The organism is Litoreibacter albidus (assembly GCF_900107015.1).
GTDB lineage: Bacteria > Pseudomonadota > Alphaproteobacteria > Rhodobacterales > Rhodobacteraceae > Litoreibacter > Litoreibacter albidus.
This window is the reverse complement of the sequence record NZ_FNOI01000001.1, coordinates 114,435-341,143: the sequence shown is the minus strand read 5'-3', so window position 1 is coordinate 341,143 and position 226,709 is coordinate 114,435. Positions and strand designations below refer to the sequence as shown.

Below are 226,709 nucleotides of genomic sequence, written 5' to 3'. Positions count from 1 at the left end.
AAGCCGCGCAAATAGGTCCGGCGCGCTTTCAAACAGGTCGGCGGCTTGGCTGACGATCATCGGTATGATCAAAACCGCCATCAGGATGAACACACACACGGCGATAAGGCTAATCACCGTGGTCGCCACCACGCGGCTCGCGCCCATGCGCTCCAATCGGTCGGCCAAAGGGTCTAGCCCGTAGGCAATCGCGCCGCCCACGATGAAGGGCAACATGACGTCGCCCAAGTACCAGAGCGCCACCAAGAACACCGCCGCCGCGATGCCCCAATACTTTGCTTGCTCGCGGACAGGTAACGCCATTGAATCCCCTCTTTAGCCCCAGATGTGACCTATAGAGGGGCCGGTTTCAAGGCCGACGCAACATTGCGAGCGCAAAGCCGGTGATCCCTCGCGCGAAAAACCGCCAAAGCCCCGCCGTCCTGCGGCGAGGCCTTGGATCATCTGTCCTAGCTACGCGCTTTGCGGATCAGACTCAGGATGTCTTTCGCAGCCTCTGGGATGTTCGTACCCGGACCGAAAATCGCCTTCACCCCCGCGCCGTAAAGAAAGTCGTAATCCTGCTGCGGGATCACGCCGCCACAAATGACCAGAATGTCCCCCGCGCCTGCCGCCTCCAAGGCCTTCACCAGCTTCGGCGCCAAGGTCTTGTGCCCCGCCGCTTGCGAGCTAATTCCGATGACGTGGACGTCGTTGTCCACCGCATCCTGCGCCGCTTCCTCCGGTGTTTGGAACAGGGGCCCCACATCGACGTCAAAGCCGATATCCGCGAAGGCCGTCGCGATGACCTTTGCGCCGCGATCGTGGCCGTCTTGCCCCATCTTCACCACCAGCATGCGCGGGCGGCGGCCTTCTTCTTCGGCAAAGTCCTCGACGTCTTTCTGGATTGCGGCAAAGCCCGCGTCGCCCTCATAGGCGGCGCCGTAGACCCCCGCCAAGGTTTTCACTTCGGCGCGGTGGCGGCCGAATGTTTTCTCCATCGCCATGCTGATTTCTCCAACTGTTGCGCGCGCGCGCGCCGCATCGACCGCAAGTTCCAGCAAGTTGCCTTCACCGGTTTTTGCGCCCTCTTCCAGCGCGGCCAAGGCGCCGTCGCACGCCGCCTGATCGCGACTGGCTTTGATCTTCTCAAGCCGCTCAATCTGGCTAAGCCGCACGGCCACGTTGTCGACATCCAGAATGTCGATCGGATCTTCCTTGTCCAAACGGAACTTGTTGACGCCGACGATTACTTCCTCGCCGCGGTCCACCTGCGCTTGGCGCAATGCCGCCGCTTCTTCAATGCGCAGCTTGGGCATGCCGGACGCCACGGCTTTGGTCATGCCGCCCATCTCCTCGATCTCCTCAATGAGCTTCCACGCTTCATCCGCCAGATCGGCGGTCAGTTTCTCAACGTAATACGACCCCGCCAATGGGTCGACGACCTTGGTTACTTTGGTCTCATTTTGCAAAATCAGCTGCGTGTTGCGTGCGATCCGTGAGGAGAACGCCGTGGGCAAGGCAATCGCCTCGTCGAAGGAATTCGTGTGCAGCGATTGTGTGCCCCCCAGCACCGCCGACATGGCCTCATAGGCCGTGCGCACGATGTTATTGTAGGGGTCTTGTTCCTGCAACGACACGCCCGACGTTTGGCAATGCGTGCGCAACATGGAGGATTGCTCTTTCTTCGGCTCGAACTCTTGCATGATCTTGTGCCACAGGAACCGCGCCGCACGCAGCTTGGCCGCTTCCATGAAGAAATTCATGCCGATGGCAAAGAAGAACGACAAGCGGCCCGCGAAGGCGTCCACGTCCATGCCATTGGCAATCGCCGCGCGCACGTATTCGCGCCCGTCGGCCAGCGTGAATGCCAGTTCCTGCACAAGGTTCGCACCGGCCTCTTGCATGTGGTAGCCGGAAATCGAGATCGAATTGAACTTCGGCATATCCGATGCCGTATAGGCGATGATATCGGAGACGATCCGCATCGACGGCTCCGGCGGGTAGATGTAGGTGTTGCGCACCATGAACTCTTTCAGAATGTCGTTCTGAATGGTCCCCGACAGCACAGACCGGTCATGCCCCTGCTCCTCACCGGCCACGATAAAGGACGCAAGCACAGGGATCACTGCGCCGTTCATCGTCATGGAGACTGACACTTTGTCCAGCGGAATGCCGTCGAACAGGATTTTCATGTCCTCAACGCTGTCGATCGCAACGCCCGCCTTGCCAACGTCCCCCTCCACGCGCGCATGGTCGCTGTCGTAGCCACGGTGCGTCGCCAGATCGAAGGCCACGGAAACCCCCTGCTGCCCTGCGTCCAGTGCCTTTCGGTAGAACGCGTTGGACTCTTCCGCCGTGGAGAACCCCGCGTATTGCCGGATCGTCCAAGGACGCCCCGTGTACATTGTGGAGCGCGGGCCGCGTGTAAAAGGACCTTCGCCGGGCATGCCGCCCATATGCTCCAGCCCTTCGGCGTCCTGCTCGGTGTAAACCGGCTGGATCGCTATACCTTCGGGGCTGTCCCACGTCAGATCGTCCAGTGGGCGGCCGCGTAGCTCTTTTTCAGCGCGCGCTTCCCACGCTTTTTGTCTGTCGGTCATGGTGGCTTCCTTCTGTCATGTCTGCCCCGCCGAATGTCCCTTCGGTCGGGTCTAGGTAGGTCACGCGCGGCCCCGCACTGGCCTTCAGCCAGTCGATGTCCGCACGGTAATCTTCTTGCAGCTTCCACGCCTGCAGGGCGTCAAAGGGCATGTATCGGGTCCGCGAGCCCGCTGTTGAAAGGCGCAGCGCACTATCTAGGTCGCCCCGCTCCGCCGCAATTTGCGCCAGCTCCGCCGCATTGGCGGAGGCGTTCGATTTATACGGCAGCGCCATAGCGCCCAGCATCAACGGGCGCCCGATCAGGGCGGTCAGTATGTCAGCCGGTTTCGCCACCCAGCCTTCAAACGGCCAAACGACCACATCCGCCTGCGGAAACGCGCCCAAAATATCCGTGACCACATCGCGCCATCGGCGTGGCTGCGTGACCATACGGTCTAAATCCGCGACCACTGGCAAAGCTGCCCCCGCCTTCACACGAAACGCCAACTGTGATGCCCAGTGCAAATCATAGGCGCGCACGGCCAATCCTACGCGCATTCGCCGCCCTGCAAACGCAGGCGCGATCCGCGCCAGCCGTGCGGCAAGCTGGCCATAAAGGCGCACAGAATCGATATTCTGCGCCATCGTCCCGATCAGGTTTTCCTCACTCATGACCAGTTGCGCGGTGTCTTCATGCTCCAGCCGCGCGAATTCCATCCGCAACCGTCCGCAAGACCGCCGCCCTAGCTGCGTGTCATCCGCGTTCAGATGCTGCGGGTTCTTCACCAACCCCGCCAATAAACCCCCGCGCGTACGCTCCGGCCCCCAGTAAGCAACACCCGCGCGCTCCAACGCGGGGCGCTGGTTGTTCATGAAAAGCTGAAGGCCGGTTGTGCCGGTCCGGTGCGCCCCAAGATGCAGGCAAATATCCACAACAATCGCCCCCGATATGCCCATCGCCCGATGCGACCGGCTGGAGCTTTCCTTGTCCGCCCAAAGGCTGACCATCATCTTAACGCGCGGGCTTGGCGCATTTGTGCACGCCTTCCCCATTCCATTCCCGTGAATGCCCCCTATATTGGGTACAAAGGGAGCTTCAATGAAACACGCTATCTTATTTGTTTTATCAGCATTTTTCGTGGGCCAAGCAGGTGCCGCAGGGTTGCCTGACGGGGCGCTTGAAGACCCCAGCGCAATCGGCCCATACGAAGCAGTTGAGGCGAATTTGAGCGACTTTCTATGGCTGAAGCGCCCCGTCGTCGTCTTCGCGGACACCCCCGCAGACCCGCGTTTCAAACGCCAGATAGAGCTGTTGGAGACACGACCGCAGGCCTTGATTGACCGCGATGTGGTTATTTTGGTCGACACGGACCGCCAAAACCCGTCCGACATACGCCTGAAATTGCGCCCGCGCGGGTTCATGATGGTGCTGATCGGCAAGGACGGCGAGGTGGAGCTGCGCAAACCCTCCCCATGGGATGTGCGCGAAATCACCCGTGCCATCGACAAAATGCCCATGCGCTTGCAAGAGTTGAAGGAACAACGTGCGGCACAACTGCCCATTTTTGACGATTGAGCCCTTGCTTCATTGCGCATTAACGCAATCGCACCTATATTAAACATAGGAAAGGCATCATGCCCGACCGACAACCCCAGAGGTGAGTGATATGTCCAAGACGCCAAAATCTCCTCCCCCTATGACTGGTCAGACAGGGCCACGCCCCGGCTACTAGGTTTCACAGTGCGCCCCGTGCTGACGCGAAGCGCGCGCAGGGCCACTTCTCCACGTGCCAGTGCTTCCTGCTTTAGTGCGATGTAATCGGTGTACATGCCGATCCGCTGAATTTGGTCCATTTCCCGGAACAGGTCGGACCGCAGGTCGTCGATAATCGCGTCCACCGCAAACACCTGATTGTAATAGCCCACAACCGGCTGGATCACCGGCTCCGGCAACACGTGTATCTCCGCAATCAACGCCGAAAAAATCGTGTCATTCCGCTCACTCGGCACCACAGGAATGTAGGACATATCGTCCTCCATCGCGGTCACAATGCGGCTCCAAGAGGCTGCCAAGTCAAACTGCTTTAGCGTCACGATATAGTGGTCGATCTCCGCGATCAGCGCGGTCTGCACATCCTGCATCCGCTCCAACCGCCGCCGCCGTTCCCGTTTGCGGTTTTGATAACCGTTGAACACCCACCCCACCGCCACGAATACGCCAGCGACAACCGCTTGCTGTACCCGTGGGTCGATGATGTCGGTGAGGATGGCCATAACCGGTTATTCAAACTCCATGATGATATCATCCACGGCGAGATTGTCACCTGCTGCCGCATTGATCTTGGAGACCTTGCCCTTGCGCTCGGCCCGCAAAATATTCTCCATTTTCATCGCCTCAACAGTGCAGAGCGCTTGGCCGTCCTCGACTTCATCCCCGACTTCGACGTCGACTTTGACGATCAGGCCAGGCATCGGGCAAAGCAGCAGTTTGGACGTATCCGGTGCCACTTTCTCCAGCATCAACGACGCCAGTTCGGCTTGGCGCGGCGTGCGCACATGGACCTTCAGGTCCGCCCCACGGTGGCGCATACGGAAGCCGCCGGAAATCTTGTCGACCTTCAGCACCAGCTTCTCGCCGTCGACCTTCAGCTTGGCAAGGCTGTCGCCCGGCGTCCAATTCGACGACACGCGATGCTTGGTGCCATCGGCGTGTTTCACCGTCGCGCCCTTTTTGTCAGCCTTGATCGTCACCTCGAAGCGCTCGCCCTGCAGGGTCACGACCCAGTCCTTGCCCACCTTGCGGCGGTGGTTGTCCATCGTGCCGGAAATACGTGCGCGGCGGATTTCCGCGACGCGGTGCATCGCAGCCGCAGAGGACGCGATGCGGGCCAAAGTCTCTTGCGGCAGGTCCACCCCTTGGAAACCTTCGGGGTATTCCTCCTCAATGAATGCCGTGGTGATGTTGCCCGATACAAACTTCGGGTGGTCCATCACAGCCGCGCAGAATGGCAGGTTGTGGCCGATGCCCTCCACCTCAAAGCTGTCCAACGCCACGCGCATATGCTCAATCGCCTCCGCGCGGGTCGGCCCCCAAGAGCATAGCTTGGCGATCATCGGATCATAGAACATGGAAATCTCGCCGCCCTCATACACGCCCGTGTCATTGCGCACGGCGCGCGTGTCGTTGGCTTTCTCCGCAGGCGGGCGGTAGCGGGTCAAACGACCGATCGACGGCAGGAAGCCGCGATACGGGTCCTCGGCGTAAAGGCGCGATTCCATCGCCCAGCCGTTCAGCTTGATATCTTTTTGCGCCAGCTTTAGCTTCTCGCCGTATGCCACGCGGATCATTTGCTCCACCAGATCAACGCCGGTGATCAGCTCGGTCACGGGGTGTTCCACCTGCAAGCGGGTGTTCATCTCTAGGAAGTAGAAGTTCCGGTCCCCGTCGACGATGAATTCCACCGTACCGGCGGACGTGTAGCCCACCGCTTGCGCCAAGGCGCAAGACTGCTCGCCCATCGCTTTGCGGGTGGCCTCATCCAAAAACGGAGACGGGGCCTCTTCGATCACCTTTTGCTGGCGACGCTGGATGGAGCATTCACGCTCCCCCAGATAGATGCAGTTGCCGTGCGCGTCGGCCAGCACCTGAATTTCGATGTGGCGCGGCTGGGTGACAAACTTCTCAATGAAAATACGGTCATCGCCAAAGCTGTTCGCAGCCTCGTTCTTGGAGGATTGGAACCCCTCGCGGGCCTCGTCATCGTTCCACGCAATCCGCATGCCTTTGCCACCACCACCTGCGGAGGCCTTGATCATCACCGGATAGCCGATTTCCTTGGAGATTTTCACCGCTTCTTCGGCGTCCTCGATCAGCCCCATATGGCCCGGCACGGTAGAGACTTCGGCCTCTTGGGCGATTTTCTTGGAGGTGATCTTGTCCCCCATCTTCTCAATCGCGCCCTTAGGTGGCCCGATGAAGGCCACGCCAGCGGCTTCAAGGGCCTCAGCGAACTTGGCGTTCTCCGACAGGAACCCGTAGCCCGGATGCACGGCTTCCGCGCCGGTTTCCTTGATCGCGGCCATAACCTTATCAATCACGATATAGGATTGGTTGGCAGGGGATGGCCCGATGTGCACCGCCTCATCGGCCATCTGCACATGCATCGCTTGCGCGTCGGCATCCGAATAAATCGCCACCGTTTTGATGCCCATCTTGCGGGCGGTCTTGATGACACGGCAGGCGATCTCGCCGCGATTGGCGATCAGGATTTTCTTGAACATTAGGTCAGGTCCCCTCTTGCCCAGCCAATTGGCTGGGGGTCTTGCATCAAAAAAGGCCGGGGCACGCTGCGGCGCACCCCGACCCTGTTGGTCTGGTTATGTCGTGTGGTGTTAGCGGCGGCAGACGCCTGCGTCGTCGCAGAACACGCCAGCAGCGCCGCCGATGACTGCGCCGGTAAGCGCGTCGCCGCCCGTGGCTTTAGAGATGGCTGCGCCAGCGCCCGCGCCGACAAGGCCGCGCTCTGCGTCTGTGTCGCAGGCCGACAGGGTGAAAGCTGCGGCAATGAATGATGTGGTGATGAGTGTCTTACGCATGGGGGTTCTCCTTGATTGTCCTTGGAGACCCAACACCGGAACCGGTGGTTTGGTTGCGAAAAAATGTAGATGTCGCGGATCGGGCGGAAACCTGCCCGCCAGCTGGGGGGGACGTCGGCGCAATACTGCCCGCGCACCTTAGATGCAAAAAAAAGAGGTCTGCCCGCATGAGCAGACCTCTTTAGAGGGGAAGGGTAACGGTCTTCTAGTTGCGCGCCCATTGCTGTGCGTAAGCAATTAGTTTGCCCACCCACGATGGGACGCAGGCTGCCATGTGAAAACACCAAAGTTTCCCTTGCGTCAATCTGAGCGGCTTCCCGCTTAGATGCACCGTATGACAGCGTAAACCCGCCCATTACTCGATGAATTCCTCAGCAAACGCGTTGGGGAAGTTCGCCTGTACGCGGCGGATATCTATCCGCAGTAGCGCCTCATAGCTGGCGGGGTCAAACGGATCCTCTGCGGGGATGACCTCGCGCCCGAACACCCAGTTCAGACGCCCTGCATCAAGATTGCCGCGCTCGAACGGTTCTTCGCCGAAATGCTGGACCAAGGCCCAGATGAACCCCGCGTCCGCGCGTCGGTCCGCCGGACGCCGGTCCGCGTAACGCTCGCGGGCGGTCAGGGGCGTTGCCCCACCCTTGTTGTCGCGGCGAATAGTGAATTGAAAGTCGCTTCCCGGTAGGCGCGATGGAAAGCCCTTATGCTTTAGCATGGTGATACCTTTGAACATGTCCCGCGACACCAAGCCGGTCCCATACGCGCAGGCGAACGGGTCGCGCAGGCGCGGATCAAGGCTAGGATGTCACTGACAGGGATTAGAGTGGCCGCATGCGCAAGCAGCGCCGTCGGGCCGATGGAGTTTTGCGGGGCGATGCGTAATGCCCGCCCCGCAAAGGTAGTCTTAGTACTTGCTGTATGTTGTTTCAGCTTCAACTGGCTGAACAATAACAACTTCTTCTTCTTGCTGGCTGCCGCATGCTGCGACGATTGCGACGAAGCTGAACGCTGCGAGTGCTTTGATGCTCTTGGACATCTGAGTCTCCTGTTTTGATCTGGCGAATCGTTAGTAGGGCTAATCCCCACTCCTTCATCGCACACATTAGGGGTCACAGAAATGTAACCTAGACGCAAGGTAGCGGTTGTATTGGGAAAAAAATATATCCCGGATGCACGGATTGCGCGAAGTGTTGCTAAAGCACCATCAATTCGAAAATCGGTATTTTTTCGCTTAACCAATTGGTTTTTCATCACAATCCACCCCAGACGCAGGTGCCATCGATGATGGTGAACACATCAAAGTATTGCACAACATTCGGCACTGAATCGCCGAACGGAACAGCGGCGGATGAAACAGACACAACCACCTCGTGGGCATTGGGTGCAAAGTTCGCAACGATTCTAAGGCCTTCCCCCTCACACAGGGCTAAAAAATCCGGCTCAATCGCCTCAAAACCATAGCGTGTTTGGTCCGCAAGTTCCGCCGCCACCAGTCGCAGGCGGACGGTTTTTCGCACAGCTTCATCTGCGTCGGCAGGCTCGAACAAAACCTCACTCGGCAGGTATTTCACCGCTGACACGGCGCGCAGCGCGGCTTGCTCGGCCAAGGCCGGCCCCGTCACAGCGATCCCTAATGCCAACGCGCACACTCTCATGCAGGGCGCCTCGCGATACAGTCGATTTCTACCAACGCCCCTACCGCCAGTGCGGTCACGCCCACCGTGGTGCGCGCTGGTAGCCTGTCGGCGGGAAAGAAGCTTTTGTAGGTGTCGTTGAACACCGCGTAGTCGCGCTCAAACTCCGTCAGAAAGCAGCGGCATTGCACAACATCGCCAAGCCCCAGCCCGATGCCTTTCAGCACTGTCTCAAGGTTCGCCATAACCTGCCGCGTCTGCGCCTCAATGCCCTCGTCCAGCGGGTCCGTCGTCGCCCCGCCCGGCTTGGTCGGCATCTGCCCCGTCAGGATCACCCAGCCATCAGATTCAACCGCATGAGAAAACGGTGCCACATGGGTCGGCGCGTTGGATATGTTGTGGAACTCGGTCATACCAACCTCACAGCGGGATATTGTCGTGCTTCTTCCACGGGTTCGTCAGCGACTTGCCCCGCAGTGACGCGAAGGCCCGCGCCACACGTTTGCGCGTCGAATGGGGCATGATGACCTCGTCAATGAAACCCTTCTCTGCGGCCACAAACGGGTTGGCAAAGCGGTCCTCATAATCGGCCGTGCGCTCCGCGATTTTCTCTGCGTCGCCCAACTCGGACCGGTACAGGATTTCAACCGCCCCCTTGGCCCCCATCACCGCGATCTCGGCGGTGGGCCATGCATAGTTGAAGTCCCCGCGCAGGTGCTTGGACGCCATCACGTCATACGCCCCGCCGTAGGCTTTGCGCGTAATCACGGTGACTTTCGGCACCGTGGCTTCGCCGTAGGCAAACAGCAGTTTCGCGCCGTGCTTGATCACGCCGCCGTACTCTTGGCTGGTCCCCGGCAAGAATCCCGGCACGTCCACAAGCGTCAGGATCGGGATTTCGAACGCATCGCAGAACCGCACAAACCGCGCCGCCTTGCGGGAGCTGTCGATATCCAAGCAGCCCGCCAGCACCATCGGCTGGTTTGCCACCACGCCGACCGACTGCCCTTCAAGGCGGATGAAGCCCGTCAGGATGTTCTTAGCGAAGTCTTCTTGGATCTCGAAAAAGTCGCCTTCGTCCGCCAGCTTGGTGATCAGCTCTTTCATGTCGTAGGGCGTGTTCGCGTTGGACGGCACCAAGGTATCAAGGCTGTCTTCCAACCGCGCAGGGTCATCGAAGAACGGACGCACGGGCGCTTTCTGCTTATTGTTCAGCGGCAGGAAATCAACCAAGCGGCGCACCTCGGCCAAGGCCTCCACGTCGTTCTCGAACGCGCCATCCGCGACAGAGGACTTCTTGGTATGCGTGCTCGCCCCGCCCAACTCCTCCGCCGTGACGACCTCGTTGGTGACGGTTTTCACCACGTCGGGGCCGGTGACGAACATGTAGGACGAATCTTTCACCATGAAGATGAAGTCCGTGATCGCAGGCGAATACACCGCGCCACCCGCGCATGGCCCCATGATCAGGCTGATTTGCGGCACCACGCCCGACGCCATAATGTTGCGCTGGAACACCTCCGCGTATCCGGCCAAGGACGCCACGCCCTCTTGAATGCGCGCGCCGCCAGAGTCGTTGATGCCGATGATCGGCGCGCCGTTCTGCACCGCCATATCCTGGATCTTGCAGATCTTCTGCGCGTGGGTCTCGGAAAGGGAGCCGCCAAACACCGTAAAGTCTTGGGAAAACACGTAAACAAGGCGGCCGTTGATGGTGCCCCACCCCGTTACAACGCCGTCGCCCGCAGGGCGGTCCTTCTCCATGCCGAACTCTACGCAGCGGTGGGCCACGAACATGTCGAATTCCTCAAAGCTGTCTTCGTCCAGCAGCAGCTCGATACGCTCCCGCGCCGTCAGCTTGCCCTTGGCGTGCTGTGCTGCGATGCGCCGCGCGCCGCCACCCTCACGGGCAGCCTCGCGGCGGTCTTCCAATTCGCTGAGGATATCTTTCATGGCGCGGGCCTCCCTTTAAATCACCTGAAACCTACACAAACGCCGCGTCGCGGCAAAGGATCAAACGGCAAATTTGCAAATATAGCAAAGCGAGTGGCCAGAATATTGCAAATATGCAAATAACTAAACTAACGGGTTCACCTTCCAAATCGCCCGCCCTATCGTCCGCCGCATGAGCTATTCAACTGCGCGCCTATTTGATCGCGCCACACCGCCACACATCGTAACTCTCGTGCTCCTCGCTGGGGTTTCTGCGCTGAACATGTCGATCTTCCTGCCGTCGCTTCCCGCGATGACAGAGGAGTTCCAGACGGAATACGGCATTATGCAGCTGTCCATTTCGCTCTATCTGGCGTTCACAGCGGTGCTGCAAATCCTGATCGGCCCCCTGTCCGACCGCTATGGCCGCCGCCCCGTCGTGATTGGCGCCTTGGCGATCTTCGCCCTCGCGTCCTTGGGCTGCTACCTGTCCCCCACAATCGAGATATTCCTAACATTTCGCCTGATTGCTGCCGCCGTCGCGGTAGGCATGGTGATGTCACGCGCCATCGTGCGCGACGTGGTCCCCATGGAGGAAGCCGCCTCCACCATCGGCTATGTGACCATGGGCATGTCACTGGTCCCAATGTTCGCGCCAACCATCGGCGGCTTCATAGACGAGCTTTTCGGCTGGCGCGCGATTTTTCTGTTCACCTTCCTCTTCGGCGCGGCAATGGCGGTGCTGTGCTGGCTCGATCAGGGTGAGACAAACAAGGCCAAATCGGTCAACTTCATGGCCCAGATCAGGGATTACCCAGAGCTGTTCACCTCCCCGCGTTTCTGGGGCTACGCCCTGTCTGCCGCCTTCGCGTCCGGCGCGTTTTTCGCCTTCCTCGGTGGCTCCCCCTATGTTGCCTCCGTCGTTTACGACCTGCCACCAACCACCACGCGCTACCTGTTCGGGGTGCCTGCGCTTGGCTATTTCGCGGGCAATTTGTTCTCGGGGCGTTACTCCATCTCCATCGGTGTCAACCGGATGATCCTGATCGGCTGCGTGCTGCTGGTCATCGGCATGGCCGCTTCATTGCTGGTCACCGCAGCGGGCTACGGCTCGGCGCTCACGTTCTTCGGGTTCTGCACGTTTGTGGGTCTTGGCAACGGCTTGGTGCTGCCCAACGCCACCGCCGGCCTTCTCTCGGTGCGCCCGCATCTGGCGGGCACCGCGTCCGGCGTGGGCGGGGCTATCATGATTGGCGGCGGCGCGGCATTGGCCGCGCTTTCCGGCTCCCTGCTGGAGGGCGGCAACGGCAGCTTCCCGCTGCAATGGGTCATGTTGCTAAGCGCCGTGGCGAGCCTCGTTTCCATCTTCATCGTGCTTCACCGCGAGAAAGCAATCCGTCCCAACGCTTGAGCAGATGCTTTGCAAAGGCTATGACCCCACATAGCAAAACTGCAAAGGTGCGCCCGATATGGCCCCACGGAAACTCTACGCTGGCACCAAGCTGCGCGAATTACGCACCCGCATGGGGCTGACGCAAAAGGCGTTCGCCACCAAACTGGGCGTCTCGCTGCCCTATCTCAACCAGATGGAAAACAATAACCGTCCGGTGTCCACGTCGGTGGTTTTGGCCATGGCCAGCGAATTCGGCTTCGACGTGACAGAGCTGTCCACCGGCGACGCGGAGCGCATGGTCACCGATATGTCCGAAGCCCTGTCGGACCCGATATTTGCAGAAATAGCGCCCCCGCTCGCTGATCTACGCCTTGCGGCGTCGAACGCACCGGCCTTGTCGCGCGCCTTTATAGAGCTGCACCGCGCCTACCGCCAAACCCATGAGCGCCTAGCATCGCTGGACGAAGTGTTAGGCCAGGAGGCCACAAATTTGCAGCCTAGCCCGTGGGAGGAAGTCCGCGACTTCTTTCACTATTGCGATAACTACATCGACGCGGTCGACCGCGCAGCGGAACGCTTCGCAAGCACCCTCAAAGGCGATAGCCTCCGCGCCACCAATCTCAGCTTTGAGCTGGAATTCACTGATAACAAGGCACTTCGCCACTACGACGCTGCGACCAAAACCCTCAGCCTCGCGGCCAGTTCGGCCCCCTCGACACAGCGCTTTCAGCTGCTGCATCAAATTGCACTTGTTGAACAAAATGAGCTTTTGGACGCCACGCTGGACCTCGCCCGCTTTCAAACCGATGCCGCACGCCACATCGCCAAAATCGGGATGGCCAATTACTTCGCAGGCGCGGCCTTGATGCCCTACACCGCCTTCTTGGAGGCCGCGCAATCCACCCGCCACGATCTGGAGCAGTTGGCCGACCGTTTCGGGGCCTCCATCGAGCAGGTCGCGCATCGCCTCTCCACATTGCAACGCCCGGGCGCTAAGGGCATTCCGTTCTTCTTTGTGCGCGTGGATCAGGCAGGCACGATCACCAAGCGCCACTCCGCAACGCGCTTGCAATTCGCCCGCTTCGGCGGCCCCTGCCCCCTGTGGAACGTCCACCGCGCGTTCGAGACACCGGGTCGTTTCCTGCGGCAACTGGCCGAAACCCCTGACGGGGTGCGCTACGTCTCCATCGCGCGTGACGTCTCGAAACCCGGCGGCAGCTTTACCGCGCCCACCCGCCGCTACGCCATCGCGTTGGGCTGCGAGATGACCCACGCACCGGATTTGGTCTACGCCGACGACCTGCTGCCCGCCAGCCCGCAAGCCTATGAACCCATTGGCATATCTTGCCGGATATGCCCACGGCGCGATTGCCACCAACGTTCTGTCCCGCCGTTGGAAAGCAAACTCAGCGTCGACCATGACCGACGCGACACCCTGCCCTACAGGGTCGAATAATGCGGCTTCTTCTGCGCGCGGCCATTCTTTTGACGCTGTTCTTTGGCGGCTATTTCACCTTGGAACGGTTGATCGTCTACCCTCTTGATCCCCGTGCCATCAGCCCGTCCGACGCGCGCATTTCGCAGCACAAGGTGGGCGATATGGTCGTCTGGACCGCCCCACCCAAACGCGGCAAGCCGACGGTGCTGTATATTCACGGCAACGCGGGCCATGTCGCCAAACGCACCGCGCGTTTTCAACGCCTGATAGATCGCGGTTACGGCTTGGTTGCCCCCAGCCTGCGCGGGGGAAACGGCAGCAAGGGCTGGCCGACGGAAGCCAGTATTTCCACCGATATCGCCGCCCTGTACATTGCCCTAACCAGCGGGGCCCTGACCGGAACACCCGTCACGCCAATCCTCTACGGTGAAAGCATCGGGGCCGCCGTCGCGATCAATCTGGCGACCACCACGACCCCGCGCGCCATCGTCCTGGAGGCGCCGTTTACCTCCCTCAAGGACGTGGCCGCACATCTGCATCCGCAGCTGCCCTTGGCCACTGGCCTCATGCTTAGCCGCTGGCCCAGCCTTGCGCGCGCGCCCGACGTGACTGCCCCGCTTTTGATCCTGCACGGCACCAAGGATGATCTGATCCCGCCCAAAATGGGCCGCGCGATCCTCAATGCAGCAGGCTCCAAGCAAAAGGAGCTTTACGCAGTTCAGGGCGCGGGCCATATCAACATGTGGACAGGCGACGCCCAGCGTCGGCTCTATAAATTCCTGCAACAGTTCTGAGGCCGCCTTCATGGATCATCACGCAAAATTTCCTGGCCTGTCGGATCTGAAAGCCCGCGCACGCAAACGCATCCCGCATTTCGTTTGGGAATACCTCGACAGCGCCACCGGCCAAGAGGCCACGTTGCGGCGCAACCGCACCAAGCTGGACGAGGTGCTTTTGCGCCCCTCCATCTTGCACGGCGAATTCACACCCGATCTGTCGACCACCCTGTTGGGCCGCGACTACGCGCTGCCCTTCGGCATCGCCCCCGTCGGCATGTCCGGCCTGATCTGGCCCAACGCTGAAAAGACACTCGCCCGCGAGGCCGCCAAGCTTGGCGTCCCCTACTCCATGTCCACCGTCGCCACGCAAACGCCCGAAGACGTGGCCCCCCATCTGGGGGAGGACGCGTGGTTTCAGATGTATCCGCCGCGCGATCCCGATATCCGCAAGGACATGATGGCACGCGCGAAATCCGCAGGTTTCAACACGCTGATTATGACGGTAGATGTGCCGGTGGCCTCGCGCAGGGAACGCCAGACCCGTGGTGGGCTGACCCAGCCACCACGTCTGACGGGGCGCTTGGCCTTGCAAGCCGCGCTACGCCCTGCATGGCTCAACGGAATTCGCAAAACCGGCATGCCGCGCATGAAACTGATGGACAGCTACGCGCAGCAAACCACCAGCCTGTCCTCAACCGAACACGTCGGCTACCTGCTGCGCACCTCGCCGGATTGGGACTACGTTAAATACCTGCGCGACGAATGGGACGGCCCGTTGATCATCAAAGGTGTCGCAAACGCCGACGACGCGGCGCGCCTGCAAGATGAAGGCGTGGACGCACTTTGGGTGTCCAACCACGCAGGCCGCCAGTTCGACGGCGGCCCCTCCACCGTTGAGGTCTTGCCAGACGTGCGGGCCGCAACGACGCTGCCACTCATCTTCGACAGCGGAATTGAAGGCGGCTTGGACATCCTGCGCGCCATAGCGCTTGGCGCAGATATCGTGATGCTGGGCCGCGCATGGCACTATGCCCTTGGCGCGTTGGGGGACGCAGGCCCCGCGCATCTGGCAGATATGCTGGCCAAGGATATGGTATCCAACATGGGGCAACTCGGAACGCACGGCTTGGGCGACCTAAAAGGCCGCCTTCTTTGATCGCCCACCCCCGCCAAACCCGTTAGCGCTACCAAAAACTGGGTATACCCAGTTGTAACCAGTTTACGACATGCCTCTTTGCCCCTATTCATGCTGCAACTGCACACATAGAGGTTCTTGACCATGGCTGATTTTCAGAAAATCCTCATTGCCAACCGCGGCGAAATTGCGATCCGCGTCATGCGCGCCGCCAACGAGATGGGGAAGAAAACCGTCGCCGTTTACGCCGAGGAAGACAAACTTGGCCTGCACCGCTTCAAAGCCGATGAAGCCTATAAAATCGGCGAGGGCCTTGGCCCCGTCGCCGCCTACCTCAGCATTGAAGAAATCATCCGTGTCGCGAAAATGTCCGGCGCTGACGCCATCCACCCAGGCTACGGGCTGCTCTCCGAGAACCCCGAATTCGTAGACGCCTGCGACGCGGCCGGCATCAAATTCATCGGCCCCAAGGCCGAAACCATGCGCGCCTTGGGCGACAAAGCCTCCGCCCGTCAGGTCGCGGTGGACGCTGGCGTTCCCGTGATCCCCGCGACGGGCGTGTTGGGCGACGACATGGACGCCATCAAGAAAGAAGCCGCAGAAATCGGCTACCCCTTGATGCTCAAAGCCTCTTGGGGCGGCGGCGGTCGCGGGATGCGCGCAATCAACTCCGCAGACGAAGTTGAAGAAAAGGTTCTTGAGGGCCGCCGCGAGGCCGAGGCCGCATTCGGCAATGGCGCAGGCTTCCTGGAGAAGATGATCGTGCGCGCCCGCCACGTCGAGGTTCAAATCCTTGGCGACAGCCACGGGCAAATTTACCACCTGTATGAGCGCGACTGCTCCGTCCAACGCCGCAACCAAAAGGTGGTGGAGCGCGCGCCAGCGCCCTACCTGTCCGGCACACAGCGCGAACAGATTTGCCAATTGGGTAAAAAAGTTTGCGAGCACATCGGCTATGAATGCGCAGGTACCGTCGAATTCCTCATGGATATGGACAGCGGCGAGTTTTACTTCATCGAAGTGAACCCACGCGTGCAGGTGGAGCACACAGTCACCGAGGAAGTCACCGGCATCGACATCGTCCGCGCGCAAATCCTCATCGCCGAGGGTAAGTCCCTTGTGGAGGCCACAGGCTGCGCCTCGCAATACGACGTGAAGCTTGACGGCCACGCGCTGCAATGCCGTGTCACCACGGAAGACCCGCAAAACAACTTCATCCCCGATTATGGCCGCATCACCACCTACCGCTCCGCCACCGGTATGGGCATCCGCCTTGACGGCGGCACGGCCTACGCAGGCGCGGTGATCACCCGCTACTACGACAGCTTGCTGACCAAGGTGACGGCATGGGCGCCCACGCCGGAAGCCTCCATCAACCGTATGGACCGCGCGTTGCGCGAATTCCGCGTGCGCGGCGTGTCCACCAATATCGCCTTTGTCGAGAACCTGCTTAAGCACCCGACGTTTCTAAACTATGAATACCACACCAAATTCATCGACGAGACGCCGGAACTGTTCGACTTCAAAAAGCGCCGTGACCGCGCAACGAAGATCCTGACCTATATCGCGGATATCACCGTCAACGGTCATCCAGAAACCGAAGGCCGCGCCCTTCCCGCCGAGGCCCGCACGCCCAAGGCCCCCGTTCCCCACGGGGAAGCCGCCTACGGCACACGCAATATCCTTGAGGATCACGGCCCGCAGGCCGTCGCCGACTGGATGAGCGACCAAAAGCAGCTGTTGATCACCGACACCACCATGCGTGACGGCCACCAGTCCCTGCTGGCGACGCGTATGCGCTCCATCGACATGATCCGCGTGGCGCCGACCTACGCCTCCAACATGCCGCAGCTGTTTTCTATGGAATGCTGGGGCGGCGCGACTTTCGACGTGGCTTACCGCTTCTTGCAGGAATGCCCGTGGCAGCGCCTGCGCGACCTGCGCGCGGCCATGCCGAACGTGATGACGCAAATGCTACTGCGCGCCTCCAACGGTGTGGGCTACACAAACTACCCCGACAACGTGGTGCAGGAATTCGTGCGCCAAGCCGCCGAAACCGGCGTCGATGTGTTCCGCGTGTTCGACAGCCTGAACTGGGTGGAAAACATGCGCGTCGCGATGGATGCGGTCAACGCGTCGGGCAAGGTCTGCGAAGGCTCCATCTGCTACACTGGCGACATCCTGAACCCAGACCGCGCCAAGTATTCCCTGCAATACTACGTCGACATGGGCAAACAGCTCAAAGACGCGGGCGCACATGTGCTGGGTCTGAAGGACATGGCGGGCCTGCTGAAACCCGCCTCCGCTTCCATCCTCGTCAAGGCGCTGAAGGAAGAGGTCGGCCTGCCGATCCACTTCCACACCCACGACACGGCGGGCGGCGCGATTGCCTCCATCCTTGCGGCCTCGGCGGCGGGCGTTGATGCCGTCGATTGCGCCATGGACGCGCTGTCGGGCAACACCAGCCAAGCGACGCTCGGCTCGGTGGTGGAGGCCTTGGCCCACACCGACCGTGACACCGGCCTCGACATCAAAACCGTGCGCCAAATCTCCGACTACTGGGAAACCGTGCGCGCGCAATACGCTGCCTTTGAAAGCGGCATGCAGGCCCCCGCGTCCGAGGTGTACCTGCACGAAATGCCCGGCGGGCAATTCACCAACCTCAAGGCGCAAGCCCGCTCCGTCGGGTTGGAGGAACGCTGGCACGAGGTCGCGCAGACCTATGCCGACGTGAACCAGATGTTTGGCGATATCGTGAAGGTCACGCCGTCCTCCAAGGTCGTGGGCGACATGGCGCTGATGATGGTGTCCCAAGGCCTGACGCGCGATCAGGTGGAGGACCCGAAGACCGATGTGGCCTTTCCTGACAGCGTGATCGACATGATGCGCGGCAATCTGGGCCAACCTCCGGGCGGCTGGCCGAAGGCGATCCAGAAGAAAATCCTCAAAGGCGAGAAGCCGATGACCCACCGCCCCGGCGAAAAGCTGAAGCCGGTTGATCTGGAAGCCACCCGCGCAGAACTTAGCGAGAAACTGGGCGGCAAGACGGTCGATAACGAGGACCTGAACGGCTATCTGATGTACCCCAAGGTGTTCACCGACTACGCAGAGCGTCACGAAATCTACGGCCCCGTGCGCACCCTGCCCACGCGGACCTTCTTCTACGGCATGGACCCAGGGGAGGAGATCAGCGCGGAGATTGATCCCGGTAAGACGCTGGAAATTCGCATGCAGGCAATCGGGGAAACCGACGACGCGGGCGAAGCCAAAGTGTTCTTCGAGTTGAACGGCGCACCGCGCGTTGTGCGCGTGCCAAACCGCAAGGCCACCTCCGCAACGGCGCGGATGCCGAAGGCGGAAGTGGGCAACCCGAACCACATCGGCGCGCCGATGCCGGGCGTTGTGGCCACCGTGGCGGCGCGCGCGGGCGCAGAGGTCAAGGAAGGCGATCTGTTGCTGACAATCGAGGCCATGAAGATGGAAACGGGCATCCACGCAGAACGCGACGCGGTGATCAAAACCGTCCACGTTGTGCCAGGTGGTCAGATCGACGCCAAGGACCTGCTCATCGAGTTCGAAGACGTCTAAGCCCCGCGCTTGACCCCAGTGTCGCCCGCGATGCGGGCGGCGATATATTTTTGGCCATCTTGCACTAGCGAGGGCTGAAACCGGAAGCTAACCTCCCGCTTGTGGCCCACCTTGGGGTCTCAAGCGGGAACGGCTTAACACCATGAAACTACTCGTTTTAACCGACCCTCATTTGGTCGAATCCGGCGGCGACATTATCGGGCTGGATCCGGCCCGACGTCTGACCGATGTACTTGAGCACGCGTTGGATCATCACCCAGACGCCGCGCATATCGTGATCTTGGGCGATCTGACCCATCACGGTCGCCCCGCGCAGTATGACGTGCTGCGTGATTGCCTCGCAGGGGTGCCGCTTCCCATGTCTCTGCTGCTTGGGAACCACGACGACCGCGCTACGTTTATCGCCGCCTTTCCCGATGCCCCGCGCACCGACGACGGGCACATCCAGCAGGTTGTGACGCTTGGCAACCACCGCCTGATTTGCCTCGATAGTTTTGACGAGGCCGCCGACCCGCCCCATTCCGGCTATCTGTGTGACGCGCGCATGGCGTGGCTGCGCCGCGCGCTGCAGGGCGCGGACGGTGCGCCCGTCATCCTTGCCCTGCATCACCCGCCGTTCAAAACCGGCCTGGACGGGATGGACCACATCCGGCTGCGCAACGACGACGCGCTTCACGCCCTGATCGCGGAATTCCCAAACGTGGTGCAACTGCTCTGCGGCCATGTGCACCGCACCATTTCCGGCGGCGTGCGCGGCACGCCTTACGCCACCTTCAAGGGCACATGCCACCAATCCCCGCTGACCTTGGGCATGGCGGGCAGCGATCATTCCATTGACGAGGCGGGCGGCTGCGGGGTGGTTTTGCTGACCGACGACGGGGTTATCGTGCACAACGACGACCTTGCCCCGCGCGGCGCGGCCACCGTTGACGGACATTCCGCCTGATCTTCAGGATTTGACCACCTACGCCTTGTTGCCCCCGCCCCCCGCACTTAGGTTGCGGGGGAACTTGATAAAAGGATCTCCCATGCGCACTCCGTTTCGCCCCGCCCCTAAAACTCCCCTTCGCGACGTCCATGAGGGTGGCGGCGGCTTGGGCGATCTGCCCGACTGGGATCTGAGCGACCTCTACACCGCGCCCGACGCCAAGGAATACAAGCGCGACATGGACTGGCTGGAGCAAGCCTGCGCCGATTTCGCCGCCGATTTTGAGGGTAACCTGTCCGGTCTGGACGCCAAGGGCCTGCTGGATTGTGTTCTGCGGTATGAAAAGATCGACATGATCTCCGGCCGCATCATGTCCTACGCGGGGCTGCGCTACTACCAAAACACCACCGACGACGAGCGCGCGCAATTTATGGCTAACGCGCAAGACAAGATCACCAATTTCACCACACCGCTGGTGTTCTTCTCACTAGAGATCAACCGCATCCCCGACGAGCAACTTGACGCCCTGTTCGCGCAAGACGCCGATCTGGCCCGTTACCGCCCGATCTTCGACCGCCTGCGCGCCATGCGCCCCTACCAGCTGTCCGACGAGATGGAGAAGTTCCTGCACGACCAATCCACCGTCGGCGCCGCCGCGTGGAACCGTCTGTTTGATGAAACCATTGCGGGCCTCAAGTTCACCGTGGACGGCGAGGAAATGGGCATCGAAGGCACGCTGAACCTGATGACCGACCCCGATCGCGCCAAGCGCGAGGCGGGCGCGCGAGAGCTGTCACGCGTCTTTGGCGAGAACGTCAAACTCTTCTCCCGCGTGCACAACACGCTCGCCAAGGAGAAAGAGATCGAAGACCGCTGGCGCGGCATGCCCACCCCCCAGACCGGTCGCCACCTTGCCAACCATGTGGAACCGGAGGTGGTCGAGGCCCTGCGCAATGCTGTGGTCAACGCCTACCCCAAGCTGTCGCACCGCTACTATGAGCTGAAGCGCAAATGGCTGGGCCTTGACGTGATGCAGGTCTGGGACCGCAACGCGCCCCTGCCCATGGAAGACCCGCGCCTCGTGGGCTGGGACGAGGCGCAAGCCACCGTCATGGAAGCCTACAACGATTTCGCGCCAGAGATGGCCGGCATCGCGGAGCCGTTCTTCAACCGTGGCTGGATCGACGCAGGCGTGAAGCCGGGCAAGGCCCCCGGCGCCTTCGCCCACCCCACCGTCGCGGATGTGCACCCTTATGTGATGCTCAACTACTTGGGCAAACCACGCGATGTGATGACATTGGCGCATGAGCTGGGCCACGGCGTGCACCAGGTTCTGGCCGCTGGACAAGGCGAATTGCTGTCCTCCACCCCGCTGACGCTGGCCGAGACCGCATCGGTCTTCGGCGAGATGCTGACCTTCCGCAAGATGCTGTCCAAAGCCAAAACCCAAGCGGAGCGCAAAGTCCTGCTGGCAGGCAAGGTAGAGGACATGATCAACACCGTCGTGCGCCAGATCGCGTTCTACGACTTTGAATGCAAACTCCACGACGCCCGCGCACAGGGGGAGTTGACCCCCGACGACATCGGCGCGCTGTGGATGTCGGTGCAGGCGGAGAGCCTTGGGCCAGCGTTCGAGTATATGGAAGGCTACGACACCTTCTGGTCCTACGTGCCGCACTTCGTGCACTCGCCGTTCTACGTCTATGCCTACGCCTTCGGCGACGGCTTGGTAAACGCGCTCTACGCGGTGTTCGAGGAAGGCGGCGACGACTTCCAAGACAAATACTTTGATATGCTGAAGGCAGGCGGTTCCAAACACCACAAGGAGCTGCTCGCCCCCTTCGGTCTCGACGCGTCCGACCCGAAATTCTGGGACAAGGGCCTGTCGATGATCTCCGGCATGATCGACGAGCTGGAAGCGATGGAGGAGTAAACCCCTCCGATCAAGTGCCTGCCCCCAAGGGGGCGGGCACTACTCAGACGCGGTGCATCCGCCCCCAATTGTGGTGCTTAGCGCCAGCGGCGTTGGCTCAGCCCCATATAGGTAGCCAGTTATCTGCGGCCCCATCCAATCCAGCGTCGTCGAGAACATCAGCGGCGCATCATCCGCCACATCATCGCGCGCGCGGCCCCTGTCCTCCACATATGATCCCATCTTGCTGAAGCCGAGCTGTTGCATGTAATGCGCGCCGAGGATGGAGCCCTCTGTTTGCACGCCGCACCCATGACGGTACGACACCAGCGCCTCGAACACGTAGAACTCGGGCAACCAGTACCCCGTGCCACCGGTCCGCAAGTAGATGCGCGGTTGCTCGTCTCGGCCCGCCTCCCGCCAATGCGCCGCGATGTCGTGCGCATCCGCCTTCAGCATATCCATAAAAAGGCCATAGGTTTTGGGGGTGATAAACTCATATTCCGCATAAGCGCGGTCCAGCAGCGGAAGCCGCGCCAATGGGGCGGGGTTCACGCCCCAAAACGTGACAATGCCAATCATCGCGGCCTGCCCGCCAACCAGCCCTGCGGTCAGCATAGGGCGCTCTTTTCCAAGTGACAAAGACAGCACCAGCCCCGCCGCCATGAGATACGGCATGAACAGGCGGTAGCCGAACATCATGTGCTGCCCCGAAGACCTGCTTGCGTAAAGCAGTAGCAGAACCGCGCTAATCGCCGCCCCGCGCAAAATTGCTTTGGACAGCGGTGAGCGCTTTTCCAAAGATGCAGGACGCACGAAAAACAGAAGCACCAAAAGGCCAGACAGCACAACAAAATTTAATAGCGCCGACAGGCTATCAATGGCTGGCCGACCACCGACCGCCAATTTCACGTAATAGGACGTCGGAAAAATGTCGCCGTAATAGGCCCAAGAAAACACTAACCAGCTTGCCGCCAGCGCCAAACTAAACGCGGCCCCAGCCCAAATGACCGGCCGCCGGTACTGCGTTATCAAAACCGCCAAAAGGACGGGAACGCTAACCAAAACACTGTCGAAGCGCGTCAGAAACATCAGCCCCGCGAGTAGCCCCAAAATGGCGAAGTCGCGCCCGCTCACCACACCTGCGCGGTTCACGACGATCAGTTTGGACACCAGTAGCGTGGTAAAACAGGCCAGCAGCGGTGTCTCCAGCCCGCCGACGGTCCACAGCGCCAAGAACGGCGACAATAATCCCACCACAGTGAACATGACCAAGGCCTGCCCCTGAATGCCCGTCTGCCGAAGCGCCACAAACCAGCCCGCGAGTACCACGAACGGTGCCATGAGGCGGTAACTGGTCACCGGATCAAGCCCGAGCACCGCCAGCCCCGTCTCCAGCAGCCCGTGTAACGGGGACGTCAGCGCCGTGACATGCTCCCCCAAATTGTAGACAAGCCCGTGGCCCGCCGCCGCGTTCTTCGCGTACCGCCCGACGATATAGGCGTCATCCGCTGTGAACCCCCAAAACAGGGCGCAAAGGGCCAAGAACGTCAACGCGCTGCCAATGATAAAGGCGCGGTTCATGTCGGAGATGCGGGGCCGCGCGGGCAAATCGGTAGTGGTCATAGGATATGTGTTTTCAATGTCATTCGGGCACCAATATGCTGAAAATCTGCCTGTAAAGGGAACGCGTGGCATGTGCTGCTATCTCTGTAGCAATCATGCCAATCGAAATCCACACGCGTAAACCCTGCCCCCTTGCCATAGGGGCATCCGCACATCACACTGCCCAAACACCCCAAGCGAGCCGCCCGTGACCAGAGACGAGTTCAACGCCTTTTGCGCCGCCCTGCCCGCCACCAATCACGTGGTGCAATGGGGCAATTCCGATGTTTGGAAGGTCGGCCCCAAGGTCTTCGCGATGTGCGGCTGGAACGACGGGAAGGACGCGTTCACCTTCAAGGTGTCAGACATCGCGTGGGAGATCCTGCCCGACATGCCCGGCCTTCGCCCCGCGCCCTATCTGGCCTCGCGCGGCATGAAATGGATACAACACTACGAGGCCCCCGGCCTGTCCGACACGGAGCTAAAGGCCCACCTCACCGCGTCCTACGACATGGTTAAGGCGAAGCTCACCAAGAAGCTTCGCACAGAACTTGGCCTTTAGCCTGCCGCAGCTCCGTCTGTGTAGTGCCACACCGTTCAGGTGCCCTGCGCGCTCCCTTTAGTGTGGTTACTACCCTATTAATAATTCTGATCCGATAATCACGCATCATCATATTAGTCAAAAAAATGCGATCAAAATTTCACACGACCCCTCGAAAAATAGCATACGGGAGTTGTGAAAATTTCACTAACCACATTTCAAAAGTGTGCCGGTTTGGCAACGATACTAAAATGACAAAAAACTGATATTGATCACCACGATCTGCGCCTTCAATAAATAGTTAACGAGAAGTTAATAATCTCGTTTAACATAAATACGAAAGAAAAAATCATGAAAAGCAGTATCCACGCATTGGCAGCATTAGCCCTATGCGCAACCATTCAACCAGCCGCCGCATTTGAACTTACAGGTGGGTCAGTCGACCTAGGCTATTCCGCATTCGCAGACGACACCGATTTTTCTAAACTATCCCTGCAAGGTTCCGTAGAAGCCGCATTTACCCGCAACTTCGGCGCGCAACTTGATCTAAGCTACCACGACTTCAACTTTGTGAACGATAGCGGCAGCAACATGACCTTGCACGCGCTCTATCACGTGAATGAAGTTGCCTCCCTCGGCCTGTTTTACGGGCGCGACAGCGACGGAAGCACTGACATCGATTTTTACGGCATTGAAGGCGGCTACGAGTTTAACAATTTTGACGCCGAAATGTATCTGGCAACTGGTGAAGAAGCTGGCATTTCTGGCAACATGTTTGGCTTGGAAGGGCGCTACGCTATCAACGAAAAAACCGGCTTGGGCGGTTCCATCGACCGCGTAAACTTCGACGGCGGGGTAGACGCGACCCGCATCGGAGTTAAAGTCGATCACGATTTGACCGAGACATTCAACCTCAACGCCGAAGTAGGTACAGCGAGATTGAGCGTGCCAGGCTTGTCTGGCACTGAAACCTTCGTTGGCATCGGCGCGCAATTTAAATTCGGCGCGGAGCGCGGTACTACTTTCGGGAAACGTGGCCTGTTAGACCTCATACCGGGTTTGTAAAACAAACTGGAGGGCAGTGCAGGTCGCACCGCCCTCCAATTCAAAACGTGGCCTTTAGCCTGCCGCCGCGTAGATAGCGTCAATTGTGGCTTGTGTGCCTTTGGCGTCTTCCAGCGTCCACGGATAGGCCGCCTCGCCCCGCACTGCGGCGCAAAATGCCTCCACCTGATTGACGTAGTGATTGGCCGCCGCGAAGCGTTCAACGCGGGTTTCAGTGCCTTGGCGCAGCTCGATCTCGGCCATGCCGTAGACATTCGGGTTGTACGGCGCGCTCAGGCGCATGACGCCGTCTTCGCCGTGAAATGTGACCTCTTGAAACGCATGCATGCGCGTCGACACATAGCCCTGATACGCCGCCCCGCCGATCCGCGCCTGAATGCGCGATAGCGTGTCGACGCCGTTGTCCCAGTCGATTTGCGCGGTGATCTGCTCGAACTCCGCGCCCAGCGCATAGCGCGCGCAGCCCAGTGCATACACCCCGATATCGGGCAGCGCACCGCCGCCCATCTCCCTTTGGTTGCGGATGTTGTCAGGGTCGCGGTTGTCGAACGAAAACGCGCAAGAGACCTGCTGCACAGTGCCGATCGCCCCGTCATCCAGCAGCGCCTTGGCGCGCTGCCATTGCGGGTGGTGGACGATCATATAGGCCTCTGCCGCCAGCAGTCCGCTGCTGTCACGCGCGGCGATCAGCGGATCAATCTGCGCCGCCTTCATTGCGACGGGCTTCTCAATCAACACATGTTTGCCCGCCTCCAGCGTCTTCAGCCCCCACTCAATATGCAGGGTGTTGGGCAGCGGGATATAGACCGCGTCGATGTCATCATCGGCCAAAAGCGCCTCATAGCTGTCGTGATGGCGCAAACCGGCAAACTTACCCGCAAAGCGCGCAAATTTGTCAGCAGAGCTGGTGCCCAAGCCCACCAACTCCGCGCCCCGCGCGGCGTGAATGGCGGGGGCCATGTGCTCATAGGCAAAATTCGCGGCCCCTAGGATACCCCATCTGAGTGGCTTGATCATGATACGCCTCCAATGCTGTTTTGGCGCAACCTATGCCGTTAGTTCCCCCGCGCCAACCGCCCATCCACCGCCGCGCGGATCATGTCGCGGGCACGGGCATAGTCGGCGACATATTGGCGGTCGCTTTCCTCAGCGGCGCTGGCACTTTGACGCTGTTGCAGCTCTTCCTCGGCAGCCGCCGCGCCCTCCGACACCGCGTCAATGATGCTGCGGCCCTTCAAATCAGTCGCCAGCGGGTCGGCACCGGACTCTAGCAACGCCTGCACCATCTCCACATTGCCCGCCGCGATCATCAGGGGCGGCTGGCCCGGCGAATATTCCGGTGGCACATGTGCGGGCGGCGGCGCGTTGGGGTCTGCGCCACGCGCCAGCAATCCGTTGACGAGGGACGATTGATAGTTGCTCAGGGCCAGATGCAGCGCGGTCAGGCCCGATTTTTCCGTCTCCGCGATCAGCGACGCGGGCAGCAGCGCCAAAAACGCCTCCATGTCCTTCGCCACGGGGTGGTAGTTAAACGGTGACGCTGCGGCGTGCAGCACGGTGTAGCCGTGCGCCGTGCGCACCATCGGGTCCGCGCCGTGGTCCAGCAAAAGGCGTGTCATGGCGGGCAGGAAATCCGTGTGTCCTGTGGCCCAGATCAGCGGCACCCCGCCGTAGCGCCCTTGGGGGCTGTTAAGGTCCAGATCAGGGTGGCGCGCAAGGAAGGCCTGTGCCGAGGTCACGCTGCCCTCCATCACAAGATCGCGCAATTCGGCATAGGGCGCGGGCAACACATCGCGGGAAATCTCAGGCGCATTGTTGCCTTGCGCCTCGTGCATCTGAAGCGCAATCAGCTCCTCAAAACGGGCCATGTCGCCGACTTGCAGTGCCAAGCGCATTTCGCCGTAGATGGTGTCAAAAGCCAGTATCTGGGCATCACTCACCGCCGCAGGGTGCGCCAGTGGCTGGCGCCCGTCGGTCAGGTAAGCACCTGTCAAACTTAAACAAAATGCGGTGAACAACAGCGCCGGTGCGGCGCGCGAAAACATCATTCCACGTCCTGCAAATAAAACTTGTTACGGCTCACACAGGCCCCCTTCCGCTGCGGCCACAAAAAAAGGCCGCGCATTGCACGGCCTTCTTTCCATCTCAGTTTGGCGAAAGTTAGGCGGTTTCAAGTAGGCCTTTTTCATCCGCCAACGCGCGCATGCGCTCTTGCAGCTTCTCGAAGGCGCGGACCTCGATCTGGCGAATACGTTCGCGCGACACGTCGTATTGCCCCGACAGGTCTTCCAGTGTCACCGGTTTGTCCTGCAAACGGCGCTGCACCAGAATGTCCTTTTCGCGGTCGTTCAAAACGCCCATGGCTTCGGCCAGAAGCTCGCGGCGGGTGTCCAACTCGTCCTTGGCTTCGTAGTCGCCAGCTTGGTCGGCGCTTTCGTCCTCCAACCAGTCCTGCCACTGCGTCGCGCCCTCGCCGTCAGCCGAGACCACCGCGTTCAGCGATGCGTCCCCGCCCGACATGCGGCGGTTCATCGAAATAACTTCGCTTTCCGTCACATTCAGGTCGCTGGCAATCTTGGCCACGTTTTCAGGGCGCAGGTCGCCCTCTTCCAACGCGCCGATGCGGTTCTTGGCTTTGCGCAGGTTGAAGAACAGCTTCTTTTGCCCGCTGGTGGTGCCCAGCTTGACCATCGACCACGATCGCAAAACGTATTCTTGGATGGACGCGCGGATCCACCACATTGCGTATGTCGCAAGGCGGAAGCCCTTTTCGGGGTCGAATTTCTTAACCGCCTGCATTAGGCCAACGTTGGCTTCGGAAATCACCTCGGACGTCGGCAGGCCGTAGCCGCGATAGCCCATAGCGATTTTCGCCGCCAGACGCAGGTGAGAGGTGACCAGCTGATGCGCTGCATCCGTGTCGCCATCATCGGCCCAGCGCTTGGCCAGCATGTATTCTTGCTCCGGCTCCAAAAATGGAAACTTGCGGATTTCTTGCATATAGCGGTTGAGACCTTGCTCCGGACTCGGAGCTGGTAATCCAGTGTAGTTCGCCATTGTTCGTGCCCCCCTTAGAAGGTTTGCCTATTCGGATATCGAATATACGAGCAGGTTGTGTCCCACTCAACATTTTACAGCGCACATACCCTGTGCGCCTTTCTCAACGGTTAATGTAGGAACTAGGTTCCCCTTCCGTAAGGGCATGTTACGCAGGTTCACATAAATGTCAGCGAATTTAGGCGAGTTTGCTCAGTAAATCTTGGAAATCATCGGGCAACGGGGCTTCAAATTGCATCATTTCACCTGAAACCGGATGCTTAAATCCAAGCGTCGCCGCGTGCAGCGCTTGTCTTGGGAACGCCCGAATGGCCTCTTGGGTTTCTTCGGGAAGCGCATTTTTGGCCAGTTTGCGCCGACCGCCGTAGACCGGATCGCCCACCAAAGAGTGCCCGACATGCGCCATATGCACCCTGATCTGATGCGTCCGCCCCGTCTCCAGCCAGCATTCCAGCAGTGACACCACCGCAGGCGTGCCAAAGCGCTGCAACACCCGTGCGCGGGTGATGGCGTGGCGGCCTGCGTTCTTGACCACAGCTTGGCGCTGACGGTCGGTCTTGTGCCGCGCAAGGTTCGCAATCACCCGCAGAATGTTGCCCGGCTCGAACGCAACACCCGGAAGGCCGTTGATCCGCGGGTCGGAGGCCTCCGGCACGCCGTAGACCAGCGCGTTGTAGCGGCGCTCGACGGTGTGTTTCTCAAACTGCTTGGCCAGCCCTTGATGCGCAATGTCGGTCTTTGCGGCAACCAGCAGGCCCGATGTTTCCTTGTCGATGCGGTGCACAATCCCGGGGCGCTTCTCTCCGCCGATGCCTGACAGGCTGTCGGCGCAGTGGTGCAGCAGCGCATTGACCAGCGTGCGGTTCGGGGATCCCGGCGCGGGGTGCACCACCATGCCCGCAGGCTTGTTCACCACGATCAGCGCGTCGTCCTCATAGATCACGTCCAGCGGGATGTCCTCGGCCACGGTGTCATACTCCACCGCCTCGCCGATTGTGACCATCCACACCTGCCCCAGTTGGGATTTGGTCTTTGGCTCCGTCACCACGGTGCCGTCCAGCGACACCGCGCCCTGCTCGATCAGCTTAACAATTCGTGACCGGCTCAGCTGCGCGTCCACTGGTGCAAACAAGGCCAATGCCTTATCAAGGCGCGCAGGCGGGGCGTCAGTGATCTCGACCGCGATAGTTTGAGGCGACATGGACAGTAATCCCGAAATTCCGGCGGAAGAGCCCGCCAACCTAAAGTTCCTGCGACGGCTGGTTACAACCCTGACCGCCACTATGATTGTCGGCCTTGTAGTGATGATTACGCTGGTTGTCATCCGCTTGAACGCAAGCACGCCGCAGCTGGCTTTGCCCGACTACATAACCTTGCCCAACGGCACGCGGGCAACCGCCTTCACCCAAACGCCCAGCTGGTACGCCATCGTCACTGCGGACGACCGAATCCTGATCTTCAACCGCGACAGCGGGGAGCTGACGCAAGATATCCGCGTCACGTCACGCCCGTAAAAATGGCGCGCACCCTAGGAAATAACGAGATGGGGGGGATGGTACCGCCTCCCCGGCTTGAACGGGGGACCCCTGGTTCCACAAACCAGTGCTCTAACCAACTGAGCTAAGGCGGCACACTGCGTGGGATTTACCCATAGGTGCGCGCGATTGCAAGACCGCTAAAGCGATTAATTCCGCTTAAAGTGAAAGTTCGAACTCTTGCTCTAGCGTGTCTTGCCCGAAGGCGTGTGATTTGCGCTCCCCCGTCATCACAAACCCGCGCCTTCGGTACAGGCGGCAGGCCGCCACATGGCTCGCGTGGGTCCAGAGCACCAGTTTGGACGCGCCCACGCTGCGGGCGTGCTCTATCACCGCCTCCAGCATGATCGGTGCCAGTCCAAGCCCCCGCGCCGCAGGGTCTAGGAAAAACATCCGCAGCCGTGCGGTCGCCGGATCATCCATAAAACAAAAGACGGAGCCAAGGCGCGCGCCCGCCACCACCGGAATGAACGCACGTTCAGTTGTTGGGTCGCGCGTCTCGATGAACTCCGCCAGAATCCGCATGACCAACGCCTCGAAAGTTGCGTCGTAGCCCTCGTCCTTGGCGTATAGCTCCCCGTGGCGGGCCGCGATCCAGCCCGCGTCCCCGATCTGCAAGTCCCGTAACTCAAACTGGCCCGCGTCCAGCGCGGCCTTTACCCCGTCGGCTTTCATAGCGCTCTGCATGCTGCCCCCTTGCTTCACCGCTTTATCAACGCTACCTCAAGACCCTAGCTATGGCAAAGAGGGTCCAATGGGTATCAACAGCGAAAGCGAAATTGCGGGCAACTTGCAGATCGGGCCAACCACCGACGGCATGGTGCGCATCTATGTTGAGGCAGACGGCATCGAGCTGCCTTTTGACTTTGAACCCGAAGAGGCCGAGGAAATTGCCGAAGAAATTCGCGCGGCCGCTGCTGGCGCCCGCGCAATAAGCAAACCTAAGGGCAAAAAGCGTTAGTTCACGCAGACGCCGTTGCGGTAGCTGCCCAGCGTGCGCACCACCTTTGACGGGGCGGCCTCAATGCGCCGACCGCTCAGTTCGCTGCGCAATACACGGCCCACCAAGTCGGTGAGTGCGGTGACGCGGTAGCACGACACCGTCGGCTCCGCATGGCCGTGGCCCACGCCGCTGTCGTCGGTCAAAAACATGTACCGTCCGCCGGTTTGCACCGCCGCTTGGCGCATCAAAAACTCCGCCTCTGGGCCAACACCGCTGGCCCCCAAGCCGAACACCTGTACGCCCTTGACGGCGGCCTTGCGCGCGGCCTCTAGGTAGGTTTTGGCGCGGCTGTCATGTTCCGGCGCATCCGCGACATGGAACATCAAACGCTCCCCCTTGCCGCTGCGCCATTGCATCGCCGCCGCAGAGGCAAGCGCGCGCCCCGCCGCCTCCGGATAGTCACCACCACCGTTCGCGGACTGCGCACGCAGCCAGCCCTGCATCTGCGACTGGCGTTTGGTGAAGCCGTAGTTCTTGACCACATAGGCGTCCCCGTCGTCGCGGTAGACCACCAGCCCATAGCGCACATCAAGCTTCGGGGCGGCGCGTTTGGCTTGGCGCACCATGCCTTTCAACTCCTTGGTGAGCCACGATAATTCGTCCGCCATGGATCCCGTGGTGTCGACCACAAAGACCAGATCCAGAAACTCCGGCGACCAGTCGCCCTCAAACGGCAGTTGCACCTGCGCGCGTTGCCCTGTCTTTAAGCGTTGCACCATAGGTGCGCCCTGCCCGTCGGGGATCGCACGCAGTTCCACCTCCCGCAGGCGTCCCGCGCCAAGGCTCGCCGGAAAGACCGACACCATCCCGTCCACGCCGGAATAGCCCGTGTAGAACGGCTCCGCCGTCCCCGGTTTGCGCAAAGTCACCCGCACCCCCGCCGCAGGCTTCCCGTCGGCCCCGCGCAGTTGCGCCAGAACCGGCGTCGACAGGTTCGCCATCGGCAGCTTCAACGCTTTGCGCGACCTGGATTGGTAGCGGGAGAAGGCCGCGAGGTTCAGCGCGTCGTCAATATCGCCCGCAGTGATCACCCCGCGCCGCGCACGGCCCGGATTGCGCGACGGCGGCACAGGGGCTGGCATCGGCGCAAAGACGGGGCTGGTTTTCACGCTCGGCGCGGCTTCCATCACCGACGGCTCAACAGAAACCGTGCCCTGCTCCGGCACGGCGCAGGCGGACAGGAAGGCGCTGGCCATAAGGGCCAATCGGGGGGATGAAAATGCTTTGGTCATGGGTAACTCCATTTAATGTGTATTTTGCACATATTTCAAATTCACTTGCTCGCGTCAAGAAAAATGTGCATATTGCGCATATGCTGGATTTACTCGATGCCCTCCTCGCCCCCTTCGCCCGCCTGATGGTGGCCCTTGGCGTGCCCTTCCCTGATCTGGCGGAGCGCCTGAAGGCGCATTACGTGGAGGCCGCGCGCAAGACGTGTGACGGAAAACCCACCGACAGCCGCCTGTCTGTCATGACCGGATTGCAGCGCCGCGATGTGGCGCGTCTGCGCGACTTCCACCCGAAGGAGCCACGCCTGACGCATCTGTCCCGCCTCATCTCGCTGTGGCAAACAGACACTGATTACGCGGGCAGGCCCCTGCCGAAAAGCGGCCCCGCCCCGTCGTTCGAGGCGCTGGCGTGGGAAGTGCGCCGCGACGTCCACCCGCGCACCATGCTCGACACATTGCTGACCGCAGGAACCGTGACCGTGGAGGGCGAAACCATCACCCTGCGCGACACGTCCTACCAACCGCTGGCCGGATCAGAGGACCAGATGGCCTACCTCGCCCGCAACATGGGCGACCATCTGAGCGCCGCAACGGCCAATATCACCGCCGACGCGCCGCCCTATTTCGAGCGCGCCGTACATTACGCGGCCCTGTCGGCGGATCAGGTCGCCAGCTTGGAGCAGCGATACCGCGACGGGCAAATGGCCTTGTTGGAGCAAATGAACAAAGAGGCCGCCGCGATGAAGGCCTTGCCGAGCAGCGCCCAAACCGTCAGGTTCCGCGCAGGCGGTTATTTCTACTTTGAGGACGCAACATGAAGCGGTTTGCAACGGCGATATTGGCATTGGCTTTGACGGGCTGCGCTGTGCCACACGACGTGATGGTCGAGCCGGTCATCGCTGAGTCCGCCGCACCAGCGCCTGAAACCGCCCCCCGCGCCAAGATAGAGGCCTGCGTTCCCGGCGAGGACGACGGTATCGGCGGCACCGGATGCGCCATTGATTAGGGCTGAGTGACCCGTAACCCCCTGTAACCCATGGGTTACCTGACCCGTTGCATTGTTAACTCTTTTTGTGAATGAGGTCAGTCAAAGGCAGCGTGCGCTTTTACACCTGTTTACAGCGGGTTAACGCAATCACATCAAAAACGGCCCCATTTTGATGTGATTAGCCGAAGCGCTTCAAATCCGGATCGCGCAACTGGTTGAGCCGCAACGCCGCCACCCGCCCGAATTTTTGGATCACCGCCTTGCGCCGCGCCGCCGCCAGCTTGTCCTCAGGGCTCATCCGTATGATCTCCGCGTCGTAGGCATCGGCGATGATAAGGCCCGTTTCCTCCGGCAAAAGATCTGTCGGGAAATGCTCGTCCACGGCCCAGAAATAGCGGTCGCACCATTCCAGATAACCGGCCCATTTGCAGTCGGACTGAAAATCCGCGCGGGAAGATTTGCACTCCACCACCCAAAGCTCCCCCTTGGGGCCAAGCCCCATCACGTCGACCCGCTTGCCACGCTCCGGCACGAATTCCTCTAGGCAGGCGAAGCCGTGGGACGTCAGATGTCGCGCGACGCCACGGGCCAGAAGCTGACCAGGTTGGTGGGGGAGGATGAAATCATCAGGCATGCCCAAAAGGTGAACAAAACGGAAACAAAAATCAAGGCAGGATTTTCCTTGACGCGATACCAAATGGTTTCATATAAGTTTCAATACCAAACGGTATCACAAATACAGGCCCACATGATCGCAGAGCAACCCACCTTCAAAGCTTTGGCAGACCCCACCCGCCGCGAAATTTTGCGGCATCTGTCCCAAAGCGACATGAGTATCGCTGAAGTCAGCGACCACTTCGACATGACCCGCGCCGCCGTCAAAAAGCACCTTACCGTGCTGAGCGATGGCGGGCTGATCACCGTACGCACCAAGGGGCGCGAACGGGTCAATGCGTTGAATCCAGAGGGCTTTGCCCCTGTCCGTGACTGGCTGTCGTTCTTCGACCAGTTCTGGGGCGCGCGTTTGGACGATTTGAAATCCGCCATAGAAAAGGACCACAGCCATGACTGAGACGATTTTGCAAAAATCCATCTACCTGCGCGCGACCAAGGCGCAGGTTTGGGACTATCTGACCGACCCCGACAAGCTGGCGATCTGGTTTCATAAGCCGAAAGTGGCGCTGGCAGACGGCGCGGACTACGCGATGTTCGGCACGGAAAGCGGCGACAAGCTGATGTGGGGCACGGTGAACACGGCGCGGCCACACGACTATCTGGAATACACATTTACCATCGCGCCGATGGGCGACGCGACCAGCACCGTAAAATGGACACTGGAAGAGGTTGCGGGCGGCACCCGCCTGTCGCTGGAGCATTCCGGCCTGCCACAGGGCGACGCCGCCTTTGGCCTGACACTGGCGCTGGATAAGGGCTGGGACGAGCATCTGGGCCGTCTACGCGCCGACGCCCACGGCGAGAGCGACTGACTGGCAAGTGTTTGCAGGGGGCGAAAATTGCTGCCGCCCGCCCCTTGCTTTGCGACCACCACAGGCCTATCTGATTGAGTGACGGTTCTGCCCTTCGCGTAAAATGGACGCTACATTCTGGTGGCCTTAAGCAATTCCTCGGGAGCTGGCTCTGTCTGGACCCTGGTTCAGTTACCTGGTGCCCACCTGTACATACAGGTCTGCGGGAATAAGCGTTCTACGGTTGTGGTGGTTCCGTCACCTACCCCCGATCAGTCACCCGCACAGGGACCAATGCGGACACCTGCACACCGCCGCGCGGTGGTGGGGTATCACCGTCGCTTTCCGTCATCGCCATCACAGCGCGCGCCATTTGCACGGAGGCGAATGTGATTACGAAAAACACCGTCATAACTGTCGCCGCCAACGGTCCGTCTGCCGTCTCCAGCACCAGATGACGCAGGCCCGCGATATTGGACCAGACCAACAGCCCAGAGAAGCACACACCGGCCAAAGCGCCGCCGATGGCGTTGCGTAGCAGCAGTTTGATGAGCTTGGGCATGACGGTCCTCCTGAGGCTGGCTAGGGCGCTATTATACACCATTTCGCGCCTCTAGCCCAGTGCCGCCGCCAGCACGTCAAACACCAGCCGGATGCGGCTGCTGGTGATCAACTCGCGGTGACTGACAAGCCACGTTGGAAACACGATCGCGCTTTGATCCGGCAAGGCGCGCACGACTTCGGGGGACAGGCGCGCGACTTCTTCCGACATGACGCCAACGCCCAAGCCCTGCCGCACCATCTGCCAGCCGACGACACCGCTGTGGGAATGGTAGCGAATGTTGGCGCGCGACAGTGGCAAGCCCATGGCCACGAAGTGCGGCAACATCTCGTCGGGGACGCCGAAGCCGATGAACTCCGCGTTCTTGAAGCCCTGCAACGTCGTGGGGCTGCCGATCCGCGTCAGGTAATCGGGCGTTGCGTAGAGGTAAGCGCGATTGTCGGCGAGCTTGCGTGCGATCAGCGCGGGCTGCTCGGGGCGGACGTGGCGCAGGGCGATATCCGCGTCACGGCGCAACAGGTCGGAAATGGCGTTGGAGGCGACGACCTCCACCTCGATACCCGGCGCAGTGTCGCGCAATTGAGCGATGATCTTTGGCAACTGATAGGTGGCCAGCACATCGCTGACACTGATACGCACCAAGCCCTCGATACTGTGCGACTGACCGGACGCGGCGAGCGATATGCGCGTGGCGGCGTCGCCCATGGCGCGAACGTGATCGACCAGTTGCGCGCCCGAGGTGGTGAGCGTGAGGGAGCGGCCGACGCGCTCGAACAGGGTCACGCCGATGGCGTCCTCCAACGCCGCAACCTGACGGCCCAAGGTGGGCTGCGTCAGGCCAGTGGCGCGGGCGGCGGCGGACAAAGACCCCTCCTCCACCGTCGCAAGGAAGGCGCGGACGTGATTCCAGTCAAAGGAGATAGCGGACCAATTCATGCATTCCTGTATAGATGTTCGCCAAATTTAGGCAATTCCTATGGGATTGGCGTATAGGTATCACAGGGTCAGATGAAGGAGACACATCATGACGGCTGCGAAATTCTGGAACGGGGTGGCGGAGAAATACGCCAAATCCGCGATCCGCGACCCCAAGCAATACCATTTGTCACTGGAGCGGACGCGGTCTTACCTGCGCGACACCGACCGCGTATTGGAATTGGGCTGCGGCACTGGGTCCACCGCGTTGTTGCTGGCCCCGAACGTGGCGCTTTACACGGGGTCCGACCTGTCGTCGAAAATGATGGAAATTGCCCGCGAAAAACTGGCGAGTGGCGAGCATCCGAACGTTGAGTTCATGGTCGCAGAGGCAGACAGCACAGCGGTTGGCGGGTCTTACGACGCGGTCATGGCGTTCAACCTGCTGCATCTGGTGGACGACCTGCCGCGCACGCTGCGCCATGCCCATCAGACCCTACGCGATGGCGGGTTGTTTATTAGCAAAACGCCATGCCTTGGGACCAAGAAGTGGTTATTCCGCCCGCTTATTGGCGCGATGAAACTGGTTGGCAAAGCGCCGGACGTTTTGTTGTTCACACCCACAGAGTTGGAGCAGGCCGTGACAGATGCGGGGTTCGAGATCATCGAGACCGGCGATTACGCCAGCCGCTATGTTGTGGCCCGCAAGATCTAAGACGCGGTTTTGCCTTAGGAAAACGCCTCCGGGCGTGCTTCGCGGGCCATGTGGTCCAGCACCGCGTTGACGAACTTCGGCTCTTTGCCATCCGCGAAGAAGGCTTTTGCCACGTCGACGAATTCCACGATCACCACTTTGGGCGGCGTCTTTGCCGCGACCAGTTCAGCGCCAGCGGCGCGGAACAGCGCGCGCAGGGTCGGGTCGATGCGGTCGATGGGCCATTTGGCGACCAGCGCGCGGTCGGTCATCTGGTCGATCTGCGACTGATCTGCCACCGCGCCTTCAAGCAACGCGCGGAAGGTGTCGACGTCACCGTCGAGCATCTCCGCGTCGTCGATGACCTCACCGAAACGGTGGTCTTCGAACTGGGCGCGGACCTTGTCGATCGAATGGTCGCTGTGCTCCATCTGGAACAGGGCCTGAACGGCATAAAGCCGTGCGGCGGAGCGCATAGCGCGTTTTTGGTTACCTGAAGTGGTCATGCGATCTGGAAACTCTCATCATCATCGTCGGAGGGGCGCGGCAAGAATCCTATGCCCGAATTGGAAGCGCCGTATTTGCGCTGCAACGCGATGAGATGCAAGGCCGCAGCGGCCGCACCGCCGCCTTTGTTTTGATCTTTCGGGTCCGCGCGGACCTCTGCTTGGCTCCGGTTCTCTACGGTCAGGATGCCATTGCCGATATTTGCGCCTTGCAGACCCAGCAACATAAGCCCGTGCGAACTGTCGTTGCACACGGTGTCGTAATGCGTGGTCTCGCCGCGAATGATGCAGCCCAGCGCCACGAAGCCGTCGAAATTAGACTGACGGTAGGCGATGCGAATGGCGGGCGGGATTTCCAGCGCACCGGGGACGTTGATGATCTCTACCGTGGCGCCGGCCTTCTCGGCCTCCGCCTTGGCACCCGCGACCATATTGTCCGCGATGTCTTTGTAATAGGGCGAGACGACGATTGCCAGTTTGACAGGCTTGTCAAATTTGGGCGTGTCCATGATGTGGTGTTGTTCTGCGGCGGCCATATGGATCAAGCTCCTTCGATTGGGCGGGTGCCGGTGATCGACAGCCCGTAGGCATCAAGGCCCACGACCTTGGGCGACGGCGAGTTGGTCAAAAGCTCCAGTTTGGTCAGGCCAAGCGCCGCGAGGATTTGGGCGCCCAGACCGTATTGGCGCAGGGTTTGCGGCGACTGACCGCCCTCGGGGTCGATTTTCATCTGGGTGTCGCGCAGCAAGACAACAACCCCGCGCCCCTCCGCCGCGATGGTTTTCATCGCCTGCGCCATTTCGCTGGCGGGGCTGGGGCCGAGGCCCAAGACGTCCTCCACCGGATTAAGCGCGTGCATGCGGGTCAGAACCGGCGCGTCGGTCGTCAGATCCCCCTTGGAGAGCGCGATATGTTCCGCGCCCATCGTCTCGTCGGTGAAGACACGCATCATCCAGTCGCCGCCAAATTCGGAGTGCACAGCGCGCTGCGCGCTTTCCTTGACCAGATTGTCATGGCGACGGCGGTAGGCAATGAGATCGGAGATTGTGCCAATTTTCAGGCCGTGCTTTTGCGCGAAGCCGATCAGGTCAGGCAGGCGCGACATGGTGCCGTCTTCATTCATGATTTCGCAGATCACCCCCGACGGGTTCAACCCCGCAAGGCGCGACACATCCACGGCGGCTTCCGTGTGGCCCGCGCGGACCAGCACACCGCCGTCGCGCGCGCGCAGCGGGAACACGTGCCCCGGCGTGGCGATATCTTGCGGGCCTTTGCCCGCGTCGATGGCCACGGCCACGGTGCGGGCACGGTCATGGGCGGAGATTCCGGTGGTGACCCCCTCACGGGCCTCAATCGAGATGGTGAACGCCGTCTCGTGACGCGACGAGTTGTAGGACGCCATCAACGGCAGGCCGAGCGCGTCGATCCGTTCCGACGTCAAGGTCAGGCAGATCAACCCGCGCCCGTGGGTCGCCATGAAGTTCACCGCCTCCGGCGTGGCCATTTGGGCGGGGATCACCAGATCGCCCTCGTTCTCGCGGTCCTCGTGGTCCACGAGGATGAACATCCGCCCGTTGCGGGCGTCGTCGATGATTTCGGAAATCGGCGAGATAGCGTCTGAATAATCGGTCATGGGCAGCATCCTTTGATCGCCTGCCAATTAGAGGGTTTCAGGCGTCTTGGGAAGGGTCCTGCCCGATGTCGTGACGTCGCGGGGGGATGACAGGGTGGGATTTAGGTATTTTTGAAGCAATGATGGGGGAGGATGCGCGTTAACGCGGGGCGGCGTTTGCGGCGCAGAAGTAGCTCTCGGAGGTCATGAAGCCCGCGAGGCGGCCAGCGGCGCACCAGTCGCGTTCATGCGCGGTGTCACCGATCACCATGACCCCGTCGAAGGGCAAGCGCCTGTCCCGCAGCGGGGTTTGCACGGCGGCGGCGATGTCTGACCAGCCATCCGCGAAATGCGGCGCGGGGGCGGTGGTGACGGTGAGACCTTGTGCTGCGAGCGTGTCTTGGACCTGCGCCGCCGACAGAGGGGCATGAATGAGCGCTGCGAGGTCGGCGTTTACATGTTCGAGCAGCGGCACGCGGGGCGACAGCTGGGCGGGGCGCAGCATCCGCAGGGCGTTGTTCGAGAACAAGAACCCCACGATGTCGCGCCCTGTGGAGGCGCGCACGGAGGCGTAGGTTTTATAGGGCAGGCCCAAAGCCTGCGCGCGTTTGACCCGCCCGCGCAAAATCTCGATCGGCAAGCTGGGCAGCAGGTCGGCGCGCGCCTTGGCCCACGCGTGTTTGCGAAACGCGAAGCCCTGCTCCATCGTGGGGCCGTTGTTGTGGCCGATTTTGGCGTGTGTCACGGTGGCGGGCTCCCTTTTTGCTGCGAGCAGCATAGCGGGTTGGGCGCGGGTCCGCGCGCTACATCCGCACGAGGATGTCGTTCGGATAGCTGCCGTCGCCAATCTTAAAAGCAACTTCGCCGGATTTGGTGAAATTATGGGCAAGGTAGAAAGCGCGTGCCGCGCTGTTTTCCGCATTCATCGCCAGCCACATGGGGCCGGCTTGCGCGGCTAATGCTGCGTGCAAGAGCGCTGCGCCGAGGCCCCTGCCCTGATGGCGCGGCTGGATGTAAAGCGATGTCAGCTCGGTCGTCACTGCGCCGTCCACGGGGTCGGGGTTGGCGCGGTCCATGTGTGCGAACCCGTCGATGCCGTCACGGTTTTGCGACACGATCAGGCTGCGCGTGGGATCAGCGATCCAAGCGTCAAAGCGCTGCGGGGTGAAATGCGCCAAAGCATAATCGGCGAAATGCGCGTTGATGCCGTGGCGCAGGTAGGTGGCGCACCAGACCTCCAGCGCGAGGGCCGCGAGGCTGGACGCGTCCGCAGGGGTTGCGGCGCGCAGATCGGGCGTGATCAGCTGCCCCATTCTTGCAGCCGCGCCACGTAGCGGGCCAGCGTGTCGATCTCCAGATTGATGCGGTCCCCGACTTTGGTGTCGCCCCAATTGGTGGCCAGTTTGGTGTGCGGGATGAAATTGACGCCGAACTGCGCCCCATTCACCTCGTTCACGGTGAGCGAGGTGCCATTCAGCGCGACGGAGCCTTTGGGGGCGATGAACTTCGCCAGGTCATCCGGTGCCTCGAAGGTGACGCGGGTGCTGTCGCCCTCCTCCGTCATGGCCACCACGGTCGCCACGCCGTCAACATGGCCGGAAACGATGTGACCGCCCAGCTCATCCCCGAGCTTTAGCGCGCGTTCCAGATTAAGACGGGTGCCCTCGGCCCAGTCGCCGATGTTGGTTTTCGAGACGCTTTCTGCAGAGATTTGAACGTCGAACCACGGGTTATGGTCTGTGCCGCGCTCGATCACGGTGAGGCAGCAGCCGTTGCACGCGATGGACGCGCCGATGTCGATGCCTGCGGGATCGTAGGCGCAGGAGATACGGACGCGCAAATCGCCCTCTTGCGTGCGCCGTGTGACCCGCCCGACGTCAGTGATGATGCCTGTAAACATTGCAGCGTCCCTTCTTGTGTGCGCCTAGGAATTAGCGCGGCGCGGCGGGGTTCGCAAGGCGCGGGCGACTTGGCCCCCTGCCACAGTTGCGACGAAATGGGGCCTTACCTGCGCCCCAAGGGCTAGGCAAGATGGCGCGAGCTTGTATGAGTAAACGGTGAACGACGTGAAGGCCGCATTATGACATTGTCCGGCGCGGACAAAACATTCCTGTTTTTGCAGGGGCCGCATGGCCCTTTCTTCTACCGCTTGGGCAAAATGCTGCGCGCGGCGGGGGCTACTGTTTGGCGTGTGGGCTTCAACAAGGGCGATGACGCCTTTTGGTTCTCCAACAAAAGCTACATTCCCTATCTGGGCCGCCCCGAGACGTGGGGCGAGGAATTTGCACGGATCGTGGAGGAGAAATCCGTCACCGATCTGGTGTTATACGGCGACACCCGCCCCATTCATGCACAAGCCATTGAGCACGCGCGGGCCATGGGGCTGCGCATACATGTGTTTGAAGAAGGCTACCTGCGGCCCTATTGGGTCAGCTACGAGCGTGGTGGCGCCAATGGGCACTCACGACTGATGGATATGTCGGTGGGCGATATGCGCGCGGCGCTGGAGGGGCTGGATCTGGATCTGCCGGACGCCCCTGCCCGTTGGGGGGACATGCGCCAGCATGTGTTCTACGGCATGGTCTACCACTACTTCGTTTTCTTGCGGAACGGCAGGTACCGCAACTTCAGGCCGCACCGCGCGTTGAATGTCACCAAGGAGTTCAACCTGTACCTGAAGCGGTTGCTGACGATGCCCTTCACCGCTGCGCAGCGGGCGCTGGCGACGTTTCGCATCAAGCACGGCGGCTTTCCCTACCATCTGGCGCTGCTTCAGCTTGAGCACGACTCCAGCTTTCAGATGCATTCCCCCTTCGCCACGATGACCGATTTTCTGGAGCTCACGATAGACGGCTTTGCCAAAGGCGCGCCGACGCATCATCATCTTGTGCTGAAGGCGCATCCTTTGGAGGACGGGCGCGTGCCGCTGCGCCGTGAGATCAGGCGGATCGCGCGGGACCTAGGGGTAGCACACCGTGTGCATTATGTGCGGGGCGGCAAGCTGGCGGGGCTTTTGAACACCGCGCGGTCCGCCGTGACGGTGAATTCTACCGCAGCACAACAGGTTTTGTGGCGCGGGCTTCCGCTGAAGGTGTTTGGCGACGCGGTTTATAACAAGCCAGAGTTTGTCTCCACCCAGAGCCTGCCGGAGTTTTTCACCAACCCGACGCGCCCCGACAGCCGCGCCTACCGCGATTACCGCCACTACCTGCTGGAAACGTCGCAAATACCGGGCGGGTTCTATTCGGCCCGCGGGCGGCGCCAGTTGCTGCGCCAAGTGGTGGATATGATGCTGGCGAGCGAGGACCCGTATGACGCGCTGGTGGCTGGCACCGCGACGCCGCGCCAGCAGCTACACGTGGTTAACTAGGCGCTACTCCTAAGACGTGAAAAACCGCCACTGCGACGCGCTGGCAACACTCCGCCAAGGCCCCGCGCAAGGGGCTAGCAATTTTGCCGCCATCCGGTAGTGTAAAAAGAAAAACTTGAGGCAGTCTCATAATCGAGGAGGACACCAGTGAAAAACTTGGGTCCCAAAGCTACGAAAATCGTGGCTTTTACGCTTGTGGCCGTTATGGCCGCATCCTGCGGGTTGCCGAAATCCGGCCCCGGAAAGCGGCAGATCTTTGCAGGATCGGTCCAGAAACAGGGCGACGCATTCATTGTGTCGGTCAACAGCCGCGTGACACGCGCGACCGCTGTTCAGCCGGTTTTGGGCTTCACCGATAACTTTATCAACGCAGGCGTTGTGGGGTCGGACATCATCCGTCCGGGCGACACCCTTGGCTTGGCCATCTGGGAAAACGTCGACGACGGCCTGCTGGCCCCCGAGGGCGCCAATGCCACCGACCTGAGCGAAGTGCAGGTTGACGGGGCGGGCTTTATTTTCGTGCCCTACGCGGGCCGCATCAAGGCCGCTGGCAACACGCCGGAAGCCCTGCGCCGCGTGATCACGGGCAAGCTGGACACGCAGACGCCTGACCCGCAAGTCATCGTGCGCCGCGTGGCCGGTGACGGCGCGACGGTGTCGCTGGTGGGCGGCGTCGGTCAGCAAGGCCTGTTCGCGATTGAGCGCCCGACCCGTACGCTGTCGTCGATGATTGCGCGCGCGGGCGGTATCTCTATTGAGCCGGACGTGGCGCAGATCACGGTTATTCGTGGCAATCACCGCTCCAAAATCTGGTTCGAAGACCTCTATTCCAACCCGAAGTTTGACATTGCGCTGCGCCCTGGCGACCGCATTCTGGTAGAAGAAGACAGCCGCGCCTTCACCGTTTTGGGGGCCACTGGTGCGCAGAGCCGCATCGAGTTTGTCACCCAGACCTTGTCGGCCATTGAGGCAATCGCGCAAGTGGGCGGCCTGAATTCCAACCTTGCAGACCCGACCGGCGTGTTCGTGTTCCGCAACGAGCCCGCAGAAATCGCCAACTCCGTCTTGGGGCGCAGCGATCTGCAAGGCGCGCAGCGGTTCGCCTATGTGCTGGACCTGACCCAACCGACGGGCATGTTCGAGGCCCGCGACTTCGTTATCCGCGACGGCGACACGGTTTATGTGACCGAAGCCCCGTTCGTGACATGGAACAAAACTATCTCGGCGCTGACCGGATCGCTTTCATCGGTTAACGCCTTGTCGAGCCTCGGTGGCAACTAAGACACCTGGCTTAGAAGAAGCCGTGGGCGGCCCCTCCCTCCGCCCACGGCTTTTCTATTTCAACGGGGGTTTTTTTACCCAAGCGCGTGTGCGCCGCATCCTTGAGCTTGCGGGCTATGACTTGCGGTTGGGTAAACCCGCCGCTGATGACCTGATCGCCGTTTGGGGCAAAAGCCCGACGGCGGCACGCGGTGAGAAAGTGGCCGATCTGACCGACGCCAATCTGGTTCATGTGGAGGACGCCTTTTTACGGTCCCTGCGCACCGGCCGTGACGGAGAGCCGCCACTGGGGCTGACCGTTGACCACAAGCGCCCCTACTTCGACAGCTCCGGCGTGTCCGATCTGGAAGACCTGCTGGCGACAGAGGCCTTTGACGACGCGCATGAATTGACCCGCGCCCGCGACGCGGTGGAGCGGATCAAGGCGCTAAACCTTTCCAAATACAACGATTTTGACGACACCGCCCCGATCCCAGAGCCAGGGTATGTGCTGGTCATCGACCAGACGCGCGGCGACGCCTCCATCAAGCATGGCGGGGCAAACGCAGATCATTTCCGCGAAATGCTGGCCTATGCGCAAGAGGAGCACCCGACGGCGCGCATCGTTATCAAAACCCACCCCGAAACCAACGCAGGGCACCGCGACGGGCATTTCGGGGGACAGGATCGCGGCGGGCGGGTCTCGCTTTATGACCATAAAGCCAGCCCCTACGCGCTGATGGACGGGGCGATTGCCGTCTACACCGTGAGTTCCGGCATGGGGTTTGAAGCGATTTTGGCGGGGCACAAGCCCGTAGTATTCGGCCAGCCGTTCTATGCGGGGTGGGGGCTGAGCGATGATCGCCAGCCGATTGACCGACGCCAACGCACCCTGACGCGGCCACAGCTTTTTGCCGGTGTGATGCTGCGCTACTGCAAATGGTACGATCCCTACCGCGACCAGCTTTGCGAGTTGGAGCAGGTCATCGACACGTTGGAGGCGCTGACCAAAGCACAGCGCCAAGACAAGACCGGCCATGTCGCGTTTGGCATGCGGCTTTGGAAGCGCGCGCCCCTGCAAGAGATATTCGGCGGGCGGCGCTTTGGAAAAGAGGCGCAGTTGCGGTTCGAGGCCGATCCCGAGGCCGCGTTACACGCCGCGCGCGGCGGATCGCTGATGGTTTGGGCGGGGCTGGAGCCGATTGATTTTGCGCAGCGGGCGGCGAACCAGAAAACCACGCTGCTGCGGGTCGAAGACGGCTTTTTGCGCTCGCGCGGGTTGGGCGCGAATTTGATTGCGCCGTTGTCCTTGGTGACCGACGACAAAGGCATTTACTATGATCCGACCCGCCCCAGCGGGTTGGAAGCGCTGATCGCGGCAAGCGGCGGGCTAAGCACCGCCGCCTTGCGCCGTGCGGAACGGTTGCGCACCGCGATCGTGCGCATGGGGGTCAGCAAATACAATTTGGGCGGCACGGATTTGCAGGTGCCCGCCACGTCGGGGCAAGTCATCCTTGTCCCCGGACAGGTGGAGGACGACGCGTCGATCCGGCTGGGCACCAAAGACATTGCCACCAACGCGGACCTTCTGACCGCAGTGCGCCGTGATTTCCCCGATGCGTTTATCATCTACAAGCCCCACCCTGATGTGGAGGCTGGCCTGCGCAGCGGTGCTATTTCCGCGGAGGCGGCTGACATGGTGGCCGAGAACGCCGACGCCATCTCGTTGATCGGGCGGGCGGACAGGGTGTGCACGATGACATCGCTTTTGGGGTTCGAGGCTTTGCTGCGCGGGGTGCCGGTGACCTGTTACGGCGCGCCGTTTTACGCCGGATGGTCCTTGACCGACGACCGTGGGCCCGTGCCCGCGCGGCGCGGACCGGCGGCGAGCCTTGACGGGTTGGTGCATGCGACGTTGATAGATTACCCGCGCTACCATGACCCGATTACCCGCCAGCCCTGCCCTGTCGAGGTGGTGGTAGAACGGTTGGCGAAGGGGGATTTGCCGCAATCAGGCTTGCGCAACCGTTTGCTGGCGAAGGCACAGGGCGCGCTGGCAAGCTACGCGCATCTTTGGCGATAAAAAAAGCCCCCTCGTGAGATCACGAGAGGGCCTTTTGTCGGTCCAGGGAGAAGACCTATCGGGAGATTAGTTTACGAAACGCTCTGCAGCGGAGTCGTTGCTCAGTGCGAATTTGGCTTGAACGTTGCGGCTAACTTCGTTGCCACCGACGACGATGTTTTTCTCAGCAGCGCTTTCGTTTGCGTTCACACCAGCCAACAGAGCGGCGTTTACGTCGCCTGTGGATGTTTCAGCAACAACGCGCTCTGCAGCGGAATCGTTGTCTTGTGCGAAGAACGCTTGAGCGTTGGAAACGTCAGCAAAAGCAGGTGCAGTTACGGACAGGGCGATGATTGCGATGATCGATTTCATTGTAAGTACTCCGGTATGTGTTTTTGTGTGTCACGGCGTGTTGCCGTTTGATGTACCTAATATGAGGCTTGCAACGCCGCGCCTCAACGCGGGAAATCACCAAAATACCCGTAGTTCTGTTTACCCATGCACAATCAACCTTCACGTCAGCCGACAGTGTAACAGACGCGTGACTGGGCGATCACGAACCGTGATATCCTTGAAATAACGTCATAAATCGGGGGATCCGCGAGGGCTAGGAAACGAATCTCTGCCAGTGATGCATGACGTCAGCACCGACCTGCCTGCTTGACGCCAACTCAAACCGCGGGGCAGCGTCTAATGCGGGGTAGTTCAACGCACCAAGGCTGGGCAGCCCCGTGGCCCCCAACATAATGCCCGCCGTGAAGCCCACCACATTGTCGACCATGTCCGCCGCCAGAAGAGACGCGGCCAAGCTGCCGCCGCCTTCACATAAGACGCGCGTTAACCCCGCCTGCCCCAACGCCTGAAGCGCTGCAGACATATCGAGGCCAGCGCCCCCCTTCGGGACCGCGATAAGCTGCGCACCGCGCGCGGTCCAGAAATCGCGTGCCTTTTGCGGCGCGTCCTCGCCGTGGAGCAGCCACACCGGCGCGCCGCTGTTGTCTTCGGCCAAGGGGCCGTGTTGAGGCACGTTCAGGCTGGCGCTCACCACGATGCGCACGGGCTGGCGGCGTCCGCCCATCCCGCGCAGGGTCAGGGAGGGCAAATCTTCGCGCGCGGTGCTCCCCCCCACCATGACGGCATCATGGTTCGCGCGAAGGGCCTGCACCTGCTGGCGGGCCTCTGGGCCAGTGATCCACTGGCTCTCGCCCGTCGCGGTGGCGATGCGCCCGTCAAACGAGGAAGCCAGCTTCAGTGTCAGGACAGGCCGGTTGTCAGTGATGCGCAGCAAAAAGCCCTGCTGGTCACGGCGCGCCTCTGCTTCCAGCACGCCTGCACACACCTTAATGCCCGCATCTTGCAGCATCGCGAGCCCCCTGCCCGACACCCGTGGGTCCGGATCACCCGTCGCAACAACCACGCGTGCGACCCCAGCCTTGATCAAGGCCGAGGCACAGGGCGGGGTTTGCCCCGTGTGCGAGCAGGGCTCTAAGGTAACATAGGCGGTGGCCCCGTGCGCCGCACCCTCGGCCAATTGCGACAGGGCGTGCTGTTCCGCGTGTGGGCGGCCGCCGGTCTGCGTCCAGCCGCGCGCAAGCACGCGACCGGATTTCACGATAACGCAGCCCACAGCGGGGTTGGGCCATGTCTGGCCTAACCCGCGCCCGCCCAGCGATAGGGCCAAGGCCATCCACCGCTGGTCATCAGGCTTGGTCATTGGTTAGTCGTCTTTAGTGACTGGCGGGCGCAACTCGTGGACGAAATCCTCGAAGTCATCTGCCGCTTGGAAGTTTTTATAGACCGACGCGAAGCGCACATAAGCCACCGTGTCGATGCGGGCCAAAGCCTCCATCACGATCTCACCTATGGCGGGGGACTGAATGTCCGTCTCGCCCATGCTTTCCAGCCTGCGCACAATGCCCGAAATCATCTGGTCGATGCGTTCAGGATCAACGGGGCGTTTCTGCATGGAAATACGAATGGAGCGTTCCAGCTTATCGCGGTCAAAATCTTCGCGTTTGCCGGAGGACTTGATGACTACGAGGTCGCGCAGTTGCACGCGTTCATAGGTTGTAAATCGGCCCCCACAGGCCGGACAAAACCGCCGACGGCGGATCGCCACGTGATCTTCGGCGGGACGGGAGTCCTTCACCTGGGTGTCAACATTACCGCAAAATGGACAGCGCATCTCTTTTTTCCCTCTATCCTCAGCCTGGGTGTTATCCCCCAGTTATCCACAGGCACTATAGGCCGCGCCCTACACTTTGGGTAGAGGTGAATTCATGCCCCTACGCCTAGTGAGACAGATACGCCACGACCTGCCTCTGATGCGGGTGATCGCGATGCTCAAACAGATAGATGCCCTGCCATGTGCCAAGGGCCAACCGCCCCGCCAGCACCGGAATTCCAAGTGATACCGGCATCATAGCGGCCTTGATGTGGGCTGGCATGTCATCCGGACCCTCATAGGTGTGGGTCAGATACGACATGCTCGGGTCTGTTGTTGGCGGCACCAAACGCTGGAAAAACTGGCGCAGATCGGTTTGCACCTCCGGATCTGCGTTTTCCTGAACAAGCAGCGAGCACGACGTGTGGCGCACAAACAGCGTGAGCAAACCATCAGACTTGGTTTGAGCAGCGAGCCACGTTTGCACGTCACGGGTGAATTCGTACAAGCCTTGGCCTTGGGTGGAGATCGTGAAGGTGGTCATTGCGGCTCCAACATACCCCTATAGTGAACGATGAGCCCGCCGCTAGGCAGGCTGAGGCGCACATCAAAGACGAACCTGCCCTCTGCGTCGACCGTTTCCGTGGTTTCACTTACGGGCGTGATTATATGAGGGATCGGGAACATGCCAAAGGCGCGTCCTTTGGTGACAGGGAAATGCAGCGCCCCGTCGCTCACATGCAGGTCAAGGTTGAAGGTAAGAGGGCCGAACTGCTCCGTCACGCCCTGCCCGCGCGTGTAGCGAAGGGTTGAGCAAAAGCGCGTGCCGCCCATGTTGCGGGTCCAGACCTCGCTTTGGTCATCGGCTGCAATCTCCACCTCTGCCACGACCTGCCCGCCTTTCAGCGGAAACCGCCCTGCAAGTGCGGCCAGTTTTCCAAGCAAGGTTGTCGCGGTGCGGACCTCAGCCATCCCTTTGAAGCGTGAGACATAAGCGGGGCGATGCAGCTGCTGCACGGCGTTGGGGAGATCGTTGAACGCGGGGCCAAGGGCCTGTTCGAAAATTGGTATCAGATCGCGGTCGCGGCGCTCGAATACGGCGTGGATCGTGGCCAGCTGCGCCTCCGCCTCCGCGCGGCTGAAGGCGGCCAACGCCGGGCGCGCGCCAGGTTTGGCTTGCCCCGCCAAAAGCTGATCCAGCAAGATGGCCACGGGCTGCACGGGCGTTTTAGGGCCGTGCCCGTCGGGAATGATCATGTCCCACACCCGTTCCTGCCGCTGGGCACCTCTTGTGCCAAGCACCCGCACCCGCATGCCGCCCGCGTCAGAGCCAAATCCCGTGAACAGATTGGACAGCGTCAAGAGCGGTTTCGACAGCGGGTCCAGCGAGGAAATTCGCAGCGCAGGTACCAGATAGCGCAACACGCCCAGACTGCGGTGGAACAGACCCAACTCCAGCCCCGCGCGGGCGGTCACGGTGGCCGCGTTGAAATGGCGAGGAAACAGAGCGGCGTCGGGCGTGTTCACAAGTGCCGCAAGGCGCGATTTCAGTACGGTTGCGCCGACCTTTGGCGCAATGCGCTGGCTGTCCGCCCAGCCCATCGCGGTCCCTAAGCGCCCACCCCGCATCTGCGCGAAAGGCCGTCCGATCTGCCCCAAAATCGCCCGCATCACGGACAGGCCGCGCGGGGTTTTGTTACCGGGCAGGATTGACGTCTCGATCAAGTCAACCTCGTCCAGCCCCGCGCATAGATCCGCAGCAATTGCGGACGATAGCGCGGGCGTTGTGGAGGCCCCTGACCATGCGCACACGCCCTGCTCTTTGGCCAATGCGTCTAGTGCGCCGATCCCCGCCACGAAGGCCGCGCCGTCGGCGATGTCAAGATAATGCGCCCCTGCCCGTAGCACCTGTTTGGCAAACGCGTAGGGTGCCACGCCGTAGTTTTGGAACGGACCGGAACAGTCGATGACGGCGAAGGGGCGGAGCCGCGTCAATACGCCTTGCACCCCGGTGGCGTCGGTCCGGTCAAACGCGACGGCTTCTGCCCCGAGCTCCTGCGCCAAGGCGGTCAGGGTTGGAAGCCTGCGGCCTGCAACGATCAAGGACATATCCGTGCGCCGCGCAAGCTGGCGCGCCAAATGTCCGCCAAACAACCCAGTGGCCCCCACAAGCAGCACCGCCCTAGTCAAGGAACCGGCCTTGAATATCTGGCGTGGGGACGAGGCATGCGTCTGTTTTACCAAACACCGCATAACGGTTCTGCGCGATACGGTCGTAGAGCCAATCTGCGGTAGCACGTGGCAAAATTCGAACCACACCTGCAACGGACCAAATACCCCCCAACGCCTTCATAGCAGCCGCAAAGGCGTCCAGCTTGGTGTAGATGTGACCGTCTACGATAACCACGTTCGTGTCGTAGTCAGCAGACTTGAGGCCAAGGTGATCGTAGATCGCCTCCCCCAGATCGGACTGGGCTATGACAAACTGGAACTGCCTCCGGCGGTCGTGCTTCAGCATGAACCTGAGAAACCCCGAACAAAGGACACAGACCCCGTCGAAAATGACCACATCGGCGCCGTTCGTCAACGCGCTTACATGCGGATCGGGGGACAGATGTGCCATGGCTTCAGGCTAGAGGTCTGGCACAGCGATTGGCATGTGGGACGGTGTCGCACTCACTTGCAAGCGCCCCACGCGAAGGTTGAGTGGTCATAGCAGAGGCCTGCGGCCTCGCGCATCTCGAACAGCGCGTCGATATTCGTCTGCACACTGCCCGCATCGCACTGCACCGAGGCCACGGGGGACCCATCCTCGAACACGTCCACACCGCCGGAGATTGCAGGTGCTTCCGGATTGCGCGCAACGGAGCTGAAGGCCTCGTAACTGAACGCGCCATTGTGGAGCGTGACACTTTCCCAGATGGAGGAGCCCACGCCGGACCACGGGGTGACGTCTACATCAAGAATGGAGCGTATCAACTCTAGGTTGGGCGTCTGCCCCGACGTCCCAAAGCGATAAAGGACATGTGTTCCGTCGCTGCAGACATCAAGCGCCTTGTCCCCGTTCCCTGCTGTGCAAGATACAAGCGTTGTCATATTAGAGGCGCACCCCGCAAATGCAGTGGCGGGAAAGATGCAGAGCGCTGCAAAGAAAAGCTGGACGCGCATAGCTTTGTAACTCCGACGGATGGTCAGACTTTCCATGAAAGTCTGGGGCCAAATCCTCGTTGAGGATTTGATGTTACGATACCAAAAAGCGCCCCGAAGGGCGCTTTTGTTACTGATCGAGGAAACTGCGCAGCTTGCGCGACCGGCTCGGGTGCTTGAGCTTGCGCAGCGCTTTGGCCTCGATTTGGCGAATACGTTCGCGTGTCACGCTAAACTGCTGGCCCACTTCTTCAAGCGTGTGGTCAGTATTCATGCCGATACCGAAGCGCATGCGCAGCACACGCTCCTCACGCGGGGTCAACGACGATAGCACGCGGGTTGTGGTCTCTTTCAGGTTTTCCTGAATAGCGCTGTCTAGCGGCAGAACCGCGTTTTTATCTTCAATGAAATCACCGAGTTGCGAGTCTTCCTCGTCGCCGATTGGCGTCTCGAGAGAGATCGGCTCTTTCGCGATTTTCATGACCTTGCGTACTTTTTCCAGTGGCATTTGCAGCTTTTCGGCCAATTCTTCCGGTGTCGGCTCGCGACCGATTTCATGAAGCATCTGGCGGCCTGTCCGGACCAGCTTGTTGATCGTCTCGATCATGTGAACCGGAATACGGATCGTGCGGGCCTGGTCGGCGATGGAACGGGTGATCGCCTGACGGATCCACCATGTCGCATAGGTCGAGAATTTATAACCGCGCCGATATTCAAACTTATCCACGGCCTTCATCAGGCCAATGTTACCTTCTTGAATAAGGTCAAGGAATTGCAGACCACGGTTGGTGTATTTCTTGGCGATGGAAATCACGAGGCGCAGGTTGGCTTCGACCATTTCCTTCTTGGCCTGACGGGCCTCTTTCTCACCTTTTTGGACCTGCTGCACGATGCGGCGGAATTCGGTGATGTCGACGCCCACGTATTGGCCGACTTGTGCCATCTCGGCGCGCAGGTCTTCGACCTTCTCGCGGGACCGCTCCATCAGTGCGCTCCAGCCGCGACCGGTTTTTGCAACGATACGGTCAACCCAGCCAGGGTCCAGCTCGTAGCCGCGGTATTCATCGATGAATTCGCGACGGTTGATGCGGGCTTGGTCGGCCAGTTTCACCATGCTGGAGTCGATCGACATGATACGGCGGTTAATGCCGTAAAGCTGGTCGATCAGCGCCTCAATCCGGTTGTTGTGCAGGTGAAGCGAATTGACCATCTCAACGATCTCGGAACGCAGGTTCTGGTAGGCCTTCTCTTCTTTCTTCGAGAAGGTGTCATCGTGGTTGATGGTCGCCGAGATGCGCAAATCCTGCATGTCGGCCAGCTTCAGATAATTGTCGGCGATCAGGTCGAGGGTTTCGAGCACGCGCGGCTTCAGTGCGGCTTCCATCGCGGCGAGCGACATGTTGGCCTGCTCGTCTTCATCGTCCTCATCATCGTCGTCTTGCGCAATTGGGTTTCCGTCGGCGTCCAGCTCTTGCGCGGGTTCACCGGCCTTCTGCTCCGCACCGGCCACAGGGGCGGCGACCACGGCTTCGGTTTCTTCGCTGCCCTCTTCGAGGGTGTTGCCGAATGTGGTCTCAAGATCAATCACATCGCGCAGCAGAATGTCTTCGGACAAAAGCTCGTCGCGCCAGATGGTAATCGCCTGGAAAGTCAGCGGGCTTTCGCAAAGCCCCGCGATCATCGTGTTGCGGCCAGCCTCGATGCGTTTGGCGATGGCGATTTCGCCCTCGCGCGACAGCAGTTCAACGGAGCCCATTTCGCGCAGGTACATGCGCACGGGGTCGTCGGTGCGGTCCAGAACTTCCGTCGTAGAGGAGGAGAGCACCACTTCTTTTGCGGCGCTGTCGACTTCGACAATATCCTTGGAGCCGTCGTCTTCGGCTTCCTCTTCCTCAATGATGTTGATGCCCATTTCGGAGAGCATCGACATCACGTCTTCGATTTGCTCCGATGCGACCTGCTCCGGCGGCAAAACCTGATTGAGCTGGTCGTAAGTGATGTAGCCGCGCACACGCGCCTCGGCGATCATCTTTTTGACGGCGGCCTGGCTCATATCCAGGCCAGCTGCGGCATCCTCGCGCGCTTGCGTCTGATCGTCGGTATCTTTGGCCATGAAGTGCCTCCCAAAAAGCGCGTAAGGGTGATTCGCGCGAATCTACCCGAATCAATAGCGCGAATCAGAGTGATTCGCACGTCGGTTTATCTGTCGGGCCTATTGCCCCTTCTTCACCCAAATCTCACCGTCGATCAGCGACTGAAGATAGTCCGACATGGAGCCGCGATCTTCGCCCACGCCGCTGTCAGATATCCCCTTGCTGCGCAGGGACGCGTTGCGGGCTTCGGCAGCCTGCCCCACGCGCCAAGTCAGCGCCTCGTCGGCTACGCCGGCGAGGTCCTCGACGGCATCTTCGATTTCGCGTTGAACGCCCCGTCGGGCTTCTAGCTTGGCCAATTCTTCAGCCATGGTCATACGGGTGAGTTTCAAGTCGGCCCCTGCCCTAACAGCAGGCGCAATCTGCACATGGCTAAGCGACCAAAGCTTTTCAAGGGGCGCTGACCCTATCTCGGCGGCGAGAATATTTTTCAGGTGATCCGAGTCTGTTTCTTCGCTGTGGCGCAAAAGAGCCGCCAGAATTGCGCGGTGATCTTCGCCGTGCAAATCAAGTGTTTCCAAGTCGGACAGAAAATGTGTCAGCAACTCCGGATGGGCGATCAAAATGGCAAGGATCACGGCCTCGCGCATACGTTCTTCCACGTCGGTGCTTTGGGCCAGCAGAGAGTTTTTGGTCGAGGCCACGGCCACGCCTTTATCGGGAAATTTGCCCTTTCCCTTGCCTCCGCCCTTACCTGTCCAAGGCGCGCGGTCGCGGTTGGGCGTCCATTCACGTTCTTCGCGCGGCGCGGGGTTCAGGCCGAACAACTCAGCCCGCAAGCGCTTGATCTCATGGCCGTAATGGCTGCGCAGGTTACCGTCTGAGATTTTCTTCAGGGCCGCCCTCAGCGACACATCCAGTGCGGCGCGGCGTTCGGGGCTATCGAACACCTTACCGTCCGTTTCACGCTGCCACAGCAGGTGGACCAGTGGCTTGGAGTTTTCGACCAAGTCGCGCATGGCTTGCACACCATCGGCCTTGATCAGATCGTCGGGGTCCATGCCTTCGGGCAGGATACAAAACCGCAAGGACTGCCCCGCAGACAGCATAGGCAACGCCAGATCAATCAGGCGCATCGCGGCCCGCAAGCCAGCCGTGTCCCCATCGAGCGCGATAATCGGTTCGGGCGAAATCCGCCACAAGAGTTGCAGTTGCGTCTCGGTCACGGCAGTGCCGAGCGGCGCCACGGCGGAGGCCAGCCCCGCCGCCGACAGCGCGATGACGTCCATGTAGCCTTCGGCCACGATCAACGGCTCGCCTTTTCCCGCCGCCTCCCGTGCAGGGCCGTGGTTGTAGAGGCTGCGGCCTTTGTCGAACAATTCTGTCTCGGGGGAGTTCAAATATTTCGCATTGTCATTCGGGTCCATCGCACGGCCACCGAAGGCAATGCAGCGCTTTCGCGGATCACGGATCGGGAACATGATGCGGTTGCGGAATGTGTCGTAGGGCTTGCCGCCCTTGGTCGATGCTTTGGCGAGCCCCGCGGCGAGGATCAACTCCTCCGCGACGCCTTTGCCCGTGAGATGGTCCCACAGGTTTTGCCAACCTTCCGGCGCGAAGCCGATATCGAACTGGTCTTGCGTCTGCTGCGACAGCCCGCGCTTGTTGATGTAATCGCGCGCCGCGGAGCCTGCGCCGGACTTGAGTTGCAGGCGGTAGAACTGTGTCGCCTGCTCCATCACCTCGGCCAATTGGGTGCGGCGGTCAGACTTTTTCTGCGCTTGGGGGTCGCGGGCGGGCATGGTCATGCCAGCTTCCCGCGCCATGATTTCCACCGCCTCCATGAAGGAGACGTTTTCCGTTTCTTGAATAAAGCCCAACGCGTCGCCTTTGGCCTGACAGCCGAAGCAATAATAGTAGCCCTTGCGGTCATCCACGTGGAAGCTGGCGGATTTTTCCTGATGGAACGGGCACGGTGCCCACATGTCGCCTTTGCCCGGATTGGACTTACGCTGATCCCACATGACCTTGCGCCCTACCACCTGAGTGATGGAGGTGCGTTCGCGCAATTCGTCTAAAAATCCGGGTGGTAGGCTCATAGACCAGAATATCGGGCCACGCGCCGCCAGAGTCCAGTGACGTCGATTAATAAACGTGGGGATTAATCGGGCAAAGTTGCTTGCGCAGTGACCGACCGCATGGCCGTTTGCAGATCATGCACCAATGTCTTGGCGAATGCGCGGAACACCATCAGCGTGACCCCGCCCTTCCGCTTCACGATGATCGCGGACATGTGGCCGACGAGTGACCGCGCAACGTCCCCATGTTCCATCGACGCGATGTCGAGCGGGCATAGCCGCGCCATGACGTGATCTGTGTTTTCGCCCGTCAGTGCGACTGTGCACCACGCGTCGGATTGATCGGTGATCGCGGCGGGCAACGGCGGCGGCTTCGCACCGATCAGGAAATACTGCCCGCGTGCTGCCCATAGGATTTCCACGCCGTCCTCAGATTTTGAGCCGCCCACATTCGGCAAACCAAGTCCAACAGCTTTCTTTAAGGCTGTGGACACGTGCGCCCCCTTAAAGGGGGCTATGGAATATATCTGCGTCACGGGCTGTTCGCTCAGTGTCGACGCGCCGACGGTGACGGGTAGCAGCCCCGCTGCGGGCGATTTTGCGACGAGATCAATCACGGGCTTTGCTCCCTTCTGGGTCTAAAAACACGGGATGGCATATCTCCACCCGCGTGGTGACTTGGCGCATGTGGTCGACAAGTTTCAACACCTCGCCGTGGCGTTCGCGTCCGTTCTTTAAGAAGCCCAAGCCGATCATCCCCAACTCCGGCGAGAAGGCGACGGAGGTGGTGTAACCTTGCTGCGTCTCACGGATAGGGTCGTCCTCTACCGCGAAGAGGAACGCGCCTGCGTTCAGCTCTTTCACCGCGCCGACGGGTTTGAGGCCCACGAGTTCCTCCCTATCCTCCAGCAAGCCGGGGCGTTGCGCTGCTGTCTTGCCGATGAAGTCTTTCCCTTCCGACATCATCGCGCCCATCCCGATATCCCCCGCCGTCACGCGCCCGTCGATTTCAGAGTGGGTGAGGAAGCCTTTCTCGACACGCATAACGTTGAGGGCCTCCATCCCGTAGGCGCCGCCGCCGAGCGCGTCCGCTTTATCCAGCACCCCCTTGAACAGGCTTTCGCCGTAGCGTGCCGGCACGGCCAGCTCATACGCATGCTCCCCCGAGAAGGAGATGCGAAACAGGCGCGCCTTGATGCCGCCAACGGACACCTCCCCGCAGCCCATGAACGGCAAATCGGGCGGTTCATCCAGCACCTGCGCCAACAAATCGCGGGACTTTGGCCCCGCGACGGCGAACTGCGCCCATTGCTCTGTGACGGAAATAAACTGCACATCAAGATCGGGGCGTAAGCATTGGGACACAAACTCCAAATGCCGCATCACCTGCCCCGCCGCCGCCGTTGTCGTGGTCATCACATAGTGGTTTGTCGCGATACAGGCAGTGGTTCCATCATCCATCACATACCCGTCCTCGCGCAACATAAGGCCATAACGGACTTTTCCGGGCTTCAGCGTAGAAAACGTGTTTATGTACAGAAAATCGAGAAATGCGCCCGCGTCAGGCCCCTGAATGTCGATTTTTCCCAAGGTGGACACATCCGCGACCCCCACTGCGGAGCGCACCATAGCGACCTCACGGTCGCAAGACTGTCGCCAATGGCCTTCCCCGTCCTTGGGAAAATAGCTGGGGCGATACCACAGGCCTGCCTCTATCATCGGGGCGTTCATATCGCGCGAAATCTTGTCGCTGGTGGTGAAGCGTTGGGGCGCAAAACCCGCGCCCTGCCCGTGCGCCCCCATCGCTGCAATGGCGACTGGCGTGTAGGGCGGGCGGTAAGTGGTGGTGCCCGTCTCCGCGATCCCGCGACCAGTGGCATCTGCCAGCACGGCCAAGGCGTTGACGTTGCTGTTCTTGCCTTGGTCTGGTGCCATGCCTTGCGTGGTGTAGCGCTTCATGTGCTCGACGGATTTGAAGTTCTCCTGCGCGGCAAGCTTCACGTCCTTGACAGTCACATCGTTCTGGAAATCGAGCCATGCACGGCCCTTGCAGGGGACCATCCAGAGCGGTCGGATCCGCGTCTGCAAAGCGTCGGCTTTCGGTATGGCGGGTGCGCGGGCCTCGAGGCCTAGGGCCTTCAACACTTCGCGCGCGCGAAATACTCCCGATTTGAGGCACCCGTGGGTGGAAAACGTGCCGCCCGCCGCACCAGCGACCTCCATACCCGGCACCATGTTTGGGGTGGGGATAAATGCCGCGATATTTTCGTTCCACTGCGGGCGGCCGTTCATGTGGCAGGCCAGATGTACTGTAGGGTTGTAGCCGCCCGAGACGCCCAGACAATCAGCCATGACATCGCCCGCACCCGTGATGGTGACGGCCTCCACCCGCTTGCGGCCTTTGACGTTGGTGACATGCGCGCCCTTGTAGATCGGGAAGTCACCAGTGATGTCCGCATCCGCGCGGCTGTCGACGTAGGCCGCGATGTGAATGCCAGCGGCCGCCAGATCGTGGGCCGTGCGGAACGTGTCGTCGTTATTGCCGAACAGCACCACGCGCTTCCCTGCCGCGACGCCGTAACGGTTGAGATAACCGCGCAAAGCACTCGCCATTATTACCCCAGGACGGTCGTTGTTCTGAAACGCGATCGGGCGTTCCATCGCGCCAGCCGCGTAGACGCAACCACGGGCGGTGATGCGCCAGAATGTCTCTAAGGGGGCATCACCAGACTGCGCGACATGATGCGACACCCGCTCCACTGCTGCGTAGGTGCCGCCGTCATAGGCGCCGGTTATTGTCGTGCGTTTCATCAGGCGAACGTTGTCCATCTCGCGCAGTTTCGCGATCTGCTCTGCCGCCCAGATGTGGCCTGACGTGCCGCCGACGTCGTAGGTTTCTGAGTTAAGGCGACCGCCGAAGATGAAATCCTCTTCTGCCAAGATCACCTGCGCGCCTGCCTCTGCGGCGGTCAGTGCCGCCATAAGGCCGGCGGGGCCAGAGCCGATCACCAGTACGTCGCAAAAGGCGAAGGCCTTCTCGTAGCGGTCGGAGTTATTGGCCATCGACAACCGCCCAAGGCCAGCGGCACGGCGGATGATCGGCTCGTAGAGTTTTTCCCAGAAGGCTTTCGGCCACATGAAGGTTTTGTAGTAGAAACCGGCACTTAGAAACGGCGAAAGCAGATCGTTGAGTTCCAGCAAATCCCAGTCGAGGGAGCCAAGGTGGTTTTGCGACCGGATATCGAGGCCGTTTACGAGTTCTTGACCTGTGAGCCGTAGGTTCGGGGTGATCTGGTCGCCTTGGTGCAGCTCTACCAAGCCGTTCGGATCTTGGGTGCCGTCCGACATGATGCCGCGCGGGCGGTGGTATTTGAAGGAGCGCCCTACAAGATGCACGTTATTTGCAAGGAGCGTTGAGGCGAGCGTGTCGCCTTTGAAACCAGAATAGGAGTTGCCGTCGAAAGTGAAACTGCGCCTTTGGGTGCGGTCGATCAGGCCTTTGGTATCGTGCCTCATTTTGCCACCTCACTGGCGAGTGTGACACTGTGGATTTCATGGGTCGTGGCGTTGCGTTCCACCACCAGCCAGCTGGAGCAACCGGACTCGTGGTGCCACAGGTCTTTTGTCACGCCCGCGGGATTTTCGCGGATGTGGAGGTATTTGTGGATCCCGTCCAGATCGCCCTCGGCGGGACGGTTCAGATAGTCGGCAGCACCGAGGTAGTAGAATTCGCGCCGGTCACGGTCGCCGCAAATGGGGCAGTTGATACGCATATCTGTTCCTCAGTGCAGATTGTGTTGAGAGCCGGTGCCCTCTTCGTCCATCAGGCCGTGGCCTGTTCGGAACCGATCAAAGGTGTGCTTCTTGGCGACCTCGTGGGGTGCGTCCTCGGCCATCAGATGTGCCATACACCAGCCGGACGCGGGCACGGCCTTGAAGCCGCCGTAACACCAGCCGCAATCCATATAGAGGCCGTCGACCTTGGTGCGGTCTATGATGAAAGAGCCGTCAGGCGTCATGTCCATGATGCCGCCCCAAGAACGCAGCACCTTGGCCTTGCCCAATGCGGGGACAAGGGACATTCCGGCCTCCATGACATGCTCCATCATCGGCAGGTTACCGCGTTGGGCATAGGAGGCGTAGAAATCCAGATCCCCGCCGAAGACCAAACCGCCTTTGTCCGACTGGCTGAGGTAGAAGTGGCCCATACCGAAGCTGACCACATGGTCGACGGTTGGTTTCAGACCCTCGGTGACGAAGGCTTGCAGGATATGAGATTCGATGGGGACGTCGACGCCGGCCATCGCCGCAACTTGGGAAGAGCGGCCCGCGACAACGATGCCGACCCGATTGGCGCGGATAGCCCCGCGCGTCGTTTCAACGCCTTGGACTTTGCCGTCCCGCACGTCGATGCCCGTGACCTCGCATTGCTGGATCAGGTCCACCCCGAGGCGATCTGCTGCGTGGGCATAGCCCCACGCCACCGCGTCATGGCGGGCCGTGCCGCCACGCGGGTGGTATAATCCGCCGTAGACGGGAAAGCGGTGGTTGTCGAAATCGAGATACGGCAGGTGCTTACGCACGCCGTCGCGGTCCAGCAGGATCGCGTCGTCGCCTTGGTTGCACATCATGTTGCCGCGCCGCGCGAAGGCGTCACGCTGACCGTCAGTATGGAACAGGTTAATCAACCCACGGGCGGAATGCATCGTGTTGAAGTTGAGCTCCTGCTCCATGTTTTCCCACAGTTTGAGGGAATGGGAGTAAAATTCCGAATTGCCCGGCAGGAAGTAGTTGGCACGCACAATGGTGGTGTTGCGGCCCACGTTGCCGCCGCCGATATACCCACGCTCCAGCACCGCTATATTTGTGATGCCGTGATTTTTCGCCAGATAGTAGGCCGTGGCAAGACCGTGGCCACCGCCACCAATGATGATCACGTCATAGTCCGACTTCGGCTCCGGATCGCGCCAAACCGGGCGCCAGCCCTTGTTACCGGTCAGCCCCTCTTTAAGGACTTGGAAGGCATTGTAGCCCATGCGTCTCTCCCACGACTATTGTGGGTAGAGAAACAGCAAAACGGGCAGAGCGAAAGGCCCTGCCCGAGATGGATCTGGTTTACGCGAGAAATTCGCCGTGGCCGCGCTAGCAGCTTGGCAGATTCACGCCGTCGTCCCAAGTGAGGCAAGACGCGAAACGTGGCGACGTCACAACGAAGTTTTCGAACACGCGGTGATTCCAGCCAACGTTGAAGGCGGGGTTATAGTCGGTGAACGACTCCACCAAGATTACCGTGTCGGCAATCGCCATGATCGGAATGCGGTTTCTGAAAGAAGAAACCCTGACCTTATCATTGTCTAGGACCGGTAACTTTTCCTTAGTGGAGTGGCTCCACAGCACGCGGTGCTTTTTGCCGTTCCACGTCAGGCTGGTCACTCGGATAGCGGAGGTCCCCGACGTATAGGCAAGTGAGTCGTAGAGATCTTGCAGTTTGTCGATGTATTCCGCGTCCGCTGCCGTCACACGGCGCGACAGGATATCGCCAATTGTGTAGGTCGCCTTCAGCGCAGTGTTGCGGTTCTTGAACCCGTCAAAGAAGACAAACCCGCCGACAAACCAAGCCAGCAGCAGCGGCGTGATCAACACGGCCTCAACCGTTACTGACGCCTTCGTATCACGGCAAAATTGCGCAACCGGACGCATGGCTTTGTGTAAAACATACTTCAATTTACTGGCTCCACAGAAATAGCCGACGACGCCATCATATAAAGCTTGTTGTCAGAGCTGTTGCGGATGAGGAAGTCGCCGAACGCCATCGTTGGGAACAGCGGCTCCATCGCCATACAGCCGCGAATGAACAGAACGTCGTTGGCCTCACCGGTGCTGAATTCACGCACGGGATCAATCTCGATCGGCTCATCGTGGCAGTCGGCATCATTGTAGCCGAACGTCCAAGACTCGTCCGCGTCCAAACGGTGCATTTCCAACCGCAGGTCATCCATGCAGTGGTTTCGCAGAATAACCGTTTGCGAGCACAGCAATGTCTTCACCTGAAGCGGCGTAAAGTTACGATTTTCCGACAGGCGGATTTGGCGCACGGTCACATCCAAGGCCCGGTCAAACATCATGTAGCGGGTCATGATCATGGCCAGCTCAAAGATGGACAGGAAGGCCAGAATGAAGATCGGGAAGATGATCGCGAACTCGACCGCCGCATTGCCATCCTCGCGGCCCATGATCCGCCGCCAAAGGCGGAGCATGCGCGAACGCTTGTTAGGATTGCTCATCGGATCAACCTCAACTGGTTAATGGTGCGGGCAACGGCGCCGAATGCCGCGTTGATCTCAATCCCATCCACCGCGTAGTAATGGCTGTCCGACGTCGCGCAATTGCTCATCACGTTTGAGGCCGTCGTGTTGTCGTTGATCTCGAAGCCGATACTAAAGATGACGATGCCTTGCTCGCGCGATGCGGCGCAGACTTTTCTCAGGCGGCGATCTGCATCCGTAGAATCGTGATCCTCATAGTAGTATTTGTAATGGTCACTGCGGCGCACATAGTTGTTCAAGTAGTACCACAACGTGTATTTGGCCCAGTGGCTGTACTCGGAAGACGAGTTGTAGGCCCAGGTGGCGATGCGGTCTTGGTCCACATTCATTCCGTCAGTCATCAACACGATAACCTTTACGGTTTCCTCATCGTCGTAGGACGCAGGGCGGCCCTCAAACACAGGGTCGACCTCCCCCGCTTGGATCAGCGATGTCACCGTGGTGCGCATGGATGGGTCCAGCAAGGCCGCCGCCCATTTCATTGCGTAATGGATGCCCGTCGCCGTCCGCGGACGGTAGGAGTTAATAACCGACGTTAAATCACTATTGCTGTTGCGGAACGGCTTGATTTCCTCGGTCGATTTGTTTGAGCACCATGGGTTCTGGATACGGTAGTTAGCCCAAGACCCGTAGTAGGCGCTGGAGTACTCGTAGTGCTGCGCTTGGCGGTACTGCTTCGCAAAATCCAGCGGCACAGTCTCGAAGTCAGTCTCATCAAACTCAACGCAGTAGGAATAGTTGTGGACTTGGTTCACATTCAGCCTGTCGAACAACTTTTCGCCGGCGTTGGTCTGGCCAGTGTAGGGCACGACAGAAATCGACACCAAGTCCTTGGTGTCCGGCGTGATCAGCGTATCGACGAATTCGTTCGCTGCGTGCTGCATGTTTTCAAGCTTATCGTTGTCATCCATCGATCCGGAAATATCGAGCACCAGAGAGATTTCGACGTTGTTGATACGCTCTTCCGCGGCACCGCCTGCGGGGGCGTTGATCGTTTCGATCCCAACCATGTTCAGAAACATGCTGTCTACGTCACTGGAGGCGTCGGCCGTCACGGTGCGGTAGTTAATTCCCTCTTTAACATCGACAGTCAGATTGTAGTTTTCCAAGCCCGACTTGGCAAAATAGTCTTCCACAACCGCTTTCGGGTCGAGGGTTTGATCGAGGTCAGCCGCGGCAAGCACTGCACGGTCAAGCGTTGCTTGCAAACGCGAGCGCATGTTTTCATGACGCATAAAATCAATCGCCATCCCCGTCGCCACCAACACCATAATAAAGATGGTGAGGCCGAAGATGATCATCGTGCCGTTTTCTTCACGTGCGAACCCACGCGAGCGGCCAACAAGCCGCTGCTTGATCTGCGCCAGCAGACCGGATGTATCGCTCGCAAAAACCGCGACGTCTTTCTTACCGTTACGCTTGTCACTCATGACTGACCTTCCCTGACGCACGCACGCGCCGATGTCACCGGACGCAATTCGTCCAATCGCCAATAGGCCCCAGCATCATGGCCATAATTTGGCAAAATAGGGCGGGAATGCGGCATTTAATAAGTGTTTTCAGCAACTTTTGGAAGGTTTCTCAGGTATTGTTCCTGCGTCATGGTCAATAGCCAGCGTTATGGACGGAATCAGTAATAGAACCGTTAACCCTCCAATTATGACTTACGTTCGCGCAAATCTCGTTCTAGGCTGAGTTTGCAAGCTGCTTAAAAAATAAGCGATTTGTTAAGGTCCGACATGCCAGAAGGTATCCCATGAGCACACATAACGAACCGTCTTTCAGAGAATCTGTAGAGTTAATGTTCAATCGGGCGGTCAGCCTGATGGACCTGCCACCGGGGTTGGAAAACAAAATCCGCGTTTGCAACGCGACCTACACAGTTCGCTTCGGCGTGCGGCTGCGCGGGCAAATCCACACGTTCACCGGCTACCGCGCTGTACATTCCGAACATATGGAACCGGTTAAAGGCGGCATCAGGTTTGCCCCGAACGTGCATCAGGACGAGGTCGAAGCCCTTGCCGCGCTGATGACGTTCAAATGCGCGTTGGTGGAAACACCGTTTGGCGGCTCGAAAGGTGGTTTGTGCATTGACCCGCGCGAATGGGACGAACATGAGCTGGAACAGATCACCCGACGCTTTGCCTACGAGCTGGCCAAGCGGGACTTGATCCACCCCAGTCAAAACGTGCCCGCCCCAGACATGGGCACCGGCGAGCGTGAGATGGCTTGGATTGCCGATCAATACGCCCGGATGAACACGACCGACATTAACGCGCGGGCCTGTGTGACGGGTAAACCGTTGAACGCGGGCGGCATTGCTGGCCGTGTGGAGGCTACTGGGCGCGGCGTTCAATACGCGCTTCAAGAGTTTTTTCGTTACCCCGAAGACATCGCAATCGCGGGTCTGGAGGGCACACTTAGCGGCAAGCGGATCATCGTCCAAGGCCTTGGGAACGTGGGCTACCACGCCGCCAAGTTCCTGTCTGAGGAAGATGGCGCGAAGATCGTGGGCATCATCGAGCGTGACGGCGCGCTGACGAATGACGCGGGCCTCAACATTGAGGCCGTTCACGCGTGGATTGGTGAGAATGGCGGCGTCAAAGGCTGCCCTGAGGGTGAGTTTGTCGAGGATGGCCCCAAAGTATTGGAAGCTGACTGCGACATCATGATCCCAGCCGCCTTGGAAGGCGTGATCAACCTGAGCAATGCGGAGCGTGTGAAGGCCCCCTTGATCATCGAGGCCGCGAACGGACCAATTACTGCCGGTGCGGACGAGATCCTTCGTAAAAAAGGCTGCGTGATTATCCCGGATCTCTACGCCAACGCGGGCGGTGTTACGGTATCCTACTTCGAGTGGGTCAAAAACCTGAGCCACATCCGCTTTGGCCGCATGGGCAAACGCCAAGAAGAGGCGCAGCATCTCCTGCTCATCAACGAGCTAGAGCGGCTGTCCGCTGACAAAGAACTGGGCTGGGAGTTGAGCCCCGACTTCAAGGCGCGGTTCTTGCGCGGTGCGGGGGAGATTGAACTCGTCCGCTCTGGCTTGGAAGACACGATGCGTACCGCCTATCAAGCGATGCGGGCCGTTTGGCACGCGCGTGACGACGTCCATGACCTGCGGATCGCGGCCTACCTTGTGGCGATCGACCGCATCTCTAGCAGCTACCGTGCAAAGGGGCTGTAGATAAACCAAGGTGGGGCGCCGCTGCGCCCCGCCTTCCCACGACGGCCCGTTACCTCAGGCTATCGAGGTCGACCAACCCGTCGCGCGCGGCGATCATTGCGGCCAATGTATCGGCCATCATCTTGCCCTCCGCGCCTGACGTCAGCCCGCCAACACCCACGCGCTTGCCAAGACGCCACCACAGGCCAGGTGCCCAAGCCTTTGGGTACGCAACTTTGAGTGTGACCAAGAAGCCGTTTGACGGCTTGAACGCAAAGAAGCTGCGGTCAACCTTGTGCACGTCTTCCATCCGGAAAATCACGCGACCGTCGGACAGGCGCAACTCCTGCTCGGTCAGTTCTATCATGTGACCTGTGACATCCCACATCCGGTACCCGCCATAGATCGACGCGGCGCCTAGAATGATCAGCAAGAACACCAGATGCAGCCCTTCGGGCGGTTGGGTCACAACCAGATAAAGAAGCAACCCGCCCAACGCATACAGCACGACAGTGCCGAACAGGCGGCGCGGGGCCGACGGAATAAGCCCTACGATCACTTCAGAGCTTTGATCATTGTCGTTACGTGTCATCAAACTACTTTCCTTACTGCCCACCCCGCTTAGCGCGGCAGGCAGATCGGCGCTAGCCCTCACCCCCGATTTGGTACGACCTCGTGGCCCACGGCCTCCGGCTCATCGTCGCGCATCTCCGCTGGGAAACCGGGCGCCGTGACGCGAAGCCCTGTTGCATCCTCCAACCGCCGGATAATATTGGGCGACAGTTCTCGCGCGCCATAGCGCTCGATGCCGTCCTTGAAAATCTGGACCATCAGCGGGTTCATTTCCAACGGCACGCCAGCCCGATCCGCCACCTCCTGAAACAGGCCGATGTCTTTCAGCACCAAGTCCATCGTGAAAGAGATGTCACGCGATCCGTTTAAGATGACCTGACTTTCGGTCTCATGAACGAATGAGGTGCCGGACGACATTTTGATGGCCTCGTAAGCCACGCCCAAATCCATGCCCGCCCCCTTGGCCACGGTTAACGCCTCGCTGCAGGAAATTAGGTTCGCGGTCGCCAGATAGTTGGTCACCACCTTCAGGACGGAGGCCGAGCCCAAAGCACCCGTGTGCAGAACCCGCCGACCCATTGTCGTTAACACCGACAACACCCGCTCGAAGGTTGCGCGGTCGCAGCCCGCAAAAATGGAGATGTTGCCCGTATCCGCGCGGTGACAACCGCCCGAAACGGGGCAATCGACTGCCGCCCCGCCAGCGGCCTGCACCTTTGCCCCAAGCCGCTTGACCTCCGCCTCGTCGGTGGTCGACATCTCCAGCCATATTTTTCCGGTTGTCATGGCTTGCAGTAAGCCGTCGTCGCCTTCCACCACTGCGGCAGAAATCTTTGGGTGCGGCAGGCATGTGATGACGATGTCGCAGTCGGCCATCATGGCACGCGGCGTCGTGCCCGCCGTAGCCCCCTTGGCCACAGCACCTGCGACCAGCTCTGCGTTGAGGTCGTGAACCGTGAGGTCGTAGCCGTTTCGCAGTAATGAACCAGACAGCTTGCCGCCGACATTTCCCAATCCGATAAACCCGATACGCATGATTTGCCTCACCTGTTGTACCGGTTCAGCGTGGAAGTCAGCGCCCGACCCGTCTATCCCAAAGCCGACACGGGCGCGACATCACCTTTATCAAGCTTGCGCCCTAAAGGTATCCGCGCCAGCGCAGCAGGGCGACCGCGGCCGCGCCGATCAGCACGATCTGTATGATCAGCGTCGCCAGAAACCCGAAGATCCGCTTTGCCTTCATCGCTTTGGCATCAATTGCATCAAGGTGGGTCAGGCAAGTGTTATAGGCGGCGCTGACCTGTTGCGGGTCGAGCCGTAGGCGCATCTTCGGGTCTTGTGCCATGCGTTCGGCGTTGACCAGTTCCATCGCAGCCTGCCGCACACGGCGGGGCAAGCCGCGCCCTGCCCACTGTACTCGCGCCTCTAGTGAGCTGCCTCTTGCGCCCAGTTTCTCGCGCAGCAAAGCCGAAATGCGCTCTGCCAATTGTTCTACGACGACTTTTTCCATGCGCTCTCTTAGCCCACTTTCGCAGGCGACGGGAAGCTGCTACGGCTCGGTCTATGCTTAACTATACAACATTTGGCACGGCTGGTGCCGCCAAGCCTCTGTTGATCGCCCACGGGCTGTTCGGCTCTGCGCGCAATTGGGGCGTTATCGCCAAGCGCCTGTCGGATCGCGGGCAGGTCATCGCCGTCGACATGCGCAACCATGCGCACAGCTTTTGGGATGATGACCACAGCTATCCGGCCCTTGCCGGTGATCTGGCGCAAGTGATCGAGGAAATTGGCGGGCCGATGGATGTGCTTGGCCACTCCATGGGGGGCAAAACGGCGATGGTGCTGGCGGCGACGCGCCCTGACTTGGTGCATAAGCTGATCGTCGCGGATATCGCGCCAGTGGGATACAGCCACACGCAAATGGGCCCGATTGAGGCGATGCGCCGTGTGGATTTCACGCACGTGGAGCGCCGCTCCGACGTGCTGGAGCAGTTAACGGGCCTAGAGGCTGGCGTGCCTGAGTTCATCGCCCAATCCGTCGATATTGCGGGCAAGGCGTGGCGTCTGAACCTTGATGTTCTTGCTGCCGAGATGGAGAAAACCATCGGGTTTCCACAGGTCCAAGGGCAATTCGACGGGGCGGTGTTGTTCCTCTCCGGCGCGAACTCCGACTACGTGAAGCCCGAGCACCGGAGCCTGATCAAACCGCTGTTCCCCAACGCGAAATACGCCAAGATACCCGGTGCGGGGCATTGGCTCCATGCGGAGAAGCCCCGCGAATTCGAGGCGGCGGTGCGGGTGTTCTTGGACAGCTAGACGATTTTCGCGGTGATCTGTTTGGCCAGCCACCATGTGGCGGGGATGGACAGCACAAAGCCCACGGCCGCCGCGACCACAATCGGCATCCATGTGTCATAGCCCATGGTTAACACCGCGATCACGGCAATGCCCGCCAAGGTGGTGGAGGTCATCGAGAAGAGGATTGCGGCAAGACGGAACATGATCAGGGACTCCTTGGTCGTGGTTACGCCTGCGTCTATAGCGCGCGCGGGTCGGTGAAACATTGATCTGGGTCATGTGCGGCGGCGGGTTCGCGCCAAGCCCCGTTCCGCCGCTGGAACTCCCCCGCGAGGCGCGCTAAAATGCGTGAAACCATGAACCAAGAGGGCCTCACAGATGACCACGCGACTAACGATGATTTGCCTTGCGGCGATGCTTGCGCTGGCAGGCTGCGAGACGGTTGACGGCATCGGCCAAGACGTCAGCGGAGCGGCGCGGGCGGTGAAACGGGCGTTGTGATTGAGGGGTGGTAATCTAGCGTTTTCCGCCAATCCACCAGACTGCTATCCTCAGATACGGCACCTTTACTGAAGCCCAGTCGATGTAGTTCCCCTGGAACTACATCGACTGGGCTTCATACGTCAAGAGATTTTCCAGTGATTTTGCCCTATCGACGATCTGAAACAATTCGTCAACGCGGCTCCTTATCTGCCTAAAGGCAGATAAGGAGCCGCGTTGACCTTGTCAATCTATAATTTTTAATTGCCTCTTAACGTTTCTGAGCCTATGTGAGAGATAGGCCTAGCCTACGAGGTCATCGTTATGATGGCTGAAAGAACCCAGCTTACGAGCTGGGTTTTTTATTTGTCGAAGCAATAGTACTTAATACCAAGGCTGTTTTTTTCGGCTTCTGATATCATGTTATCAACTAGCTTCTCATCTTCGCTTAGCCTTTTGTAAGGTCGGCATTCTGAATTGTAGCCTCCCATGCATAATGGCCATAAATAAAGATCAGCGAGTTGCATCAACGGAGATGACTTCGCTTTCGTTCTGAATTCGTATAGCGAGTGCGCTAGATCAACTGTAGATGATGGTGCGTATTTTTTGGACGTTTCTTTAGCAAAGGGCATCCCTTGCTCCCGCATTTCGATGAAGTATTCCTTTATCAACCTGTCTGTCTTTTTGTCAGCCCGTTCGATGTAAACTCTCAGCTTTGCATCGTTAGTCGATGCTATCTTCGCAGCGCGTTCAACGCATATGTTGAAAGCGGACTTACACAACAACCAGCGCTTATCTTCATCGTACTTTTTCAAGTACCTTGCGTTGTAGCCAGGCCTATCAATAACGCACGCCATACCGTGAACCGGAATGTCACGCATCAAACAGTACAGCTCCTCATAGAAGCGCGACTGTTCTCTCGTCTCGAGTGTTCTAATGAACGCAAAATTACTTGCCCGCGCCCTTATCTCAGAAGAATGCAGCGGAACCTCAAGTGACCACTTTTCGCAAAACACTCTATGGTTTTGACGAATCATTTTCTCTTTATCCTCGTCAAATAGGATACCTCCGAGAGCAAACCAATCATAACCGTGCTCAGCTTGTCGTCCCACCTTACGTGTGGGGTGCCGAGCACCTGAATCGTCTAAACATAAAATGTAAGTTTTGGGCAAACTTGTTCTCAATTATCCATTTTCAGCGCCGAAATGAACGCTTCCTGAGGGATATCAACTTTACCGAACTGGCGCATCTTTTTCTTACCGGCCTTCTGCTTCTCCAACAGCTTCTTCTTACGCGATGCGTCGCCGCCGTAGCATTTGGCGGTCACGTCTTTGCGCATAGCAGCGAGGGTTTCGCGGGCGATGATGCGGCCACCGATGGCGGCTTGGATCGGGATTTTGAACATGTGGCGCGGGATCAGGTCTTTGAGTTTTTCGACCATGGCGCGGCCACGGGCCTCCGCACGGTCGTGGTGAACCATGATGGACAGCGCGTCCACCGGCTCGTCGTTCACAAGGATCTGCATCTTGACCAGACGGTCCTCGCGGTAACCGGTCATCTGGTAATCGAAGGACGCGTAACCCTTTGTTACCGATTTCAGGCGATCATAGAAGTCGAACACAACTTCATTGAGAGGCAAATCATACACCACCATCGCGCGGGTGCCCGCGTAGGTCAGATCCTCTTGGATGCCACGGCGGTCTTGGCACAGCTTCAGCACGTCGCCCAGATACTCGTCCGGCACGAGGATCGTCGCCTTGATGCGCGGCTCCTCCAGATGGTCCACATGGGTCAGGTCGGGCATGTCGGCGGGGTTGTGCAGGTCGATCTTCTCACCGTCGCGCATATAGACGTGGTAAATCACCGAGGGCGCGGTGGTGATCAGGTCAATGTCATATTCGCGCTCGATCCGGTCGCGGATCACCTCTAGGTGCAGCAGACCCAAGAACCCGCAACGAAAGCCGAAGCCCAGCGCGGCGGAGGTTTCCATCTCGTAGCTAAAGCTCGCGTCATTCAGTGCCAGCTTCTCGATGGCGTCGCGCAGGTCCTCGAACTGGGAGCTGTCCACGGGGAACAGGCCACAGAAGACCACGGGCTGGGACGGCTTGAAGCCAGGCAGCGCGTCGGTCGTGCCCTTCTTCTCGTGGGTAATCGTGTCGCCCACACGGGTGTCGCGCACCTGTTTGATGGAGGCGGTCAGGAAGCCAAGCTCCCCCGGCCCCAGCTCCGCGATTTCGGTCAGGGCGGGTTTGAACACACCGATCCGGTCAACGTGGTGGGTGGAGCCGTTGGAGAGCATCTTGATCCGCTCCCCCTTCTTCAACACGCCATCAATGATGCGTACCAGCACGATCACACCGAGGTAGCTGTCGTACCAGCTGTCCACCAGCATCGCCTTAAGCGGTGCATCGCGCGTGCCAGACGGCGCGGGCAAACGGGTGACAATGGCTTCCAGCGTCTCGTGAATCCCCTGCCCCGTTTTCGCGGAGACCTGAATAGCGCCGGACGCGTCGATGCCGATGACGTCCTCGATCTGCTCTGCCACGCGGTCACAGTCGGCGGCGGGCAGGTCGATCTTGTTCAGGACCGGCACGATCTCATGATCGGCGTCAATCGCGTGGTAGACGTTGGCCAAGGTTTGCGCCTCGACGCCCTGACTGGAATCGACGACCAGCAAAGACCCCTCCACCGCGCGCATGGACCGCGACACCTCATAGGCGAAATCCACGTGGCCCGGCGTGTCGATCAGGTTAAGGACATAGGCCTCCCCGTCGTCGGCGATGTAGTCAATCCGCACGGTCTGCGCCTTGATGGTGATGCCCCGTTCACGCTCGATATCCATGCTGTCGAGCATCTGCTCTTTCATGTCGCGCGCAGCAACAGTGTTCGTCTCTTGGATGAGGCGATCAGCAAGGGTCGATTTACCGTGGTCGATGTGGGCCACGATGGAGAAGTTGCGGATTTTTGAAAGCTCGGTCATGCGTAGGGATATGCGTTGGAAATAAGGGTTGGTCAATGGGTCGCGTCGCGGTTGGGCAGGCAAATCGCGCAATAGGGTGGCGCAGGTATCAAAGGGGTATCCGGCCCGCCGCTGGTTGCCGCCGCGCCATACGATGCATCACGCGTGGTATCCACAGAATCAGGCGCGGCAAATTCGTGGCAAGAATGTGGCGGCGGTTGCGATAGCCGAAACAATGATGCCTCAAATAGCGGTTTTATTCACCCCTCGCACTAGATGTAGCCCGTAACCTCCTGAAAAGTGGCAAAAACTTGACGACACTGTGTCGTTAAGGAAAGGTTAACGCCTCTGTTCTGCTGCCCTTCCAAAGGAAGTAATTATGTACCGTTTTGCACTTGTAAGCCTCTGCCTCACCACCGCCGCTCCGGCCTTTGCGGGCGACCAGTCTCTGTACCCGCATCACCACGCTGCCACCCGCATCGTCGGCAGCTACACCACCCCGATCAACTACCGCCCGCACAACCCAGCGGGCAGCAACATCGGCGTGGGTTTTGTCGAGAGCGAGATCGTGCGCTCCCCGGGATATAACGCCGCCGACACCAAAGCTCTTCCGCGAACCAATTCTGGCGCGGGGTCCATTGCGGACGACGGCCCCGTCACCGAGATCTTCGTGGAAAACCTGCCCGCGCTGAACGGCACTTATGCGCCGCGCCACGTCATGATCGGCTCCAACCTGCCGCGCAACTAAAGCTTCCATACTCCGAAATTGTGATCGCCGTGGAGATTGATATCTCTGCGGCGTTTGCCCTATATTGCTCCAAATATACAGAGCGCGCACCGCATCGCGCCGCCATTTGGAGCAGGACCATGGGTTTAAAACTAGCCGCAATTGCCGTTGTGATCGGGTGTTCAGCCAGCGCCGCATGGGCTGGCCCTATTGAGCGGGCCTGTCTGAAATCGGACCGCAAGGCCGCCTCGCGCCCCTTGTGCAACTGCGTACAGCAAGTTGCCGACCTGACGCTCAGCTCTGGCGACCAGCGGCTTGCCGCGACGTTCTTCTCCGACCCGCACCGCGCGCAGGTCATCCGCCAGTCGGACAACACCAACCACGAGAAGTTTTGGAAGCGCTACAAGGAGTTCGGCTCTAACGCGGCGACCTACTGTCGCTCTGTCAGAAGCTGAGAAACCAGCGCGTCTGCGCAGCCCTCAACCATGGAAATCACCGGATCGAACTTGCCCGTGTAATACGGGTCAGGCACTTCTGACGGACCGTCTGGCGGGCCGAAAGACGACAGCAACACGACCGGCGTAGTAGAGCCCGGCGGACGCAATGCCTCAATATCCTGGCGATTCGTCTCGTCCATGGCCACGATCAAGTCGGAGGTTTCGAAGTCTACGACGCTCACGCCGCGGGCGACCTGCCCTTCGATAGAGTAGCCCTTGAGGCGTGCTGCCACGATAGCCCGCGCATCGGGTGGCTCCCCGATGTGCCAACCGCCTGTGGCAGCGCTGTCAACGATCACATCAAGCCCTGCGTCTTTCGACTTGGCTTTGAAAATGCCCTCCGCCAACGGCGAACGGCATATGTTGCCTAAACAGACAAACAATACACTCTTCTTCACTATAGTAGCTCCCCAGCTATCCCAAAACAGTGAAGTACTTATCGCCATGTATCAAGGGTTAAGGCCGTATGTGAGCCAAAACACTATGAAACCCCTTGGTTGCATTGCGAAAGGGGCAGCATTTCTGCCGCCCCTCTCCGTCTAATCGCGCATTCGATTGGTATCAGCTATCGCTTGCAGAACCGTGCTTCGCGCCGTGACCGTTCCCATGGCCTTCGCCATGTCCTTCGTCGTGGCCTTTACCATGCTTCATGCCGTGACCTTCTTTTGGCTGACGCTCCAGATCAACAGGCACCATGACCTCCATCTCGCCCGCCCTCTCGAAGGTCAGGGTCACAGGAACTGTCGCGCCCTGCTCAAACGGGCCGTTCAGTCCCATCATCATCACGTGTTTTCCGCCGCGCTGCATCTCGATCATCTCGCCCGCCATGACGGGGAAACCTTCTTCCACATGGGTCATCTTCATGACACCATCATTCTCCATGTGGGTGTGAAGCTCCACACGTTTTGCCGCTGGTGACGCGACCCCAATCAAGCGGTCATCCGTGTCGGTCATGTTCTTCAGCGTGATAAACGCCGCGCCGGTTTTGGCGTTGGCGCTGGCACTGCGCGCGTAAGAATCGGTGACCTTAAAGGCCATGTCGCCAGCAAAGGCGGCGGTAGACAGGGTGGCTGCAAGAACTGCCGCGGAAATGAGTTTGATAGACATGTAATATGCCCTTTCGTCTGTATGATTGTCTGTGTGGTAGAGGGAGTTCGGACAGATCAACCAACAGGCGGGGCGCGCACGTTCAACGCCCCCTTGGCGCGACGCACATAGGGCTGGCTCCTCAGGGGCGTCACCTGATCCAACTGGCGAAGCCCCCCCGACAGCATGACCAGTGGCGCGGGCGCCCCCGCAGCCAAGGTCATCACATTACATTCGGGGCAGATCGGCGCTGGATCGACCCGCTCACCGTTGGCGTCGACAAGAATCGTATGCAAACCAACGCCGGTGCAGATCACCATCGCCTGCGCACCCACATCACGATCCCGCATCACTGCCATGGTGCCAGTCGTGGCAACCATAGTGATCACAAGGATCATGGCAAAGAGGCGACGCAAGAAGATCATGGGCTACCAATACGGATCAGGGACGACAGAGCCAATATGTCAAATCGTCTCTCACGCAACCTTGTTCCAGATCAAACGAAAACGGCCCCGCTCTTTCCAGAGCGGGGCCGCTTCAAACTTGATTACGCGCTAGTTCAAGCTTCTGCTTGGGCTTTCGCGATGTCTTTCTTGACTTTGAGTGCCTTAGTGGACAGCTCGGCATCTTTCGACTTCGCCATAAAGCTATCGAGGCCACCACGGTGGTCCACTGTGCGCAGAGCAGCAGCAGAGATGCGGAATTTGAAGCCGCGACCCAAGGTCTCGGACAGCAAAGTCACGTCATTAAGGTTCGGCAGAAACCGACGACGAGTACGGTTTTTAGCGTGGCTGACATTGTTGCCGACCATCGGGCCTTTGCCAGTGAGTTCACAGACGCGCGACATATGCGTTTCCTTCCGGTCTTAAACAAGTGAAGGCACCGCACGTGCGATGCCCTGAATTCGGTCTGCGTGGAATAGGCGCAGATTCTTGGAGGGTCAAGTGCAGAATGGCCCTTTCTACAAGGGAAACGCCGTGTTTTTGCCTTTGCACCACCATTGGGCGGGAGTCCGCACCGATTCCGGACGGAATCGCGTGCAAATTGTCCCTATGACAGGCGATCCAGCATCCGCGCCGCGGCCCGATCTGGCGACACGACCCCCTCCGCCACCTCCGCTGCGAGGTCTTGCATGGCGGCGGAGGCGTCCTTGTCGGCGTCGATCCGCGCCAACAGCCCCGTTCGCACCGCCTGCTCGAACCAATGCACCCCCTGCGCTTGACGCCGCGCATCCCAATGACCGTGCGCCTTGCGCCAATCGCTCAGGGTTTGCATGTCCTGCCACGCGTCCTCCAGCCCCAACCCCGTCAGCGCGGAAACAATCCGCGCCTTTGGGAAGCCTTCAGGGTCTTGGGCCCTTTTGCGCAACAGACGCAGCGCGCCCGCGTAATCCGCTTGCGTGCGGGTGGCGGCGGCTTTCAAATCGCCATCCGCCTTGTTTACTAAAATCAGATCCGCAATCTCCATGATGCCGCGTTTGACGCCTTGCAACTCGTCCCCGCCAGCAGGGGCCAGCAGCAAAATAAACAGATCGGACATTTCCGCGACCATGGTTTCGGACTGCCCCACGCCCACGGTTTCGATCAGCACCACGTCGAATCCCGCCGCCTCGCACAGGGCGACAGCCTCACGGGTGCGGCGGGCCACCCCGCCCAGATGCGATTGCGACGGTGATGGCCGGATGAACGCGTTGGGGTCACGCGACAGCAGGTCCATGCGCGTCTTGTCCCCCAGAATAGAGCCGCCAGAACGGGTGGAACTGGGGTCAACTGCCAGCACAGCCACCCGCAGACCCTGACCTGTCAAATGCAGCCCGAAGCCCTCGATAAAGGTGGATTTCCCGACACCTGGCGTGCCGGACAGCCCAATGCGCAATGCTTGTTTTGCGCCCATGCGCAACGTGTCGATCAACGCCAGCGCCTCCGCGCGGTGATCCTCGCGCCCACTCTCAACAAGGGTAATGGCGCGTGCCAGCGCCCGCCGGTCACCGTGCCGTATCTTCTCGGCCATGTCTTCGATATGTTTCAAGGATGCGCGACCTTTCGCTTGTTTTCCCCTTGGGCTGGGGTGTTAACCGAGGGATCAAACACCAATATGCCCTGAGACGCATAAGTGATGCAACGAGGCTAGAATATGAAGCAGTTTATGAAGATTTTGGGCGTCTGCGCCCTGCCACTGACGCTAAGCGCCCCGCAAATGGCCGTAGCCGATGGCGCAACTGACGCGAATTTTTCAGTGTCCATCCGTGGCATTCCCGCCGGCAGCCTGACCGTAAAAGGCAAGGAAAGCGGCGGCGCATATTCTGCGTCTGGCGTGTTGCAAAGCGGCGGGCTGGTCGGCTTGGTGGCCAAGGTGAAATATACTGCCACCGCCAGCGGTCGGGTCAAAGGCAACCGGTTCAGCCCCGCGCGCTACGATGAGAAGGCGGACACCGGAAAACGCAAATCCGATTCCTCCATGACCTACAGCGGCGGCGTGCCCACCGTGTCTGACTACGAACCAAGCGCCAATGGCGTGAAGCCGTCGACGCAGAAAGGCACTGTCGACCCGATGACCGCGCTTTACGCTGCGTTCCGCGATGTGAACAAGGACGAGGTGTGCAAGCTGGATGTCAAAATGTTCGACGGCAAACGTGCGTCGCAGGTCAAACTGGCAAGCCCGCGCGCCGAGAAGGGCATGATCAAATGTGATGGCGAGTACCGCCGCCTTGCTGGTTTCTCGGCCGAGGACATGGCGGAGAAGGCACGGTTTCCGTTTAACCTCTATTACGCCAAAACCGACGACGGGCGCTACCGCGTGGAAAAAGTAGTGACCCAAACGCTGTTTGGTAACGCGGTGATGAAGCGGAAATAGACCTTCGCGCAATTGCACGTTAAGCGGGGGCATGAGCCTTCCGATTGAAGATGTAGTAGACGCCCTTGTTGGTCACATGACCGACGGGGGCGTTTGCGTTTTGCAGGCCCCACCCGGTGCAGGGAAAACCACGCGGGTGCCCTTGGCGCTGCTGGCGGCGGATGCGTTTGACGGGCGGCTGATCATGCTGGAACCCCGCCGCCTTGCCGCACGCGCCGCGGCGGAGCGCATGGCCCAGACTTTGGGCGAACCCGTGGGCCAAACCGTGGGCTACCGGATGCGCGGTGAGGCGAAGGTGTCGAAAGCCACCCGCGTTGAGGTCGTGACCGAAGGCATCCTGACCCGCATGATCCAAAGTGATCCGGAACTCTCCGGCGTGGGTTGCGTGGTGTTTGACGAATTTCATGAGCGGTCTTTGAATGGCGACCTGGGGCTGGCCTTGGTGTGGGAAGCCCGCGAGGCCCTGCGCCCCGACCTGAAGCTGATGGTCATGTCCGCCACCCTAGACGCGGCCCCCGTCGCCGCCCTTCTGGGCGACGCGCCTGTGGTCACATCCGACGGGCGGGCTCATCCGGTGGAAACCCGCTGGCTGGACCGCCCCTTGCATAAAGACGTGCGTTTCGAGGCGGCAGCGGCTGATCTGGTGAACCAAGCCGTGCGGGAGACGACGGGCGGCGTTTTGGTATTCCTTCCCGGCGAAGGGGAAATCCGGCGCGTGATGAACGGCATAGACGTGCCCAAAGGCGCGGTGGTGCGCCCGCTGTTCGGCGCGCTACCGTTTAAGAAGCAACGCGCGGCGATCGCGCCAGAAGACGGCGTGCGCAAGATCGTGCTGGCGACTTCTATCGCGGAGACCTCCCTCACCATCGAAGATGTGCGGGTCGTCGTGGACGCAGGGCGCGCAAGGCGCGCGCGGTTCGATCCGGGATCGGGCATGTCGCGGCTAGTGACGGAGAGAGTATCCCGCGCAGAAGCCACCCAGCGTCAAGGCCGCGCGGGGCGCGTCCAGCCGGGCGTGTGCTACCGGATGTGGACCCGCGCCGAGGAAGGCGCGTTGCCCGCCTTCCCCCCAGCCGAAATAGAGGCCGCCGATCTCACAGGGTTGGCGCTTGAACTGGCCAACTGGGGTGCGGCTCCTGACGAGTTGGCGTTCCTCACCCCGCCGCCGGATGCCGCCTTCGGCGAGGCGGTGGCACTGCTGGAAATGCTGGGTGCCTTGCATGACGGTCGGATCACAGACCACGGCAAAGCGCTGGCCGCGATGCCGCTGCACCCGCGCCTTGGGCATATGTTGGCGAAATCCGGCACCGCTGGCCCAGCACTCGCTGCCTTGCTGGCGGAACGCGACCCCTTGGGGCGCGGCGCAGGGACTGACATCGCCACGCGGGTGAAACTGCTAGGCGGCGCGGTGCCGCCCCATGCCAACCGCGGTGTGGTGGAACGGGTGCGTGCGGAGGCCAAGCGCCTCAAGCGGTTCGCAGGGACCACCGACCGCAGCTTGGGCGAGATGGCCGCCCTCGCCTATCCCGACCGCATCGGGCTCCGCCGCGCGGGCAAGGACGCGCGGTATGTTTTGTCGGGCGGCAAGGGCGCGGTGATCGATGCCGCCGACAGCTTGGCAGGGCAGCGGCTGGTGGTGGCGCTAGATCTCGACGGCGACGCTCGCGAGGCCCGCGTGCGATTGGCCGCGGCGATCACGGAGGGCGAGTTACGCGCGCTCTACGCCGACAAAATCCAATGGGTCGAGCTGTGCGAGTGGTCCAAACGCGACCGCAAAGTCTTGGCCCGCAGGCAGGAACGGTTCGGCGCTTTAACGCTGGACGACCGCATGTGGAAAGACGCTGCCCCCGATCACATCGCGCAAGCAATGCTTACGGGCGTGCGCCAGCTGGGATTGACGTCCCTGAACTGGTCTAAGCCCGCCAAATACCTGCGCGCACGGGTACAGTATATGCGCGAGGGGCTGCCAGACTGGTCTGACGACGGCTTGCTCGCCAGCTTGGAAGACTGGCTCTTGCCGTATCTCGGCGGCGTACGCTCGGCGGAAGACCTGAAAAGCGTCAACATCGCGGAGGCCCTTCGCGCCGCGTTGAGTTGGGACCAGATGCAAGCATTGGACGCGGGCGCGCCCGCCAAATTCACCACGCCGTTGGGCCGCGATCTGGCGCTGGACTATGCGGACGGTGCACCTGCGCTGGAAGTGCGCTTGCAAGAAATGTTCGGCGTGACAACGCATCCGCGCACAGGACCGGACCGCCTGCCCTTGAAAATCACACTGCTTTCGCCCGCCTCTAAGCCGGTACAGGTCACCACCGATTTGCCCGGTTTTTGGGCTGGCTCCTACGCCGACGTGCGCAAGGATATGCGCGCGCGCTACCCGCGCCACCCGTGGCCGGAAGACCCGACCGTGGCCGACCCGACCCTGCGCGCCAAACCGCGCGGCACCTAAGCGGGCTGGACAGCGCAGCCGCGACCGCTAGTGTCTGTCGGGACAAAACTCGGAGGCCCGCATCATGACACTCGCCAACAGCAAATTCGGCACAGCTCAACCCGTAAAGCGGCGCGAGGACACGCGGTTCTTAACCGGTGACGGGCGCTATCTGGACGACACAGCCCCAGCCAATGCTCTCTATGCCTACGTCTTTCGCTCCTCCGTCGCGCATGCGGAAATCACCACGCTTGATGTCAGCGATGCAGAGGCCGCAGAGGGCGTCCACATGGTACTGACCGCCGACAGGTTTGAAGCTGCGGGCGGCACCAACAAGATGAACGGCGCGATTAACACCAACCGCGACGGCAGCAGCGGCGCCGCCCCCCTTCGTCCTGTGCTGGCCACGGGGCGCGTGCGTTTCGTCGGGGAGGCCATCGCGATGGTCATTGCCGACACACTGGAGCAAGCCAAAGACGCCGCCGAGCTGATCGAATTCGACTACGACGACCTCGATGTGCATATGGACGTGCAGGCGGGCGGCCCTGCCATCCACCCCGAAGCGCCCGACAACGTCGCCTACGATTGGGGCATCGGCGACGCGGACAAGACCGAAGCCGCGTTTAAAGCCGCAGCTTTCACCACCAAAGTCGAAATCGACGACAACCGGATCATCGCCAACTCGATGGAGCCGCGCGGCTGCTGGGCCGCGATGGAAGATGGCCGTCTGCACGTCGAGTTCTCTAGCCAAGGCGTTTGGGGGCTGAAGGGCTCCTTGGCGTCGACACTGGGCTTGGACAAAGAAGACGTGCATGTAACCACGCCCGACGTCGGTGGCGGGTTCGGCATGAAAAGCTTCGACTACCCCGAATATTTCCTCGTCGCGCAGGCCGCACGCACGCTGGGGCGCCCCGTGCGCTGGCAGGCGGAGCGCACGGAATCCATGCTGTCGGACAATGCCGGCCGCGATCTGGTGTCCGTGGCGGAGCTGGCCTTCGACGAGAACCACAAGATCACCGGCTACCGCGTCAACGCGGTCAGCAACATGGGGGCCTACAACTCCGGCTACGCGCAGTTTATCCAAAGCGATCTAGCGGCCAAGGTTCTGATGGGCGTGTACGACGTGCAAGCGGCGTATTTCTCCAACCAAGGCATCTACACCAACACCACCCAAGTCGACGCGTATCGCGGCGCGGGACGGCCCGAGGCTATTTATGTGCTGGAACGCGCTATTGATTATGCGGCGCGCGCGCTTGGCGTTGATGCGCTGGAGTTACGCCGCAAGAACTTCATCCCCGCAGATCAGTTCCCCTACACCTCCGTCACCGGAGAGCTGTATGACGTGGGCGACTTTCACAAAGTTCTGACCCGCACAGAGCAGGAAGCCGACATCGCGGGCTTCACCGACCGCAAAGCGGCCTCCGCGAAGCACGGCAAACTGCGCGGACTTGGGGTGTGCTACTACATTGAGAGCATCCTAGGCAGCCCCGACGAGACCGCACATGTAGAGTTCGCAGATACGGGCCGCGTTAACCTTTACGTAGGCACCCAAAGCAACGGTCAAGGGCATGAGACCGTTTATGCCCAGATGCTGCATGAATATACCGGCATCGACATTGACCTGATCGACATCATCCAAGGGGATAGCGATAAAATCGCCAAGGGCGGTGGCACTGGCGGGTCCCGCTCTGTCACGACGCAAGGCACCGCCAACAAGGCCGTGGCGCTAAAGGCCATCGACAGCTTCGCCCCCTTCGTGGCCGAACAATTGGGGGTGCAGGAGGTGGCATTCGACGACGGATCGTTCCGCGCAGATGGCTCCAACACCGTCATGACCCTGATCGAGGCCGCGAATGCGGCGCGGGACGCGGGGCGCGACGACTTGCTCAACATCTCCGCCAGCACCACGCTGCCGGGGCGGTCCTACCCCAACGGCTGCCATGTGGCTGAGGTAGAGGTCGACGCCGACACTGGCGTGACGGAGGTGGTGAAGTACACCGTAGTTGACGACTTTGGCGTTCTGATGAACCCGATGATGGCCGAAGGTCAGGTACATGGCGGCGTGGTGCAGGGCATCGGCCAAGCGATCAGCGAGCATGTCGTCTTTGACGACGACGGCCAACTTTTGACCGCCACTTTCATGGATTACGGCATGCCCCGTGCCTCCGATATGCCCATGATCGCCTTCCACTCGGAACCCGTGCCTTCCACGGCCAATGTGCTGGGGATGAAAGGCTGCGGCGAGGCGGGCACCGTGGGGGCGCTGGCGGCGGTGGCCAACGGCGCGCTGGATGCCATGTGGGAGCGCGGCGTGCGCAAGGCCGACATGCCCTTCACCCCGCAACGCGTGTGGCAAATGTTAAGCAACGCCTAAGCGCACGCCAAGCAGCGCGCGCTGTAACGTGATAGTAACCACCGCCGAACGATTATGTGAAACCCATTGACTGGCAGGACAGGTTAGTTCCCCCTAATGTGGGGACAGGTGCTTAATTGGAGCGAGTAACGTGCGTTGGTATAAGGGATTAGAAAGGCTCGGCGGATACATCCGCCCGATGTCTAACCGCCTAAAATCCCTCGTAGGCTTTGGCCCTGCCCCCCGCTCGGTCCACCCCAAGGGAACGCGCGGGCCTGTCACCCACGTGATCATCCTCGACGGCACCATGTCCACGCTGGAGCGTGGCTACGAAACCCACGCTGGCACGACCTTCCGGCTGTTGTCGGAAATGGCCCCGAACAAGGCCGTGTCCCTAAAATACGAGGCGGGCATTCAGTGGCAAGGGCTGCGCCGCGCCATTGATGTGATGGCGGGCGTCGGTATCAACCGCCAGATCCGCAACGCCTACGGCTTTATCGCGTCGCGCTACCGCCCGGGTGACCGGATCTTTTTGTTTGGCTATTCGCGCGGGGCTTACGCCGTGCGCAGCCTTGCGGGGGTGATCGACCAGATCGGCCTGTTGCGCGCGGACTGCGCCACCGAACGCAACGTCCGCCAAGCCTACCGCCATTACCGCCGCAGCCCCTCCTCTGACGCCAGCAAGGCGTTTCGCAAACAGTTCTGCCACGCGGACGCAACGATCGAGATGATCGGCATTTGGGACACCGTGCGCGCCTTGGGGTTCCGTGCCCCGTTTTTGTGGCGCTTCTCCCCTGTGGAGCACGAGTTTCACAGCCATTCACTTGGTTGTTCGGTCAAGCACGGATACCACGCGCTGGCCCTGAACGAGACCCGACGTGTGTTCGAGCCGGTGCTGTGGCAAAGCCGCGAGGGATACGAGGGGGTGCTGGAGCAGGTTTGGTTCAAAGGCGCACATGGTGATATCGGCGGGCACCTTATGGGCTACGATGCGGCGCGTCCCCTCGCAAACATCCCGCTGGTCTGGATGCTGGAGAAGGCCGAGGACTGCGGCCTACCCCTGCCGGACGGCTGGCGCGCCCGCTTCCCACGTGACGTGGATGCGCCCTCTGTGGGAACATGGCGCCAGTGGGGCAAGCTGTTTTGGCAGCGCCGCGCCCGCGTTGTGGGCCGCGACCCGTCGGAGCGGTTGCACCCCAGCGTCGTGAACAGCCCGCAAGGCTTCGTGCCTGCGTCCAAGGCACAGATCAAAGCGTCCGGCCCTCCCTGACCCGCGACTACAGCACCGTGCGCACGCGCCACAATTCGGGGAACAACTCGACCTCCAACATGCGTTTCAGGTAACTAACGCCCCCCGTCCCGCCAGTCCCCCGTTTAAAGCCGATCACCCGCTCTACCGTGGTGACGTGGTTAAAGCGCCAGCGGCGGAAGTAATCCTCAAAGTCCACCAGCTTCTCGGCCAACTCGTACAGCGCCCAATGCGCCTCAGGGTCGCGGTAGACCGTGGCCCATGCCTGCATCACACCCTCGTCGAAGTCGTGGCTCCCTGCGATGTCGCGCTCCAAAAACGCCTGCGGCACCGCCACCCCGCCCCGCGCCAAGGCCCGCACGGCCTCATCATACAAAGACGGCTGCGCCAGCTCCGCCTCGATCTTCGCCATTATGTCCGCGCGATGCGCGTGGGGCGTGATCATCGCGGGGTTGCGGTTGCCGACAGAAAATTCAATCAGCCGGTATTGCCAAGACTGAAAGCCTGACGATTGGCCCAAGTCGTCGCGAAAGGCGGTGTATTCGCTTGGCGTCATCGTGCGCAGCACGTCCCACGCATTGTTCAACTGCTCGAATATCTTCGCCACACGGCTGAGCATCTTGAACGCCGGTTGCAATTGATCCGCCCGAATACTGGCCCGCGCCGCCGCGATCTCATGCAGGGCCAACCGCATCCATAGCTCCGAGGTCTGGTGCTGGATAATAAATAGCATCTCGTCGTGGGTGTCGGTCAGGCAGTCCTGCGCACCCAGAACGAGGTCCAGCTTGAGGTAGTCGTTATACGACATGCGCCCGTCAAAACGCATCTGCGCGCCCTCTCGCGCCGGATCATAGGGGGTATCCGCGGTCATTCTCTTGTGCTCCCGAAATATGCTGGTGGGCGCACCCTACCCCGTGGCCTGGGCAGCGCAACCGGCGTGCTGCGCCCAAAGCCGTCAGAATACGCCCGATCAACCCTTTTCGCGCCCGTCTTGGCGCGGTAAGACCTGCGTAACTCCAAAAAGGGGACCGATATCATGGCCATGGAAAAGACATTTAACGCATCTGAGGCCGAAAGCCGCCTCTACGACGCTTGGGAAAAAGCCGGCTGCTTCACCGCTGGTGCAAACGCCAAGCGCGCCGAAACCTTCAGCATCATGATCCCGCCCCCGAACGTCACTGGCGTTTTGCACATGGGCCACGCCTTCAACAACACGCTGCAAGATGTGTTGATCCGCTGGAAGCGCATGCAAGGGTTCGACACCCTCTGGCAACCCGGCACCGACCACGCGGGTATTGCCACGCAGATGGTGGTGGAACGCAAGCTCTCTGAGAACGGCGAACCGAAGCGCACCGAGCTGGGCCGCGAAAAGTTTCTAGAGAAAGTCTGGGACTGGAAGGCCGAGTCCGGTAGCACAATCGTTGATCAGCTCAAGCGCCTTGGGGCGTCCTGCGATTGGTCGCGGGAGGCTTTCACCATGTCCGGCGCGCCCGGAGCGCCCGACGATGCGCAGGGTAACTTCCACGACGCCGTGATCAAAGTCTTCGTTGAGATGTACAACAAAGGCCTGATTTACCGCGGCAAACGGCTGGTCAACTGGGATCCGCATTTCGAGACCGCGATCTCTGATCTGGAAGTCGAAAACATTGAGACGCCAGGCCACATGTGGCACTTCAAGTACCCGCTGGCCGGTGGCGAAACCTATGAATACATCGAGCGTGACGAAGACGGAAATGTCACACTGCGCGAGACCCGCGACTATATTTCCATCGCCACCACACGCCCCGAGACCATGCTGGGCGACGGTGCTGTTGCGGTTCATCCGTCAGATGAGCGTTACGCCTCAATCGTCGGAAAACTTTGTGAAATTCCGGTTGGCCCGAAAGAGCTGCGCCGCCTGATCCCGATCATCACAGACGAATATCCAGACAAGGATTTCGGCTCCGGCGCGGTGAAAATCACCGGCGCGCATGACTTCAACGACTACCAAGTCGCCAAGCGCGGCGGCATCCCGATGTACAACCTGATGGACACCAAGGCCGCCATGCGCGCGGACGGCAAGCCCTACGCCGAAGAGGCCGCCGTGGCCCAAGCAATTGCCAATGGCGAGCAGGACTTCGACGAGGCTATGATCGCCGCGATGAACATGGTGCCCGAAGCCTACCGCGGCATGGACCGTTTCGAGGCGCGCAAAGCTGTGGTGAAAGATATCACCGACGAAGGCTTGGCCGTCATGGTCAGCGTGCCCGTCATCGACGAGGAAACCGGCGAAGAAAGCTCCAAGCTGGTGCCTTACGTCGAGAGCAAACCGATCATGCAGCCCTACGGCGACCGCTCCAAAGTGGTGATCGAGCCGATGCTGACGGACCAATGGTTTGTGGAGACCGACAAAATCGTCGGCCCCGCGCTGGATGCGGTGCGCAATGGCGACGTCAAAATCATGCCCGAGAGCGGCGAGAAGGTCTATTACAACTGGCTCGACAACATCGAGCCATGGTGCATCTCACGCCAGCTTTGGTGGGGTCACCAGATTCCGGTCTGGTATGGTTTTGATCTAAACGCCGCTGGCTTCAAAGATGACGAAGGTGACGGCGACCTGGATGCCGTAGAATTGGGTCGCATCCTGAACAACGACGCCATTGCTGCGAACCCTGACGTGCATCACTGTGCGACGGAATTCGACGGCGTGACCAACCAGTTCGGCGACATCCTCGCCAAGCTACCCACCCCACTGAACCACGCCCGCCCTGTTGAGGTCACGGATCGCGCCGACGCGCTGCATCAGTTCGCCGCTGGCTTGGCGGAATATAGCGTCACGCAAGACCCCACTAAGCTGGTCTACCCAATCTGGCGCGACGCCGATGTGCTGGACACTTGGTTCTCCTCTGGCCTCTGGCCCATTGGCACGCTCGGCTGGCCCGAAGACACCGAAGCGCTGCAAAAGTACTTTCCAACCTCCACGTTGATTACAGGCCAAGACATCCTGTTCTTCTGGGTGGCGCGGATGATGATGATGCAACTGGCCGTCGTGGACCAAATCCCATTCGACACGGTCTACCTGCACGGCCTCGTGCGCGACGCCAAGGGCAAGAAAATGTCGAAATCCACCGGCAACGTGATCGACCCGCTGGAAATCATCAATGAGTACGGCGCCGACGCGCTCCGCTTTACCAACACGGCGATGGCATCCCTTGGGGGGGTGCTCAAAATCGACATGCAACGCATCGCGGGCTACCGCAACTTTGGCACCAAACTCTGGAATGCCGTCCGCTTCGCGGAAATGAACGGGGTGTACGCTGGGTCCGACGCTTCGCCAACGCAACGCCGAGCACCTGCAGACCTCGAATTTACGGTTAACAAGTGGATCGTGGGTGAGACCGCCAAAGTCCGCATGGACGTAGATGCAGCGCTGGAGGCCTACCGCTTCAACGACGCCGCAGACGCGCTTTACAAGTTCGTTTGGGGCAAGGTCTGCGACTGGTATGTGGAGTTCTCGAAGCCGTTGCTGCTGGATGGTACAGAGGCGCAAAAGGCCGAAACCCGCGCGACTATGGCATGGGTTCTCGACCAATGCATGATCCTGCTGCACCCGATAATGCCCTTCATCACCGAAGAGCTTTGGGGCGAGACGGCCAAACGCGACGGTATGTTGGTGCATGAGGACTGGCCGACTTACGGCGCTGACCTCATCGACGGAACTGCGGACACGGAAATGAATTGGGTCATCTCCCTGATCGACGCCGTCCGCTCTGCACGCGGTGAAATGAACGTCCCCGCGGGCCTCAGGGTGCCGCTGGTGCAGGTCGATCTGGATGGCGCAGGCCGCACGGCCTTTGAAAACAACGAAGCACTGATCCTCAAGCTCGCCCGCATCGACGACGTCACGGAAGCTGCGGCGCCGAAAGGCTCGATCACTATACCTGTGTCCGGCGGCAACTTCGCTTTGCCCCTTGCTGGCATCATCGACGTCGACGCGGAAAAAGCACGCCTAGAAAAAACTCTGGGCAAGCTTGCCAAAGAGCTAGGCGGGCTGCGCGGCAGGTTGAACAACCCCAAATTCGCCCAAAGCGCCCCCGCTGATGTTGTTGAGGAGGCCCGCGAAAACCTCGCAGCACGCGAGGACGAAGAAGGGAAGATCAAAGCCGCACTCGCGCGATTGGCTGAACTGGACTAAGCGCCCTTGTTTCCATTTGGTCCCAAATACTCATGAGACGCCGCCTGCATCGGGCGGAAAGATTTGAGTATTTTAACCAAATGGAAACGGGAATCGTGGCTCTCTAGAGGTCCGGTACAGGCTGGAGAGCCGATGACCGGACCGGATGGAGACCGCCAAGCGCGATCTTCGGAGCGCGGCTGGGGGCGACCTCAGCCGCCTTTCTCGAACCTATTTCTTGGACATCCCACGCATCACGGCGGCCATTTGGTCCGGTGTCCCAATCAGCGCGGCTTGCTCCACCGATTCCGCCATTAGGACGCTTTCGCGCGTGCCACTCTGCGCCTCGGCAATCAGCCTTTTGGCCGCGCTGATCGCACTCGGGCTTTGGGCCGCGATTTGCTGCGCAAGCGTCATCGCGCGCGTGAGCGGGTCCTCGGCCAGTTCCGTGACAAGCCCCAGTGCCACGCCCTGCTCCGCCGGCACGACCTCGGCTGTGTAGATTAGCTTTCGAAGCACGTCGTCGCGCAGCACCTGCGGAAAGAGCGTCATCCCGCCCATGTCCGGCACGAGGCCCCACTTCATTTCCATGATCGAGAGCTTGGTGTCAGGTGCCGCCACGCGGATGTCGGCGGCAATAGCCAGCTGCATGCCCGCCCCGTAACACACCCCATGCAGGGCTGCGATCACCGGCACCTCCAGATTGCGCCACGCGAGGGCGAACTCCTGAAACCGGTTCGCCGTCCCATGGGTCCGGCGGATAATTACCTCCTCCATGTCTTGCCCGAGAAGGCCCGACAATGAGGTGATATCAATCCCCGCACAGAACGCCCGCCCGCTGCCCGAAAGCACGACGCAGCGGATATCGCTCGCATCCTTCAACGCCTCGGCCGCGGCAAGAACATCGTCCAGCATGTCTAGGGAAATGGCATTCATTTTGTCGGGGCGGTTTAAGGTGACCCGTGCGATGCCATCGGCGATTTGCGTGGTGACTAAGCTCATGATGCTCAAACTAATCGCAAGATTGCCACCACGCCAGCGTTACCTGACGATACGCTCCACCGCGCGCATCATGCCCAGCGCCTTGTCGTAGACCAGCTCCAACACGACGCGTGGCTTCTTTGCCCGAAGAGCGATGGGCACGGCGCGACTGGCACCTGTTGCGAGCGTTGCGGCCATGAAGCCGCGTCTTGAAAACTGGGGCATGGGGGCTCCTTTCGTAGTTTATAGGTGGGAGTGCATGCGCGCACTTGCAAGCTTGAGCAAAACACGCTCAAAGTCTGCACCATGAATAGACCGCCCCTAACCCCGCTTGCCGACAGTCTTCCTGCCTCCGTCCCGTTCGTGGGCCCCGAAACGTTGGAGCGCGCGAGGGCTGCGCCCTTCGCTGCCCGCCTTGGTGCCAACGAGAGCGTGTTCGGCCCCTCCCCCAAAGCGCTGAACGCCATGGCCGCCGCCAGCGCCGACGTATGGAAATACGGCGACCCAGAGAACTACGACTTGCGGCACGCCTTAGCGCAGCATCACGACGTATCGCCGGACAATATCGTTGTAGGCGAAGGTATCGACGCGCTTTTGGGGTATCTTGTGCGGCTTTACGTGGAGGGCGGGACCGCTGTTGTGACCTCCGCTGGCGCCTACCCAACATTCAACTACCACGTGGCGGGCTTTGGAGGCGAACTGCACATGGTGCCTTACCGCGACGACCGCGAAGACCCAGACGCGTTGGTGGCCCGTGCCCTAGAGACGGGCGCACGGCTGATCTATTTCGCCAACCCAGACAACCCCATGGGCAGCTGGCATGATGCCGTCGCCGTGCAGCATTTGATTGATGCGGTGCCAAGCGACTGCCTGTTGATACTGGACGAAGCCTACATAGAGCTTGCCCCCGACGGCACCGCCCCCGCACTGGATATGACGAACGCGAATGTCATTCGCATGCGCACGTTCTCAAAAGGCCACGGCATGGCTGGCGCCCGTGTGGGGTATGCTTTGGGGGAGGCGCAGACCATCGCGGCCTTCAACAAAATCCGCAACCATTTCGGCATGTGCCGTATCAGTCAGGCAGGCGCATTGGCCGCGCTGAACGATCAGCCCTATCTGGCTGAGGTTTGTGCCAAGGTCGCCGCATCGCGTGACCGGATCGCCGAGATTGCCCGCGATAACGGTCTGGTGCCGTTGCCGTCCGCCACCAATTTTGTGGCTGTGGACTGCGGCGCGGACGGCGATTTCGCCCGCAAGGTGTTGGAGGGATTATTGGCCGAAGGGCTGTTCGTGCGCATGCCGTTCGTCGCTCCACAAAACCGTGCGATCCGTATCAGCTGTGGGTCACCGCAGGACATGGACCTGTTGGCCCAAGCCCTGCCAAAGGCTTTGCACGCCGCCCGTCAAAGCAACGGCTAGGACGGCGCAGCGCAAACCTGCGCCGCAGCGGCCAATGCGCCATCCCCATGCGGGATGCGCAGGGCTTTTAGGCCCGCATCAATCGCGCCAAGTGTGCCCAGCATCATATGGGTGTTTATGTGCCCCATGTGTCCGATGCGGAAGAAGCCGTCGGAATAGGCATCGTCCTCTGTCGCCATGCCAAGGCCGATGCCCAGCGTGACACCTGCGTTCGCAATGAGCCAGTTTCGCAGATCGGTCCCATGCGGGGCGCCGATGCGCAGCGCTGTGACAGCATGACTGCGGGCGGCTGGATCGCTAATGTTCATCTCAAGCGGACCACCCTGCCCCCACGCATCACAGGCCGCCCAAACCGCGCGAGCCAATGTCGCGTGACGGGCCAATACGTTGTCCATCCCTTCCTCATGAACGATCATATCAAGCGCCACGCGCAGTCCGTAGAAGTGATGCGTTGGCGCAGTACCGCACGACATCTGGTAATAGCCCTCGGGGTTCGCGCGAGGGTGCCAATCCCAGTAACTTGACACACGCGACATCTTTTGTCGGGCTGCTACGGCCTTGTCGTTGAAGAACACGAAACACATGCCGGGCGGCACCATCAGCCCCTTCTGGCTACCCGTGACCATCACATCGACGCCCCACGCATCCATCTGCATATCGTCGCAGCCCAAACAGGCGATGCTGTCTACACACAGCAACGCAGGGTGGCCAGCGGCGTCCATCGCGGCACGAATTGCGGCCAGATCAGATTTGGCAGAGCTCGCCGTATCCGTTTGCACAACAAGCACCGCTTTGATGTCGTGGGTGCTGTCTGCACGTAGCGCGTCTTCCACCGCTTGCGGGTCGATGGCGTTGCGCCGCCCGAAATCAAGCTGGTCCACCAACAGCCCGCGTCGCCGCGCGGTCTCCGCCCATCCCAAAGAGAACTGCGCAGCACCCGGCACCAATACCTTGTCGCCCACCTCCAGAACGTTCGCCAGTGATGCCTCCCAAGCCGCGTGGCCGTTGCCGATGTACATCGCAACATGCCCTTGCGTTTTAGCGACGGCCTTCAGATCGGGGACCAAGGAGTAAGTCAGGTCGATCAACTCACCGGTGTAGATGTTCGGCGCGGGGCGATGCATCGCCTGCAACACGCGCTCCGGCATAACCGAGGGGCCAGGGATGGCCAGCGTGTGACGACCATGGGACAGGTTGGGCGAATTGGTCATGAAGCGAGCCTTCTACATAGCAATCATTTATTGAGACTCTAAGAGGTAGAGGCGCGCATCAAAGCCGTCAATTCGCTATCGGTGACGCCTGCCATCACCCTTTGTGATAGCGCTTCGACAGCTGCTCCGGATCAGCCCCGAAGCTGTAGCGGGTCAATGTGCCAAAGTTGCGTAGGCTCTGGCGGACCCAACCATTCTTGGCATAGCGCTCCGCCCCTGTCGCGGCATAGGTGTCTAGCAATCTGATGCGCCCCTTCAAGGCCCGCGCCATCGCCACATCCTCCATCAGGGGCTGCTCCGGATAGCCCCCTGAATAGTCGTAGAGCGCGCGTGACATTAGCAAGCCTTGGTCGCCGTAGGGCAGGTTCAGCGCGGAGCTACGCAGGTTGGCCCACCCCGCGACAATGCGCGGCGCGAGACCTGTCGCGCGAAACTTCAGCCGGAAGACCGCCGCTAGATTGGGATGTTCCGCACGGTGCACCGCCGCCGCGCCGACCCAATCAGGGGCCAACTGGGTGTCCGCATGCAAAAACAAAAGCCACTCGCCTTGCGCAGCTGCTGCCCCCCGCCGCAACTGGCCGCCCCGCCCTTTTGGGCCAGCTACAACCACAGCCCCCGCCTGCGCCGCGATGTCCAGTGTCGCATCAGTGCTGCCCCCGTCAGAGACGATCAGCTCGTGGATCATCCCGACCTCCAACCCCGGCAACAAGGCATTAACAGTCGCAGGCAGCCCTTCGGCCGCATTTAGGGTTGGGATCACAATGGAAAACGGTGCAGACATATCGGGGCTGTTATAGCCGAGCCCGTCGACTATATAACAGGCCAAACAACGCAAGAGGGATCATATGTCAGACGCCAAACGCATGTTGATCGAAGTGACAGGCGGAGACCGTGTCGGGTTCCTGCAAGGATTGGTCACGAATGATCTGGAAAAACTGTCGGACGGCTTGGTCTACGCGGCCTTGCTGACGCCACAGGGTAAGTTTCAGGTGGATTTCTTCTTGGTCCCGTGGGGGGACGCGATCCTGATCGACGTAGCCGCCGATTATGGCGAGGCATTGATGCGCCGCCTGACCTTTTACAAGTTGCGTGCTGATGTGAAACTGCAAGAGCTAACCGCCGATGTGACGCGCGGTGTCGGTGACATGCCGAACGGTGCTTTTGCCGACCCCCGCCACGAGGCGATGGGCTGGCGCGCCTATGGCCCCGGCTTCGCGTTCGAGGCGCAAACTGATGTGGACTGGGACGCCATTCGCGTGGCGCATTGCATCCCCGAGATTGGTGTGGAGCTGATCCCCGACGACAGCTTCATTCTGGAAATGGGCTTCGAGCGGCTGGACGGCGTTGATTTTCGCAAAGGCTGCTATGTCGGCCAAGAGGTCACCGCCCGCATGAAGCACAAGACCGAGCTGCGCAAAGGTCTGGCCGTGGTGAAAGTTGACGGCGCGGCCCCTGTCGGCACACCGATTGACGCCCACAACAAAGCCGCCGGTACGCTCTATACCCAGTCTGGTGGCCACGCGATTGCCTACCTGCGCTTCGACCGCGCAACCGAGGGCATGACCGCTGGCGACGCGCGGGTCGATTACATCAAAGAAGCCTAGGCCTCGGAGACACGTCGGAAGTCCAAGACACGCTCCGCGTTGGACGTGGCGACCGTGCCATCGCTGTTCCAGAACGAGTTTTCGAACCCGATGCGCACGTTGCCTCCCTTGCCGTGGGCATAAGTCAGGCACTCGGTCTCACGTTTGCCAAAAGCGCAAACGCCCCACTCGGCGGAGGCGCAGTTGCGCCCCATCCACCTGATAAATGGGTCCAGATCGCTTGGCGCGCTTTCCTGCCCCGCGGTGTAGCGGCCTAAGACGAACAGCAATTGAAGGGGGGCCGCCTCCAGTCCGCCCCGATCTAGCAGCGCCGACATCGCCGTCAAATCCTGCGCACCGTATAGGATATGCTGCACCGCGATTTGGTCCTTCGCGCATTTTGCATAAAATGCGGCGGCGGTGTCCAGATCAGTCCCCTCCAGCATCTCTGCCAAGGAGATTGATACGGCCTGCGGCCGGACCTCTTCAACAATCGCCCGCTGCTGCGCCGCGCTATACATCCCGACGGCTTCGGTCGTGATTTGCAGCAACATATCAGGCACCGCGCGGTGCAACTCTGCCAACGCCTCGCGGTATCGCCCCGCGTCAAGGATGTGGCGCCCTTCCGCGTCGCGCAGATGCAAATGCAGCCCGTCGGCGCCCGCAGCATGGCAGGCCAGGGCAGTCTCGACCACCTCCTCCAGCGTCATTGGCAACGCCGGATGGTCGGCCTTGGTTTTACGGGCCCCGTTCGGCGCCACCATCAATTTAGGCAGCGGTTTCATAGCACCCGCGCCATAGCCGTTTGCAGCTTGGTGATGATTTCGTCGATGTGGTGACGATCCATAATAAATGGCGGTGCCAGCAAGATATGGTCACCCTGCTTGCCGTCGATCGTGCCCCCCATCGGATAGCAGATCAGACCTGCCTCAAACGTCTCGCGTTTCAGGGCCTTGTGGATGGCGCGGTCTGGCGCGAAGGGGCGCTTGCTATCTCGGTCCTCCACAATCTCTATCCCGCGAAACAGCCCCCGCCCGCGTATATCGCCCACATTCGGGTGCTGACCGAACGCTTGCATAAGGCCATCCTGCAGTTCCGCACCTAGGGTCGCGCAGGCGTCGACCAAGCCGCCGTCTGTCAGCTTGGTGAGTACTGCGAACGCCGCCGCGCAGGCCGTGGGGTGGCCCACATAGGTGTGGCCGTGCTGGAAGAAACCGCTCCCCCCCTCAATGGCCGCGTAAATCTGGGCTGTGCACATCATCGCCCCGATGGGCTGATACCCCGCGCCAAGCCCCTTGGCGACGGCTACAATATCAGGGCGCACGTCGTCTTGTTCGCTCGCAAAGAGCGTGCCAGTACGCCCCATCCCACACATCACCTCGTCCAGAATAAGCAGCACGCCGTATTGGTCGCAAATCTCACGAACCCGCTTGAAATATCCCTCCACCGGCGGCACCGCCCCTGCGGTTGCCCCCACAACCGGTTCCGTCACGAACGCGATTACGCTGTCTTCACCAAGGCGCAAAATCTCGGCTTCCAACTCGTTCGCAACCCGTTGACCGTAGTCGAACGTCGCCTCGTCCTCCAGCTTGCCGCGATATTCAAAGCAAGGCGCGATATGGGTCGTTTCCACCAACAACGGGGCGAAGGGCGCGCGGCGCCATTCATTGCCGCCCGTGGCTAACGCGCCCAGCGTGTTGCCGTGATAGCTTTGCCGTCTTGCAATCACGTGGCGGCGTTGCGGCTGGCCTATTTCGACGAAATACTGACGCGCCAGTTTTAACGCGGCCTCCATCGCCTCCGATCCACCGGATACCAGATAGACGCGGTCGATGCCCTCGGGGGCATGTTTGATCAGCTTGTCCGCCAATTGCTCCGCGGGGTCAGAGGTGAAAAAGCTGGTATGCGCGAAAGCGACCTGATCAAGTTGCGCCTTGATGGCGTTGGTCACATCCGCGTCCCCATGCCCCAAACACGACACAGCCGCCCCACCGGAGCCGTCGAAATACTGCTTGCCGTTTTGGTCGTAGAGATACACCCCGCGCCCGTTGGCGACGGTGGGGAGGGTGGCCTTGGTATGTCTTGGGAAAACATGTGACACGGTGCTGGTCCTTTCGCAGCTGCGACCAAACTGAAACAGATGAATCTACAATTGACAATGCGTGAAACACCTGAAACAAATCACACTCGCAAGCATTCTGGGGGGAGTTGTTGATTGCACACGTCTTTTGAACAACAATTGTCCAGCAAATACGGGTCTCTTAGCGCTAAGCTGAAGGAGGCGGCGGATTTCATTGTGGCAAATCCGGTCGACGCGGCCACCCGCAGCCTGCGCACCATTTCGAAAGACGCAAAACTCTCACCAGCCACGTTCTCTCGTATGTCCACGGCCTTGGGCTATGCCAGCTATGAAGACCTGCGCGAGGTACTTCGCGCGGGGATAGAGCGCCGCGCAAATTCCTTCTCGCACCGCGTCGAGACGCTTCAGCAGCGCCATCAAGACGGGGATCACGACTTTCAAACCCAGCACATCATTGACTGCACCGCCAACCTGCAAACCCTTGGCGACACGCTGGATCAGGATATGCTGAACGCCAGCGTAGAGCGCCTACACAATGCACGACGGGTCTTGGTCGTTGGCGCGTTAGGCTCCACAGGCGTTGCAGAATATCTGACCTATATGGCAAGCTTTATCGCCGACAATTGGTCAATGGCCAGCCGCATGGGCGCGTCCTTGGCGAGCGGTCTGGTCGGGTTGTCTGACGCCGATGTGCTGATCATCATGACGAAGCCACCCTTCGCCACCAAGGCGATTAACGCCGCGCAAGAGGCCAGAAAAGCCGGTGCGTTTGTTATCGTTGTGACCGACACCCACACCTGTCCCGCTTTGGTGCATGCATCGGCTTATTTCATCGTGCCCACTGATAGCCCACATTTTTTTTCATCCTACGCCTCGACTCTCGTGCTTTGTGAAATCATGATTGGGATGCTCGCAGCGCGCGCGGGCGATCCCGCGCGCGCGCGCATCGCAGACGTAGAATCCAGAAACCGCCGTCTCGGAGAAGTCTGGGGTGACTAAATTCACGAACACATCAATCTAGGGAGACTAATGATGTCGAAACACTTGAAACTATCATTCGCAGGGCTTGCGATGGGGACTTTGATGGCTCCGGCAGCGTTTGCCGAAGAGTTCATCACCATCGGAACCGGCGGCGTAACGGGCGTTTACTATCCGACGGGCGGCGCGATTTGCCGTCTGGTCAACAAGGGTCGCAAAGACCACGGCGTTCGCTGCTCGGTCGAATCGACTGGTGGCTCCGTCTACAACATCAACACGATCCGTGAAGGCGAGTTGGAATTTGGCGTGGCCCAATCCGACTGGCAGTACCACGCATATAACGGCACTTCGAAGTTTGAAGACGCCGGTGCATTTGAAGGCCTGCGCGCGGTGTTCTCCGTACACCCAGAGCCGTTCACCGTGGTGGCCCGTGCCGACGCTGGCATCACCACTTTTGATGATCTCAAAGGCAAGCGCGTGAACATCGGCAACCCTGGCTCCGGTCAGCGCGGCACGATGGAAGTTCTGCTTGAAGCCAAAGGTTGGACAACAGACGATTTCGCACTGGCAACAGAGCTGAAAGCCGCTGAGCAGTCCGCTGCGCTTTGCGACAACCAGATCGACGCAATGGTCTACACCGTTGGTCACCCGTCCGGCTCCATCCAAGAAGCTACAACCGCATGCGATTCCGTGCTTGTGACCGTGAGTGGCGCAGAAGTTGACGGCCTGATCGGCGACAACCCGTTCTACCGTTCCGCAACGATCCCGGGCGGCATGTACCGCGGTAATGACGGCGACACTGCCACCTTCGGCGTTGGTGCTACTTTCGTAAGCTCCACCGACGTGTCGGACGAGGCTGTCTACACAGTGGTGAAGTCGGTGATGGAAAACATCGAAGACTTCAAAAAGCTGCACCCTGCTTTCGCCAATCTCGACCCAAAAGAGATGGCGACAGCTGGTCTGTCCGCTCCGCTGCACCCTGGTGCGGCTAAGTACTACAAAGAAGCTGGCTTGATCGACTAATCGACCGCCTTCGGAGGGGCGTTCGCGCCCCTCCACTGCCACCAAAAGATATAAGACAGCCCAAGCTGTACCTGAGGGGGATATGACAATGGCCAATACTGCATCCGAGAACCGCGCTCTTAGCGAGGAGGAGCTACAGGATCTTGTCGCGTCCTCTGACGCCGGTGCGCGAGACCCCGCCGGAGGTGTCGGCACATTGCTCGCCGTCGTCGCCGTTGTGTGGTCCCTGTTTCAGGTGTTGCTGGCATCGCCGCTGGCAAACTACATTTTGCCGGGCGACGTCATCAACAACTCCCGCCAAGTCCATTTGGCCTTTGCCGTCTTTCTGGCCTTCATGGCCTACCCCGCCTTCAAATCCAGCCCGCGCCACTACATCCCCATCGCCGACTGGCTGATTGGCCTCGCTGGCGCGTTCATCGCGATGTATGGCTTTATTTTCTACCAAAAGATTGTCGATGCGGGTGGCCTAGCCGATGACGTCGACAAATGGTTTGCCCTCGCTGGCCTGTTGATCCTGTTCGAAGGCGCGCGCCGCGCGCTCGGGCCCGCCATGGCGATCATCGCGACGATCTTCCTTGCCTATGTGTTCTTCGGTTCCTCCGACATCGTCCCCGATGTTATCCGCTGGAAGGGGGCCTCCCTGAAGAAAGCCATGAGCCACATGTGGATTACGTCAGAGGGCGTCTTCGGCATCGCGCTTGGCGTGTCCACCAAGTTCGTATTCCTCTTCGTTCTCTTCGGGGCCTTGCTCGATAAAGCGGGCGCAGGGAACTACTTTATCAAAATGGCGTTCGGTGCGCTTGGACACCTGAAAGGCGGGCCTGCGAAGGCCGCCGTTGTTGGCTCCGCAGCGACAGGCCTGATTTCCGGCTCCTCTATCGCCAACGTTGTAACGACCGGTACATTCACCATTCCGCTGATGAAACGCGTGGGCTTCTCTGCCGAGAAGGCTGGCGCGGTCGAAGTGGCCTCCTCCGTCAACGGGCAAATCATGCCGCCCGTCATGGGCGCTGCGGCGTTCCTGATGGTGGAGTACGTGGGCATTTCCTACGTGGAGGTCATCACCCACGCCTTCCTGCCCGCCACCATTTCCTACATAGCGTTGGTCTATATCGTCCATCTTGAAGCGGTGAAAAACAACATGCCAACGCTGGGCAACCGCGTGGTGTCGATGGGCAAAACCATTGGCGGCATGATGGCATTCTTCGTAGGCTTCGCGCTGCTTTGCTACGGCGTGCAGTATCCCGTCGGCTGGATCGCCGCTGCGGCTGGCGACGCCTCTGCCGTGGTGCTTTCGGTGCTGATCTTCGTGGCCTATGCCGTGTTGCTGTGGCTCGCCGCCAGCGTCCCCGATCTGGAGCCCGACGACCCGAACGCCGAGGAGGTGGAGCTGCCAGTCGTTGGTGACATCTACAAATCCGGCCTCTACTTCCTGCTCCCCATCATCGTGTTGGTGTACTTCCTGATGATTGAGCAAAAGTCCCCCGGCCTGTCGGCCTTCTGGGCGACCATGCTGCTTTTCGTCATTCTGCTGACACAGCGTCCGCTCAAGGCGATCTTCCGCGGCGAAAGCGACATGGCCAACGCCTTCACCCAAGGTGTGGCTGACCTAATCCAAGGCCTGATTGACGGCGCACGGAACATGATCGGCATCGGTCTTGCCACGGCAACAGCTGGCGTCATCGTGGGGACCGTGACCCTGACAGGTGTTGGCCAAGTCATGGCGGATCTTGTGGAGTTCCTGTCCGGCGGTAACCTGATTGGCATGTTGGTGATGGTGGGGCTGCTGTCCCTGATCCTTGGCATGGGCCTGCCGACCACGGCAAACTATATCGTTGTGTCATCCTTGATGGCTGGCGTTGTGGTGGAGCTGGGGGCGCAATCGGGCCTTATCGTGCCGCTGATCGCGGTCCACCTGTTCGTGTTCTACTTCGGTATCATGGCGGATGTGACGCCGCCTGTGGGCCTTGCCAGCTTTGCCGCTGCGGCGGTATCTGGTGGCGATGCAATCAAGACTGGCTTCGTGGCGTTCTTCTACAGCTTGCGCACCGTGGCTTTGCCCTTCGTGTTCATCTTCAACACCGACTTGTTGCTGATAGATGTGACGGTGACCCAAGGCATATTGGTGTTCATCACAGCATCCATCGCGATCCTCGTGTTCACGGCGGGCACCATGGGCTGGTTCCTGACCAAAAGCCGCGTCTATGAAAGCGTCGCCCTGATCCTCATCGCGTTCGCACTGTTCCGGCCAGACTTCGTCATGAACCGCATACAGCCACCGTTCACCCAGATTGAGCCCGCGAACTTCACCACCGCCCTTGGTGACGCCTCCGAGGGGTCAGAGATGCGCTTGGTGGTGTCTGGACCCGACTTCGACACGGGCGAAATCAAGGAGACCACGCTGGTCCTTCCCGTCGGCGCGGGGTCCGGCGATGATCGCCTGACCGCCTCCGGCTTGCTTCTGCTGGAAGAAGACGGCGTGGTCAAAATGGATGAGCCCGCGTTTAGCTCCCCATTCGCGGACACGTTGCAAAGCTTTGATTTCTACGGCGACAATCCCGTGCAAATCGCGTCCGTCAAAGCGCCCTCTGATCAAATGCCCAAAGAGCTGGTCTTCATTCCGGCTTTGATCCTCTTACTGCTTGTGGCCTTCGTGCAGCGGGCCCGTATCACTCGTGAAGGAGTCCCAGCATGACCGGTTCCGTAATCTGCGCCGTCGACGTCTCCAATGGGGACGAAGACATAAACGTCATCCAGCAGGCCGCGCGTCTGGCCAGCATGGACGGCAAGCAACTTGATGTGATTGCCGTTGTCCCTGACTACGGCCTGAGCCAAGTGGGTAATTTCTTCGGCAAGGACCACCACGACAAAGTCGTGGTGCAGGCCAGGAAACACCTGAACGCGCTGGTAACCAAAGCACTTGATGCGGAGCAGAACGCCAAGGTCCGGCATGTGATCGCCACGGGCCGCGCCTATGAGGAGGTCTTAAGCCTCGCCAAAAAGACCAACGCATCGCTGATTGTGGTGGGGGCGCATAAGTCCGACTTGGCGGACTACCTGCTTGGGCCGAATGCCGCACGCGTGGTGCGACATGCCAAATGTTCGGTCTACGTCGTCCGCTAAGCGGCTAGCCTAGGCTAGCTGCGCTCACGGATCGTTTTGGCGAAGGCTGGGAAGATGTCTGCGTTCGCGGCAATCAAATGCCCGTCTTCCAACATGCTCTGGCCTTCGCGGATCGTCTCGACAAAGCCGCCCGATTCCTGCACCAGCAGCACACCGCCAGCGATGTCCCAGATGTTCAGACCCCGCTCCCAATACCCGTCGTAACGGCCAGCCGCGACATACGCCAAGTCCAGCGCGGCGGAGCCCCAGCGGCGCACGCCCGCGCATTGTGGTGCCAAGCGCGCCATGTCTTGCAGCGCGGCGGGCAAATAGCGGCTACCGCCGAACGGGATGCCGGTCGCGAAAACGCTCTCGATCATCTTATGACGTGCAGACACCCGCAGGCGTTGCTCGTTCATGAATGCGCCTTCGCCCTTTTCAGCGACGAACATTTCGTCTTTGGCAGGGTCATACACCACGGCCGAGACGATCTCGCCCTTATGCTCCAGCGCAATCGACACCGCGAAGTGTGGCATGCCGTGCAAAAAGTTGGTGGTGCCATCCAGCGGATCCACGATCCAGCGGCGGGTCGGGTCAGCGCCCTCTATCTCGTCGCTTTCCTCTCCAAGCCAGCCATAGGTTGGACGTGCGCCCATCAGTTGCTCTTTGATGATCGCTTCGGCGGCAAAGTCAGCCTTGGATACGAAGTCGCCCGCGCCCTTTACCGAGACTTGCAGGTTTTCGACTTCGCGGAAGTCTTTGATCAGCGATCGGCCTGCAACTCGTGCGGCTTTGATCATAACATTGAGGTTTGCACTGCCTTGCATGGGTCATCATCCTGTGGAGAGGTTTGGAGGCGCGTATAGACCGAACCACCGCATAGGGAAAGCCCTTGCGAACGCCGCAGTTTTAGAGGAGCGTCACGTCATGTCCGCTGACCGTCCCCTTCTAGGCATCATGTTCATGATTGGCTTTTGCATCCTCGCCCCCATGGGCGATGCGTTGGCGAAGGTGTTGGGCGACAGTATACCGTTGGGCCAACTGCTTTTGACCCGCTTCGGCGTGCAAACCGCCGTGCTGATCCCGCTGGCCATTATGACGGGCCGCACGCTGCTGATGTCGGGGCGCGTGTTCCGCCTGACGGTGCTGCGCTCTGTCCTGCACATCATCGGCATTGGCGCCATGTTTTCGTCCTTGCGCTTCCTGCCGCTGGCGGATGCGGTGGCCATCGCCTTCGTGATGCCGTTCATCATGCTGCTGTTAGGGAAATACGTGCTGGACGAGGAAGTCGGCATGCGCCGCCTTCTGGCCTGCGTGGTGGGTTTCATCGGGACACTGTTCGTGATCCAGCCCAGCTTCGCCGCTGTTGGCGCCCCCGCCCTGCTGCCCTTGGTGGTCGCGGTGGTATTCGCTCTGTTTATGCTCGTCACGCGCCAAGTCGCCAAACATGCCGATCCGATCAGCCTACAGGCGGTGAGCGGTGTCGTGGCTACGCTCATTCTGGCGGCGATGTATTTTATCCCTGCTGCAGATGCGGTGGAGCAGTTCCAACTGGTTATGCCCGAAGGTGTTGATGTCTGGTCTATGCTGCTCGCAATCGGTCTGCTCGGCACATTCGCGCATCTGGTCATGACATGGAGCCTGCGCTTCGCCCCCTCCGCGACGGTCGCGCCTATTCAATACCTGGAAATCCCCGTCGCCACCGCCGTCGGCTTCGCAGTGTTCGGCGACTGGCCGAATGGCTTGGCGATGTTGGGCATCTGTATCACCATGGGCGCAGGACTCTACATCCTGATGCGCGAACGCCGCATGGCCAAGCTGGTACCGCCCGTCGCCTAGACCTTGTCTGGCGCGCGTTGCAGCTTCAACGGCTCTGTGCGCGCCAGCCGGATGACATTAGCCATAAAGGGCTTCGATGTATCCTCGCTACGCGTCGCGGCATAAAGGCGCTTGGTGCGCCCGTCTTTGGTCAGGGGTCGTGTGACGTAGTCGGAGTTGTATCGCACTTCGCGCACCACCCAGTCCGGCAACACCGCCACACCGCGATTGGATGCCACCAGTAGCAAGATCACCGCTGTCAGTTCCACCTGCCTCAACGCTCTTGGCTCGACCCCTGCAGGGGCCAACAACTCTGTGAACACGTCAAGACGCGAGCGGTCCACGGGATAGGTGATCAACAGCTGATCCCGCAGGTCCTCCGCCACGATGAAGTCCTTTTTCGCCAAGGGGTTCTGGGACGACGCGACAAACACCGGCTCGTAATCAAACAGCGGCGTGAAATCGACGCCAGGAAGGTCCTCGGGGTCGGAGGACACCACAAGATCGACCTCCTCGCGCATTAATGCGGGCAGACCGTCGAACGACAGGCCAGGGCGAATATCCACATCCACATCGGGCCAATTCTTGCGAAAGCCCTCCAATACAGGGAACAGCCATTCAAAACAGGCATGACACTCGATTGCGATATGCAACCGCCCCGTTTTGCCCATGCGCAAGCCTTCAAAGTCGGCCTGCATCGCCTCAACCTCTGGCAGGATACGCTCCGCCAGTCGCAGCAGCTTTAGCCCCGCGGACGTCAGTTTCATCGGTTTGGCACGGCGGATAAACAGCTCAACCCCCGCCTGATCCTCCAAGCCCTTAATCTGGTGGCTTAGCGCACTTTGGGTGATATTCAGCTGATCAGCGGCTTTGGCGAGGCCACCTGCTTCATGGATCGCGCGCACTGTTCTAAGGTGGCGAAACTCGATATGCATGCTGCCCTCATAATCATGGTGAAAGTTATGAATTTGTCTCACAACGCGGGATGTGGCACAAGGCATCAACTCCAAAAGGACATTTGATATGACCCGCCCTAACGTTTCGTTTGAATTCTTCCCGCCCAAGTCCGTCGAAGCGAGCTTCCGGCTGTGGGACACCATTCAAACACTGGCACCGCTGGAGCCGACATTCGTGTCGGTCACCTACGGCGCTGGCGGCACCACCCGCGAGTTGACCCATGAAGCGGTGACCGCGCTGCACAAAACGACCGACCTGCGGGTCGCGGCGCACCTGACCTGCGTCGACGCGACACGCGATGAAACCCTGAGCATCGCCCGCGACTACATCAAAGCCGGTGTGACAGACATCGTGGCTCTGCGCGGCGACGCGCCCAAAGGGCAGGATTTCAGTGTGAGCGAAGGCGGCTTTGCCTCCTCAATCGAGCTGATCGAGGCCCTGAAAACCGAAACCGACGCCACTATCCGCGTTGGCGCCTACCCCGACAGCCACCCCGAAGCGGGTTCCATGGCGGACAACATCGCCTATTTGAAGCGCAAGTTTGACGCGGGCGCGGATGCGGCGATCACCCAGTTTTTCTTTGAAGCGGATACCTTCTTTCGCTTTCGCGACGCCTGCGTCAAAGCCGGTATCGACCAACCCATCCTGCCCGGCATCTTCCCCATTGAGGATTGGACCCGCGCCCGCAACTTTGCGATCCGCACGGGTACGAAAGTACCCGCGTGGCTGGACGAAGCCTTCACGGCCGCAATTCGCGACGACCGCCACGACCTTCTGGCGCAATCTGTCGTGACGGAGCTGTGCTCCGATCTGGTCGACGGTGGCGTTGAGGATCTGCACTTCTACACCCTGAACCGCCCAGAACTGACCCGTGACATCTGCGCGGCATTGGGCATCACGCCAAAGTCCGCATTGGCGCAAGTGGCCTAAGCCTACGAAACTTTGGGCTGTTGCGCCCGTCGGGCCTGTCTTTTACCGTCTCCCTGACACATCAAAAGACAGGCCCACATATGCCCGAACAATTCCTGCCCACATCGGTGGATCAACTCCCGACACGCGAGACAACCATGTCCATGTCGGGGTTGGATTTCATGCAAAAAATCCTTGAGGGAGAGCTTCCTCTTGCGCCGATTGCGAACGGGCTGAACTACCAACTGCAGGATGTGCAGCTGGATCAGGTGATCTTTCGTGGTGCGCCAGGTTTTGAGCAGATGAACCCGACAGGCACTATCCACGGCGGCTGGTACGGCACCTTGCTAGACAGCGCTATGGCCTGCGCCATCATGACCCGCGTGCCCAAAGGGTCAGTCTATACGACGCTGGAATACAAGGTGAATATTATCCGTCCGATCCGGCCCGGCACGTCCGTGGACTGCATTGGGGTCGTAGAGCACGCGGGCCGCTCAACGGGCGTGGCCACCGGAAAGATCGTGGGGGTGGAGGACGGCAAGCTCTACGCCACCGGCTCCACAACGTGCATCATCATGACGCCTAAATAGCTGTTCACGTTCCCTTGAGGCTATTTCGCGCAGGCAGTGTTCACTCATGCGCCTACTAACCCGCGCCCTGTGTACCTATGTAATGCGTGTACTCCACTGCACGGCAGGGAGGCAGACAGGGCCGGATGCGGCTTGCCAATTTCGGCCCTGTTTCTGTCTAGCAGGCACTCGCAATCTTGCGGGTGTCTGCGGACGACACAGACCTGACAATCTGCAGTCGCTTAGCTTGCGACCGCCGCACGGCGGGTTAGCTTCAGGTAGCACCCGTCGGCTGTGAGCTCGCTTTCTATATCTGCGTTAATCTGCTCAGCGGACGCCTTGATAAGTTTCGCGCCAAGTGCATCGGCGGAGGCGCTTGGGGATGCCGCTTGCTTAAGACCCACACCGTTGTCGCTGCAGACCATCTGCGCAAACCCGTCTGGTCCCATCTTCACAACAACCTTGACCTCCCCCGACACGCCATTCGGGAAGGCGTATTTGAACGCATTCGCAACAAATTCAGACACAACGGAGCCGATCACCGCGGCCTCTGCTGACGCGACATTGCCGTCTTCAGCCTCTAAGCTTAACGTGACGTTGGAGGGCGCTTCGACGCGAAGGTAGTCCAAAACGCGCCCGAGGAAGCTCTTGAGTGGCACGCGGTCCTCTTGGGACGTGCTGTGCAATTCGCGGTGCAAGCTGGAGATCGCGGACAAACGCCGTTCCACCGCGTCGAAGGCGGCTTCCGCCTCTGGAGTTTGCGCGGTACGGCGATACATCCGGACAAGGGAGCCCACCATGGTTAGCGAATTCTTAACGCGGTGATCCATCTCGCGGCGCAATACGTCACCCAAGGCCACGTTGCGACGCAGTTCCAGTTGCGCCATCACCTGCCGCCCCAAGACGCGCAGCGTCTCACGTTGCAGCGGGGTCAACCGGCGCGGCTTGGTATCAAGTACGCACAGCGTCCCAATCGGCATGCCGTCAGGTGCCACGAGCGGCGCTCCCGCATAAAACCGCATATCCGTTCCGTCGTGACACAGCGGATTGTCTGCCGTGCGTGGATCAAGCAACGTGTCGGGGATTTCCGTGATCTCGTCATCAAGGATCGCGTGCGAGCACACGGATTTGTCCAGCGTGGTCTCTGTTAGGTCCGTGCCGCAGGTGGCCGCGAACCATTGGCGGTCGACCTCAACGAGGCTCATAAGGGACACCGGCGCTTCGCAAATCTGCGATGCAAGGTTCACGATGTCGTCAAACTCCGCACCCTTCACCACCTCCGGCAGACCGTAACCGCGCAAAGTGGCAAGGCGACGTTGTTCGTCTGGATGGGTGATTGCAAACATTGGGCATCTCTTATGAACTTTTTAACGGGTTCGGCGCTTCTATTCGAGAAGCCGCCTAAGCGCTACTCCCCAAGGCACCACCGCATCACAGCCTTTTGTGCGTGCAACCGGTTTTCCGCCTCGTCAAAAATGACCGAGTTCTTACCGTCCATCACCTCTGACGTCGCCTCATCATCGCGGTGTGCAGGCAGGCAGTGCATAAACAGCGCGTCAGGCTTCGCGTGGTCCATCAGGCGTTGGTTAACCTGATAACCGCGCAACTGGTTATGCCGCCGCTCCCGCGCCGACTGCGGATCATGCATCGACACCCAAGTGTCGGTGACCACCAAATCCGCGCCCTCAACCGCTGCGTGTGGATCACGCTCCGTCGTGTAGAGCCCGTCGAGCGATGCCTCCGGATCCAACGGCGGCGGGCCGGAAAACACCAGATCGAATCCGAACTGCTTCGCCGCGTGGGCGAAGCTTGCGAACACGTTGTTGCCGTCCCCCGCCCAAACAACCTTCTTGCCTTTGATCGGACCGTTGTGCTCCTCGAAGGTCAGGATGTCGGCCATGATCTGACAGGGGTGCGTGCGGTCGGTCAGCCCGTTGATCACGGGAACCGTCGCGTATTCCGCCATCTCCAGCAGTGTGTCTTCCTCGAACGTGCGCATCATGATTAGGTCCACATACCGCGACAGGACGCGCGCGGTGTCCGCAATCGTCTCGCCGTGGCCCAATTGCATGTCGGAGCCGGACAAAACCATCGTCTGCCCGCCCATCTGGCGCACACCCACATCAAACGACACGCGTGTCCGTGTCGATGGCTTCTCGAAGATCAGCGCGACCATGTGGTCTTTCAAAGGCTGTTCAGCGTCCAACGCCCCCTTGGGCTTGCCGGCGCGGGCTTTCTTTACTGTCAGAGCAGTGTCGATGATGTGCCGCAGGTCTGCGGGGGCCGTTTTATGGATATCTAGAAAATGCTTCACTGTTTGCCCTCCAAGGCTGTCGCGGCGCGATCCAAACGGGCCACGGCTTCCTTAATTTCTTCGTCACTGATCGTCATCGCGGGCAACAGGCGGATGACGTTGTCACCGCCCGGAACCGTCAGCACATGCGCGTCGTAGCCCGCGGCCACCACGTCGACGTTCGGCACGACGCATTTCACCCCGATCATCAGGCCCGCACCGCGCACCAGCTCAAATATTGTCGGGTGAGATGCCACAAGCCCCTCAAGGCTCTGGCGCAGCAGGCCGGATTTCCGCGATACATCTGCCAGAAATTCATCGTCAGCCACGATGTCCATCACCGCGCTGCCAACGGCACAGGCCAAAGGGTTGCCGCCATAGGTGGAGCCGTGCGTCCCCGCGGTCATGCCGCTCGCAGCCTCCTCCGTGGCAAGGCAGGCGCCCAGCGGGAAGCCGTTACCGATACCCTTAGCAATGGCCATAATATCAGGCGTGATCCCCGACCATTCATGCGCGAACAGCTTGCCCGTGCGGCCAACGCCGCATTGGATCTCATCCAAGATCATCAAAGCGCCAGTACTGTCGCAGAGGTCGCGCAGCCCTTTCAGGCAGGCATCCGGCAGCGGGATAATACCCCCCTCACCTTGCACTGGTTCCACGATGACGGCGGCGATCGTGTCGTCCAGCGCCTCTTGCAACGCGTCGTGGTCTCCGGCTGGCAGGTTGATGAAGCCCGGCAACAATGGCCCGAAGCCTTTTGTCAGCTTCTCCGATCCTGCCGCCGAGATCGTCGCCAAGGTCCGCCCGTGGAAGGACCCCGTGAAGGTGATGATGTTCACCCGTTCCGGTTGGCCTTTGTCGTACCAGTATTTGCGCGCCATCTTGATCGCGCACTCCATCGCTTCCGCGCCAGAGTTGGTGAAAAACATCGTGTCCGCGAATGTCGCCTCGCGCAGCTTCGCTGCCAGTTCGTCTTGGTGCGGGATCTGGTACAGGTTTGACGTGTGCCACAGCTTTGCAGCCTGATCCTGCACCACCTTCACCAGGGCTGGATGCGCGTGCCCAAGGCCAGTCACAGCGATACCTGCGCCTAAATCCAAGTATCGCGTGCCGTCTTGGTCTGTAAGCCAGCTCCCCTCTCCGCTCTCGAAGCTCATTTTCGCCCGTGAATAGGTCGGCAGTACGGCAGGTATCATCGCGTGGGTATCCTTTACGCAGAGGAACTCCAGATATTGAGGATGTTCCGCGGCAAGTCAATTTGAATGAGAAGTGGAGGCGTGCGCTTTGCGCACAGATGATCGGACGCTAAATTAGCGTCGGCGTCGCAGTGTAGAAAGGTTTGCGGTGTTGATCATGAAAACGCGTCTAAGCGGCGTGCGGTGGGCTGTCCAGTTTTTTCTTGCCCACGGCATCACGGCGGCATAGCCAAACCTATGACACCCACCCATGAAAACCGCCCCGCCGCCATCGCGTTCATGTTGCTCGCGTCCTCGCTGATCGCGGGGACGACGTTGCTCGCCAAAGTGATTGGAACAGGTGTTGCGGGCGACCCACTTCATCCGGTGCAGATTGCCCATGGTCGTTTCCTTTTCGCTTGGATTGCCGTTGCAGTCACGGCCACCGTTCTGCGCCCGAAAATTTCTGCGAAGCATCTCAAGATGCACGCAACCCGTACCCTCTTTGGTGCGACCGGCATCACCTTGCTGTTTGCCGCCGTAGCATTCATTCCACTGTCGGATGCGACGGCGATTAGCTTCCTGAACCCCGTGTTCGCGATGATATTGGCGATCCCGCTGCTGGGCGAACGCGTGGGCCCTATTCGCTGGGCGGCATCCGCCGTGGCCTTGGTTGGGGCTGTCGTGTTGCTACGTCCCGGTTTCATCACTGGCGGCGCGCCGTTTAATCCGATGGCGCTTTTGGCCCTATGTGCCGCCGTGTCGATGGGGATCGAGATCACCATCATCAAACTTCTGACCGGACGCGAAAGCCCGCTCAGCATTTTGTTCATCAACAACTCAATCGGCCTCGCGCTCGTAACAACAGCGCTCTTTTTTGTCTGGCAGGTTCCAACGGCCCAGCAATGGGGAGCGTTAGCAGGAATCGGCTTTATGATGGCAGCCGCGCAAACCTGCTTTATCCAAGCCATGCGTCGTGCCGAAGCCTCTTTTGTGGTGCCTTTCAGTTATGCCACACTAGTCTTCGCCACCCTTTACGACACGGTGGCGTTCCAAACGCGCCCCGATGGCATTTCCCTGCTTGGCGCGGGTGTTATTATCGCCGGTGCGGCCCTGCTCGCATGGCGCGAAGGCCGCGCTCCGCGCCCCTTACCTCCGCCTCCGCAAGACAAGCCCTGATCGAAACTTGTATCCTGACGCATTGGGCTCTAAATTAGGGGCAACTGGAAAAGAACACGCCGCCCTAAGCGCAATGGATTGGGGCGGTTTGTCGTTTGAAAAGGCTAAACCGCATGTCATGGACCGATGATCGCGTCGAAGTGTTGAAAAAAATGTGGGGCGAAGGAAAATCCGCCTCGCAGATCGCCAAGGAGTTGGGCGGCGTGACGCGCAATGCCGTGATCGGCAAGGTGCATCGTTTGGGGCTGTCCAACCGCTCTGGCGGCGCAAGCCCCGCGAAGGCCGCGACCGCAGCCCCCAAGGCGAAGCCCGCAGCCAAACCCAAAGCCCCCGAAAAGCCCAAGGCCGCAGCGCCCGCGCCGGAATCCAAGCCCGCAGCCCCTGTGCACAAACCAATCGGGCGGCCAAAACTGATCGTCACGGCAGGGCAGCCGCTGCCACCGCAGCCGTCCGCCAACGAGATCAGCCCAGAGGCCCTTGCTTCTGTGCGCGAGGTCGAAAAGAAGGCCAAGCGCCTCTCTGTGATGGAACTGACCGAACGCACCTGCAAATGGCCAGTAGGCGACCCCGCAACCGAGGATTTCTGGTTCTGCGGCCTCCCGTCCCAAGCCGGTAAACCCTATTGCGAGGCGCACGTTGGTGTGGCCTTCCAGCCTATGTCCGCCCGCCGCGACCGTCGCCGCTAGGACCAAGCCGCACATTTGATTTATTAAAAGCGCCCCTCAGTCATTGAGGCGGCGCTTTTTTAATGCCCGACAGCGTCTTAGTTGCCGCCCAAAAGATTGCGCAACGCGTCCTTGGCCTTGTTCTCAAGACCTTCCTTCAATGCGTCCTCAACGCTTTGCCCGTCTTGACGCACGACACCCAGCTCATCCTCCAGCTTGGCGTCCGCCTTCGCCCGCAGCTCCGCCTCGCGCGCTTTGGCTTTGACACGAAGCTCTTCCTCTTTGGCCTTCGCTTGTGCCTTCAGCTTCTCTTTTTCCGCCTCTAGGTCCGCATCAATCAGCGCTTTCAGGTCGGGGCGGAACCGAACGTTACTCCAAGGCCCCTCAATGATCACAGGCACACGGATGCCGCCGCTCAGTTGGCTTGCCAGCGCAACCGGCGCCAGCCGATATTTGATCGTCTGCCCGCCAAGGTCCAAAGCGCCGCCGCCCGTCGCGGTCAGCAGCTCTGCTACGAAATTCAGGTCCGTGTTGCTCAGCACCCCGCCATCAATGTCAAAGCTGGCGGTAATGTCGTCAAAAACCGTTTTGGACCCTTCGCCCTGATATGACGCGTCCAGATTTTTGATCATCCCCGCGATGTCCAGTCCCAGCAATTCGCCGCTACCCACGTCGAGGCGGCCTGAGCCTTTCAGGCCGTTCATGATCTCGTTCATCGTGTTGCCAACGCCCAGAAACTTGAGCGAGAGCGACGCATCCCCGACCAACCGCTCAAACCCTGCGAAATCTGTCAGCACCTGTTGCATCGCCACGCTGGAGGCCGCCAGATCGCCGCCAACCGACAAGCCGCCGCGCCCGTTCACCACAAACTGGCCGGAAACGGCGCCGTCAAACACGCCCACATTTGCCAAGTCCAACACCAGTCGAGAGCGGTCGAGCGCGCCCCCCAAATCCGTGCGCCCCAGCTTGATGGAGCCCAGATCAATCTCGTTCGCCTTGAGCGAAAACTCCCCGTCAACCCCAGACAAACCGGACACATCCAATTGCGCGTCAGACCAGCCCCCCGCCCCCGCGTTCGCGGCGCCGTCACCTTCTGTGGTGTCAGTGCTCATCGCGGAAAAATCGAGGCGGTCGCCCTGCAGCCGCGCCGTCACATAGGGGGTGTCCTTCAGCGCGACGTCCAGTTCGCCGGTCAGTTGGTTCTGGTCCAGGTTGATCGTCGCCCCCCGCAAAAACATCTGGTTGTCGGCGGTCAGCGTCATGTCTCCCGACACGTTCACTTCTTGACCCAACCCCTCTGGGATGCGCGGCGCGGCCTGATCCATCAGCGCAAACAAGGACACGTGGTCAGTTACCGCGCCCGTGACTGCGCCTTTAGCCTGCACAGGGTCCAGCCCCGCGCTGCCCTTGAACGCCACCGAGTTGGGTCCAGCGCTGACTGTGACGTCCACGCCTTGCACGCCGCCGTCCAGCAGTTGCTGCACGCCGTTCACCGTGCCTGCCAGCTTAACCGCTTGGCCCTTATACAGCGCCGACATTTCCAGCCGTCCCGCGCCTTTCAGGTCGATCAGCTTCACCGTTGCATCCAGTGCGGTCAGCACGTGGGACTGGCCGCTTTGAGCGTCCGCAAACTCGACGGAGCCGTTGGTGATCTGCGCCAACGGCAGCGACACATCGGCCGAGCCGCCGCCGTCCTCGCCGCCGCCCAGTTCCGTCACGAAGTCCCAGTTGGCAAGCCCGTCTTTGGACCGCTCCAACCGGATCACAGGGGACTGGATGTCGAAGGCTTCGACCACGATGTCGCCGCCCATCAAGGCCGAGAAGCCTACGCCCATCTCCATTGACGCGGCTTCCAGCATAGGCCCATTGCCCGACCACTCCGCGTTGGAGATCGCGACGTCCTCCAGCTTGACGCCCAAGCGCGGAAATATCTGCGGCGACACATCCCCCGCAATGCTGAGCGCGCGGCCCGTGTTCTTCTCGAACTGCCCTTCCGCGAACCGCGCGATCTTGTTCGTGGGGATCATAAACAACCCTGCGACGGCGAGCACGATGAGGCTGATCAACGTGACGAGTATCCGGATTATCCAACGCATAGGGCCTGCTCCTCTTAAGGGGTTTGTGGGCAGGTTAGGCCCTGGAGAGGCAGGCTACAATGATTTAGCGCAAGTGATCCTCGGCTGCGCCTTGAAGTGACAGATTCGATTTTCCCAAACAGTTGCTTTGCTAATGTTGTTGGTTCAATCTGATCGAAATTACTTAAGGATATTTGAATGCGCCCAGATTACTTAAAACAGGGAGAGATCGCTCGCCTTTTTCCGGTCTTAGCGACAACTTCCAAAGAGGGTCGAACGACCTCAATCGTCCTTTCATGTCTTTCTCGTGTTCAGGAATTCGGCAACGCGATGCTGACTTCGGTTGGTGTAAGAATTGGTAAACGCTCGCAGATCGAGTGTTATACCGAGATTGTTTTCAAAGCCGAAAAAATCATACCTAACGATCGCCCGGATGGCCTAATCGTTGTTAAGAACGGCGCACGGGAATGGCGAGCCTTAATCGAAGCTAAAGTCGGTAATGCAACACTCGGCGCTGAACAGATCGAGAAATACCGCGAGATTGCGAAAGAACAAGGCTGCGACGCAGTTATAACCATTTCTAACGAGTTCACCTCAGCACCCAAAAACCATCCAATCGCAGACGTGCGCAAAAGCAGGTCAAAGATCCCTGTTTATCACTGGTCATGGATGTTCGTACTGACAAATGTGGGCTTACTACTTGCCAACGAAGAGATCGAAGACACTGATCAAGCGTTATTACTCAACGAGTTACGCCGTTTCCTAAGTGACGACAGCGCCGGGGTTAAGGGGTTCGAGCGAATGCCGCCGGAATGGTCTAACATCAACAAATTAGTTTCCACAGGCGGAAAAATACTAGTTAAGTCCGAAGACGCGACACGCGTGATTGAAGCGTGGCATCAGGAAACCAAGGACCTATCTTTAATACTGACGCGAATGACCGAAACATATGTGCATGAACGCCTGTCGCGAAAGCACATCGCAGACCCTGTGCAGCGACAAAAAGACGAATTGGCGTTGTTGCGTGAGGACAACCAACTTCAAAGCACGCTGGACATCCCAGATGCGGCAGCGCCATTAGAGATCATTGCAGATATCTCTCGTAGAACAATCGATGTTGGCATGTTTCTAAAAGCGCCCGAGGATAAAAAATCTTCGAAAGCACGTCTGAATTGGCTCTTACGTCAAATCCCAAGCGACGCTTTAGAAGGTCTAACAATACGCTGCAACTGGCCGGGTCGAAGTGAAGCCACACAGTTTTCATACGCAGATCTTCTCGCCTCCCCAGAGCTGATCGAAGATGGTAAAACAGGGCTACAAGTTCTCTCTTTTAACATCTTCCTCTCCAAGCGGCTCGGTGCACGCTTCACGCAACAAACCAACTTCATCGTCGATCTAGAAGACATCGTCCCGCGCTTCTACCGGGAGATCGGTCAAAACCTCGTCGCATGGCGAAAGAGCGCACCCAAAATCAAAGCGGACCGCGATGAAAGAGAATACGTCTCCGTCGCCAGCATATCGGAGGAAGCCGAAAAGGACGCAATCTAAACCGCCTCAACCCCACTTCCCCCCAAGCCCTGACCAGCGTATACGGCCCCTCATGGCTCAGAACCCCCCAAACCTCCGCCCCGACCTTGCCCCGAAGCTCAAGCTCTCGGAGGCCCCTCGCGACAACCAGCCGAAAATCGGCATGGTCTCCCTCGGCTGCCCCAAGGCGCTGGTGGATAGTGAGCGCATCCTCACGAGGCTCCGCGCCGAGGGCTACGCCATCTCCCCCGACTACGCGGGCGCGGAGGCGGTGATCGTCAACACCTGCGGCTTCCTAGACTCAGCCAAGGCGGAATCCTTGGATGCCATCGGAGAGGCCCTCACAGAAAACGGCAAGGTCATCGTCACCGGCTGCTTGGGCGCCGAGGAGGATTACATCCGCGGCACCCATCCCAGCGTGCTCGCCGTCACCGGACCGCACCAGTACGAGCAGGTCCTCGACGCCGTGCACAAGGCCGTGCCGCCCAGCCCCGATCCCTTCATCGACCTGCTGCCCGCGACAGGTGTGTCCCTCACGCCGCGCCACTACAGCTACCTCAAGATTTCCGAGGGCTGTAACCACAAGTGCAAGTTCTGCATCATCCCTGACATGCGCGGCCGCCTCGCCTCCCGCCCCCAAAAGGCCGTCATCCGCGAGGCCGAAAAGCTGGTGGAGGCTGGCGTCAAGGAACTGCTCGTCATCTCCCAAGACACTTCCGCCTATGGCACCGACTGGAAGGACCGCCCCTCCAAGGCGCCCATCCTCGATCTGGCCCGTGAGCTTGGCAGCCTCGGCGCGCAAAAGGACCTGTGGGTCCGGCTGCACTACGTCTACCCCTATCCGCATGTGCGCGAACTGATCTCGCTCATGGCCGATCCCGCAAACGCGCTGCTGCCCTATATGGACATCCCGTTCCAACACGCGCACTCCGATACGCTCAAACGCATGGCCCGCCCTGCCGCCGCCGCGCGGACGCTGGACGAAATCACCGCATGGCGCGCGGAATGCCCCGACATCACCCTGCGCTCCACCTTCATCGTCGGCTACCCCGGCGAGACGGAGGCGGAGTTCCAGCACCTCCTCGACTGGCTGGACGAGGCGCAACTGGACCGCGTCGGCTGCTTCCAATACGAAAACGTCGACGGCGCGCGCTCCAATGCCCTGCCCGACCATGTGGCCGCCGAGGTCAAACAAGACCGCTGGGACCGCTTCATGGAGAAAGCCCAAGCCATTTCCGAGGCCAAGCTGGCCGCCAAAGTCGGCACCACCATTCAGGTGATTGTGGACGAGGTCGAGGACGACGGAGCCACCTGCCGCACAACATCCGACGCGCCAGAGATCGACGGGAACCTGTTCATCGACGAAGGGTTTGAGGGGCTGAAGGCTGGCGATATGGTCGACGTGCTGGTGGATGAGGCTGGGGAATATGACTTGTGGGGGTTAATCGCGAATAAGAAATGATCCAGTGGATCATTTCCGCGATTAACGGGCAGAGCCCCTAAGGCAAGCCAGCGAGTGTGTTTTATAAAAGTCGGCTTAGAGCCCAAAGCGAGCAGCCGCTTAGTTCATTTTTTGCGCCTGTCGAGCAAGTGTGTTTAGGGACTCTTCCGCTTCATCCCAGTCTGGAAAAACCTCCAGCCCTAATAAAATTTCCATCTGCTTTAGCGCCTCTATAAGTTTCATCGTTCCGACATCACCACTATGAACTCTGCCGTAGAGTTTAAGGTTCAACATCGTTTTGCCACCTTCTTCTGCAATCTGCACAAAGAATGATTGTTTCGGTTTCAACTTATTCAAGACACTTTCAACGCAGGCAAAAAAGCGTTTCTCACTAACGAATTGCCAACTAAGCGACCAACTCGAGTGTCTATACTTACCGTCGAGTGTCGTCCCCACCGGTGTCACGCGTTGTTCGCCTACGTTAAACGAAACGTCGGGAGTCAAGTCTAAGGTTTTTGTGATTTCGTCGGCACTCAATTTCGGGTGACGAATTAGAAGCTCTACATCAAAATAATTTGCCACTGCGTTCAAACTTAAATGCCTTTTATTGCCCTTGGCAAGCTATGTGCATCGCCGGATGAGCTCAAGGTCCGCTTTTGTCCCGCAGACCGGACATTCGAACTCCCTGTTTCAATTGGCCACCGAAAACCTCTCCCGCCCGGCATCGCTGGGCAGCGCCCGTCCAGGGCTCCGCCCGTTTCAGCCTGAAAATGTCCTCGACAGTTTCCAAGACGGCTTCAACCCTCCCTCATAGGGAGGGCGCTTCGCACCCACCCCGAGGTCCGCACCCTCCCCTAAAACTCGCGACCAAATCAACACCCATACGAAAACGCGCTTTTAACGTCTGAATCTGCCCTCGACGGTTTCCAGATCGGCTTTCGCACCTTTAGACCACACACACCAAACCTTAACGTTTCCTACCGCGCGCACCGTTAAATCGCTCAATTACCCACGATCTGCCCGACGCAATGCAGACGCTTTGCATACGTTTCGCAGACCCTCAATTTCCTAGTAAACACAGGCATTAACCACGCCAATTTTGGCCCTGCAGGTTACTCGCCAAAACTCCAACCGTCCACCGCGTTAACCTCGCGCCTCGAAATACATCCGCACGCAGTCTTGCACCCGCCGGAAGCGATCCCCGCCTAGCTTCACCCCGCCGAACCAACGGGTGACCACCACGACCTCCCCCACGACCTCTTCGCGCTCCAGCATGCGCAGGATCACCATCCCCGCCCCGCTTTCGCCGTCGTCGTTCTTCACAGGTGTGCCGTCCGGCAAGATCACTGCCCATGTGTTATGCGTGGCCTTGGCGTATTTCTTGTTTCGGCACAGCGCCTTCACAAAGGCCGCCGCCTCCTGACGCGTCGTCGCAGCCCCGCCAGACACCGCGTATTTGGAGCCGCGATCCGTCAGGATGTTTTCAAGCTGGATCACGCCGCGCCCCCTAGGATCAACCGCCTTGACCCGCACAAAAACCGTTTCAAAACAAATCGATAATCAGGATGACCCAAGCAAGCCCCGCCGCAATCGCCGTAAGGGCCACCCCCGCGCTGGCGGCGTCTTTGGCATATTTGGCAAGGGGATCGCGCTCCATCCCGCTCCGGTCGACAGCCGCCTCAACGCCTGTGTTCAACCCCTCCGCCGCAAGCACGAGCACCCCCAAGGCCAGTATCAACGCCCGCCCCTCGCCGCTCAGCGGTAAGGCGAAAGCCAACGCGGCGGAGGCCACATTCAGGCAGGACCAAAAGCGGAAACTCGGCTCCGCGCCCCACATGGCCACGACGCCTTGCAAGGACCAACGGCAGCGATCCGAGAACCGCTGCCATTCACGTTTGACGAATGCCCTCAAAGTTGAGAGTTCACCTTGCGCACAGTTTCAATGCGGCTCGCGTTGGGCGGATGGGTCCCCAAGAACCGATCGCCCGGGTCAGGGATGCGCGTAAAGAACTGCGCCCCGCGCACAGGGTCATAGCCCGCCCGTTTGGCGATGACCGTGCCCAGCGCATCCGCCTCCAGCTCGTTGTTCTTCGAGTAAGCACGCGCCCCGACGGTGCCGCCCAACTGCTGGCCCGCGTTCACGTCCAACCCGACCGACGCCGCGATGATACCGCCGATGATGGCCCCGCCAATCGCGGTTTGTTGCTGCTTGGCAAGGTGCTTGGAGATGTGATGCGCCGCCTCATGGCCCATCACAAAAGCCACCTCGTCACGGTTGCGCGCATCAGCGATCAGCGCAATCGTGAAGCCCAAAATAGGACGACCGGACTTATCCAATGTCTGGAAGGCGTTCGGCGGCTGGTTGGTGCGCTCGTCAACGATGATCTTGAAGTCGCAGTTCAGGTCTGGCGCGCGGGCGCGGCATTCACGCTCCGCCACCGGCTCCACCTGCGCGACGACGGCCCTGAAGTTCGACACTGCGGTGCGCGAGGACACTTGTGGCGGCGATTGGGTCGCCTTCGGCTCTTGCGGTGCAGGTTGGGATGTTGGCGTGTCAGCGGTTTCGACCGTACACGCGCCCAAGGCTGCTGCCGCAATGAAAGATAGCATTAATCGCATAGATGAACCCTTCTTGATTTCCCCCGAATGTATCCTCCTCGCCACGCCGCGCCAAGCCCACAGATGAGCATTTGCAATTCCGCGCCCACCCACCCTACGGTGAGGCCACACGAATAGTCTTCGGAGGGCCCATGTTCACCATCGAGCACGAATTTGACGCCACGCTCATCACACTGATCGATGAGGGCGCCAGCTATTTGCAAGGCGACATATCGATCAACGCCTTCGATGACAGCGTCACGCTGGAGCAAGTCGACCCCCACACGGAGCGGGTACAGAAAGTGACATTCTCACTGCGCCAAATTCGCGACCTTACGGCGGCTTTGGATCTGCCCGAAGGCAGCTACCGCCTGAAAGGAAAACCATGACCAAGACCGGCTTCTTCTGGGACGAAAAGTGCTTTTGGCACGCCGGTGGTGACTTCGCGTTTACACTGCCACTGGGTGGATTGGTTCAGCCGTTGGCGTCTGGCGGACTGCCGGAAAACCCCGAAACCAAACGACGTTTGAAGAACCTGCTCGACGTCACGGGGCTCGTGCAAGACCTGCATTCTCGCTCCGCGACGCCTGTCTCATGGGGCGACCTTCTGCGTGTGCATCCAGAAGCTTTCCTCCGTAAATTCAAGGAAAAATCGGATACCGGCGGTGGCTCCATGGGGCTGCGCACGCCCTTCGCGCAGGGCGGATTTGAAATGGCGACCTTGTCAGCGGGACTGGCGAAGGACGCGTTGTTCTCGGTGCTACAGGGCGACATGCAGAACGCATACGCCCTGTCCCGCCCGCCCGGCCACCATTGCCTGCCGGACTTCCCCAACGGGTTCTGTCTACTTGCCAACATCGCCATCGCCGTGGAGGCCGCGCTGGAGCACCGCCTGACCGACCGTGTGGCTGTGCTGGATTGGGACGTGCACCACGGCAATGGTACCGAAGCTATATTCTATGATCGCGACGACGTGCTGACGATATCCATGCATCAAGAACGCAACTACCCGATGGATACCGGTGATGCAGAGGATCGCGGTGTCGGGGCGGGCGAAGGGTATAACCTGAACATCCCGCTGCCGCCCGGCGGTGGGCACCGTTTGTATCTGGAGGCGATGGAGCGATTGGTGCTTCCTGCCCTCAGCGACTTCCAACCCGACGTGATCATCGTCGCCTGTGGCTATGACGCAGCCGCAGTGGACCCGCTGTCGCGTATGATGGCAACGGCCGAGACATTTCGCGCGTTGACCGAAATGGCTATGGACGCAGCATCTGAGCTGTGTGGCGACCGATTGGTTCTGGTCCACGAGGGCGGCTATTCAGAGGTTTACGTCCCATTCTGCGGCCACCATGTGTTGCAACAGCTCTCCGGCAGCGCGATCACGGCTGAGGACCCGTTGGGGGAGACACTCGCCCTTCGCCAGCCATCCGATAGGCTGGTGCGGATGCACAGTGAGTTCATTACAGATCTGGAAGAGATGCTGCGTTAACGCGCGGGAAAATACGTCAACGATTTTGCGTGTTTGACGCTCTGGTTCATACTGTTGCGGCTGACGTTCAAGGCGTCGGCGCTCCTTTCGCGTAGCTTTATCCCATCGTAGGCGCAGCGCCTTAGCCGCCGTCGCCAACACATGAGAATTAAAGGGATAAAGTTATGAAACTCATCGCACTCTCCACAGTGGTTGCGCTCTCTGCCGCACCGGTATTGGCAGACACATCACCCGCCGAAAAATTCGGCATAAAGCACGCCGCCCAGAGCACATCAGCAGCAGCCCAGACAATCGCAGTTGGCAAGCTCAGCGGCGACGACATCGACGACCGCATCGAACTGGTGGCACCGGCACAAACCAGCCGCAACTCCCAAGGTCACCTGCAGTTGGCGAAAAGCATGGGCGTGTCCCCCGACGCCTACACGAACGCCCAGCTGGCGAAAATGTTCATCGGCGAATACGACTGATCCCTCGCCCCCAGCTCTACGCAAGTAGAGGAGGGTTCGTCCAAAGCCCCGGCTGATATGTATCAGTCGGGGCTTATTTGTTTCGGCACGAAGTCTAGGCGTGGCCCGCGCGAAACTCGCTTGGGGACACGCCCAGATGCCGCTTGAAGCTGCGCGACATATGCGCCTGGTCCGCGAAGCCACAGTCCGCCGCTATCTGAGCAAGTGCCAGCGTGCCTTTGCCCAGCAGTCGGCGCGCAACCTCTAGGCGGATCTTGTTGACAAAGCGCATGGGCGTTTCCCCAACCCGCGCCTTAAACTTGCGGGCGAAGGCCGCCTCACTCATTCCCAGTTCGGCGGCAAGCTGTGCGGGGTTCAGCTTTTGGTCAAGGTGGTCCTCGATGTAGCGAACAACTTGCGCGTATTGATCCGGCCCGAACCGTTGATCGAACGACATGTCGGACTGCTCCGCTTTGCCATAGCGCTTTACCAGCTGGACCAAGAACATCCGCGCCAAGGCGTCAAAGACAACGCCAGCGCCCAACTCCCCCGCGACCAGAGTTTCACGCATACGTTCGGCGCCGTTGCGCACCTCTGCATCACGAAAGAAAATCGTGTTCTCAAATCGGTGCCCTGTTGGGATAACTTTAAGTTCGGTTTGAACAAAGCGCCGCATCACATCGGGGTCAATGTGCAGCAAAATTACCTTGGTCGGATCGAGCCACTGCCACGCATTGAGCGATCCGGCCAAGGCAACTGCGATGTCGCCCCCTTTCATGGTGAACTGTTCAGACCTCCCGTCGCGCTGACCGATCACGCGGAGTGGTGTATCCTGCACGGGAATGATGAAGGTCGTGTACTCGCTGACCTGCGCGGGCAACGCGCCGGGGGCGTCCTCGCGGTACTCGAACCGCAATAGCCCGTCGGTGCTAGCATGCCTCAGCAGCGGCGGTAACAAGCTGTCATCGGTCGGGTCAAGCCGTGGTCGGTCGATAATATGGCCCATGCGTGTCTCCGCCCGAAACTAAACTGATTAGTTTAGATATGCGGGGACACGCAGGCGGTCAAGGCAGGCGAACCTCCCTAAGCACACTTCTGCTGGTAACAATTCTGTGACACGTCAACCGTCGCGGTCAACCGGCCCGCCCTGCGCTTCCCACGTAGAGAACCCCTCTTTCAGGTGCGCCGCGTCGAACCCCATGTCATTCAAAGTCGCAACGGTCAGCGCGGAGCGCCAGCCGGACGCGCAGTGGAACACGAACTTCTTGTCCTGCCCGAATATCTCTTTGAAATAGGGGCTGTCGGGGTCCACCCAGAATTCCGCCATACCACGCGGGCAATGAAAACTGCCCGGAACATAGCCGGAGCGCTGACGCTCTCTCACGTCGCGCAAATCGACAATCACCACATCATCATCGCCGACCATAGCAATCGCGTCCTTGGTCTCGACTTCCTCGATGCGCGCCCGCGCTTTGGCGACCATCTGCGCCGCTGATACTTTCAAACTCATGGCCTATCCTCCGACCGTCTATAGTGCCGCGACCAGTACCAATATGCTGATCACAATCAGCGCAATGCCCGCGATCTCTTTGGGCGTACTGCGCTCTTTGAAGATGAAGTAGGACGCCAGAAAGGTGAACACCAATTCCACCTGCCCGACCGCTTTCACATAGGCAGCATTTTGCAGCGCGAAGGCTATGAACCACCCGAAAGAACCGCACATAGACGTCACACCGACCAGCGATGATACCCGCCAAGATGCGACTACGCGCGCGATCTCACCCGTGTCGCGCCACGCCAGCCACGCGGCCATGATGATCGTTTGGTAGGCCGTGACCATCGCCAACGTCACCCCTGCGCGCACGATCACATCCGCACTGTCGATTTGCATCGCCGCACCGCGGTACCCGACCGCCGACACTGCGAACAACAAGCCGGAACTAAGCCCGAAGCCTGTCGCCTTGTTGAGGAACCGTGCGCCGCCCTGTGGCGGGTCTGACAGCAGCATGACACCCGCAAAGCCAACAACAATCGCAACCACTCCAAGCGACGACACCCCCTCGCCCAGCACCACCAGCCCAACCAGCGCCGTCAGCACGACCTCGGTTTTCTTGAAAACGATACCAACAGCGAAATTGCGCTCGGCGAATAGGGCCACCACGCAGGCCGTCGCCAAAATCTGGGCGATCCCACCGGATAGGGCGTAGGCCCAGAACGTGCCGCTTAACGCGGGAAAAGCCGCGCCTGACCACGACAGATAGCCCCAAACAGCAAGGGCAACCAACGGACTGGAAAACAAAAACCGCGAGAAGGTCGCGCCGCCCGTGGACAGCTTTGTTGCCTTCAGGTGTTTTTGCAACATGAACCGCAGGTTCTGCATGAAGGCCGCAAAGACCGAGACGTATATCCAAAGGGCCATGTGTCTCTCCAAGTGCGGCATGCGGTGTGGCCCATCTATACCGCGCAGGAGCTAGCGGTCCAGTCTCTCCTCCCCCACGCGCAAGTGCGGATGTGGCACGGGGTCTTTTACTGCAAGCAGATACCGCGCCATGATGCTGGCGTAAGAGCGGTACCAATACCCGCCGTTGCGCGCCAAGAACCGCGCCTTACGCCCTTGGTAGAGGCGCGGCAGATCATACCACGCGACCTGCGGATGCATGTGGTGAACGATGTGCAGGTTGTTGTTCAGGAACAGGAATGCCAACGGGCCGCTGTCCTCGATAATGACACTACGCCCGCCGTGACTTTCATGCGCACGGTGCTCCAGAAAGGTGCGTATCTTCAGCACCGACATCCCCACGTAAGCCGCGCTCAGATACGCCCAGACAGGCATTGACGACGCCACGACCAGCCACATAACCCCAACTGTGCTGACCGCATGCGCAGCCCAGCTACAGGCGACATTCGCATCCAGCAACCGGAAATCGCGGCGCATAAACGTCCATTGCCCTAGCAGCGGGCCAATCAACATCCGCCCCGCCAGCGTGTTATTGAACCGGTACACAGGTCGCAGCCAGCGCGGCACGCAACGCCACCGCGCGGTGGACAAGAAGTTGGTTTCTGGGTCGTCGTATGGGTCTGTCAGGTTAGCATCGCGATGATGGTTCAAATGCGTGTCGCGGAACCGCCCGTAGGGGACCAGCAGGTTCAGCGACGGTCGCACCATCAGCGCGTTGAGCCACTGCCACCGCGAAGGATGCCCGTGCAGCGCCTCATGCTGCAGCGACGCGTGCTGAACGATTGCGAGTGCAGTGATCAAAACAGCCAAGGGCAGCGACCACGTCGCCATCCAGAACACCGCGACACACCAGACCGCGTAGGTCGCCACCAACAAGACCAGCGTTGGCCATTCCACCGTGCGCTTAGTTGTCCGGTAGCGACCGCCAGTCAGACGGTCGTCCCGTTTTGTTTTCGTCGCAGTCCCCATCGGCTCGCCCCTCTTTTAAGACGTTGCTAACCCGCGATCGGGCAAGGCGGCCATTCTGTGAATAGTTCACATTTTTCTGCGATGATGATATAAATCACCACATGACATTTATTATCGACAAGCGGGACCGTGCGGAATTGTTCCGCGCCCGCGTCGCCCAAGCCATGGACGCCACCCAAATAAGCCAAAGCGCATTGGCGCGTGCCATAGGCGTGGACCGCTCCACCGTGTCGCAGCTTCTTAAATCGACGACCGCGCGACTGCCAAACGCACAAGTCGTCGGGGAATGCGCCCGCGTGCTGGGGGTATCCGCGGACTGGCTGCTGGGCCTAACTGACCGCCCAGAGCTTGCCGTGGACCTGATGGCCAGCGCGCTTAGCTTCACCGAAGCGCCGCGCGCTTTGGCGGACGAGCAAATCCATGCGTGGCACCGCGAGGCCGAGGGGTACAAAATCCGCCACGTACCCGCGAGCCTGCATGACATGCTAAAAACCCGTGACATGCTGGAATGGGAATACACGCCGCATCTGGGGCGCACGACCGCCCAAGCTGTCGGCGCCTCCAAGGACAACTTAAATTGGATGCGAAGCACCGGCTCCGACTATGAAATAGCGTTTCCTGTGCACGAGTTGAGCGCCATGGCGAAAGGCTGCGGCTACTACGACGGTCTACCAGTGAGCACGCGCCGCGCGCAGCTTGAACGGCTACGGCACCTGCACGACCAGCTTTATCCAACCTTACGCCTGCACATGTTCGATGCGCGCAAGCTGTACTCCGCCCCCGTGACCATATTCGGGCCCAAACTTGCGGTGATTTACTTGGGCCGCAATTACCTCGCCTTCCGCGACAAGGAACGCGTGCAAGCCATCACCCAGCATTTTGACGGGTTGGTCAGGGAGGCGCAGATATCGTCGCGTGATGTGCCTAAGTTGCTGGATACCTTGATCAACGATCTGACTTAGCGCACACCAACAGCCGCGCCCGCGCCTTCGGGCCTTGGTAGACTGGCGTGCGCAGCGGCGATCGCACTTAAAGTTTTGGCAATATCCGCAGATGGCTCCGCCGCGCGGCGGGTCTCCAGCGAGACATGGATCAACATATGCTCGCCCGTTGACAGCAATCTGTTGCCGTCGAACATACGGTGGAACAGGTGCATCTTTTTACCCTGTCCTTGAAGCACCTGCGTCTCGACACGGATACGCGTTCCGGCGTGGGTTTCGTCAAGGTGCCGGATGTGCGTCTCTGCAGTGAAGTAGCTGCCGCCAGACGCGATGTAGTCCGCATCACAACCGATCATTTCCATGAAGCGATCTGTTGCGTCACCGAAGGCCTGCAAATAGCGCGCCTCGTTCATGTGACCGTTGTAATCTGTCCAATCCAGCGGCACCGCGCGGTGCACCGTCACGATCGGCGCAGACGTGTCACCGAGCGCAGGTTTCGCGGGCTCCGAACGGTTCAGCACCGCGCCAGCGCCGTAATCCTGCGCTTTGAGCGCCCGCAGCATGGCGACAAGGTTGGTATCGCGGATGCGTTCCAACTCGCGGATAGAGTGCATGCCGGATTGTGCGTCGGACTGGCTGGCGATCGTATCGACCAACTCGTCCGTCAGTTCTGGCACGTCCATCAGCTTGGTCCAAGGCCACGACAAGCATGGGCCGAATTGCTCGATGAAATGCTTCATCCCCGCCTCACCGCCCGCAATGCGGTAGGTCTCGAACAACCCCATTTGCGCCCACCGTAGGCCAAACCCCATGCGAATGGCTTCGTCGATTTCTTCGGTGGTGGCGATACCGTCTTTGATAAGCCAGAGCGCCTCGCGCCAGACGGCTTCCAAAAAGCGGTCCGCGATATGAGCGTCGATTTCCTTGCGCACATGAAGGGGAAAACACCCGATGGAGGTCAGGACGTCCTTGGCCCTTTGCACAAACGACGCGTCGTTCGCGGGGCTGGGAACCAGCTCAATTAGCGGCAACAGGTAGACAGGGTTGAATGGATGGGTCACCACGATCTGTTCGGGGCGCAGCGCCCCTTCTTGTAGCTCCGACGGCTTAAAGCCGGAGGTCGATGACCCGATGATCGCATCCATACGGCACGCGGCCTGTACGTCCGCGAAGACTTTATGCTTGATCTCCAGCCGCTCTGGCACGCTTTCCTGTATCCAGTCGGCGGGGCCAACGGCCTCGGCTAGGTCGTCGTGAAAACTCAGAGCGCCCTCCTCCGGCATCGCGCTGTCGGACAGTCCGGGTAGCGAGCGCCGCGCGTTGGTCAGCACCTCGTTAATCTTGCGTTCAGCCTCTGGGTCAGGGTCAAACACGCGCACGTCCCACCCCATAAGCAGGAACCGCGCGGCCCAGCCGCCCCCTATGACGCCACAGCCAAGAATTGCTGCTGTTTTCGTCATGGCGACACCTTTCTAAGTTTCGTCAAATCGTAGCCGTTGAAGGCAAGGATTTCCCGCGCGGCATTCAGGCGGTCAGAGCGCAGGGTTTTGGTGCGATTGATGATCATGCCAAAGCGACCGGAGGGCGTACCGAGCGCCGCCGTGCGGTGGTCTTCGTCAACCCAGATCACCCAAATCGGGTCACCTGCTTCTGGCACCAACCTGCCAAACTGGCCAACGGACAAGAGCGGCCAAACGGCCCCTTCTGCATCCTGCGCCAAAGGCGATATTGCGGCTTGGGGAATGTAGCGGTAGCCGCCCGCCTCGGCGCGGAACGTGATGCGGCTGATTGCGACCTCTCGCGGGGTTTGCTCGAAGCTTTCGATGACTGTCCAGTCGCCTGCAAAGCGTTTGGCATCAAACCGCGTGGAGGATGTGATCGCTACATTCGTGTCACGAAACCCGTCTGGCACAAAGACGGGCTGCGGTGCGCAGGCCGCGAGCACAAGCAGGCCCAAGGTGGTTAACCAACGTCTCACCCGCGCGGCGCCCGCTTTACCAATCCTAACTTCTCGCGCACGGCATCTGGCCCGATGACTTTCGCGCCGAGGCGTTCGGTGATCTCAACCGCGCGCGCAACCAATGCTTCATTCGTGGCCAGCACGCCGCGATCCAGCATCAGATTGTCCTCTAGCCCGACGCGCACGTTTCCGCCCGCCAAGACGCTCGCCGCGACGTAGGGCATCTGGTTGCGCCCCAACCCGAAGGCGGAAAACGTCCAGTCGTCCGGCACATTGTTCACCATCGCCATAAACGTGTTCAGATCATCCGGCGCGCCCCATGGGACGCCCATGCAAAGCTGCACCAAGGCGGGGCTGTCCAGCACCCCGTCTTTGACCAACTGCTTCGCGTACCAAAGATGGCCAGTATCGAACGCCTCGATCTCGGGCTTCACGCCCAGCTCGGTCATCATAGTGCCCATAGCTGTCAACATGCCGGGCGTGTTGGTCATGACGTAATCGGCCTCGGCGAAGTTCATCGTTCCACAGTCCAGCGTACAAATCTCTGGCAGACATTCGGCGACATGCGCCACACGTTCTTCTGCCCCGATCATATCCGTGCCCGCAGCCACTGGAAAAGGGGACGCGGTGGAGCCAAATACGATATCGCCCCCCATCCCCGCCGTCAGGTTCAAAACCACATCGACTTCGGCATCGCGAATACGGTCGGTCACGTCACGGTAATGCCTCAGATCCCGCGACGGTGCGCCGCTTTCGGGGTCGCGCACGTGGCAATGCACCACCGCGGCACCCGCCTTGGCGGCGGCAATGGCACTATCTGCGATCTGCTTCGGGGAACGCGGTACATGCGGGCTCTTGTCTTGCGTAGCACCCGAGCCCGTTACGGCACAGGTGATAAACACCTCGCGGTTCATTTCCAGTGGCATATCGGCCCTCCCTTTTTTTGCGCAGGGGGCCAGTTTTATCCCCCCCGCGCAACCCCGAATTTTTCCGGTCGGTCAGGTACGGTCACAGACCCGTTTAATAGGGCATCGGATTTGCTTTGTGGGCGGCCGTTATGTCATCCAGAACGTCCTGCCCCAGCACCAAGTCCTTGCCCGCGATAATATGGTTCAGCTGGTCCATATTGGTCGCGCCAAAGATCGGGATCACTGAAAACGGGCGCTGGCAGCACCACGCCAGCGACATGTGCACGGGGTCCAAGCCATGCTTTTCGGCGATATCCAGATAGACCTGCGCAACGGGCAGCACGCGGTCCGATGCACGCCCGCCCATCTGGTCATTGATCGACATGCGCGAGTCTTCGGGCACCTTACCGCCCTGATATTTGCCGGTCAGATACCCGACCGCCAGAGGCGAGAACGCCAGCAGCGACATGTCTTCGTTGTGCGACAGCTCCGCCAGATCCGTATCGAACAGGCGGCACATCAAGGAATACTCGTTCTGGATGGTTTCCATACGTGGCGCGTCCATGCGCTGCGCGATTTGCAGCCACATCATCGTGCCCCACGCGCTCTCGTTGCTAAGGCCGACATGGCGGATTTTACCCTCCGCGACCAAAGATTTCAGCGCCCCCAACACATCTTCCATGTGGGCGACGGTCGCGGCGCGGTCCTGCTTGGAGGGATCGTAATCCCAATTCTGACGGAACATGTAGCTGCCGCGATTGGGCCAATGGAGTTGGTACAGGTCAATCACATCGGTCTGGAGACGGCGGAGCGAGCCCTCGACCGCCTCGCGAATAGTCTTGGATGAGATTTCGTCCCCGTCACGGATGTAGTTGCCCGCGCCTGCGACCTTGCTCGCCAACACCACGTCGTCACGGCGCCCTGTCTTGGCCAGCCAGTTGCCAATGATCTGCTCGGTAGAGCCCGCGCTTTCCTTGCTCATCGGATTCACGGGGTAGGCTTCAGCGGTGTCGATGAAGTTGATGCCCGCGTCCAAGCTGGCCTCTATTTGTTTGTGCGCGTCCTCTTCGGAGGTCTGCGTGCCCCATGTCATCGAGCCCAAACAAAGCTGGGATACCATCAGGTCAGTGCGGCCGAGGCGTACGTTTTTCATATCAAAACTCTCTGTCAAATTGTGCGGCTGTTGCGGCGGACCCTACCCGCCTCCCAAGCCGTGGCAACCGCAAACTGCCCACGCATCTGTGATCGAAGTTTGACCCTTGCGCGCGGCGGATCAGTATAAGCTTGGCTATGAACGGAGAACACCCAATGCCCCATCTGACCCGCCGCGCCTTCGCTGCCGGACTTGTCGTATTGCCATACGCGCGGGGTGCAACGGCCGCATCTGTCCCCTACAACTTGCAGGCGGAGCGGTCGACGGTCGGGTTTGTGTACCGCCTGTCCGGCCAGCCCGCCAAAGGCACCATGCCGATCAAGCGCGCGACCGTCTCCATTGACGTCAACGCGTTGCAACGGTCCTCCCTTGACGTTGAAGTCGATGTGCGTCGCGCCAAAACCGGCCTGATATTTGCAACGGAGGCCCTAAAAGCCGCCAGCGTGTTGGATGCGAAACGCCACCCGACAATCCGTTTCACATCCACCGCCGTTAGGCTGAACGGCAATGGCAACCTGTCGGACGGCGCAGAGATCGACGGGATGCTGACCATCAAGAGTACGAAAGCCCCGATCACACTACGGGCGGCATTGTTCCGGCAAGCGGGCACTGAAGCGGGCGATCTTCGGCAGCTAAGCTTTAGAGTGAACGGTAGCGTAAGCCGCGCGGCCTTTGGCGCCAGCGGCTACGCCGATCTTGTCGAGGACGCGATTGATCTCGACATCATCGCCCGCGTCATTCGCGCCTAGATGTCTTTCGGGTCCACCAGTGTCAACACACTCTGGTTCAACTCGCGCAACGGACGGATATAGCAGGTGACGACGGCCCAGCCGCGCTCCATATCCGTCAGGAACGAGGTGAAAGAATGCGGCGATGCCGTTGGCATATTGCGTACTTTTTGCGCCATCGCCTGATGGCTTTCGTCGTCATTCCAGCCGCGGTTCGACGTGGCCCCGATCCGGCCCAACGCCAGAAAATCCGCCCCCGGTCCTTTCGAGCGGGGCAAAAGGTGGTCAACGTCCTGTCCGTCCGACGTGCGCGGCATAACCGCGTCAAATGCCGCGCGGTAACTGGTATAGGCAGGGTTCACATAGACCGTCGCCCACTTCTTGCGCACCAGCACGAACGCATTCGAAATACCGCGCCCGCCGATTTTATAGATGGAGACCTCGGGTAACTTCATATCCGCGCTGTCTATCGCCGGAGCGGGCCACAAAACGCCCTGTTGGCGCATCATCGCGCCGTATTGCCTTGCTGTGATCATGATCGACCTCATTGAAAATTCATTAAATAATAGTCGCAGTATTCCGCAAACCTTCTCAGTAATCCAGACTTATTGCCCCTAAGCGACAGGGATATGACGCAAAGCCTCTTGCGGATCAGCCCCAAGAAGGCGAGCGTGAGCCAACACAAAAGGCTGACCCATGCGGCTCATGATTTCCTTCGCGGCCCTCTTCTTGTCGGTCGTCCTGTTGCAGCTGTCGTCAGGCGGCGTCGGCCCGCTGGATGCGCTGTCCGGCCTGACGTTGGATTTTACCAAGGGGGAAGTCGGCCTGCTGGGCTCCGCCCATTTCTTCGGTTTCTTCATCGGCTGTTGGTGGGCACCGCGCGCTATGGGCTCGGTCGGCCACTCGCGTGCGTTCGCAGCCTTCGCAGCAACGGGCGCAATCGGGTTACTCGCACATATGCTGATCGTCGATCCCTATGCATGGGCGCTGATGCGGATCGCCTCCGGATTATGTGTGGCGGGATGTTACACAGTGATTGAGGCGTGGCTTCACTCCAAAGTCACCAACGAGACCCGTGGCCGTGCCATGGGCACCTACCGGTCGGTTGATATGGGGGCGTCTTTGCTGGCCCAACTCATGATCGGGGTGCTGGAGCCCGCGTCCTACGTGTCCTACAACCTGCTGGCGTTGCTGTGCTGCGCGTCGATCCTGCCGCTCACTTTGACCACGGCACGTGCACCGGAAACACCATCCGCCCCGCGCTTACGCCCTATGCTTGCCATCACGCGGTCGCCCTTGGCGGTCGCAGGCGTCATGGTCGCAGGCCTGAACAGCGCGGCCTTCCGCATGGTGGGGCCTATATACGGCCAGGAGGTCGGCCTGCGCCCTGACCAGATCGGTATCTTTCTCGCGGCCTTCGTTGCGGGCGGTGCGCTGGCACAGGTGCCTTCCGGCTGGCTCGCCGACAAATACGACAGGCGATGGGTGCTGATCTGGCTGTCTGTGGCTGCGATTATCTCGAGCGGCTTCACCGTGCTATCCGCCACTGGCGGCACGACGCTGGTAATGCTGGGCGCCGCCGTCTTCGGATTTACAACCTTCCCGATATTCTCCGTCGCGTCGGCCCACGCGCATGACTTCGCGACCTCGGATGAGCGGGTGGAGCTGTCAGCCGCGTTGATGTTCTTTTACGCCGTTGGTGCGATCGCATCGCCCCTTGGCGCGTCCAAACTGATGGAAGCTTTCGGGCCGATGGCCCTGTTTGTCCTGATGGGTTTGGCACACGCGGTACTGGTCATCTTCGGCCTAAACCGGATGCGCGCCCGCGCCACGCCAAAAAAACGCACGCCCTACGTTTACGCGCCGCGCACGTCCTTCACCATCGGCAGGCTCCTAAGGCGCCACCGCGACCGAAAATAGCGCGCAACTTGTGGGGGTTTGGCGAATTCCAGCACTGGCAGGACAGGCTGGCTTCGGCTAAACCAGCACAACACCGGCCAAGGACGACAACATGACCCGCATCCTCATTACCTCCGCTATTCCATATATCAACGGGATCAAGCATCTCGGGAACCTCGTGGGTTCCCAATTACCCGCCGACCTATACGCCCGCTTCCAACGCGCGCGCGGGGCGGAGGTCATGTTTATCTGCGCCACGGACGAGCACGGCACACCGGCCGAACTTGCGGCCGCCAAGTCGGGCAAGCCGGTCGATGAATTCTGCGCCGAAATGCACGACGTCCAAGCCGACATTGCGAAACGCTTCGGGTTGTCCTTTGACCATTTCGGGCGATCCTCCAGCGCGCAAAACCGCACGCTGACGCAACATTTCGCAGGTCGCCTGAACGCAGAAGGCTATATAGAAGAAGTGTCCGAGAAGCAGGTCTATTCCAACGCCGACGGTCGCTTCCTACCGGACCGCTACATTGAGGGCACCTGCCCCAACTGCGGCTATGACAAGGCACGCGGCGACCAATGCGAAAACTGCACGAAGCAGCTGGACCCGACCGATCTGATCGACCCGCGCTCCGCCGTGTCAGGCTCCACCGATCTGGAGGTCCGCGAGACCAAACACCTCTACTTGCGCCAGTCCAAATTGAAGGACGCGCTGGACACATGGATCAACTCCAAAACCGACTGGCCCGTGCTGACCACGTCCATTGCCAAGAAGTGGCTACACGACGGCGACGGGCTGCGGGACCGTGGGATTACCCGCGATTTGGACTGGGGCGTTCCGGTTAAGGATGGCGACAACGAGTGGCCGGGGATGGAAGGCAAAGTTTTCTACGTCTGGTTCGACGCACCAATCGAGTACATCGCGGCAACGAAGGAATGGGCCGACGCACGCGGACTGGACGACAGCGCGTGGGAAAGCTGGTGGCGCACCGACAAGGGCGCGGATGACGTGAAGTACGTCCAGTTCATGGGCAAGGACAACGTGCCGTTTCACACGTTGAGCTTCCCCGCCACCATCATGGGCTCCGGCGAGCCGTGGAAGCTGGTCGACTACATCAAATCCTTCAACTACCTCAACTACGACGGCGGGCAGTTCTCCACATCGCAAGGGCGCGGCGTGTTCATGGACCAAGCCCTCGACATTCTGCCTGCGGACTACTGGCGCTGGTGGCTTCTAAGCCATGCGCCGGAAAGCTCCGACTCTGAATTCACCTGGGACAACTTCCAGACCGCGGTGAACAAGGATCTGGCCGACGTGCTGGGCAACTTCGTGTCCCGCGTGACGAAGTTCTGTAATTCCAAGTTCTCCGCCGCTGTGCCGGATGGCGGCACCTACGGCGCGCGTGAAGAGGCGTTGATTGCAGACCTCACAAGCAAAATTCGCGCCTACGAGGGGCACATGGACGCGATGGACGTGCGCAAATCTGCGGCAGAGTTGCGCGCGATCTGGGTCGCGGGTAACGAATACCTGCAAGACGTCGCCCCATGGTCAACCTTCAAAGAAGACCCCGCGCAAGCTGCCGCCCAAATCCGTTTGGCGCTGAACCTGATCCGCGTTTACGCGGTCTTGTCCGCGCCGTTTATCCCCACGGCGTCTGCACAGATGTTGTCCGGCATGAACACGATGGACATGAGCTGGCCCGACGACGTCGAGGCCGCCCTTGCTGTATTGCCCGTAGGCCACGCGTTTACGGTGCCAGAGGTTTTGTTCGCCAAGATCACCGATGACCAGCGCGACGAATGGGCAGAAAAGTTCTCGGGCGTTCGCGACTAGGCCTCAAAGCCACGCGAGCGTCGCAGCCGTCAACACAAGGTAGCGGCCGAATTTTGCGGCCGTGACGAGAACCAGGAACGGGCCGATCGGCTCACGCAGGACACCTGCGACCACTGTCAGCGGGTCCCCCAAGATCGGCAACCAACTTGCCAAGCAGCGACCAGCGTCCGTAGCGACGGTACCACCCTTCGGCGCGCGCGAGCTGTGAACTCGAAACGGGGAACCAAGGCTTATGCTGGAAGCGGAGAAGATAGCGGCCCAGCCCCCAGTTGATGACGGCACCGAGGACGTTGCCCGTGGTCGCCACGGCCAGCAATGCTAAGACCGAGTAACGGTCTAGCGTCAGCAAGCCCACCAAAACCGCCTCTGACTGAAGCGGTAGGATCGTCGCTGCGATCAGCGCAGATGCGAACAGACCAAAGTAGGCAATCACCTATCGCGTGCCCGCGCAGCCATAACCGGAACAAGCACACTGAGCACCAATAAGCGACCGACATGGCACGCGGCAACAAATCCTGGGTTCGCGCCCAGAACGGCCCCCATCACGATCATCGTCTCAAGGCCGCCTGGAGCGAAGGCCACCAAGACATGTGTCAGCGGCATGTCCAAGAACATCGCCACTGGCACGGAAAACGCGAGCGACAGCGCGGCTGTAAGGATCGTGATAACCACCCCGCCCCCCGCATAGCGAAACAACAGCGCAGGGCTGATCCCGCCAAATCGCGACCCGATAAGCGTGCCCATCAAAACCAAGCAGGCCATGGTGATCTTCGGCTCCAACACCCCGGGGGACAAATCTGTCAGGTGCCCAATCGACGACACCAGCATGGCCCCGATCAACAGCGGCGCAGGAACCTTTAGCCTGTTCAAGATGACGCCCGCGATCAGCGACAACACCACCAAAACCGCAATGTAGCCCACGCCCAAAACGTCCCCCTGCGGGCGGAGGCCTTCGGACAAATCAACGCCCATCAAGGCCGCTATAGCGGGGACCGTTAGCGTCAAAAGCAACACGCGGATAGATTGCCCGACGGTGACCCGCGCCAAATCAACGCGGTATGCTTCGCCCAATGCGATTACGAAACTCAGATGGCCCGGCGCGGATGCTAGAACCGCGCTCCGCGCGTCGAAGCCAAAGGCCCGCACCAGCACGGCGCGGCAAAGGATCATGGCCAGTACTAGCATGACTGCCAGCGCCACGAAGGCGAGTGGCCACCGCAACATGGCGGCTGCGGCTTCGGCGTTGACCCCCGCGCCGATACCGATGCCGATAAACAAAAACGCTATATCGCGGAGCAACGGCGCGATCTCCAGCTTCAGCCCGAAAAGTGACGCGAGCGAGACAATCACCGCTGGCCCTGTGAGCATGTACAGCGGTAGGTTCACTAAATAGCCAAGCGCGGCGCCGATGGCGCCAACCAGAAGTGCCAGAACTGAGATGCCAAAGGCCGGTAATGTGGGGAGTGCAAACATGCGCCACCGCTAGCATCCCTCTGAGCGGATGTGGAGAGGCACACGTACCTCTGCAACATGAAAGTGATAGGTTCCGGACCAACGCGCCCGCCCTTAAGGGTTGACCCCAGGAGGCCGACAGGCCTCAATTGGACATGCGCATTGTTTTTCTACTTGCCCTTGCCTTACCTGTCGCGGCTACTGCGGCCTGCCCACCGCCGCCCGAACGGTCTCCGCGGCACATAGAACTGATGGCCGCCGTCGCAGCGGCCCCAGACGAGATGACCGCGCGCCAGCACACAAACGAGTTATGGGGCATTTGGGCCAAAGCTCCGGATGGCACCGCCCAACAGATATTGGATCGCGGCATGACGCGGCGGGCCTCTTATGACTTTGTCGGGGCGCTCGCAGACTTCGACAAGCTGATCGCCTACTGCCCCGATTATGCAGAGGGCTACAACCAGCGGGCCTTCGTCAACTTCATCCGCGAGGACTATGAAGCCGCCCTGCTCGACCTAAACCGCGCCCTAGCCCTGACGCCGGACCACATCGGCGCAATTGTGGGCAGGGCTTTGGCATTGATAGAGCTGGGTCAGCATCGCGCAGGGCAGATCGCGCTGCGCAAAGCGTTGCTGCTCAACCCGTGGCTGCCCGAACGCAACCGCATCACCGCGCTGCCGGACCGTGAAGAAAACGACACACAGACTGACCTTTGATCTTTAAGCCCCTGCGCCACCTCGCTATGATCCACGCACCCCTCGTGCCCGCGTGGTGGAATGGTAGACACATGGGACTTAAAATCCCTGGACCTAACGGTCGTGCCGGTTCAAGTCCGGCCGCGGGTACCACTCTTTCCCAGACATCAAGATATCCATAAAAAAACGCGCCCCGAGTGGGACGCGTTTCAAAATTCGGGTCGTGGCCAGCTTTAAGCAGCTTCAGCTTGGCTCCGACGTTCGCTTTCCTCGCGCGACAGCGCGACGGAGGTGCGCACACCATTCCCGACGAAAGCCATCAGTCCGGTCACAACGCGTTCGTTCGGGTCGATGCCAGCACAGCTAAGCACCTCGCGACCATCGCGTGAACGCGCCCAGCGAGCGATCTGCTCAGGACCGTTCCCATATTTTTTATCATCCGCAATCGCATCATCGAGCGCGGCAAGAACGACCGCAGCAAACAGTTTGCGTGCGCGTTGTCCTTGTTCAAAGTTGAAAGCATTGCCATCAACGAAATCAGCAGCCATTTCGTTTCCTTTTTTTTGCTCTTGTATCTTTGGGCGTGAAGACGGTTGTGACAGAAACATTCCGATTCGTCATTGCATTTCTTATATATCACCTATGCGCTGAGCGCATGGCTCTCCGTCACCCCAAACCTTATTTAGTCTTCTTGCCAGCCTATACCTCCCCAGATATAGGTTTGATCCAAATTCTATCAACCCTTTGTCAAGGAAGTGACACAATGCCGAAGATTAACGGAAACGAAATCCGCGGTGGCAATGTATTGGAGCACAACGGTGGCCTATGGGTCGCTGTGAAGGTGGACCACGTGAAGCCCGGCAAGGGCGGCGCTTTTGCCCAAGTGGAGATGAAAAACCTGCGGAATGGCTCGAAACTGAACGAGCGTTTTCGCAGCGCCGACAAGGTAGAGAAGATCAGGCTGGAACAAAAAGACCAGCAGTTCCTCTATGAAACCGACGGCATGCTGACATTCATGGACACGGAAACATACGAGCAAATCGAATTGCCTGCCGATTTGCTAGGCGACCGCCGCCCGTTTTTGCAAGACGGCATGATCGCAGTGGTGGAGTTCCACGAGGCCGAGGCCCTCAACGCCTCCCTGCCTCAGAAGGTGACCTGCAAAGTCGTCGAGACAGAACCCGCCATCAAAGGGCAAACCGCCTCCAAAAGCTTCAAGCCGGCCGTTCTGGACAACGGCGTGCGCATCATGATTCCACCGTTTGTCGGCGTTGACGAAGATATCATCGTCGATACCGAGACGATGGAATACTCCGAACGCGCTTAAACGGTGATCCAGCGATCCGGCAAGATATCTGGGTTCGCCAGCTTTGGATCGTTAAACCACTTCGCAGGCCCCACCACACGGGCTTCGGGCCTGCGATCCAACCAGCCCCCCCACCATGAGAACGTCGAGTTCGCGATAATATGGTCGTTGCAATACGACATAAGCCGCAAATCCTCGTAGTGTTTATCTGGCCCGTTATGCCCGACTGCGGTCATGTCGTAAGGCAAACGCAAATTCGCACGCACCCAATCGGGGTCATCAGAAAACACGAACACCTTGAGATCGTGGCCGCCTTGCGACAGCTGTTGCAAGGCACGTAGGTAGTAAGCTTCGTCACAGGTCGCGTAAGTCGCACTAGACTTCGGGGTGCCAAGATAATCGCCACGGCGCATGTGTAGCGATACCGTGTGCCCCGCGTTGGCGATGCGCTTCGCGTACTCTGCATTCTGCTTATCAGGCGGAGTAACGATCCGCAGTTCATCCTCCAACAGATCCAACACATCCGCAAAATAGCGCTCAGACTGGAAGTATCCGTGTAAGTAGGTGTCGTCCGGTGCCTTGGCGATTGCTTCCTGATATCCCAGCCCGTTTTCGCGCATGAACTTTGGATGACGGCCGAACGTTCGCCATAGGGCGTATCTGATCAATTTGTACTTGTTAGGAGGCAGGTCCGATGGCTCTGCGATGCGGGCGTTGATATTGAAATGATCCAATGCGAACGCCCAGTGCGACCCTTCTGGCGCCAATCGCGTATCCAGCAGAAGATCGGTCCCAGTGCGTAAAGACACGGCCCGCGACGCCGCGTATTGGAAAAGCTGATTACCTAGGCCGCCGTAAATTCTGCTGTAGATCATAGTTTCCCCTGTTGCCGAAGGCTTGCTCTACCCTGCCGCGTTTGTCATAGCTTAGATCTCAACTACCCCAACAGCGGACAAACCTGAATGCGAATTTCGCTCAAGCACTGGCTTCGACTGCGCCGCGACCCATGGCGCAAGATTTTCTATGACGCCTTCCGCCAGTGGAAACGCGACAAAATGGAAGCCAAACGCTACAACTTCGAAGGTCTGAGCGAGGACAGCGTGGTTTTCGATGTTGGCGGCTTTGAGGGCAATTGGGCGCAAGCCATTAACGACCGCTACGGGTCGGCAGTACATGTTTTCGAACCACACCCCGCCTTCGCTCAGCGGCTAGTAGAGCGCTTTGAAAACAACCCGAAGATAACCGTTCACGCATTTGCCCTAGGCAGCGAGCCGGGGCAGTTGCACCTGTCTGACGAGGGCGACGCATCGTCCGCAGTGAACGACACCGCGAGTGCAGTCACTGGTGAAGTTCGGGCTGTGTCGGAGTTTATGCAAACCTTTGAATCGCGTGTAATCGACCTCATTAAGGTTAACATTGAGGGCGGCGAGTATGACTTGCTCCCTGCTCTCGTGGCATCAGACAGCATGGCGCGCTTTAGAATTTTACAGGTTCAATTCCACCAATACCGCGAAAGCGATATAGCCTTGCGCGAAAGCATACGTGGCGACCTTGAGAACACCCACACCGAAGCATGGAGCTATCCGTTTGTGTGGGAAGAGTGGCATCTGGCTCAGCCGTAGGAGCATGATGCCCCTGCTTGGACGGTCAGCGCTGCCCGACGCAAGTAATCGGCATAGAATCTGGCCCGCGTAGCGTTTTCAAGAACAGCATCTCGACGTTGATCGTAGTCCTGAACACTGACCATCCCCAAGGCACGCTGAATGTCAGCTTCAGTCTCGCAAATGATGAGGCCCGCGGGATCAAAGTAGTCCCCGATGTTGGGGCAGCCCCAGTAGATTGGAACCGTTTCGCAAAGCGCGGCATCGACGATCTTTTCTGTAAAGTAGTCGCTCTCCCGCGTGTTCTCGATGACGACCGAATAGCGATACGGAGCGAGGCCGTCCTGTTTGCGCTTGAACGGGTTATACCCCCGCCCCATGACCGCAACGTCCAAGCCCTTGTTGCGCACGTGATCAACAATCTTGTGGCGCAACTTATGCCCGTCGTGATCTCGTTTGGCCGACGCGATAAGCGACGTCATCTGCGTCTTGTCAACGACTACGCCGTCGACGTCCTCGATAAACGTAAACCCAAACACAAGATGCATAGCGTTCGGCGCGGCGTCGAGGAGCGCGCGGTTCTTTGTTAGGATATTTTGAAACCGCCACCGCAACCTGCGGGCGCTGTTCAGATGGTGGGCATGAACGGCGTCTGGCTCGACAATCATGACCGATACTTTCGCGCGCACACCAACCCATGGCAGGTAGAACATGGGCTTGCGTGGAAATGTAATCAGATGGTCATCAGGCCCCATATCCGCCACTGTCCCTTGTTGCAGACGTTCTGGTCGCCCGAGCGGCCACACGAGGTCGTCCAAGGGCATCTTGGCAATGCCCCACGTCGGCCAGCGCCCGTATGGCACAACGGCGTATGCCGGTTCATTATCCCTCATTTGCGTCGCCTCACGAGTGGCAACCGCGAGTTGTAGTTGGTCTCGGGGTGCGGTGGGTGGCCGTGGGTTCTCTGCCAATAGGAAATACCGCCGCGTTTGAGCCATACCGGCAGGCAGAGGGCTAGCCCTACGACAAAGCCGCCTGCGTGCGCCCAATAGGCCACGCCGACGCCGTCGGCTCCCAGACTGGCAACGCCGTTGAACAGCTGAAGCGCGAACCACACACCAAGCATGACCCATGCCGGAACGGTGAAAATCTTGAAGAAGATAATAAAGATGAGAATGATATCGACCCGCGCGCGCGGGAAAAGGAGCAGATAGCCCCCCATGATCCCAGCAATGGCGCCTGATGCACCGACAACCGGTGCAGTGCTGGTTGGATCTGCCAAAAGCTGCCCCAGATCGGCACCAATCCCAGCCGCCAGATAGAACAACGCAAACCCGACGTGGCCCATCTGGTCTTCGAGGTTGTCGCCGAATATCCACAAAAATAGCATATTCCCCGCGAGATGCATAAGCCCACCATGCAAAAACATGGAAGTTACGAGGCTATGAAGGCCCGCCCCGCTGCTGACGCGCTGCGGTTGCATACCCCACGTCTGAAAGAACGCCGCCAAGGCGGGTTCATTGTCAAACAATGGCCAGTAACTTGCGAAGATCACGACGTTAATCGCGATCAACGCATAGGTCACATAGGGCGTGCGCTCGGACGGGTTGTGGTCACGTATCGGGAACATGGCGCGACGCTGACGGATTGCGCGGGGAGGGTCAACCACCCACCTCCGCCAGCAGTGCCGCGTTACCGCCCGAGGCCGTCGTATCGATGCAAACATGCCGCTCTGCCACAGTGTCGCACGGGCGTGGCACGTCGGTGATAAGCTGCAAAATCGGCCCATCGCGCCCCGCCAAGCTTTGACGCAGCTGACGCGTGGTGTCCGCGTCCCCCCACCAAACGGCGCCAGAGATACCTTCGGCACTGGCAACCTCCGCGATGTCGCCACGACGAGCCACGCCGCCTGCTTTGGTGACCGCATCGATTTGAGCCGCGTGATCTGGGCCGAGGCACAAGAACGGGAGGCGAGCAACCGTCGACAAGCGGTTGGTCTCCCCAGTTGGGCCCGGCATCTCTTCCACCGGAGCAACGGGCGCGGCCCCGTTGCTTTGCGTGAACTTGGTCAGGTATAGTGGGCCACCCGCCTTGGGGCCTGTGCCCGACAGGCCCTCGCCGCCGAACGGTTGCGAGCCGACGACCGCGCCAATCTGGTTACGGTTCACATAGACGTTGCCCGCCTCGATGCGGTCAACAACCGCCTGCACGCGGTCGTCGATACGGGTGTGCAGCCCGAAGGTCAGCCCGTAACCCGTGGCGTTGATTTGGTCGATCACCCCGTCCAGCTCGTCTGCCTTAAAGGTTGCCACGTGCAGCACTGGTCCGAATATCTCCTCCTTCATTTGCGCGATGGTATCCACGCGAAGAAGCGTCGGCGTGATAAACGTGCCCTCCGCCGATGGGGCTTGTCCTTCGTGAAGCACCCTGCCCTCTGCGCGGGCGGCTTCAATATAGCTCGCGATCTTCTCGCGCGCAGCTTCGTCGATGATGGGGCCGACGTCAGTGCTGACCGACCAAGGGTCGCCCACCGTCAAAGCGTCCATCGCGCCTTTGATCATCTCAATCAGGCCATCTGCCACGTCATCTTGCACATACAGACACCGCAGGGCCGAGCAGCGTTGCCCTGCCGATTGGAATGCGGATGCAACCACGTCGCGGGTGACCTGCTCCGGCAAGGCGGTGCTGTCGACAATCATCGCATTCAACCCGCCAGTTTCCGCGATCAACGGTGCTACTGCATTCCCGCTATGCGCCAAGCTTTCGTGGATGCGCATCGCGGTGCCGGTGGAGCCCGTAAAACACACGCCGTCGACAAGCGGTTGCGACGTCAGTGCGGCGCCCACTTCACCGCCCCCCGGCAGCAGCTGCAGCGCGTCCAGCGGAACCCCCGCCTCATGCAACAGGGATGTGGCCAAGTGAGCGATCAACGGTGTCTGCTCCGCGGGTTTCGCTAGCACTGCATTGCCAGCCGCTAAGGAAGCCGCAATTTGCCCGGTGAAGATGGCCAGCGGGAAATTCCACGGTGAGATGCATACAAAGCGCCCACGAGCCGCGCCCGTCAGCTTCAAAGCCTCCCCTGCGTAGTAGCGTAGAAAATCAACCGCTTCGCGAAGCTCCCCGATGCAATCGGGCATGGTTTTACCTGCTTCCCGCGCCAAAAGTGCGAAGATGCGGCCCATATTGGCCTCGTAAATGTCCGCGGCCTTAATCAAGACCGCCGCGCGGTCCGCTGCGGACGCGGTCCATGGCTGGGCCGCCTGCGTCGCCGCCGCCGCATCCTGCGCCGTTGCCAATCGCACCGTTCCAACCCAATCGTGCGGTGCAGCGGGCGCCTGCACCTTGCGGTTTTCCGCACCAGCGCTCGCAACGGCCATCAAGGGCTCGCTGTCGGCCTGTTCGCCGCGGCAGACATCCCGCGCGCGGTCAATCGCGGCCATATCGTGCGGGTCGGTCCAGTCCCAGCCTTTTGAGTTCTTACGCCCCGGGAAAATGTCAGCCGGATGCGTCACAGCGGGGAATGACAGCCCCTCAAGCTCTGCAAATGGGTCGGACGCCACCTCTGCCGCTGGTACATCCTCGTCCACGATTTGATTCACGAAGGAGCTGTTTGCACCGTTCTCGAGCAGGCGGCGCACCAGATAGGCCAGCAGATCGCGGTGCGCGCCGACAGGGGCGTAAATTCTACAACGGGTTTTCTCTGTCTTCAAAACGATGTCGTGCAGACGCTCCCCCATGCCGTGAAGACGCTGGAATTCGAACGCGCTTTGGTCGTCCGCCATGTCAAGGATCGCGGCCACCGTGTGAGCGTTGTGTGTGGCGAACTGCGGATAAATACGGTCCGTGTGGCCCAGCAGCTTACGGGCGTTGGCGATATAGGACACATCCGTCGCTTGCTTGTGGGTGAACACCGGAAAGCCATCCAGCCCCATGACCTGCGCGCGCTTGATCTCCGTGTCCCAATACGCACCCTTCACCAGACGCACCATGATACGGCGGTCCAATCGGGTGGCCAATGCATGCAGCCAGTCAATGACGAAGCCAGCGCGGGGGCCATAGGCCTGCACCACGACGCCGAAGCCATCCCAACCGACCAGCTCCCCGTCCTCCAGTGCCGCTTCAATCACGTCGAGCGACAGGTCCAAGCGGTCCGCTTCCTCCGCATCAATGTTCAGGCCAACACCGCCCTTGGCAGCCAAGCGGCAAAGCATGGTCAACCGTGGCAGCAACGTCGCCATCACGCCATCTTTATGTGGCGCCTCGTACCGCGGATATAGTGCGGAGAGCTTTACCGAAATGCCCGGGTTGGAGCGCACGTCGCCGTGAGTGGCCGCCTTGCTGATCTGCTCGATCGCATTGCGGTAAGCTTCAAGATAGCCCAAGGCGTCGCTGTCGGTCCGCGCTGCCTCGCCAAGCATGTCGTAGGAGTAGGTGTAGCCCATAGCTTCTTGCGCTGCGGCGCGGGTCATCGCCTTGCCAATGGTTTCCCCCAGCACAAACTGGCGGCCCATCTCCTTCATCGCGCGCGTCACAGCCGTGCGGATAACCGGCTCCCCGAGCCGTTTCACCATTCCGCGAATTTGCCCTGCGATCCCAGCGGTTTCTTCTTCCAAAACCTTGCCTGTCAGCATCAAAGCCCATGTCGACGCATTCACCAAGGATGACGCCGAGTGCCCCAAATGCTTGCCCCAGTCGGACGGTGCTATCTTGTCCTCGATCAGCGCGTCCATCGTGTCCGCATCCGGTACGCGAAGCAGTGCCTCTGCCAAGCACATGAGCGCGATGCCTTCGTCGGTCGACAGACCGTACTCGGCCAGAAACACTTCCATCAATCCCGGCTTGGCTGAGCGGCGGATCTGCTCCACCAGCTCTGCCCCAGATGCCGCGATGCGCGCACGATCTGCCGCTGAGAGGTTCGCTGTCGCGATCAATTGGTCTAACATATCACGCTCATTCGGCAGCATATGAGCGCGCATTTCGTCACGTAGATTAGCGGAAACTGAAGTGGTCATGGCAGACTCCTCTCTGCAGGGTATTTGGCGACCTTATCTGCGCTATTGCAAACAAGAGTCCCGTCCTGCAGGGTTTGGGCGGATTCTGTCCCGTAGATTCGAGATTAAGCAGGCAAAATGACTGATGAGCTAGACACATATGACACCGCCATCCTCAAGGCCGTGTCGGCGAACGGCCGGATCACCGTTACCGATCTGGCGGAACGCATCAACCTGTCCAAATCCCCGACCCAAACCCGCCTGCGCAGGTTAGAGAAAGACGGCTATATCCGCGGCTACACCGCCCAGCTCAACCCCGTTAAACTGGGGTTGGCCCACATCGCATTTGTCGAAGTAAAACTGGATGATACGCGGGAGAAGGCGCTGAAGGCCTTTAACGTGGCCGTCTTGATGTTGCCGGAAATAGAGCAGTGCCACATGATCGCGGGGAAGTTCGACTACTTGCTGAAAGTCCGCACACCCGACATGCGAACCTACCGCCGCATCTTAGGCGAACGGGTCAGCGCATTGCCCCACGTCGCGCATACCTCAACGCACGTCGTTATGGAGGCGGTGAAGGAGGACGCGATTTAGGCCCCTGCCCTTTACTTTCCCGCCCTTCCACGGCACCCCAGACACCCAGCTGATCGGAGTTCCCGCGTGACCAAAGCAATCATGATACAAGGCGCCGGTTCCAATGTGGGCAAGTCGATGGTTGTGGCGGGCCTATGCCGCGTTTTCGCGCGGCGTGGCATGGAGGTGCGCCCATTCAAGCCGCAGAACATGTCCAACAACGCCGCCGTTACCGAAGACGGGGGCGAGATCGGGCGCGCACAGGCGCTGCAAGCGATGGCTTGCGGTGTGCCAGCCCATACCGACATGAACCCAGTCCTGCTAAAGCCTGAGAGCGATGTGGGCGCACAGGTGATCGTGCAAGGGAAACGCTATGCGACGCTGAAAGCGCGGGACTATGCCAAGGCCAAACCAGACCTGTTGTCAAAGACGCTGCAAAGCTTCCACCGACTCTCGAAAGCCGCCGATCTTATTATCATCGAAGGCGCAGGCAGCCCCGCCGAAATAAACCTGCGCAAAGGCGACATTGCCAACATGGGCTTTGCCGAAGCGGCAGGCGTGCCTGTGGTATTGATCGGCGACATCGATCGTGGCGGCGTCATCGCGCAAATCGTGGGAACGCACTGTGTTCTGCCAGAGAAGGATCGCGCCCGCATCAAGGCATTCATGATCAACAAGTTCAGAGGCGACGTGACCCTGTTCGACGAGGGGATGGCCGAGATCACCGCCCGCACCGATTGGGCCCCGCTGGGCGTGCTTCCTTGGTTCGCTGACGCGTGGCAGCTTCCGGCTGAGGACGTGATGGATATCTCGTCTACCTCCCGCAGTGGCGACGTTATCAAGGTCGTCGTTCCAAAGTTGTCGCGGATCGCGAACTTTGACGATCTCGACCCGCTTGCCATGGAGCCCGGCGTGTCGGTGGAGGTTATAGAGCCCGGCCGGCCCCTGCCCGCCGACGCAGATTTGGTGTTGCTGCCTGGCTCTAAATCCACCGTCGGAGATTTGGCGTTTTTGCGGGCGCAGGGGTGGGACATTGACCTGCTCGCCCATGTCCGGCGCGGCGGGCACGTGTTGGGGATATGCGGCGGTTATCAAATGCTCGGGCGCACCATTTCGGACCCTGAAGGCATTGAAGGGGCGCAGGGCAGTGTCAGTGGCTTGGGCTTGCTGGATGTTGACACGGTGATGGCCCCGCTAAAGCGCCTCGCGGATGTGGAGGGCACGCACCTCGCATCGGGGGCAGCGGTTACTGGGTACGAAATCCACATCGGAACCACGCGCGGGGCGGACACGCTGCGACCATGGCTCAAGATGGACGGTGCGGACGCTGGCGCGACCTCCCCCGACGGCAAGGTAGAAGGGTGCTACATACACGGGCTGTTTACGTCCGATGCATTTCGCAAAAGTTATCTCGCGAAACTTGGCGGCACCTCCGCTGTCAGCGACTACAGCGGTGCAGTCAACACAGCGCTAGACGCGCTCGCGGATCATTTGGAACTGCACGTGAATGTAGACGAATTTCTGGAACTCGCCGAAACCGTCGAAGTCAGCTGAGCGTTATTCGAACTCGCGGGTTAGCAACGCGCGGTGAATCTCGCGACGCACCAGTTTGCGCACGTTGCGCGTGATCCGCTCGCCCAAATCGCCAGTCAGCTCCTGACGCACAATCTCCGCCACAAGGTCACGCAGCGCGTCTTCGTCAATGATGCTTTCCTCCAGATCGGCCAAATCGACATCAACCTCGTCTGGCGCTTCCGGCTCTTCCATGACGGAAGCGGCGGCGGCGGACGCAAAAACGGTCTCGGCTTCCAGCGTCTCTTCTTGGGGCAATTCTTCCACGATGGCTGCAAGCTTCGCGTCCGCCTCAACGTCGTCTATCTCCGAAGACACTTCTTCAGCTTCCTCAGTCTCGACTGAAGTCGCAAACTCTGGCTCGTCTACCCACGCGTGCGCAGGATCAAAGTCTTCGCTGCTCTCTGCGGCCTCTTCCTCAACATCCTTTGCGCTATCGCTTGGCGCATCTTCGGAGAATGCAGCTTCCCCAAAATCTTCCGCTGGTTCTGGTGCAACTTCCGTCGGGGTCGTATTGCGGCCGTGGCGGATAAAATCAATGACGGGGGCGCTCTCAGGCTGCTCATCATCCTCGTAGTACTCGTCGTCCGCCATGGACGGCCAATCCGCGTGCTCCGCAGCGTCACCCTCATCTTCAGACGGCGTGTCTTCAAGCAAGGTCTGACGGAAGTTCGACATTTCCGTGTGGCGAAATTCCGGGACGCTTTCTGGCTCTTGGGTATTCACGCGAAGCGCAGATGTGAGAATCAACGCGTCCGGCTGTTTCTCCACCTCAGGGGCTTGGACGGACGGGGCGTCGGGCTCTTCTGTCGCCTGAAACACGGGCGGCTCAGCAGCCTCCGGCCCCTTAGTTGCAGGGCGTCCGTCCGAATTCGTATCCGAGACAAGTCTACGGATGGACGACAGGACATCTTCCACATCAACGTTGGTTACCGGATCAGACATATGCTCAGCCTCTGCAGTTTTCAGGCAAGATACCTGCCGTGTATCCGCGTGACAACCGATCGTTAGAGTCTTCAGTTCTTTTGATAGCGATTCAAAATACGGTCGAGCTTCTTGCCGGACTTGGAGATAGGCACAGGCGCGTCTTTCACTGCGTTGTAGTACTCCGCTGGGTCATAGCGCACGACGTTCAGCCCCAAATTATCCGCGGTCAGCAATCCCATCGACGCCAGCAAGCTGTAAGCCGCCGAATATACTTGGGTTTGCGAGACAACCAGATTGGTGCGAGCATCCGACAAATCTTGCTCTGCGTCGAGTACGTCGAGCGTGGTGCGTGCACCCAGCTTGGCTTCCTCGCGAACACCGTCGAAGGCGATCTGCGCCGCACGAATCTGCCGCTCTGAGGATCTGACCTGCGCTCTCGCCACGGCCAGCTGCGCCCAATTATTCCCGACGCCCTGCTCAACGCTTAGCACTTGCTGGTTCAACTGCGCCTTGGAGGAATGAACCAGAGCCAACGCGCGACGCGTCAACGCCGACAACTGGCCACCTTGGTAGATCGGTACCGACAAGGTTAGCCCGATGCTGGAGCTATCCGTCGTTCCCGACGAATCCGTGTGCGATACGCGCCCCGATGCGGACAAAGAGGGCCGCGTGCCTGCCTTGGCACGGGCGTAGCTCAACTCGTTGGCTTTAATCTGGTGCTGGACTTGATCAATAAGCGGATTGGACCTGCGTCCCGTCGCCTTGGCCGCATTCTCGGAAGCCGGCAATTTGGGTAGGCTACTGATCCGCTTCAAATTGGACGGCGCCCGACCCACTGCAAGCTTGTAAAGCTCGCGTGTGATCTCCAACTGGCCTTGAGCGTTCGCCAAGTCGCCACGCGCCGAGGCAAGGCGGGCTTCGGCCTGCGCCACGTCGGTGCGTGTAACTTCGCCCACTTCAAAACGGTCTCGCGCCGCCCGCAATTCTTGGGTGATCAGGCGCAGGTTGCTTTGACGCAACCCTAATACACGTTGGTCACGCAACACTTGCACATATGCGTTGACCGCATCCAGCAACACGGCTTGCTCTTGCTGCACCAACTGGCTGCGCACAGCCAAGACAGATTCCTTGGCGGCCTCAACCGCCAGCTTGGTGCGCCCAGCATCCCAAAGCAGCATATCGACAGACAGCGCCACGGTTGCCGCCAAAGACGCCCCCGCTGCGGTGCGGTTATCAGTTTGGGTCAAGGACGCACTGCCGCCAATCTGCGGACGCAGAGCCGAGAGCGCCACGGCTACCCCCTCATCCTCTGCGCGCAGCAATGCACGGCTTTGATCTAAAAGGTTGGAGTTGTTATACGCAGCGGTAAGCGCGCTGGCGAGCGTCTCTGCGGAGAGCTGGATTGGGGCGATCCCAAGGACCACCCCGAGAACTACACCGCTAAAAATACGTCGTGTCATGCGACCCTACCTAACCTGTCATCAAGCCTGTCTGCGGCTTTCGATTTTCGGGCTATTACACCCGTGACGTCTGACTATAGCGAGAACACGGGCTCAGTTCCGAACCCAGGAAGTACCGGAGCGCTCGCATTGAAGACCAAGCCCCAGCTCACCTTGCCGTTGGATTTCAACCCCAAACGGGCCTCTCCCGGCGCGATGTCTGTGAAAATCGCCAGAATGCGCCCGCCTTCCTTCAGCTGCGCAAGCAGGTCTTCAGGAACGTCGCTCACTCCGCCCTCCACACAAATCACGTCATAAGGGCCGGCCTTGGGCGCGCCCATGACCAACGGACCGGTGACAACGACAGCGTTATCCACGCCCTGTTCGGACAAGGCAGCCTCCGCGTCACGCGCCAGCGTTTCGTTCTCTTCCAAAGCAACAACCACGTCTGCCATATGCGCCAGAACCGCGGCGGAGTAGCCAAGGCCACACCCCACATCAAGGATCACGTCAGAGCGCTGAATATCAAGCGCATCCAACATCTTGGCGAAGGTGCGCGGCTCCAGAAGTACCCGCCCAGCTTCAAGGTCAATATGTCCGTCAGCATAGGCCACGTTGCGCTTGCTTTGCGGAACATAAGCCTCTCGTGGCACCGAAAGCATGGCGTCAATAATCGGAAATTTGGTTACATCCGACGGGCGTACCTGCGTGTCGACCATCATTGTACGGTTTGTAGCGTTATCAAGCATACTAAACTCATTAGTCTAGTTTCAGTTAACGACGGTTTGACACAATTCAGTTCATGCGGCAACGCCCAAGTAAACCATGAGCGCCGACCGTCGCAAAATTGACTCAGACCATACCATGCGCGCCCAACACCGGTCAAATAAGGCGCCACGTGCCCGCGGCCATGTTGGTCGCCACAAAACGATAAATGCCACTCACCCTAGCTCTTGCACGACCCCTGCGGTTGGTCTAGAGAACGCAAACACCGTTGAGGCGAGTTGGCGGAGTGGTTACGCAGCGGATTGCAAATCCGTGTACACCGGTTCGATTCCGGTACTCGCCTCCAAGTGTTTTCAATGACTTAGCGAGATTGCCAAAACGAGGCGAAGCAAAGTCTAAACAAATGTCTAAACATTCTGTTTTTGTTCTGTTCGCATTTGCTGTGCCTGAGTGGCCCTGATCTTTTGGCGAACTTTCTTGGTGTAGTGCAAAACCATGGCCGGACTTTGGCCCGTCACAGCGGCAACTAGATCGTCACCGCAACCAGCCTCCACAAGCTCGCAAGCGGCGTTGTAACGCCAACTGTGAATATCGTAGCCAAGCGCCCCGATCTTTACCCTAACGTTCCTGACAGCCTGAGACGCGCCTCGGTAGGACCAACGGTTCGTGCCCCTCTCATTGGTCAGTAGATAAACCGAATGGCGACTTGCGGCGTCTAGAGCTGATTGCAGCTCTGGGAGGATAGGAACCCAAAGCTCCTTGCTTGTCTTATTTTGCTTGATGACAAATCCGCCCCCTTGAATGTCGGACCAGCGCATCTCCAAAACGTCACCGATCCGCTGCCCCGTCCCGACGCAAAGCTCCATGACGAGGCGCTCTCTGGTGCCTAGCTTACAGGTGGACCGATAGACTTCGAGAAGCTCACGTGGCCAAGGCTCACGCCCTGCCCTTTCCGTCTTAAGTTCGGGAACACCCCTCACAGGATTGGTTTCACGCCACCCTAGGTCGACGCAGTGCTCCATGAGCACACGCAGGACGCGCAGAGAGTAATTTGCAAAATATGGCTTGGCCGCATTTGCATCCCTTAACCGGATGACGTCTTTGCGCATCATACTCGCCGGATTGGCTTCACTCATAATCGATAGGAAGAAATCGAGATATTTGTCATAATCAAGCGCAGTACGTGGCTTGAGCCGCGCGTAACGCGGCGACTTCCTATAGGCAGACACAAGAGCCGCAAAATTGCGATGAATTACGCGTTGGGGCTTATCCTTGCACGCGAGAATATCCGCGTACTCTTGCCAAAATTCTGGGGTACCAAACTCATTCTTAAATTTCTGGGACGGCCATCCCCGCCGCTGAAAATAGATGCCATTTCGTTGTTTGTAGACGTGCTTTGGAAGTTCACGTTTTGCCATGGCGCATATCGATCCTCTCGAACTCATCAACGTTCTCGCCCGAAGATAGCACAAGCTCAATCTTTCGGCCCTCAATGGCCACGCTGGCCACAGACTTTCCGGCCTTTTCCACAGCCTGAAGTAGGCTAAGAGCCTTCTGTTCGAGTGTTCGCGTTGACATAGCATACCTATAAAACTAAGCGTTTGCGCATCCTAGGGCTGAATGAGGCGTCCCGCCGCATGCAAACTTCACTTGGGTTTGAGGTTATGTACTTTGGATCAACTTGGACAACACGTAGACAGGCTTTGTGTCACTAAACGCATATAAGCCACTGTAACAAAACGTTACCAAATCCAACGATTTTAAAGCATTTAACGTCACCAATTCCCTCTCACCCCTACCCAGCAACTAGGAAGAGTGCGGCATGAAAATTGGTGTCACTAAATGCATATATCCTCAAGGGGTGTGTATGTGGACGGCGCCATCCCCCCTCAAATATTTGGAGTTTCCGGGGGAATGGCACCTAGCGCAAGAGCTAGAAATCAGAGAACAGCGAAGGCCGTTTGCACATGTGGCCAAGTGCTCCTTGGCGGAATGCGGACCTTCGCTGCGGGACAGAAGATAATCGTGCAGGCTGCGGGAGTGGACCATAAGAACTTGAAAACCCGATTGTTTGATCAATAAATACAGACTTCAGGAAAGCACGCATTCGCTGTGAGCTTTCTGAATGTCAGCCTCGGTTCTCAGCCTGCCGCAAAGCTACTTGCAACCGATCCACTTCTCATCTTCTATTGGCGCTAGTGTTCTGAATCTGACGCAAAGTACCCGCTACTGTTGCCATGGTGGCTATGATGGCGCAAGCAATGCGAGGTGGGTCATCTTGTCATGAGGGCATCTTTTGTCAGGTGCTGAACACTAGCTAGGGTCCTAGATTTTCCAAATAATGGTCCGGGCCAATTCGGAAATGCGTTTGGTATTCGCCAAAATTACCTCCGGAGTAAGCGCCTCAGCGTTCTCAAGAATTTCAGGCAGCTTGTAGCCGTGCTCCTTTAGGATGAGCTTTTTTTCCTTGAAGTCGTTAGTCGAAAGCTTCTCGTTAGTTTTCGAATCCACTAGGACCAAATTGCCGATTTGGCCAATGGTCTCATGGTCCTCATCATTTTTTGAGCTCGATTGCGGCAAGAGATGCTCAATTGTTAGGTCTTCAGTGTCACCTCTGAAGGGTTGGCCCTCGTGAATGGCGACCTTTTTTAGAATATATTGAACCAAAGCTTTTTGAGACGAATGTTTACTTGTGTAAATTACTTGCTGAAACCCTGCATCAAACTCTATGTCGGGAACCTCCCGATCACGCAGTTTTCCAACTAATTCGGCGATTGCCTGAGCCGCTCCACTACTGTCAGTCGTCTCGAATATCGACCTTCCGAAAGATGAATACATTCCGGAAATGCCGCCTGATGATCGTGATGAGGTTATCGCATTAAAGGAGAAGTGAAATTTTTCGATATTGCTGAGTGCGTTTCTTAAGGCTCGGTACTTGATCTGCTTATCCCTGTAGGCTCTCACCAATGACAAGATACCCGGCGCAGGCTGAACGACCTTGAAGGTTCTCAATGCAGCCAACGAGCGCGAGGCTTCCTTTTCACTCTTCGACCATAGATAATCTGTATCAAAAATCGAACGCCATTGCTCTGCGTCGGATACAAAACGGTTCAAGTGAGACTTCGCATTTTTCTTGTTCACTGTGTCCTTCACCTTGTGAAAAACCTTGGCTTTCGTGGCAAAATCATACCGCGACTGCCATGAGTGTACGATAAAGGTATCCGGGTCCAATTGGACCGGAGAACTCTTGATTGTGTCGTGTACCTTGCCCCACTTTTGCTTCACTTGGTCGACTTCACTGGCAGCCTTGATAAGCTTTGCAAAATGGTTCCTCAGCAAGTCTGCAAGTGCAAGGTCTTTCCCTCTTGTATTGAGGGTTTCAAAGATAAGATATGCATCGTCCTCGTTGTCGAGCGTCACCAAAATAAGGTTCAAATCAAAGACCGTATCTCTCAGCATTGACAACCAATCAGCCGCGTCTTTGCTGTTGTCTTCGGCAGTCTGTTCCTTGTTGGATAGGTATTCAGCGAGATTCTGGCCGATTCTTTCCTTGAAGATGTTATAGGCTTTTTTTATCGCTTCTTCTTCGCGGCCAATTTCAAATGGAACTTCAGCATCATCGCTCTTTAGAATTTCTTCCTGCAAAAACGGAAAGGAAGATTCAGTCTTTAAGACGTACACCGTTTTATTTTCACGATCTTTCTGTTCGATATATGCTTGCAGACCATCTGCAAGTTCGGGCCTACCCAATTTCTTAAATGCTTCTCGCATAGCGCAGAGCAGAATGGTGATTGTGGTGAGCCTTTGTTGCCCATCAACTACAGCAAGAGTTGACCGCTCAATTTTGTAAACGACCATAGCACCAATGAAGTAAGGCTCCGTCATGTTGTCCATGATGTCGTCCCAAAATTCAGAAACATGGTCGGGTTCCCACGAATACTCCCTTTGAAAGCGCGGAATCAGAAAAATATTCCCCTTCAGAAGCTCGTCCACGCGCTTGTCTTGCGATTCAATTTTCATGGCCCGCCCTTCCCTCAATTCTGTGGTTCATAGTCACATTAACTGCGCGAAGAATGCACCGCAATGATTTTGCCGCGCCATTGCAAATGGCCTTTAAGGTCCATAAATGGCGGACATACATGAATGGCAGCAATTCGAAAGCTGCAACGCAGCGCTGGCGGTTGAACCGAGGCCTGGTTTGGGCCGGGCGCAACGATGGTTCCTCCTAGAAAACCGGGGCAGTCGCTGCATCGTCGAAAGGCGATCGAGCGCGCCTATGTCTGTTGCGACGATCTGGATGTGGGCTAGCTTCCTTCCTCAGGAAGGGAAACAAGATATACGTGAGAGCGTCGCGCATAGGGAAGCAACATGCAGGTACCGCAGTTCAATACATACTACCCTTCCATTGGAGATATGAATCGAGATCAAAAACGTTTCTATCGGCGCTTCAGCAGTGCCGTTGAAGCTGGTGAATATGTCGACGTCGAAGACCAAATTTCATACGTATTCTGTTACGCGTACCAAGAAATTGATCAAAAGAACCCTCAAAAATCGCTTCGCTCGCTCTCGAGACTTGCCAATTTGTACAAAGACCATCCGAAGTTGCCGAGTTACCTAAACGGTTGGGCGGCCGACTGCGCCATTTTGATCAACGAACTGGATTTGGCACTTCAACTTCTCCCAGAGCCGCAGTTGGGCGCGACGTGGGGGTTAACTGCAAATACTCAGCTCAGCCTAAAATACGCATTGAACATTCCACCTGCACCGCGCGAAATGATTGCCGTCGTTGGCCCGAAGGTAACGAAATACGGGCGTGAAAACCTGGAAGATATTGAACAATACCTTGGCGTTCTGCTCAAAAAAATGCGGTCGCGATCCAGTGATCTAATTTCCGATTGGATTAGGGACTACCAGGTTCACAGTACGGCCTTCGATCCGTTTAATGGTGTGCCGTGTAATCATCGGCCTCACCCAAAGTTTACAGTTTACCATTTCAGCAATCGCGACGAGTTCAGAGATTATGTTGTCGACTTGATCAGGCAGGCTGAGAACGCTCTCAGAGTGGATAAAGGACTTCCGCGCATCGGAGAGGGCTGGATTTCCGAGACTCATCTTTATTACCAGTTAAAGGATGCCTTCAGCGAGCACCAAGTACTGCAGCACGCACGACCGTCGTGGCTGGGGCGTCAGCACCTCGACGTTTTTTTTCCAGAGTTGTCCGTCGCAGTCGAATTTCAAGGAGAACAGCATGATAGGCCAATCGAATTTTTCGGTGGACAGAAGGCATTCGAAGAAAACCAACGGCGAGACAAGAGGAAACGCGCGGCCTGTAAACGCAACGGGGTTGCGCTTTTTGAGGTACGCAAAGGTTACGACATCGATCAACTCATTTTAAATATCAGGGCATCGGGCTTATGAGATGCCCGACGGAGGGCGATAAAAAACGCCAGCTTTACGCCGCACGGATGCACTTATCCATCCTTTGAATATGCAGCCGCAGCGAATGGCTCCTTCGACGGGGCCGCACCGTAGCGACGTTAGGTTATGACGGATGTCGGCGATGGGCCGTTAGCGCTCTACTATTCGCAGAGATAAGCGTCTGCGTGGCTAACCGTGCCATCGTCAGATGAAACAGTCTGTGTGAGCACGAAGGCGTTGCCGCCTCGTTCCGCCACAGAGTTACGGACCTTATTTAGGGCACTTTGCGCGTCGCCAGCGGAAGTCCAACCAAAATACTCAACCCCAGAAACTGGACTAATGAATGAACATTTCTCAGCAGCAGAAAGCGAAATTTGTCTGACAGAGTATGCATGTTCGGTAAGTTCTGTGCTGCAAGCGGCAAGAGAACAGCAAGTTACAAAGGTCACAGTCAACATTCGCATTTAATTGGCTCTTCAAAATTTAGCGGTTGCAGAACACTGCATCAACAGCAATGCCTCGACAAGATCCATCGGTAGCTTTTGGGTAGAGACGTTCTTAGTTGGAAAGTCGGATCGGGGCCCAGAGAGACCTCTTGATAGAGAAATCCCCCTCGCGTTCATGTGTGGTATTTTTCAGAAAATGGTCAATCTTTCAGTCTAAACATTCACGCTACGTTCTCACAGTATTCGTGCGAAATCTAAACACAATACCATATAAATTCAGACACATACCTAGTTTTGCAAATCCGTGTACACCGGTTCGATTCCGGTACTCGCCTCCACGGGTAGCACAGCCACTCATATTATTTCCGCGACAACACGCGAAATTCCATATTGGGTACTCGTTGGCCGGTTCGTGCGGCTGCCCGTCTTCTCAAAGGTTAAAGTGCGGCCGTGGGATCAGGGGGCGAAAACTCTAAGGCGGTGGAAAGCTCCGCACGCCCACATACGCAGTATCTGCACCACGTTCTCCAAGCTTTGATCGCCCGCATCACGCTCGGTTTAGTTCCGGTATATTCTTCTTCCGCCTGCTCCCCCGTCAACAGCTTCCAGCCAATTTCGTCCCTCAATTTTGATCCATTCGAGGATCGGGCGCGTATTGCTATCAAACGAGCAAAGTTTTTGATCTGGGGACAGTACTCATGAACACCATCGGCCTCACGCTTAGCTGCTTTGCATTTCTGCTCGTAGCGTTCCCGTCCTTCGCAGATCTTCGGGTGCAATTCATCGAGGGTGCCCCCAAGGATCGGTTTATTATCGAAAATCTTGGCGATTGTGACCTTGGCGCCGTGGATATTGTCATCGACGTTTCCGCGTCAGAAGCTGGTTTGATCTTCGACACCACGGGAGCGAGCGAAGGTGTAGGAGTGTTTCAGCCTTTCGAAGTTACGAAAGGCGAGCAGTACCTTTTAGAGCCACCCAATATCTCAGATGCTGATCAGCGGGCCACGTTGAATGTGACTGGCCTTGGCCAGGGTGAGGCGGTTGCATTTACTATTGATGTCGACGACACGGCTGGGCAGCGCGGGATCACTGTATCCGCTGGTGAAATCAGCGGCACCTCGGTCACGCTTCTCAAGGGTAACCGATCATATTCTGCGGTGATGGACACCGATGCGCAGGTTGTCGTGGAGACAGAACCTTGCAGCCCATAATTCACGACACCTATATAAAAGGTGGGACTTCCATCCCGCATGCGTTTGAGGCGACGTGGCGCGACATTGGTCCGTTCTTTGACGATGGCGGAGCGTTAAGGTTTCGCGGCCCGAGACCGGACAGGTCTCGAATGTCTCCGAAAGTTGGCGTCCCGCAAGGTTTAGTCAGCGCCAGATCGGCAGGAATGGGCAGGCTATGAAATTACGCCTGATACTCGGCGACCAATTAAGCCGAAACATCGCCAGCCTTGTCGGCGTAGATGCGCAAAACGATATCATCCTAATGTGCGAGGTGCGCAGCGAGGCGACCTACGTCAAACATCACAAGAAAAAGATCGCATTCATCTTTTCTGCGATGCGCCATTTCGCGGCCGAGCTGCTCGCTGAAGGGTTGAATATCCATTACGTCAAATACGACGCCCCCAATAACGCAGGCTCCTTGGCCGATGAAGTGGCGCGCACCGTTGCGCGATACGATATTGACGAAGTCATTGTGACGACCCCAGGCGAGTACCGACTTGTGGAAGACATCAAGGGATGGTCCCAGCGGCTAGGAATCACGGTGACAATTAAAGATGACAACCGCTTTCTCAGCTCGCCAGCCGAGTTCGCCGATTGGGCTGAAGGTCGCAAGCAGATGCGGATGGAATTCTTTTACAGGGAAATGCGTCGCAAGTATTCAATCTTAATGGACCACAACGACCCAGTTGGTGGCCAATGGAACTACGACTCCGAAAATCGCAAGCCCCCTGCTGCTGGGCTTAACCTCCCGCCAACCTACAAGGCGCGGCCAGACGCAGTGACCCAAGAAGTCCTAGAACTCGTAGAGGCCCATTTCCCTGACCATTTCGGGGAATTGACGCCGTTCCACTTCGCGGTCACCCGAGATCAGGCCGTTATAGCCCTTGAAGAGTTCGTCGACCGACGGTTGAAACTATTCGGCGATTACCAAGACGCCATGCTTCAAGGCGAACCGTGGATGTATCACAGCCACATCGGCCTCTATCTTAACTGCGGCCTGCTCGACCCGCTTGAATGCATCGAGCGCGCTGAAGCTGCGTATCACGCCGGCGGCGCCCCCCTGAATGCCGTCGAGGGTTTCATACGGCAAATTCTCGGTTGGCGTGAGTATGTCCGTGGGATCTACTGGCTGAAGATGCCGGACTACAAAACCGCGAATTTCTTCAACGCGAAACGCGCCTTGCCGGAGTTTTACTGGAGCGCTGAGACCCAGATGAATTGCCTGCGCCAATGCGTCACCGAAACCAAGCAGAACGCCTATGCGCACCACATCCAGCGACTGATGGTCCTTGGGAATTTCGCGCTGATCGCGGGGCTGGATCCGGATGAGGTTAACAACTGGTATATGCTGGTGTATGCCGATGCGTATGAGTGGGTCGAATTGCCCAATGTGTCGGGCATGATCCTCTACGCGGATGGCGGTCTGCTTGCGTCGAAGCCATATGCAGCCAGTGGCGCATATATCAACAAAATGTCGAACTATTGTCGGTCTTGTAAGTACAAGCCTTCGGTTAAGAACGGGCCCACAGCCTGCCCCTTTAATTACCTTTATTGGGATTTCATCGCCCGCAATGATGGCAAGCTGCGTGGAAACCCCCGCATGGGGTTCATGTATAGAAGCTTGGACCAAATGAGCGACGAGAAGCGGCAAGCCATTCGGGATGACAGCCGCCGTTTCTTCAACGCAATTGAAGCCAATGAAAAAGTCTGACCTGCCGCAAAAGACCTGTGCCACCTGTGGCCTGCCGTTCACTTGGCGCAAAAAGTGGGCGAAGGTTTGGGATGACGTCAGATACTGCTCTGACCGGTGCCGCCGCGCGCGACCATCAGCCAAATCAACCACAGGTACGTCGTGCCAATGACAACGTCGGCCCTCTTTTCAGGTGATCAAGCCCCCTCGGAAACGGTCACGTTTGAGCCGACCCGCACCGCCGGGCTTGAGCGTCTAGAAAAATTTGTGTCACGCACAGGCGCGCATTACGCATCGCTGCGCAACTATGATTTCGGACCGCAAAACTGCAGCTCTGTCTCGGCACTTTCGCCGTGGATCAGACACAGATTGATCACGGAAGAAGAGGTGCTCGCCGCAACCTTGGCGCATCACAGCCCAAGTGCCGCGATGAAGTTCATCCAAGAAGTATTCTGGCGGAGTTATTTCAAGGGCTGGCTAGAGCAGCATCCGAGCGTTTGGTCGAGTTATAAAAATGGGCTTCAGACTGCATTAAGCACGCTGGAGACGAACGCCGCCGTTAGATCAGACTACAGCGACGCGACTGCGGGCCGAACAGGTATCGCGTGTTTCGATCACTGGTGTGCGGACCTTCAAGAAACGGGGTACTTGCACAACCACGCCCGCATGTGGTTCGCGTCAATCTGGATATTCACGCTGCGTTTACCATGGGAATTGGGGGCCGATTTCTTCTTGCGCCATCTGCTTGACGGCGACCTAGCATCTAACACGCTCAGTTGGCGTTGGGTGGCGGGATTGCACACGAAGGGAAAGACTTATCTGGCGCAGCCTTCCAACATCGCAAAATTTACCAATGACCGTTTTGAGCCGACCGGCCAGTTGGCGACACATGCTGCCCCCTTGGTTGAACACGTTGATCATCCGCGTGTCCCACTGCCCCAGCTTAAACCACTATCGGCAGAGCGACATTTGCTGCTGATCACACCGGAAGATTGCCATCCTGAGAGTACTGAGCAGGGATCACCAGCGGGCGTGATAGGCCTTGTTCCCGCATCGCGGCGGCAAAGTGATCGTGTAGCAGCATTCCAGAAAAGTGCCGTCGAAGATGCTGTGGCGCGGTCGAATGGGACGGGTGCGGTCCATGTGGCGGAAAGCGATTGGGCCGAAATCATCATCGACGGAGCCAAGCGCGCAGAAACTACGCATGTCGTTACACCGTGGACACCGGTGGGCCCTGTCGCATCCAAACTCGAAGCCGTGCGCGCCCAGTTGGAGGCGGCAGGCCTTCACCTACATCAAAAACAGCGCGCTTATGACACGCAAACGTGGCCACACGCCAACAAGGGCTTCTTCAGGTTAAAAAAGAAGATCCCGATAATCCTCAACGAGCTTGGGCTGGTAACGTCATAGCCTCCATTGGCGCCATGTGGTGTTTGCCATTGCTCATGACCCGCGGCAGTTGCCGTGCGTGGCATCCGCCTTTGGCCGGGCGAAGGCCCGTATCGATGCCAGTGTCGACCGCCTGCTGGATGCCCTTACGGGCGACGCCGTAGACATCAGCCACAACCTGCCGCTCCGCTCAACCCCGCGTCACGCACCATCGCAAACGGTGCCACTATCGGAGTCATTATGGCCCCACATGCATACGACACGACCGTGACCCCCGTAACGATCGGCCAGCTGCGCCGGTTTGGACTAAGTCCAGTTCGGCACATCCCCACCTGGCAGGTATTGCCGCGCTATCATCGGTTGGCGGTAATCGACCGAATTTGCATCGCAAAACGCTGTCACCCAGCTGTCGTCCATCAATAGAAAGTCCAGCACCGACCCAAGAAACGCGGGATCGGAGGCTTGGGCCCGAACGCTGTCGATGGAAGAGCCGCTCGACCCCAAGAAAACGCCCATCATATCGTCTGAGGCCGCAAGCCAGCCCAAAACGGACAGGGCGAGTTCTTCGGCTTTTTGCGGCGTCATTCTGAGGGCACTCCTAACAGGTAAGTGTTTCTTAACACTTGGCAGATCAGACTGACTGCATTCAAGAGGCGATTCCAACTTTGAAGGCGAGGCGCGCAGATGGTCGGACGAATACTTGTCGTTGATCCAGTCCCAACCAATCGGATGGTACTACGGGCGAAGTTGTCACTCGCCCATTATGAGGTCAGTGTCGTAGAAAGCGTCGCGCAAGCGCGCGCGGCCTTTGCAGCAAATCGGTATGAGGTTGTTCTGCTATGCAGCACCTTAATTTGCATACGGTCAACGGCGCCTGACTGTGCCCTGAGCTGGATGAGCGATGCGCGCGCAGCCCATAACATGGCCACCGCCTTCGTATTTATGCGCACAGGTCCGGCGGCGGACGATAAAATGTGTACCCTCCTCGACAGATGTTTGCGCGCGGGAGCATCCGACCTGTTGTGGCGGCCATTCAATGAAGGCGTATTGCTTGCCCGCATCCGCAGCCTAATGCGCGACAACGCAGCGCCCCGTGATTTACATATTCAGTCGGCCGAGGGCGACTTAACACCGGCGGACAACGGACGGGAAGAAGGCCTAAAGACGCTGATCTTCAGCACGGAGATTGCGCCGGATGAAGCCGCTCAGCCGACCACGCTGGATCCTAGCCCCATTGATGCGATAAACCAGTCCCGCCAAGCCGAAGACAAGATATGTGCCGTCCCGCTATCTACGCTGATGCGGCCCGACGCCCGCCCAAGCGAGCCTGACGTTGTCGTGCTGCTCACCCGAACAAAAAGCGTAGAACACGCCTTGTCCGTCATGTCCCAAATGCGCTCGCGCAGCCATATGCATGATGTTCGGATCATATTGTCGCTTCAATGCCCCAGCCCAGAGCAGTTAGCGCGGGCCTATGACCTTGGCGCACATGACGTCGTGACTGACAGCACCCCGATCGGTGAACTGGCCCCACGTATTGACAACCAAGCTCGCATCGCTTGCCAACTGCAACGCCACAAACGCGCGGTCCGCGAGGGGCTGAAACAAGCCATGACCGACCCGCTAACTGGGTTACATAATCGCCGGTACGCCGCCCAAAAACTACGCGGAATGCAGCGCACCTGCCTGTCCAACAACACCAACTTTGCTATCCTTGCCTTCGATGTGGACCATTTTAAAGGCGTGAATGATCGCTACGGTCATGCGGTGGGGGACATCGTCCTGACGTCACTCGCACAAACCCTACGCCAAAACTTGCGCAGCGGCGATCTGATCTGCCGTACGGGCGGTGAGGAATTTTTGGTCGCCCTGCCCAACGCCGGACAGGACGAAGCCGCAGCAACTGCCGACCGCTTACGCAAAGCCGTGGGCGCAATGGACATCACCGTGAAGGCAGGCCTCGCGCCGTTGCATGTGACCGTAAGCATCGGCCTTTCGGTGCAAGACGGTCGCGTTGCGATACCCGATATGTTGGAGCAAGCAGACCGCGCATTGTATGACGCAAAGTCCCGCGGCCGGAATGTCGTCGCTATTGCGACGGCGGCGTAGGCGCTACGTCACCCGCGCGCTACTTCCTATCCGATTTGCGGCGCCTCGCCCCCTTCTCCAGCGCGTCATTCAGCCGCTGGGCATAGGCCGCGCGGCGCTCCGGCGACATGGCAGCGATATGCTCCACGAGAGCGGTTTGCATTGCGTCCGCGCTACCCTTGATCACGTGTTGCTGCTCAAGCAACACATTGGCGAAAGCCTGTTTGTCGAAGGGCGTCTGCACTAGCAAGTCCGAGGCTTTTGCCGCCAACGCTCCAAGCTCCGCGCGGATTTCGCGCCGCTGCGCTTTACGGTCCGCCCGCATGAGCGCACCGACCGCCCGACGATCCGCTTTCTCCAGAGCGTGGCCATATATACCGATCGCGACACTACTACCGCTGCGGTCCGAATATCCCTTAGGCGGACGCCCCCCCCCTTTTATCATCGCGCCTGCCACCGCCCCGATCACCAATACGTTGACGGCAAGCGAGGTAATCAGGGCCAATTTCACCCTACGCGGCATAGGTGCCTTGATCTCTTCCATCGCCATCACCCTTCCTCAATCCAGTAGACATCGCCCAGCATGGCGTGGCTCATCACGCCGTCCGTCTCGAAACTGTCTTCAACAGCGGCAGACGTCCATCCCGTCGGCACATCAGGGTTTATAAAGCCCAAGTAGACCCCAGCGCAGGCGCAGGCCGCAAGGCCGCCCAAGGCAGGCAGGCCGCCGATATCATCAAACAACTGCCGCCACCAAGGTGATCGCGCCACAGGTGCGGCCGCATTTTGCGCATCGAAACCGGCCTGTGTTTGGGCCGCGTCCTGCACGATGCGCGACAGGATCTGTGCGGAGGGCACTGGACTTTCTGCACGCGCCAGCGCGAACAGATCATCTAACTCGGCATCCGCCTCGGGGGTTAATTTCAGATCATCGCTCATGATGACAACTCTTCCTTTTGAGACGTAAGCAGCTTTGCCAACGTCCGTTTCCCGCGGGCTGTCAAACTCTCGACCGCCTCCACGCTAATCTCCATGACCTGCGCAATATCAGGGTTCGCCTGCCCCTCGATGTGACGCAAAATCACCGCTTGCCGTTGCCGCTCCGGCAGTTGCGACAGGGCCGCATCCAGTGCTGCCAAACGGTCCGTCTCTATCATCCGCGCCTCGACCGATGGCGTGGGATCCGGCGGCTCCGCCATATCGTCCAACCCGACGCTCACCTTTTGGCGCTTGCGCAGCCGGTCGATACATAGGTTGTTCACCACGCGGTAGAGCCATGTGGCAGGCTTTGCTTCGCCCGGACGCCACTCTGGTGCGACCTTCCACAGGCGTAGCATCGCGTCTTGCACGACGTCCTCAGCCTCCGCTAAATCACCGAGCATACGACGCGCGAAACTCAGTGCGACAGGGGACAAGCGGGCCGTCAACGTCTGCGCGGCCGCGCCGTCGCCATTGGCGAACAGCACGATCAACGCATCATCATCCAGTTGATCCGACTGATCCAGAGCCATATCCATCCCGCGCGACGTTAACCTATTGTGAGTGGCGGGGCGACCAACTTTGACCGCCCCAAACCAAAGTTACTTCTTATGTTTGCCGCCGCGATGCTTCTTACCCATCTGCTCAAATTCGGCTTTGGAGATTTCACCGTTGCCGTCTTTGTCCATGCGCGAGAAGCCCTTGCCTTTGCGTTTGCCACCGGCATCCGCCATTTCTTCTTGGCTCAACGTGCCATTTCCGTCGGTGTCCATACGTTCCATCATCTTATCCAGACGACGGATCATGCGGTCTTCTTTGCCGGATTTCATTTTCGCTTCCAGCTCATCACGTGACAAAGCGCCGTCGCCGTTTGTGTCAGTCGAAGCGAAGCCCGCAGCGCGGTGCGCTTGCATTTCGGCCTCTGTCACGCTGCCGTTGCCATCTGCGTCCAACTCTTCGAATGTAACGCGCGGTCCGTGGCCGCCTTTAGCTTGTGCCATCATCGGCGTCAGCGCCAAGGTAAGGCCCACGCCCGCAAGAATGAGTTTTGACTTCACGTTATCTACCAATAGTGCCATGTGTGTGGTCTCCAGTTTTGGTCATTCGGGAACCGGTCTTGGTCGCCGTTATGCACCTTTAACGAACCACGGCAGGAACTCCGTCGCGGCGCGGGGAAAATAAATCGAGACGCCCGCCCCCGAGACATCCTGTCACCCTGCGCTCACCGCCACTGTCGCGTAATGTGCGCATTCAGAACAAAGGTAAGATCGACATGGCCATCGAAGACATAACCGCACAGACCGACCGCGAGTTGAAACCCGCATTGCTGCGAGGCTGGCGCAGGCAGTGCCCCTCTTGCGGTCAAGGCCCTATGTTTTCGGGCTACCTAACGGTGCGTGACGAATGCCCTGTGTGCCATGAGCCGATGAGCCACCACCGCGCGGACGATGGCCCTGCCTATCTGACGATCCTGATCGTGGGGCACCTGATGGCGCCGCTGTTGCTTTGGACCTTCTTCGAGTTCGAGCCCGATCCGCTGGTCGTCGCAACAATCTTCACGGTAGGGTGCGTTGCCCTCTCGCTCTATTTACTGCCCCGACTGAAGGGGGCGGTGGTGGCCTTGCAGTGGGCCAAGCGGATGCACGGCTTCAAAGACAGTCCAGCCCCCAGCGTTAACGGTTGAAGCTACGCCTCACTCGGGCCAGAGTGCGGGCATGATAGACACACCAATCCGAGACGCGGCGAGCGTCGTGCTTGTGCGTGACGCAGCGACGGTTCCGAAAATATTGATGGGCCAACGCGGCAAGACTGCAGCGTTCATGCCCAATAAATACGTGTTCCCAGGTGGTGCGGTCGATCCGGAGGACGCGCAGACGCAGGTTGTCGGCAAAAAGTCCGAGATTTGCCAAAACCGTCTTGGCCCATTTGGCCCTGCCCTGCTTGCGGCAGCCTTGCGCGAAACATGGGAAGAAACAGGCCTCGCGCTGAACGGCTGCGACGGATTGCACTACTTCTTTCGCGCCATCACCCCACCCGGCCGCCCACGGCGCTTTGATGCCCGCTTTTTTCTGGGTAATGCAGACGCGCTGATCGACACCGACCTTGATGACTTCTCCAAAGCCAGTGACGAGTTGAGCCACCTGCATTGGGTTCCGCTACCGGACGCACGGGCGTTAAACTTGCCGTTCATCACAGAGGTGGTGCTGGCAGAGGTGGAAGCTCTTTCTAAAACCGACGCACCGCCGGCCAGCGTGCCGTTTTTCGACAACAGCACAGGTGTGTCGCGTTTCCTTCGAATTTCCTAGCACTTGCGCGCCAATGTTCCGATTCTAGAAACAGTTTCACAATCCTGCCCTATTTTGTTGCTAGCGCACAGGGACCATGAGTTTGACTGACAGCATCCCAACGCCCCCGCCGCATGTTTTGGCGGCCTCGAAACGCTCGTGGCGTGATCGGGTTCTATTTTGGGGCCTGCTGGTTTTGTTTGTCGTCGGACTTATCGGGCTTGTCACTGCCACTGGCTGGCGCGAGACGTGGCAAGAATTGCAAAAGCTGACGGTCACCCAGTTTGGCGCGTTGCTCGCTCTATCGCTGATCAACTATGTCCTGCGCGGCGTTCGTTGGCACTTTCTCGCAGCAAGGCTTGGCGTGAACCTGTCGCTGCACACCTCTTTACTGCACTTTATTGGTGGCTTCGCCATGACCATCACCCCCGCGCGAGTCGGAGAACTTGTCCGCCTTCGGTGGATCAGGCGGATGACCGGATGGACGCTGGAACGGCTAACACCCCTCCCCCTTGCGGACCGCGCTTTTGACATGGCTGCGATGGGGTTGGTCTTGGGTGGCGGCGTTCTGATCTCAGGCCAAGGCGGGCTTCGTGCGGCCCCCGTGGCCGCCGCGGCAATTGTCACCGCAGTTATCGTGACCCGCCCCATGTTGCTCAAAAGAATTGTGGAAGCGCTCTTTAGCCTCGTCAACCGTTGGCCCCGCCTATTTGCCACCCTGCGCCAATCGGCGCGTTCCATGGGCTTGTTCAGTCAGGCCGGCACCTCCATTCCCGCGCTGATCCTCAGCGCAGTGGGGTGGCTGGCCGAAGGGTTCGCGCTCTATCTCCTCTTGAAATGGATGGGTGCGGATATCGGAATTGCAGCGGCGACAACCATCTTCTTGTTCTCCACATTGGCGGGCGGTTTGACCGGCGCGCCGGGCGGCTTGGGTGGCGCAGAAGCCTCAATGGTTTTCTTGCTCTCCATGAGCGGTGTGCCCCTTCATGTGGCCGTCGCGGCCACCACGGTTATCCGCATCACTACACTTTGGTTCGCGATAGCCCTCGGTGCGCTGACCTTTCCTTTTGCCGAAGCATTCTCAAATAAGTCGAAAATGATATGATCTGGAACACTCTTACCTACACAGGCTGGGGCCGCGTCCACAGCGCCACCGCCAAAGTCGCCCGCCCAGAGCGGACCTCCACGCTTGCCGCTGCCCAAAGCGAACAAAGCGCACCAGCCTTTGGCATGCGCCGGTCTTATGGCGACTCCTGTTTGAACGACGGCGGCCACGCTCTGGATATGACCCGCATGGATCGGCTGTTGGATTTCGACCCAGAGACTGGCATTCTGGAGGTGGAAGCAGGCGCACGCATCGGTGATATCGCACGGCGCTTCGCGCCTGATGGGTGGCTTCCCGCCGTGATGCCGGGAACCGGCTTCGCAACCATCGGCGGCTGCATTGCCCATGATGTGCACGGTAAGAACCACCATGGCGCGGGATCCTTCGGCCAGCATGTCACGGAAATCACTTTGATGAATGGCGGCAAACTCCAAAAGGTCGGACCGTCCAAAGGCGCTAAACTGTTCCGTGCCACCGTCGGTGGTATGGGACAAACGGGCGCGATCGTCTCCGCAAAGATCAAACTGCTGCCGTGCAAAGGCGACGTGATCACCGTGACGGAACGGCGGATCGAAAACCTAGATCACTTCCTCGAAGCCTTGGACAACTCTCAATCCACGTATACCGTCGGTTGGGTCGACGCGACCGCGAAGGGTGAAACCCTCGGGCGCGGCATTCTGGAAGAAGCCGAAACCGGCTACGGCCTCGTCCCCGACGCCAAGCGCGCCAAGTCGGTGCCGTTCAACGCGCCCAAATGGGCGCTCTCCAATCCGGTGGTCCGACTGTTCAACGCATCCTATTTCCGGCGCGTGCCGGAAGATGGCCGCACCAGTGTGAAGCCCATCACCGAATTCTTCTTTCCGCTGGACAAACTTCTGGAATGGAACCGCCTGTACGGGAAACGCGGCTTCCACCAGTTCCAATGCGTCGTTCCGATTACGGAGGCCACAGTTCTGCGCGTGATGCTAGACAAGATCGGGCGCGAAGGCCTCGCCTCCCCGCTCGCGGTGATTAAACGCATGGGGCCGGGCCGTGCAGGCCTGATGTCCTTCCCCATGGAAGGCTATACCCTCGCCGTCGACTTCCCCAATCGCGGGGCCGCAGAAGCCCTCATCGCGGAGCTTGAAGAAATCGCCAAGAACGCAGGCGGGCGTATTTATCTAGCCAAGGACGCGACGTTGTCGCCCGCGCATGTACGCTCCATGTATCCAGACGTCGCAAAGTTCGCCAAGCTCATCACCGAAATAGACCCTAACGGGGCCTATGAAACAGACCAAACCCGCCGCTTGAACATCCGGAGTCACGCATGACCGAAACTTGGATCATCCTCGGGGCCACGTCCTCTATGGCGCGCGCCTTCGCTCGTGCAGTTGCGCGAGACTGCGCGAATGTCATCCTCGCAGGACGCGACGCGAAAGATCTGGACGCCAGCGCGGCGGACTGCCGCCTGCAAGGCGCTCCCTTTTCTCAAGCCGCTCGCTTTGACGCCCGCGACGCCAACACTTTCGCCCCGATTATAGAGAGCGCCACAGCGCTGGAGGGGATGATCAACGTCGCCGTGTTCGTGGGCTCCATGCCGACGCAAGACCAGATCGACGCAGATCCGTCCCTGATCGCGGGCACCGTGACCGACAATTACGCTGGGCCAGCCGCCTTCTTGCAAATGATCGCGCCCCACATGGAAGAACGCGGCGGCGGGACTGTTGCTGGTGTGGGCTCCGTCGCGGGGGACCGCGGGCGCATTGGCAACTATGTATATGGGTCGGCCAAAGCAGGCTTTCACACCTACCTGAGCGGTCTGCGCAACAGGCTCACCCGCAGTGGCGGGCATGTCGTCACCGTAAAACCAGGTTTCGTGGACACCGCCATGACGTGGGGGATCGAGGGGATGTTTCTCGTCGCCACGCCGGACAAAATCGCCGCCGATATCCTGAAAGCCGTGGAGAAGCGCAAAGACGTGATCTACACGCCGGGGTTCTGGCGCCTGATCATGGGGATCATCAAGGCGATCCCTGAACGACTGTTCAAAAAACTCAGCGTTTAGAAGCCAAAGGCGTTTTGGAACAAACCTGCCGCATAGAACATCAAGGTTAAAGCAAACAGGATCAGCGATATTCCGTGACGGTCGCGCATCGCAAAAACAATCGGATCGTAATCCTGTTTGCCCTTATACCCAAGCGACACCATACGAAACAGCCACCCACCGATGGGCAACATCGCCACCCACAGCAGCCATTGCGTGGGATAGAGCGAGCGGGCTTGCTCCGTAAACGTATACAAAAAGAACACCATCAATGCGCCAAACATGCCCAACCCTGCAACGTTCAGCAGGTCCGACCTGTCCGGGCGGCCGTAGCCACGTCCGGGCAAACGGTCGTCGGACGTGGCCAGCGTCAATTCCGTCAGCCGCTTAACGCAGCCCAGTGTGACAAAAACGGGGAAGATAAAGACCAGCATGTAGCCTGTCACATAGACCTGCGCCGCCGCCGCCCCCGCCACGACTCGTATCGTATACAGCGCCGCCAACGTCGCGATATCGACCCAGCGCATACGCTTTAGCTTGAGTGAATATGCCAGCGACAAGATCATATAGAGCACAACAACGCCCAAGAAGGCCGCGTTCAACAGCGCCGCAACACCCAACGCCACAGCCGCAAGGCCGAGCACCGCAAACATTCCCGTCTTCACCGGCAATGCCCCGCTGGCAAACGGGCGCTTGCGCTTCGTTGGGTGAAGTCGGTCGGCGTCTATATCAAGCAAATCATTGACCAGATAGATGCACGAAGCCGCCGCCGAGAAGGACACAATCGCCAACAGCACGGGTAGAAAGGCCGAAAGCCCGAAATTATGCGCCGCGATGATGGGCAACAAAAGTAGCACGTTTTTCACGTATTGGTGCGGGCGCATGGCTTTGATCAGGCTGGCCCAAGACCAGCCGCCGGGCAATTGCGTGACCGCGTGCCCCTCATCCTCCAAAGCCGCGCGTGCCGCAGGCTGGTCGCCAACCATGATAACGTCGTCGGCCTTCGTCCAAACCGCAACGTCGGATGCGTCGTTGCCCGCGTAATGAAAACCGCGTTCGCCAAAAGCTTCCACCAACGCGTCCGCCTTTGCCTCACCTTTGAGGTTATTCACGCCATCCGAGGCAAAGACGCGGCCGGATAGCCCATGGTGCGCTGCCAATGCAGTGACCAAGCTTTCGTCCGAGGCAGAGGCGAGTATCACCTCGTGCCCCTGCTCCGCTGCTTGCTGCGCCATGTCGCGCACGTTTTCATCAACGGGCATCAGATCGACACGGCAATCCGCGAGCGCCGCCAACTCGGCCTTCAACCGCGCGCGGTCCGACAGGTTGCCTGCCGCCACGCGCAAGGTATCGATGGGCGCACGCCCCATTGCGGACCAAAAGGTCTCGAACAACATATCGGTGCGCAAGAGCGTCCCGTCGACATCCAAAATCAGTGGTTTGCGTGTCATAGTCTAGCCTTTTGTCCGAAATACGCAGCCGTCGGAGACCAGTTCTGGCGGCGACAGGCACATGCCTCTGGCCACTTTCCAGGCCGCCAGAACTTTTGGCACATAATTTCGCGTCTCAGGATACGGCGGAACGCCTTTGTGTTTCTTCACGGCATTCTCGCCAGCGTTGTAACCCGCCAACGCAAGGATCGGGTCGCCAGCGAATTCCGTCATCAACCACTCAAGATACGCCACGCCGCCCTTGATGTTCTGGACGGGGTCGGTGCTGTCGGTCACGCCAAAACGCGCCGCGGTGTCGGGGATCAGCTGCATCAGGCCTTGAGCGCCTTTGTTACTTTCAACAGCGACACGTCCACCTGATTCCACCGAAATCAGCGCGAGAACGAATGCGGGCGATATCTTCTTGTTCAACGTCTCCAGCAAAATCGTCGTCCCGTGCTGGCTTGCGATGGCCTGCATTGTCTCCAACCGCGGCGCGGCGACCGCACTCCCCTTGGGGGCCGTTCCAAGGCTCGCCACAGCGTGCGTGAAGCGCCCGGGGCCGGAAGCCTCTATCGATGGCGACACGGCTTGCCAGAACCAATCCACTTTCGACGGTGCCTTAGGTGCCGCCCCTTTCGGGGTCGCCGCGACTTTGGGCGTCTTGGGCTTTGGTTGTATCTGGATGGTGATCAGCTTTTTCGCGCCCTTACTGGGCGGCGCAATTTTCTTGAAGGTAAAGTTACCCCCAAATGCAGGTTTCAGCTCTGCAGCGTTACCTGAGCCCGCTACGCATAAACACAGTAGCAGAATAATCTCGCGAATTTTAATCGACATGAGCCTGCCCGACTTGCCGTTGGTATTTTTCTTTTTCCAGACCATCGCAGAAAAAGGGCGTTGACACCACCTGATCTGCGCAACAATCGAAACCCTGTGCCAGCATTGACGCAGGTTATGGGACAGCGCGGGGGCGTGTTTTGCCCGAAATCACATTAAACTTCTTTCAAATCAACATGATGAACGAATTTCAGCGCATTTATGTAAGGGTGCGAAAAAGGTACCATTCGTGCCCCAATCTGGCCCCGATTGAGGAAGATACATGCTGCATACCAAGACGGCGACACAGTCTAGAACAGAGGCTGGCTGGGTCGATCAAGCGTCAGGTTAACTTGGAAACTGACTTATTACATCCTTGGAGGGATATACTATGACACTGAACACAATGATCAAATCTTTCGCAGCAGACGAATCCGGCGCAGTAACTGTTGACTGGGTTGTTCTGACCGCAGCTCTCGTTGGCCTGGGCATCGCTGTTATGGCTTCTGTTTCCGACGGTTTGGAAAAGCTGTCCGGCGACATCGAAACACAGCTGACTACGCAAGGCGTATCTGCAGCATTCTAAGCTGCCTGTCGCCTACTACGGCGATTTGGATATTGGGCCGCGTTCTTCGGAGCGCGGCCTTTGTCGTTCTAACCAGCCTCTACGCTCTATTCTTTCCGTTTGGTTAAGAAAAGGTACCATTCATGCCCCAATCTGGCCCCGATTGAGCGCGATACATGCTGCATACCAAGGCGGCGACACAGTCTAGAACAGAGGCTGGCTGGGTCGATTAAGCGTCAGGTTAACTTTGAAACTGACTTATTACATCCTTGGAGGGATATACTATGACACTGAACACAATGATCAAATCTTTCGCAGCAGACGAATCCGGCGCAGTAACTGTTGACTGGGTTGTTCTGACCGCAGCTCTCGTTGGCCTGGGCATCGCTGTTATGGCTTCTGTTTCCGACGGTTTGGAAAAACTGTCCGGCGACATCGAAACACAGCTGACTACGCAAGGCGTATCCGCAGCATTCTAAGCTGCCTGTCGCCTACTACGGCGATTTGGATATTGGGCCGCGTTCTTCGGAGCGCGGCCTTTGTCGTTCCCCCTCTGCCCCCAATACCCGTGTGTGGCTTGGTTAAGAAAAGGTACCATTCGCGCCCAATTCTTGCCCCGATTTGACGCGATAAATCGGTGTTATGACGTCGACGCAGTCTAGAACAGAGGCTGGCTGAGTCAAACGTACGTCTTGTGAACTTGGAAACTTACCAAACTAAATCCTTGGAGGGATATACTATGACACTGAACGCAATGATCAAAAATTTCGCAGCAGACGAATCCGGCGCTGTAACTGTTGACTGGGTTGTTCTGACCGCTGCCATCGTTGGCCTGGGCATCGCCGTTATGGCATCCGTATCCGACGGTCTGGAAAAACTGTCCGGCGACATCGAAACACAGCTGACAACACAGGGTGTGACAACCACATTCTAAGTTGCTCGTCGCAATTCGCGACGCAGATATCGGGCCGCGCTCTGCATAGGGCGCGGCCTTTGCCATTCCCCTTCCAGTTGAACCCAGGTGCGACAACAATGATCCATTGCCGCCAAACTTTTGCCGTTATCGCCTGCAATATTTCATTACAGTAAACAGTTAGTCACACGCCTAACCATTTACTCTCCGACGCCACGACGAAGAAAGACATGCCATGAGCTTTAAGATGCAAATCAAGACCTTCGCCGCCGACGAAACCGGCGCCATCTCTCCTGAAATTGTTGGGTTGGGCGGCGTAATCTTTGTCTTGGGCATATTCGTTGTCGCTGGCGTCATCAGAGGCGTTGAGGATCTGGACCACGCTGACAACTACCAAGTTAAGCAGCAAGACATCATCTCTACCTTCTAAGCGGCTCAAGGCCAGCGACGGCGCACGGGCGGGAAACAAACCGTTTCCACCAAAATCGCGAATTATGGCAAAACCGCCATAATGCTTCCAATTTTCGCCTTATTTGACTGCAATACCTCCTATTTACGGGCGCACCGCGTCCGTTCTGTCGGAGAAGAGTATGAAATACCTAGTGTCCCGTTTTTTGGGAAGCGAAACCGGTGCCGTTACACTCGACTGGGTTATCCTGTCGGCCGGAATTATAGGGTTAGCGCTGGCCTCGATGGGGGTCGTCATTGGTGGCACGCAGGACTTAACCGGCGACGTCGACGGCAACCTCAGCAATCAGACGGCCACCACCTCGTTCTAGTGGGTGACGCCGCCGTAAAACCTCACCCACTCCCATATTTCGCCGCAATCAACCTGCATAACGGGACCAGATGAGTGAGCCCTGCCCGACAAATGCGGCAGGACGTTATATAATATGAAAAGGGGCAAAAAATGCGGATGGTTTTCGGGTTAGTGCTAATCGTGGGCGTGGCCTTGGCAGGTTTCGCGGCCTTCATGGCAAAAAACAGATTCGACCAATATCAGGCCAAGGTGGCCGCTCAGGAGAAACTGCTGAAAAGCAACGTTCCCCTAGAGGCCGTCTTCACCGTCAAGCGTCAGATCGCATACGGCGAAACGCTGACGAAAGAAGACGTGCAAATCATCGCATGGCCGAACAACGCCATCCCAGAAGGCGCATTCCAAGAGGGTGAAGTGTTGTTCCCGCCGACCGGCGAGCTGCGCACGGTGCTGCGCGTTATGGAAAAAGACGAAGCCGTTATGATCAGCAAAGTAACAGAGCCGGGCGAAGATGCTGGCGTGTCCTCACGCCTTGCAAAAGGTATGCGCGCTTTCGCGCTGCGAGTTGACGTGTCCTCCGGTGTTTCGGGCTTCTTGCGTCCAGGTGACCACGTGGACGTTTACTGGACCGGCAATAGCCAAGGTCGCGAAGTGACCAAGCTGATCGACACCCGTTTGAAGCTTATCGCGGTTGACCAAACTGCTGACGGCGACCGCTCCGCACCAACGATTGCGCGCACGGTCACAGTTGCCGCCTCCCCGAGTGAAGTTGGCGCATTGGCACAAGCCCAATCGACTGGCCGCCTGTCCCTGTCGCTCGTTGGCGCTGGTGATGACACCGAAGTTGCAGGCGTAGAGGTTGACCAAAATCAGTTGCTGGGCATCCGTGAAGAGGCCGCAGTAGTAGAAAAGGCCGCACGGGTTTGCACAATCAAGACGCGCAAAGGCGCCGAAGTGATCGAAATGCCGATCGCCTGCACCAACTAAACAAATCATCATACTAAGATGACCCTGCGGCACCCTATATTGGGTGCCGCAACTATGTCTGCCACTACAATTAGCGTGGTGTTGCGACAGGCCCACATAAAAGACGCGCGATAAACACCTGATTCTTGCAATAAATTTCGAATTCGCGCATGGTTCTCGTGAAAATGGGCATAAGACCCGTTCCCCCCAAGTGATCAGAGAGGCAGATCACAATGATATTAAAGCAGTTTTTCTGCGCAGGCCTGTTCGGCCTAGCGTTAACGACGTTTGTACCAGAGGCTGGGTTCGCGCAGAACCTGAAGATCACCAATCAGTCGACGGCCCGCAAACTTAACGTTTCAATCAACAGCGCCGTGGTCGTCGAAAGCGACGTGCCATTTGCTGAACTCTCCGTGGCCAACCCTGCCATCGCCGACATTGCAACATTGTCGGACCGCACGATCTATGTGTTGGGCAAGGCCCCCGGGCGCACCACGCTAACCCTTCTGGGTGCAGACGGTCGCCTGATCACAAACGTATCCGTGCGCGTGTCGCCGGATCTTTCCGAGTTCAAAGAGCGCCTCCGCGAAATCCTTCCAGGTGAGAACATCGAAGTGCGCACAGCGAACGACGGCCTCGTGCTGTCCGGGACTGTGTCCAGCATCTCCAAACTCGACCGCGCCCTTGATCTGGCGGAGCGTTACGCGCCAGATGCGGTATCCAACCTGATGAGCGTTGGCGGAACACAGCAAGTTATGCTGAAGGTCCGTTTCGCTGAGATGACGCGCTCGGTCTCCAAAGACCTGTCCGCCAGCCTAGGCTTCCAGACAGCCGGCGGCACCTTCGGCGCGAATGGTTTCACAAACACGCTCCAAGCCGGTAGCAACCCTACCACGGCATTTCCGGCTGACGGCAGCGCAGGTACCGCGACCTCAACCCGCGAGCGGAACGGCGTCTTCTCCTTCGGCTTCGGCAGTGGCAGCCTTCGCGCCATGGTCGTTTTGGAAGCCCTAGAGACCAAAGGCCTTGTGCGCACGTTGGCGGAACCCAACTTGACCGCCCTCTCCGGCCAAGAAGCGACGTTCCTTGCGGGCGGCGAATATCCGGTGCCTATCTCTGAAGACGGTTCTGTCAGCATCAGCTATAAACCGTTCGGTGTGGAGCTTAGCTTTACCCCGACAGTGCTCGACGAGGACATCATCAACCTCAAGCTGGACACCGCGGTGTCGGGCATTGACCCGTCGGTCGTCGTGGTAAACGACAGCTTCTCGGTCAACGCCTTCTCTAAACGCGCATCCTCCACGGTTGTGCAGTTGCGCGACGGCGAAAGCTTCGCAATTGCGGGCTTGTTGAAGGATGACTTCACCGATCTGGCTGGCCAAGTTCCTTGGCTGGGCGACATTCCAGTGCTGGGCGCGCTTTTCCGCTCTGCCAACTACGAGCGTCGCCAATCGGAGCTGGTCATCATCGTGACCGCGCACCTTGTGACGCCAACGCATGGCAACAGCCTTGTTCTTTCAACCGACCGCATCCGCCCTCCTACCGAACGTGAGTTCTTCTTGAACGGTAAGATTGCTCGTGAAGTTCGCGCACGCCGCACCCCGACTGGTGAAGTGGCACGTCAGGACTTCTCCGGCTCATATGGCTATGTTTTGGAGTAATATCAGATGCTTAAATCTTCCTCTACGATCGCTCTGATCGCCGTACTGTCGGTTGGCATGACAGCCTGTACCGGTTTCGACAATGAAATCGGCGCCAGTGTCGACGAAGGTGGCTTCGGCAACCCGACCATGACCAACACGCTGATCTCCAACGGCACGATCTCCGTTGCTGAAACACTGGGCCGCCGCTTTGCAGCCGACGTGAACACCGAGGTCAACTTCGAGTTCAACTCCTCCAAACTGGATGCGAACGCACGGGCTGCCCTAATGGAGCAGGCGGATTGGATCCGTCAGTTCCCAGAAGTTAAATTCCGCGTCTATGGTCACACCGACTTGGTCGGCTCGAATGCAGCGAACAAAGCCTTGGGCTTGCGCCGCGCACAAGCGGCCGTGCGGTTCCTGACCAGCCAAGGCATCAGCCGCGCGCGGCTTGAGGCTGTGGCCTCCTTTGGCGAGACCCGTCCGGTCATTCCGACCGAGGCCCCTGAACGCCGCAACCGGCGCACAGTGACCGAAGTTAGTGGTTTCTCAAACGGACGCAAAGCGACGCTTCTGAACGGCAAATATGCTATTCTTGTGCAGCGCGAGTACGTTCAGACCGCAAAGAGCGACGAAACTCTCGCACGGGAACGAATAGTTCAATAACGGAAATAATACCTCAGTTTTTCGGTAATTTCGCCCCATTGTCGCCCCTTTTCCTAAGCATTCCTTGTCATGAGATAAGCCACAATCCGGCATAAAACGGCTTGTTGGTTTTAATACCGCAAACAGTTGGCAGGGGCGCCACCCTACTTAGGGCGCCCTTGCTGACACGAACCCGGCCGTGTTTTGGCCAAATGGGATTCTAGGCATGACGAGCAATGTAGCTTTACAAACTGAACCGGCGCCGATTTCCGCCTGTACCGTCGCCCGCGACGTGCAAAACTTCGATCTTCTGATTGAGGACATGGAAACTGAACTGGGTGAGGCGTGGGGCGACCTTAGCTTCGAGGATGCCAACGCATACTTGTCCCAGCCCGACGCCTCGGATCTTTCGTTCATCGCCGTCGCCGTAGACAGCTCCGACGAAGACAACCTGACCCTAGTTGGCGAAATAATCGGCCGCGCCAAAGATATGGATATCAAGGTCATCTTGATCGCCGAAGACGTCTCTCCCATCGCCTTGCACCAGCTCTTGAAGTTGGGCGCGAACGACTTCCTCCCCTACCCCCTCCCAGAGGGCGCGCTGCACGACTCCATCGCGCGCATCGAAGAGCAGGCCGAAATCGCAGAAGTTGCCCCAGTCGCAGCAGAGCTGCCGCCGGTAGCGACCGGCAAAGTCGGCACCAACGATGGTGTCGTGCTTCCGGTTCACGGGCTTGCAGGCGGATGTGGCGGCTCTACCTTCGCGGTGAACCTTGCGTGGGAGCTGGCCACTGTCGATAAGAAAGCCGATGTCAGCGTGTGCTTGCTGGACCTGGACTTCCAGTTCGGTTCCGCCTCCACCTATCTGGATTTGCCGCGCCGCGACGCTGTGCTGGAAATGTTGTCCGATATCGAAAGCATGGACGACGACGCCTTCCGCTCCACGCTCGTAACCTTCAACGACAAGCTTCAGGTTTTGACGGCACCAGCCGACATGATCCCACTGGACATGGTCAGCCCCGATGACATCGAAAAGCTGATCAACACCGCACGCCGCAACTTTGACTACGTCATCGTCGACATGCCTTCGACCTTGGTTCAATGGACGGAAACCGTTCTTGGCATGTCGGACGTCTACTTCGGCATGATGGAGCTTGATCTGCGCTCCGCGCAGAACACGCTGCGCATGATCCGCGCGCTGAAATCCGAAGGGCTTCCTTACGAGAAAATTCGCTACGTCTTGAACCGTGCACCAAAGTTCACGGATCTGTCGGGCAAAAGCCGCTCCAAACGGATGGCCGAAAGCCTCGATATTTCCATCGAATTGCACATGCCAGACGGCGGCAAGCAAGTCTCCCAGAGCTGCGATCACGGTCTGCCATTGGTCGACACCGCAGCCAAAAACCCATTGCGCAAGGAGATCGCAAAACTCGCGCAATCTCTGCACGAAGCAAATCAGGCGGAAGCCACGGGATAACGAAGGTTTATCATCATGTTCTCGCGTTACAAAAAATCAGATGCTACCCCCAAGACACCCTCGAAAGAGGTTGCCGCTGTCGCGGCTCCGGCCCCGAAAGCAGTGGCCGCAAAGTCGATGCGCAGGGCGGACGCGAAAGCGCCAATCGCGCCGGCAGATGTGATTGCGCAAGATAAAGACCTCAAGCGTCGCCAACGGTTGGAGCACGTCCGCTCCGAGTTGCACCACCGCTTGCTCGACAACCTGAACCTTGCAGCGCTTGAAAACGCGCCGGAAGCGGACCTGAAGTCCGAGATCGTCGCCATCTGCGCCGAGGGTCTTGAGGAAATGTCGGTCATTCTCACCAAGGATGAACGCCAGACCCTCCATTCGGAACTCTTCGACGAAGTCACGGGCCTTGGCCCGCTCGAGCCGCTTTTGAAGGACGACACCGTCAACGATATTCTGGTCAACGGCCCGAACCGCGTGTTTGTGGAGCGCGACGGGAAGCTGTCGCTGACCAACACGCGCTTCAAGGATGAAAAGCACCTGCTGCGGATCATCGACAAGATCGTGTCCGCCGTGGGTCGCCGCGTCGACGAATCCAACCCTTACGTCGATGCGCGCTTGAAAGACGGCTCCCGCTTCAACGCCATGGTCCCGCCGATCGCGGTGGACGGCTCATTGGTGTCCATTCGTAAATTCAAAAAAGAGAAGCTGGCGATTGACGATCTGGTCAAATTCGGCGCCTTCTCCGAGGAAATGGCCGCGTATCTGCAAGCCGCAGTTGCCTGCCGCCTGAACGTCATCGTATCCGGCGGTACAGGTTCCGGTAAAACGACAACACTGAACGCGCTGTCCTCCTTCATTGATAACTCCGAACGCATCCTGACGATCGAGGATACGGCGGAACTTCAACTCCAGCAGGTCCACGTGGGCCGCATGGAAAGCCGCCCCGCAAACGTGGAAGGCAAAGGCGCCGTATCCCAACGCGACTGCCTGAAAAACGCCCTTCGGATGCGCCCCGACCGCATCATCGTGGGGGAAACACGTGGTGAAGAAGTTATCGACATGTTGCAAGCCATGAACACGGGCCACGACGGGTCGATGACTACGATCCACGCCAACTCCGCACGTGACGGCGTGTCGCGCTTGGAAAACATGATCGCGATGGCGGGTATCGAGATGCCCATCAAAGCCGTGCGCGCGCAAATTTCGTCGGCTGTGAACCTCATCGTGCAGGCATCGCGCCTGCAAGACGGCTCGCGCCGCATGGTGTCCATCACCGAGATTACCGGCATGGAAGGTGACGTTATCTCCATGCAAGAGGTCTTCCGCTACCAGCGTCTGGGCCTGCAGCCCGACGGGAAGATCATTGGCCAGTTCACCCCAACAGGCGTGCGCTCGCATTATTCCGACCGGTTCAAGCAGTGGGGCTACGACCTACCTGCGTCGATCTACGAACCAGTCGCAGCGGAGTAACCAGTTATGGAAATCAGTTTCGAGCCAATTCTGTACGGCATAATCTTTGTCGCCGTCCTGATGTTGATCGAGGGCATTTACCTCGTTGTCTTCGGCAAATCGATCAGCCTGAACAGCAAGGTGAACCGTCGCCTGGACATGATCCAGAAAGGTGGCTCGCGCGAAAAGGTTCTGGAACAACTCCGCAAAGAGATGAACCAGCATATGAATTCGGGCAGCATCCCGCTCTATTCTATGCTGGCGGACAAGGCCCTGCGCGCCAACATCGCTTTCACACCGACGGCTCTGATTGGCATGATGTTCGTTCTGGCGGGCGTCATTTTCGCGGTTCTAAGCCAGATGACCGAGGCCACCGCCCCTGTGCGCGGCATCATCGCCCTCGCGATGGGGATCGGCGCGGTTTATGTCTGGGTGAACAACAAGTGCAAAAAGCGCCTCGCCTTGATGGAGGAGCAACTGCCCGACGCGATTGAGCTGATGGTGCGCTCCCTGCGTGTAGGCCACCCGTTTGCCTCCGCGATCAACATCGTCGCCAAGGAAGTCGCGGACCCGCTGGGCACCGAATTCGGCGTCATTGCGGACGAATCCGCTTACGGCCGCGACGTGTCCGAAAGCCTGAAACATTTGGCCGAACGCATGGACATGCAGGATCTTCGCTTCCTCGCGGTGGCCGTGACCATTCAGCAAACCTCAGGCGGTAACCTTGCTGAAATCCTGCACGGCTTGTCACAAGTTATCCGCGCCCGCTTCAAGCTGTTCCGCCGCGTAAAGGCGATCACGGCGGAGGCCAAATGGTCCGGCATGTTCCTGTCGATGTTCCCGCTGCTTGCGCTGGTCGGCATCAACATCATGGAGCCGAACTATTACGCAGAAGTGAAAGAGACCGAATTTTTCATTCCCGCATGTATCGTGGTGGGCGTCTTCCTTGTGGTGAACATGGTTTTCATGCGCATCATGGTCAACATCAAGGTGTAATGAGATGCAATTTGTAGAGACAATCAATGCCATCTTGGTGGAAAACCTCGGCGAACTCGGCCCCCTGATCGCGGTTGGGATGCTGGGCTTCATCATGGTCCTAGTTACCCTGCCGACGATGCTCCAAAAGAAGAAAGACCCGCTGGACCGTATCCGCGAGGAAGCAAAGCGTGCGTCCGCCCGTTCCAAGGGTGACAACTCTTCGCTGCGCGCGGCCAACGGCACCGACAAGCTGGACAAATTCGCCAACTTCCTAGAGCCGCAAGACGTGGAAGAGCTGCAGGGTATGAAGCTCAAGCTGCTTCAAGCGGGCTACAAACAAAAGACCGCGGTGCGTACCTTCCACTTTGCACAGTTCGCGCTTGGTGTGCTCTTTCTGACGCTCGGCCTGCTTTACGTGTTGATCCTTGGTGGCGACGACATGTCCACCCGCGACCTGATCATTGCCATCATCGTTCCGGGCGGCGCGGGCTATTACCTGCCGAAGTACTGGATTGAGCGCCGTCGTCAGGAACGTCAGGAAGAAATTGAATCCGGCTTCCCCGACAGCCTCGACCTGATGCTTGTTTGCGTCGAAGCCGGACAGGCGTTGGACCAATCGATCATCCGCGTGGCCGCCGAAATCCGCGCGGGCTACCCTGCCCTTGCAGATGAATTCCAGATGGTGGCGAACGAGATGAAGGCCGGTAAGGACCGGATCACCGTGCTACGTGACATGGCCGAACGCGCTGGCGTGCCGGACGTGTCCAGCTTCGTGACCGTGCTGATCCAGTCCACCAGCTTCGGTACATCCATCGCAGACGCGTTGCGCGTCTACGCGGCAGAAATGCGCGATAAACGCGTGATGCGGGCGGAAGAGAAGGCAAACGTGTTGCCGACCAAGCTCACGCTCGGAACTATGATGTTCTGTTTGCCGCCATTGTTGATTATTTTGATCGGCCCGTCGATCTACGATATATATAAGAACCTAAACGGCGGTGGGTAACGAATGCATAAATGGGTGGGCGCAGTAGCAGTTGGACTGATCCTCGCAGGCTGCGAGGAGAAGACCGCCACCCTTGCGCAGGGCGACAGCCCGTTTCCGCCAACCGGTGACGTCACCCGCCTGCAGTCCGTCGATGGTCTCGCCGTGGGGCACCGCCTTATGGCCGCCGGACAGTTTGAACTCGCCCTAAAGGCCTATCTGCGCGCCGCAGGGGAGCAAGGAACCACCGTTGATGTGCTGAGTGCGCTCGGCTCGGTCAACCTTCGCCTTGGGCGTCTTGGGCAATCCGAACAGCTGTTACGCCGCGCCATAAAAACCGACCAAACCTTTGTTCCTGCGTGGAATAATCTCGGCGTTGTCCTCATGGACACCGGTCGCGTCGGCGAAGCCAGCCGCGTGTTCAAAACCGCCTTTGCGCTCGATAGTGGCAAATCTGACGAAATCAGGGAAAACCTGCGCCGCGCGCTCGCTAAAATCGAAAACCCTGCCTATACTTCAGAAAAAGACGAAAGAGCCTTTGACTTGGTGAGACGCGGGAACGGCCGCTACCTGTTGCTACAGGCGCCCTGATCACAAGGCCATTGAGAGCAGAGTAGAGGACGCCAAATGCGCCACATAAAGACAGGAATGCTGTGTCTTATCAGCGTCGTAGCACTTGCCGCTTGTGATAAAGATGGTAAGGGCGAGTACAGCAAGACACTCAAAAACGTCAATGTTATTGACGAGAGCAATCTCAACAACATCATGCTGACCGTCGCGGACCCCAACGAAGCCGTGGTCTACTTCCAGAAGGCTGTGACGGAAGAGCCTGACCGTTTGGACATGCAACGCGGCCTCGGCCAGTCGTTGCTCCGCGCCAAACGCGCGACAGAGGCCGGTGTGATCTGGTCCAAAATCGTCAAACATCCCGATGCCACCAACGACGACCGCGTGTTCTACGCCAACGCGCTCGTGCGCCAAGGCGAATGGAAAAAGGCGGAAAAGGCGCTGGATGCAGTTCCACCGACCTATGAGACCTTCGAGCGTTACCGCTTGGAGGCGATCATCGCCGACACCAACAAGGAATGGAAGAAAGCCGACAGTTTCTATGAAACCGCCGTTGGCCTGACCACCACGCCTGGCACTGTGCTGAACAACTGGGGTTTCTCCAAACTGTCGCGCGGTGACTATGACGAGGCGGAACGCCTGTTCGGCGAAGCAATCACCTACGACCCTTCGCTGTTCACTGCCAAGAACAACATGGTGCTGGCCCGTGGCGCGCGTAAGAACTACACGCTGCCGATCATACAGGTCACACAGGTGGAGCGCGCGCAATTGCTACACACAATGGGCCTGACCGCGATCAAGCAAGGTGACATCGAAACCGGCAAAGCATTGCTGGACGAAGCCATCGAGACCCATCCGCAGCACTTTGAGGCAGCTATCCGCTCCTTGCGCACACTCGAAAGCTAAGATCATGACGACTTTTGCGTTATGGGCCCTGCCCCTTGCGACCCTCATTTGTCTGTGGGTCGCATGGAGCGACCTCGCCCGCATGAAGATCCCTAACAAGGCCGTTATAGCCCTGCTCGTGGTCTTCGCAGCAGTTGGTGCAGTAACCCTGCCGTTCGATGTCTACGCGTGGCGCTATGCGCATTTCGCGGTCATTCTCGTGATTGGCTTCTTGATGACAATCACCGGCCTCATCGGCGCGGGCGACGCAAAGTTCGCCGCCGCTATGGCCCCCTTCGTGGCCTTGTCCGGCATCACGACGGTTCTGGCGATCTTCTCTGTGACGACCATTCTGGCCTTCATTTTACACCGCGTGGCCCGCGTTAGCGGCGCGCGCAAGCTTGCGCCCAACTGGGAGAGCTGGGAGCGCATGCGCGACTTCCCGATGGGGCTGCCGCTGTCCCTAACTTTGGTGTTTTACCTCGTTCGCGTCGCCTTTTTCTAAGGCCGCGCGTACAGGATATACAGCTCCGTGCGGCGCAGCTCTTCCAAGACGTCGCCGCGCGCCTCAACCTCAGCCAAGATAGACCTGCGCGCGCTCGGCGTGGTTGGACAGGTGGGCACCAGCAGGTAGTCGGCGTTGTCGTATCCCGTCAACTTCCCGTAGTACCACGGGGCCGCGCCAACCGTTGGCTCCAAGCCGCCGAACATCCAGAACCCGCCGAACGTATCCGCGACGAACACCGATTTTCCGTCCGACAAACCTGCCTTATCCAGATCACGTGCAATCGCGTAAGACACACCAACCATGCCCAATTCCTGGCGACATGACGGTAGCACCTCGCCTTGGAATTCCGGCTCCGACCTGCGGTCTGCCAGATCATTCAGGTAGGCAAACTCTTCGCTCTCAAACACCGCAGGGTGGCGCTCCAGAATGTTATTGGCACGCTCTTTCTTGGTGTAAATGTCTCCGTGAGTTTCGGCCAGCGGCCCACTTTCAAACAAGGGGCCATATGCTTCTGCCTTTGCGACGAAGTGATGCGCCGGGCTGATGGCCATGTTGTAAAACGACGGCCCAATCAACGCGCAGGCCACAACGGCCAAGGCGATCACCTGCGGCGTCCGCGCCACCGCCAGCATCATCACCGCAAGCAGCGCCAGCCATTTCGGATCGTTACCAAAATTCTGGAACGTCACATAGATCATCCCGACACCAAGCAACATCACCACCAACCCGAAAGGCGGGTTCAGCCCGCGCCGCAGGACTACAACCGACAAGAACAGCACGGCCGTGCCCAAAATGTAGTGCGGTGCCAGCAGCAAGGTGCCCAAGTCAACGCCCGCGCGGGGGCGAATGTCGGTACTCGCCACCAATGCAAGGTCGGCGATATATGCGGGCCACATGGCCACGCCCCCAATCAGAGTTAACGCAACCGCGAATAGCGCTACAACGCCCGTTGCCACCGCCATAGCTTTCCACTGCCCGCGCATCGCCAAGGCCGCCGCGACACCCGGCACGAAGGCCACGCCATATGTGATTTTTCCCATCGCAAGGAAGCTGAACGCCACGCCCATGATGATCCCGTCCAGCCAAGCATTGCTGGCATGCTTCGGCTCCAGCGTCGCGATCAGGATCGCAACGAAGGCAAAGGCCCACGCCCAACGGTTGTAATGCATGGACATCGACAGTGACGGCACGGCCTCCCCGTGGACCATCGCCAGCGTCATGATCATGACCAAAGCGCCCACGCCGTAGGCCATGCCGCGGCTGAGGCGACTGCGCCCCACCCAGAACACCATCGGCACCAAAAGCAGCGCCACGGCAATCTGCGCCCAAACAATCGCAGCGCCAATACCGAAGCCAAGCCATACGAAGGCAACAATTGGCAGGAATCCAAGCACGCCCAAAGGCGTCACGAAATCCACATGCGGCCATTGCCCTTGGGCCATGCGCATCACGATCTCGGTGAGATGGAGCGTGTCGCCCTCGTGCCGGTCCACATAAAGCCCGCCCTTCGCGAGGGCCATGCCCCCCATCAGCGCGACCAATCCTAATAAATAAACAAGAAAAAGCCTTGCTCCGGACTTATCCAAACCGTTGTCCATATGCATCGTCCCCATGTCCCGCTCTAAAATGGCGGCGTTGATTTTGGGCAAAGCTACCGCAGCGCAACCGGTTTTAGAAGCAGGATCGTTTTTGTTGTTTGGACAGCTTGAAATTGGTAAACTAGGCGAAAGGATGCCGGAAACTCGGCACACAGGGCAGAGCACATGAATATACAGACAACCACGGGCGTTCAGGCACCGGCCTCCCCAAAGTCGTTGAAAGACACCGGTCTTAGCATCGTTATGATGCGCGATATTTTGTTGAAAACAATTTTCCGCAAAAACTTGGAACATGTTTCCGACATGTCCGAAGCCATCTGCCTGTCCCTTGGGTTGACCCAGCAACTGGTCGAAATCGCACGCGAGCAAAAACTGATCGAGGCGCAAGGCACCCTGCACGCAGGTTCCGGCTCTGAGATGGCGTTCCAGCTGTCCGATGCCGGCAAATCGCGCGCCTTGGACGCGCTGTCGCAATCGGAATACTACGGCGCCCTGCCCGTCCCGCTCAGCATGTATAAAGAGCAGGTGAAGCGCCAGTCGGTCCGCAACATCCAGATCACCCGCGAGAAGCTTTTGTCGAACATGGGGCACCTCATTCTGCCCGATAACCTGCTCGATGATCTGGGCCCCGCCGTTAGTTCGGGCCGCTCCATCCTGCTCTATGGCCCTCCCGGAAACGGTAAATCCGCCATCTCCAACGGTATCCGCGATGCCTTAGGGGATATGATTTACATCCCGCAATGCATTGAATATGCTGGACAAGTTGTGACGCTCTTTGATCCGATTGTGCACACCCCTATCGCGCCGGAGGCGACCGAAGTCGGCTCCTCTTTGCGCCGCACGGACAACCGCTATGACAAGCGCTATCTGATGTGCGAGCGCCCCACCGTTATGACTGGTGGTGAGTTGATGCTCAGCATGCTCGACCTGAACTACAACGCCACATCGCGCACCTACCAAGCCTCGCTTCAGCTAAAAGCGACCGGCGGCGTCTTTATCGTGGATGACCTTGGGCGGCAGGAAGAGCCCCCACAGGCGCTGATCAACCGATGGATTGTTCCTATGGAGGCGGAGTACGACATCTTGGCCCTGCAATCTGGTGAAAAGTTCGAAGTGCCCTTCGACACGCTCGTGATTTTCTCGACCAACTTCCACCCGAATGAAATGTTTGATGGCGCGGCTTTGCGCCGGATTTTCTTCAAGATCAAGATTGACGGCCCCACGCAGGAAGAATTTCTGAAGGTCTTCGCTATGGTCGCCAAGAAGAAGAAAATGCCTCTGAACGAGGACGCCCTCATCCACCTGCTAAAAGTCCGTTACCCCGGCATCGACAACGTCTACGCCAACTATCACGCGAACTTCCTGATCGACCAGATGATCGCCGTTTGCGAGTATGAGGGCATCCCGAACCAGATGACGCCCGAACTGATCGACCGCGCATGGGCCAACATGTATGTGATCGACGAAGAGATTAAGCACTAATTACAGGGCAGCGCATGGCCGCCCTGTAAGGCAAAATTGTGGCAAGTTAGGCGGTCAGCCCTTCCGGCTCCGGCAGGCCATTTGCGCGGCAGCACGCTGTCAGCGTGTTGGCCAACAGGCAGGCAATCGTCATCGGGCCAACACCGCCCGGAACGGGTGTGATCGCGCCCGCAACCGCAGCCGCACTTTCGTAATGCACGTCGCCCACAAGGCGGGTCTTGCCCTCGCCTTTTTCTGGCGCGTCCAAACGGTTAATGCCCACGTCAATCACCGTCGCCCCCGGCTTGATCCAGTCGCCCGGCACCATCTCGGGGCGGCCAACGGCTGCCACAACAATATCCGCGCGGCGAACAACATCCGGCAAATCCTTGGTGCGCGAGTGCGCGATGGTCACGGTGCAGCTATCGCCTAGCAAAAGCTGCGCCATCGGCTTGCCCACGATGTTGGAACGCCCGATGACAACGGCATCCATGCCCGACAGCGACCCGTGATGATCCCGCAGCATCATCAAGCATCCCAAAGGCGTGCAGGGCACCATGGACTTTTGCCCCGTCCCCAGCAGCCCCACGTTGGAGATATGGAACCCGTCCACGTCCTTGGCGGGGTCGATAGAGCCGATCACCAAGTCTTCGTTCAGATGCTTGGGCAACGGGAGTTGCACCAGAATGCCGTGAATAGTCGGGTCTTCGTTCAGGGATTTGATCACATCCAGCAGCGCCGCTTCGGTGGTGTCATCGTCCAGACGATGCTCCACCGACTTCATCCCTACCTCAACGGTCATTTTCCCCTTGGAGCGCACATACACTTGGCTGGCTGGGTCTTCGCCCACCAGAACAACGGCCAAGCCCGGCACCAGATCATGCTCCGTCGCCAGTTTACCCACTTCGGTCGCGACCTGCGCGCGCACCTTGGCTGCAAACGCTTTCCCGTCGATAACTTGTGCGCTCATGCCGTCTTCTCCATCGTTATTGAAAATTTTCTTGTCCGCCCATAGCACGGGCGCGGCGGCTTTCACCACCGCCGCGCCCAAACTGTCGCCCTAGAACAGGCCTTCGATTTCGCCCGCGTCGTTCAGCATGATCGCTTCGGCGGATGGCACCCGTGGTAGGCCCGGCATAGTCATGATCTCGCCGCAGACGACGACCACAAAACCGGCCCCCGCAGACAAGCGCACTTCGCGCACCGGCAAGGAGTGCCCGACCGGCGCGCCGCGCAGGTTCGGGTCGGTCGAGAACGAGTATTGCGTCTTTGCCATACACACCGGCAGGTTGCCGTAGCCAGCCTCTTCCCACTGGCGAAGCTGATCGCGGATTTTCTTGTCCGCCAGCACTTCGTCAGCACGGTAGATGCGCTTGGCGATGGTTTCGATCTTCTCCATCAGGCTCAAGTCGTCGGCATAAAGCGGGGCAAATTGCGATGCGCCGCTGTCCGCGATTTCCGCCACGCGGGTTGCCAGTTCCTTGATCCCTTCGGACCCATGCGCCCAGTGTTTGCACAAAATCGCTTCCGATCCCTGACCTTCAACATAGTCAACTACCGCCGCAACCTCCGCATCGGAGTCGCCGGAGAAGTGGTTGATGCCCACGACAACCGGCACGCCGAAGGATTTGACGTTCTCGATATGGCGGCCAAGGTTCGCGCAGCCTGCTTTAACAGCGTCAACGTTTTCGTCGCCCAGATCTGCCTTCGCCACGCCGCCATTCATTTTCATGGCGCGCACAGTCGCCACCAGCACCACGCAGTCTGGTGCCAATCCGGCTTTGCGGCACTTGATGTTCATGAACTTCTCGGCGCCAAGGTCGGCCCCGAAGCCCGCTTCCGTGACCACGTAATCCGCCAGCTTCAGAGCGGTCGTGGTTGCCACGACGGAGTTACAGCCATGCGCGATGTTGGCGAACGGGCCGCCGTGAACGAACGCAGGGTTGTTCTCCAGCGTTTGCACAAGGTTCGGCTGCATAGCCTGCTGCAACAGCACGGTCATCGCGCCGTCGGCTTTGATATCACGGCAATAGATAGGGGAGCGGTCGCGGCGGTACGCCACAATGATGTCACCCAGACGCTTTTGCAGGTCATCCAGATCCAGCGCGAGGCACAAGATTGCCATAACCTCGGACGCCACAGTGATGTCGAAACCGGTTTGACGCGGGAAGCCGTTGGCCACGCCGCCCAGCGACGTCACACAGTCGCGCAACGCGCGGTCGTTCATATCAAGCACGCGCTTCCAGACGACGCGGCGCTCGTCGATTTCCAGCTCGTTACCCCAGTAAATATGGTTGTCGATCATCGCCGACAGCAGGTTGTGCGCCGATGTGATCGCGTGGAAGTCGCCCGTGAAGTGCAGGTTCATTTCTTCCATCGGCACGACTTGCGCGTAGCCACCGCCAGCGGCCCCGCCCTTCATCCCGAAACACGGGCCAAGCGACGCCTCGCGAATACAGATCGCCGCGTTCTTGCCGATCGCGTTCAGGCCATCGCCCAGCCCCACTGTCGTGGTCGTCTTGCCTTCACCGGCTGGCGTCGGGTTGATCGCCGTCACGAGGATCAGTTTGCCATCCTTCTTGCCGCGCTGCGCCGCGATGAAGTCTGCCGATACCTTTGCCTTGTCGTGGCCAAATGGCAGCAGGTCCTCTGTTGGGATGCCCAGCTTGGCTCCAATTTCTTGGATCGGGCGTTTGGAGGCCTCGCGGGCAATCTCGATATCGGTCTTGAAACTCATGGTTGTCTCCCCTTGGCCGTCGCAAATACGCGGGCGGCGCGATTGTGTCCCTTCGCCTATATCGGGGTCACCGCGCGTCGCATCCCGCATTTCCGACATTTATGGGGCCGGAATCGGCCTCACCCGCCTTCAGGGTTTCAGATGGGAAACAGGCGTTGCGAATAGGGGGCCTCTGCCTAGACAGTCGGACCTTCACCGCGCCATGCCCGCTGCGCCGGAATATGCAGCGTCACGCTGTCCCCCACGCGCAGGGTGCCCTCGCGCTCCACCCATGCGGTGACGCCCCGTCGCCCTTTCGCCGCCTGTTTAAATGCCCGCCCGTGGCCCGGTGCGTCTTCGTCGATAACGGGCGCTGGCAGGTGGCAAGGCTGGTTTTCCATGTCGACAGTCAAAGTGGTTCCATCCGACATCTGCAACCGCGAGGACGGCGGCAGGTGGGTGAAATCGGGCAGCCCTTCAACGACAATGTTCGCGCCGCACCATTCGGGGTTGAACACCTCGACGCCCATCTCGGCGGCAACGGCGGCCATCTCCTCCGCCGAGACCACGCAAATCTGGCGGGTGTTCCTGATCACGGTGCCCTTCGGGTACTGCGTACGCACACGACTGCAAGAGGGCCGCATGGCCCCGCCGTGGTCCTCCCCCTCCAGCCCGTCAAATGTGGCCGCAAGTTCTGTCACTGCGGCGGAGCGCAGCGCCGCTGCCCGATCGGACACCACCCCCAGCCAAACAATTTTTCCAACGTGTTTTGTTTTGATCAATGCCGGCATCAGGTGGTCCTTCGGGTTGGTGATCCGCAGAGCATGCGCCATCGACGCACGGGACGTCCAGTCACGCAAAACAACGCTCTGCTACAAATGAAAACGCCCCACCAAATGGCGGGGCGTTTTAATCTTTGCGCGATACGCTCAGCCTTAGGACGACGGCTTAGGCTCCATCCCGCCATCAGATTTCGGCGTCTTGGTTTTGCGCGTCTTCGGGATCGCGGCCACGGAGGTTGTGCCGCTATCGGGCGTGTCGTCTTCCTCGTCGTCACCACGGTTCAGCGGTTGCCCCGAAATCACTTTGTTGATCTCTGAACCAGTCAGCGTCTCGTACTCCAGCAGGCCCTGCGCCAGCCGTTCCCACTCCTCGTTTTTCTCGGTCAGGATGCGTTTCGCCGTCTGGTAGCCCTCGTCGATCAGCTCTTTGACCTTCTGGTCGATGATCTTCTGGGTCTCTTGCGAATGGCTGGTGCCACCACTGTAAGATCCCAAATGCGATTGCTGCTCGTTGGCGTAGTCAACGTGACCCAACTCCTCGGAGAAGCCAAACTGCGTCACCATAGCCCGTGCAATTTTCGACACCTGTTGGATGTCGGACGTCGCGCCGGAGGTCACGTTTTCGGGGCCGAATTTCAGCTCCTCCGCAACCTTACCACCCATCGCCATAGCGATTTTGGAGGTGTATTTGGTGCGCGACACAGACAGTTGGTCACGTTCCGGCAGGCTCATCACCAGACCAAGGGCACGGCCACGTGGAATAATCGTCGCCTTGTGGATCGGGTCATGCTGCGGCACGTTCAGGCCCACAATCGCGTGACCAGCCTCGTGGTATGCTGTCAGCGCTTTTTCGTCCTCGGTCATCACCATGGAACGACGCTCCGCCCCCATCATGACCTTGTCTTTTGCGCTCTCGAAATCTTCCATTGTCACAAAGCGACGGCCGACGCGGGCTGCCATAAGCGCGGATTCGTTCACAAGGTTCGCCAGATCGGCCCCCGAAAAACCGGGGGAGCCACGGGCGATGATGCGCAGATCGACATCCGGCCCCAGTGGCACCTTACGCGCATGCACGCGCAGGATTTTCTCACGGCCCTTAATGTCGGGGTTCGGCACTTGAACTTGGCGGTCAAAACGGCCCGGGCGGAGCAGCGCGGGGTCCAGAACATCCGGCCGGTTGGTCGCGGCGACGATGATGATGCCTTCGTTGGCCTCGAAGCCGTCCATCTCAACCAGCAGTTGGTTCAACGTTTGCTCACGCTCATCGTTGCCGCCGCCGTAACCCGCCCCGCGGGAGCGGCCAACAGCGTCGATCTCGTCAATGAACACGATGCAAGGCGCGTTTTTCTTCGCCTGTTCAAACATATCACGAACGCGCGAGGCACCAACACCAACGAACATTTCCACAAAATCGGAACCGGAAATGGTGAAGAACGGCACGCCAGCTTCACCAGCAACAGCACGCGCCAGCAGCGTTTTACCAGTGCCCGGAGGGCCCACCAGCAATGCGCCTTTAGGGATCTTACCGCCCAAACGGCTGAATTTTTGCGGGTTGCGCAGGAACTCTACGATCTCTTCCAGATCGTCTTTCGCCTCGTCGATGCCGGCGACGTCGTCGAATGTGACGCGGCCTTGCTTTTCGGTCAGCAACTTAGCCTTGGATTTACCGAAGCCCATCGCCCCGCCTTTGCCGCCGCCTTGCATCCGGTTCATGAAGAAAATCCAGATACCGATGATGACAAGGAATGGCAGCAACGTGCCAACATAGGCGAGAATACCGTTTTGCTCTTGGCTCTTGGCCTCAACCGCCACTTTGTTTTCCAGCAACACGGGGGTCACATCAACGCCGGTTGGCTTGATCGTGGTGTACCGCTCACTGCCGGATTGGATGATGATGTTTTCGCCGTCCAACGTAACTTTGCTCACGTCGCCCGCCTCAACCCGCTCGATAAAATCGGAGTAAGGGATCGTGCGGGAGTCAGCTGCGGTTTGACCGCCGTTGAACAAGTTGAAAAGAGCGAGGATCAGTAAAAACAATACGACCCAGAAAGCGATGTTTCTCGCGTTGCCCAAGGGAAATCTCCTAAATCAGCTCGGCTTCGACGCAGACACTTACGTCGCTTACAGCCCTTGGTGTTAAAATAGGGATAAGTGGCGCAGGTTCAATGCGATAAAACAAACTCTATGTACGCATCGTCACTCTGTTTCAGCTCCAGATGCCAATCGTCCGACAATCCGTGCAGTGGCGCGGCACAAAGCGCGTCGCCATCCCACACGGACGCAAGCGCCAAAACCGCGTGGCGCGGCAACCCTATGTCCCGCCAGTCACCGCCCCATTGAGCCAAGCCTGCTTCACCCAACGCGCGCATTTCGGTGGTGTCACTATGGGGGCCGTCCGCCCGCCAGCGACCATCCCAAAGACCCTTGGAGGGGGCGCGAAGGTCAGCAATTACACCGTATTCACGTCCCACACGTAGCAGGCCGTCATTGGCGTATATGACGCAGCCGTGAAGCTGTGATTTCTGGCGCAAATCCGCCAAAACCCGCCCCAGCTTGCTACCGCGCGGCGGGTACTCCCGCCCCGCAACGAACTGCAAGGCGCAATTCAACAGCCTGCGTTGCGACTCAGGCGAGATATCCCCGACCCATTCCGCATCAAAACACAGATCGCCACGGTCTATCTTGAACCGGCCTTGCACCGCGCGGGCAAGGTCCGCGTTCACATCGCGGCGGGTGGCTTGCAGGTTTCCTAAAGATGCCAAAACCTGCTCTGGCAAGATGCCCGCCGCCGCCAACGCATCCATGTTTTGGCGCACCTGAATGCGGTGGTAACTCGGGTCGTCGTTGCTTGGGTCATCGCTCCACGATACCCCCGCCTCCCGCAACATATCGCGCAAATCGCTGCGGCGCGTATCTAGTAGCGGGCGACAAAAGCGGACGCCGTCATAGATGAACTCGGGCCGCATCCCTGACAGCCCGTCTAATCCAGCCCCCCGTGATAGCCCCATCAGGAACGTCTCTATGTTGTCGTCGCCCGTGTGCCCAAGCGCCACAGCGTCCACGCCCGCCCGCACAGCCCATTGCGCGAGCAAGCCGTAGCGCCCACGCCGCGCCTGATCTTGGAAGTTGCCCTGCCCGTCCCAGCGCCACTGCAACACCTCATGCGGCACGCCGTGACCTGCACAAAACGCAGCGACAGCATCAGCCTCTGCGGCGGCTTCTTCGCGCTGGTTGTGGTTCACCGTCGCCGCCGCCAGCGAAACGCCCGCGCGCAGCAACAGATGCAGCAGCCCCATGCTATCACCGCCGCCGGACACGGCGACGCCAAGCACCCCGTCCGGTGCGATACTGCTTAGAAAATCGTCACGAAGCGTCGGCGCGATCACTGGCAGCCGAGGTTGCGCATGGAAGAATTCGCCGGAAGCACCTGATCAGAGCCAGGGTAGCGCACGCCGACTTCTTGCAGCATCAGGCAGGCTTCCTCCGCTTGGCCCAATTCGTATAGGGACAGCCCCAAACGGAACAACGCCTCTGGCGCGCGCGGCGCGTCGGGGGAGCCGGAGAAGCTTTCCAGATAGGCACGTGCCGCGTTGTTCCAGTCGCCGGACTGCGCCAAGGCTTGCCCACGGTAGAAATACGCGTCGGCGGCTAGCGGGCCGCCCGGGTAGGATTCATTAAAGGTCGCAAACTTTTCAGCGGCGCCTTGAAAGTCACCGGCTGCGAGCGCCTCCTGCGCCCGCTCAAAGTCTTGTCTCTCGGACATTGCAAGTTCGGCCCCACCCGTGTCCGGTGTGGACGCAGGCGCGACGGGCGCAGCCGGTGCCGCCCCCGCATCCCCGCCCAAAGTGGGCGTTTGACCGACAGAGCCTAGGTCGCAGCCCTCTTCCAGCTCACACAGGCGAAATTCCAGATCGCCCACGCGGTTGGTGCCGTCTGTCACCACACGGTTAATGCGGTTCTCAAGGCTTTCCGTCTTGGACGTGAGCTTGGCCAAGGACGCCTCGATAATGTCGATGCGTTGCAGGGTGTCACCGGTGATGGTCAAACCACCGGTGTTGCCGCCCGCCAATTCGGCGCGCAGCTGCACGATCGACGCATTCAGCTGCCCCAGCTCGGCGCGAATATCCGCAAGGCTCGAGTCCTGTGCGGCCAGCGGCCCCACGCTCAAAGCGAAACTCAAACACATTAGTACCTTGCGCATAATCTTAGCCTATCAGCTGCCAACACCAGCGGAGATCACCGTCACCGCACGACGGTTCTTCGCATAACAGGCTTCTGTTGAACAGGCCTCCAGCGGACGCTCCTTGCCGAAGGTCACCGTACGCAGGCGGCTGTCGGCAACGCCGTTCGCCACAAGATAGTCGCGGGCGGCGGCGGCGCGGCGCGCGCCAAGGGCAAGGTTGTATTCACGGGTGCCCTGCTCGTCGGCGTGGCCTTCGATGATGGCGGTGTAGCTTGGGTTCGTGGTCAGCCAGTTGGCTTGCTGCGCCAGCGTGCTACGCGCGGTGTCGTTGATCGTGGACTGGTCCACGTTGAAAAGCACCGTGTCGCCGATGGTCTGGCTAAAGTAAGCGGGGCTGTTCGGGTCCAAGGCGGAGGTGGAAATGCCGCCGTTGTCAAACCCGCCAGCGCCTGCGCCACCGGCAGTGTCGCCGCTACGGTCAAACGGGCTTTTGGCGCAGGCGGCCAGCGCCAGCGTGGTGGTCAACAGGGCAACCTTGGTAAGCGTCTTCATCGGTGTGATCCTTATGGGTCATATATGTTGGCTCGATTGCGCCGAAGTTAGCATGTTTAGGGCGCAATGGGAATCGTGTGGTTTACTTCAGCAGTGGCGACCAGCTTGGGTCCGACGCATTCGCTTGCACGGCCTTCAGGTTACGCCCCGAAATGTCGACCGAATACAGCGTGGACGATCCGGCCGATCCGGCGGTCTCGCGGGTGAACATGATAACGCGACCGTTCGGTGCCCATGTCGGGCCCTCGTCAAGGAAGGACGCCGTCAGCAACCGCTCCCCCGATCCGTCCGTGCGCATCACGCCAATGTGGAACCGTCCGCGGTTTTGTTTGGTGAAAGCCACCAGATCCCCGCGCGGCGACCAAACAGGCGTGCCATAGCGGCCCTGCCCGAAAGAAATGCGCGTGGCCTCGCCGCCGTTGGCGTCCATCACATAAAGCTGCTGCGTGCCGGAGCGGTCGCTTTCAAACACGATCTTCGTGCCATCAGGCGAATAGCTGGGCGCAGTTTCGATTGCGGGGCTGGAGGTCAGCTGCGTGCGCTGCCCGCTGTCCAGATTGAGGCGGTAAATATCCGTGTTCGACCCAGTGGTGAGGGAGAACACAACGTCCTGCCCGTTCGGAGCAAAGCGCGGGGCAAAACTCATCGTGCCCGGCTGGTCTTGCAACACGCGCCGCCCGACAGAGGCCACATCCAGCACGTAAATCTTCGGGAAGCCGCTCTCGTACGACGTGTAGATCACGCGGTCGCCGTTGGGCGAGAAACGCGGAGCCAGCACAATTGCCTGCGCATCCGTCAGGAACTGCTGGTTGGCCCCGTCGTAATCCATCACGCCCAAGCGTTTTAGGCGGGCGTTCTTCGGGCCGGTCTCTGCCACATAAACAACGCGGCTGTCGAAATAGCCGCCCTCGCCAGTGATCCGCGTATAAACCGCGTCCGCCACCTTATGCGCCATCCGACGCCAGCCGTTGGTGGAGCCCACAAATTGCAGCCCCTCGCCCATTTGGTCCTCAGAGAAAACGTCAAACAGGCGGAATTTCACGACAATCTGGCCGTCATTGGTTGTGCTGACAGCCCCCGTGACCAAGGCCTGCGCGTTGATCGCTTTCCAGTCCGCATATTGGACGGGGCTCTCAAAACTGGTGATCTGGCTGATGTAGGCGTCTTGGCTGATCGCACGAAACAGGCCGGAGCCTTGCAAGTCAGCAGCCACCACCGACGCCAGATCGCGCGCGTATTGCTCTGCGCCCGCGGTCTCCGCGATGAAGGCGGGGGCGGCGAAGGGCAGCGGCTCGATATTCGGGCTGTCCAGCTCAATGCGCAAAGGCTCCGCCTTCGCAGCGGACAGCGTCATGACAACAGCCAGACAGGTGAGGATCATCTTGAACATGGTCTTATCCTTTCACGAAGGCGGCGTTTTGCAAGGCATTCACGCCCCGCCCAGCCGTACTTCGGCGTATTTGCGCCATTAAGGTCATCTTATTTCTTTGTTCGTCGCGTTGAAGCTGACTTCCACTTCACGCCATTGGTCATATTTGTCGAGGGGAAGGTTATAGCCACTTGCCCCGCAACGGATGATCGCGCGGCGCGCTGCCTCATAGGCCTTATCCACCGCAACGCCGCTGCCGCCTTTGGACGAGATCAGCTTGATCGAGCCGATAATCGGCTTGGCGTCCTGCTCCATCTGGAAGCCGACCACCACCGAAACGGCCAGCGCATCGGTGCCCAACGCCCCCACATTCCAACACTTCTGGATGCCCAGAATGAACGCGCCCTTTTCTTGGCTCGTGATGGGCGATGACGTGCCGCCACCGGGGTTGGCGTTGTTGGGCTGCGCCGTCTCGCTGTTCGCTTCGGCCACGGCGTCGGCGATGCTGTCCGCAAGGCTCGGCGCGGATGTCGTGGGCTCAGACTCCGTCGCTGCGGGGGCTTCAGCCACTTGCGGCGCAGGGCGCGCAGGCGGCGTGGGCTTGCGGCCCGGTCGCGTGGACAACGTCGGTGCGTGGGTCGCGGGTTCATCCGCTTCGGTCACGATCTCCGTCGTGGATTCCTCGCGTGCGGTTTCTTCCTGTGCCTCTTCCACGGGTGTCGGCTCCGGCGCGGGGGCGCTTGCGGCCTGATCCTCGTCAGCGATTGCAACCTCTGGGTCCGGCTCCTCGACGACTTCGTCGGCGATCCGCTCCGCAGGGCGCGGCACGGGCCGCGCGTCAGGGTCGATCAAAGTAGCGCCCGGATCGCCGTCCACTTCAGGCGCTTCGGCCTGTTCGGGTTGGACTGGGGCTTCCACCGCCTCCTGCACAGGGGCTGGCGACTCCGGCACAACAGGTTCTTCCGGCGCGACGTCCGGCGCGGGCGGGGCGGGCGCAGGTTCAGGTGGCGGCGTGCTTGGTGCAGCCGGCTCTACCGCTGGCGCGGGTTGATCCACCTCTACGGGTGTTTCAGGCGCTGGCGGCAACTCCCCCTCACCGGGGGATTGCGCTTGCATAGCTTCAAACTCTTCGCCCGAAATGATGGAGACATTGCTGACCTCCACATCCAGATCGGTGTCACGCGACACGAAAAAGCCCCCTAAAATCAGGTAGAGGATAAAGGCCGCGTGGCCTGCGCCGGAAACATAGGTGCCCGTATTTGGAGACATGCGCATAAGGCGCTACCCATCCTGCCCATCAAGCGATGGGCCGCCGGTGTCCGTCACCAAACCGATGTTGGAAAATCCGCCCTTGTTCAACGCGCCCATCACTTGAACGACGCGCTCATAAGGGATCGCGCCGTCGGCACGCAGGAACACCTTGTCGTTGTCGCGCTCTGCGGCAATGGCACGTAAACGGCCAATCAGCGCGTCGTCTTCAATCTCTGTGTTCTGGATAGACAGTTGCCCGCTGGCCTCAATGGTGATGGTCAACGGCTCTTCTTGCTCTGTCGGCAACGCGGAGGCTGCCGTCTTCGGCAGTTCCACCGGAACGCCCACCGTCAGCAATGGGGCCGCGACCATGAAGATGATCAACAGCACCAGCATCACGTCAACGAACGGTGTGACGTTGATTTCTGACATGGGCTTTGCGCCGCCCTTGCGCCGCTTGCCCCGACGACCGCCCGAAGACGCGCCTTGAATGACACCGCCCGCCATCGCTCAGGAATCCAGCTGGCGCGACAGGATGGTGGTGAATTCGTCGGCAAACGCCTCGTAGCCCGACATGATGCGGTCCGCGTCTGTCGACAGTTTGTTGTAGAAAATAACCGCTGGGATCGCGGCCACCAGCCCCAAGGCCGTGGCGACAAGCGCCTCCGCGATGCCAGGCGCCACAACCGCAAGGTTGGTGTTTTGCGCGATGGCGATTTCCTCAAACGCGTTCTTGATGCCCCACACGGTCCCGAACAGCCCGATAAACGGCGCGGTGGAGCCGACGGTGGCAAGGAACGTCAAACCGTTGTTCAGGTTCTCTTCAACCTTCGCGATCGCCACATCCATGGAGCGGTCAATCCGCGCGGTCGCCCCCGCGATCAGCTGGCCATCGTCCTTATGGGAGCGCTGCCACTCCGACATGCCTGCGGCGAAGATACGTTGCGATGCGCCCTGCGGGTCGCTGCCCACTTTGTCGAACAGCTCATCCAGCGGTTCACCCGACCAAAAGGCGCGGTCAAACTCGGCGGCAGAGGCACGGGCTTTGCGGAAGTTGATAAACTTCTGCACGATGATGGCCCAGCTCCAGAACGACGCCCCGATCAGCATCAACATGACCAATTTAACTACGAATGTTGCCCGCCAAAAAAGCGCCGTGACTGAAAAGTCAACGTCGCTGGCTAGGCCGATTGCCTCAGCTTCCATAAAACCTGCTCGCCTTGTTTTTACCGCTTTGTGCGGCTTGATTGGCTACAAGATAGCCGCAACGCCACCGCATTGCTATATTCCACGTCAGATGGGTATAAAAATTCCTGTTACCGTTGCATCAACTGGCGAATATCCGCCGGAAGCCGCTGCGGACGCCCGTCCGCGCCGATGCAAACAAGGGTAATCAGCGATTTGAACAGCACCGCGTCGCCACGGGTGACATCTTGCGTGAGCGTGATCCGCGCCGCCGAGATGACTTGAACCTCTGTCACCACATCCAGCATGTCGTCGAACTTGGCCGACGCAAGGTAATCCGCCTCCACGCGGCGCACCGCAAAGACGATGCCATGCTCCGCCTTAAGCGCCACCTGATCCACGCCGATCTCGCGCACCCACTCGCTGCGGGCCCGCTCGATGAACTTCAGGTAGTTGGCGTAGTAAACGATGCCCGCAAGGTCGGTGTCCTCGTAGTAGACGCGCACGGAAAACCTGTGTGGCATGTCAGTCCCCTGCCTCAATCATGGCGCGAATTTTGACGGCTTTCTCGAAGTGGTCAAGCCGGTGCGTCTCGATCCACCAGCGCGCCGCTTCCATCAGCAACTCGGGCGTATCGTTCCTATTGGCGAAGAACGCGTAAAACGACAGGCCGACGCCCGCGCCCTTCTTGGCGATCTTGTCCGTGCAGATGGCAACGGCTTTGCGGCGCAGCTCTGCCCTCACGCCACCAACATCCCGACACGCGCCGCCATGCGCAACGCGTGCGATGTGTCTTCCGCCGCGACGGGCATGACCGGATCGTAGGCCGCGCGGATCACATTCGCCACGTCCGGCTTCAAAATCGCCACGTTGTCACCAGTCAGCGCCAAGGGGGAGGTACTGGCGAACGCCGCTTCCGACCACAGCAGAACGGATTGCACCGCCTGCCCCAGACACAGCGTGTCCGCAGGCAGCTCCGACATCGCAGCGTCCATGCGCAAGAACAAGAAACAAGCCTTGATCCCGCCGTCGTCGTCAAACCGGAACAGCCGGTATTGATTGGCGTCCGCAGATTTCAGCCGGTCCACCAAAGGTGCGAGCTCTGGGATCATCCGGTCCAGATTGGGGGTATCCGCCAACTCCTGCCAGTCACACACGAAGAACACCATGAAGTTCGCGCCGAGTTCTGGATCAGTCTCCGCCATCTCGTGTTTGGCCAACCGGCACACCGCCTCTATCGCGTCCTTAAAGACCGAGACCGCGCTGTCCTCCACCCCGAACACCACGGGTGCTATGGGGCGGCCCCAGCGGGCGAACTTATAGGTGCCATCTGCACGGGTGAACATCTGCTCTACGCTTTGCGCCGTTACTTCGAAAACCACGGGAATGTCTATCCTTCAAACAAGTCGTTTCGCATTTGCGGCGCTTCCAACCCCAGATGGGTCCACGCCTTTTGCGCCAGCATCCGCCCGCGCGGGGTGCGCTGTATCAGACCTTGTTGCAGCAGGTAAGGCTCAATCACCTCTTCCAGCGCGTCACGGCTTTCCGACAAAGCCGCCGACATGGTCTCGATCCCCACAGGGCCGCCTTGGTAATTTTCGGCCACCAGTCGCAGATAACGACGGTCCGCGCCGTCCAAGCCCAGATGATCCACGCCCAACCGTGTCAACGCACTATCGGCCAGCGCCCGCGTGATCTTACCGCCGCCTTCAACAACCGCAAAATCCACCACCCGACGCAGCAACCGCCCCGCAATACGCGGCGTGCCGCGGGCGCGTTTGGCAATCTCCGAGGCTCCGTCGTCCTCACAGGGAACACCCAGCATCCGTGCGCCACGGCGCACAATCTCATGCAATTCGCTCTCGGTGTAAAACTGCAAACGCGTCGGGATGCCGAAGCGGTCGCGGAGCGGCGTCGTCAGCAGCCCCAGCCGCGTGGTCGCCCCCACCAGCGTAAACGGCTGCAACTCAATCCGCACGGTGCGCGCGGCGGGGCCTTCACCGATCACCAAGTCCAGCTCGAAGTCCTCAAGCGCCGGATAGAGGATCTCCTCCACCACGGGGTTAAGGCGGTGGATCTCGTCGATAAACAACACGTCGCGGGCTTCCAGATTGGTCAGGATCGCCGCCAGATCGCCCGCCTTGGCCAGCACGGGGCCAGAGGTCATGCGGAAGTTCACCCCAAGCTCACGCGCCATGATCTGCGCCAGCGTGGTTTTCCCCAAACCGGGCGGACCGTGAAACAGCGTGTGGTCCATCGCCTCGCCACGGGTTTTGGCGCTCTCGATAAACACCTTGAGGTTGGCACGCGCCTCCGCTTGGCCGATGAATTCGTCAAGGCCTTGCGGGCGCAAGGCGCGGTCCGCATCGCCGGGGCGCAGTTCTGGGCGCAATGTTGGGTCAGGTTCGTTCATATATATCTCTATGCAGCACTGGTCGGCACTCTTCCAGTGCAAGCGTTACGCGCTAGTCTTTCGGGGCCAGCAGCTTTAGCGCCGCGCGGATCAGCGCGGCGGTGTCACTTGCACCCTCGCCCGCCGCCTGCGCCACCGCGCTGGCCGCATCCCCGTGGGCATAGCCAAGGTTGGTGAGCGCCGACAATGCCTCCGCCTGCGTCGACGCATTGGCGGGTGCGACCGCCTCTATCACGTCGTCATTCTCCGGCGCGGCCACAACCTCGCCTTGCGCGGCGGCCAGACTGCCGCCCATCGCCATCACCTTCGGCGCCTTGTCCTTCAACTCCAGCACCACCTTCTGGGCCGTCTTAGGACCGATGCCCTTCGCCGCTTTGATCGCGTTCCAATCCCCCAAAGTGACCGCCCGCGACACGCCGTCCGGCCCCAGCGTGGACAAAATCGCCATCGACGCCTTCGCGCCGACGCCTTGCACCGTCATCAACAAGCGGTGCCATTCTTTCTCTATCAATGTGGTGAAGCCGAACAGTTGCAGCAGGTCTTCGCGCACCAGCAACTCGGTAAACAGCGACACGGCCTCCCCGGGGCCGGGCAGCACCGCCATCGTGCGCTCAGAGCAGTAAACCATGTAGCCCACCCCCCCAACGTCGATCAAAACGTGATCCGTCGCGCGGTAGTCCAGACGCCCTGTGAGTTTTCCGATCATGCCCCTGCCTTCGCCAATGCTGCGCTTAATGTGTTGCCAGTTCGGGCGTGAAAGGCGTGGCACAGGGCTATCGCCAAGGCGTCCGCCGCGTCCGGCCCCGTTAAGATCACGCCGGGCAGTTGCATCTTAACCATATGCGCCACTTGCGTCTTATCTGCATGGCCCACGCCCACAACGGTCTTCTTGATCTTGTTGGGCGCGTATTCCCCAATGCTGACCCCCGCCTGCGCGGGCACCAACATGGCGATCCCGCGGGCTTGGCCCAGCTTCAGGGTCCCCGCGCCGTCTTTGTTCACAAATGTCTGCTCCACGCCGGCGGTCTCTGGCGCATAAAGCGCGAAGACGTCGCTCAGCTGGGCGTGCAAACTCAACAGTCGCTCCCCCAGTGGCGTTCCGGTTGAAGAGTGGCAGGTTCCGTTCGCCACATGCGAAATACGCGACCCGTCAGTGTCGATTACGCCCCATCCAAGGTTTCTCAACCCCGGATCAATCCCTATCACACGCATCGCTGCTCTACTTTTTTGTTGTTCTTTCGCCACAAGTAGCACGAAACAAGAACATTTGCCAAGAGCGCAGCGATACGCCAATTGCGACAGCCCGATGTCGCAATTGTTTCAAAAGCGACATCGGGCAGGCAAAATCGCCCCCCAAACGACCAATAGCGACACGAATGGCTGTCACGTTTCCGTCATATATTTAAGGGGTTTCGTTAACCTTACGACATATGCGCTTGGCGCATAGGGGGCATGCAATAATCTTTCTTGTGAGACTCCCAAGGGGGGCCTATCTGCCCCTCAGATACTCAAAACGCCCACGAATTGGGCACTCTTAAAAAAGGACGACTCGCATGGCTGTATATGAAACCTCCCGCTCGCTGAACGAAGGCGTCCGCGCCGACACTCGTGGCTTCTTCGCTTCCCTCTTCGGTGCCATCGCGGCATGGAACGACCGTCGCGTAACACGCAACGCCCTGTCCTCGCTGACTGCACGTGAGCTGGAAGACATCGGTTTGACACGTGGCGACATCTACAACGTCTAACGGCTGTAGCCTTAGGCTAGACGTTAGAAAGTCACCCTGCGGGGTGGCTTTTTTCGTATCTGGGGGTCAGTTGCCGCGCAGCAGTTTGTCCAAACCATTCGCAACGGCCCGCGTCGCGGGATCAGCATCCAGCAGGAACGCGGCGAAGACCTGAACGCTCGCGCCCTTCATCAGGGAGTCAATCCGCTGCTGGTATTCGTCACCGCCCAACTGCGCGTAGACGAAGCCTTTCAGGATTACAAAGATGGTCGCCCCGATCAAAATGCTCTTCACCGGCACAAGCTTTTTGCGGCGAGGCTTCACCACCTCAACCACAAGACCATCATCATTGACCTTGTGAACCACCCGCTTCTTGGGGTCGCTCTTCTGCTGAATCGCATTTAACCGCTCTATAAAGCGGTCTTTATTCACGTCTGACAAAGCTGCTTCCAGTGCTTATGAATTGCACATTTACAACTTTGGCTAACAGGTCCGCTTAGGATCTCCTATGGAAAATCCTACTTTTTACGCATTCTGAGTGCAGTCCATTCGCCAATGTCGCGTCTTTGCGACAGTTGGAATCCGGCGCCCTCATAGACAGCTTGCACTTCTTCGGCCTGATCAATCAGCAAGCCGGATAGGATAATCGTGCCGCCCACCACGCAATTGGCGTCCATATCAGGGGCCAGATCAATCAGCGGGCCTTTCAGGATATTTGCGAAAATCAGGTCAAACGGCGCCTTGGCCGCAATCTGTTCGTGGCCAAAGCCAATCGCCTCTAGGCAGGTGATCTTGTCCGCCATGCCGTTGGCTTGCGCGTTTACCTCGGCAACATCCACCGCCACAGGGTCAATATCGGAGGCAATCACAACCTCGCCCCACACCGCAGAGGCCGCCATGGCCAGCACCGCAGTGCCACAGCCCACGTCGATCACGTTCTTCGCGCGGCCACCCTCGGCTACGTAGTCCTCCAGCGACAGCAAGCAGCCTTGCGTGGTGCCGTGATGGCCCGTGCCAAACGCCATTGCGGCTTCGATCAGCAAGGACACTTTATCGGCGGGCACCTTGTCCGCGTCGTGGCTGCCATACACAAAGAAGCGCCCCGCCTCGACGGGTGCCAACTCACGGCGCACATGCGCGACCCAGTCGGTTTCGGGGATTTCGGACACAACAAACGGCTTTGCATTGTGCATCGCCGTCAGCAGCGCCAATTCGATGTCGCTGGGTTGCTCCAGAAAATATCCGCCCACTTCCCACAGGCCGGAGCCGTCTTCGACCTCGAACACACCCACGCCCGTTGGCGCAGGCTCCAGCGCTTCCAACGCCACGCCGAGGGCTTGGGCTGCGGGTTCCCCCATAAGGGTCGTCAGGGCGGTGTATGTCGGCATTGGGATGGCTCCTTAAGGTTGCCGTTCGATTAGGCCGCAACCCGCCCCAACGCAACCCCCGCCGCGACGCAGGGCCGCTGCGCTTATTGCGCGGCTACGGGTTTCAGGCGGGCAAAGATGGTCTCGTGGCCCGGCTCTGGGTGGCGCGGGATCAGGAAGGACAGCACAAGTGACGTCACCGCCATCCCCGCCGCCGCAATGAACACCGACGCGGGCGAGGACACCCACATATAGCCCAGCACCACCGGCAGGAAGACAGCCGCGATGTGGTTAATCGTGAACGCAACCGCCGCCGTCGGGGCAATGTCCGCAGGGTCCGCGATTTTCTGAAAGTAAGTCTTCAACGCAAACGCCATGGAGAAAAACAGATGGTTCACCACATATAAGCCCGCCGCCAGCACGACGCCCCAGCCAAAGTAGTAAATCCCGCCGTAGGCCAAAAACACCAGCGTCAGCCCCACGTATTCAAACACCAGCATTTTGCGCTCGCCGAACACGCCAATGGCGCGGCCGATCAGCGGCGCGAAGATCATGTTGGCCACATAGTTGATCAGGAACAATCCGGTGATCTCGTGGACTTCAAACCCGAAGCGCTCCACCATCATGAACGCCGCGAAGACCACGAAAATCTGGCGACGCGCACCCGACACGAATTGCAGCGCGTAATAGAGCCAGTACCGCTTGCGCAGCACCATCTTCTTGTTTTGTGGGTGCGGGGTCTCGAACTGCGGGAAGTAGAACAGGCAGAACGCCGCGATCAGCACGGTGATGCCCCCCGCGATCAGGTAAACCGTCTCGTAGCTCAGATCGAAGGTTTTCCACGTCAGCACCAACAATCCGTAGGCAATAAGCGACGCAAAGCTTCCCGCCGCCGTCAGCCAACCCAGTGTCTGCGGCGCCTTGGCCTTGTCGATCCATTGCAGTTGCAGCGACTGGTTGACCGCCTCGTAGTAATGAAACCCGATTGACGACAGCAGCGTCAGCATCAAGATGCCGCCAAACTGCGGGAAATACGCCGTCATCCCCGTCGCAAGCCCCAGCAAAATCAGGGAGATCAGCCCCAGCACCTGCTCGCGCACGAAGATGATCAAGAAGATCACCCCGATGGCCAGAAAGCCCGGAATCTCGCGCACCGTGTGGAGCCAGCCGATCTCCACGCCCGTGAACCCCGCCACCTCAATCACAAAGTTATTGAGCAGCGCCGACCATGTGGCAAAGGCAATGGGCATGGCGAACGCCATGAGGAACAACAAGAAGACGGGCTGGCGCACAAATGGCAGCGCCTTCGCCTCGTCCAAGTCGAGACGTCTTATATTATCACCAAACATGCGGAAGACTTACGCCCCCGCCTTCCCCTTGGCGAGCAAAAAGAGCGCGACCCTCACACGGGCACCTCCGCCCCGCGCGCGCGTCGGTGTTTTTCGTAAACCACGCAGGGCACGTCATAATGCGTCTGCACCCCGACATAGCTCATCCCCAAGCGCTGCATCACCTTCTGGGACGGTGTGTTGTCAAGGTCTGCCACCGCACACAGGTAATCCACGCCCAAGCGCTCAAATCCGAAGTCCATCGCCGCCTGCCCCGCCTCGGTGGCGTAGCCGCGGCCGTGGTAGCGCGTCATCAGACGCCAGCCGATTTCCAGCGGAGCGTCTTCCTTATGGGCCAGATTTTGCACGCAGGCAGAGCCGATAAGCGTGTCGGTACCCTTCAGAAAAATCGCCCACCAGCCGTAGCCCAGCGCATCCCACCGCGCGCGCACCTTTGCGATACTTGCCTCGACATCCGCGCGGGTCTGCGGCGGGCCAAGATAGCGCATCACCTCTGGGTCCGAATTCATCGCAAACAGCGCCTCCGCGTGCGCGGGCGCGAACGGGGTCAGATACAGCCTCTCTGTGGCTACTTCGCGGTCATGGGGCATAGCGGCCTCTTGGATTGCAAAAAGGGCGCACCGGAATGCGCCCTTGAAAGACTACCCCCAAAAACCGCGCGGGCTAACGTGAAATTTGCCCGACAATCGCGCCCAGCTCGGTTGCGATCTCGCCGATCTCGCCCATCGCATCGACGCGCACCAGCGCGTCCTTGCTGTCGTAGTAGTCGATCAGCGGCGCGGTCTGCGCGTGATAAGCCTCTAGGCGCGACGCCACCGTTTCCGCATTGTCATCGGCGCGGCGCACCATATCGGTGCCGCCGCAGTTGTCGCATACGCCAGCCACTGCAGGCGCTTTGAAGGTGTCGTGGTACCCTTCGCCGCAGCCCTTGCAGGTAAAGCGCCCCGCGATGCGGGTCACCATCTCCGCGTCATCCACATCCAGCGAGATGGCCGCGTCGATACCTTGCCCCGTGGTTTCCAACAGACCGTCAAGCGCCTCCGCCTGCACTGTCGTGCGCGGGAAGCCGTCAAGGATCACGCCCTTGGCGCAATCCTCCTCCGTCAGGCGGTCCTTCAAGATCGCAAGCACAATCTCGTCGCTGACCAACGCGCCGGATTCCATCACCGCCTTGGCCTCTTTGCCCGCGTCCGTGCCCGCGGCCACTGCCGCGCGCAGCAAGTCGCCCGTCGAGAGCTGCACAAGGCCGAAGCCTTCTTCCAGCTTGCGCGCTTGCGTGCCTTTACCGGCACCCGGTGGTCCGAGCAGGATCAAAACAGGGGCTGCGTCCGACATCGTTGACCCGTCCATCACGCGTCCTTTCGGTTCATACGGTTGGCAATCAGCTCATCCACCACGGCGGGTTCCGCCAGCGTGGAGGTATCCCCAAGCGCGCCGAAATCATCTTCCGCAATCTTGCGCAGAATACGGCGCATGATCTTGCCAGAGCGTGTTTTCGGCAGGCCCGGTGCCCATTGGATCAGGTCCGGCTTGGCAATCGGTCCGATCTCCGTGCGGACCCATTTTTCCAGCTCCTTGCGCAACTCCTCGGTCGGCTCCACCCCGTTCATCAAGGTCACATAGGCATAGATGCCCTGCCCTTTGATGTCATGCGGGTAGCCAACCACGGCGGCCTCAGCCACTTGAACATGCGCCACCAAGGCGCTTTCCACCTCGGCCGTCCCCATGCGGTGACCGGACACGTTGATCACATCGTCAACACGCCCCGTGATCCAGTAGTCGCCATCCGCATCGCGCTTGCAGCCGTCGCCAGTGAAGTAGTAGCCGGGGTAGTCGCTGAAATAGGTCTTCTCGAACCGCTCATGATCCCCCCAAACCGTGCGCATCTGGCCGGGCCAGGAGTTGGCAATCACCAGCACCCCGTCCACGTCGTTGCCCTCGATCACCTCGGCGGATTGCGGGTCCAGCACCAGCGGCTTGATCCCGAAGAACGGCTGCTGCGCCGATCCCGGCTTCAGGTTCGTGGCCCCCGGCAGCGGTGTCATCAGGTGGCCGCCCGTTTCGGTCTGCCACCACGTGTCCACAATCGGCACTTTGCCCTTGCCGACAATGTTGTAATACCACGTCCATGCCTCGGGGTTGATCGGCTCCCCCACGGTGCCCAGCACCTTCAGGTCGCTCAGGTCGTATTTCTCGACATAGCTGTTGCCCTGCCCCATCAACGCGCGCAAAGCGGTCGGCGCGGTGTAGAACTGGTTTACCTTGTGCTTCTGGCACACGTCCCAGAACCGCCCCGCATCCGGATATGTCGGCACGCCCTCGAACATGATGGTCGTCGCGCCGTTCGCCAGTGGGCCGTAAACGATGTAGCTGTGCCCCGTGACCCAGCCCACATCCGCCGTGCACCAGAAGATGTCGCCGTCGTGGTAATCAAACGTGTATTCATGCGTCATCGCCGCGTAGGCCAGATAGCCGCCCGTGCTGTGCACCACGCCCTTCGGTTGACCGGTGGACCCGGAGGTGTAGAGGATAAACAACGGGTCTTCCGCGTTCATCTCCGCAGGGCGGCAGCTGTCGTCGGCCTCCATTGCCATCTCGTTGTAGTCGTAGTCGCGCTCGGTCCATGTTGTCTGTGCGCCCGTGCGCTTGACCACCAGACATTTCACGCTGTCCTTGCAGTGCAAAAGCGCTTGGTCCGTGTTCGATTTTAAAGGGGTGGAGCGTCCGCCGCGCGGCGCATGGTCCGCCGTGATCACCACCTTGGCGTCACAGCCGTTGATCCGTGCGCCCAAAGCATCGGGCGAGAAGCCCGCGAACACGATGGAATGGATCGCCCCGATCCGTGCGCAGGCCAGCATCGCATAGGCGGCCTCTGGGATCATCGGCAGGTAGATCACAACGCGGTCGCCTTTGCGCACGCCGAGGCTCTCCAGCACGTTGGCCATTTTGCACACCGACTTGTGCAGCTGCTTGTAGGTGATGTGTTTGGCGTCGTCCTTCGGATCGTCCGGCTCCCAGATGATCGCCGTCTGGTCGCCGCGCGTGGCAAGGTGGCGGTCAATGCAGTTGGCCGCCACGTTCAACGTGCCGTCCGCAAACCAGTTGATGTGGACATTGCCCAAGGTGAAATCGACGTCGGAGACCTGCGTGAACGGCTTGATCCAATCCAGACGCTTGCCCTGTTCCGCCCAGAAGGCGTCCGGGTCGGCCATAGAGGCGGCATACATCTTCTCGTATCCCGCGGCATCTACATGGGCGGCCTTGGCGAAGGCCGGATCCGGGGCATAGGTCGTGTCTGGGTTGGCTGGGGTCGTCATGGTGGTCCTCCGCATATTTCGTGCAAGAGAAGTGACGCTAGGGCAGTTAAGCCGCGCGCTCTAACAGAATAGAATTCACTCCCTCAACGGGCTTATAGCACGCGCGTTTTATAATTACCGCCAAGCAACGGGGATTGAACGATAATTTTGTAAATTTGTTTTTCAAGGTGGGGCCGGCAAGGGGTTTTTGGTTGTAAATTTTGTAAATATATCGAACCCATATCGACTTGCCGCGTCGCAGCAATCCATCGCGCATCCCGCCAAGACACCCGATTTTAACGCCCCGCTCATCCCGCCTTAGACCATGGTCGCGTGGCATCCTGCCGCCTGCGCAACACGCTTGTGGCCGCATCTCGCTGCAAGGCGACACCTTCTGCCAAAGCGATTCTCGGCTCCACACATACCCTCAAACGAAAAAGACCGCCCCGAAGGGCGGCCTTTGAAACTCTGGTCGCAAAGAACGCTTAGTTCTGTGCGTAGTATTCGATCACGAGGTTTGGTTCCATCATGACAGGGTATGGAACGTCGCCCAGGCTTGGTGTGCGCACGAAGGTCGCTACCATTTTGGAGTGGTCAACTTCCATGTAATCAGGAACGTCACGCTCTGGCAGTTGGGATGCTTCCAGCACCAGCGCCATTTGCTTGGACTTCTGACGCACTTCGATCACGTCGCCTTCTTTCACACGGTAGGAAGGGATGTTTACCTTCTTGCCGTTTACTGTGACGTGGCCGTGGTTCACGAACTGACGTGCAGCGAATACGGTTGGAACGAATTTGGCGCGGTAAACAACTGCGTCCAGACGGCGCTCCAGCAGGCCGATCAGGTTTTCGCCTGTGTCGCCTTTAACACGAGCAGCTTCAACGTAGGTACGCTTGAACTGTTTCTCGGTCAGGTCGCCGTAGTAACCTTTCAGCTTCTGCTTGGCGCGCAGCTGCAGACCGAAGTCAGACAGTTTGCCCTTGCGGCGCTGACCGTGCTGGCCGGGGCCATATTCACGACGGTTTACTGGGGATTTAGCGCGGCCCCAGATGTTTTCGCCCATCCGGCGGTCAATTTTGTATTTGGCAGCGGTACGTTTAGTCATACGCTGATCTCCTTCTTATATGTTTTAGAAGGGCGTTGTCCTTCCCCCGGATTTTGCCGGGGTGACAGGGTTCCCCTTGCGGGGGCCACCAACACCAATGAAGTCGCGCTTATATAAGGCGCGCGGGTGGAGTCAATCACCAATGACACGAAAAGGGCAGCCAAACAGCCGCCCCCTTCTTGGTTGAATATAATGTGCGCTTAGGCTGCTGCCGCGTCGCTCTCCGGTTGCTCTGTCAGGCCGAAGGCCACCACAACAAGAACCGCCGCCGCATTTACCAGATAATACACGAAATCCAGCCCCGCGAAGCCGAACGCAAATGGCGCCACCAGAAAGACCACCGCCGCCACCGCGTCCACCGTCAGATGTAGCCAGAACGGGATGATCTGAGCCACTGAAAAGCGGTAATCGGTGATCAGGCTCATGGCGATAACCGCCAACCCTGTCAGAACCGACAGCCAGAAGGCCAGCGGCGACGACACGCCCAAGCCCAACAGGCCGGGGGCGACGATCAGGGTCGTGCCGACGATGTAGTCCAGAACGCCGTGCATATTCGGGGTAATAAAACGAAGCGACATAGGTATTTCCTTTCTTGGGGGGCAGAGAAAACGGACGGTGGCCTAACTTAGGACAGCGCAGCCACGCCCAAAGGCACGCCGAACTGCAAGCACCAGATGTAGACTTCGTTGAAGTCGTCCACGTTCACCGACGCGGGCACTTTGTAGACTTGTGTTCCGCCCAGATCCTGCAACTCGCCCAGATCCGACAACGGGGCGAAAACGCCGTCTTTGCCGAAGCCCACGCGTGGGTCGGGCGCGCCGTCGAGGGAAAAGTTGCTGTCCAAGATAACCAGCGCCCCGCCGTCAGCGGTTTTGAACACGGACACGTTGCCCGTGGTGATGTGGTCGCTGGCACCCGTGAAGGTGCCGCCCGATACGACGTCTGCTTGCGCGGTCAGCGGGGCGGAGACGGCGGCCGCGAAAACGGCGGCCAATGCAATTTTGGAGAGGATGGATGTCATAGCTCTGGTCCTTTTGAAGTGTGAAGCTCAGGCCGCCGGAAGTGGCGGTGTGACTCACTCCTACAGTTAGGAACCAATCGGTTCAAAACACATAAGCGTGATTGTGGACTATCTGGTTCCGAACCTATATGAAGCCTCTGACACCGACGACAGGACACCCCAATGGCCCGCCCCAGAGAATTCGACCCCGATAAAGCGCTGGAACAGGCGATGGATGTCTTTTGGCAGCACGGTTACGAGGGCGCGTCCCTGCCGGACTTGCTCAGTGGCATGGGCCTCACCCGCGGCAGCCTCTACAAGGCGTTCAAGGACAAGCGTTCCTTGTTCCTGCTGGTGCTCAACCGATACGAGCAAATCGCCGTCGCGCAGGCCGTGGCGCTGCTCGGTGACGATAGCATCCCCGACGGGGCCGACCGTATCGACGCGCTGTTTGCCTCGATCACCGACGCGGTGGAGGCTGGCGACAAACGCGGCTGCTTGCTGTGTTCTGCCGCCGCAGGCCCCAGCTCCTACGACCCAGACATTGCCGCCGCCGTAAAGCAGGCGTTGCAGCAAATGCACGACGGCTTCAGCACCGCCCTCGCAGCCTCCGACATACCGCCGGACGAACAGCCCGCCCTCGCGGACTTGCTTGTGACGCAATACGTAGGCCTGCGGATCATGGCCCGTTCGGTGGACCGCCTCGACGTTCTCAGCCGCGCGGGCGCGGCGGTCGCGGGGCTGCTGCGTCGCGGCTAAGGGCGATATTGCTCTCGCGCCCCAAAAGCCCACGTAGCGCAGCACCAATGACAACAAGGCTCAGCACCAGCCAAAGCCCGCCCCACAGTATCGTCGCCCCACCGAACTCTTCCGCCATCATCCGTGCGTCGGACCGCAAATAGGACCGCGCGATGGTGTCGGAGAAAATGTCAAACGGCACATAGATCATCGACGTCAGCCCGATGACCCGCAGCACCAGATCATTGGCGCGGTGATCCAGCCAGCGCGCTATGGCCAGCAACACCGCCGCCAACCCGACGCAAAACAGCAATGCGAAAATGTCGCGCAGATAGAGCGCCGACACGATGAGCAGCGCCACGCCCAATCCGGCCACCACCGCGCGGTCCGCCGCGCTGCGCAACGCGGCAAACAGCAAAGCAAGGCCCAAAAGCAACGACCCCAGATAGCCCGCGGTCAATGTCCAAAACCGCGACCCACCGCGCGTGATCGCCAATCCGCCCTGCTCCGGCGAGACCGTCAACTGCTCGATAGAGCCACCCGTCAGCACCGCCGCCAACCCATGGGACAGCTCGTGTAGCAAAACCACCAGTATTTTCAGGGGGACCATCACCGGCGTTGACCACAGTGCAAAAATCACCGCGACCAACGCAATCAACTGCCAATGGCCTTTCACAAAGGCCACGGGCTTACACCATGTCGTGCATCAAAATAGCCGCTTCCGACCGATCCAGATTGCGCCGCGCGAACGGCCCGTAGCTGTGCAAATCCCGCTTCAGGTCTGGAAATATCGACAGCAGCCCCGCACGTTGCCCCGCATCCACGGTCTTCAGCGTGGTGTTGGCAGGGTGGTAGCTTTCGGTGGCCACGCCGTTGGCCCATAAAATCTGGTGACGCGACAGCAGCAGGTGCACGTAAGTCACCTCTTTCACCGCGTGATCCACAAAGACAGAGTGGTCGTTGATCAGGTCCGACGCAGAAACCAGCACTTCAGGCTGGTTGAACAACGCCTGCGCGTTCGCGCCGGAAAACAAAATCCGGTGGTGCGGGGAAACCAGCAGGTCTTCGTCCGGCACATCTTGATCCAACGCCGCCGCGCGCAGCCGCACGGGGCGCAGTTCCGGCATGGCGTACAGGCGTGCGCCGCTCATGCGACGGCGGCCAATCCACAGGATTTCCTGCGCGCCGTCATCTTTGGTCTGAACCATGTCGCCGACGCTCAGATGCTCCACATGGGTGTCGCCGTCTGGGGTGCGAATGCGGGTGCCCTCGGTAAAGCAAATGACGTCGCCGCCAAAGTCGCTGGAGCGGCGCTGCACCTCCGGCGTTCCGGGAACCGACGCGACGCGGTAGTCGCGCCCCGCCAGCGGCACGCCGTCCACGCACCACCACAAAACGACAGGCATACGTGACAGGCGGATCGGCACAATCGTGAAGCGCATCGCGCCATCCGACAGCACATAGCCATCCGGCCCCGGCACGGTGTCGTCGCCAATGCTCAGCTCTGCGCCTTCGGGCAGGTCAAACTTGCGTTGCACAACGCGCGCCACGCGGCGGCGCAAATCATCGCGCCCGATTTCACCCGTTAAAATCAATGGAGAATGCGCCCCATCCAGACGCACTTCGTCCCCGTGCCATGACCAGACCTGTCCGGTCTGTGGCAGCTGGTCCGGCGCACATGCGGCCCCATCCAGCTGAATTTGGTCTGACGTGAGGACATACGTGCCTTGAAAGCCCGTTGTCATGTCCGCTACCTGCTCAAGTTTTTTATTTTTATGGTCGTCTTTTTTTAAGCCGTAGCACGGGAAACGGACTCTGGATAGTCTGGGATTAACAATTCGTTAACAGACGTTGCTCATCTGTTGCACCGAGGACTCTCCTAGAGGCCGCAAGCGGCCTTGCTCAGAACTTCAGCCGTGCGCTCAGCGACCCCACAACCTGCCCTTCGGGCTGGCTGTCGTATTCCTCGCTCAGATAGGTGACCCCGTAGAACACCGCGCCGCGCCGCAACTGCTGGTGCACGCCCGCACGCAGCCGCGCGCGCATGTCTTTATGCGTGATGCCCGCCTGATCCAGATACTGGCTGTCCGCCACATAGGCCACATCCCCGCCCAGCACCAAAGACGTGCCCAAAGGCGCGTCACCCGCGATGCCGGAATAGCGCTGCCCCGTCGGGTTATCGCGCAGCATCAGCGCCCCTTGCCCGAAGCTGCCAAACGTCACATCCGCGCCGATCCGCGCCAAGGTCTCCGCACCGGCCTGCACCTCAACGAACGGGCGCAGCGCACCCGTCGCGCCGACGTCAAACTTGCGTCCCGCCTCAAAGGTCAGGGTCGGGTAAACCGCGTTTTCCACCTGAAAGCCGTCCACGTTGACGGACGCAGACTCGAACAACCCATGAAAGCTGTCCTGCAGCTGGTCCACGTTTGTTTGCGGGCCGACGAACACGAAATCCAAACCGGCGCTCATCTCGGTGGCGCCTTTTTGGAAATGCGTATGCGCCCCGAAGGACAACGCGCCCACGTACCGGCGATCCGATGCGCTTGGCGACGCCACATTAACCGGCGTGATCATCTCTGTGCGGAAACGGTATTCAACCAATGCACCGAAGCGGTCCGGCAGTTGCCCCGTCCACCCGTCGCCGCGCACATGCGACACCACCAAAGCGGCGCTGCGCCAGCGGTCCTTGCCGTCGCCCAAGGCGTCATTGCTGAACAGGCTGCCCCAGCCCAGCGCCCTGTTGCCATCGGCAGCAGCGGCGGCACCCGCCGCGCTTAGAAACATCAAGGACGTGGCAAGTTTGCGCAAAATATTCATCTGGGGCCTCGGGTTAGGGATTACAGCCGTTATCCGCAAAGCCGTGCGCGGACACAAGTCCGCACGGGCACACCCGCGCCGCGCCTCGACTTCTTGGCAACAGGGTCAGGGCGTCCCGCCCAGCCCCCCACCCAGCCCCCCGCGCAGTCCAAGGTCCGTTGGGGCCACGGCGACGGATTTGATCACCGCATAACAACTCGACCCCGCCCGAAGCCCCATAGCCCGCGCCGACCGCCGCGTGATCCGCGCCATCAACGTATCCCCGCCAGAGCGCAGGGCGACAGCCACCCCCGGCCCCTGCCCTTCGTGCAGCTGCGTCACCGTGCAGGGCAGAATATTCAGAGCCGACAAGCCGTCCGGCTTGTCTTTTGACAACATCACGTCGCTGGCACGGATACGAACCCGCAGCGTCGCCCCGTCCTCGGCCTGCACGCGCGGCAGGAACAGCCGCCCCGCGCTGGTCGCCAGTGCGCTAAGCCCGTCGCTGTCATTGGCGCGCGTCACAGTGACCGTCACAATCGCCCCCGCCTCGCGCACTCCGATGTCGGAAATCGCCGCCGGATCGGATAGGATCTGCCCCAGCGCACCGGACCGCGCCACGCGCCCCTCCCGCATCACCACCAGATGATCGGCCAACTGCGCCACCTCGCTCATCGCGTGGCTGACGTAGAACACCGGAATGCTCGTCTTGGCCACGAAGGCCTGTAGATACGGCAGGAACTCCGCCTTGCGCGTGTCATCCAAGGCGGCCAGCGGCTCGTCCATCAGCAACACTTCGGGCTGGCTCGTCAACGCGCGCGCAATCGCCACCCGCTGCGCTTCCCCGCCGGACAGGTCGCGCGGATAGCGCTCCATCAGATGCGCGATCCCCAGCACCGACAATCCGCCGTCGTTGGGGGTAGAATACAGCTGGTTGCGCCGCCCGTACTCGATATTTTGGGCCACGCTCATGTGCGGGAACAGGCGCGGTTCTTGGAACACATAGCCGATGCGGCGCTTGTGCGGCGGCACGTTGATCCCGTCGCCGCTGTCATACAGCACGCGCCCGCCCAAATGGATGCGCCCTGTGTCGGGCTTGTTCAGCCCCGCAATCGCATTGATCACAGATGTCTTGCCGCTGCCCGACGGGCCAAATAACGCGGTCACACCGCCTTCACTATCAAACGCCACATCAAGGGCGAAATCGCCAAGGCGCTGCTGGATGTGTACCGAAACGCTCATGCCCGCCGCCCCGCGACGCGGCGCGCCACCCATTCAGATACCGCCACCGCGCCCAGCGCGATGATCAGCGAGATCAGCACCAACCGCCCCGCTTGCCCCTCCCCACCCGGCACTTGCAGGAAGCCGTATATTGCGGAGGGGATTGTTTGCGTCTCACCTGGAATAGCGGCGACAAAGGTGATCGTCGCGCCGAATTCACCCATCGCCTTGGCAAAGCCCAACACAGCCCCCGCAATCACCGACGGCAGGGCCGTGGGCAATGTAATCGTATAAAATACCCGCCACGGCGATGCGCCCAGCGTGGTCGCGGCTTGCTCCAGCTTCGGGTCGCTGGCCTCGAACCCCAGCCGGATTGCGCGCACCATCAGCGGGAAGGCCATGATCGCAGCCGCCAGCGCCGCGCCGGTCCAGCGAAAAGCGAAGACGATACCGAGGTGGCTTAGAAACCCGCCCACGGCCCCCTGCGTGCCAAAGGTCAAAAGCAGCATGTACCCCGTCACCACGGGCGGCAAGACCAGCGGCAGCAGCACCAATGCGTTCACCACGCCCTTGCCCGCGAACTCCCGACGCGCCAACACATGGGCCACCCAGATGGCCAGCGGCAAGATCGCCAGCGTCGCCACCACGGACACCCGCAGCGACAGCCAAACCGCCGTCCATTCCTCTGGCCCAAGTCCCAGCATCACGGCACCCCGAACCCATGCGCCGCAAACACGGCCCGCGCGGCGTCCGATTGCAGCACGTCCAGCACTTCGCGGGCCTCCGGCCTGGCCCACGCGGTCAGCGCCACAGGGTAGCGGATCGGCAGGTCCGGCACGTCGGCCAAGGCATGGATCACCTGCACCGCTGGCTCCGCCACCGCGTCGCTGGCGTAGACAATCGCAAACGGCACCTCCCCCCGCGCGGTCAGGGCCAGCGCGGCGCGCACGCTGTCCGTCTCGATCAGGCGCGGCGCGATGGTGTCCCAATGACCGGACGCCTGCAAATAGGCTTTGGCGTAAATCCCAACAGGGACGGAGCGCACCAACCCCGTGGCCACCCGCCCGTCGCCGGCCAACATGTCTTTGAGCGTAGCGGCTTTATGTCCGACGACGACCAAGCTGTTCGACAAAAGGTCCATGCGGCTCTCCGCCGCGATGGCCCCGCCCTGTTCGGCCGCGTCCATCCAGACCGCGTTGGCCGAGAAAAAGATATCCGCAGGCGCGCGTTGCAACACCTGCCGCGCCAAGACCCCGCTGCCGCCGTATGATATGCGCACAGGCAGGCCCTCCGTCACCTCGTCCAGCGCGGTTTTCAGGCTCGAGGCGGCGAAGATCACCACATCCCCCGCCACAGGGGACGCGGTCAGGCACAAGGCCAAGGCTATGATAACACGGCGGATCATCAGGGATGATTGTGGGCAATGCGCGCGCGGGCGCAAGGTCAAATGCGGCTTGCAGCACGCCGTCCACACGCTAGGCTGCGGATATGATGAATTTTACCAAATCCGAGCTAGAGGACGCCTGCGCCCTCGTTTACCGCCACATGGACCCGACGCCGCAGTATAGCTGGCCCCTGCTGAACGCCCGCACCGGCACGCCGACATGGGTGAAGCATGAAAACCACGGGCCGACGGGCGCGTTCAAAATGCGCGGCGCGATCACCTTCATGGACTGGCTGACCCGCACGCACCCCGATGTGCCGGGCATCTGCACCGCCACCAAGGGCAACCACGGCCAAGGTCAGGCCCGCATGGCAACGGCCGCAGGGCTAAGCGCGCGCATCTATGTGCCGCACGGCAACTCCGTGGAGAAGAACGCCGCCATGAAGGCCTTCGGCGCCGAACTCATTGAACACGGCACCGACTTTGACGAGGCCCGCGCCGAGGCTGTGCGCGTGGCCGAACGCGACGGGCTGTTTATCGTGCCGCCGTTTCACAAGGAACTGGTGCGCGGCGTCGCCACCTATGCGTTCGAGTTGCTGAGCGCGCAGCCCGATCTGGATACGATCTATGTGCCCATCGGCTGTGGCTCCGGCATCTGCGGCACCATTCTGGCCCGCAACGCCTTGGGGTCTAAAACCAAGGTTGTGGGCGTTGTGTCCGACCGCGCGCAAACCGCCAAGCTGTCGGTGGAGGCGGGCCGCATGATCGAGACAGAGGCCCCCGACACCTTTGCCGACGGCATGGCCGTGCGCGTCCCTGTACAGGAAGCCTACGACATTTATGCCAAGGGCGCGGAGCGTATAATCACGGTCAGCGACGACGAGGTCGCCGAGGCCATCCGCACCTATTACCACTGCACCCACAATCTGGCGGAAGGCGCGGGCGCCGCGCCCCTTGCAGGGCTGTTACAAGAAAAGGACAAGATGGCAGGCAAGGCCTGCGCCGTGATCCTGTGCGGCGGCAACATTGATACCGCGTGGTTCTTGCAGGTCATGGCGGGGCAAACGCCGCAGCTGCGTCCCGATACCCTTTGAATTCGCCGCAGTCTGCGGCTAAAATTGGCCAAAGCGTGCCAAAAGGCACCGCGCGGAGCAGAGCATGTCGTTAATCAAAATGAAGCACCCGCCGTTGCGGATGACCGGTTCCCACAAACGGGACGTGCGCACGCAGTTCGGCGCGCTGTGCTTTCGGGTGCAGGGCACGGAGACGCAAGTGCTGCTGATTACCTCGCGCGGGTCGCGCCGCTGGATCATCCCCAAAGGCTGGCCGATGGACGACCTGCCCCCCGCCAAAGCCGCCGCCGTGGAGGCCTATGAAGAGGCCGGCGTGGAGGGCAAAGCCTACAATATCTGTCTGGGCCTATACTCCTACACCAAGGTGATGGACGGCGCGGATGACCTGCCCTGTGCGGTATCCGTGTTTCCGGTGAAGGTGCAAAAATCCTTGAAACGCTGGCCCGAAAGCAAAGAGCGCACGCGCAAGTGGTTTAGCCAGAAGAAGGCCGCCGCCCGTGTGCGGGAGCCGGAATTGCGCAAGATAATCAAGAGTTTTGACGCGAGCTTACTCAAATCCTAGTTAGATTTTTTGGCGCTTTGTTCTTGTCATCATGCCAATGGCGCATAAATTTGTGCTATACTGATCGCTCACCTTAAGGACTTGTTAACCCGAATGATCCGCTACGCCCTCTCTTGCGCCAATGACCACGCATTTGACAGCTGGTTCCAATCGGCTGACGCGTTTGACAAACTTCACGCGGCGGCGATGGTCACCTGCGCTGTCTGTGGCTCGCCCGAGGTGCAAAAATCCATCATGGCGCCGCGCGTGCGCACCTCTGATGCGCAGCCGGAAAAACCCCTGTCCGCCCCCGCCTCCCCTGCGGAGCAAGCCGTGCGCGAGTTGCGCAAGCAGTTGGAGGCCAACTCCGAGAACGTCGGCACCAACTTCGCGACAGAGGCCCGCGCCATGCACGATGGCAGCAAGCCCGAACGCTCCATCTACGGCGAAGCCAAGCTAGAAGACGCCAAAGCCCTGATCGAAGACGGCGTCCCCGTCGTGCCCCTGCCCTTCGGGCCTGCGCGTAAAGCCAACTAAAGGAATACCCCCATGAAGGTTCTGATCACCGGCGCAAATCGCGGCATCGGACGCGCACTTTACGGCGATTACGCCGCACGCGGCGATGATGTGACCGGAACCACCCGCAGCGATCCTGCGGACGGTTGGCTGGCGCTGGACGTCACCGATCCGGCCGCCATCACCGCGATGGCGGATCAGTTGGGGGACGCGCCGCTGGATCTGCTGATCTGCAACGCCGGTGTGTATCTCGACAAGGGGCACACGCTGGGCGAAGGCTACGGCGCGGACCTTTGGGCCGACACCTTCGCCGCCAATGTCACGGGCGTGTTCCTGACGATTGAGGCCTTACTGCCAAACCTGCGCGCCGCGAACGGCAAGGTCGCGATCATCTCCTCGCAGATGGGCTCCAGCGAACGGGCCGGTGGCAATGCCTTCATCTACCGCGCCTCCAAGGCGGCGGCGCTGAACCTCGGGCGCAACCTCAGCGTGGAGCTATCGCCCGACGTCGCAGTTGGCATCTACCATCCGGGCTGGGTGCAAACCGACATGGGCGGCGACGCTGCGGCGATCACGCCAGAGCAATCCGCCGCCGGATTGGTCCAGCGGTTCGACGCGCTTGGCCCGAAAACCACGGGCTGTTTCGAGATGTGGAACGGTGAGGCCATGCCCTACTAACGCGCCTGCTCTTGCCCTTCGCGCCACAGCGCCGTAAGACGCGGCACGACACTGCAAAGGGCAAAACCTATGCCAAGACTGGTAATGAAATTCGGCGGCACATCTGTCGCCAACCTCGACCGCATCCGCCGCGCCGCAAAGCGCGTGGGGGTAGAGGTGGCCAAGGGCTACGAAGTGATCGTCATCGTGTCGGCCATGTCCGGCAAGACCAACGAGCTGGTGGGCTGGGTCAATGAGACCTCGCCCATGTATGACGCCCGCGAATACGACGCGATCGTGTCCTCCGGCGAGAACGTCACCGCTGGCCTGATGGCGCTGACCTTGCAGGAAATGGACGTGCCCGCACGCAGCTGGCAAGGCTGGCAAGTGCCGCTGAAAACCACAGACGCGCATGGCTCCGCCCGTATTGAGGAAATTCCGACCGAAAATTTGGACGCGAAGTTCAAAGAGGGCATGAAAGTTGCCGTGGTCGCTGGCTTCCAAGGCATCAGCCCCGAAGGCCGCATCACCACGCTGGGGCGTGGCGGCTCCGACACCACCGCTGTGGCCTTCGCTGCGGCGTTCGAGGCGGAGCGTTGCGACATCTACACCGACGTTGACGGCGTCTACACCACCGACCCGCGCGTCTCGGACAAGGCCCGTAAGCTGGACCGCATCGCGTTTGAAGAGATGCTGGAGCTGGCGTCGCTGGGCGCGAAGGTGCTGCAAACCCGCTCGGTCGAACTCGCCATGCGCTACCGCGTGAAGCTGCGGGTGTTATCAAGCTTTGAAGAAATGGACGACAACGCGGGCACACTGGTGTGTGCCGAGGAGGATATCGTGGAAAGCAATGTAGTCTCAGGCGTGGCCTTCGTGCGCGATGAAGCCAAAATGACCCTCATCTCGGTCGCTGACCGCCCCGGCATCGCCGCGGCAATCTTCGGGCCGCTGTCCGAGGCTGGCGTCAACGTCGATATGATCATCCAGAACATCTCTGAGGAAGGTCGCACCGATATGACCTTCTCGTGCCCCGTGAACGAAGTCGCGCGCGCCGAGAAGGCGATGGCCGACGCCAAGGCCTCCGGCTCTATCAACTACCATGATCTGGTGGCCGACACGGATGTTGCCAAAGTCTCCGTCGTGGGCATCGGCATGCGCAGCCACGCGGGTGTCGCCGCCAAGATGTTCCACGCGCTGCAAGCCGAGGGCGTCAACATCAAGGTTATCACCACCTCCGAGATCAAAATCTCGGTGCTGATCGACCGCAAGTATATGGAGCTTGCCGTGCAAGCCCTGCATGACGCGTTCGAGTTGGAAAAAGCCTAAACCGGCCCGCCCACACCCCGCAAAAATCCATCACCGCCCGCGCTTTGTCGCGGGCGTTTTTGTGTCTGGTGCCCGCCGTCAGCCCTCACGGCGACTGCGTTGAACTGGCACGCAAAAAGCCGCCCCGACACCGTTCCAAAAGCGTGAAATCGCCCAGCCTGCGTCGTTTTCGCAAAGGGTACGCATTCTCTGCCCTCCCCTTCATGGTTAAACTCCCCTATAGCTTTAAGAGAGACCACCAAGGGGGGCGAAGAAATTGCCCGAAAGATCAGAAAGCGAAAGCCGCAAACTGCTAGGCCGTTTGCGCGACACCCTCGCAGAAGAAGGCGCGGGCCAAGAACGGCTCGATCGGATTACCAGTATTATTGCGGGGTCCATGGGCACCGATGTGTGCTCCATCTATCTGTTTCGCGACGCTGAGACGCTGGAACTCTGCGCCACCGAAGGCCTGAAGAAAGAAGCCGTCCACCAAACGCGCATGCGTATGGGGGAGGGTCTTGTGGGCCGCGTGGCACGCACCAAAACGCCGGTGAACACCCCTGATGCCCCGTCCGCCAAAGGCTTCCGGTTCATGCCGGAAACCGGCGAGGAAATATTCTCCTCTTTCCTAGGGCTGCCGATCCAGCGCTTGGGCGAGACCTTGGGCGTGCTGGTCGTGCAATCCAAAGACACCCGCACCTACACCGAAGACGAAGTTTACGCCCTAGAGGTCGTGGCCATGGTGCTGGCAGAGATGACCGAACTGGGCGCGTTCCAAGGCGAAGGGGCCGCGATGAGCGCGCGCCACACCCAACAAGCGCTGTTCAGGGGCGGCACCGCACAAGAGGGCGCTGCAGAAGGCAACGTGTACCTGCACGAACCGCGCGTTGTGGTCACCAACCCCATCGCCGACGATCCCCATCTGGAAATGCGCCGCCTAGAGGACGCGATGGCGTCCCTGCGCGGCACGGTCGACGAGATGCTCGGCTCCATGGGCAAGAAGGCCGACAAAGAACAGGTGAAGGTGCTTGAGGCCTACCGCATGTTCGCCAACTCGCGCTCTTGGGTGCGGCGGATGGAGGAAAACATCGGCCTTGGCCTCTCTGCCGAAGCTGCCGTGGAAAAAGAGCAATCCGCCACCCGCAGCCGCATGGAAAGCGTGCCAGACGCCTACCTGCGTGACCGCCTGCACGACCTTGATGATCTGTCGAACCGCTTGCTGCGCCTGCTCACTGGCCAAGGCCACGACACCGGCGCGGAGATGCCGGATAACCCGATCCTTGTGGCCAAAAATATCGGCCCGGGGGAATTGTTGGACTACGGCAAGAAGCTGAAAGGCATCGTGCTGGAGGAAGGCTCCGTCGGGTCGCACGCGGCGATTGTGGCGCGGGCGTGGGCCATTCCGCTGGTGATCAATACCAAACGTATCCTCACCGAGGCGTTGAACGGCGACCACATTCTGGTCGACGGTGATCAAGGCGTGGTGCATCTGCGCCCAGAGGACGCCGTGGCCGCCGCCTTCCGCGACAAGATCGCGATGCAAACCCAAGCGCAGCAACGCTACGCGTCGATCCGTGAGAAGCCCGCCACCACTTTGGACGGCGAAACCGTCGCGCTGCACATGAACGCGGGCTTGATGGCGGACTTGCCGTCGCTGGTCAGCTCCGGCGCCGAAGGGGTCGGGTTGTTTCGCACAGAGTTGCAGTTCCTGACCCGCGCCCGCGTGCCGCGCCGCTCCGAATTGGCGTCGATCTACGGCTCCGTACTGGACGCGGCGCAGGGCAAATCCGTGGTGTTCCGTACGCTGGACATCGGGTCGGACAAGGTGCTGCCTTACATGAAACCCACCGAGGAGCCGAACCCCGCAATGGGCTGGCGCGCGATCCGTGTGGGCTTGGACAAAAAGGGCGTCATGCGCATGCAGTTGCAAGCGCTGATCCGTGCCGCGAATGGCAGGCCGCTGTCAGTCATGTTTCCCTTCGTGGCGCAGTTTGATGAATTCCGCGAAGCCCGCCAGCACCTGCTGGACGAGCTGAAGCGCGAGGAAAATCTGGGCCACGCCGTGCCCTCCGACGTGAAGATCGGCGCGATGCTGGAAACCCCGTCGCTGGCCTTCGCGCCGACGCAATTTTTCGAGATGGCCGATTTCATCTCAATCGGTGGCAATGACCTGAAGCAATTCTTCTTCGCCGCCGACCGAGAGAACGAGCGGGTGCGCAAGCGCTACGACACGCTGAACGTCAGCTTCCTGACCTTCCTTGAGCAGATCGTCGCCCGCTGCAACGAGACAAACACCCCCGTCAGCTTTTGTGGCGAAGACGCGGGCCGCCCCGTGGAAGCCATGTGCTTTGCCGCCATCGGCATGCGGTCGCTGTCGATGCGCCCTGCCTCCATCGGGCCGGTCAAAAGCCTGCTGCGCCGCACCGATCTGGCGGAGGCAAAGGCCGTGATCGACACCGCGCGCGCCTCTGGTGCGCAGTCGGTGCGCGGGGCGGTGATGGATTGGCTCACAGGGCGCGGTGCGCCGTCCTAAGCCCTAATAAAAAAGCCCGCCACTTGGACAAGTCCACATGGCGGGCCATACCGACAAGAGGGAAAACCTGCCGGAAAACTGGTTACATACTCGTGCCTTAGGCGATACTAGATTTGTTGCCTGCTGCGCCTGCAGATAACCCCAACTTTGTTACCGTAAAGTTAACGAGTCTCATTTTTTGTAGATACTTCGATGCGAAACGCCTCGACCAAGGCCGCGCGGTCTGATCCCGTCTGCTCCGCCAGCTTGCGCAGCCCGAAGCTGACATGCGCCATCTCCTGATAATAACTGGTAAACGTGTAGTTGATCGCGGCCCCCGTGACCGCCCCCAACACCGGCACCATCTGCGCCGCCAGCTTCTGGCCCAGCACCATCGCCAGCTTGGGCGATATCTGTTTGATCAGCGTGTGCACCGTGGCCCCTGTGACGCTGGCGCGCAGGGTCAGAAAGCTCAGGTCGGTGCTGTCATCCTCGGCCAGCGGTCCGGCAGAGGCAAACACCTGCAGGCATTCCGCCCGCGTATCAGGATGGGAAGGGTCGAACCCATGCGCGTCAGCGATGCCTTGGATGGCGCGCAGTATCACCGTGGTCGTGACCGGCAGTTCCGCCAGCGCCGATGGCAAGCCGCCAAAGCCGCCCGCAGCCCCCGTGCCGATGGTCAGCGCGCGGGTCATCCAGTGCCCCGTGTCCGGCACCTTGCCACGCGACTTCGCCGCCGCCTCAAAGCTGTACTCCAGCGCCTTCAGGGTTGCGCCGTCCAACCCTTCACGGGCGGAGGTCGGCAAATGGTCCAGCAGCCCGTCGGCCTGCGTGCCAAGCGCGCCCAGCACCTTCAGTCCGATGCCCCGCGCATCACGGTAGCGGGTCGCAAGTGCGCGGATTTGCGCGTCCAAAGGCGGGTCCGCAGGGGTGACCGGCGGCAAAATTGTCTGATCCATAGGATTTAGATGCTGTCGGTTGGTGCCGTTTTCAAGGATGTGACCTCGCCGCGCACGCCGTCCCAATCCCACAGCCCCAACACGCGGCGCGGGTTGGTGGGGGGCGGCATGATCACGCCGGACAGCTCTCGGAAGCCGAATTTACTGTAATAGGGCGCGTCGCCCACCAGCAGCACCCGTGTCCAGCCCAGTGCCTCTGCGCGGGCCAAGCTGTCGCGCACCAAGGCCCCGCCCAAGCCTTCGCCCTGACGGGTCGGGTGGACGGCCACAGGCCCAAGCAGCAGCGCCTCATGCGCGCCCACGCGCACAGGCCAGTAGCGGATCGCGCCGCCCACGTTGCCCGCGTCGTCAACAGCCACCAGCGACAGCTCCGGCACGGGGGGCACCCCGTCGCGCAGCCGGTACGACGACAGCGCCGTGCGTCCGGGCGCAAAGGACAGATCATACAATGCCTCGACTGCCCACCCGTCTTGCGGTGTTTCGACCTTAAGTTCCAATTGCCCTGCCCGATTTGCCTTTTCGCGCAGTCTACATGCCGCTACCTCTTGGGCAACCAAGAAGGAGACGCTTCGATGTTCTATCGCCCCGCCGATGGCCACGACCTGCCCCATAACCCGTTCAACGCCATCGTGACGCCGCGCCCGATTGGCTGGATCTCCACACGCGGGGCGGATGGGTCGGACAATCTGGCCCCCTATTCGTTTTTCAACGCGGTGGCCTATGTGCCGCCTCAGGTGATGTTCGCCTCCACCTCCAGCAAGGCGGACCGTGGCGACACCAAAGACAGCGTCGCCAACATCCGTGAAACCGGTGTGTTCTGTGTGAATGTGGTGGAATACGCCGCCCGCGACGCGATGAACGAAACCTCCGGTCCGTGGGACAAAACCATCGACGAGTTCACCAAGGCGGAGATTGAGCGCGCGGAGTGTGACACCATCGCCTGCGCGCGCGTCGCCCATGCGCCCGCAAATCTGGAGTGCAAACTAACGCAGATCGTCCAGCTTCCCGGCGCGGCAAACTTCGCGGTCTTCGGGGAGGTCACAGGCGTGCATATGCGCGACGACTGCATGGTGGACGGGATGTTTGACGTCACCAAATTTCAGCCTTTGGCGCGGCTGGGCTACAAGGACTACACGCAGGTGCGTGACGTGTTCAGCCTGACGCGCCCCGGCGAATAAAGCCGCAAGGCCCCCGGCTGGACGACAAAATATCGCGCGCGGGGGCGCAAGCCCCCGCCCCTTGGGGTCAGACCACGCCAAATGCCCCGAACAGCGGCGGGGCGCGGTGCAGGGGCAAAGCATCTCGATCTGGGGAATATGCGCCCCAACGTCTGGGGCAGATACATAGGTGGCGGCGCCGCACATCGCGGAATGGCCAAACAGGGGATGTCAGCCCCCCGCATCTTAAACGCATGCGTCATGCAGATGGTCCCGTAACAGAGACCCTGAATTCCACGAGCTATGTTCGACGTCGAGGGGCAGGTTTACCCCGCCCCTCGTTAAGCATTGGCTAAGCCAGCGTGCGGCGCTTAGTGCCCGCCCGCCATCACACCGGTTTTGACCGAGTAGTTCACCGCGACCTCGTAATCGGGGTCATCGTCGCTGTCGATCATCAGCTGGCCCGCCTTGGTCAGCAATTCATGGCAGTCGCGGCTCAGGTGGCGCAGCTGCACCTTTTTGCCCACGGCCTCATATTTACCCGCAACGGCCTCAATGGCCTGTAGCGCCGACTGGTCGGCCACGCGGCTGCCCGCGAAGTCGATGATCACCGCGTCAGGGTCTTCGCTCGGGGTAAACAGCTCCGCGAACCCTTCGGCAGAGCCGAAGAACAGCGGGCCATCGACCTTATAGACCTTGGTGCCGTCGTCCATCATCTCAACGTCCGCATGAATGCGGCGCGCGTTCTGCCACGCGTAGGCCAGCGCCGACACGATCACGCCCACAACCACCGCGATGGCAAGGTCGTACATCACCGTGGTGATGGTCACCAAAACGATAACAAAGGCGTCAATGCGCGGCACCTTGCGCATGATATTGAAGGAGTTCCAAGCAAAGGTCCCGATCACCACCATGAACATCACGCCCACCAAGGCGGCCAGCGGGATTTGCTCGATCAATGGCGAGGCCACCAGAATGAACGCCAGCAAGAACAGCGCCGCCGCGATACCCGCGACGCGGGTGCGGCCACCTGACTTCACGTTGATCATGGACTGCCCGATCATCGCACAGCCGCCCATGCCGCCAAAGAAGCCGGTCACGGTGTTCGCCACACCTTGCGCCACGCATTCCTGAGACGCGCCGCCACGCTTGTTGACGATCTCGCCCACAAGGTTCAGCGTCAGCAGGCTCTCGATCAAGCCAATGGCCGCAAGGATCAGCGCGTAGGGGGCAATGATCCACAGGGTCTCCATGTTGAACGGCGCCAGCATGGTGCCGTAAAGCCCCACGCCCTCGGTGCCAAAGCTGAACGGGATGTGGAACGACGGCAGGCCACCCTTGATGGAGGCCAGATCGCCGACCCGCGGCACATCAATGCCAAACCCGATCACGATCAGCGCCACAATGCCAATCCCCGCCAGCGGCGCAGGGATCAGCGATGTCACCTTGGGCGTCGCCCAGATGATGCCCATCGTCAGCACCGTCAGCGCCAGCATCACAATCAGCGGCATGCCCGACATCCATTCGCCATCCGCAATGCCGTGGCCGCTTGCCTCAGCCGTGCCAGGCACTTGGAACTGGCTCATCTGCGCCAGAAAAATAACGATGGCCAAGCCGTTCACAAAGCCCAGCATCACCGGATGCGGCACCAGCCGGATAAACTTGCCCAGCTTGAATATCCCTGCCGCAATTTGCAGCAGTCCCATCAAGATCACCGTGGCGAACAGATACTCAACGCCGTGCGTGGCGACCAAGGCCACCATCACAACCGCCAAGGCCCCCGTGGCCCCCGAAATCATCCCCGGACGCCCGCCGATACACGCGGTGATCAGCCCGACGATGAAGGCCGCGTAAAGCCCCACCAGCGGATGAACCCCCGCCACGAAGGCAAAGGCCACGGCTTCCGGCACCAAAGCCAGCGCCACGGTCAACCCCGACAGGATCTCGATACGCCAGCGCGCCGCCCCCATGGGGCCGGTTGGCGCAAGGCTCAATTCGTTCAAAATAGGATTTCTGGCGAGGGACGCCATCAGCTTGTTGGTCACGCTGCTGCCTCTTGTTCAGGTCACATATGTAGATGAGTTGCGGCCTGTTAGCGCACACAGTCGCGGATTGCACGAACTACTTGCCCCAACATCCACGTGAACACGCGCCAAGACGCATTTCCATCCCCGCCGCCATGCGCCACTATGCGCGGGGAACAGATGCAATTTACCGGCAAGGAACGGCACAACATGGCAAACACAATGATCGGCGTTATCGGCGGCTCCGGCCTGTATGAGATCGACGGGCTGGAAAACGCCACATGGCAAACCGTGGACACCCCGTGGGGTGCCCCCTCCGACGCGGTGCTGACCGGCACGCTTGGCGGCGTCGACATGGCGTTCTTGCCCCGCCACGGGCGCGGCCATGTGCATTCCCCCACCACGGTGCCCTACCGCGCCAACATCGACGCCCTGAAGCGCATCGGCGTCACCGATGTCATCTCCGTTTCCGCCTGTGGGTCATTCCGCGAGAAAATGGCCCCCGGGGACTTCGTGATCGTCGACCAGTTCATCGACCGCACCTTTGCCCGCGAAAAATCCTTCTTCGGCACCGGCTGCGTGGCCCATGTCTCGGTGGCGCATCCCACCTGCCCGCGCCTCGGCGCCGCCTGCTTCACCGCCGCCAAAGACACCGGCATCACCGTCCACAACGGCGGCACCTATCTGGCGATGGAAGGTCCGCAGTTCTCCACGCTGGCCGAAAGCAAAATGTACCGCGACAGCTGGGGCGCGGACGTTATCGGCATGACCAATATGCCAGAGGCCAAGCTCGCCCGCGAGGCGGAGCTCTGCTACGCTTCCGTCGCCATGATCACCGATTACGACAGCTGGCACCCCGACCACGGCGAGGTGGATGTGACCCAGATCATCGCCACCCTGATGGGCAACGCCAGCAAGGCGCGCGATATGGTCGCCAAGCTTCCTGCCCTGCTTGGTGCAACGCGCGACGCCTGCCCGCACGGCTGCGACCGCGCGCTGGAATACGCGATCCTCACCGCCCCCGAGGCCCGCGATCCGGGCCTGACGGCCAAACTTGACGCCGTCGCCGGCCGCATGCTCGCGCCCGCTTGATACCGCCTTTCCACCGCGCAGCCCGTAGGGTATCGCAAGTCGCACGCAACTTTCGGAGCCCCCCATGCCAAACACCAAGCAGGTCAAAGACTACATTCGCACTATCCCCGACTTCCCACACGCAGGGATCATGTTCCGCGATGTGACCACCTTATTCTTGGACCCGCGCGGCTTTCGCATGGCGGTTGACCAGTTGCTGCATCCCTATGCGGGGATGCGCTTCGACAAGGTCGCGGGGCTGGAGGCACGCGGCTTCATCATGGGCGGTGCCATCGCGCACCAGCTGTCCACAGGCTTCGTGCCGATCCGCAAAAAGGGCAAGCTGCCTGGCAAAACCATCGAGCAGAGCTACAAGCTGGAATACGGCGAGGCCACGATGGAGTTGCACGAAGACAGTCTTCAACCCGGCGATAAGGTTCTGCTGGTTGATGACCTGCTGGCCACAGGCGGCACGGCTGAGGCAGGGATCAAACTGATCGAAAAACTCGGCGCGGAGGTCATCGGCTGTAGCTTCATCATCGACCTGCCCGACCTCGGCGGTCGCGCCAAGCTGGAAGCAATGGGGCAAGACGTCCATGTGCTATGCGATTTCGAAGGCGACTAACCCGCCGCAACACGCCACCCTTCGCCCCATCACTGCTTCATAAATACCTCGGGGTGTGGGGCAGAGCCCCACTAAAATTCGCGGGTGTGGGGCAGCGCCCCACTTAAAATCGGGGGTGCGGGGGCAGCGCCCCCGCCGTGGCGACTGCCGCAGGCAGGCGCAAATCCTAAGCCGTCACCACCGCGCCCGGGTTCATAATCCCCAGCGGGTCCAGCGCCGCTTTGATCGCGCGCATGGCGGCCAGCTTGGTCGGGTCGCCGTAGCGGTTCAAATCCGCAACTTTCAGCCGCCCGACCCCGTGTTCCGCCGAGATGGAGCCCTCCATCTGCGCCACCACGTCATGCACAATACGCTTCACCGCGTGGCGTTGATGGTCGTAGTCGTCGCGCGATTTTCCCCGCACGGGAAAGACGTTGTAATGCAGGTTTCCGTCGCCCACATGGCCAAAGCAATTGATGCGGAAATCGTCCAGCGTCGCCAAAGCCGCGCCCGCGCGGGTGATGAATTCGGGGATGCGCCCCACGGGCACCGATATGTCATGCGACGACACGGAGCCGATGCGCTTGTTGGCCTCGGGAATGCTTTCGCGGATCGCCCAGAAGGCGTCGCGCTGCGCGCCGGACTGGGCAATCACCCCGTCAGTGACCAAGCCGCGCTCTGCCGCCGCCTCGAACAGGGTTTCCAAGGCTTGCGACGGCTCTACCCCCGCGACGCAGCCCACGTCGATCAGCACCATCCATTCCGGCGTGTCGGCGAAGGGGGCGCGGACCTCGGGGCCGACCTCGGCCAGAAAATCCAGCCCCATGTGGTTGATCAACTCGAAGGCGGACACTTGATGCCCCAGCAAATCCCCCGCCAGCGCCAACAAACCCAAGGCGGCCTCCGGCCCCTCGACCACCATCAGCGCGGCCCCCTCGCCTGCGGGCTTGGGGAACAGCTTCAAAGATGCCGCCGTGATAATGCCAAGCGACCCTTCCGCCCCGATCAACAGATGGCGCATGTCGTAGCCGGTGTTGTCTTTCTTCAAGCGCGACAGCCCGTGAAGCACGGAGCCGTCCGGCAGCACCGCCTCCACCCCCAAGCACAGGTCGCGCGCGTTGCCGTAGCGCAGCACATTTACACCGCCTGCGTTCGTTGACAGGTTGCCGCCGATCCGCGCGGAGCCTTCGGAGGCCAGCGACAGGGGAAACACCCGCCCCTCCGCTTCGGCCGCGTCTTGCACATTCGACAAGATCACCCCCGCCTCGGCCACCAACACGTTTTCCGCCGGATAGGTGGCGCGAATTCTGGTCATCCGCTCCAGCGACAAGATCACCGGCACAGGGCCGCTTTCCGCGATCTGGCCACCGACAAGCCCCGTGCCGCCCCCGTAGGGCACAATGCCCACCCGCGCATCGGCGCAGGCGCGCACCACCGTGGCCACATCCTCGGTGCAGTCGGGCGCGACCAGCAGTCCGCCGCTGCCCTGATACCTGCCGCGCGGCTCGCGCAGATAGGCGTCGGTCAACTCACGAAAGGCAGCAGCGGGGAGTTTCGATGTTAGCTCGGCCCGAAGGGCATCAGTCACTGAATTCAACATAAGCCCTTATCGCGCAGCCATTCGAAGAGGGGAACAGATAAAACTGACCGCCAGCCCCAACGCCGACCCGCCGCCGCCCCGAGATGCCCGTTGACTTAAAGTGCCTCTAACCCGCTACACAGAATAAAAAGGGAGGTCGCACCGATGAGGATCACCGAAGCCGCTGGCGCCTGCAGGTTGTCCGCTCACACCATACGCTTCTACGAAAAATCAGGCATGTTGCCCCTAATTTCGCGCGGCGCTGACGGGCATAGGCGCTTTACCCCGCGCGACATTGAATGGCTGACGTTGCTTTACTGGCTGCGCGAAACCGGTATGCCGCTTAG

At 59.7% G+C, this 226,709-nt stretch carries 231 protein-coding genes and 3 tRNA genes (2 of these 234 cut by a window edge); 96 read left to right on the top strand and 138 right to left on the bottom strand.

What is annotated here, in order from left to right; translation table 11 throughout:
• The 3 genes from BLW66_RS01740 to BLW66_RS01730 form a co-directional block, all read right to left on the bottom strand.
• On the bottom strand, positions 1–303 hold the beginning of the coding sequence (locus tag BLW66_RS01740; RefSeq protein ID WP_089944064.1) for an AI-2E family transporter. 777 nt of this gene lie to the left of the window's left edge; the window shows 303 of its 1,080 coding nt (coding positions 1–303); it begins with the start codon at positions 301–303; the stop codon falls past the left edge of the window.
• A 146-nt stretch (positions 304–449) separates the two neighbouring features.
• Positions 450–2,582 carry a methylmalonyl-CoA mutase gene (scpA, locus tag BLW66_RS01735; RefSeq protein WP_089944061.1) on the bottom strand — a complete coding sequence of 711 codons (2,133 nt, stop codon included), beginning with the start codon at positions 2,580–2,582 and terminating at the stop codon, positions 450–452.
• A complete protein-coding gene (locus tag BLW66_RS01730; RefSeq protein WP_089944058.1) occupies positions 2,545–3,615 on the bottom strand; it encodes a hypothetical protein in 1,071 nt (356 codons plus the stop codon). Before BLW66_RS01730 ends, scpA begins: the two co-directional genes overlap by 38 nt.
• Positions 3,616–3,661: 46 nt before the next feature.
• Between BLW66_RS01730 and BLW66_RS01725 the strand changes: the two genes are divergently transcribed.
• On the top strand, positions 3,662–4,138 hold the full coding sequence (locus BLW66_RS01725; RefSeq protein WP_089944055.1) for a DUF4174 domain-containing protein: 477 nt from the start codon (positions 3,662–3,664) through the stop codon (positions 4,136–4,138).
• A 119-nt stretch (positions 4,139–4,257) separates the two neighbouring features.
• Here BLW66_RS01725 and BLW66_RS01720 read toward each other — a convergent pair whose 3' ends face one another.
• From BLW66_RS01720 to BLW66_RS01690, 8 genes are all read right to left on the bottom strand, one after another.
• Positions 4,258–4,836 (bottom strand): hypothetical protein, encoded by a 579-nt coding sequence (locus BLW66_RS01720; RefSeq protein ID WP_089944052.1) that lies wholly within the window; start codon positions 4,834–4,836, stop codon positions 4,258–4,260.
• A gap of 6 nt (positions 4,837–4,842) precedes the next feature.
• Positions 4,843–6,843, bottom strand: a complete 2,001-nt coding sequence (locus BLW66_RS01715) for an acetyl-CoA carboxylase biotin carboxylase subunit (protein ID WP_089944048.1) — start codon at positions 6,841–6,843, stop codon at positions 4,843–4,845.
• 111 nt (positions 6,844–6,954) lie between these two features.
• Complete coding sequence (locus BLW66_RS01710) at positions 6,955–7,158, bottom strand: hypothetical protein (RefSeq protein ID WP_089944045.1); 204 nt, start codon at positions 7,156–7,158, stop codon at positions 6,955–6,957.
• A 355-nt stretch (positions 7,159–7,513) separates the two neighbouring features.
• Positions 7,514–7,873, bottom strand: coding sequence for a hypothetical protein (locus BLW66_RS01705; RefSeq protein ID WP_089945621.1), 360 nt, complete (start codon positions 7,871–7,873; stop codon positions 7,514–7,516).
• A 189-nt stretch (positions 7,874–8,062) separates the two neighbouring features.
• The gene (locus BLW66_RS18160) at positions 8,063–8,194 is read right to left on the bottom strand and encodes a hypothetical protein (protein WP_280140660.1); all 132 of its coding nucleotides are present in this window, start codon (positions 8,192–8,194) and stop codon (positions 8,063–8,065) included.
• A 214-nt stretch (positions 8,195–8,408) separates the two neighbouring features.
• Positions 8,409–8,813: a DUF6497 family protein gene (locus BLW66_RS01700; protein ID WP_139254506.1), complete on the bottom strand. Its 405-nt coding sequence runs from the start codon at positions 8,811–8,813 to the stop codon at positions 8,409–8,411.
• Positions 8,810–9,205 carry a RidA family protein gene (locus tag BLW66_RS01695; RefSeq protein ID WP_089944039.1) on the bottom strand — a complete coding sequence of 132 codons (396 nt, stop codon included), beginning with the start codon at positions 9,203–9,205 and terminating at the stop codon, positions 8,810–8,812. The genes BLW66_RS01700 and BLW66_RS01695 overlap by 4 nt, the downstream gene beginning before the upstream one ends.
• A 7-nt stretch (positions 9,206–9,212) precedes the next feature.
• The gene (locus BLW66_RS01690) at positions 9,213–10,745 is read right to left on the bottom strand and encodes an acyl-CoA carboxylase subunit beta (protein ID WP_089944036.1); all 1,533 of its coding nucleotides are present in this window, start codon (positions 10,743–10,745) and stop codon (positions 9,213–9,215) included.
• A 172-nt stretch (positions 10,746–10,917) separates the two neighbouring features.
• On the opposite strand from BLW66_RS01690, the gene BLW66_RS01685 reads away from it, so the two are divergent.
• From BLW66_RS01685 to BLW66_RS01655, 7 genes are all read left to right on the top strand, one after another.
• Positions 10,918–12,135: a multidrug effflux MFS transporter gene (locus BLW66_RS01685; RefSeq protein ID WP_089944033.1), complete on the top strand. Its 1,218-nt coding sequence runs from the start codon at positions 10,918–10,920 to the stop codon at positions 12,133–12,135.
• A 58-nt stretch (positions 12,136–12,193) separates the two neighbouring features.
• Positions 12,194–13,573, top strand: coding sequence for a helix-turn-helix domain-containing protein (locus tag BLW66_RS01680; RefSeq protein ID WP_089944030.1), 1,380 nt, complete (start codon positions 12,194–12,196; stop codon positions 13,571–13,573).
• The gene (locus BLW66_RS01675; protein ID WP_089944025.1) at positions 13,573–14,349 is read left to right on the top strand and encodes an alpha/beta hydrolase; all 777 of its coding nucleotides are present in this window, start codon (positions 13,573–13,575) and stop codon (positions 14,347–14,349) included. Before BLW66_RS01680 ends, BLW66_RS01675 begins: the two co-directional genes overlap by 1 nt.
• 10 nt (positions 14,350–14,359) lie before the next feature.
• Positions 14,360–15,490, top strand: coding sequence for an alpha-hydroxy acid oxidase (locus tag BLW66_RS01670; protein WP_089944022.1), 1,131 nt, complete (start codon positions 14,360–14,362; stop codon positions 15,488–15,490).
• A 123-nt stretch (positions 15,491–15,613) separates the two neighbouring features.
• A complete protein-coding gene (locus BLW66_RS01665; RefSeq protein WP_089944019.1) occupies positions 15,614–19,057 on the top strand; it encodes a pyruvate carboxylase in 3,444 nt (1,147 codons plus the stop codon).
• 142 nt (positions 19,058–19,199) lie between these two features.
• Positions 19,200–20,003 (top strand): phosphodiesterase, encoded by an 804-nt coding sequence (locus BLW66_RS01660; protein ID WP_089944015.1) that lies wholly within the window; start codon positions 19,200–19,202, stop codon positions 20,001–20,003.
• A gap of 82 nt (positions 20,004–20,085) precedes the next feature.
• Positions 20,086–21,918, top strand: a complete 1,833-nt coding sequence (locus tag BLW66_RS01655) for a M3 family oligoendopeptidase (protein WP_089944011.1) — start codon at positions 20,086–20,088, stop codon at positions 21,916–21,918.
• A gap of 39 nt (positions 21,919–21,957) precedes the next feature.
• Here BLW66_RS01655 and BLW66_RS01650 read toward each other — a convergent pair whose 3' ends face one another.
• Positions 21,958–23,523, bottom strand: a complete 1,566-nt coding sequence (locus BLW66_RS01650) for a hypothetical protein (RefSeq protein ID WP_089944009.1) — start codon at positions 23,521–23,523, stop codon at positions 21,958–21,960.
• A gap of 187 nt (positions 23,524–23,710) precedes the next feature.
• On the opposite strand from BLW66_RS01650, the gene BLW66_RS01645 reads away from it, so the two are divergent.
• Together BLW66_RS01645 and BLW66_RS01640 are read left to right on the top strand one after the other, a co-directional pair.
• Positions 23,711–24,064: an MmcQ/YjbR family DNA-binding protein gene (locus BLW66_RS01645; protein WP_089944006.1), complete on the top strand. Its 354-nt coding sequence runs from the start codon at positions 23,711–23,713 to the stop codon at positions 24,062–24,064.
• 330 nt (positions 24,065–24,394) lie between these two features.
• Complete coding sequence (locus BLW66_RS01640) at positions 24,395–25,108, top strand: porin (protein WP_089944003.1); 714 nt, start codon at positions 24,395–24,397, stop codon at positions 25,106–25,108.
• A gap of 54 nt (positions 25,109–25,162) precedes the next feature.
• Here BLW66_RS01640 and BLW66_RS01635 read toward each other — a convergent pair whose 3' ends face one another.
• The 4 genes from BLW66_RS01635 to BLW66_RS01620 all read right to left on the bottom strand — a co-directional run bounded on the left by BLW66_RS01635 (position 25,163) and on the right by BLW66_RS01620 (position 29,366).
• Positions 25,163–26,125 (bottom strand): Gfo/Idh/MocA family protein, encoded by a 963-nt coding sequence (locus BLW66_RS01635; RefSeq protein WP_089944000.1) that lies wholly within the window; start codon positions 26,123–26,125, stop codon positions 25,163–25,165.
• A gap of 38 nt (positions 26,126–26,163) precedes the next feature.
• The gene (locus tag BLW66_RS01630) at positions 26,164–27,156 is read right to left on the bottom strand and encodes an ankyrin repeat domain-containing protein (RefSeq protein ID WP_089943998.1); all 993 of its coding nucleotides are present in this window, start codon (positions 27,154–27,156) and stop codon (positions 26,164–26,166) included.
• Positions 27,157–27,268: 112 nt separating this feature from the next.
• Positions 27,269–28,165, bottom strand: a complete 897-nt coding sequence (gene rpoH, locus BLW66_RS01625; RefSeq protein ID WP_089943995.1) for an RNA polymerase sigma factor RpoH — start codon at positions 28,163–28,165, stop codon at positions 27,269–27,271.
• A 178-nt stretch (positions 28,166–28,343) separates the two neighbouring features.
• On the bottom strand, positions 28,344–29,366 hold the full coding sequence (locus tag BLW66_RS01620) for an RluA family pseudouridine synthase (RefSeq protein WP_089943993.1): 1,023 nt from the start codon (positions 29,364–29,366) through the stop codon (positions 28,344–28,346).
• Between BLW66_RS01620 and BLW66_RS01615 the strand changes: the two genes are divergently transcribed.
• Positions 29,365–29,679, top strand: coding sequence for a DUF6476 family protein (locus BLW66_RS01615; protein ID WP_089943990.1), 315 nt, complete (start codon positions 29,365–29,367; stop codon positions 29,677–29,679). The genes BLW66_RS01620 and BLW66_RS01615 overlap by 2 nt on opposite strands.
• A gap of 39 nt (positions 29,680–29,718) precedes the next feature.
• Here the strand turns inward: BLW66_RS01615 and BLW66_RS01610 are convergent.
• Together BLW66_RS01610 and BLW66_RS01605 are read right to left on the bottom strand one after the other, a co-directional pair.
• Positions 29,719–29,795: transfer RNA gene (locus tag BLW66_RS01610), tRNA-His, on the bottom strand.
• A 64-nt stretch (positions 29,796–29,859) separates the two neighbouring features.
• Entirely contained in the window at positions 29,860–30,387 is a 528-nt protein-coding gene (locus BLW66_RS01605) for a GNAT family N-acetyltransferase (RefSeq protein WP_089943987.1), read from the bottom strand.
• A gap of 67 nt (positions 30,388–30,454) precedes the next feature.
• On the opposite strand from BLW66_RS01605, the gene BLW66_RS01600 reads away from it, so the two are divergent.
• Positions 30,455–30,661, top strand: coding sequence for a DUF6324 family protein (locus BLW66_RS01600; RefSeq protein WP_089943982.1), 207 nt, complete (start codon positions 30,455–30,457; stop codon positions 30,659–30,661).
• Here the strand turns inward: BLW66_RS01600 and BLW66_RS01595 are convergent.
• Positions 30,658–31,935 (bottom strand): vWA domain-containing protein, encoded by a 1,278-nt coding sequence (locus tag BLW66_RS01595; RefSeq protein WP_170833365.1) that lies wholly within the window; start codon positions 31,933–31,935, stop codon positions 30,658–30,660. The genes BLW66_RS01600 and BLW66_RS01595 overlap by 4 nt on opposite strands.
• 80 nt (positions 31,936–32,015) lie before the next feature.
• On the opposite strand from BLW66_RS01595, the gene BLW66_RS01590 reads away from it, so the two are divergent.
• Entirely contained in the window at positions 32,016–32,750 is a 735-nt protein-coding gene (locus BLW66_RS01590; RefSeq protein WP_089943976.1) for a DUF6502 family protein, read from the top strand.
• A complete protein-coding gene (locus tag BLW66_RS01585) occupies positions 32,747–32,938 on the top strand; it encodes a hypothetical protein (RefSeq protein WP_089943973.1) in 192 nt (63 codons plus the stop codon). The genes BLW66_RS01590 and BLW66_RS01585 overlap by 4 nt, the downstream gene beginning before the upstream one ends.
• A 160-nt stretch (positions 32,939–33,098) precedes the next feature.
• On the opposite strand, the gene BLW66_RS01580 is transcribed toward BLW66_RS01585, so the two are convergent.
• Positions 33,099–33,554: an MmcB family DNA repair protein gene (locus tag BLW66_RS01580; protein ID WP_089943970.1), complete on the bottom strand. Its 456-nt coding sequence runs from the start codon at positions 33,552–33,554 to the stop codon at positions 33,099–33,101.
• Positions 33,555–33,668: 114 nt separating this feature from the next.
• Here BLW66_RS01580 and BLW66_RS01575 point away from each other — a divergent pair, with 114 nt between their 5' ends.
• Both BLW66_RS01575 and BLW66_RS01570 read left to right on the top strand, forming a co-directional pair.
• Complete coding sequence (locus BLW66_RS01575; RefSeq protein ID WP_089945619.1) at positions 33,669–33,992, top strand: ArsR/SmtB family transcription factor; 324 nt, start codon at positions 33,669–33,671, stop codon at positions 33,990–33,992.
• Positions 33,985–34,407, top strand: a complete 423-nt coding sequence (locus BLW66_RS01570) for an SRPBCC family protein (protein WP_089943967.1) — start codon at positions 33,985–33,987, stop codon at positions 34,405–34,407. Before BLW66_RS01575 ends, BLW66_RS01570 begins: the two co-directional genes overlap by 8 nt.
• 241 nt (positions 34,408–34,648) lie before the next feature.
• Here BLW66_RS01570 and BLW66_RS01565 read toward each other — a convergent pair whose 3' ends face one another.
• Complete coding sequence (locus BLW66_RS01565; RefSeq protein ID WP_089943964.1) at positions 34,649–34,948, bottom strand: hypothetical protein; 300 nt, start codon at positions 34,946–34,948, stop codon at positions 34,649–34,651.
• A gap of 51 nt (positions 34,949–34,999) precedes the next feature.
• Positions 35,000–35,884 carry a LysR family transcriptional regulator gene (locus BLW66_RS01560; RefSeq protein ID WP_170833364.1) on the bottom strand — a complete coding sequence of 295 codons (885 nt, stop codon included), beginning with the start codon at positions 35,882–35,884 and terminating at the stop codon, positions 35,000–35,002.
• 88 nt (positions 35,885–35,972) lie between these two features.
• On the opposite strand from BLW66_RS01560, the gene BLW66_RS01555 reads away from it, so the two are divergent.
• The gene (locus BLW66_RS01555; protein ID WP_089943958.1) at positions 35,973–36,578 is read left to right on the top strand and encodes a class I SAM-dependent methyltransferase; all 606 of its coding nucleotides are present in this window, start codon (positions 35,973–35,975) and stop codon (positions 36,576–36,578) included.
• Between the two features lie 14 nt (positions 36,579–36,592).
• Here BLW66_RS01555 and nusB read toward each other — a convergent pair whose 3' ends face one another.
• The 6 genes from nusB to BLW66_RS01525 form a co-directional block, all read right to left on the bottom strand.
• Positions 36,593–37,063, bottom strand: coding sequence for a transcription antitermination factor NusB (gene nusB / locus BLW66_RS01550; RefSeq protein WP_089943955.1), 471 nt, complete (start codon positions 37,061–37,063; stop codon positions 36,593–36,595).
• Positions 37,060–37,599 (bottom strand): 6,7-dimethyl-8-ribityllumazine synthase, encoded by a 540-nt coding sequence (locus tag BLW66_RS01545; protein WP_089943952.1) that lies wholly within the window; start codon positions 37,597–37,599, stop codon positions 37,060–37,062. Before BLW66_RS01545 ends, nusB begins: the two co-directional genes overlap by 4 nt.
• Positions 37,600–37,604: 5 nt before the next feature.
• The gene (ribB, locus tag BLW66_RS01540) at positions 37,605–38,705 is read right to left on the bottom strand and encodes a 3,4-dihydroxy-2-butanone-4-phosphate synthase (RefSeq protein ID WP_089943949.1); all 1,101 of its coding nucleotides are present in this window, start codon (positions 38,703–38,705) and stop codon (positions 37,605–37,607) included.
• 130 nt (positions 38,706–38,835) lie between these two features.
• Positions 38,836–39,420 carry a hypothetical protein gene (locus BLW66_RS01535; protein ID WP_139254505.1) on the bottom strand — a complete coding sequence of 195 codons (585 nt, stop codon included), beginning with the start codon at positions 39,418–39,420 and terminating at the stop codon, positions 38,836–38,838.
• A gap of 58 nt (positions 39,421–39,478) precedes the next feature.
• On the bottom strand, positions 39,479–39,988 hold the full coding sequence (locus BLW66_RS01530) for a GNAT family N-acetyltransferase (protein ID WP_089943943.1): 510 nt from the start codon (positions 39,986–39,988) through the stop codon (positions 39,479–39,481).
• Positions 39,976–40,575: a riboflavin synthase gene (locus BLW66_RS01525; protein ID WP_089943941.1), complete on the bottom strand. Its 600-nt coding sequence runs from the start codon at positions 40,573–40,575 to the stop codon at positions 39,976–39,978. Before BLW66_RS01525 ends, BLW66_RS01530 begins: the two co-directional genes overlap by 13 nt.
• 180 nt (positions 40,576–40,755) lie before the next feature.
• Between BLW66_RS01525 and BLW66_RS01520 the strand changes: the two genes are divergently transcribed.
• The 3 genes from BLW66_RS01520 to BLW66_RS01510 all read left to right on the top strand — a co-directional run bounded on the left by BLW66_RS01520 (position 40,756) and on the right by BLW66_RS01510 (position 45,388).
• Positions 40,756–42,045, top strand: coding sequence for a capsule biosynthesis protein (locus BLW66_RS01520; RefSeq protein WP_089943938.1), 1,290 nt, complete (start codon positions 40,756–40,758; stop codon positions 42,043–42,045).
• A 204-nt stretch (positions 42,046–42,249) separates the two neighbouring features.
• Entirely contained in the window at positions 42,250–43,326 is a 1,077-nt protein-coding gene (locus tag BLW66_RS01515) for a polysaccharide biosynthesis/export family protein (RefSeq protein ID WP_089945617.1), read from the top strand.
• A complete protein-coding gene (locus BLW66_RS01510) occupies positions 43,316–45,388 on the top strand; it encodes a capsular polysaccharide biosynthesis protein (protein ID WP_425283317.1) in 2,073 nt (690 codons plus the stop codon). The genes BLW66_RS01515 and BLW66_RS01510 overlap by 11 nt, the downstream gene beginning before the upstream one ends.
• 66 nt (positions 45,389–45,454) lie before the next feature.
• On the opposite strand, the gene BLW66_RS01505 is transcribed toward BLW66_RS01510, so the two are convergent.
• From BLW66_RS01505 to BLW66_RS01430, 16 genes are all read right to left on the bottom strand, one after another.
• Positions 45,455–45,739 carry a hypothetical protein gene (locus BLW66_RS01505; RefSeq protein ID WP_089943931.1) on the bottom strand — a complete coding sequence of 95 codons (285 nt, stop codon included), beginning with the start codon at positions 45,737–45,739 and terminating at the stop codon, positions 45,455–45,457.
• Between the two features lie 235 nt (positions 45,740–45,974).
• Complete coding sequence (gene ribD, locus BLW66_RS01500; RefSeq protein WP_244508526.1) at positions 45,975–47,081, bottom strand: bifunctional diaminohydroxyphosphoribosylaminopyrimidine deaminase/5-amino-6-(5-phosphoribosylamino)uracil reductase RibD; 1,107 nt, start codon at positions 47,079–47,081, stop codon at positions 45,975–45,977.
• Between the two features lie 3 nt (positions 47,082–47,084).
• The gene (gene nrdR, locus BLW66_RS01495) at positions 47,085–47,552 is read right to left on the bottom strand and encodes a transcriptional regulator NrdR (RefSeq protein ID WP_089943927.1); all 468 of its coding nucleotides are present in this window, start codon (positions 47,550–47,552) and stop codon (positions 47,085–47,087) included.
• A 106-nt stretch (positions 47,553–47,658) separates the two neighbouring features.
• Complete coding sequence (locus tag BLW66_RS01490; RefSeq protein ID WP_089943924.1) at positions 47,659–48,075, bottom strand: secondary thiamine-phosphate synthase enzyme YjbQ; 417 nt, start codon at positions 48,073–48,075, stop codon at positions 47,659–47,661.
• Complete coding sequence (locus BLW66_RS01485) at positions 48,072–49,721, bottom strand: saccharopine dehydrogenase family protein (protein WP_170833363.1); 1,650 nt, start codon at positions 49,719–49,721, stop codon at positions 48,072–48,074. The genes BLW66_RS01490 and BLW66_RS01485 overlap by 4 nt, the downstream gene beginning before the upstream one ends.
• Positions 49,714–50,154 carry a thiol-disulfide oxidoreductase DCC family protein gene (locus BLW66_RS01480; RefSeq protein ID WP_089945613.1) on the bottom strand — a complete coding sequence of 147 codons (441 nt, stop codon included), beginning with the start codon at positions 50,152–50,154 and terminating at the stop codon, positions 49,714–49,716. Before BLW66_RS01480 ends, BLW66_RS01485 begins: the two co-directional genes overlap by 8 nt.
• 53 nt (positions 50,155–50,207) lie before the next feature.
• Entirely contained in the window at positions 50,208–50,627 is a 420-nt protein-coding gene (locus tag BLW66_RS01475) for a hypothetical protein (RefSeq protein WP_139254504.1), read from the bottom strand.
• A gap of 181 nt (positions 50,628–50,808) precedes the next feature.
• Positions 50,809–52,791, bottom strand: coding sequence for an RNA polymerase sigma factor RpoD (gene rpoD / locus BLW66_RS01470; RefSeq protein ID WP_089943915.1), 1,983 nt, complete (start codon positions 52,789–52,791; stop codon positions 50,809–50,811).
• A gap of 99 nt (positions 52,792–52,890) precedes the next feature.
• A complete protein-coding gene (dnaG, locus tag BLW66_RS01465) occupies positions 52,891–54,870 on the bottom strand; it encodes a DNA primase (protein WP_089943912.1) in 1,980 nt (659 codons plus the stop codon).
• Between the two features lie 62 nt (positions 54,871–54,932).
• Entirely contained in the window at positions 54,933–55,466 is a 534-nt protein-coding gene (locus BLW66_RS01460) for a sarcosine oxidase subunit gamma (RefSeq protein ID WP_089943909.1), read from the bottom strand.
• Complete coding sequence (locus BLW66_RS01455) at positions 55,459–58,365, bottom strand: sarcosine oxidase subunit alpha family protein (protein ID WP_089943906.1); 2,907 nt, start codon at positions 58,363–58,365, stop codon at positions 55,459–55,461. Before BLW66_RS01455 ends, BLW66_RS01460 begins: the two co-directional genes overlap by 8 nt.
• On the bottom strand, positions 58,362–58,622 hold the full coding sequence (locus BLW66_RS01450) for a sarcosine oxidase subunit delta (RefSeq protein WP_089943903.1): 261 nt from the start codon (positions 58,620–58,622) through the stop codon (positions 58,362–58,364). Before BLW66_RS01450 ends, BLW66_RS01455 begins: the two co-directional genes overlap by 4 nt.
• A gap of 9 nt (positions 58,623–58,631) precedes the next feature.
• Positions 58,632–59,885: a sarcosine oxidase subunit beta family protein gene (locus BLW66_RS01445; protein WP_089943900.1), complete on the bottom strand. Its 1,254-nt coding sequence runs from the start codon at positions 59,883–59,885 to the stop codon at positions 58,632–58,634.
• Positions 59,886–59,991: 106 nt separating this feature from the next.
• Positions 59,992–60,573 (bottom strand): TadE/TadG family type IV pilus assembly protein, encoded by a 582-nt coding sequence (locus BLW66_RS01440; RefSeq protein WP_139254503.1) that lies wholly within the window; start codon positions 60,571–60,573, stop codon positions 59,992–59,994.
• The gene (locus BLW66_RS01435; protein WP_089943894.1) at positions 60,570–61,133 is read right to left on the bottom strand and encodes a TadE/TadG family type IV pilus assembly protein; all 564 of its coding nucleotides are present in this window, start codon (positions 61,131–61,133) and stop codon (positions 60,570–60,572) included. The genes BLW66_RS01440 and BLW66_RS01435 overlap by 4 nt, the downstream gene beginning before the upstream one ends.
• Positions 61,130–62,605, bottom strand: coding sequence for a TadE/TadG family type IV pilus assembly protein (locus BLW66_RS01430; protein ID WP_089943891.1), 1,476 nt, complete (start codon positions 62,603–62,605; stop codon positions 61,130–61,132). Before BLW66_RS01430 ends, BLW66_RS01435 begins: the two co-directional genes overlap by 4 nt.
• A 326-nt stretch (positions 62,606–62,931) precedes the next feature.
• Here BLW66_RS01430 and BLW66_RS01425 point away from each other — a divergent pair, with 326 nt between their 5' ends.
• Positions 62,932–64,362: a Glu/Leu/Phe/Val family dehydrogenase gene (locus tag BLW66_RS01425; protein ID WP_089943889.1), complete on the top strand. Its 1,431-nt coding sequence runs from the start codon at positions 62,932–62,934 to the stop codon at positions 64,360–64,362.
• Positions 64,363–64,411: 49 nt separating this feature from the next.
• Here the strand turns inward: BLW66_RS01425 and BLW66_RS01420 are convergent, their stop codons facing one another.
• From BLW66_RS01420 to BLW66_RS01410, 3 genes are all read right to left on the bottom strand, one after another.
• Positions 64,412–64,933, bottom strand: a complete 522-nt coding sequence (locus BLW66_RS01420) for a hypothetical protein (protein WP_244508525.1) — start codon at positions 64,931–64,933, stop codon at positions 64,412–64,414.
• A gap of 59 nt (positions 64,934–64,992) precedes the next feature.
• Complete coding sequence (locus BLW66_RS01415) at positions 64,993–65,949, bottom strand: NAD(P)-dependent oxidoreductase (RefSeq protein WP_089943885.1); 957 nt, start codon at positions 65,947–65,949, stop codon at positions 64,993–64,995.
• Positions 65,950–66,052: 103 nt separating this feature from the next.
• Positions 66,053–66,424 carry a hypothetical protein gene (locus tag BLW66_RS01410; RefSeq protein ID WP_089943882.1) on the bottom strand — a complete coding sequence of 124 codons (372 nt, stop codon included), beginning with the start codon at positions 66,422–66,424 and terminating at the stop codon, positions 66,053–66,055.
• A 53-nt stretch (positions 66,425–66,477) separates the two neighbouring features.
• Here BLW66_RS01410 and BLW66_RS01405 point away from each other — a divergent pair, with 53 nt between their 5' ends.
• Positions 66,478–67,230 carry an alpha/beta fold hydrolase gene (locus BLW66_RS01405; protein ID WP_089943879.1) on the top strand — a complete coding sequence of 251 codons (753 nt, stop codon included), beginning with the start codon at positions 66,478–66,480 and terminating at the stop codon, positions 67,228–67,230.
• Here the strand turns inward: BLW66_RS01405 and BLW66_RS01400 are convergent.
• Entirely contained in the window at positions 67,227–67,478 is a 252-nt protein-coding gene (locus tag BLW66_RS01400; protein ID WP_342027808.1) for a CTP synthetase, read from the bottom strand. The genes BLW66_RS01405 and BLW66_RS01400 overlap by 4 nt on opposite strands.
• A 112-nt stretch (positions 67,479–67,590) precedes the next feature.
• Between BLW66_RS01400 and BLW66_RS18010 the strand changes: the two genes are divergently transcribed.
• Positions 67,591–67,713 (top strand): entericidin EcnA/B family protein, encoded by a 123-nt coding sequence (locus BLW66_RS18010; RefSeq protein ID WP_244508524.1) that lies wholly within the window; start codon positions 67,591–67,593, stop codon positions 67,711–67,713.
• A 341-nt stretch (positions 67,714–68,054) separates the two neighbouring features.
• Here the strand turns inward: BLW66_RS18010 and BLW66_RS01395 are convergent, their stop codons facing one another.
• Entirely contained in the window at positions 68,055–68,864 is an 810-nt protein-coding gene (locus BLW66_RS01395; RefSeq protein WP_280140658.1) for a DUF3800 domain-containing protein, read from the bottom strand.
• An 8-nt stretch (positions 68,865–68,872) separates the two neighbouring features.
• Positions 68,873–70,672, bottom strand: a complete 1,800-nt coding sequence (lepA, locus tag BLW66_RS01390) for a translation elongation factor 4 (RefSeq protein ID WP_089943870.1) — start codon at positions 70,670–70,672, stop codon at positions 68,873–68,875.
• Between the two features lie 358 nt (positions 70,673–71,030).
• Between lepA and BLW66_RS01385 the strand changes: the two genes are divergently transcribed.
• Both BLW66_RS01385 and BLW66_RS01380 read left to right on the top strand, forming a co-directional pair.
• The gene (locus tag BLW66_RS01385) at positions 71,031–71,399 is read left to right on the top strand and encodes a hypothetical protein (RefSeq protein ID WP_089943867.1); all 369 of its coding nucleotides are present in this window, start codon (positions 71,031–71,033) and stop codon (positions 71,397–71,399) included.
• Between the two features lie 119 nt (positions 71,400–71,518).
• Positions 71,519–71,833 (top strand): hypothetical protein, encoded by a 315-nt coding sequence (locus tag BLW66_RS01380; protein ID WP_089945609.1) that lies wholly within the window; start codon positions 71,519–71,521, stop codon positions 71,831–71,833.
• Here the strand turns inward: BLW66_RS01380 and BLW66_RS01375 are convergent.
• The 5 genes from BLW66_RS01375 to meaB all read right to left on the bottom strand — a co-directional run bounded on the left by BLW66_RS01375 (position 71,809) and on the right by meaB (position 74,989).
• On the bottom strand, positions 71,809–72,273 hold the full coding sequence (locus BLW66_RS01375) for a low molecular weight protein-tyrosine-phosphatase (RefSeq protein WP_089943864.1): 465 nt from the start codon (positions 72,271–72,273) through the stop codon (positions 71,809–71,811). The two genes, BLW66_RS01380 and BLW66_RS01375, sit on opposite strands and share 25 nt — an antisense overlap.
• A 163-nt stretch (positions 72,274–72,436) precedes the next feature.
• The gene (locus BLW66_RS01370; RefSeq protein WP_089943861.1) at positions 72,437–72,982 is read right to left on the bottom strand and encodes a copper chaperone PCu(A)C; all 546 of its coding nucleotides are present in this window, start codon (positions 72,980–72,982) and stop codon (positions 72,437–72,439) included.
• 56 nt (positions 72,983–73,038) lie between these two features.
• Entirely contained in the window at positions 73,039–73,386 is a 348-nt protein-coding gene (locus tag BLW66_RS01365) for a hypothetical protein (RefSeq protein WP_089943858.1), read from the bottom strand.
• 134 nt (positions 73,387–73,520) lie between these two features.
• On the bottom strand, positions 73,521–73,808 hold the full coding sequence (rpmB, locus tag BLW66_RS01360; protein WP_089943854.1) for a 50S ribosomal protein L28: 288 nt from the start codon (positions 73,806–73,808) through the stop codon (positions 73,521–73,523).
• A 203-nt stretch (positions 73,809–74,011) separates the two neighbouring features.
• Positions 74,012–74,989 (bottom strand): methylmalonyl Co-A mutase-associated GTPase MeaB, encoded by a 978-nt coding sequence (gene meaB, locus BLW66_RS01355; RefSeq protein ID WP_280140657.1) that lies wholly within the window; start codon positions 74,987–74,989, stop codon positions 74,012–74,014.
• A gap of 105 nt (positions 74,990–75,094) precedes the next feature.
• Between meaB and BLW66_RS01350 the strand changes: the two genes are divergently transcribed.
• The 4 genes from BLW66_RS01350 (at position 75,095) to BLW66_RS01335 (ending at position 81,865) form a co-directional block, all read left to right on the top strand.
• Positions 75,095–75,814: a DUF3108 domain-containing protein gene (locus BLW66_RS01350; RefSeq protein ID WP_089943850.1), complete on the top strand. Its 720-nt coding sequence runs from the start codon at positions 75,095–75,097 to the stop codon at positions 75,812–75,814.
• A 31-nt stretch (positions 75,815–75,845) separates the two neighbouring features.
• Positions 75,846–78,263 (top strand): ATP-dependent helicase HrpB, encoded by a 2,418-nt coding sequence (hrpB, locus tag BLW66_RS01345; RefSeq protein ID WP_089943847.1) that lies wholly within the window; start codon positions 75,846–75,848, stop codon positions 78,261–78,263.
• Positions 78,264–78,327: 64 nt separating this feature from the next.
• Complete coding sequence (locus BLW66_RS01340) at positions 78,328–80,616, top strand: xanthine dehydrogenase family protein molybdopterin-binding subunit (protein ID WP_089943843.1); 2,289 nt, start codon at positions 78,328–78,330, stop codon at positions 80,614–80,616.
• A gap of 178 nt (positions 80,617–80,794) precedes the next feature.
• Entirely contained in the window at positions 80,795–81,865 is a 1,071-nt protein-coding gene (locus BLW66_RS01335) for a DUF2235 domain-containing protein (protein ID WP_089943840.1), read from the top strand.
• 7 nt (positions 81,866–81,872) lie between these two features.
• Here the strand turns inward: BLW66_RS01335 and kynA are convergent, their stop codons facing one another.
• Entirely contained in the window at positions 81,873–82,715 is an 843-nt protein-coding gene (kynA, locus tag BLW66_RS01330) for a tryptophan 2,3-dioxygenase (protein WP_089943837.1), read from the bottom strand.
• A gap of 165 nt (positions 82,716–82,880) precedes the next feature.
• Here kynA and BLW66_RS01325 point away from each other — a divergent pair, with 165 nt between their 5' ends.
• Positions 82,881–86,018 (top strand): valine--tRNA ligase, encoded by a 3,138-nt coding sequence (locus tag BLW66_RS01325; RefSeq protein WP_089943834.1) that lies wholly within the window; start codon positions 82,881–82,883, stop codon positions 86,016–86,018.
• Positions 86,019–86,228: 210 nt separating this feature from the next.
• Here the strand turns inward: BLW66_RS01325 and BLW66_RS01320 are convergent, their stop codons facing one another.
• Together BLW66_RS01320 and BLW66_RS01315 are read right to left on the bottom strand one after the other, a co-directional pair.
• The gene (locus tag BLW66_RS01320; protein WP_089943829.1) at positions 86,229–86,999 is read right to left on the bottom strand and encodes a crotonase/enoyl-CoA hydratase family protein; all 771 of its coding nucleotides are present in this window, start codon (positions 86,997–86,999) and stop codon (positions 86,229–86,231) included.
• Positions 87,000–87,038: 39 nt separating this feature from the next.
• Positions 87,039–87,203: a Tat pathway signal protein gene (locus tag BLW66_RS01315; protein WP_089943826.1), complete on the bottom strand. Its 165-nt coding sequence runs from the start codon at positions 87,201–87,203 to the stop codon at positions 87,039–87,041.
• Positions 87,204–87,284: 81 nt separating this feature from the next.
• Here BLW66_RS01315 and BLW66_RS01310 point away from each other — a divergent pair, with 81 nt between their 5' ends.
• Positions 87,285–88,400, top strand: coding sequence for a pyridoxal phosphate-dependent aminotransferase (locus BLW66_RS01310; RefSeq protein ID WP_089945606.1), 1,116 nt, complete (start codon positions 87,285–87,287; stop codon positions 88,398–88,400).
• Here BLW66_RS01310 and BLW66_RS01305 read toward each other — a convergent pair.
• Together BLW66_RS01305 and BLW66_RS01300 are read right to left on the bottom strand one after the other, a co-directional pair.
• A complete protein-coding gene (locus tag BLW66_RS01305; protein ID WP_089943823.1) occupies positions 88,397–89,611 on the bottom strand; it encodes a pyridoxal-phosphate-dependent aminotransferase family protein in 1,215 nt (404 codons plus the stop codon). The two genes, BLW66_RS01310 and BLW66_RS01305, sit on opposite strands and share 4 nt — an antisense overlap.
• A 94-nt stretch (positions 89,612–89,705) precedes the next feature.
• The gene (locus BLW66_RS01300; protein ID WP_089943820.1) at positions 89,706–90,392 is read right to left on the bottom strand and encodes a TIGR04283 family arsenosugar biosynthesis glycosyltransferase; all 687 of its coding nucleotides are present in this window, start codon (positions 90,390–90,392) and stop codon (positions 89,706–89,708) included.
• Positions 90,393–90,456: 64 nt separating this feature from the next.
• Between BLW66_RS01300 and ygfZ the strand changes: the two genes are divergently transcribed.
• Positions 90,457–91,215 (top strand): CAF17-like 4Fe-4S cluster assembly/insertion protein YgfZ, encoded by a 759-nt coding sequence (gene ygfZ, locus BLW66_RS01295; protein WP_089943816.1) that lies wholly within the window; start codon positions 90,457–90,459, stop codon positions 91,213–91,215.
• Here the strand turns inward: ygfZ and BLW66_RS01290 are convergent.
• Both BLW66_RS01290 and BLW66_RS01285 read right to left on the bottom strand, forming a co-directional pair.
• On the bottom strand, positions 91,212–91,979 hold the full coding sequence (locus tag BLW66_RS01290; RefSeq protein WP_089943813.1) for a beta-keto acid cleavage family enzyme: 768 nt from the start codon (positions 91,977–91,979) through the stop codon (positions 91,212–91,214). The two genes, ygfZ and BLW66_RS01290, sit on opposite strands and share 4 nt — an antisense overlap.
• A complete protein-coding gene (locus tag BLW66_RS01285) occupies positions 91,976–93,295 on the bottom strand; it encodes an aspartate aminotransferase family protein (RefSeq protein WP_089943810.1) in 1,320 nt (439 codons plus the stop codon). The genes BLW66_RS01290 and BLW66_RS01285 overlap by 4 nt, the downstream gene beginning before the upstream one ends.
• A gap of 114 nt (positions 93,296–93,409) precedes the next feature.
• On the opposite strand from BLW66_RS01285, the gene BLW66_RS01280 reads away from it, so the two are divergent.
• The 4 genes from BLW66_RS01280 (at position 93,410) to BLW66_RS01265 (ending at position 98,398) form a co-directional block, all read left to right on the top strand.
• Positions 93,410–94,273 (top strand): MurR/RpiR family transcriptional regulator, encoded by an 864-nt coding sequence (locus tag BLW66_RS01280; protein ID WP_244508523.1) that lies wholly within the window; start codon positions 93,410–93,412, stop codon positions 94,271–94,273.
• A gap of 33 nt (positions 94,274–94,306) precedes the next feature.
• Entirely contained in the window at positions 94,307–95,275 is a 969-nt protein-coding gene (locus BLW66_RS01275; protein WP_089945602.1) for a TAXI family TRAP transporter solute-binding subunit, read from the top strand.
• 88 nt (positions 95,276–95,363) lie between these two features.
• Entirely contained in the window at positions 95,364–97,970 is a 2,607-nt protein-coding gene (locus tag BLW66_RS01270; protein WP_089943806.1) for a TRAP transporter permease, read from the top strand.
• The gene (locus BLW66_RS01265; RefSeq protein ID WP_089943802.1) at positions 97,967–98,398 is read left to right on the top strand and encodes a universal stress protein; all 432 of its coding nucleotides are present in this window, start codon (positions 97,967–97,969) and stop codon (positions 98,396–98,398) included. The genes BLW66_RS01270 and BLW66_RS01265 overlap by 4 nt, the downstream gene beginning before the upstream one ends.
• A gap of 14 nt (positions 98,399–98,412) precedes the next feature.
• Here BLW66_RS01265 and BLW66_RS01260 read toward each other — a convergent pair whose 3' ends face one another.
• Positions 98,413–99,204, bottom strand: a complete 792-nt coding sequence (locus BLW66_RS01260) for an inositol monophosphatase family protein (protein ID WP_089943799.1) — start codon at positions 99,202–99,204, stop codon at positions 98,413–98,415.
• Between the two features lie 100 nt (positions 99,205–99,304).
• On the opposite strand from BLW66_RS01260, the gene BLW66_RS01255 reads away from it, so the two are divergent.
• On the top strand, positions 99,305–100,216 hold the full coding sequence (locus BLW66_RS01255) for a DMT family transporter (RefSeq protein ID WP_089943796.1): 912 nt from the start codon (positions 99,305–99,307) through the stop codon (positions 100,214–100,216).
• Here BLW66_RS01255 and BLW66_RS01250 read toward each other — a convergent pair.
• Positions 100,213–101,130 (bottom strand): LysR family transcriptional regulator, encoded by a 918-nt coding sequence (locus tag BLW66_RS01250; RefSeq protein ID WP_089943792.1) that lies wholly within the window; start codon positions 101,128–101,130, stop codon positions 100,213–100,215. The genes BLW66_RS01255 and BLW66_RS01250 overlap by 4 nt on opposite strands.
• Before the next feature lie 88 nt (positions 101,131–101,218).
• Between BLW66_RS01250 and metF the strand changes: the two genes are divergently transcribed.
• Together metF and BLW66_RS01240 are read left to right on the top strand one after the other, a co-directional pair.
• Positions 101,219–102,082, top strand: coding sequence for a methylenetetrahydrofolate reductase [NAD(P)H] (metF, locus tag BLW66_RS01245; protein ID WP_089943789.1), 864 nt, complete (start codon positions 101,219–101,221; stop codon positions 102,080–102,082).
• An 80-nt stretch (positions 102,083–102,162) separates the two neighbouring features.
• Complete coding sequence (locus tag BLW66_RS01240) at positions 102,163–102,651, top strand: PaaI family thioesterase (protein WP_089943786.1); 489 nt, start codon at positions 102,163–102,165, stop codon at positions 102,649–102,651.
• 221 nt (positions 102,652–102,872) lie between these two features.
• On the opposite strand, the gene BLW66_RS01235 is transcribed toward BLW66_RS01240, so the two are convergent.
• The 3 genes from BLW66_RS01235 to BLW66_RS01225 all read right to left on the bottom strand — a co-directional run bounded on the left by BLW66_RS01235 (position 102,873) and on the right by BLW66_RS01225 (position 106,119).
• Positions 102,873–103,976, bottom strand: coding sequence for a histidine kinase dimerization/phosphoacceptor domain -containing protein (locus BLW66_RS01235; RefSeq protein ID WP_089943783.1), 1,104 nt, complete (start codon positions 103,974–103,976; stop codon positions 102,873–102,875).
• A gap of 62 nt (positions 103,977–104,038) precedes the next feature.
• Positions 104,039–104,944, bottom strand: a complete 906-nt coding sequence (argF, locus tag BLW66_RS01230) for an ornithine carbamoyltransferase (protein WP_089943780.1) — start codon at positions 104,942–104,944, stop codon at positions 104,039–104,041.
• Complete coding sequence (locus BLW66_RS01225) at positions 104,941–106,119, bottom strand: aspartate aminotransferase family protein (RefSeq protein ID WP_089943777.1); 1,179 nt, start codon at positions 106,117–106,119, stop codon at positions 104,941–104,943. Before BLW66_RS01225 ends, argF begins: the two co-directional genes overlap by 4 nt.
• Before the next feature lie 237 nt (positions 106,120–106,356).
• Between BLW66_RS01225 and BLW66_RS01220 the strand changes: the two genes are divergently transcribed.
• Positions 106,357–107,277: a DMT family transporter gene (locus BLW66_RS01220; RefSeq protein ID WP_089943774.1), complete on the top strand. Its 921-nt coding sequence runs from the start codon at positions 106,357–106,359 to the stop codon at positions 107,275–107,277.
• A gap of 113 nt (positions 107,278–107,390) precedes the next feature.
• Positions 107,391–107,963: a GcrA family cell cycle regulator gene (locus BLW66_RS01215; RefSeq protein WP_089943771.1), complete on the top strand. Its 573-nt coding sequence runs from the start codon at positions 107,391–107,393 to the stop codon at positions 107,961–107,963.
• 77 nt (positions 107,964–108,040) lie between these two features.
• Here the strand turns inward: BLW66_RS01215 and BLW66_RS01210 are convergent, their stop codons facing one another.
• Complete coding sequence (locus tag BLW66_RS01210) at positions 108,041–110,038, bottom strand: AsmA family protein (protein ID WP_089943768.1); 1,998 nt, start codon at positions 110,036–110,038, stop codon at positions 108,041–108,043.
• A gap of 177 nt (positions 110,039–110,215) precedes the next feature.
• Between BLW66_RS01210 and BLW66_RS01205 the strand changes: the two genes are divergently transcribed.
• Positions 110,216–111,565, top strand: coding sequence for a hypothetical protein (locus BLW66_RS01205; RefSeq protein WP_089943765.1), 1,350 nt, complete (start codon positions 110,216–110,218; stop codon positions 111,563–111,565).
• A gap of 52 nt (positions 111,566–111,617) precedes the next feature.
• A complete protein-coding gene (gene rimO, locus BLW66_RS01200) occupies positions 111,618–113,006 on the top strand; it encodes a 30S ribosomal protein S12 methylthiotransferase RimO (RefSeq protein ID WP_089943762.1) in 1,389 nt (462 codons plus the stop codon).
• A 99-nt stretch (positions 113,007–113,105) separates the two neighbouring features.
• On the opposite strand, the gene BLW66_RS01195 is transcribed toward rimO, so the two are convergent.
• The 4 genes from BLW66_RS01195 to BLW66_RS01180 all read right to left on the bottom strand — a co-directional run bounded on the left by BLW66_RS01195 (position 113,106) and on the right by BLW66_RS01180 (position 115,604).
• Positions 113,106–113,567, bottom strand: a complete 462-nt coding sequence (locus BLW66_RS01195) for a DUF4279 domain-containing protein (protein ID WP_244508550.1) — start codon at positions 113,565–113,567, stop codon at positions 113,106–113,108.
• 561 nt (positions 113,568–114,128) lie between these two features.
• Positions 114,129–114,482 carry a YigZ family protein gene (locus tag BLW66_RS01190; protein WP_089943754.1) on the bottom strand — a complete coding sequence of 118 codons (354 nt, stop codon included), beginning with the start codon at positions 114,480–114,482 and terminating at the stop codon, positions 114,129–114,131.
• Between the two features lie 46 nt (positions 114,483–114,528).
• The gene (locus BLW66_RS01185; RefSeq protein WP_244508522.1) at positions 114,529–114,897 is read right to left on the bottom strand and encodes a diacylglycerol kinase; all 369 of its coding nucleotides are present in this window, start codon (positions 114,895–114,897) and stop codon (positions 114,529–114,531) included.
• Positions 114,894–115,604, bottom strand: coding sequence for a M48 family metallopeptidase (locus BLW66_RS01180; protein WP_089943748.1), 711 nt, complete (start codon positions 115,602–115,604; stop codon positions 114,894–114,896). The genes BLW66_RS01185 and BLW66_RS01180 overlap by 4 nt, the downstream gene beginning before the upstream one ends.
• A gap of 131 nt (positions 115,605–115,735) precedes the next feature.
• Here BLW66_RS01180 and BLW66_RS01175 point away from each other — a divergent pair, with 131 nt between their 5' ends.
• The 3 genes from BLW66_RS01175 (at position 115,736) to BLW66_RS01165 (ending at position 117,542) form a co-directional block, all read left to right on the top strand.
• Complete coding sequence (locus tag BLW66_RS01175) at positions 115,736–115,972, top strand: hypothetical protein (protein WP_089943745.1); 237 nt, start codon at positions 115,736–115,738, stop codon at positions 115,970–115,972.
• Positions 115,969–117,075, top strand: a complete 1,107-nt coding sequence (locus BLW66_RS01170; RefSeq protein ID WP_089943742.1) for a class II histone deacetylase — start codon at positions 115,969–115,971, stop codon at positions 117,073–117,075. The genes BLW66_RS01175 and BLW66_RS01170 overlap by 4 nt, the downstream gene beginning before the upstream one ends.
• A 164-nt stretch (positions 117,076–117,239) precedes the next feature.
• Positions 117,240–117,542 (top strand): hypothetical protein, encoded by a 303-nt coding sequence (locus BLW66_RS01165; protein WP_089943739.1) that lies wholly within the window; start codon positions 117,240–117,242, stop codon positions 117,540–117,542.
• A gap of 94 nt (positions 117,543–117,636) precedes the next feature.
• Here the strand turns inward: BLW66_RS01165 and BLW66_RS01160 are convergent, their stop codons facing one another.
• The 4 genes from BLW66_RS01160 to BLW66_RS01145 form a co-directional block, all read right to left on the bottom strand.
• Positions 117,637–118,527: a helix-turn-helix domain-containing protein gene (locus BLW66_RS01160; protein WP_089943736.1), complete on the bottom strand. Its 891-nt coding sequence runs from the start codon at positions 118,525–118,527 to the stop codon at positions 117,637–117,639.
• Positions 118,528–118,641: 114 nt separating this feature from the next.
• Entirely contained in the window at positions 118,642–119,031 is a 390-nt protein-coding gene (locus BLW66_RS01155) for a rhodanese-like domain-containing protein (protein WP_089943733.1), read from the bottom strand.
• Positions 119,032–119,049: 18 nt separating this feature from the next.
• Positions 119,050–119,940 (bottom strand): DMT family transporter, encoded by an 891-nt coding sequence (locus BLW66_RS01150; protein WP_089943730.1) that lies wholly within the window; start codon positions 119,938–119,940, stop codon positions 119,050–119,052.
• A 51-nt stretch (positions 119,941–119,991) separates the two neighbouring features.
• The gene (locus tag BLW66_RS01145; protein WP_089943727.1) at positions 119,992–120,948 is read right to left on the bottom strand and encodes a fatty acid desaturase; all 957 of its coding nucleotides are present in this window, start codon (positions 120,946–120,948) and stop codon (positions 119,992–119,994) included.
• Between the two features lie 101 nt (positions 120,949–121,049).
• On the opposite strand from BLW66_RS01145, the gene BLW66_RS01140 reads away from it, so the two are divergent.
• Positions 121,050–121,910 carry a helix-turn-helix domain-containing protein gene (locus BLW66_RS01140; RefSeq protein ID WP_089943723.1) on the top strand — a complete coding sequence of 287 codons (861 nt, stop codon included), beginning with the start codon at positions 121,050–121,052 and terminating at the stop codon, positions 121,908–121,910.
• On the opposite strand, the gene BLW66_RS01135 is transcribed toward BLW66_RS01140, so the two are convergent.
• From BLW66_RS01135 to BLW66_RS01120, 4 genes are all read right to left on the bottom strand, one after another.
• Complete coding sequence (locus BLW66_RS01135) at positions 121,907–123,349, bottom strand: carnitine 3-dehydrogenase (RefSeq protein ID WP_089943720.1); 1,443 nt, start codon at positions 123,347–123,349, stop codon at positions 121,907–121,909. The two genes, BLW66_RS01140 and BLW66_RS01135, sit on opposite strands and share 4 nt — an antisense overlap.
• Positions 123,346–123,867 (bottom strand): lipocalin family protein, encoded by a 522-nt coding sequence (locus tag BLW66_RS01130; RefSeq protein ID WP_170833362.1) that lies wholly within the window; start codon positions 123,865–123,867, stop codon positions 123,346–123,348. Before BLW66_RS01130 ends, BLW66_RS01135 begins: the two co-directional genes overlap by 4 nt.
• A complete protein-coding gene (bcoG, locus tag BLW66_RS01125; RefSeq protein WP_089943712.1) occupies positions 123,864–124,775 on the bottom strand; it encodes a 3-dehydrocarnitine:acetyl-CoA trimethylamine transferase BcoG in 912 nt (303 codons plus the stop codon). The genes BLW66_RS01130 and bcoG overlap by 4 nt, the downstream gene beginning before the upstream one ends.
• Positions 124,776–124,869: 94 nt before the next feature.
• Positions 124,870–125,910: an aldo/keto reductase gene (locus tag BLW66_RS01120; RefSeq protein WP_089943709.1), complete on the bottom strand. Its 1,041-nt coding sequence runs from the start codon at positions 125,908–125,910 to the stop codon at positions 124,870–124,872.
• Between the two features lie 155 nt (positions 125,911–126,065).
• Here BLW66_RS01120 and BLW66_RS01115 point away from each other — a divergent pair, with 155 nt between their 5' ends.
• Positions 126,066–126,659, top strand: a complete 594-nt coding sequence (locus tag BLW66_RS01115; RefSeq protein ID WP_089943706.1) for a YceI family protein — start codon at positions 126,066–126,068, stop codon at positions 126,657–126,659.
• On the opposite strand, the gene BLW66_RS01110 is transcribed toward BLW66_RS01115, so the two are convergent.
• Entirely contained in the window at positions 126,656–127,174 is a 519-nt protein-coding gene (locus tag BLW66_RS01110) for a hypothetical protein (RefSeq protein WP_089943702.1), read from the bottom strand. The two genes, BLW66_RS01115 and BLW66_RS01110, sit on opposite strands and share 4 nt — an antisense overlap.
• A gap of 160 nt (positions 127,175–127,334) precedes the next feature.
• On the opposite strand from BLW66_RS01110, the gene BLW66_RS01105 reads away from it, so the two are divergent.
• Together BLW66_RS01105 and metG are read left to right on the top strand one after the other, a co-directional pair.
• Entirely contained in the window at positions 127,335–128,558 is a 1,224-nt protein-coding gene (locus BLW66_RS01105) for an MFS transporter (RefSeq protein WP_089943700.1), read from the top strand.
• A 91-nt stretch (positions 128,559–128,649) separates the two neighbouring features.
• Positions 128,650–130,368 (top strand): methionine--tRNA ligase, encoded by a 1,719-nt coding sequence (gene metG / locus BLW66_RS01100; RefSeq protein ID WP_089943697.1) that lies wholly within the window; start codon positions 128,650–128,652, stop codon positions 130,366–130,368.
• Positions 130,369–130,459: 91 nt separating this feature from the next.
• Here the strand turns inward: metG and BLW66_RS01095 are convergent, their stop codons facing one another.
• Positions 130,460–130,801: a YqaA family protein gene (locus BLW66_RS01095; protein ID WP_342027807.1), complete on the bottom strand. Its 342-nt coding sequence runs from the start codon at positions 130,799–130,801 to the stop codon at positions 130,460–130,462.
• Positions 130,798–131,841, bottom strand: a complete 1,044-nt coding sequence (locus BLW66_RS01090; RefSeq protein WP_089943692.1) for an AbrB family transcriptional regulator — start codon at positions 131,839–131,841, stop codon at positions 130,798–130,800. The genes BLW66_RS01095 and BLW66_RS01090 overlap by 4 nt, the downstream gene beginning before the upstream one ends.
• 134 nt (positions 131,842–131,975) lie before the next feature.
• Between BLW66_RS01090 and BLW66_RS01085 the strand changes: the two genes are divergently transcribed.
• Complete coding sequence (locus BLW66_RS01085; RefSeq protein WP_089943689.1) at positions 131,976–132,536, top strand: tetratricopeptide repeat protein; 561 nt, start codon at positions 131,976–131,978, stop codon at positions 132,534–132,536.
• 46 nt (positions 132,537–132,582) lie between these two features.
• Positions 132,583–132,668: transfer RNA gene (locus BLW66_RS01080), tRNA-Leu, on the top strand.
• Between the two features lie 80 nt (positions 132,669–132,748).
• Here BLW66_RS01080 and BLW66_RS01075 read toward each other — a convergent pair.
• Positions 132,749–133,063 carry a DUF6280 family protein gene (locus BLW66_RS01075; protein ID WP_089943686.1) on the bottom strand — a complete coding sequence of 105 codons (315 nt, stop codon included), beginning with the start codon at positions 133,061–133,063 and terminating at the stop codon, positions 132,749–132,751.
• A 215-nt stretch (positions 133,064–133,278) separates the two neighbouring features.
• Here BLW66_RS01075 and efp point away from each other — a divergent pair, with 215 nt between their 5' ends.
• Entirely contained in the window at positions 133,279–133,842 is a 564-nt protein-coding gene (efp, locus tag BLW66_RS01070; protein ID WP_089943682.1) for an elongation factor P, read from the top strand.
• Here the strand turns inward: efp and BLW66_RS01065 are convergent.
• On the bottom strand, positions 133,839–134,696 hold the full coding sequence (locus BLW66_RS01065) for an alpha-1,2-fucosyltransferase (protein WP_089943679.1): 858 nt from the start codon (positions 134,694–134,696) through the stop codon (positions 133,839–133,841). The genes efp and BLW66_RS01065 overlap by 4 nt on opposite strands.
• 87 nt (positions 134,697–134,783) lie before the next feature.
• Between BLW66_RS01065 and BLW66_RS01060 the strand changes: the two genes are divergently transcribed.
• Entirely contained in the window at positions 134,784–135,443 is a 660-nt protein-coding gene (locus BLW66_RS01060) for an FkbM family methyltransferase (RefSeq protein ID WP_089943677.1), read from the top strand.
• Here the strand turns inward: BLW66_RS01060 and BLW66_RS01055 are convergent.
• Genes BLW66_RS01055 through putA form a run of 3 tightly spaced genes read right to left on the bottom strand, consistent with a single transcriptional unit; the run spans position 135,434 to position 140,434 of the window.
• Complete coding sequence (locus BLW66_RS01055) at positions 135,434–136,315, bottom strand: glycosyltransferase family 10 domain-containing protein (RefSeq protein WP_170833361.1); 882 nt, start codon at positions 136,313–136,315, stop codon at positions 135,434–135,436. The genes BLW66_RS01060 and BLW66_RS01055 overlap by 10 nt on opposite strands.
• Positions 136,312–137,052, bottom strand: coding sequence for a rhomboid family intramembrane serine protease (locus BLW66_RS01050; protein WP_089943671.1), 741 nt, complete (start codon positions 137,050–137,052; stop codon positions 136,312–136,314). Before BLW66_RS01050 ends, BLW66_RS01055 begins: the two co-directional genes overlap by 4 nt.
• 31 nt (positions 137,053–137,083) lie before the next feature.
• Complete coding sequence (gene putA / locus BLW66_RS01045; RefSeq protein ID WP_089943668.1) at positions 137,084–140,434, bottom strand: bifunctional proline dehydrogenase/L-glutamate gamma-semialdehyde dehydrogenase PutA; 3,351 nt, start codon at positions 140,432–140,434, stop codon at positions 137,084–137,086.
• Between the two features lie 117 nt (positions 140,435–140,551).
• On the opposite strand from putA, the gene BLW66_RS01040 reads away from it, so the two are divergent.
• On the top strand, positions 140,552–141,007 hold the full coding sequence (locus tag BLW66_RS01040) for an Lrp/AsnC family transcriptional regulator (protein ID WP_089943666.1): 456 nt from the start codon (positions 140,552–140,554) through the stop codon (positions 141,005–141,007).
• Between the two features lie 66 nt (positions 141,008–141,073).
• Entirely contained in the window at positions 141,074–142,540 is a 1,467-nt protein-coding gene (locus BLW66_RS01035) for a cobyric acid synthase (RefSeq protein ID WP_089943663.1), read from the top strand.
• 3 nt (positions 142,541–142,543) lie between these two features.
• On the opposite strand, the gene BLW66_RS01030 is transcribed toward BLW66_RS01035, so the two are convergent.
• From BLW66_RS01030 to BLW66_RS01020, 3 genes are all read right to left on the bottom strand, one after another.
• Positions 142,544–143,503: a hypothetical protein gene (locus BLW66_RS01030; protein ID WP_089943661.1), complete on the bottom strand. Its 960-nt coding sequence runs from the start codon at positions 143,501–143,503 to the stop codon at positions 142,544–142,546.
• Positions 143,504–143,574: 71 nt separating this feature from the next.
• On the bottom strand, positions 143,575–144,945 hold the full coding sequence (locus tag BLW66_RS01025; protein WP_089943659.1) for a TolC family outer membrane protein: 1,371 nt from the start codon (positions 144,943–144,945) through the stop codon (positions 143,575–143,577).
• Between the two features lie 74 nt (positions 144,946–145,019).
• Positions 145,020–145,673: a protein-L-isoaspartate O-methyltransferase family protein gene (locus tag BLW66_RS01020; RefSeq protein WP_089943656.1), complete on the bottom strand. Its 654-nt coding sequence runs from the start codon at positions 145,671–145,673 to the stop codon at positions 145,020–145,022.
• 249 nt (positions 145,674–145,922) lie between these two features.
• On the opposite strand from BLW66_RS01020, the gene BLW66_RS01015 reads away from it, so the two are divergent.
• Positions 145,923–145,996, top strand: a tRNA-Cys gene (locus BLW66_RS01015).
• A gap of 61 nt (positions 145,997–146,057) precedes the next feature.
• Here BLW66_RS01015 and BLW66_RS01010 read toward each other — a convergent pair.
• Together BLW66_RS01010 and BLW66_RS01005 are read right to left on the bottom strand one after the other, a co-directional pair.
• Positions 146,058–147,068, bottom strand: a complete 1,011-nt coding sequence (locus BLW66_RS01010) for a tyrosine-type recombinase/integrase (protein ID WP_170833360.1) — start codon at positions 147,066–147,068, stop codon at positions 146,058–146,060.
• Positions 147,069–147,975: 907 nt separating this feature from the next.
• Positions 147,976–149,670: a DUF262 domain-containing protein gene (locus tag BLW66_RS01005; protein WP_089943650.1), complete on the bottom strand. Its 1,695-nt coding sequence runs from the start codon at positions 149,668–149,670 to the stop codon at positions 147,976–147,978.
• A gap of 348 nt (positions 149,671–150,018) precedes the next feature.
• Here BLW66_RS01005 and BLW66_RS01000 point away from each other — a divergent pair, with 348 nt between their 5' ends.
• The 5 genes from BLW66_RS01000 to BLW66_RS00980 all read left to right on the top strand — a co-directional run bounded on the left by BLW66_RS01000 (position 150,019) and on the right by BLW66_RS00980 (position 155,846).
• Positions 150,019–151,068 carry a PDDEXK family nuclease gene (locus BLW66_RS01000; RefSeq protein ID WP_089943647.1) on the top strand — a complete coding sequence of 350 codons (1,050 nt, stop codon included), beginning with the start codon at positions 150,019–150,021 and terminating at the stop codon, positions 151,066–151,068.
• Between the two features lie 1,144 nt (positions 151,069–152,212).
• Positions 152,213–152,725, top strand: a complete 513-nt coding sequence (locus tag BLW66_RS00995; RefSeq protein ID WP_089943644.1) for a hypothetical protein — start codon at positions 152,213–152,215, stop codon at positions 152,723–152,725.
• Between the two features lie 196 nt (positions 152,726–152,921).
• Entirely contained in the window at positions 152,922–154,457 is a 1,536-nt protein-coding gene (locus tag BLW66_RS00990; RefSeq protein ID WP_089943641.1) for a cryptochrome/photolyase family protein, read from the top strand.
• Positions 154,408–154,608 carry a DUF2256 domain-containing protein gene (locus BLW66_RS00985; protein ID WP_425283316.1) on the top strand — a complete coding sequence of 67 codons (201 nt, stop codon included), beginning with the start codon at positions 154,408–154,410 and terminating at the stop codon, positions 154,606–154,608. The genes BLW66_RS00990 and BLW66_RS00985 overlap by 50 nt, the downstream gene beginning before the upstream one ends.
• Positions 154,605–155,846: an FAD-binding domain-containing protein gene (locus tag BLW66_RS00980; RefSeq protein WP_089943635.1), complete on the top strand. Its 1,242-nt coding sequence runs from the start codon at positions 154,605–154,607 to the stop codon at positions 155,844–155,846. The genes BLW66_RS00985 and BLW66_RS00980 overlap by 4 nt, the downstream gene beginning before the upstream one ends.
• Here the strand turns inward: BLW66_RS00980 and BLW66_RS17830 are convergent.
• Both BLW66_RS17830 and BLW66_RS00975 read right to left on the bottom strand, forming a co-directional pair.
• Positions 155,818–156,000: a hypothetical protein gene (locus BLW66_RS17830; RefSeq protein ID WP_170833358.1), complete on the bottom strand. Its 183-nt coding sequence runs from the start codon at positions 155,998–156,000 to the stop codon at positions 155,818–155,820. The two genes, BLW66_RS00980 and BLW66_RS17830, sit on opposite strands and share 29 nt — an antisense overlap.
• A 131-nt stretch (positions 156,001–156,131) precedes the next feature.
• A complete protein-coding gene (locus tag BLW66_RS00975) occupies positions 156,132–156,410 on the bottom strand; it encodes a DUF3572 domain-containing protein (protein ID WP_089943633.1) in 279 nt (92 codons plus the stop codon).
• 309 nt (positions 156,411–156,719) lie between these two features.
• Between BLW66_RS00975 and BLW66_RS00970 the strand changes: the two genes are divergently transcribed.
• Positions 156,720–157,934 carry a diguanylate cyclase gene (locus BLW66_RS00970; protein ID WP_170833357.1) on the top strand — a complete coding sequence of 405 codons (1,215 nt, stop codon included), beginning with the start codon at positions 156,720–156,722 and terminating at the stop codon, positions 157,932–157,934.
• Between the two features lie 19 nt (positions 157,935–157,953).
• Here BLW66_RS00970 and BLW66_RS00965 read toward each other — a convergent pair whose 3' ends face one another.
• From BLW66_RS00965 to BLW66_RS00950, 4 genes are all read right to left on the bottom strand, one after another.
• Entirely contained in the window at positions 157,954–158,457 is a 504-nt protein-coding gene (locus BLW66_RS00965; RefSeq protein WP_170833356.1) for a periplasmic heavy metal sensor, read from the bottom strand.
• 5 nt (positions 158,458–158,462) lie between these two features.
• Entirely contained in the window at positions 158,463–158,852 is a 390-nt protein-coding gene (locus BLW66_RS00960; protein ID WP_089943624.1) for a hypothetical protein, read from the bottom strand.
• A complete protein-coding gene (locus BLW66_RS00955) occupies positions 158,849–159,430 on the bottom strand; it encodes an RNA polymerase sigma factor (protein WP_089943621.1) in 582 nt (193 codons plus the stop codon). The genes BLW66_RS00960 and BLW66_RS00955 overlap by 4 nt, the downstream gene beginning before the upstream one ends.
• A 63-nt stretch (positions 159,431–159,493) precedes the next feature.
• Positions 159,494–159,970: an EF-hand domain-containing protein gene (locus tag BLW66_RS00950; RefSeq protein ID WP_089943618.1), complete on the bottom strand. Its 477-nt coding sequence runs from the start codon at positions 159,968–159,970 to the stop codon at positions 159,494–159,496.
• Positions 159,971–160,164: 194 nt separating this feature from the next.
• On the opposite strand from BLW66_RS00950, the gene BLW66_RS00945 reads away from it, so the two are divergent.
• The 5 genes from BLW66_RS00945 to BLW66_RS00925 all read left to right on the top strand — a co-directional run bounded on the left by BLW66_RS00945 (position 160,165) and on the right by BLW66_RS00925 (position 164,325).
• Positions 160,165–160,575, top strand: a complete 411-nt coding sequence (locus BLW66_RS00945) for a DUF983 domain-containing protein (RefSeq protein WP_089943615.1) — start codon at positions 160,165–160,167, stop codon at positions 160,573–160,575.
• A 31-nt stretch (positions 160,576–160,606) separates the two neighbouring features.
• A complete protein-coding gene (locus tag BLW66_RS00940; RefSeq protein ID WP_089943612.1) occupies positions 160,607–161,197 on the top strand; it encodes an NUDIX hydrolase in 591 nt (196 codons plus the stop codon).
• Positions 161,198–161,273: 76 nt separating this feature from the next.
• On the top strand, positions 161,274–162,281 hold the full coding sequence (locus BLW66_RS00935) for a lysylphosphatidylglycerol synthase transmembrane domain-containing protein (RefSeq protein ID WP_089943608.1): 1,008 nt from the start codon (positions 161,274–161,276) through the stop codon (positions 162,279–162,281).
• Entirely contained in the window at positions 162,278–163,591 is a 1,314-nt protein-coding gene (locus tag BLW66_RS00930; RefSeq protein ID WP_089943605.1) for an FAD-binding protein, read from the top strand. The genes BLW66_RS00935 and BLW66_RS00930 overlap by 4 nt, the downstream gene beginning before the upstream one ends.
• Complete coding sequence (locus BLW66_RS00925) at positions 163,588–164,325, top strand: SDR family NAD(P)-dependent oxidoreductase (protein WP_089943601.1); 738 nt, start codon at positions 163,588–163,590, stop codon at positions 164,323–164,325. Before BLW66_RS00930 ends, BLW66_RS00925 begins: the two co-directional genes overlap by 4 nt.
• Here the strand turns inward: BLW66_RS00925 and BLW66_RS00920 are convergent.
• Both BLW66_RS00920 and BLW66_RS00915 read right to left on the bottom strand, forming a co-directional pair.
• A complete protein-coding gene (locus tag BLW66_RS00920) occupies positions 164,322–165,755 on the bottom strand; it encodes a UbiA family prenyltransferase (protein WP_089943598.1) in 1,434 nt (477 codons plus the stop codon). The two genes, BLW66_RS00925 and BLW66_RS00920, sit on opposite strands and share 4 nt — an antisense overlap.
• 3 nt (positions 165,756–165,758) lie before the next feature.
• A complete protein-coding gene (locus BLW66_RS00915) occupies positions 165,759–166,571 on the bottom strand; it encodes a lytic transglycosylase domain-containing protein (RefSeq protein ID WP_089945600.1) in 813 nt (270 codons plus the stop codon).
• Positions 166,572–166,941: 370 nt separating this feature from the next.
• On the opposite strand from BLW66_RS00915, the gene BLW66_RS00910 reads away from it, so the two are divergent.
• The 15 genes from BLW66_RS00910 to BLW66_RS00840 all read left to right on the top strand — a co-directional run bounded on the left by BLW66_RS00910 (position 166,942) and on the right by BLW66_RS00840 (position 178,870).
• On the top strand, positions 166,942–167,136 hold the full coding sequence (locus BLW66_RS00910) for a Flp family type IVb pilin (protein ID WP_170833355.1): 195 nt from the start codon (positions 166,942–166,944) through the stop codon (positions 167,134–167,136).
• A gap of 263 nt (positions 167,137–167,399) precedes the next feature.
• The gene (locus BLW66_RS00905) at positions 167,400–167,594 is read left to right on the top strand and encodes a Flp family type IVb pilin (RefSeq protein ID WP_170833355.1); all 195 of its coding nucleotides are present in this window, start codon (positions 167,400–167,402) and stop codon (positions 167,592–167,594) included.
• A 260-nt stretch (positions 167,595–167,854) separates the two neighbouring features.
• Positions 167,855–168,049, top strand: a complete 195-nt coding sequence (locus tag BLW66_RS00900; RefSeq protein WP_089943595.1) for a Flp family type IVb pilin — start codon at positions 167,855–167,857, stop codon at positions 168,047–168,049.
• A 214-nt stretch (positions 168,050–168,263) separates the two neighbouring features.
• Positions 168,264–168,458 (top strand): hypothetical protein, encoded by a 195-nt coding sequence (locus BLW66_RS00895; protein WP_089943594.1) that lies wholly within the window; start codon positions 168,264–168,266, stop codon positions 168,456–168,458.
• Positions 168,459–168,618: 160 nt separating this feature from the next.
• Positions 168,619–168,807: a hypothetical protein gene (locus tag BLW66_RS00890; protein ID WP_089943591.1), complete on the top strand. Its 189-nt coding sequence runs from the start codon at positions 168,619–168,621 to the stop codon at positions 168,805–168,807.
• 131 nt (positions 168,808–168,938) lie between these two features.
• A complete protein-coding gene (gene cpaB / locus BLW66_RS00885; RefSeq protein WP_089943587.1) occupies positions 168,939–169,772 on the top strand; it encodes a Flp pilus assembly protein CpaB in 834 nt (277 codons plus the stop codon).
• A gap of 212 nt (positions 169,773–169,984) precedes the next feature.
• On the top strand, positions 169,985–171,412 hold the full coding sequence (locus tag BLW66_RS00880; protein WP_089943584.1) for a type II and III secretion system protein family protein: 1,428 nt from the start codon (positions 169,985–169,987) through the stop codon (positions 171,410–171,412).
• A gap of 6 nt (positions 171,413–171,418) precedes the next feature.
• Positions 171,419–172,057, top strand: a complete 639-nt coding sequence (locus tag BLW66_RS00875; RefSeq protein WP_089943582.1) for an OmpA family protein — start codon at positions 171,419–171,421, stop codon at positions 172,055–172,057.
• Between the two features lie 205 nt (positions 172,058–172,262).
• Positions 172,263–173,513 (top strand): CpaE/TadZ family protein, encoded by a 1,251-nt coding sequence (locus BLW66_RS00870; protein WP_089943579.1) that lies wholly within the window; start codon positions 172,263–172,265, stop codon positions 173,511–173,513.
• Between the two features lie 15 nt (positions 173,514–173,528).
• Positions 173,529–174,974: a TadA family conjugal transfer-associated ATPase gene (locus BLW66_RS00865; protein WP_089943576.1), complete on the top strand. Its 1,446-nt coding sequence runs from the start codon at positions 173,529–173,531 to the stop codon at positions 174,972–174,974.
• Positions 174,975–174,980: 6 nt separating this feature from the next.
• Entirely contained in the window at positions 174,981–175,949 is a 969-nt protein-coding gene (locus tag BLW66_RS00860; RefSeq protein WP_089943572.1) for a type II secretion system F family protein, read from the top strand.
• Between the two features lie 4 nt (positions 175,950–175,953).
• Complete coding sequence (locus tag BLW66_RS00855; protein WP_089943569.1) at positions 175,954–176,934, top strand: type II secretion system F family protein; 981 nt, start codon at positions 175,954–175,956, stop codon at positions 176,932–176,934.
• A 3-nt stretch (positions 176,935–176,937) separates the two neighbouring features.
• Positions 176,938–177,504 (top strand): tetratricopeptide repeat protein, encoded by a 567-nt coding sequence (locus BLW66_RS00850; protein ID WP_089943566.1) that lies wholly within the window; start codon positions 176,938–176,940, stop codon positions 177,502–177,504.
• Positions 177,505–177,540: 36 nt separating this feature from the next.
• Complete coding sequence (locus BLW66_RS00845; protein ID WP_089943564.1) at positions 177,541–178,386, top strand: tetratricopeptide repeat protein; 846 nt, start codon at positions 177,541–177,543, stop codon at positions 178,384–178,386.
• A gap of 4 nt (positions 178,387–178,390) precedes the next feature.
• Positions 178,391–178,870, top strand: a complete 480-nt coding sequence (locus BLW66_RS00840) for an A24 family peptidase (protein ID WP_089943561.1) — start codon at positions 178,391–178,393, stop codon at positions 178,868–178,870.
• Here BLW66_RS00840 and BLW66_RS00835 read toward each other — a convergent pair.
• Entirely contained in the window at positions 178,867–180,486 is a 1,620-nt protein-coding gene (locus BLW66_RS00835) for a hypothetical protein (RefSeq protein ID WP_170833354.1), read from the bottom strand. The two genes, BLW66_RS00840 and BLW66_RS00835, sit on opposite strands and share 4 nt — an antisense overlap.
• Positions 180,487–180,636: 150 nt before the next feature.
• Here BLW66_RS00835 and BLW66_RS00830 point away from each other — a divergent pair, with 150 nt between their 5' ends.
• Positions 180,637–181,953 (top strand): ATPase, encoded by a 1,317-nt coding sequence (locus BLW66_RS00830; RefSeq protein ID WP_089943555.1) that lies wholly within the window; start codon positions 180,637–180,639, stop codon positions 181,951–181,953.
• A 46-nt stretch (positions 181,954–181,999) separates the two neighbouring features.
• On the opposite strand, the gene folD is transcribed toward BLW66_RS00830, so the two are convergent.
• The 17 genes from folD to ruvC all read right to left on the bottom strand — a co-directional run bounded on the left by folD (position 182,000) and on the right by ruvC (position 197,595).
• Complete coding sequence (folD, locus tag BLW66_RS00825) at positions 182,000–182,902, bottom strand: bifunctional methylenetetrahydrofolate dehydrogenase/methenyltetrahydrofolate cyclohydrolase FolD (protein ID WP_089945597.1); 903 nt, start codon at positions 182,900–182,902, stop codon at positions 182,000–182,002.
• 90 nt (positions 182,903–182,992) lie between these two features.
• Positions 182,993–184,669, bottom strand: a complete 1,677-nt coding sequence (locus BLW66_RS00820) for a formate--tetrahydrofolate ligase (protein WP_089945595.1) — start codon at positions 184,667–184,669, stop codon at positions 182,993–182,995.
• A gap of 176 nt (positions 184,670–184,845) precedes the next feature.
• Positions 184,846–185,439 carry an MOSC domain-containing protein gene (locus BLW66_RS00815; protein WP_089943552.1) on the bottom strand — a complete coding sequence of 198 codons (594 nt, stop codon included), beginning with the start codon at positions 185,437–185,439 and terminating at the stop codon, positions 184,846–184,848.
• Between the two features lie 144 nt (positions 185,440–185,583).
• Positions 185,584–187,503 (bottom strand): ATP-dependent zinc metalloprotease FtsH, encoded by a 1,920-nt coding sequence (ftsH, locus tag BLW66_RS00810; protein WP_089943549.1) that lies wholly within the window; start codon positions 187,501–187,503, stop codon positions 185,584–185,586.
• A gap of 89 nt (positions 187,504–187,592) precedes the next feature.
• Positions 187,593–188,816: a tRNA lysidine(34) synthetase TilS gene (gene tilS / locus BLW66_RS00805; RefSeq protein ID WP_089943545.1), complete on the bottom strand. Its 1,224-nt coding sequence runs from the start codon at positions 188,814–188,816 to the stop codon at positions 187,593–187,595.
• Entirely contained in the window at positions 188,813–189,631 is an 819-nt protein-coding gene (ybgF, locus tag BLW66_RS00800; RefSeq protein WP_089943542.1) for a tol-pal system protein YbgF, read from the bottom strand. Before ybgF ends, tilS begins: the two co-directional genes overlap by 4 nt.
• A gap of 12 nt (positions 189,632–189,643) precedes the next feature.
• Positions 189,644–190,165: a peptidoglycan-associated lipoprotein Pal gene (pal, locus tag BLW66_RS00795; RefSeq protein WP_089943539.1), complete on the bottom strand. Its 522-nt coding sequence runs from the start codon at positions 190,163–190,165 to the stop codon at positions 189,644–189,646.
• Between the two features lie 82 nt (positions 190,166–190,247).
• Positions 190,248–191,555: a Tol-Pal system beta propeller repeat protein TolB gene (gene tolB, locus BLW66_RS00790; protein WP_089943536.1), complete on the bottom strand. Its 1,308-nt coding sequence runs from the start codon at positions 191,553–191,555 to the stop codon at positions 190,248–190,250.
• Between the two features lie 84 nt (positions 191,556–191,639).
• On the bottom strand, positions 191,640–192,803 hold the full coding sequence (locus BLW66_RS00785; RefSeq protein ID WP_170833353.1) for an energy transducer TonB: 1,164 nt from the start codon (positions 192,801–192,803) through the stop codon (positions 191,640–191,642).
• Between the two features lie 12 nt (positions 192,804–192,815).
• Positions 192,816–193,292 (bottom strand): protein TolR, encoded by a 477-nt coding sequence (gene tolR / locus BLW66_RS00780; protein WP_089943530.1) that lies wholly within the window; start codon positions 193,290–193,292, stop codon positions 192,816–192,818.
• A gap of 3 nt (positions 193,293–193,295) precedes the next feature.
• Entirely contained in the window at positions 193,296–193,991 is a 696-nt protein-coding gene (gene tolQ / locus BLW66_RS00775; RefSeq protein WP_089943527.1) for a protein TolQ, read from the bottom strand.
• 110 nt (positions 193,992–194,101) lie between these two features.
• Positions 194,102–194,494, bottom strand: a complete 393-nt coding sequence (gene ybgC, locus BLW66_RS00770) for a tol-pal system-associated acyl-CoA thioesterase (protein ID WP_089943523.1) — start codon at positions 194,492–194,494, stop codon at positions 194,102–194,104.
• A gap of 1 nt (position 194,495) precedes the next feature.
• Positions 194,496–194,714, bottom strand: a complete 219-nt coding sequence (locus BLW66_RS00765; protein WP_089943521.1) for a DUF6500 family protein — start codon at positions 194,712–194,714, stop codon at positions 194,496–194,498.
• A complete protein-coding gene (locus BLW66_RS00760) occupies positions 194,711–195,316 on the bottom strand; it encodes a hypothetical protein (protein ID WP_089945593.1) in 606 nt (201 codons plus the stop codon). The genes BLW66_RS00765 and BLW66_RS00760 overlap by 4 nt, the downstream gene beginning before the upstream one ends.
• A 44-nt stretch (positions 195,317–195,360) precedes the next feature.
• Positions 195,361–196,383 carry a Holliday junction branch migration DNA helicase RuvB gene (gene ruvB / locus BLW66_RS00755; protein ID WP_089943518.1) on the bottom strand — a complete coding sequence of 341 codons (1,023 nt, stop codon included), beginning with the start codon at positions 196,381–196,383 and terminating at the stop codon, positions 195,361–195,363.
• Between the two features lie 52 nt (positions 196,384–196,435).
• Positions 196,436–197,089: a Holliday junction branch migration protein RuvA gene (gene ruvA, locus BLW66_RS00750; RefSeq protein WP_089943516.1), complete on the bottom strand. Its 654-nt coding sequence runs from the start codon at positions 197,087–197,089 to the stop codon at positions 196,436–196,438.
• Positions 197,086–197,595, bottom strand: a complete 510-nt coding sequence (gene ruvC, locus BLW66_RS00745) for a crossover junction endodeoxyribonuclease RuvC (RefSeq protein WP_089943512.1) — start codon at positions 197,593–197,595, stop codon at positions 197,086–197,088. Before ruvC ends, ruvA begins: the two co-directional genes overlap by 4 nt.
• 341 nt (positions 197,596–197,936) lie before the next feature.
• On the opposite strand from ruvC, the gene BLW66_RS00740 reads away from it, so the two are divergent.
• Positions 197,937–198,128 (top strand): DUF1127 domain-containing protein, encoded by a 192-nt coding sequence (locus tag BLW66_RS00740; protein WP_089943509.1) that lies wholly within the window; start codon positions 197,937–197,939, stop codon positions 198,126–198,128.
• A gap of 66 nt (positions 198,129–198,194) precedes the next feature.
• Here BLW66_RS00740 and BLW66_RS00735 read toward each other — a convergent pair whose 3' ends face one another.
• From BLW66_RS00735 to BLW66_RS00695, 9 genes are all read right to left on the bottom strand, one after another.
• Positions 198,195–198,548 carry a hypothetical protein gene (locus BLW66_RS00735; RefSeq protein ID WP_089943506.1) on the bottom strand — a complete coding sequence of 118 codons (354 nt, stop codon included), beginning with the start codon at positions 198,546–198,548 and terminating at the stop codon, positions 198,195–198,197.
• 77 nt (positions 198,549–198,625) lie between these two features.
• The gene (locus tag BLW66_RS00730; protein WP_089943504.1) at positions 198,626–199,495 is read right to left on the bottom strand and encodes a 50S ribosomal protein L11 methyltransferase; all 870 of its coding nucleotides are present in this window, start codon (positions 199,493–199,495) and stop codon (positions 198,626–198,628) included.
• Positions 199,496–199,578: 83 nt separating this feature from the next.
• Entirely contained in the window at positions 199,579–200,823 is a 1,245-nt protein-coding gene (locus BLW66_RS00725; protein ID WP_170833352.1) for an MFS transporter, read from the bottom strand.
• Between the two features lie 53 nt (positions 200,824–200,876).
• The gene (locus BLW66_RS00720; RefSeq protein WP_089943501.1) at positions 200,877–201,413 is read right to left on the bottom strand and encodes a GNAT family N-acetyltransferase; all 537 of its coding nucleotides are present in this window, start codon (positions 201,411–201,413) and stop codon (positions 200,877–200,879) included.
• Positions 201,414–201,486: 73 nt separating this feature from the next.
• Positions 201,487–202,173 carry an adenylate kinase gene (locus BLW66_RS00715; protein WP_089943498.1) on the bottom strand — a complete coding sequence of 229 codons (687 nt, stop codon included), beginning with the start codon at positions 202,171–202,173 and terminating at the stop codon, positions 201,487–201,489.
• Complete coding sequence (gene acs / locus BLW66_RS00710; protein WP_089943496.1) at positions 202,173–204,140, bottom strand: acetate--CoA ligase; 1,968 nt, start codon at positions 204,138–204,140, stop codon at positions 202,173–202,175. Before acs ends, BLW66_RS00715 begins: the two co-directional genes overlap by 1 nt.
• A 464-nt stretch (positions 204,141–204,604) precedes the next feature.
• A complete protein-coding gene (gene rpsD, locus BLW66_RS00705) occupies positions 204,605–205,225 on the bottom strand; it encodes a 30S ribosomal protein S4 (RefSeq protein WP_089943493.1) in 621 nt (206 codons plus the stop codon).
• 200 nt (positions 205,226–205,425) lie between these two features.
• Positions 205,426–205,803, bottom strand: coding sequence for an SPW repeat domain-containing protein (locus BLW66_RS00700; protein WP_089943490.1), 378 nt, complete (start codon positions 205,801–205,803; stop codon positions 205,426–205,428).
• Positions 205,804–205,850: 47 nt separating this feature from the next.
• Entirely contained in the window at positions 205,851–206,246 is a 396-nt protein-coding gene (locus BLW66_RS00695; protein ID WP_089943486.1) for a DM13 domain-containing protein, read from the bottom strand.
• Positions 206,247–206,408: 162 nt separating this feature from the next.
• On the opposite strand from BLW66_RS00695, the gene BLW66_RS00690 reads away from it, so the two are divergent.
• Positions 206,409–206,984, top strand: a complete 576-nt coding sequence (locus BLW66_RS00690; RefSeq protein WP_089943483.1) for a TetR/AcrR family transcriptional regulator — start codon at positions 206,409–206,411, stop codon at positions 206,982–206,984.
• Here BLW66_RS00690 and BLW66_RS00685 read toward each other — a convergent pair.
• The 6 genes from BLW66_RS00685 to modA all read right to left on the bottom strand — a co-directional run bounded on the left by BLW66_RS00685 (position 206,938) and on the right by modA (position 212,385).
• Entirely contained in the window at positions 206,938–207,648 is a 711-nt protein-coding gene (locus BLW66_RS00685) for a M50 family metallopeptidase (protein ID WP_089943480.1), read from the bottom strand. The genes BLW66_RS00690 and BLW66_RS00685 overlap by 47 nt on opposite strands.
• 4 nt (positions 207,649–207,652) lie before the next feature.
• The gene (locus BLW66_RS00680; protein WP_089943477.1) at positions 207,653–208,708 is read right to left on the bottom strand and encodes a Hint domain-containing protein; all 1,056 of its coding nucleotides are present in this window, start codon (positions 208,706–208,708) and stop codon (positions 207,653–207,655) included.
• Positions 208,709–208,865: 157 nt separating this feature from the next.
• Positions 208,866–209,780 (bottom strand): lipid A-modifier LpxR family protein, encoded by a 915-nt coding sequence (locus BLW66_RS00675; RefSeq protein ID WP_089943474.1) that lies wholly within the window; start codon positions 209,778–209,780, stop codon positions 208,866–208,868.
• 105 nt (positions 209,781–209,885) lie between these two features.
• Entirely contained in the window at positions 209,886–211,001 is a 1,116-nt protein-coding gene (gene modC, locus BLW66_RS00670; RefSeq protein WP_089945590.1) for a molybdenum ABC transporter ATP-binding protein, read from the bottom strand.
• Positions 210,998–211,684, bottom strand: a complete 687-nt coding sequence (gene modB, locus BLW66_RS00665; RefSeq protein WP_089943471.1) for a molybdate ABC transporter permease subunit — start codon at positions 211,682–211,684, stop codon at positions 210,998–211,000. Before modB ends, modC begins: the two co-directional genes overlap by 4 nt.
• Positions 211,684–212,385 carry a molybdate ABC transporter substrate-binding protein gene (gene modA / locus BLW66_RS00660; RefSeq protein WP_089945589.1) on the bottom strand — a complete coding sequence of 234 codons (702 nt, stop codon included), beginning with the start codon at positions 212,383–212,385 and terminating at the stop codon, positions 211,684–211,686. The genes modB and modA overlap by 1 nt, the downstream gene beginning before the upstream one ends.
• Positions 212,386–212,468: 83 nt before the next feature.
• Between modA and BLW66_RS00655 the strand changes: the two genes are divergently transcribed.
• The 6 genes from BLW66_RS00655 to ptsP all read left to right on the top strand — a co-directional run bounded on the left by BLW66_RS00655 (position 212,469) and on the right by ptsP (position 218,989).
• Positions 212,469–213,458 (top strand): threonine dehydratase, encoded by a 990-nt coding sequence (locus tag BLW66_RS00655; RefSeq protein ID WP_089943468.1) that lies wholly within the window; start codon positions 212,469–212,471, stop codon positions 213,456–213,458.
• Positions 213,459–213,522: 64 nt separating this feature from the next.
• Entirely contained in the window at positions 213,523–213,999 is a 477-nt protein-coding gene (locus BLW66_RS00650; RefSeq protein WP_089943464.1) for an NUDIX hydrolase, read from the top strand.
• A 93-nt stretch (positions 214,000–214,092) separates the two neighbouring features.
• Positions 214,093–214,515: a DUF1178 family protein gene (locus BLW66_RS00645; protein ID WP_089943461.1), complete on the top strand. Its 423-nt coding sequence runs from the start codon at positions 214,093–214,095 to the stop codon at positions 214,513–214,515.
• Positions 214,516–214,527: 12 nt separating this feature from the next.
• Positions 214,528–215,172: an SDR family NAD(P)-dependent oxidoreductase gene (locus tag BLW66_RS00640; protein ID WP_089943457.1), complete on the top strand. Its 645-nt coding sequence runs from the start codon at positions 214,528–214,530 to the stop codon at positions 215,170–215,172.
• 69 nt (positions 215,173–215,241) lie between these two features.
• Positions 215,242–216,477 carry an aspartate kinase gene (locus tag BLW66_RS00635; RefSeq protein ID WP_089943454.1) on the top strand — a complete coding sequence of 412 codons (1,236 nt, stop codon included), beginning with the start codon at positions 215,242–215,244 and terminating at the stop codon, positions 216,475–216,477.
• A gap of 256 nt (positions 216,478–216,733) precedes the next feature.
• A complete protein-coding gene (gene ptsP, locus BLW66_RS00630) occupies positions 216,734–218,989 on the top strand; it encodes a phosphoenolpyruvate--protein phosphotransferase (RefSeq protein WP_089943450.1) in 2,256 nt (751 codons plus the stop codon).
• A gap of 161 nt (positions 218,990–219,150) precedes the next feature.
• Here ptsP and BLW66_RS00625 read toward each other — a convergent pair whose 3' ends face one another.
• Both BLW66_RS00625 and BLW66_RS00620 read right to left on the bottom strand, forming a co-directional pair.
• On the bottom strand, positions 219,151–219,927 hold the full coding sequence (locus BLW66_RS00625) for an EcsC family protein (RefSeq protein ID WP_089943447.1): 777 nt from the start codon (positions 219,925–219,927) through the stop codon (positions 219,151–219,153).
• Between the two features lie 5 nt (positions 219,928–219,932).
• On the bottom strand, positions 219,933–220,424 hold the full coding sequence (locus BLW66_RS00620; RefSeq protein ID WP_244508520.1) for a GNAT family N-acetyltransferase: 492 nt from the start codon (positions 220,422–220,424) through the stop codon (positions 219,933–219,935).
• Positions 220,425–220,499: 75 nt separating this feature from the next.
• Here BLW66_RS00620 and BLW66_RS00615 point away from each other — a divergent pair, with 75 nt between their 5' ends.
• Positions 220,500–221,105, top strand: a complete 606-nt coding sequence (locus BLW66_RS00615; RefSeq protein WP_089943444.1) for a flavin reductase family protein — start codon at positions 220,500–220,502, stop codon at positions 221,103–221,105.
• Positions 221,106–221,455: 350 nt separating this feature from the next.
• On the opposite strand, the gene BLW66_RS00610 is transcribed toward BLW66_RS00615, so the two are convergent.
• Complete coding sequence (locus BLW66_RS00610; RefSeq protein WP_244508519.1) at positions 221,456–223,129, bottom strand: SulP family inorganic anion transporter; 1,674 nt, start codon at positions 223,127–223,129, stop codon at positions 221,456–221,458.
• A 189-nt stretch (positions 223,130–223,318) separates the two neighbouring features.
• Here BLW66_RS00610 and BLW66_RS00605 point away from each other — a divergent pair, with 189 nt between their 5' ends.
• Positions 223,319–224,200 (top strand): S-methyl-5'-thioadenosine phosphorylase, encoded by an 882-nt coding sequence (locus tag BLW66_RS00605; protein ID WP_089945583.1) that lies wholly within the window; start codon positions 223,319–223,321, stop codon positions 224,198–224,200.
• 64 nt (positions 224,201–224,264) lie between these two features.
• Positions 224,265–224,804 carry an adenine phosphoribosyltransferase gene (locus BLW66_RS00600; protein ID WP_089943440.1) on the top strand — a complete coding sequence of 180 codons (540 nt, stop codon included), beginning with the start codon at positions 224,265–224,267 and terminating at the stop codon, positions 224,802–224,804.
• A 166-nt stretch (positions 224,805–224,970) separates the two neighbouring features.
• Here BLW66_RS00600 and BLW66_RS00595 read toward each other — a convergent pair whose 3' ends face one another.
• A complete protein-coding gene (locus BLW66_RS00595; protein WP_089943437.1) occupies positions 224,971–226,383 on the bottom strand; it encodes an FAD-binding oxidoreductase in 1,413 nt (470 codons plus the stop codon).
• A 144-nt stretch (positions 226,384–226,527) separates the two neighbouring features.
• Between BLW66_RS00595 and BLW66_RS00590 the strand changes: the two genes are divergently transcribed.
• On the top strand, positions 226,528–226,709 hold the 5' portion of the coding sequence (locus BLW66_RS00590; RefSeq protein WP_089943434.1) for a MerR family transcriptional regulator. Its footprint extends 184 nt past the window's final position; only the first 182 of its 366 coding nucleotides appear in the window; the start codon lies at positions 226,528–226,530; its stop codon lies off the right edge, out of view.

Coding starts and splice junctions, on each gene's coding strand:
- scpA (WP_089944061.1), bottom strand. CDS start 2,582: ATGACCGACAGACAAAAAGCGTGGGAAGCGCGCGCTGAAAAAGAGCTA.
- BLW66_RS01730 (WP_089944058.1), bottom strand. CDS start 3,615: ATGGGGAAGGCGTGCACAAATGCGCCAAGCCCGCGCGTTAAGATGATG.
- BLW66_RS01725 (WP_089944055.1), top strand. CDS start 3,662: ATGAAACACGCTATCTTATTTGTTTTATCAGCATTTTTCGTGGGCCAA.
- BLW66_RS01720 (WP_089944052.1), bottom strand. CDS start 4,836: ATGGCCATCCTCACCGACATCATCGACCCACGGGTACAGCAAGCGGTT.
- BLW66_RS01715 (WP_089944048.1), bottom strand. CDS start 6,843: ATGTTCAAGAAAATCCTGATCGCCAATCGCGGCGAGATCGCCTGCCGT.
- BLW66_RS01710 (WP_089944045.1), bottom strand. CDS start 7,158: ATGCGTAAGACACTCATCACCACATCATTCATTGCCGCAGCTTTCACC.
- BLW66_RS01705 (WP_089945621.1), bottom strand. CDS start 7,873: ATGCTAAAGCATAAGGGCTTTCCATCGCGCCTACCGGGAAGCGACTTT.
- BLW66_RS18160 (WP_280140660.1), bottom strand. CDS start 8,194: ATGTCCAAGAGCATCAAAGCACTCGCAGCGTTCAGCTTCGTCGCAATC.
- BLW66_RS01700 (WP_139254506.1), bottom strand. CDS start 8,813: ATGAGAGTGTGCGCGTTGGCATTAGGGATCGCTGTGACGGGGCCGGCC.
- BLW66_RS01695 (WP_089944039.1), bottom strand. CDS start 9,205: ATGACCGAGTTCCACAACATATCCAACGCGCCGACCCATGTGGCACCG.
- BLW66_RS01690 (WP_089944036.1), bottom strand. CDS start 10,745: ATGAAAGATATCCTCAGCGAATTGGAAGACCGCCGCGAGGCTGCCCGT.
- BLW66_RS01685 (WP_089944033.1), top strand. CDS start 10,918: ATGAGCTATTCAACTGCGCGCCTATTTGATCGCGCCACACCGCCACAC.
- BLW66_RS01680 (WP_089944030.1), top strand. CDS start 12,194: ATGGCCCCACGGAAACTCTACGCTGGCACCAAGCTGCGCGAATTACGC.
- BLW66_RS01675 (WP_089944025.1), top strand. CDS start 13,573: ATGCGGCTTCTTCTGCGCGCGGCCATTCTTTTGACGCTGTTCTTTGGC.
- BLW66_RS01670 (WP_089944022.1), top strand. CDS start 14,360: ATGGATCATCACGCAAAATTTCCTGGCCTGTCGGATCTGAAAGCCCGC.
- BLW66_RS01665 (WP_089944019.1), top strand. CDS start 15,614: ATGGCTGATTTTCAGAAAATCCTCATTGCCAACCGCGGCGAAATTGCG.
- BLW66_RS01660 (WP_089944015.1), top strand. CDS start 19,200: ATGAAACTACTCGTTTTAACCGACCCTCATTTGGTCGAATCCGGCGGC.
- BLW66_RS01655 (WP_089944011.1), top strand. CDS start 20,086: ATGCGCACTCCGTTTCGCCCCGCCCCTAAAACTCCCCTTCGCGACGTC.
- BLW66_RS01650 (WP_089944009.1), bottom strand. CDS start 23,523: ATGACCACTACCGATTTGCCCGCGCGGCCCCGCATCTCCGACATGAAC.
- BLW66_RS01640 (WP_089944003.1), top strand. CDS start 24,395: ATGAAAAGCAGTATCCACGCATTGGCAGCATTAGCCCTATGCGCAACC.
- BLW66_RS01635 (WP_089944000.1), bottom strand. CDS start 26,125: ATGATCAAGCCACTCAGATGGGGTATCCTAGGGGCCGCGAATTTTGCC.
- BLW66_RS01630 (WP_089943998.1), bottom strand. CDS start 27,156: ATGATGTTTTCGCGCGCCGCACCGGCGCTGTTGTTCACCGCATTTTGT.
- rpoH (WP_089943995.1), bottom strand. CDS start 28,165: ATGGCGAACTACACTGGATTACCAGCTCCGAGTCCGGAGCAAGGTCTC.
- BLW66_RS01615 (WP_089943990.1), top strand. CDS start 29,365: ATGGACAGTAATCCCGAAATTCCGGCGGAAGAGCCCGCCAACCTAAAG.
- BLW66_RS01620 (WP_089943993.1), bottom strand. CDS start 29,366: ATGTCGCCTCAAACTATCGCGGTCGAGATCACTGACGCCCCGCCTGCG.
- BLW66_RS01605 (WP_089943987.1), bottom strand. CDS start 30,387: ATGCAGAGCGCTATGAAAGCCGACGGGGTAAAGGCCGCGCTGGACGCG.
- BLW66_RS01600 (WP_089943982.1), top strand. CDS start 30,455: ATGGGTATCAACAGCGAAAGCGAAATTGCGGGCAACTTGCAGATCGGG.
- BLW66_RS01595 (WP_170833365.1), bottom strand. CDS start 31,935: ATGACCAAAGCATTTTCATCCCCCCGATTGGCCCTTATGGCCAGCGCC.
- BLW66_RS01590 (WP_089943976.1), top strand. CDS start 32,016: ATGCTGGATTTACTCGATGCCCTCCTCGCCCCCTTCGCCCGCCTGATG.
- BLW66_RS01585 (WP_089943973.1), top strand. CDS start 32,747: ATGAAGCGGTTTGCAACGGCGATATTGGCATTGGCTTTGACGGGCTGC.
- BLW66_RS01580 (WP_089943970.1), bottom strand. CDS start 33,554: ATGCCTGATGATTTCATCCTCCCCCACCAACCTGGTCAGCTTCTGGCC.
- BLW66_RS01575 (WP_089945619.1), top strand. CDS start 33,669: ATGATCGCAGAGCAACCCACCTTCAAAGCTTTGGCAGACCCCACCCGC.
- BLW66_RS01570 (WP_089943967.1), top strand. CDS start 33,985: ATGACTGAGACGATTTTGCAAAAATCCATCTACCTGCGCGCGACCAAG.
- BLW66_RS01565 (WP_089943964.1), bottom strand. CDS start 34,948: ATGCCCAAGCTCATCAAACTGCTGCTACGCAACGCCATCGGCGGCGCT.
- BLW66_RS01560 (WP_170833364.1), bottom strand. CDS start 35,884: ATGAATTGGTCCGCTATCTCCTTTGACTGGAATCACGTCCGCGCCTTC.
- BLW66_RS01555 (WP_089943958.1), top strand. CDS start 35,973: ATGACGGCTGCGAAATTCTGGAACGGGGTGGCGGAGAAATACGCCAAA.
- nusB (WP_089943955.1), bottom strand. CDS start 37,063: ATGACCACTTCAGGTAACCAAAAACGCGCTATGCGCTCCGCCGCACGG.
- BLW66_RS01545 (WP_089943952.1), bottom strand. CDS start 37,599: ATGGCCGCCGCAGAACAACACCACATCATGGACACGCCCAAATTTGAC.
- ribB (WP_089943949.1), bottom strand. CDS start 38,705: ATGCTGCCCATGACCGATTATTCAGACGCTATCTCGCCGATTTCCGAA.
- BLW66_RS01530 (WP_089943943.1), bottom strand. CDS start 39,988: ATGGGGCAGCTGATCACGCCCGATCTGCGCGCCGCAACCCCTGCGGAC.
- BLW66_RS01525 (WP_089943941.1), bottom strand. CDS start 40,575: ATGTTTACAGGCATCATCACTGACGTCGGGCGGGTCACACGGCGCACG.
- BLW66_RS01520 (WP_089943938.1), top strand. CDS start 40,756: ATGACATTGTCCGGCGCGGACAAAACATTCCTGTTTTTGCAGGGGCCG.
- BLW66_RS01515 (WP_089945617.1), top strand. CDS start 42,250: ATGGCCGCATCCTGCGGGTTGCCGAAATCCGGCCCCGGAAAGCGGCAG.
- BLW66_RS01505 (WP_089943931.1), bottom strand. CDS start 45,739: ATGAAATCGATCATCGCAATCATCGCCCTGTCCGTAACTGCACCTGCT.
- ribD (WP_244508526.1), bottom strand. CDS start 47,081: ATGACCAAGCCTGATGACCAGCGGTGGATGGCCTTGGCCCTATCGCTG.
- nrdR (WP_089943927.1), bottom strand. CDS start 47,552: ATGCGCTGTCCATTTTGCGGTAATGTTGACACCCAGGTGAAGGACTCC.
- BLW66_RS01490 (WP_089943924.1), bottom strand. CDS start 48,075: ATGACCACCTTCACGATCTCCACCCAAGGCCAAGGCTTGTACGAATTC.
- BLW66_RS01480 (WP_089945613.1), bottom strand. CDS start 50,154: ATGGCACATCTGTCCCCCGATCCGCATGTAAGCGCGTTGACGAACGGC.
- BLW66_RS01475 (WP_139254504.1), bottom strand. CDS start 50,627: ATGACAACGCTTGTATCTTGCACAGCAGGGAACGGGGACAAGGCGCTT.
- rpoD (WP_089943915.1), bottom strand. CDS start 52,791: ATGGCCAAAGATACCGACGATCAGACGCAAGCGCGCGAGGATGCCGCA.
- dnaG (WP_089943912.1), bottom strand. CDS start 54,870: ATGAGCCTACCACCCGGATTTTTAGACGAATTGCGCGAACGCACCTCC.
- BLW66_RS01455 (WP_089943906.1), bottom strand. CDS start 58,365: ATGAGGCACGATACCAAAGGCCTGATCGACCGCACCCAAAGGCGCAGT.
- BLW66_RS01450 (WP_089943903.1), bottom strand. CDS start 58,622: ATGCGTATCAACTGCCCCATTTGCGGCGACCGTGACCGGCGCGAATTC.
- BLW66_RS01445 (WP_089943900.1), bottom strand. CDS start 59,885: ATGGGCTACAATGCCTTCCAAGTCCTTAAAGAGGGGCTGACCGGTAAC.
- BLW66_RS01435 (WP_089943894.1), bottom strand. CDS start 61,133: ATGAGCAATCCTAACAAGCGTTCGCGCATGCTCCGCCTTTGGCGGCGG.
- BLW66_RS01430 (WP_089943891.1), bottom strand. CDS start 62,605: ATGAGTGACAAGCGTAACGGTAAGAAAGACGTCGCGGTTTTTGCGAGC.
- BLW66_RS01425 (WP_089943889.1), top strand. CDS start 62,932: ATGAGCACACATAACGAACCGTCTTTCAGAGAATCTGTAGAGTTAATG.
- BLW66_RS01420 (WP_244508525.1), bottom strand. CDS start 64,933: ATGACACGTAACGACAATGATCAAAGCTCTGAAGTGATCGTAGGGCTT.
- BLW66_RS01415 (WP_089943885.1), bottom strand. CDS start 65,949: ATGCGTATCGGGTTTATCGGATTGGGAAATGTCGGCGGCAAGCTGTCT.
- BLW66_RS01410 (WP_089943882.1), bottom strand. CDS start 66,424: ATGGAAAAAGTCGTCGTAGAACAATTGGCAGAGCGCATTTCGGCTTTG.
- BLW66_RS01405 (WP_089943879.1), top strand. CDS start 66,478: ATGCTTAACTATACAACATTTGGCACGGCTGGTGCCGCCAAGCCTCTG.
- BLW66_RS01400 (WP_342027808.1), bottom strand. CDS start 67,478: ATGTTTCACCGACCCGCGCGCGCTATAGACGCAGGCGTAACCACGACC.
- BLW66_RS18010 (WP_244508524.1), top strand. CDS start 67,591: ATGACCACGCGACTAACGATGATTTGCCTTGCGGCGATGCTTGCGCTG.
- lepA (WP_089943870.1), bottom strand. CDS start 70,672: ATGACCGAGCTTTCAAAAATCCGCAACTTCTCCATCGTGGCCCACATC.
- BLW66_RS01385 (WP_089943867.1), top strand. CDS start 71,031: ATGTACCGTTTTGCACTTGTAAGCCTCTGCCTCACCACCGCCGCTCCG.
- BLW66_RS01380 (WP_089945609.1), top strand. CDS start 71,519: ATGGGTTTAAAACTAGCCGCAATTGCCGTTGTGATCGGGTGTTCAGCC.
- BLW66_RS01370 (WP_089943861.1), bottom strand. CDS start 72,982: ATGTCTATCAAACTCATTTCCGCGGCAGTTCTTGCAGCCACCCTGTCT.
- BLW66_RS01365 (WP_089943858.1), bottom strand. CDS start 73,386: ATGATCTTCTTGCGTCGCCTCTTTGCCATGATCCTTGTGATCACTATG.
- rpmB (WP_089943854.1), bottom strand. CDS start 73,808: ATGTCGCGCGTCTGTGAACTCACTGGCAAAGGCCCGATGGTCGGCAAC.
- BLW66_RS01350 (WP_089943850.1), top strand. CDS start 75,095: ATGAAGCAGTTTATGAAGATTTTGGGCGTCTGCGCCCTGCCACTGACG.
- hrpB (WP_089943847.1), top strand. CDS start 75,846: ATGAGCCTTCCGATTGAAGATGTAGTAGACGCCCTTGTTGGTCACATG.
- BLW66_RS01340 (WP_089943843.1), top strand. CDS start 78,328: ATGACACTCGCCAACAGCAAATTCGGCACAGCTCAACCCGTAAAGCGG.
- BLW66_RS01335 (WP_089943840.1), top strand. CDS start 80,795: ATGTCTAACCGCCTAAAATCCCTCGTAGGCTTTGGCCCTGCCCCCCGC.
- kynA (WP_089943837.1), bottom strand. CDS start 82,715: ATGACCGCGGATACCCCCTATGATCCGGCGCGAGAGGGCGCGCAGATG.
- BLW66_RS01325 (WP_089943834.1), top strand. CDS start 82,881: ATGGCCATGGAAAAGACATTTAACGCATCTGAGGCCGAAAGCCGCCTC.
- BLW66_RS01320 (WP_089943829.1), bottom strand. CDS start 86,999: ATGAGCTTAGTCACCACGCAAATCGCCGATGGCATCGCACGGGTCACC.
- BLW66_RS01315 (WP_089943826.1), bottom strand. CDS start 87,203: ATGCCCCAGTTTTCAAGACGCGGCTTCATGGCCGCAACGCTCGCAACA.
- BLW66_RS01310 (WP_089945606.1), top strand. CDS start 87,285: ATGAATAGACCGCCCCTAACCCCGCTTGCCGACAGTCTTCCTGCCTCC.
- BLW66_RS01305 (WP_089943823.1), bottom strand. CDS start 89,611: ATGACCAATTCGCCCAACCTGTCCCATGGTCGTCACACGCTGGCCATC.
- BLW66_RS01300 (WP_089943820.1), bottom strand. CDS start 90,392: ATGTCTGCACCGTTTTCCATTGTGATCCCAACCCTAAATGCGGCCGAA.
- ygfZ (WP_089943816.1), top strand. CDS start 90,457: ATGTCAGACGCCAAACGCATGTTGATCGAAGTGACAGGCGGAGACCGT.
- BLW66_RS01290 (WP_089943813.1), bottom strand. CDS start 91,979: ATGAAACCGCTGCCTAAATTGATGGTGGCGCCGAACGGGGCCCGTAAA.
- BLW66_RS01275 (WP_089945602.1), top strand. CDS start 94,307: ATGTCGAAACACTTGAAACTATCATTCGCAGGGCTTGCGATGGGGACT.
- BLW66_RS01270 (WP_089943806.1), top strand. CDS start 95,364: ATGGCCAATACTGCATCCGAGAACCGCGCTCTTAGCGAGGAGGAGCTA.
- BLW66_RS01265 (WP_089943802.1), top strand. CDS start 97,967: ATGACCGGTTCCGTAATCTGCGCCGTCGACGTCTCCAATGGGGACGAA.
- BLW66_RS01260 (WP_089943799.1), bottom strand. CDS start 99,204: ATGCAAGGCAGTGCAAACCTCAATGTTATGATCAAAGCCGCACGAGTT.
- BLW66_RS01255 (WP_089943796.1), top strand. CDS start 99,305: ATGTCCGCTGACCGTCCCCTTCTAGGCATCATGTTCATGATTGGCTTT.
- BLW66_RS01250 (WP_089943792.1), bottom strand. CDS start 101,130: ATGCATATCGAGTTTCGCCACCTTAGAACAGTGCGCGCGATCCATGAA.
- metF (WP_089943789.1), top strand. CDS start 101,219: ATGACCCGCCCTAACGTTTCGTTTGAATTCTTCCCGCCCAAGTCCGTC.
- BLW66_RS01240 (WP_089943786.1), top strand. CDS start 102,163: ATGCCCGAACAATTCCTGCCCACATCGGTGGATCAACTCCCGACACGC.
- BLW66_RS01235 (WP_089943783.1), bottom strand. CDS start 103,976: ATGTTTGCAATCACCCATCCAGACGAACAACGTCGCCTTGCCACTTTG.
- BLW66_RS01225 (WP_089943777.1), bottom strand. CDS start 106,119: ATGATACCTGCCGTACTGCCGACCTATTCACGGGCGAAAATGAGCTTC.
- BLW66_RS01220 (WP_089943774.1), top strand. CDS start 106,357: ATGACACCCACCCATGAAAACCGCCCCGCCGCCATCGCGTTCATGTTG.
- BLW66_RS01215 (WP_089943771.1), top strand. CDS start 107,391: ATGTCATGGACCGATGATCGCGTCGAAGTGTTGAAAAAAATGTGGGGC.
- BLW66_RS01210 (WP_089943768.1), bottom strand. CDS start 110,038: ATGCGTTGGATAATCCGGATACTCGTCACGTTGATCAGCCTCATCGTG.
- BLW66_RS01205 (WP_089943765.1), top strand. CDS start 110,216: ATGCGCCCAGATTACTTAAAACAGGGAGAGATCGCTCGCCTTTTTCCG.
- rimO (WP_089943762.1), top strand. CDS start 111,618: ATGGCTCAGAACCCCCCAAACCTCCGCCCCGACCTTGCCCCGAAGCTC.
- BLW66_RS01180 (WP_089943748.1), bottom strand. CDS start 115,604: ATGCGATTAATGCTATCTTTCATTGCGGCAGCAGCCTTGGGCGCGTGT.
- BLW66_RS01175 (WP_089943745.1), top strand. CDS start 115,736: ATGTTCACCATCGAGCACGAATTTGACGCCACGCTCATCACACTGATC.
- BLW66_RS01170 (WP_089943742.1), top strand. CDS start 115,969: ATGACCAAGACCGGCTTCTTCTGGGACGAAAAGTGCTTTTGGCACGCC.
- BLW66_RS01165 (WP_089943739.1), top strand. CDS start 117,240: ATGAAACTCATCGCACTCTCCACAGTGGTTGCGCTCTCTGCCGCACCG.
- BLW66_RS01160 (WP_089943736.1), bottom strand. CDS start 118,527: ATGGGCCATATTATCGACCGACCACGGCTTGACCCGACCGATGACAGC.
- BLW66_RS01155 (WP_089943733.1), bottom strand. CDS start 119,031: ATGAGTTTGAAAGTATCAGCGGCGCAGATGGTCGCCAAAGCGCGGGCG.
- BLW66_RS01150 (WP_089943730.1), bottom strand. CDS start 119,940: ATGGCCCTTTGGATATACGTCTCGGTCTTTGCGGCCTTCATGCAGAAC.
- BLW66_RS01145 (WP_089943727.1), bottom strand. CDS start 120,948: ATGGGGACTGCGACGAAAACAAAACGGGACGACCGTCTGACTGGCGGT.
- BLW66_RS01140 (WP_089943723.1), top strand. CDS start 121,050: ATGACATTTATTATCGACAAGCGGGACCGTGCGGAATTGTTCCGCGCC.
- BLW66_RS01135 (WP_089943720.1), bottom strand. CDS start 123,349: ATGACGAAAACAGCAGCAATTCTTGGCTGTGGCGTCATAGGGGGCGGC.
- bcoG (WP_089943712.1), bottom strand. CDS start 124,775: ATGCCACTGGAAATGAACCGCGAGGTGTTTATCACCTGTGCCGTAACG.
- BLW66_RS01120 (WP_089943709.1), bottom strand. CDS start 125,910: ATGAAAAACGTACGCCTCGGCCGCACTGACCTGATGGTATCCCAGCTT.
- BLW66_RS01115 (WP_089943706.1), top strand. CDS start 126,066: ATGCCCCATCTGACCCGCCGCGCCTTCGCTGCCGGACTTGTCGTATTG.
- BLW66_RS01110 (WP_089943702.1), bottom strand. CDS start 127,174: ATGATCACAGCAAGGCAATACGGCGCGATGATGCGCCAACAGGGCGTT.
- BLW66_RS01105 (WP_089943700.1), top strand. CDS start 127,335: ATGCGGCTCATGATTTCCTTCGCGGCCCTCTTCTTGTCGGTCGTCCTG.
- metG (WP_089943697.1), top strand. CDS start 128,650: ATGACCCGCATCCTCATTACCTCCGCTATTCCATATATCAACGGGATC.
- BLW66_RS01090 (WP_089943692.1), bottom strand. CDS start 131,841: ATGTTTGCACTCCCCACATTACCGGCCTTTGGCATCTCAGTTCTGGCA.
- BLW66_RS01085 (WP_089943689.1), top strand. CDS start 131,976: ATGCGCATTGTTTTTCTACTTGCCCTTGCCTTACCTGTCGCGGCTACT.
- BLW66_RS01075 (WP_089943686.1), bottom strand. CDS start 133,063: ATGGCTGCTGATTTCGTTGATGGCAATGCTTTCAACTTTGAACAAGGA.
- efp (WP_089943682.1), top strand. CDS start 133,279: ATGCCGAAGATTAACGGAAACGAAATCCGCGGTGGCAATGTATTGGAG.
- BLW66_RS01065 (WP_089943679.1), bottom strand. CDS start 134,696: ATGATCTACAGCAGAATTTACGGCGGCCTAGGTAATCAGCTTTTCCAA.
- BLW66_RS01060 (WP_089943677.1), top strand. CDS start 134,784: ATGCGAATTTCGCTCAAGCACTGGCTTCGACTGCGCCGCGACCCATGG.
- BLW66_RS01055 (WP_170833361.1), bottom strand. CDS start 136,315: ATGAGGGATAATGAACCGGCATACGCCGTTGTGCCATACGGGCGCTGG.
- BLW66_RS01050 (WP_089943671.1), bottom strand. CDS start 137,052: ATGTTCCCGATACGTGACCACAACCCGTCCGAGCGCACGCCCTATGTG.
- putA (WP_089943668.1), bottom strand. CDS start 140,434: ATGACCACTTCAGTTTCCGCTAATCTACGTGACGAAATGCGCGCTCAT.
- BLW66_RS01040 (WP_089943666.1), top strand. CDS start 140,552: ATGACTGATGAGCTAGACACATATGACACCGCCATCCTCAAGGCCGTG.
- BLW66_RS01030 (WP_089943661.1), bottom strand. CDS start 143,503: ATGTCTGATCCGGTAACCAACGTTGATGTGGAAGATGTCCTGTCGTCC.
- BLW66_RS01025 (WP_089943659.1), bottom strand. CDS start 144,945: ATGACACGACGTATTTTTAGCGGTGTAGTTCTCGGGGTGGTCCTTGGG.
- BLW66_RS01020 (WP_089943656.1), bottom strand. CDS start 145,673: ATGCTTGATAACGCTACAAACCGTACAATGATGGTCGACACGCAGGTA.
- BLW66_RS01010 (WP_170833360.1), bottom strand. CDS start 147,068: ATGGCAAAACGTGAACTTCCAAAGCACGTCTACAAACAACGAAATGGC.
- BLW66_RS01005 (WP_089943650.1), bottom strand. CDS start 149,670: ATGAAAATTGAATCGCAAGACAAGCGCGTGGACGAGCTTCTGAAGGGG.
- BLW66_RS01000 (WP_089943647.1), top strand. CDS start 150,019: ATGCAGGTACCGCAGTTCAATACATACTACCCTTCCATTGGAGATATG.
- BLW66_RS00995 (WP_089943644.1), top strand. CDS start 152,213: ATGAACACCATCGGCCTCACGCTTAGCTGCTTTGCATTTCTGCTCGTA.
- BLW66_RS00990 (WP_089943641.1), top strand. CDS start 152,922: ATGAAATTACGCCTGATACTCGGCGACCAATTAAGCCGAAACATCGCC.
- BLW66_RS00985 (WP_425283316.1), top strand. CDS start 154,408: ATGACAGCCGCCGTTTCTTCAACGCAATTGAAGCCAATGAAAAAGTCT.
- BLW66_RS00980 (WP_089943635.1), top strand. CDS start 154,605: ATGACAACGTCGGCCCTCTTTTCAGGTGATCAAGCCCCCTCGGAAACG.
- BLW66_RS00975 (WP_089943633.1), bottom strand. CDS start 156,410: ATGACGCCGCAAAAAGCCGAAGAACTCGCCCTGTCCGTTTTGGGCTGG.
- BLW66_RS00970 (WP_170833357.1), top strand. CDS start 156,720: ATGAGCGATGCGCGCGCAGCCCATAACATGGCCACCGCCTTCGTATTT.
- BLW66_RS00965 (WP_170833356.1), bottom strand. CDS start 158,457: ATGGAAGAGATCAAGGCACCTATGCCGCGTAGGGTGAAATTGGCCCTG.
- BLW66_RS00960 (WP_089943624.1), bottom strand. CDS start 158,852: ATGAGCGATGATCTGAAATTAACCCCCGAGGCGGATGCCGAGTTAGAT.
- BLW66_RS00955 (WP_089943621.1), bottom strand. CDS start 159,430: ATGGATATGGCTCTGGATCAGTCGGATCAACTGGATGATGATGCGTTG.
- BLW66_RS00950 (WP_089943618.1), bottom strand. CDS start 159,970: ATGGCACTATTGGTAGATAACGTGAAGTCAAAACTCATTCTTGCGGGC.
- BLW66_RS00945 (WP_089943615.1), top strand. CDS start 160,165: ATGGCCATCGAAGACATAACCGCACAGACCGACCGCGAGTTGAAACCC.
- BLW66_RS00940 (WP_089943612.1), top strand. CDS start 160,607: ATGATAGACACACCAATCCGAGACGCGGCGAGCGTCGTGCTTGTGCGT.
- BLW66_RS00935 (WP_089943608.1), top strand. CDS start 161,274: ATGAGTTTGACTGACAGCATCCCAACGCCCCCGCCGCATGTTTTGGCG.
- BLW66_RS00930 (WP_089943605.1), top strand. CDS start 162,278: ATGATCTGGAACACTCTTACCTACACAGGCTGGGGCCGCGTCCACAGC.
- BLW66_RS00925 (WP_089943601.1), top strand. CDS start 163,588: ATGACCGAAACTTGGATCATCCTCGGGGCCACGTCCTCTATGGCGCGC.
- BLW66_RS00920 (WP_089943598.1), bottom strand. CDS start 165,755: ATGACACGCAAACCACTGATTTTGGATGTCGACGGGACGCTCTTGCGC.
- BLW66_RS00915 (WP_089945600.1), bottom strand. CDS start 166,571: ATGTCGATTAAAATTCGCGAGATTATTCTGCTACTGTGTTTATGCGTA.
- BLW66_RS00910 (WP_170833355.1), top strand. CDS start 166,942: ATGACACTGAACACAATGATCAAATCTTTCGCAGCAGACGAATCCGGC.
- BLW66_RS00905 (WP_170833355.1), top strand. CDS start 167,400: ATGACACTGAACACAATGATCAAATCTTTCGCAGCAGACGAATCCGGC.
- BLW66_RS00900 (WP_089943595.1), top strand. CDS start 167,855: ATGACACTGAACGCAATGATCAAAAATTTCGCAGCAGACGAATCCGGC.
- BLW66_RS00895 (WP_089943594.1), top strand. CDS start 168,264: ATGAGCTTTAAGATGCAAATCAAGACCTTCGCCGCCGACGAAACCGGC.
- BLW66_RS00890 (WP_089943591.1), top strand. CDS start 168,619: ATGAAATACCTAGTGTCCCGTTTTTTGGGAAGCGAAACCGGTGCCGTT.
- cpaB (WP_089943587.1), top strand. CDS start 168,939: ATGCGGATGGTTTTCGGGTTAGTGCTAATCGTGGGCGTGGCCTTGGCA.
- BLW66_RS00880 (WP_089943584.1), top strand. CDS start 169,985: ATGATATTAAAGCAGTTTTTCTGCGCAGGCCTGTTCGGCCTAGCGTTA.
- BLW66_RS00875 (WP_089943582.1), top strand. CDS start 171,419: ATGCTTAAATCTTCCTCTACGATCGCTCTGATCGCCGTACTGTCGGTT.
- BLW66_RS00870 (WP_089943579.1), top strand. CDS start 172,263: ATGACGAGCAATGTAGCTTTACAAACTGAACCGGCGCCGATTTCCGCC.
- BLW66_RS00865 (WP_089943576.1), top strand. CDS start 173,529: ATGTTCTCGCGTTACAAAAAATCAGATGCTACCCCCAAGACACCCTCG.
- BLW66_RS00860 (WP_089943572.1), top strand. CDS start 174,981: ATGGAAATCAGTTTCGAGCCAATTCTGTACGGCATAATCTTTGTCGCC.
- BLW66_RS00855 (WP_089943569.1), top strand. CDS start 175,954: ATGCAATTTGTAGAGACAATCAATGCCATCTTGGTGGAAAACCTCGGC.
- BLW66_RS00850 (WP_089943566.1), top strand. CDS start 176,938: ATGCATAAATGGGTGGGCGCAGTAGCAGTTGGACTGATCCTCGCAGGC.
- BLW66_RS00845 (WP_089943564.1), top strand. CDS start 177,541: ATGCGCCACATAAAGACAGGAATGCTGTGTCTTATCAGCGTCGTAGCA.
- BLW66_RS00840 (WP_089943561.1), top strand. CDS start 178,391: ATGACGACTTTTGCGTTATGGGCCCTGCCCCTTGCGACCCTCATTTGT.
- BLW66_RS00835 (WP_170833354.1), bottom strand. CDS start 180,486: ATGGGGACGATGCATATGGACAACGGTTTGGATAAGTCCGGAGCAAGG.
- BLW66_RS00830 (WP_089943555.1), top strand. CDS start 180,637: ATGAATATACAGACAACCACGGGCGTTCAGGCACCGGCCTCCCCAAAG.
- folD (WP_089945597.1), bottom strand. CDS start 182,902: ATGAGCGCACAAGTTATCGACGGGAAAGCGTTTGCAGCCAAGGTGCGC.
- BLW66_RS00820 (WP_089945595.1), bottom strand. CDS start 184,669: ATGAGTTTCAAGACCGATATCGAGATTGCCCGCGAGGCCTCCAAACGC.
- BLW66_RS00815 (WP_089943552.1), bottom strand. CDS start 185,439: ATGCCGGCATTGATCAAAACAAAACACGTTGGAAAAATTGTTTGGCTG.
- ybgF (WP_089943542.1), bottom strand. CDS start 189,631: ATGCGCAAGGTACTAATGTGTTTGAGTTTCGCTTTGAGCGTGGGGCCG.
- pal (WP_089943539.1), bottom strand. CDS start 190,165: ATGAAGACGCTTACCAAGGTTGCCCTGTTGACCACCACGCTGGCGCTG.
- tolB (WP_089943536.1), bottom strand. CDS start 191,555: ATGTTCAAGATGATCCTCACCTGTCTGGCTGTTGTCATGACGCTGTCC.
- BLW66_RS00785 (WP_170833353.1), bottom strand. CDS start 192,803: ATGTCTCCAAATACGGGCACCTATGTTTCCGGCGCAGGCCACGCGGCC.
- tolR (WP_089943530.1), bottom strand. CDS start 193,292: ATGGCGGGCGGTGTCATTCAAGGCGCGTCTTCGGGCGGTCGTCGGGGC.
- tolQ (WP_089943527.1), bottom strand. CDS start 193,991: ATGGAAGCTGAGGCAATCGGCCTAGCCAGCGACGTTGACTTTTCAGTC.
- ybgC (WP_089943523.1), bottom strand. CDS start 194,494: ATGCCACACAGGTTTTCCGTGCGCGTCTACTACGAGGACACCGACCTT.
- BLW66_RS00760 (WP_089945593.1), bottom strand. CDS start 195,316: ATGTTCACCCGTGCAGATGGCACCTATAAGTTCGCCCGCTGGGGCCGC.
- ruvB (WP_089943518.1), bottom strand. CDS start 196,383: ATGAACGAACCTGACCCAACATTGCGCCCAGAACTGCGCCCCGGCGAT.
- ruvA (WP_089943516.1), bottom strand. CDS start 197,089: ATGATCGGAAAACTCACAGGGCGTCTGGACTACCGCGCGACGGATCAC.
- ruvC (WP_089943512.1), bottom strand. CDS start 197,595: ATGCGTGTGATAGGGATTGATCCGGGGTTGAGAAACCTTGGATGGGGC.
- BLW66_RS00740 (WP_089943509.1), top strand. CDS start 197,937: ATGGCTGTATATGAAACCTCCCGCTCGCTGAACGAAGGCGTCCGCGCC.
- BLW66_RS00730 (WP_089943504.1), bottom strand. CDS start 199,495: ATGCCGACATACACCGCCCTGACGACCCTTATGGGGGAACCCGCAGCC.
- BLW66_RS00725 (WP_170833352.1), bottom strand. CDS start 200,823: ATGTTTGGTGATAATATAAGACGTCTCGACTTGGACGAGGCGAAGGCG.
- BLW66_RS00720 (WP_089943501.1), bottom strand. CDS start 201,413: ATGCCCCATGACCGCGAAGTAGCCACAGAGAGGCTGTATCTGACCCCG.
- BLW66_RS00715 (WP_089943498.1), bottom strand. CDS start 202,173: ATGGACGGGTCAACGATGTCGGACGCAGCCCCTGTTTTGATCCTGCTC.
- acs (WP_089943496.1), bottom strand. CDS start 204,140: ATGACGACCCCAGCCAACCCAGACACGACCTATGCCCCGGATCCGGCC.
- rpsD (WP_089943493.1), bottom strand. CDS start 205,225: ATGACTAAACGTACCGCTGCCAAATACAAAATTGACCGCCGGATGGGC.
- BLW66_RS00700 (WP_089943490.1), bottom strand. CDS start 205,803: ATGTCGCTTCGTTTTATTACCCCGAATATGCACGGCGTTCTGGACTAC.
- BLW66_RS00695 (WP_089943486.1), bottom strand. CDS start 206,246: ATGACATCCATCCTCTCCAAAATTGCATTGGCCGCCGTTTTCGCGGCC.
- BLW66_RS00690 (WP_089943483.1), top strand. CDS start 206,409: ATGGCCCGCCCCAGAGAATTCGACCCCGATAAAGCGCTGGAACAGGCG.
- BLW66_RS00680 (WP_089943477.1), bottom strand. CDS start 208,708: ATGACAACGGGCTTTCAAGGCACGTATGTCCTCACGTCAGACCAAATT.
- BLW66_RS00675 (WP_089943474.1), bottom strand. CDS start 209,780: ATGAATATTTTGCGCAAACTTGCCACGTCCTTGATGTTTCTAAGCGCG.
- modC (WP_089945590.1), bottom strand. CDS start 211,001: ATGAGCGTTTCGGTACACATCCAGCAGCGCCTTGGCGATTTCGCCCTT.
- modB (WP_089943471.1), bottom strand. CDS start 211,684: ATGCTGGGACTTGGGCCAGAGGAATGGACGGCGGTTTGGCTGTCGCTG.
- modA (WP_089945589.1), bottom strand. CDS start 212,385: ATGATCCGCCGTGTTATCATAGCCTTGGCCTTGTGCCTGACCGCGTCC.
- BLW66_RS00655 (WP_089943468.1), top strand. CDS start 212,469: ATGATGAATTTTACCAAATCCGAGCTAGAGGACGCCTGCGCCCTCGTT.
- BLW66_RS00650 (WP_089943464.1), top strand. CDS start 213,523: ATGTCGTTAATCAAAATGAAGCACCCGCCGTTGCGGATGACCGGTTCC.
- BLW66_RS00645 (WP_089943461.1), top strand. CDS start 214,093: ATGATCCGCTACGCCCTCTCTTGCGCCAATGACCACGCATTTGACAGC.
- BLW66_RS00640 (WP_089943457.1), top strand. CDS start 214,528: ATGAAGGTTCTGATCACCGGCGCAAATCGCGGCATCGGACGCGCACTT.
- BLW66_RS00635 (WP_089943454.1), top strand. CDS start 215,242: ATGCCAAGACTGGTAATGAAATTCGGCGGCACATCTGTCGCCAACCTC.
- BLW66_RS00625 (WP_089943447.1), bottom strand. CDS start 219,927: ATGGATCAGACAATTTTGCCGCCGGTCACCCCTGCGGACCCGCCTTTG.
- BLW66_RS00615 (WP_089943444.1), top strand. CDS start 220,500: ATGTTCTATCGCCCCGCCGATGGCCACGACCTGCCCCATAACCCGTTC.
- BLW66_RS00605 (WP_089945583.1), top strand. CDS start 223,319: ATGGCAAACACAATGATCGGCGTTATCGGCGGCTCCGGCCTGTATGAG.
- BLW66_RS00600 (WP_089943440.1), top strand. CDS start 224,265: ATGCCAAACACCAAGCAGGTCAAAGACTACATTCGCACTATCCCCGAC.
- BLW66_RS00595 (WP_089943437.1), bottom strand. CDS start 226,383: ATGTTGAATTCAGTGACTGATGCCCTTCGGGCCGAGCTAACATCGAAA.